Raw genomic sequence first — 228339 nt, 5'->3', positions numbered from 1 at the left:
AGGGCCGCGCGGCGGGTGGTCGCGTCACCTGGGCGCCCACGCCCAGCGACGGTGACGTGCTGCACCTGGGCCTGTCGCTGGCCCGCGAGGCCTACGACAACCCGGGTGCCAACGGCGTGCCCGGCCTGCGCATCCGTCCGCGCCCGGCCGGCCACCTGTCCGACAACAGCCGCCTGACCCTGGTCGACTTCTCCGCCGGCCGCGATACCGACGTCAACAAGTGGTCGCTGGAATACGCGCAGGTGCGCGGCCCGCTGTCGTGGCAGGGCGAGTTCAGTGGCGCCACCTTCGATGACGGCGCCCAGCGCGGCGACGTGATGGCGGCCTACGGCATGCTCAGCTGGTTCGTCACCGGCGAAAGCCGTGCCTACGACCGCAAGACCGGCCGCTTCGCACGGGTCAAGGACATCCGCCACAAGGCTGGGGCCTTCGAAGTAGCGCTGCGTTACGACCAGATGTGGGGCGCGCAGCACCTCGATGGCGCGCCGGACCTGCGCCGTGGCAGCACCGAAGCCTGGACGCTGGGTGGCAACTGGTACCTGCGCGACAACCTGCGCTTCATGCTCAACGTGATCGAAAGCCGCAACCGCGACCGCCTGGCCGGAGTCACGGTGGACCGCACGCGCGCGGTCACCGGCCGCCTGCAGTACGACTTCTAAGCCAGCTGTGCCGGGCAAACCACCCGGCCCCCTTCCACTCCCCCACATCCTGTTTTCGCAAGGAGTCCGCAGATGATGCTGAGCATCCTCGGCTTTGGCATGGTCATTACATTCATGTACTTGATCATGAGCAAGCGGTTGTCGCCGCTGGTGGCCCTGATCACCATTCCCATCCTGTTCGCGCTGATCGGCGGCTTCGGTGCCGGCATCGACGAGATGATGCTGGAGGGCATCAAGAAGATCGCGCCGACCGGCGTGATGCTGATGTTCGCCATCCTCTACTTCGGGGTGATGATCGACGCCGGCCTGTTCGATCCGCTGGTAAGGGTGATCCTGCGCTTCGTCAAGGGCGACCCGATGAAGATCGTGCTTGGCACTGCGGTGCTGGCGATGCTGATCTCGCTCGATGGCGACGGTTCGACCACCTACATGATCACCGTCTCGGCGATGCTGCCGCTGTACCAGCGCCTCGGCATGAACGCGCTGAACATGACCTGCGTGACCATCCTGGCCGGCGGCGTGATGAACCTGACCCCGTGGGGCGGCCCGACCGCACGCGCGGCCACCGCGCTGCACGTGGACCCGGCCGATGTGTTCGTGCCGCTGATCCCGTCGATGGTGATCGCCTGTGCCGGCGTGCTGCTGCTGGCCTGGTACCTGGGCCTGAAGGAACGCCGTCGCCTTGGCGTGGTGACCCTGCCCAAGGGCGGCAGCTGGATGGACAACAGCGTGTCCGATGACAGCAATCCGCTGCCGACCGTGGAAGACGCCGAGGACATCAAGCGTCCGAAGCTGCTGTGGGTCAACCTGGCCCTGACCGTGGCGCTGATGACCGCGCTGATCATCGGCGTGCTGCCGATGCCGGTGCTGTTCATGGTCGGCTTCGCCATCGCCCTGGTGATCAACTACCCGAACCTGGCCGAGCAGCGCCGCCGCGTGGTCAACCATGCCGGCAACGTGCTGTCGGTGGTGTCGCTGATCTTCGCTGCGGGCATCTTCACCGGCATCCTCAACAACACCGGCATGGTCGAGGCGATGTCACACAGCTTCCTGGCGGTGATTCCGGAGTCGTGGGGCCCGTACCTGGCGGTGATCACCGCCGTGGCGTCGATGCCGTTCACCTTCTTCATGTCCAACGACGCGTTCTACTTCGGCGTGCTGCCGATCCTGTCCGAGGCCGCCGGCAACTACGGCATCACCCCGGTGGAAATGGCGCGCGCCTCGCTGGCCGGCCAGCCGGTGCACCTGCTCAGCCCGCTGGTGCCCTCCACCTACCTGCTGGTGGGCCTGGCCAAGGTCGAATTCGCCGACCACCAGAAGTTCACCCTGAAGTGGGCCATCGCCATCTCGATGCTGCTGATGATCGGCAGCCTGCTGTTCGGCCTTTACCCCCTCGCCGCCTGACCCTTTGCCAAGGAGCCTTCTGCAATGACGCTTCGAATCGCTTACGTCACCAGTGGAATGGGCAGTGTCGGCACTGCCATCTGCCAGAGCCTGGCCCGCAGCGGCCACACCGTGGTTGCCGGCTGCGCGCCGAACTCGCCGCGCAAGGCCAACTGGCTGCGCGAGCAGCGCGAACAGGGCTTCGACTTCATCGCCTCCGAAGGCAACGCCACCGACTGGGCCTCGACCAGCGCCGCGTTCGCCAAGGTCCGCGCAGAAGTCGGTGAAGTGGACGTGCTGGTCAACAACTCCGGCGGCAGCCGCGACCTGCTGTTCCGGCAGATGACGGTGGAAGACTGGAATGCGGTGATCGCCTCTAACCTCAATGCGCTGTTCAACCTGACCAAGCAGGTGGTCGATGGGATGGCCACGCGTGGCTGGGGCCGCATCATCAACATCGGTTCGGTCAGCGCCCACAAGGGCCAGATCGGCCAGGTGAACTACGCCACCGCCAAGGCCGCGATGCACGGTTTCAGCCGTGCACTGGCCGCCGAAGTGGCCTCGCGCGGCGTTACCGTCAACACGCTGTCGCCGGGTTACATCGCCAGCCAGGCGATCAGCAGCTTCCCGCCGGACGTCCTGGATCGGCTGGCCGCATCGGTGCCGGTGCGCCGCCTCGGCCGCCCCGAGGAAGTGGCCGGCCTGTGCGCGTGGCTGGCCTCGGATGAAGCCTCGTATGTGACCGGCGCCGACTATCCGGTCAACGGTGGCCTGTACATGGGTTGAGCCCTCCTCCACGCAACGCGTGGACCGCCTCCCCCACGGAGTGCGCGGGGCCGGTGAACCTTCGCTTGCGAGGGGAATCCGGCCCCTTTTTTATTCGGCTGCGGGACATGTGCGGGTGCCCTGCACCGTTCGTTGGTTTTTCGTAAAGAAGGTTTCATGTTCCGTTCGCATAGTGGCCATGCACCGCGCACGCGTGCCGGTGACCACCCCCCATGCAACGGACCACCATGCAGACCCGACACCTGACGATCGCCGTGGCGATCGCGCTCTCCGCCGCCGCCAGCGCCCACGCTGCCACCACCGCCGATACCGGCGCCAGCACCGATGCCGCGCTGAGCGCGCAGACGCTGGATACCGTCTCCGTGATCGGCCAGGGCGAGACCCGCCAGGTGCAGCGCATCACCACCGTCGACAAGCAGGTGCTGCCGCCGGGCACCAGTGGCCAGAAAATCCTCGACCGCCTCCCGGGCGTGTCGGTGCAGTCCAACGATGCCTTCGGCGCGAACGAAGAATCGCAGACCATCAGCCTGCGCGGCTTCGACAAGAGCCGCCTCGGCTATACGCTGGACGGCATCCCGCTGGGTGACAACAGCTACGGCAACTACAACGGCCTGAGCATTGCCCGCGCGATCATTGCCGAGAACCTGGCCGGTGCCGAGCTGTCGCAGGGCATCGGTTCGCTGGGCGTGGCTTCGACCAGCAACCTGGGCGGCACCATCCAGTATTTCTCGATGGACCCGTCCACTGAATTCGGTGGCCGCGCCAGCGTCACCGTCGGCGACAACAACCAGCGCCGTGGCTACCTGCGCGTGGACACCGGCGACCTCAACGGCTTCTCGGCCTATGTGTCCGGCGTGCACCAGGACCAGGACATGTGGGCCGCGCCGTACCAGAACCAGACCACCCGCCAGTTCAACGCCAAGGCCGTGTGGAATATCGGCGACCACCGTTTCGGTGCGTTCGTGGCGACCTCGCGCGCCAGCCAGGCCAACTACGCCTACCTGTCCAAGGACATGCTGGCCCGCGGCCTGGGCTATGACTGGAACATCTACGCACCGGACTGGGACCGCGCCGTCGCTGCTGCGTACTGCGCGCCGGGCACCTACAACAAGGCGCGCTGCAGGTTCAGCGGCGGCGTCAACAGCATCGACGATGCGTACTACCAGAGCCGTGCACTTCGCGACGACAACCTCTATTCGGTCGATGCCGACCTGCGCCTGGGCGAGCAGGGTCGCCTGAAGCTGCTGGCCTACCACCACGACAACCGTGGCCAGGGCCACTGGTGGGCACCGGGCCAGCCGTCCTACCCGGGCACCGACAGGATGCTGCCGATTTCGATCCGCAGCACCAACTACACGATCAACCGCGATGGTGTGACCGCCGCGCTGTCGTGGACGGTGGGCATCCACGAACTGGAGGCCGGCCTGTGGTACGAGCAGAACGACCATAACGTGTCGCGCAACTTCTACTACATCAGCGGCCCGTTCCTGGACGACCTGTACCTGAAGAACCCGGACCGCCTGCTGTTCAACCAGGATTTCGACATCCGCACGCGCCAGTTCTACGTGCAGGACCGCATGCGCTTCCTCGACCAGCGCCTGACCGTGGACGTGGGCATCAAGAGCCCGAACACCCGCATGCGCGCCACCGCCCAGCCGGGCGTGGAAACCAGCATCGCTTCGGGCACGCTGACCGCCAAGAAGTCGGTGCTGCCGCAGGTGGGCCTGGGCTTCAAGCTCAACGCCAACAATGAACTGTTCGCCTCGTACGCCGAGAACATCGCCGCCTTCGTCGGTGGCGGCAGCGGTGGCCCGTTGCAGGTGTCGCCGGAATCGTTCGCAGCCAGCGCCGGCCTGGAGCCGGAGAAGTCCAAGAGCCTGGAAGCCGGCTTCCGTACCTTCGGCGAGAAGTACCAGGCCTCGATCGCGGCCTACAACGTGAAGTTCGACAACCGCCTGCTGTCGCTGAACCCGTGTTCCAGCATCGAAGTCGGCACGCGTCCGGAGTGCGTAACGCGCTTCATCAATGTCGGTTCGGTGAAGAGCCACGGCGCGGAACTGACCTTCATCCTCAAGCCGATCGACGGCCTGCAGTGGTACAACGCGCTGTCCTGGAACAAGACCACCTACGAGGATGACTACACCTCGGGCGGCGCGATCGTGCCGGTGGCCGGCAAGATCACGGTGGATACGCCGCAGCGCATGGCCTCCAGCGAGATCAGCTGGAACCGCGATGGCTTCTTCGCCAGCCTGCGTGCCAAGTACACCGGCAAGCGCTACTACACCTACACCAACGACCAGTCGGTGCCGGGCGTGACCACCTTCGACGCCGGTGCAGGCTACGACTTCGGCCCGGGCCTGGGCCTGCGCAACGTTCGGGTGTCGTTGAATGCGACCAACCTGACCAACAAGCGCTACGCCGGCCAGCTGAGCTCGTTCGCACCGACCGATCCGAAGGGCACGCGCTATGCGATCCATGCGAGCGCACCGCGGCAGCTGTTCATGACGGTGGCGGCGGAGTTCTAAATCGAAAGCGTTGCCCCGCGGCGTCTTGATTACCGCTGCGGGGCAGGGCCGGATGGGCCGGCGCAGGACACGCCGTAAACCCATCCATGGGGGCTCGATGGCGCCATCCATGGCGCCAACGGTCCTGCGCCGGCCCATCCGACCCTGCTCGACGGTTTCCCGCGCCACGGTGCGGAGGACAAAGAAGAGCAAAAGCAAAGGGCCGGGCATTGCCCGGCTCTTTGCTTTTCAAGATTTTCAAGCGCAATCCCTTCGGTGCGGTGATGTGCTGCCGCCCGCGCGGGAATCTGTCTGGCGGCGGTGGGACCCCCTGGCCAGGACCGTGAGGCGCATGGATGCGCCGATCGAGCCCCCATGGGTGAGGGCGCTTTGCTTGCGAAGCACTGCTTCGCAAGCGCCCGAACGCCCAGCCGCCAGCGGCTGGGCCGGACCGCGAAGCGGGGTTTACGGCGTGTCCTGGACAGGGTGTCCCACCGCCGCCCAGCGATATCAATCAAGGCGCCAGCGCTTCATCCCGCCAACGCCTTTCATTCCGGCGCCAGCTGGTCCATCCGTATCCGGTTGGCGAACAGCGAGAACGCCAGCATGCCGGCCAGGCCGTTCGCCCGGCTCACCCAGTGCGGCAGCCAGCGCGGTGGCTTCAGCACCCCCGCCTCGAACAGCGGCGCGAACGCGATCGCATCGGCCAGGCTCATCTTGCCCGCGAACAACCAGCGGCAGACCTGCAGGCGGTCCTCGGCCAGCATGTGGCGGAAGAAGGTATGCACCGACACCAGGCCGCGCAGGTACACCGTGTCCTTGGTGAAGGCCAGGCCACCACGGGGCGGTACGCCGCGGAATACGCGCTGCGCCGAGGCGAAACTCTCTTCGGCGTTCTGCCCCGCGTCGCAGAAGTAGCGGAATACCTCGATGAAGTCGGCGCCTTCGCGTGCCATCGCAATCGCTTCAGTGCGCAGGCTGATGCGCTTGAGGCGCTCGATGTCGATACTGCCGGTGATCTGCTCGGCAAACGTCGCCAGCCCTTCCTGGGTGGCCGTCACCCGCGGCGAGGACAACGCCAGGCTGGGCAGCACCGGTTGTTCGCGGCCATTCAAGGCGGTCAGCGAATGCACCAGCGCTTCGTGGTGGAACAGCTGCGCGCGGTCGTAGGCACTGAAGCGCGCACTGGTGCGCAGGCGGATGCGGGTCGGTCCGGCAGCGGCCTTGGACACCAGCTCTGGATCGAGCTGCACCTGGATGATGCGCGATTCGAAGAATGCATCCAGGTCATTCTGCAGCTGCAGCTGCAGGGCAATGGCCGAGACCGGCACCTGCTCTTCCGGCGCCAGCAGTTCGTGATCGAGTTCGGCAGCAATCTGGATGAAGTGACGCGCCGCTTCGCGCGTGCTCGGGCCATTGCCTGGCAACGGCTGCTCGGGCGCGCCGAACAACTGCACCGAACAGGTATCGACGGCGGCAGTGCCCAGCCCCTCAAGCAGCTGCGCGGCCAGGTCCCAGCTCTGTGCCGACTGGCGCACGTAGTGGCCCAGCGGATGGCTGTCGTCGCAGTCAGCGGCGATCGCAGCCAGCGCGCGACGTTCTTCGCTGAAGTCCAGCCGTGGGTAATCCACCTTCGGCAGCACCGGCTGGCCACGTGCCACGCTGTCCAGGAACGGGGCCTGCAGCGTGGCAGGCCAGCTGGTCAGCCCCAGCAGGCGGATGCCTCCCACGGCCTCGACCAGGCGCGCATCGAGCGCTGCATGGTGGGCCACCTCACGGTCCAGCGTCGCGGTCGGTTCCATGCGCGGACTATAGCGCCCTGCCATGTCCGGCGCTGCGCGCCGCCGCCCGAGCGTTGGCTCGGGCGCTACAGGGTGTCCCGGGATGCATCTCTTGTAGAGCCGAGCCCACGCTCGGCCGCACTGTCAGCGCCTACGCGGCTTTCCGGCCGGGCGGAACTGCTGGCCCTTGCCCTTCCTGCCGCCACGTTCCTGCGCGGTCTCGGCCTGGCGCACCGCCAGCTTGGCGGCAGCGGCAGCCACTTCTTCCTTCAGCTTGAAGTAGTTCAGCAGCCGGCTCTCTTCGATCTCGCCAGCGTCGATCGCTGCGCGGACAGCACAGCCCGGTTCCTGCTGGTGCTTGCAGTCGTTGAAACGGCACTGCGTGGCCAGCGCTTCGATGTCGGCGAAGCCACCTTCGGACAGCGTTTCTTCGCCGGTCGGTTTCAGCTCGCGCATGCCGGGGGTGTCGATCAGGCAGGCGCCGGTCGGAAGCGGCATCAACGCGCGATGGGTGGTGGTGTGGCGACCGCGCGAATCGTTGGCACGCACCGCGTTGGTCTTCATCCGCTGCTCGCCGAGCAGGGTGTTGGTCAGCGTGGATTTGCCGGCACCGGAGGAGCCCACCAGCACCACCGTGCGGCCCGGGCCCAGCCACGGTTGCAGCACCGCCACACTGTCGGCATCCAGGCCGTTGATCGCATGCAACGCGATGCCCTGCATCTCCAGTTCTTCCAGCACCGCCAGCGCATCCTCGCTGTACTCGGTCTGGTCGGCCTTGGTCAGCACCACCACCGGTTCGGCGCCGCCACCGCCGACCAGCAGCAGGTAGCGCTCGATGCGGCGCGGATTGAAGTCGGCATCCAGGCCACAAACGATGAACACCGTATCGATGTTCGCTGCGATCACCTGCTGGTGGTAGTGCTCGCCCGCCGCGCCACGCTTGATCGCGGTGCGACGCGGCAGCAGCGCAACGATGCGGATGCCGTCCAGCAGCACCCAGTCGCCCACTGCAGGCCGCTCGTGGCTGGGGAAGCGCGGGCGCTGCCATTCCGGCAGTGACTCCGCTTTGATCGCCGCATCCGGGCCATCGGCCACCACGTAATGGGTCCGGTGCTGCTCGATCACCCGCGCCGGGCGGGCCTGCGGGTGCGCGGCCATCATGGCCTGCCAGTCGGCCTGCTGCGCCGGGCCCGGCCAGGGCCAGCCGATGGTCTGCAGGGCGATGAAATCGGGGGTCTGGGTCATCGCCGCCATTCTACCTGTGACGGCCCCCGGCCAGCCCAGCAATGGCAGGCGCGGAGCCGTTGCCATGCACTGCAGCAATTCCGGTAGGATGGAATCCCCATGCCTTTTGACGGCCCAGCCCCCATGTCCACCCTTTCGCCCAAGCCCCTGGCCATCCGCGAGCGCCTTTCCGAAGTGCGCTACGAGATCCGCGGAGAACTGGCCCGGCGAGCGCGGGAGCTGGAGGCGCAGGGCCGCAAGCTGATCAAGCTCAACATCGGCAACCCGGGCAACTTCGGTTTCCGCGCACCCGAGCACCTGCAGCGCGCGATCGCCGACGACATGGGCCGCACCGACCCGTACACCCACCAGCAGGGCCTGCCGGTGGCGCGTGAAGCCATCGCCGATTACTACGCCCGCCGCGGCGCACCGGATGCACACCCGGACCGCGTGTTCGTCGGCAACGGTGTCAGCGAGCTGATCGACCTGTCGCTGCGCGCACTGCTCAATCCGGGCGATGAGGTGCTGGTGCCGTCGCCGGACTACCCGCTGTGGTCGGCCTCCACCATCCTCAACGATGGCCGACCGGTGTACTACCGCTGCGCCGCCGAAAACGGCTTCCAGCCGGACCCGAGCGAGATCGAGACACTGGTGTCGTCACGCACCCGCGCCATCGTGCTGATCAACCCGAACAACCCCAGCGGCGCCAGCTACCCGCGTGAACTGCTGGAGCGCGTGGTCGAGATCGCACGACGCCACAACCTGCTGTTGCTGGTCGATGAGATCTACGACCAGATCCTGTACGACGATGCGGTGTTCCAGCCGGTCGCGCCGCTGGCCGGCGACCATCCGTGCCTGACCTTCAGCGGCCTGAGCAAGGTGCACCGTGCCTGCGGCTGGCGCGTGGGCTGGGCCCACCTCAGCGGCGACGACGCGCGCTTGGGCGACTTCCGCGCCGCGCTGGACCTGCTGGGCGCGCTGCGCCTGTGCGCCAATGTACCGGGCCAGTACGCCATCGAGGCCGCAGTGAACGGCCCGGACACCATCTCCGAACTGTGCACCCCGGGTGGCCGCCTGTATGAAACCCGCCGTGCGGTGATCGACGCCTGCGAAGCCAGCGAGCACCTGTCGCTGGTCGCGCCGGCCGGTGCGCTGTATGCGTTCCCGGCCGTGGTCGGTGCCGCTGCCAAGGGCTTTGACGACCACAACTTCGCGCTGGACCTGATGAACACCGAAGGCGTGCTGGTGGTACCGGGTTCCAGCTTCAACGTGCCCTACCGCCATCATTTCCGCGTGACCCTGTTGCCGGAAGCCTCGGTGATGCGCGATGTGTTCGCCCGCATCGACCGCGTGCTGGCCCGGCGTGCCGAGGACGCGACCAAGGTCGTGCCGCTGAAGCCGCGCCGTTCGGTGGCCTGAGCGGTGGTGCTTTCCTACCTGGCGCTGGGCGACTCGTACACCGTCGGAGAAGCCGTTGCCGTCGAAGGCCGCTGGCCGCACCAGCTGGCCGCCGCCCTGCGTGCGCAGGATGTGGCGCTGGCCGACCCTCAGACCATCGCCACCACCGGCTGGACCACCGACGAGCTGGACGCCGGCATCGATGCGGCCGCACCCCAGGGTCCGTTCGATTTCGTCAGCCTGCTGATCGGCGTCAACAACCAGTACCGCGGCCGTCCGCTGGACGAGTACCGCGTACAGTTCCAGGCCCTGCTTCAGCGGGCGATCGGCTTTGCCGGGGGCCGCCCCGGGCGTGTGCTGGTGCTGTCCTTCCCCGACTGGGGCGCGACGCCGTTCGGTGCCGGCAGCGGCCGCGACCTGGCCACCATCGAGATCGAGACCGACGAGTTCAACGCAGCGGCCGAGGTGATCAGCACCCAGCAGGACGTGGCCTTCGTCGACATCACCGACATCAGCCGTGACCAGGGTGACAACCCGGCAATGATCGCCGAAGACGGCCTGCACCCGTCGGCGCGGATGTACGCACTGTGGAGCGCGCGCGCGCTGCCGGTCGCCGCACACCTGCTCGGTGGCACGGACTGACACGATGGATGGTACGCCACGGAACGGCCCGCCCCTGCCCTGCACACCGCTGACCGCCCCGCAGGCCCGCGCGATCGCCGAAGCGTTCCGCCCGGCACGGGCCTGGGGCAGCCGCCGCGACTACTACTACACCCGCGGCAAGCTCGGCAGCGACCCGCTGTATGACGGCGTGCTGCAGCATCTGCCCGACGACGGGCAACCCCTGCTGGACCTGGGGTGCGGGCTGGGCCTGTTCGCCCACGTGCTGCGCCAGCGCAGCGGCACCCACCCCTACCTCGGCGTGGACGTGGATGCCGGCAAGATCATCCGTGCCCAGCGTGCCGCCGCCGGGCTGCACGCTGTGCGCTTCGACTGCCTGGACGTGCAGGCGCCACTGCCGGCGCAGCCTGGACACGTCCTGTTGCTGGATGTGCTGCAGTACCTGGACGCGGGCCCACAACTGGCATTGCTGCGTGCGGCCAGCGCGCGGGTGGCCGCCGGCGGCCGTCTGCTGCTGCGCACGCCGCTGGCCACCGGCGATGGTCGCGACCGCACCACGCGGGTGGCGGACCGGTTGGCCTGGCTGGTCGGCTGGATGGGCACGCGGCCGCGCCACTACCCCGACCCGCAGGTGCTGCAAGCGACACTGGCCGAGGCCGGATTGCAGGTGACGGCGCCGCGTCCCCTGCATGGGCGCACGCCATTCAACAGCTGGTTGCTGGTGGCCGAACGCCCCGCGCTGTAGAGCTGCGCTGCGACGTTTTTCCGGTGCTTCACACCGCCGCCCGAGCATCGGCTCGGGCGCTACAGCAGCGCCCCCTTGTAGAGCCGAGCCCATGCCTGGCTGCTCTACATCACCAGGGCCGGCGTTACGGGACGGGCAGCCGCGCTTTCAGCCCGCGCTCGTCCAGTGCCTGCAGCACGCCCTCGATGATCGCCAGGTTGTGGCCGTGGGCGGCCCCCTCATGCAGCAGCACGATGGCCCCCGGGCGCAGATCCGGCAGCAGGCGGTCGAGCACCCCCTGCGTCGTGCAACCGATGCCGTCGAAGCCGCGCGCGCTCCAGCCGACCCGGACCAGGCCCAGCCGCTGCAGTACCGGCGCCACGAACGGATTGGTCATGCCCACCACCGAGCGGTACCAGCGCACCGGGCGACCGCTTACCGCCTGCAGCGCGTGCTGGCAACCCTCGATCTCGGCGCGCATCGCCGCCGGGCCCAGCCGCCAGAAGCGCGCCTGCGGGTGGCTGTGGCTGTGGTTGCCCAGGTCGTGGCCGCGGTGCAGGATCTCCTGCACCAGCTCCGGCTGCGCCAGCGCGCGCTCGCCCACCAGGAAAAAGGTGGCATGGGCCTGGTGGCGGTCCAGCAGGTCGAGCACGGCACGGGTTTCCGGGCCAGGACCGTCATCAATGGTCAACCAGACGCTGTTGCCGGCATCCGGCAACCGGCTCAGCACCGGCGCATAGAAGCGACTGTTGGGCAGGAACACCGGCACCATGAACAGTGCGTGGCTGGCCACCATCAGCGGCAGCCCCCAGTGCCAGCCCGCCAGGGCCCAGACCAGGATCACCAGCAGCTGCGACGCCACCAGCCAGGGCAGCCAGCGCCAGGGCCGGGTCGGGATGCGATGCAATGTTCCTGCGTTGCTCATCCCCCATGATGCCATGAGGGGTAGAATTGATGGTTCGAATTCCCGGAACCCCGACGTCCATGTCCCTCGATCCTGCCCTGCGTTCGCGCATCGAATCCATCCTCAACGCCAACCGCGTCGTGCTGTTCATGAAGGGCCAGCCGTCGATGCCGCAGTGCGGTTTCTCGGCCAAGGCCGTGGGCGCCCTGCAGGACCTGGGCGTCGAGTTCGCCCACGTCAACGTGCTGGCCGACCAGGAAATCCGTGAAGGCATCAAGGCCTATGGCGACTGGCCGACCATCCCGCAGCTGTACATCGACGGCGAACTGGTCGGCGGCAGCGACATCGTGCTGCAGATGGCCGCCAGCGGCGAGCTGAGCAGCGTGCTGGGGCTGCCGGCACCGGACCGTACCCCGCCGAGCATCACCGTCACCCCGGCGGCCGTGGAAATGCTCAAGGGCGCGCTGGCCGATGCCCCGGGCGCCGCCCTGCAGCTGTCCATCGACGCCGGCTTCCAGCCGAACTTCCAGCTGGCCCCGCACGACGAAGGCGCCATCGCTGCCGAGTCCAATGGCCTGCGCGTGCAGTTCGACCTGGCCAGCGCCCGTCGCGCCAACGGCATCACCATCGACTGGGTGGACGACATCCGCGGCAAGGGCCTGGCCATCGACAATCCGAATGCGCCCAAGCCGGTGCAGGAAATCAGCGTGCGCGATGCCGACGACCTGGTGCGTGCCGGCAACATCACCCTGGTGGACGTGCGCCCGGCCGACGAACGTGAAATCGCCGCTGTGGGCGTACCGTTCAAGACCTTCGACGGCAACGGCCGCGCCGCGCTGGAAGCTCTGCCGAAGGACACCGCACTGGCCTTCATGTGCCACCACGGTGGCCGCAGCGCGCAGGCTGCCGAGCAGTTCCGCGCCCTGGGCTTCACCAAGGTGTTCAACGTGACCGGCGGCATCAACGCCTGGTCGGAAGACGTCGACAACGGCGTGCCGAAGTACTGATTGACGGCGCGGGGGCAGCGCCCTTTCCTGCGGGGAAGCGGATCTGGCCCCCGAAAAAAAGGGGACGGAGGGGATTAAGTCGTTTATGCCACAAACGACTTAATCCCCTCCGCCCCCTTTTTTCAGCCGGCGAATCCGCCTTCGGCCAGGTAGTCCAGTTCCTCCGGCGAGGGAATGCGCCCCAGCACGGCGTTGCGGTGCGGGAAACGGCCGAAGCGGCGGATGATGTCGCGGTGCAGCTCGGCGTACTGCAGGTATTCCTTGTCGCCCAGCACATCGAACATCGCCACCGAACGGTCCTGGTCCAACGGGTCCTCGGAGTGCTCGAACGGCAGGTAGATGAAGGCGCGCAGCTTCGGCACCAGCTGCAGGTCCAGGCCTTCCTCGATGGCGCGCATGGCGTAGTGCCGGGCCAGGCCATCGGTAGCATAGGAATGGGCAGTACCGCGGAAGCAGTTGCGCGGGAACTGGTCCAGCAGCAGCATCAGCGCCAGTGCGCCCTCGGCACTGCCCAGCCAGTGTTCACGCCCACGCGAAGCGGCGGCGAAATGCTCATCCAGGAACAACTGGCGGAACTGCGCGTCGAACGCATCGTCGCGGGCGAACCACTTCGCAGGGCCCGCTTCTTTCCAGAAATCCACCACTTGCGCGGCAACGTCCATCACCTACTCCCCAGGGCCGGCGCGCCGCGCCAGGCCATCATCATCATTCGTCGAAGCGCAGGTGGCGGACCGACTTGCCGTTGCGCCGGATAAGCTTAAGCGCCTCGATACCGATCTGGATATGGTTTTCCACGAACTGGGAGCTGACCTTGGCATCGGAGGCCTCGGTCTTGACCCCGTCGGGGATCATCGGCTGGTCCGAGACCAGCAGCAGCGCGCCACTGGGAATGTGGTTTGCGAAACCGGCGGCGAACACGGTGGCGGTTTCCATGTCGATGGCCATGCAGCGCATCGCCCGCAGCCGCTCCTTGAAGGCCTCGTCGTGCTCCCAGACCCGGCGGTTGGTGGTGTAGACGGTGCCGGTCCAGTAGTCGTGGCCGAGATCACGGATCATGGTCGAGACCGCACGCTGCAGCGCGAACGCCGGCAAGGCCGGCACTTCCGGCGGCAGGTAGTCGCCCGAAGTGCCCTCACCGCGGATCGCTGCGATCGGCAGCACCAGGTCACCCAGCTGGTTCTTGCGCTTCAGGCCACCGCACTTGCCCAGGAACAGCACCGCCTTGGGCATCACCGCCGACAGCAGGTCCATGATGATCGCGGCATTGGGGCTGCCCATGCCGAAGTTGATCATGGTGATGCCATCGATGGTGGCGCTGGCCATCGGCCGGTCCAGGCCGATGACCGGGGCGCCGGTCAGCGCGGAGAAGGTGTGCAGGTAGCCGCCGAAATTGGTCAGCAGGATATGCTGGCCGAACTGGTCCAGCGGAACGCCGGTATAACGCGGCAGCCAGTTGTCGACGATTTCCTGTTTGCTCTTCATGCCCGGTCCGGTTCTGCAGGGGCGCCATTGTAGGCAACGCTGCGCCTGCCCTGCCACACAAAGAGAAGGGGCGGCCCAACGGCCGCCCCTCCTGGTTTCCCTGCGGGAGCCCGTGGCTTAGAAACGCACCGACCAGCGCAGGTTGGCACCGTGGTCGCGGCTTTCGTCGCCGAACTGGCCGCTGTAGCCCAGTTCCAGCTGCTGCTTGGCGGTCAGCCAGGCCGAGAGGCCCAGTTCGGCCACCACCGCGCTGTCGGCGATGGGTGCACCGTTGACCACGAAGCTGTCACCGCCGGTGGCAAAGCCCAGGCGGGCCGACGGGTTGCGGTCGCCGCTGGCGTGGCGGTACGCCACCGCGCCGCGCACGTGCAACCAGCTGTCCTGCTGGAACGAGGCCTTCAGGCCCTTGTCGAAGCGCACGCCGGCCGTGGCCAGGGTGGTGCGCACGTCGTCCACCGAACCCTGCAGGGCCGCAGCACCGCCACGCTCGTTCACGTGCTTGGTGTCCACTTCCACGCGGGCCACCTGCACGTACGGCTCCAGGCCAGCCTCGCGGCCACCGAAGCGGTAGGCCGCTTCGATGAAGGCCTGGCGGGTACGCGCGTCGTAGCGGGCGCTCAGGGTGTCGCTGTAACCGGCGAACGCCAGCTCACGGGTACTGTCCACATCGTGTTCGCTCCATGCCAGGCCGCCACGCAGGCCGAAACCGCCCCAGTTGTGGCTGGCGTAGGCGCCGAAGTGGGTGTTGTCCACCTTCGACCTCGCACGGCGGCCTTCGCCCTGCTTCACGTCGGTGCGGCCGGTACCGGCCAGCACGCCCACCTGCCAGCCGCCGAACTCGCGGTCGGCACCGACCAGCAGGCCGTTGCTGTTGGCTTCGGTGCGGGCGGTGTTGGTGTTGCCATCCAGCGTGGTGCCGCCGGCCAGGGCCTGCACCCACACACCGGTGGCGTCGCCGCCTTCGGCACCCGGTGCAGCGGCACCGGCACGGCGGGCCAGCGCGGCATCACGCACGTAGCGGCTGCCTTCCAGCAGGGCCGCGCTGGTGGCGGCATGCAGTTCGCCGCTGAGGCTGTCCAGTGCGCTGCCCACCTGTTCCGGGAACAGCATGGTCAGCGGACGCGGCAGGCCCTGGTTGACCGCCAGACCGTCGACCACGGTGGCCACGGCCAACTGGTTGGCGGTGGTGGCCGCGGTAGCCAGCGCGTTGCCGCGGGTCACTTCAATGCGCGCGCCGGCGGCGGAGTAGGCCAGGCCGAACTGCAGGAAGGGCGAGAAGGCGCTGAAATCGGTGCTGGCGAACCGACCGTTCACGCCGCCGTCGGCCTGGATGAAGTTGAACTGCTCGCCCAGGTAGTAGGTGCCCGGTTCCGGCAGCGCCACCAGGGTGCCGCCCAGGGTGGCGGTGCCGGTCACGTGCAGCTGGTCGCTGCGGCTGCCCGGGGCCACCTCGGCCTGGTACACGCCAGTGGCGGTCTGCACATAGTCACCGTTGATGGTGAGCGTGCCGATGGAGTTGCCCGGAGCGATGATGCCGGCCACGGTGGTGTTTCCCAGCTGGCCCACGCCCTTCAGCGTGCCCTTTTCACCCACGAAGGTGCTGCCGCCGGTCTGCACGCCGTTGAAGGACACCACGCCACCGGTGACGGTCAGGTCCGAGCCGTCCAGCACACCGGTGGCGGTGATGCGGCTGCTGCCGCCCAGGCTGTTCAGCGCTGTGTTCTGCAGGGTGCCGTTCAGCAGGAAGATTCCGCCGGTCACGTCCACGGCGCTGGTCAGCGTGTTCACGCCGTCCAGTTCCAGCACGCCTTCGCGCACCACCGCGCCGTTGAAGCTGTTGTCGCCGCTCAGGCGCAGCCAGCCGATGCCGCTCTTGGTCAGTTTGCCCGGGCCGCCGATGTCATTGGTCCAGTCGTCCCATGCATCACCTTCCCACACCTTCAGGCCGCCGGCCTTCTGGTTCATCACCACATCGGTGTCCACGCGCAGCGAGCCGTAGCCTTCGACGGCCGCAGCCAGGTTCATCAGGCCCCAGCCGTAGACATCGTCCACGCCTGCAGCACCCAGGTCGGTGGCGGTGGTCAGCAGCACGTCGCGCACCTGCGCGCTGTCCAGGTACGGGAAGCGCTCGAACAGCAGGCCCAGCGCGCCGGTGACGTGCGGGGCGGCCATGGACGTGCCGCTCAGTTCCTCGTAATCGGACGACGGGGTCTGGCTGATGATGTCCACCACCAGGTTGCCATTGTCATCGTAGAAATCACCTTCGATCACCGAATCGGGACCGTACACGGTCGAGTTGATGTTCGAGCCGGGCGCGGCGAGGCACCAGTTCGCCGCCAGGCCACAGCGCATCGAGCGGTTGCTCAGCTCCAGGTCCTGATTGACGTTGACCACGGCCAGCCAGTACGGCTCGACGTCGGCGACGGCGCGCGGCAGCGAGGCATACATGCCGGCAATCGGCGCTTCTTCCGGCGAAGTGTTGGGCGAATCGGTGTTGCCAGCGGCCCATACCTGGATCAGTCCGCTGCTGCGCGAACCTTCGGCCATCGCAGCCAGACTGGCGGCGAACACCGGGTGCGACTGGTACATGTCCAGGTCTTCCGCTGTGGTCGGCTCGTTGGCCAGGCCCCAGCTGTGGTTGATGGCGCGCACACCCTGCTCGTTCATCTGCGCATACAGCTGCGGGTAGATCGAATCGTCGGCCTGGATGGCGGCGATGGTCTGTTCGTCCAGATACAGGGAACCGCCGATATTCACCACCGACAGGTAGGTGGCGCTGTTGGAGAACAGGCGGGCCACGCTCAGGTCGGCGCCGAAGGCAACACCGTGGGTGCCGTTGCCATCACGGTTGGCGGCGATGGTGCCCGACACGTGGGTACCGTGCACGTTGTAGCTCAGGCCTTCGTAGAAGCCATTGCGCTCCAGCAGATCGGCATAGTCCGGGTCGAGCAGCTGGTAGGACACGGCCACCTGGTCACCGTCGCTGGCGAAGCAGGCGTCCGGGCCACTCAGCACTTCGCGCGCGCACAGGCTGCCATCGGCCAGCACGTCGGCCAGATGGATGCTGCGGTGGTCCTTGCCGGCGAACTCGTCGTGGTCCAGGCCGGTGCCGCTGTCGAACACGCCCAGGCGGATGCCGGTGCCGGTCAGGCCGCGTGCGTAGGCCACATCGGCGTTGATCGCCTGCAGGCCCCAGTCGCTGTTGAATTCGGTGGTGCGCCAGCTGGCGGCATCACCCGGCTTGCCCATGATGGGTTCCGGATCGACTTCCACATCGGCGGCGGCGACGGCCAGCGACGGCGAAGCGGTGAGGACCGGTGCGGCAAACGCGGCCTGCAGGCTGCGCTGGAACTGGTAACGCGACAAGGCGTCTGCGTTGCTGTCCTGGGCCAGCGCCGGCAGAGCGGCGGCCATCAGCAGCGAGCCAACAATGGCCGAGGCCAGGGGTGAGGGGAGGATCGAGCGGCGGGAAGCGGTGGAGCGATACGACGGGAAGACAATCATCTGCAGTTACGTCCTTGATTCCTTGAAATATTTCAGGTGCAGCTCCGTCATGGAGCAATGGAAAGCACACCTCACGGCGGGTCAGCGCTCGCTGTCCCACCGGTTGGTAGCGGCAGGTGTCACAAAAAATTAATGCTTCGTTCAGAATTTTTGTATAGGAAAATCCCCACCCCTGCCCCTGCCCAAGGTCACTTGGCAAGTGGTATCGACGACGGATAGCGTCGGCGGATTCACGCGTGGGTTGGGGATCTCTGCATGGCATCGATGGTGTTGCGCGCCGCTCTTGGGATGGCGCTGGTTTCGTTGAGCACGGCACCGGCGGTGGGCGCCTCGCGCTTCGTCGCCGATCCCTACCCCAGCACCTACCAGGCACACCCCGATGCACCGGTGCTGATCCAGAACGCGACCGTGCTGACCGGCACCGGCCAGCGCCTGGACAACGCCGACGTGCTGCTGCGCGAGGGCCGCATCGTTGCCGTCGGCCGCCAGTTGCAGGCCGATGCTGGTGTTACCCGCATCGATGCGCAGGGCAAGTGGGTCACACCGGGCCTGATCGACGTGCACTCGCACCTGGGCGTGTACCCCAGCCCGGGCGTCGGCGCGCACAGCGACGGCAACGAGATGACCGCGCCGGTCACCGCCAACGTCTGGGCCGAGCACTCGGTGTGGCCGCAGGACCCGGGTTTCGCCACCGCACTGGCCGGCGGCGTGACCAGCATGCAGGTGCTGCCGGGCTCGGCCAACCTGGTCGGTGGTCGTGGTGTGACCCTGAAGAACGTCCCCGCCATCACCTACCAGGCGATGAAGTTCCCCGGCGCGCCGTGGGGGCTGAAAATGGCCTGCGGCGAGAACCCGAAGCGGGTCTACGGCGGAGGCAAGGGCGTCGCTCCGGCCACGCGGATGGGCAACGTTGCCGGTTACCGCGCCGCCTTCATCGATGCCGCCGACTACATCGCCAAGAACAAACCGAAGCCGGCCAAGCGCAAGGGCTGGTTCGGCAGCGACAAGGGCGACAGCGCCGGTGATGCCGGCGGCAAGCGCGATCTCAAGCTGGACACGCTGGCCGGTGCGATCGAGGGCGACATCCGCGTGCATATCCATTGCTACCGCGCCGACGAGATGGCCACCATGCTCGACCTGGCCAAGGAATTCGGCTTCAAGGTGGCCGCCTTCCACCACGGCGTGGAGGCCTACAAGCTGGCCGACCGGCTGGCCGCCGACGGCGTCTGCGGCGCGCTGTGGGCCGACTGGTGGGGCTTCAAGATGGAAGCCTTCGACGGCATTCCGGAGAACATCGCACTGGTCGATCGGCCGAAGAACAGCTGCGCCATCGTCCATTCCGACTCCCCCGAAGGCATCCAGCGCCTGAACCAGGAAGCGGCCAAGGTGATCGCCGCCGCGCGCCGCGCACGCATGCCGGAGATCCCCCCCGAACACGCCATCACCTGGATGACCGCCAACGCCGCCAGGGCGCTGGGGATTGAAGGCCAGACCGGCACCCTGGAGGCCGGCAAGATGGCCGACGTGGTGGTGTGGAACGGCAACCCCTTCAGCTCGTACGCGCTGGCCGAGCAGGTCTTCATCGACGGCCGCCGCCTGTACGACCGCAGCGCACCTGCAGCCACGCCACGTTCCGACTTCCAGCTTGGCCAGGAGGTGCACTGATGGGCGCGTTGAACAAGCGTCGCCGGGCATGGCTCGGCGCTACGGTCATGGTGCTGGCCTGCCTCTCCGCAGCTGCGCAGGCGCAGGACCTGCTGGTGCGCAACGCCACCGTGCATACCGCCAGCGCGCGCGGCAGCCTGCAGCACGCCGATGTGCTGGTGCAGGGCGGCATCATCCGCGCAGTCGGCAGCGGGCTGTCCGCTCCGGCCGGGGCCCGCGTGGTCGAGGCCGATGGTCGCCCGCTGACACCGGCGCTGTTCGGGGGCATCACCGAGATCGGCATCGAAGAAGTCTCCGGTGAAGCGAGCACGGTCGACAGTACGTTGAAGATCGGCGAACAACCGCTGCGCCCAGAGTTCGATGTCACCCTGGCGTACAACCCGGCCTCGGTGCTGATCCCGGTGGCGCGCCTGGACGGCATCGGCTTCACCGTGCTGGGGGCGGCCACTGGTGGCGGCTTCGTTGCAGGCCAGGGTGGCGTGATGCGGCTGGACGGCAGCGCCGATCCCCTCGGGCCGCGCGCGCTGTTCCTGCGCCTGGGGTCGGCGGCAGTGGAGCTGACCGGCCATTCACGCGCGGCGCAATGGATGCTGCTGCAGCAGATGGTGGACGAGGCGCGCGGCCAGGTCGCCGCGGACTCACCGCATGCGCTGCTGACCCCGGCCGGGCGCCGCACGCTGGGCCGCTACCTGACCGGCCAGGGCCGCATCGTGGTGGAGGTGGACCGCGCGGCGGACATGCGCCAGCTGCTGCGCTGGGCCGCCCGCGAGAAAGTGAAGATCGCCATCGCCGGTGGCAGCGAAGCCTGGCAGCTGGCGCCGGAGCTGGCCGCCGCACAGGTACCGGTGTTCGTCGATGTGTTGTCCAACCTGCCGGCCAGCTTCGACCAGATCGGTGCCACGCTGGAAAATGCGGCACGCCTGCAGCGTTCCGGCGTGGCGGTCTCGTTCGTGCAGCGAGGCGACGCCTCGCACAACGCCCGCAAGATGCGCCAGCTGGCCGGCAATGCCGTGGCCAATGGCCTGCCCTGGGCCGACGGCCTGGCCGGCCTGACCCGGGTGCCGGCGCAGGCGTTCGGCGTGGCCGACCAGATCGGCAGCATCGAGCCGGGCAAGCGTGCCGACCTGGTGCTGTGGGAGGGCGACCCGCTGGACGTGGCGCACTATGCCGAACAGGTCTGGCTGGGCGGCCGGGCGATGCCGATGCGCTCGCGCCAGACCGAACTGCGCGACCGCTACCTGCAGCGCAACGCGCAGCCCTGACCTCCAGTTATCCAAGGAAACCCGCATGGCCACCCTGCGCTGGTACTTCGACTTCGTCTCGCCCTATTCCTACCTGCACTGGCAGAAGCTGAAGCAGCTGCCCCAGTTCGCACAGATCCAGACCGTGCCGATCGCCTTCGGTGCCGTGCTGCATCACCTGGGCAACCTCGGGCCGGCCGAGATTCCGGCCAAGCGCCGCTTCATGTACCGCCAGCTGCTGTGGACTGCGCAGGCCGAAGGAACACCGCTGCGGTTCCCGCCGGGCCACCCGTTCAACCCGTTGTCGGCGCTGCGTCTGTGCCTGGCCGCCGGTGCCAGCGCGCAGGCGGTGGACGTGCTGTTCGACTGGATCTGGCGCGACGGCAATGCCGCCGATAGCGCCGAGGCCCTGCGCGAACCGGCTGCGCGGCTGGGGATCGAGGATGTCGCCAGCGCCACCGGGGCCCCCGCGGTCAAGGAGCAGCTGCGGAGGAACACCGAGGCCGCCATTGCTGCCGGCGTGTTCGGCGTACCGACCCTGGCCATCGATGACGAACTGTTCTGGGGCAACGACGCCCATCCGTTGATGGCCGCCGTGCTGGCCGATCCCGCCCTGCTGCAGCAGCCCGAATGGCAGCGCCTGGCCGAACTTCCGGTGGCCGTGCAGCGCAGTCGCTGAACAGGGCCTGGCGTGTTTCCCTCGCGCGCCACGCCAGAATTTGAGATAGATTTCACGTTTCCGAACCTACAACCGCCCTGGAGGGGGAGCCGCGGATGCGCATCGGAATCGTCGTCGACTCGGCCTGCGACCTGCCGCAGGACTTCATTGCCGAGCACAACATCGTGCTGCTGCCGATCACCGTACGAATCGGTGAAGCGGTTCTGGCCGATCATCGCGATGAGCAGGCCACGCTGAGTTTCCTGCATGCACACGTGGCCGAGCACGGTGCCGAGGCGGAGACCATCCCCTTCAGTGTCAACCAGATCCGCGACCTGTTCCTGCAGCAGCTGGTGATCGATTACGACCACGTGTTCTGCATGACCATCACCAAGACCCGCAGCCCGATCCACGACAATGCGCTGCAGGCCAGCTTCGCCATCCTCAACGATTACAAGCCGGTGCGGCAGGCAGCGGGCTACAACTCGCCGTTCGCCCTGCGCGTGCTCGATACCCAGAACCTGTTCGCTGCGCAGGCCGTGACCGCAGTGGAGGCGGTTCGCCTGCGTGACAGTGGTGCCAGCGTGCAGCAGATCCGCGAACGGCTGGAAGAACTGGCCGGCAATGTGCACGGCTACATGATCACCCGCGACCTGTACTACATGCGCGCGCGTGCACGACACAAGGGTGACCGCAGCGTCGGCCTGCTCAGCGCCGCACTGGGCAGCGCGCTGGACATCAAGCCGGTGCTGCACGGCTACCGTGGCCAGACCGGGCCGGTGGCCAAGATCAGGGGCTTCGACAGTGCCGTGCAGAAGCTGTTCGCGGTGGTCAGCCAGCGCGTGCGTGCCGGGCTGATGACGCCGACGGTATGCGTCAGCTACGGCGGTGAGCTGGATGAGCTGCGCAGCCTGCCCGGCTATGCACAGATGAAGGAGGTCTGCGCCGGCCATGGCGTGACCGTGTACGAATCGGTGATGAGCCTGACCGGCATGGTCAATGTCGGCAAGGGCGCGGTCACCGTGGGCTTTGCCGATGGGCCACATCGGTTTGAATGAAGGCCGACCGTGGCTGGAATCTGCACATCGATTCGACCACGGTTGTGCCAGCCTTGCCGCACTTCAAGGAGAACTTCATGCCTGCGCAGTACCACATCAGCCTGCCCGACCCGTCCAAGGCCCGCGGCAACGACCCTGACCTGTCCTTCCATTCGCAGGGCGCCGCCGGTTTCGCCGAAGAGCTGCAGGACGCCCTGCGCAGCGGCACGCTGTTCGAACGGTGGAAGGCCAAGCAACCCGACCCGGATGCGGTGGAACCGCAGTGGGGCGTGACCGATCCGGACGCCACCGTGACCGGCGAGCAGAAGGACCTGCGCATCAACCTGGTCGCCACCACCCGTATCGACAGTGACGTGTTCAAGCAGCGCCTGCGCCTGCTGGCCGGCCACCACTGGGAACTGCGCGACGTGCGTTGAGGCCACGCCATGGTAGTGCCGGCCGCTGGCCGGCAACCGAGGAGATGCCGGCCAGCGGCCGGCACTACCCAGCGCGATGTCCCTGGACGGGCGGTACGCCCAGCAGGCTGGTTCTGTACGACCAGCGGCGAACTGGATTGGCCTGGGAGCACACGATCAGGCGGTTTGACGACACCACGCCGTCAGCACGCCACGGGCTGGTCGCGCTCAGCAGTCCATCCTGCCGTGCGCGCTGCCTTCGTCGTCCAGCACGTGCGCATGCAGGACCACCTGGTTGCGGCCTGCACGCTTGGCGGCGTACAGGCCGGCATCGGCGTCCGCCAGCAACTGATCGGCACTGGCCAGGGCCGGCGGATGCAGGTAGCCCACGCCGATGCTGATACTGACCGATCCTTCCGGCAACGGCAGCGCTTCCACCGCCCCGCGCAGGCGTTCGGCCAGCGCCAGCACGCCCGACAAGGCACTCCCGGGCACGATCACCGCAAATTCCTCGCCGCCATAGCGTGCGACGCTGTCACCGGCGCGGCCGGCATTGGCCTTCAGGACTGCGGCCACGGCCTGCAGGCAGCGATCTCCGGCAGGATGGCCATGACGATCGTTGAAGGCCTTGAAGTGATCGATATCCAGCAGCAGCAGGCCCAGCTCGGTGCCACTGCGTCGTGCGCGGTTCCACTCAGCCAACAGCAGCGCGTCGAACTCGCGGCGGTTGGCCACCCCGGTCAGGCCATCCTGCCGCGCCAGCTTGTCCAGTGAGGCCTGCCGTTCCATCAGGTCCACCTGCAACAGGATGCTGCGCAGGCCGAAGCCCAGCGTCGCCACCACGAAGCCGGTGACTGCCAGAGGCCGCGCGTGGTCGACCACCAGGGTGCCGACCACCAGCAGCAGCAACGGCAGGATCATCGGACCCGCCGCCTGTACCGTGCGCGCCATCCGAGGATGCGGCACGAAGACCGGTACGGGTGCCTGGCTCAGCGCCAGCAGCGTCAGCAGCAGGAACGGCAGATCGATCAGCAGATCGTTGTAGGCGCCGAAAGCGTCTTCCGAGGTGTAATGGTTGATGTAGTAGGCGACCAGCAGATAGACCAATGCGTACAGCGCCAGCACCCGGAAGAAGCTGCGCCGCTCGGGGATGTCGCCGGCCAGCCAGCGCACCACCGCAAAGCCGGCAATGCACAGGTTCTGGATGTCGAACATGCGCTGCATGTTCGACAACGCCAGCGGGTCACTCTCGACCCGGTCAGCAAAGGACTGCGCATGCACGAAGAACAGCATGCCCAACAGTGCCGCCATGGCCGCATCGATCAAGCTGATGCTCAGCCGCTCGCGTCGCGCGCGGGCCAGGATGAACACAAGGGGGACGCCGTAGAGCACATACAGGAACAGGCTGGCGCGAGGGGTGATGTCTGCACGCCCAGCCCCCAGCGCGTCGATCATGTTGAAGGCCATGCCGCCGGCCCACAGCAGCAGCGCCGCTGCCGTGGCGCGCCAGCCGAGCGCCGCCTTGTCGCGGCGCGCCCGCCACAGGCAGGCGGTCGCCGCCAGCAAGGGAGCACCGGTCAGGAACACGAACGATCCCGCCCCGGCGGGGCCCGGCCACAGGGTCAGCACCAGGCCATGGCACAGCACATACAGCAGCGCCAGCACTACCGGCATGCATCCCCCGATCCACAAAGCCGTATGGGCGCACCATAACGCGCCGGCGCGCCACGGCGGCGTGATCCATTGCGGCAAAACGACAGTCTGCGTGCACCGCCACGGTAGTGCCGGCCGCTGGCCGGCAACCCGCAGCCCTGTGTTCCCCTGGGATTGCCGGCCAGCGGCCGGCACTACCGGAAAGCCCTCAGGCGTGCAGGGCGCGAGCGTGGTGGGCGACGTGCTCGCCGATGAAGCTGGCGATGAAATAGTAGCTGTGGTCGTAGCCCGGCTGCAGGCGCAGGGTCAGCGGATGGCCGGCTGCGGCGCAGGCCTCCTGCAGGCGCTGCGGCTGCAGCTGGGTCTGCAGGAACTCGTCCGCCTCGCCCTGGTCGACCAGCAACGGCAGGCGCTCGCTGGCCGTCGCCAGCAACGCACACGCGTCCCACTGCGCCCAGTCGGCTGGGTTGTCGCCCAGATAAGCCGTGAACGCCTTCTGCCCCCACGGTACGTGGCTGGGCGCGACGATCGGCGAGAACGCCGACACACTGCGGTAGCGCCCCGGGTTGCGCAGCGCGATCACCAGCGCACCATGGCCACCCATCGAGTGGCCGCTGATGCCACGCGCGCCGGTGACCGGGAAGTTCGCCTCGATCAGCGCCGGCAGTTCCTGCGCCACATAGTCATGCATGCGGTAGTGCTTCGCCCACGGTGCACGGGTGGCGTTGAGGTAGAACCCCGCCCCCTTGCCCAGGTCATAGCCCTCGGCATCGGCCACGTCATCACCGCGCGGGCTGGTATCCGGCGCGACGATGATTACGCCGTGCTCGGCTGCATAGCGCTGCGCACCGGCCTTGGTGATGAAATTCTGCTCGGTGCAGGTCAGCCCGCTCAGCCAATACAGCACCGGCAGCTTCTGCGTTTCCGCCTGCGGCGGCAGGTACACGGCGAACTGCATGTCGCAGCCCAGCGTGGTCGAACGATGGCGGTAAACATCCTGCCAACCGCCGAAACAGGCGCGGTGTTCAATACGTTCCATGGAACTCTCCTGCGTGCCGGCGTCAGCCGTCACGTGTGTTGATCAACTCATCCAGCTGCGACAGCAGGCGCAGCAGCGGTTCGACACCAGGCTGGCCGTCCAGGTTGCGGTACGCCGCGACCGCCACGTCACTGCGCGGTGGCCATTGGCCATCGGCGCGGGCTTCGTGCAGGCGCGGCAGGAACACCTGCGCCAGCCAGTGCTCGAACGGCATTTCATCAATGCCGAAGGGTGAGTCCACTGCGCGCGGCGGACCCACGACGCCTTCGACCCAACCCAGCACGCGCAACGCCTGCTCGATCGGATCAACCAGGGCCGCGCGCGGATCTTCCGCACGCGGCCTGCGCAAGGCATCGAACCAGCCCACGCTGCGGCTCAGTAATGGACCACCGAACGGATCGACCTGCCTTCATGCATCAGGTCGAAGGCATCGTTGATCTTGTCCAGGCCCATGGTGTGGGTGACGAACGGGGCCAGTTCGATGTCGCCCTTCATCGCGTCCTCGACCATGCCCGGCAGCTGGCTGCGGCCCTTCACGCCACCGAAGGCAGTGCCCATCCACTTGCGGCCGGTCACCAGCTGGAACGGGCGGGTGGAGATCTCCTGCCCGGCACCGGCCACGCCGATCACCACGCTCTGGCCCCAGCCACGGTGCGCGCATTCCAGCGCCGCACGCATCACGTTGACGTTGCCGATGCACTCGAAGCTGTGGTCCACGCCCCAGGTGGTCATTTCAACGATGACCTGCTGGATCGGCTTGTCGAAGTCCTTCGGGTTGATGCAGTCGGTGGCGCCGAATTCGCGCGCCAGTTCGAACTTGGACGGATTGGTGTCCACCGCGATGATGCGGCCGGCCTTGGCCTGGCGCGCACCCTGGATCACCGCCAGGCCGATGCCACCCAAGCCGAACACCGCCACGCTGTCACCTTCCTGCACCTTGGCGGTGTTGTGCACCGCGCCGATGCCGGTGGTGACACCGCAGCCGAGCAGGCAGACGTGTTCCGGGTTGGCGTCCGGGTTGATCTTCGCCAGCGAGACTTCGGCAACGACGGTGTACTCACTGAAGGTCGAGCAGCCCATGTAGTGGTACAGCGGCTCGCCGTTGTAGCTGAAGCGGCTGGTGCCGTCGGGCATCACGCCCTTGCCCTGGGTGGCACGCACCGATACGCACAGGTTGGTCTTGCCGCTCTTGCAGAACAGGCACTCGCCGCACTCGGCGGTATACAGCGGAATCACGTGGTCGCCCGGCTTGACGCTGGTCACGCCCTCGCCCACTTCCACCACGATGCCGGCGCCTTCATGGCCCAGCACCACCGGGAACAGGCCTTCCGGGTCATCGCCGGACAGGGTGAACGCATCGGTGTGGCAGACACCGGTATGGGTGATCTTCACCAGCACTTCGCCCTTCTTCGGCGGGGCGACGTCGATCTCGACGATCTGCAGCGGCTGGCCGGGACCAAAGGCGACGGCGGCACGGGACTTCATGATGGCTTCTCCAGGGACAGGCAATGACAGGATGGGCGGCGCCATGTTGCGCCGTCGTTTATTTCAGGTACGAGCGGATCAACGCGCTCATGTCGCGCACGCGTTCGGCGCGTTGCTCGTCGGAGGCAGCGGGCTGGCCGAATTCCTCGCGCAGATGGGCCTCCATCACCTCGGACATCAGGCCGTTGACCGCGCCACGGATGGCGGCGATCTGCTGCAGCACCGGCCCGCAGTCGGCGCCGGCGTCCAGCGCGCGGTCAAGCGCATCGCACTGGCCGCGGATGCGGCGCACGCGGGCCAGGACCTTCTTCTTCTCTTCGGGGGAGTGCGGCATGGCGAACCACCCAGGAACTATACTGGGGGATAGTATACAAGCAGCCAGCAGGAACTCAATCGTGGCCAGCTCAGTCGAACAATCCCTCACCCGCCAACCGCGCCAGCTCATCCACCACGTAGCGCACCTTCGGCCGCAGGTGGCGGGTCGGTGGCCACAGCGCATGGATGTCGATATGCCGCTGCATGTGCGCATCCAGCACCGATTGCAGCGCGCCGGAATCCAGATGACGGCGCACCAGTGAAATGGGCATCTGGCAGATGCCCAGCCCAGCGATGGCCGCATCGATCACCGCGTCACCATCGTTGAGCTGGTAGGTCGCATTCGGGATGAACGTTCCCTCGGCATCGTCCCTGCCGATCCGCCACGCCACCGGCTGGCCGTGGCGGAAACCAACGATGCTGCGGTGCTGCGACAGTTCCTCCACGCTGCCCGGCACGCCATGCGCCCGCAGGTACTCCGGCGATGCGCAGGTGACCAGTCGTTGGCGACCCAGCCGGCGCGCGACCAGATGTTCGGCCTGGTGCAATCCGCCGAAGCGGATCAGCAGGTCGATGCCCTCTTCGACCGGATCGACGAAGTGATCGGTGAAGGTCATCGTCAGTTGCAGGTCCGGGTATTGCCGGCACAGGCGCAGCAGCACCGGCAGCACCACCAGGCGCCCGAACGAGGATGGCATGTCGATGCGCAGCCGTCCGCTGGGCAGGCCGGCCGACCCCAGGCAGGCCTCGGCGGCGGAGATTTCTTCCAGCGCCGCCGCACACGATGCGTAGTACGCTTCGCCGTCGGTGGTCAGCGCGATGCGCCGCGTGGTGCGGTGGAACAGGCGCACGCCCAGCCGCGCTTCCAGCCGGGCGATGGCCTTGCCCACCGCCGAGCGCGAGATGCCCAGCGCGTCGGCAGCCTCGGTGAAGCTGCCTGAGCGGGCCGTGGTAACGAACGTGACCAGGCCATTCAATGATTCCAGCGGCAGCATCTATCGCGCTCCATTGGGGACAAATCGTCCCGCATCTAGGGAGATCGAAGCGCTTTATGCGCCTGCATGTCAACTCCATCCTGTGTGCATCGCGCCGCTGGCGCCTCCCCCCGCACCGAGATGACCGACATGACCGCCGCCCTGTTCCGCCCCTTCGATCTGGCAGGCACCGCCCTGCGCAACCGCATCGTGATGGCCCCGATGACCCGTGCCCGCAACCCCGGCGCGGTGGCCAATGAACTCACCGCGCAGTACTACCGGCAGCGCGCCAGCGCCGGCCTGATCATCAGTGAAGGCACCCCGGTTTCGCCGCAGGGCCAGGGTTACATCGATGTGCCGGGTATCTGGTCCGCCGAGCAGGTCGCCGGGTGGAAGCTCGTCACCGAGGCGGTGCATGCCGCACAGGGCACGATCTTCGCCCAGCTCTGGCACGTCGGCCGCATGTCGCATTCCTCGCTGCAGCCCGACGGTGGCCAACCGGTAAGCGCCGGTACCCGGCCGGTCGCCAGTGCACCGAAGAACACCTCGTTCGTCTATCTGGACGACGGCAGCCGCGGCCACGCCGATCCCACCCCGGCACGTGCGCTGGCCACCGAAGAGATCCCCGGCATCGTCGACGACTTCGCGCGCGGCGCCGACAACGCCATCGCCGCCGGTTTCGATGGCATCGAACTGCATGCCGCCAACGGCTACCTGTTCGAACAGTTCCTCAACCCGCTCATCAACCAGCGCGAGGACCGCCATGGCGGCTCGCTGCCCAATCGTGCGCGCTTGATCCTGGAGACCGTCGATGCGATGGCCCAGCGCATCGGTGCGCAGCGCATCGGCGTGCGCCTGGCGCCGAACAACCTCACCTTCGACATGCCGTTCTACCCCGACAACGAGGCCACCTACCTGTACCTGGCCGAGGAACTGGGCAAGCGCGGCCTGGCCTATGTGCATCTCAACGACAACCTGCAGGCGGGCCAGTCGGTACTGGGCGAGGTGTTCCTGCGGCAGTTCAAGCAGGCCTACGGCGGCACCGTCATCCTGGCAGGTGGCATGACCCGCGAACGCGCCCTGCAGCTGGTCGAAGCGGGCACCATCGACCTGGCCGCGTTCGGCCAGCCGTTCATCGCCAACCCGGATCTGGTCGAGCGCCTGCAGCGCAACGTCGCGCTGGCCACGCCGGACCGCAGCACCTATTACGGGGGCTGCGAGGCAGGCTACCTCGATTACCCGGCCGCAGGCTGATCCCGCACAGGGTCGGATCCCCGCCACAGGTGGGGCTCCGACCCTTGGTTCAAGCCTCCTCGCGCACGTAAGCGAACGACTCGTCCAACCGCTCAAAGCCGATCACTTCAACGACGATGGCCTGTGCGTCGTCTTCGCTGATGTTTCCTTCTTCAATATCGTCAACGCGGGCAAACAGCTGCTGCAACGCCGCGTACTGGTCCCCGCGAAGGAAGGACTGGTGGGACTGCAGCCAGCGCTGCAGATTGCCGGCCAGCTCGCCATGCGACAGCAGCGTATACGGCCGCTGGTAGTCAGCAACTGCTTCGACCATCTTGCGGAACAGGAAATCCTGGTAGCTGGCGGCCAGCACATCGGCACGGTCGTCGTCATGCCACACCATCACCACAGGTGGTTCGCCAGAACCGGGCGCGTTGCTCCAGAAGCAGTAGCTGTCACCCGCGCCGGTCCGCGCAAAGGGCAGCAGTTGCAGGTCAGTGCGCAGGGGATTGTAGTGATCCTCGGCGGTCAGCTCCTGCCACGCCTCCAGCAGCTCGTCGTGTTCCAACGGCTCGTAATCCTGGGCGTATAGCAACACCGGTGGATCCGCCTGCAGCGTCGGGAACACCACCTCAGACCAATCCGGATGGGGAGTGCCCCAGCTCAACCGACCCGCTGCATGCAACTGCTTGAACAGGGGCGGGAAGGCCTGGCCGGTGGCCTGTTCGATGTCGGATAGCGCGCTCATGGATGTCCTTGTCGATGGAGGCCGCCCAGCTTGCCCGAATCCGCGCAGGAGATGAACCGGCAGCAGCAGGTGGCGGGACTAGACTGCAACCAACGGATGCTGGAAATCATTGCCATGAACGCCACTGCCCGCAACTTCATCGTCAACATCGACGTGCCCGACCTGGCCGCGGCCGAAGCGTTCTACCTGGCCGCGTTCGGGTTGCGCATCGGTCGTCGGCTCGGTACCGGCGCGGTGGAACTGCTTGGTGGGCCAACACCGCTCTACCTGCTGCAGAACGAGGCTGGCAGCGCCGCCACCGAAGACGGCGATGTGCGTGACTACGAGCGCCACTGGACCCCGCTGCACCTGGACTGGGTGGTGGAAGACATCGATGCCGCGTTGATGCGTGCGGTCGCGGCCGGGGCGATGCTCGAGCAACCGGTGCGCGAGCGCCGCTGGGGCCGTATCGCCGTGCTGGCCGATCCGTTCGGGCACGGCTTCTGCCTGATCCAGTTCAGTGGCGAAGGCTACGACGCGCTGGTCGAGTGAATTGCCGTCTGCATTGCGGGCGCCAATCCACGCATGGCGCGGATCTACTGATCCGCTTCAAGCAACGCGTGGAGGTTGTCGTTCGGCAGTAGATCCACGCACGGCGTGGATGCGAACCACCGCACGTCACTCCCGCAGCATGTCGACGAACGCGCGCAGCGCTCCGGGCATCTGCCGCTGCTTCGGGTAGTACAGCGCGAACCCGGCGAACGGCTCGCTCCAGTCTTCCAGTACCGCCACCATCTGCCCCGATCCGATATACGGCCGCGCGGTGTCTTCCAGCACGTAGGCCAGGCCGATGCCATCAAGCACTGCACCAACCACGGTGCCCTGCTCGCTCAACGTCAGCCGGCCCGGCACGTCGATCTCCAGCGCTTGCCCGCTACGCTCGAACTGCCATTTGTACAGATGCCCGCTGGCAAAGCGGAAGCGGATGCATTCATGCGCGGCCAGGTCGCGCGGATGCTGCGGCGCCGGGTGTCGCCGCAGGTAGTCCGGCGAGCCGACGATCAGCCCACGCAGAGGCGGCCCCATCGGCACCGCCACCATGTCCTCGGGCACGAATTCGTGCAGGCGCACGCCCGCGTCGTAGCCCTCGGCGACGATATCGACCAGCCCATCATTTTCGGTCAGCTCGACGCGTACATCGGGGTGAGCGTGCAGGAAGCGCGCCAGCCGAGGCCGCAGCTGGGTCGCCACCGCCGCCCGGGTGGCGTTGATGCGCAGCAGGCCGGCCGGGGCGGCACGGAAGTGGTTCATTTCTTCCAGCGCGTCATGCACCTGCCCCAGCGCCGGCTGAAGGCGCTCCAGCAGGCGCTGCCCGGCCTCGGTCAGGGCCACGCTGCGCGTGGTGCGGTGGAACAGGCCCACGCCCAGTCGTTCTTCCAGCGCGCGGATCGCATAGCTCACCGCCGAGGTCGACAGCGCCAGCTCGGCGCCGGCGCGGCGGAAGCTGCGGTGGCGGGCAACCGCCGCGAACGCGGCCAGGTGGGAAAGGTTGTCAGTGGCCATGATTGTGCAGTTTCACTTGATGAATCATGCCGATATCCACGCTTCTTGCCATTGGGAACGCGGCGTATTGTAAAGCGCCTTTCGATAAACCCTGCCAAGGATTCCCCATGTCCCTCGCCCGTGGTTACGCCGCCCATTCCCATACCGCTCCGCTGGTCCCCTATGAGTTCGAACGCCGTGCGGTCGGTCCCGACGATGTGCGCATCGAGATCCTCTACAGCGGCATCTGCCACTCCGACCTGCACCAGGCCCGCGATGACTGGGGTGGCTCGATCTACCCGATGGTGCCGGGCCACGAGATCATCGGCCGCGTCACCGAGGTCGGCAGCAACGTTACCCGCTTCAAGGTCGGCGACCACGCCGGCGTGGGTTGCATGGTCGACTCCTGCCGCCACTGCGACGCCTGCCAGCACGACCTGGAGCAGTACTGTGCCGAGGGCGCGACCTGGACCTACAACGGCCGTGAACGCCAAAGCGGCGCACCGACCTACGGCGGCTATTCCGACCACGTGGTGGTAGAGCAGCGCTTCGTGGTGAAGGTCTCCGATACCCTCGACCTGAAGGCGGCCGCACCGCTGCTGTGCGCCGGCATTACCACGTGGTCGCCGCTGCGCCATTGGAAGGTCGGCCCGGGCCAGAAGGTCGGCGTGATCGGCCTCGGTGGCCTCGGCCACATGGGCGTGAAGTTCGCCAAGGCACTCGGCGCGCACGTGGTGATGATCACCACCACCCCGGAAAAGGGCGCCGACGCCAAGCGCCTGGGCGCCGATGAGGTGCTGGTCTCGCGCGATGCCGCGCAGATGAAGGCGCACGCCGGCAGCTTCGACTTCCTGCTCAACACCATCCCGGTTGGCCATGACACCAACCCGTACATGGGCCTGCTCAAGCGCGAGGCCACCATGTGCCTGGTGGGCGTGCTGACCGAACTGGACCCGCCGCTGACCGGCGGCAGCGTGATCTTCGGCCGCAAGCACCTGACCGGCTCGGCGATCGGTGGCATGGCCGAAACCCAGGAAATGATGGACTTCTGCGCCGAGCACGGCATCGTCAGCGACGTCGAGATGATCGACATCAGGAACGTCAACGAAGCCTGGGAGCGCATGGCGAAGAACGATGTGCGCTACCGCTTCGTGATCGACATGGCGACGTTGAAGAACGCGGCCTGAACCAAGGCAGGTGTGAAAATGAAAAACCCCGGCAATGCCGGGGTTTTTTTCATCGCGTGCCGACCAAGGTCGGCACCCACCCAACATCATCAATACGCGAACTCGCGGAACACCGGATCGACATCGCCGTGCCAGCGGCCATGGAACAGCGCCAGCTTGCGCTCGGCCGGGGTCAGGCCGGATTCGACGATCTCCTGCAGCACGTCCAGGAACTTGCTTTCGTCCTGGCCGTCGGCATTGCGCGCCGCACGGCGCTTGAGGCCTTCCACGGAAATCCTGACCGCTTCCCGGGCCAGGTCACGCACGGTGCCGTTGCGGAACGGCAGGTTCATTGCATGCTTCGGCACGCCGTCACGCAGCGCATGGCGCTCGGCCAGGGTGAAGTCACGCACCAGGTCCCAGGCCGCATCCAGCGCAGTGTCGTCGTACAGCAGGCCCACCCAGAACGCCGGCAGCGCACACAGGCGGCTCCACGGGCCACCATCAGCGCCGCGCATTTCCAGGTACTTCTTCAGGCGCACTTCCGGGAACGCGGTGGTCATGTGGTCCGACCAGTCGCGCAGCGTCGGCAGCGCGCCCGGCAGCACCGGCAGCCTGGCCTGCATGAAATCACGGAAGCTCTGCCCGCTGGCATCGTGGTAGATGCCATCGCGGTAGGAGAAATACATCGGCACGTCGAGCAGGTAATCGACATAGCGCTCGTAACCGAAGCCGTCCTCGAACACGAAGTCGAGCATGCCGGTGCGATCGACGTCGGTGTCGGTCCAGATGTGCGAGCGATAGCTCAGGTAGCCGTTCGGCTTGCCTTCGGTGAACGGCGAATCGGCAAACAGCGCGGTGGCGATCGGCTGCAGCGCCAGCGACACGCGGAACTTCTTCACCATGTCCGCCTCGGTGGCGTAGTCCAGGTTCACCTGCACCGTGCAGGTGCGGGTCATCATGTCCAGGCCCAGCGAACCGACCTTGGGCATGTACGCGCGCATGATCTTGTAGCGGCCCTTCGGCATCCACGGCATTTCATCGCGCTTCCACTTCGGCTGAAAGCCCATGCCGAGGAAACCCAACTGCAGTTCGCCGGCCACCTGCGCCACTTCGTTGAGGTGGGTGCCGGTCTCCACGCAGGTCTGGTGGATGGTCTCCAGCGCCGCACCGGACAGCTCCAGCTGGCCGGCCGGTTCCAGCGTCACCGAGGCCCCATCGCGCAGCAGGGCGATGGTGCGGCCATTCTCCTGTACCGGCTCCCAGCCGAAGCGGACCAGGCCGTTGAGCAGTGCTTCGATGCCGCGCTCCCCCTCGAAGGTCGGCGGGCGCAGGTCGTCCAGGCGGAACCCGAACTTCTCGTGCTCGGTGCCGATGCGCCACTGCGCGCGAGGCTTCTCGCCGGAGGCGATCACCTCCACCAGCTGCGAGCGGTCGGTAATGGGGGTATCGGCGACGTGGCTGGGGCTCGACAAGGGGAGGGCTCGCTGGACGGTGGCGGGGGATGTGGGGCTCGCGGCCTTCCATCGCAAGGGCGCACTATAGCGTGGCACCTCGTTGCGTCATGCGACGGTGACGGGTTTCAGCATCCTACCGACGCCCTCTTGACCCTCGTACACTCAACGACATGAGCCGCCATTCACGACATCCCGAACTGCACCGCTCCGAGCGCGTCGGCTGGCTGCGTGCCGCCGTGCTGGGCGCCAATGATGGCATCGTCTCGGTGGCCGGCCTGGTGGTCGGCGTGGCCGCCGGCGGCGCCTCCGCTACCACCATCCTCGCCACCGGCGTGGCCGGCACCGTGGCCGGCGCGATGTCGATGGCCGCCGGCGAGTACGTCTCGGTACAGACCCAGGCCGACACCGAGGACGCAGACCTGGCAATGGAAAAGCGCGAGCTGCGCGAAAATCCGCACAGCGAGCTGGAGGAGCTGGCCGCGATCTACCGCCACCGCGGCCTGGAGCCTGCGCTGGCACGGCAGGTGGCCGAACAGCTCACCGCCCATGATGCGCTGGGTGCCCACGCCCGCGACGAACTGGGCATCACCGATACCCTGCGCGCCCGCCCGCTGCAGGCAGCGCTGGCCTCGGCCGGTGCGTTCACCTGCGGCGCGGCGCTGCCGGTGCTGACCGCCCTGCTCGCGCCGGTCGACAGGGTCGCACTGATGACCACGGCCAGTACCCTGCTCGGCCTGTGCCTGACCGGCGCAGTGGCGGCCAGGGCCGGCGGCGCACCGCCGGTTCGCGGCGCGATCCGGGTGATGTTCTGGGGCGCATTGGCGATGGCCGCGGCGGCCGGCGTCGGTCGCCTGTTCGGTGCCCACGTGTCATGACCGCCATGCTGCCACCGGCCACCGCACTGCTGGCCGAGATGGCCAGCCTGGCCGGCTGCGCACGCGCCGAAGGTTATGCGTGCATCACCGCTCGGCGCGAACATGGCGCCAGCTCGGTGGAGATTCCACAACCACAGTTCGCGATCCTGCTGGAAGGACGCAAGCAGGTGCGTACCGCGCACCAGTCGCTGGAGTTCATGCCCGGCGACATCCTGCTGCTGACCCAGCGCTGCCGCATCGATGTGGTCAACACCCCCGACCCACGCAGTGGCCGCTACCTCAGCGCCATCGTGCCGCTGTGTGCCGAAGTGCTGGCGGCCGCACGCACGCTGTGGAGCGGGGAGCTTCCCGCCGCCGGTCATGCGATGGCGCGGCTGCCGTTGATCGATCATGGCGCGGTGCTGCGCCAGTGGCGGCAATCGCTGCAGGACGGCCGTTACAGCGAAGCGCGGCTGGCCCTGGCCTCGTTGGTACTGACCCTGTGCCGGCAGGGCCACGGCAACCTGCTGCTGCCGCAGGCGCCGAGCCTGGGCGAACAGATCCGCGACCGCATCGCCGCCGAACCTGCTCGCGACTGGCAATCGCGTGATGTGGAAGCGCTGTTCGCGCTGAGCGGCGCGACCCTGCGCCGTCGGCTCGCCGCCGAGGACACCAGCCTGCGCCAGCTGCTCACCGAGGCCCGGCTGGCGCATGGCATGCAGCTGCTCTACACCACCGACCTGCCGCTGAAGACCGTGGCCGCACGCGCGGGCTACCGCTCTGCGGCCAGTTTCAGCAAGCGCTTTGCCGAGCAGTACGGGCTGGCTCCCACAGACATTTGAGGGGGGGCGGTAGGGCTGCGCCCTGCACCCGCCGAAGCAAGTGCAAGAGCCGAAGCAACAGCCAAAGCAACAGCCAAAGCAACAGCAACAGCGGCTATCCGTGGGATGGCGGGGCGGTGTGGGTGGGCAGGACACGCCGTAAACCCCGCTCCGCGGTCCGGCCCAGCCGCTGGCGGCTGTGCGTTCGGGCGCCTGCGAAGCAGTACTTCGCAAGCAACGCGCCCTCACCCATGGGGGCTCGATGGCGCCATCCATGGCGCCATCGGTCCTGCCCACCCACACCGCCCCACCTCTGACAGATCTTCGCGGCTGTTGGTAGGTGTCGACCGTGTCGACACATCTGTCAGATATCGAATGAAATTCCTGGGGTCAGATCCGTTTTCCTCCGGAAAACGGATCTGACCCCACGTGCTGTTCCGACAGATCAAGGAAAACTGTCGAAGGCGGGGTGGGTCCGGTTGCGGGAGTGTCCGCGGCATGGGCCCGAGGTATACCTCGGGCGGGTTGGGCAGGACGCCCAATCCCGGTCTTGCCGTGTGCGCAGGACAGCGCACACGAGCAAGCCGCGGCCAAGCCCCCATGGACGGGTTTACGGCGTCTCCCGCAACCGGACCCACCCCGCCATCCCACGGATAGCCCGCTGTTGCTGTTGCTGTTGCTTCGGCCGTTGCTCTGGCTCGTAGCAGGTGCAGGGCGCAGCCCTGCAGACAACACCCCCTTCCCTGAGCATTCCACGCAGTGGTTTGAGCGCCGTGCGCACGCCAGTCACGGCACGCTAGGCCAACGGAACCGCCCATCATCCACCGAGAACCCTCATGACCCTGCGCCATCTGCCCCTACGCACCGCCCTGCTGCTGGCCCTGTACGCCCTGCCACTGGCGGCGCTGGCCGAAGCCACCTCGCCCGCGCCCACCCAGCAGGTGCCCGGCGTCTACCACCAGCGCGTCGGTGCGCTGCAGGTCACGGCCCTGTTCGACGGCGTGGTCGCGCTGGGCCGGCAGGAAGTGGTCGACGTGCCGCCGACACTGGTCAGCCGCCTGTTGGAAGGCCGCTACGTGCCCGAAGACAAGAAGGGCCTGCAGACCGCAATCAACGCGTTCCTGGTGCGCCAGGGCAACCACCTGACCCTGGTCGATACCGGCACCGCGCAGTGCTTCGGCCCCGGCCTGGGCCAGGTGCTGGGCAACCTGCGCGCCTCCGGCGTGGACCCGGCCGAGGTGGACGAGGTGCTGCTGACCCACGCCCATCCGGACCACCTGTGCGGGGTGCTCGATGCACAGGGCAAGCCGGCCTACCCGAATGCCACGGTGTGGCTGTCCAGGGCCGATGCCGACTACTGGCTCAACCCGGCCAGCGAGGCTTCCGCGCCGAAGGGTGTGCGCTTCGCCTTCCCGCTGGCGCGCAACGCGGTGGCACCGTACCAGGCCAGTGGCCACCTGCGCACGTTCACCCCCGGCGATGCCCTGCCCGGCGGCGCGGTGGCGATGGACACCCATGGCCATACCCCCGGCCACGTCTCCTACCGGTTCGACAGCCAAGGCCAGTCACTGCTGGTGTGGGGCGACGTGCTGCACTTCCATGCGGTGCAGTTCGCGCACCCGGAGGCCGCGTTCGAGGCCGATTCGGACCGCAAGGCGGCCATCGCCAGCCGTCGCGGGCTGCTGCAGCAGGCCACCGCCAACGGCTGGTGGGTGGCCGGTGCGCACCTGCCCTTCCCGGGCCTGGGCCACGTCCGCAGGGAAGGCCAGGCCTATGCGTGGGTCCCGGCGGAGTATTCGCCGTTGTGAGGGTGTGCCGACCAAGGTCGGCACCCACCCGATCGGGTAGCGCCCGGCTGCCAGCCGGGCGACCGGCAATACCTTATTCCAGCCCCAGCCAGCCGCCGATCACGCCGCGGGCTTCGTCCACGCCGGTACGGTCTTCGCCCGAGAACACCTGCACGCTGACGCTGTCACCGTAGGCCGATTGCAGCTCCTTGCGCACCTTCTGCAAGGACTGCATCTGCTGGCTGCGGCTGAGCTTGTCGGCCTTGGTCAGCAGGGCATGCGCCGGCAGGCCACGCTGCACGGCATAGGACAGCATCTGCCGGTCGTAGTCCTTCAGCGGATGACGGATGTCCATCACCACCACCAGCCCCTTCAGGGCCTCGCGGGTGCGGAAGTACTTGTCGATGAAGGCCTGCCAGTGCGCCTGCAGGTCCAGCGGCACCTTGGCGTAGCCGTAACCGGGCAGGTCGACCAGATGCGCCTCCGGGGTGACCTGGAAGAACACCAGCTGCTGGGTACGGCCGGGGGTCTTGGAGACACGCGCCAGGGCGTTCTGGCGGGTCAGCGCGTTGAGCGCACTGGACTTGCCGGCGTTGGAGCGGCCGGCGAAGGCCACTTCGGCCCCTTCGTCGGGCGGCAGCTGCCGCACGTTATGGGCCGAAAGGTGGTAACGGGCGCGTTCGATGAGCAATGACATGTGCCTAGGATCGCATGTTGCGGCGCCGCGCGCCCGTGCCGGCGGCCTTTGCGGGCATTTTGCTGCACTGCTGCGTTGACCGTGCGCGGAAACGGCGTTGATAATCCGGGCGATGCCGGCCGCCACCGCCCGGCCCGGTCCATACGGAGCTTCAGCATGCGCCACGCTCGCGTTCTTGCCGTATCCGCCCTTGCCACTGCTGTCGTCGTTGCCGCTGCTGCGTTCGCGCAGACCACGTTGACCCCGCTGCCCGACAATGGGCCGATCAACACCGCCTCGCTGGAGGTGGATTTCAGCAAGACCCACTGGGGCGATGCGAAGGCCGGGCAGACCAAGGCGACGGCCTGCGCGGCCTGCCACGGTGCCGACGGCAATTCCACGGTGGAGATGTACCCGTCCATTGCCGGCCAGAGCGAACGCTACGTGGCCCAGCAGATGGCCCTGATCGCCAACGGCCAGCGCAGTTCCGGCGCGGCGGTGGCGATGGTGCCGTTCGTGCAGAACCTCACCCCGCAGGACATGCGTGATATCGGCGCCTACTTCGCCACGCAGAAGGCCAACGCTGGCATCGCCGATGACACGGCGGTCACCGACGGCCCCTACAAGGGCATGAAGTTCTACGAGATCGGCCAGCAGCTGTACCGCGGCGGCGATGCCAAGCGTGGCCTGCCGGCCTGCATGGCCTGCCATGGCCCCAGCGGTGCCGGCAATCCCGGCCCGGCCTATCCGCATCTCGGTGGCCAGCACGCCAGCTATGTCGCGCGCCGCCTGCAGGAGTACCAGGCCGGCCAGACCAACGAGACCGACAAGGCGCACTTCCAGATCATGGCCACGGTCGCGCAGAAGCTCAGCGAGCAGGAAGTGCAGGCGCTGTCGAGCTACCTGCAGGGCCTGCACAACAAGGCCGACGATGTGGCCGCCGCGGCCACGCCAACACAACCGGCTGCCGCCCCCTGACCACCACTGGTCGGCCCGGGCCGCGACGCCGGCCCACGGCTGCGGTATGTTTCCTTCACGCCGGCGGCTGCGCCGGCGTTGCTTTTTTCAACGGAGATGCGTGTCGATGAGGTTGATTTCCCGCCTGCTGTTGTCCGTGCTGGTGCTGCTGCCGCTGGCAGCCTGCGCCGCCACCCCCGCCAATGCCCCGCTGGTCGAGGGCAAAGACTACGAGCGCATCGCCCAGCCGGGCCCGTTCCAGCCGCTGGCCGGCAAGATCGAGGTGGTCGAAGTCTTCGGCTACACCTGCCCGCACTGCGCCCATTTCGAACCGCAGCTGGAAGCCTGGGCGGCCAAGCTGCCGGCCGACGTGCGCTTCACCCCGGTCCCGGCGGCCTTCGGCGGTGCCTGGGATGCCTGGGCACTGGCCTACTACGCCGCCGACGAAGTCGGCGTGGCCAAGCGCAGCCATGCCGCCGTGTTCAAGGCCCTGCACGAGCAGGGTTCGCTGCCGATGCAGAACGTCTCGGCCGATGAGCTCGCCACCTTCTACAAGGCCTACGGCGTGACCCCGGACCGCTACATCCAGGCCCTGCGCGGCGATGCCGTGCAGAAGAAGGTCGAGGCCGCGCGCGCGTTCGCCCAGCGCACCAAGATTCCGGGCACCCCGGCCATCATCATCAATGGCCAGTACCTGGTGCGCGGCAACAGCTTCGACGACCAGCTGCGCATTGCCTCGGCGCTGATCGCGCAGGCGCGCGCCGCCCGCGGCCGCTGAACCAACACCCACCACCGACACGGCGTTGTCGCCGCCACGTGTCATCATTTCCCCTTGGCCGGCGCCTGCCGCCGGCCCCACCTTTCCAGATGCTGGAGACGTTTCCATGAAGATCCGTTACGCCCTCGCCCTCGCAGCGCTGCTGCCGATCCTGGCCGCCTGCAAGGCCGACGACGGCAGCACCAACACCACCGCGGCGCCCGCCGAACCGGCAGCAACCCCGGCCACGACCACCGAACCGGCTGCCGCACCGGCGGCGGGCAGCGAAGGCGCCGCGCCGGCTGCCGCTGAAGGCGAGAAGACTCCGGCCGAAGCAACTCCGGCCGCCGCGCCGGCCCCGACCACTGCCGCACTGACCGGCCCGGCTCCGGTGGAAGGTGCCGACTACCAGGTGATCCCGAACGGCCAGCCGTTCCAGCCGGCCGCCGGCAAGATCGAAGTGACCGAGATCTTCGGCTACGTCTGCCCGGCCTGCGCCGCGTTCCAGCCGCTGGTCGGCCCGTGGAAGGCCGGCCTGCCCAGCGACGTGAACTTCGTCTACGTGCCGGCCATGTTCGGCGGCACCTGGGATGACTACGCCCGTGCCTTCTACGCCGCGCAGACCCTGGGTGTGCAGGAGAAGACCCACGAAGCGCTGTACGCCGCCATCCACTCGCAGAAGACCCTGAAGGGCGAGCGCGGCCGTGACTCGGTGGAAGACATCGCCAAGTTCTACGCCGCCTACGGCGTCGATCCGAAACAGTTCGCGGCCACCATGGGCAGCTTCGCGGTGAACGCCAAGACCAACTCGGCCAAGCAGTTCGCCCAGCGCAGCCAGATCAGCGGCACCCCGTCGATCATCGTCAACGGCAAGTACCTGGTGAAGGGCAAGAGCTTCCCGGACATGCTGCGCATCGCCGACCACCTGATCGCCCGCGAACGCGGTGCGGCCCAGGCTCACTGATCCAAGAGAAGCATTTCCCGGCCGTGAATTCCCCCCGTACACGGACCCTGCGCTTGCTGACGGCCAACATCCAGGCCGGCTCAAGTACCCGCCGTTACAGCGACTATGTGACCCGCAGCTGGTCACATGCGCTGCCGGCGGGTCGCAAGCGCAGCAGCCTGGACGCGATCGCCACCCTGGCGCGCGAACATGACATCGTCGGCCTGCAGGAGGCCGACCCGGGCAGCCTGCGCTCGGGCTTCACCAACCAGACCCATTACCTGGCCCAGCGCGCCGGCTTCAACTACTGGAGCCACCAGCCGAACCGGCGCATGGGCGGGGTCGCCTCCAGCGCCAATGGCCTGCTGAGCAAGCTGGAACCGGTGGAAGTGCAGGACCACGCCCTGCCCGGCCGCATCGGCGGGCGCGGCGTGCTGCTGGCCAAGTTCGGCGATGGTGCCGACGGCCTGGCGGTGGCGGTGGCCCATCTGTCATTGGGCGCGGGATCGCGGATGTCGCAGCTGGGCTTCATCGCCGAGCTGCTGTCCGACCACCCCAACGCGGTGCTGATGGGCGACTTCAACTGTCTGGCCGAACGCCCAGAAATGCAGGTGCTGTACCAGAAGACCCGACTGCAACCGCCCGGCTGCATCGTGCCGACCTTCCCCAGCTGGCGCCCCGACCGCGCCATCGACCACATCCTGGTCAGCAGTGGCCTGCAGACCCGCACCGTGGAAGCCGTACCGGCCGCATTCTCCGATCACCTCGCCCTGGCGATGCAGATCGACGTCCCGGCCGACGCCCTGCGCTGACCGCTCTTGGTAGGTGCCAACCTTGGTTGGCACGCCGCTCTGGTGGGTGCGGACCGTTGGTCCACACGCTCTCCGCCGCTACCCGGCCTGGACCACCGGCACCTTCAATCGCCGCGCGGTCATCGTGCTGCCCACCGAAGCCAGCACCGTGCAGCCGATCGCCAGCCACTGCAGCCCGTGCAGGTGTTCGTGCAGCAGCAGCATCGCCCACAGCGCGGCCACCGCCGGCTCCATGCTGATCAGGATGCCGAAGGTCTCCTTTGGCAGGCGCTTGAGCGCCATCATCTCCAGCGACATCGGGATCGCGCTTGAGACCAGCGCCACCAGCAGGCCGGCGGCCAGGATCTCTGGATCGAGCAGCGCGGTGCCGGCATGCACCACGCCCACCGGCACCACCACCAGCGAAGCCGCCAGCAGCCCCAGCGACACCGAATGCCCGGCGTGCAGGTGTCCGGCACGCTTGCCGAACACGATGTAAAGCCCCCAACACGCCGCTGCGCCCATCGCATACAGCACGCCGGCCGGATCCAGCGCCGGGCCGCCGCCCAGCGGCAGCAGCAGCAACAACCCCACCACTGCGCAGCCCACCCAGACGAAGTCGATCGGTCGCCGTGATGACAGCATCGCCACCGTCAGTGGCCCGGTGAACTCGATGGCCACCGCGATGCCGAAGGGAATCGTGCGCAGGGCCATGTAGAACAGCAGGTTCATCAGGCCCAGGGTGAGCCCGTAGCGCAGGAGGGTGATCGCATCCGCGCGGCCGGTCTTCCAGCGCCACGGCCGCCAGAACAGCAGCAGCAACAGCGCTGAGAAGCCCACGCGCAGCGCGCTGGTGCCCTGGGCGCCGATCAGCGGGAACAGGTGTTTTGCGTAGGAGGTGCCGATGGCCAGCGAGGTGACCGAGCCAAGCACCGCCAGCGCCGGCAACATCGGCGCGAGTCGTGAGGTCTGCATGGGCAAAGTCTATTGCGCCCGCGCCGAGCACTTGGCTCAATTGACAGCCCGTTCGTGCAACTTCTGCTCACCATGGCTACCGCCCCCGTGCTCGACAGCTTCGACCGCGCCATCCTCGGCCTGCTGCAGCGGGACAACACCCTGCCGCAGCGCGAGATCGCCGAGGCCGTGCACCTGTCCACCCCAGCCGTGCAGCGCCGCATCAAACGCCTGCAGGACAGCGGTGTGATCGCGGCCAACGTGGCGGTAGTCGCCGCAGCCGAGGTCGGGCGACCGCTGACCATCATCGTCGAGGTGCGCGTGGTCAGCGAGCAGCGCGAACGCGTGGCGCCGTTCAAGCACCGCGTGCAGGACGACCCGGCGGTGCAGCAGTGCTATTCGATCACCGGCGACGGCGATTTCCTGCTGCTGGTGTCGGCCGCGTCGATGGAAGAGTACGAGGCGATCACCGAGCGGCTGTTCGGTGGCGATGACAACATCGAGCGCTTCCGCACCTCGGTTGCACTGGGAACGTTGAAGCGCAGTTTCGAAGTGCCACTGGACCCGGTTCTGTAGCGCGGAGCCATGCTCGACTGCGCTTTGACCGCAAAGCAACAGCCGCCGAGCATGGCTCGGCGCTACAGTCGGAGACCATGAACACATCGCCCTCCCCCGCCCGTCGCCTGCGCCGCTGGCTGCTGCGCGGCCTGTGGCTGGTCATCGCGATCGTTGCCGCCATGGCACTGTGGAACAGCCCATGGGCCGCTGCACCGAAACTGCTGTGGACACTCTCGCGGATGCCTCCGGCCACCGAGCTTCCGGTGCCGGTGGAAGGTGTGCGGCCCCGCCAGATCGCCGATACCTTCGGCGCCCCACGCGGCCGTGACCGCTCCCACGCCGGCATCGACATCTTCGCCAAGCGCGGTACCCCGGTGCGCAGTGCCACCGCCGGCGTCGTCGTGGACATCAGCGACCGCGGCCTCGGTGGCCGCCAGGTGTGGGTGATCGGGCCCGGGCGCGAACGCTACTACTACGCGCATCTGGAGGGCTGGGCCGAGGGTCTGTCGCGCGGCCAGGTGGTCCAGGCCGGCGACCTGCTTGGCCACGTCGGCGACAGCGGCAATGCCAAGGGCACGCCGCCGCACCTGCACTGGGGCATCTACGGCACCGACGGCGCGCGCGATCCACTCCCGCTGCTGCGCTGACCCAGCCCACACCCGGATCATCGGGTCGATTCGTTCATTATTTGTAAATAGGAATAGTTCGTATTACGATTTCTTTCGTTTCCGGTGGCGCCAGGACGGCCTGCCCGCCCTCCCCCTACCCGTAGCGCCTCGCCTTCTGGATGCCGGCCGAGCGCGCGTGCTCGTCCAGGACCCCCATGACCCGTTCCGCCTTCCGTACCCCGCAGCCGCAACGGCTGTCCGTTGCCGTGCTCGCCGTTCTCTGCGCCGTGGCCCCGGCCGCCTTCGCCGACACCGCCGCCGATCCGACCACCCTCGACAAGGTGGTGGTCAAGGGCGAACGCGCCGAAGGCTATTCGGTGCTCCGTACCTCGGCCGGCACCCGCTTCGACCTGGCGCCGCGCGAGATCCCTCAGTCGATCAGCATCATCAGCCACCAGCGCATCGAAGATCAGAACCTGGACGACATCATCGACGTGCTGGCCAACACCACCGGCGTGACCAGCACCCAGTCCGACAGCGAGCGCACCGAGTTCTACGCGCGCGGGTTCTACATCGATGCCTACCAGTTCGACGGCCTGCCGACGCAGATGGTGCAGAACTGGAGCTACGGTGATTCCGGCCTGGATCTGGCGCTGTACGACCGCGTGGAAGTGGTGCGTGGTGCCACCGGCCTGCTCAGTGGTGCCGGCAATCCGTCCGCGTCGGTGAACCTGGTCCGCAAGCACGCCGACAGCGCCGAACTGGCTGGCAGCGTGTCGGTGAACGTCGGCAGCTGGGGCCGCACCCGCACCACGGTGGATGTGGGCAGCGCACTGAACGCCAGCGGCAGCGTGCGCGGCCGCGTGATCGGCAGCTATCTGGACACCGACGGCCAGATGGACCGCTATAACCAGCGCAAGACGCTGGGCTACGCCGTCATCGACGCCGACCTGACCCCGGACACCCAGCTGAGCGTGGGCTACGACTACCAGCAGAAGCGCGCCAATGGCGCGACCTGGGGTGGCTTCCCGATGCTGTACTCCGATGGCTCGCGCACGGGCTACGACGAATCGTTCAACGCGAGCCCGAAGTGGACCTACTGGGACACCACCAGCAAACGCGCCTTCGCCACCCTGCAGCACGCCTTCAGCAATGGCTGGAAGTTCAAGGTCGGTGCCACGCACGATGAGACCAAGGCTGACGACAAGCTGTTCTACCCGGCCTACAACGACTGGACCACGGGCGCATCGAACTTCGACAAGACCACCGGCGCGGGCATCTCGCCATCCGCGGGCTTCTACAACACCGAGCGCAAGGTCACCGGCGTCGATGGCTACGTTGATGGTCCGTTCCAGCTGTTCGGCCGCGAGCACCAGTTCATGGCAGGCCTGAGCTACAACAAGCGCGAGTACGCCAACTACGGCGACTACCAGGTCGGCGGTGCCGGCCAGACCTGGGATCCGTTCGCAAGCTATCTGAACTGGACCGGCAACATCAGCGAGCCGAACTGGAACCCGCTGGCACTGGCCAGCGAGGGCACCATCACCCAGAAGGCCGCCTACGCGGCCGCGCGCCTGTCGCTGGCCGATCCGCTGAAGCTGATCATCGGCGCCCGCTACACCGACTGGAAGAGCGAGGGCGAAGGCGCCGACCGCGCGCACAAGGTCACCACGCCGTACGCCGGGCTGGTGTTCGACATCAACGGCACGTACTCGACCTACGCCAGCTACACCGAAATCTTCCAGCCGCAGACGCTGAAGGACCGCAACGGCAGCTACCTCGATCCGGTCGATGGCAAGAGCTACGAAGTGGGCGTCAAGGGGGCATGGTTCGACAACCGCCTGAATGCCTCGCTGGCGGTGTTCCGCATCGAACAGGACAACGTCGGCCAGGCCACCGGCGAACCCGTGCAGGGCAGCCAGAACGAGTTCGCCTATCGCGCCGCGCGTGGCACGGTCAGCCGCGGCTTCGAATTCGAGGTGAACGGCGAGCTGGCACCGGGCTGGAATGCCACCTTCGGCGCATCGCGCTACGTGGCCAAGGACATCAACGGCGCCGACATCAACACCAACCTGCCGCAGACCGCACTGAAGCTGTTCACCAGCTACACCCCGCAGTCGCTGCAGGCGCTGACCGTCGGTGGCGGTGCCAACTGGCAGAACCGCATCTACTACCCGGTACCGGCCTACGGCCGCATCGAGCAGGAAGGTTACGCACTGGTCAGTGCCTTCGTGCGCTACCGCATCTCGCCGGAGTTCAGCGTGCAGGCCAACCTCAACAACCTGCTGGACAAGAAGTACTACTCGCAGATCACCGGTTACGGTGCCTACGGCGATGGCCGCAATGGCTCGCTGACGTTCACCTGGGCATTCTGATCAGACGCGGGGTACGACCACCCCGCACCTGTAGCGCCGATCCCATGCTCGGCTCAGAGAATCAGCCGAGCGCGGGCTCGGCGCTACATCCGCAAGGCAGCGCCGGAACTGACCGGCGCTGCCACCCTCACATCAGAACCGCAGGTCCGCGCGCAGGTACCAGTAACGGCCACGCGGGATGTCGTAGGTCGAGGCGTCGTAGCCGTTCAACGAACACGACAGACAGATCGGCGGATCCTTGTCGAACACATTGTTCAGGCCCGCGGTCAGCTGCAGCCCCTTCATCCAGTCGATCTTGTAGCCCACCTGCATGTCGTGGAAGGTGGTGGCCGAGAGCGTGTTGGTGCCGTCGGCCTGGTTGCTGCACACCGGGAATGCCACGGCATCGCCGCAGTTCTCGGTCAGCTCGGAGATGTGCCGCACTGTCCAGTTCGCACTCCAGCGGTCCATCGTCCAGGCGATGCTGGCGTTGCTGGTCCACTCCGGAATGGAGCTGTCGGCCACTTCCACGCCCGGCTTCTGCGGCTGCTTCTGCCCGGCCGCGCCGGTAGCTTCGTAACGACCGACGAACGTGTTCTTCCAGGCCAGCTTGAACTGGCCGAAAGAGGTCTGCGGCAACGTCCAGAACAGGTCCACGTCCCAGCCGTCGGTCTTGATCGAGCCCAGATTGGTCAGGCGGTTGTTGAAGCTGCTCACCGCACCCGTGCTGGCGCGGGTGATGCCATCGCAGTACACCGGGTCGAGCGTGTCCACGCACAGGTCCAGCTGGGTCTGCGCGTTGATGGCCTGGATCGCACCATCGATGGCGTGGCGGTAGAAGGTGACCTCCACATCGAAGCGCTCCGACCACGACGCGTTGTTGCCGAACCACGGGCTCCACACGAAGCCAGTGCTGAAGCTGCGCGAACGCTCCGGTTCCAGATCACGATTGCCGCCGGTGGTCACCGAGATCTGCGAGTTGGCCTGCTGGAAGCCGGCCGGCACGCCCAGCGCGGCACAATTGGCGGCACTGCCACGTGGTGGCGTACCGCCCAGGCCCACCGAGCATGGATCGAACAGCTGCAGGTCGGCACGTGCGGCCGAGCCGTACAGTTCGCCGATGGACGGTGCGCGGAAACCCTCGGCGTACGTGGTACGCAGCACGAAGTCATCGGTCACCTGCCAGCGCAGGCCGTACTTGGGCGTGAACTCGCCACCGAAGGTGGAGTAGTCCGAATAGCGGCCGGCCAGGCTCAGGTCCAGCTTCTTGCCCAGCGGCGAGTCGGCGAAGATCGGAACGCTCAGCTCCAGGTAGGCCTCGTTGACGTCGTAGGAACCGGAGGTCGGCTGCGACGGTACGCCGTTGTAGTGGCCGATCACGGTCAGCGGATCCGGCTGGTACCAGCCCTTGTACTTGCGGTACTCGTAACCGCTGGCGAACGATACCGGACCCGCCGGCAGGGTAAACAGGTCGCTGGACAGGTTGGCGGTGAACAGGCTCAGCTCGTTCTGGCTGCGGTCGCGCACCACCGGCTGGATCCAGTTCAGCATGTCCGGGGTGATCGAACCGACGCCACCGAAGATGTTCAACGGCACGCAGCCCGGCGTTGCCGCGCACACCGCCGGGTCACCCAGGGCCATGTTGACGTTGTAGATGTTGTAGCTGCCGTAGTTGGTCTGTTCGGCCTTGTTCTTGCTGTACATGCCGTTGACGTCCCAGTACCAGCTGCGGTCGGCGGCCTGGAAGTTGCCGACCAGGCCGGTGGCCACATAGGTCGTGTTGACCTCCTGCTTGAACACGCGCGCACCGCCTTCCACCGGGCGGCGGCCGATCAGGCTCATGTTGTCGCCGGAGACGAGATCGAAGCCGAACGGGTTGTACGGATTCAGGCGCGAGACCACGATGTTGTCGGCCAACGGATTGCCGGTGGCGCCATCGGGGCCGAAGAACAGCGGCTCGGGGCCGGCCTGGTTGGTCGACTCGCGGCGGTTGCCCAGCGCCTTGATGTACCACTGCACGTTGTCGGTGATGTCAAAGCGGAACTGGCCGAACAGGCCCTTGCGCTCGGACGGCGTGAGCACCATGTTGTACTCGGCGAAGTTGAAGCGGTCGGCGCTGGTGAAGCAGTGGTAGTCATCGCTGCGGTTGCAGCCGGCGCTGCCGTCATAGCGCGGGTTGGGCACGCCGCTGTTGGGCACGATGTCCTGCTCTGCACCGGTGTTGGGGTCGACGAAGGCGAAGCGGCCCTGTGGAATGCCGCCGCTGCCGAAGGCCAGGCCGGTGCCCGGAATCGGGAAGCGCGACTGCTCGCGATCCTTGGCGAATACCGGGTCCTGCTTGGTCCAGCTGGCGCCCAGGAACAGGCTGAAGCGATCACCGCTCTTGCCCCACGCCAGGTCCACGCCCTTCTGGGTGCCGTCGCCCTTGCTGTACTCACCATAGTTCAGGGTCACCTGCCCGCCATCGAAGTCGCGGCGGGTGATGATGTTGACCACGCCGGCGATGGCATCGGAGCCGTACAGCGACGACGCGCCGTCTTCCAGCACCTCGATGCGTTCGACGATGGCCAGCGGAATGGTGTTGAGATCGGTGGCCGCACCGACGCCCGATGCGGACGACTCGTTGACCCAGCGGATGCCGTCAACCAGCACCAGCACGCGCTTGGCACCGAGGTGGCGCAGATCGACCTGCGCCGAGCCGGCACCCACGCCACTACCATCGGGCGGGAAACCGAAGTTGCCGGACGAGTTGAACTTGGCGTTGAGCGCAGAGCCGGAACCGGTGAGCTGCTGCAGCACTTCGCCGATCGAGGTCAGGCCGGTGCGTTCGATGTCGCCACGGGTCAGGGTCTGGATCGGGACCTGGCCCTCGACTTCAGCGCGCTTGATGCGGGTACCGGTCACTTCCACCGCGTCCAGGTTGGTGGTGGATTGTGCAGCGGCACCCAACGGGGCCAGGGCCATCACGCACAGCGTGACGGCAACCGCCAACGGGCGGTGGTGCAGGTGATTCATTCGCTCTCTCTCCAAAGGAATGTCGGGACATGGACTGCCGCGCTCCCCTGCATGGCGGCGCCGTCTCCTTTGTAAACAAGTGGTAAAAATCACGGCGTGACGATCGACACTCTTTCACGCGGAATTGACGCAATTGACGGCCATTTGCGTCAAATGGGGGCCGTTTAGAACCGGACGGTACTGTTCAACGCCCTTCGCTGTGATGCCGGTGGCGACAGCGCGCGCCGAGATCCGCCACAGCTCATCAAGGGGCCTTGTCGATGCCAGCGCTAGTGACCGGGCTCGTCGACGCGCAGCCCATGCTGGCTGACAGCCAGCAGCACGCGCGCCATATCTTCATCGTCGGTGTCGTCGGCGGTCGCCAGATGCACCGGGGAGCGATGCTGCTGCGGCATCTGCTGCGCCTGCACCAGCGGTGCCAGATTGGGAGTGGCCATCGAGGAGGTGGCGCGCTGTGTCCCGTATCGCATGCCACGTTCCCTCGCAGTAGGAGCGGCCTGCCGATGGCAGGCCGCCCGTTGCCGGACTCACCGCACGAAACTCACCGCACGAAGGCGATGCGCTCCATGCCGGTGGCCTCGGCGGCGGCCAGGATCCGCGCCATGCCTTCGTACTCGGCCGACGGATCGGTGGCGATGCGCAGCTCCGGCAGGTTGCCGGCATGTTCACCGGCCTGTGCCTGCAGGCGCGCCTGCAGATCGCCGATGGCCATCGGCTGGCCATCCCAGCTCAGCTGGTTCGAGGCATCCAGGCGCAGCTCGATCGGCGGGGGCGGTTCGGGGCGATCGACCACGCGATCGGTGGCCTGTGGCAACTGAATGGCAATCGGCCGGGCCACGATCGGCGCGGTCACGATGAAGATGATCAAGAGCACCAGCATCACATCCACCAGTGGCGTGACGTTGATGTCCGCCAGCGGGCCGCTTCTTCCTGCGCTACTGAACGCCATGTGCCGCTCCCTGCAGCCGGGCCGTTCGCCCAAGGCCGACAGTACGTCGCCGATGCAGGCTGGCGGCAGTGTCTGCGCGTGGAGCATTCAGCTGCCGTTGCCACCGCCGTAGGCCTGCAGACGTTGCTGCAGAGAACCGAGTGCATCCGAGCCGATCAGCGCCCACAACAACAGGCGACACTTACGTGGGCACAGTGATCCCGCCATCAGCAGCCCCCGCCGCTGCAGGTGGATTTCGCTGCCAGCAAAGCCATAGGTGCGGCGTGCCGTCGCGCCGGCGCCGGTGCGCGAGGCGATGATGACGGGACGATGCACTGCGGCACGCGCCAAGGGTTCAACCCAACTGGACGGGACATGACCCGCGCCCATGGCCGCCACAACCAGCCCCTCGCATCCGCTCTCCAGCACCGAATGCAGCACCTCAGGACCTTCGCCCAACACCGCCTCGAGCATGGCTATCCGTTGATGAACCCGTGTTGGCACCAGTGCAGGCAGTCGTTCCGGAGGCGATCCTTCATAGCTGCATTGCCCTTCCTGCACCCGTCCGATACAGCCTTTACCTGGCGATTGGAAGGCATCCAGATCCAGACTATGCACCTTGCGCACCTGGTCCGCCGCGTACAGTCGGTCCTGCATGGCGACGACCACCCCGCGCATGCGCGTGTGCGGATCCAGTGCCGCAATCGCCGCAGCCAGCACGTTTCCGGGCCCATCAGCACCGGCTGCATCAGCCCCACGCATGGCACCAGTCAACACCATCGGCTGCGGGTGCGGCCACAACAGATCCAACAGATACGCTGACTCCTCGAGCGTGTCGGTGCCCTGGGTGATGACCACGCCATCAGCGCCGTCGTCCACCATCGCGCCGGCCCAGTCGCGCGCAGCGAGAACGTCGACCCACGACAGCGACGCACTGGGTGACAGACCAAGCGTATGCGTCTGCACCATTGCCAACCTGCCCAGACCGGGGACTACCTCCGCCAGCATCTGCGCAGAAACCTTGGGAACGATGCCCACGTCCGCCGCATCAACACGCATGCTGAGGGTGCCGCCGAGTGAGCCCAATGCCAGCCGTCTCATATCGCCCCCTTCAGTATCCAGCCCACTGCAGGGACGATCAGCAGAACGCCTGCCGCCATCGAGAGGAGATTGCCGATATACGGATGCACGTGTGCAGGCAAGCGAGCAGAACATGCCGCGGCCAGCGGTGGCGTCAGCAGTGCCCCCAGCAGCGCGGACAGCACCACCACCGCCGCGCTCCCGCCATAGGCAAGAATGCAGGCAGGAACCACGGAGACAATCGGGATGTACGTGGGATACCAGCCCCCCTGGATCCAGCGCTCCCGCCATACCCAGACCCCCACCGCGGAGGCGAGCGCCTGGCCGCACAGCAATGCCATCAGCCAACCGGTGCCATAGAAGGGTCCGGCCGGCTGCAGAAGGGCGGCAAGCAGTACGCCGCCGATCAGCCCGGCACTGGCGAGTTCGTTGCCCAGGAAGGGCGCTTCACTGAAGTCCGCCAGTACCCTGCGCATACCCCATTGCCAGCCATGCCGCGTGACGGGCGCAGCCGGCGCTGACCCAGGCGCAGCGGGAACCGGATTCCAGCCCAGCAGCCTCGCGGCGACAAAGGCGGCCGCGCTTGCCAGTGTCATTGCAAGGACGTTGCCGATGACGGCGGGCAGGCCCAGCGGTGCGCAGACCTGATTCACCAGCAACAACGCCAGCGGCGTGACCAGCAATGCGCCAGATGCAGCGGCGATTCCCGTAATCTTCCAGCCGCCACCGAACAGCAGCACCATCGCCGCCGGCAGCGATACCGCAGCAACAAACGTGGGTTGCCAGCGCCCGTCCTGCAGCGCGCTGGCAAATACCATGTTGGCAAGCACCAGTCCGCCGATCGAAGCTGCCGCGACCCAGGGCCAGCGGCCAGTGCCATAGCAGACTGGAAATCCCTGCCATCGCTTTCCTCGCCGGTGCGCCCAATGGGCCAGTGCAGCACCGCCAATCAGACCGAGCGAGGCAAACTCGTGCTTGTAGAAGGTCACCTCACTTGCATCGCCAACCCACCATCGCCAGCGGCCCGCCCATGTTGCGAGGCTGCCCATCAACTGGCTGTGGTCTGGCCAGAGCTGGCCGGGGGACATCGTGCGCCAACCGGCAACCACCGTCACGATGATCGCCAGTGCAAACGTCGCTGAGAACAGTGCCCAGCGCCAGTGGCTGCGGGCGGCTGGTGACTGGGTCGGTAAGGGGGGGCTCGCCATGCGGGAGCCTCAGCGCGGCAGCATGGGATGCTGGCGATAACCCAGCATAGGATCGAAGAGATCGGTACGCCTGTCGCGGCAGAGATCGTTCAGGGAATTCCAGATCGGCGCACTGCGTGCCGTGGACAGGTCCACCTCGGCCATCACCATCGCCTCACCTTCAGGCGCTGCGATCGGGGCCAGCGGCCATCCGTTGGTACCGACAATCAACGAGCACCCCAGGAAGCGTTCCCCGCGATCTGTACCGACGCGGTTGGCCGCTGCGATGAACACGTTGTTGACGTGTGCGGCCGTCATCGTCAGGTAGCTGGCCATGCAGCGCCCGCTTTCATCGAACAATGGCGGCGGCGTCCACACCCAGCAGTTGAGGCTGAGGATGATGTCGGCCCCTTGCAACGCAAGCAGGCGTGGCACCTCCGGGAACCAGACATCCCAGCAGATCATCAGACCGATCCGGCCAACGCTCGTCTCGAACACCGGATAGCCGAGGTCGCCGGCACAGAAGTAGAGCTTCTCACGGCACCATAGATGGGTCTTGCGATAGCGTCCGATATAGCCGCCGGGCCCGAACAGCACAGCGGTGTTGTACAGACGGCTGCCATCGTATTCAGCAATACCCACGGCCAGGTGAATGCCCGCCTCGCACGCGAAGGCTTCCCAGAACCGCGAGGTCGGCCCCTCCGGCACCGACTCAGCCATCGCGAACGCCTCCGCCCGACTGCTGAACGAATAGCCAGTGCAGCATAGCTCGGGCAGCACGATCAGGCGGGCCCCACGTTCCAATGCCTGCGTGGCAAGCAGGCGCGCCCGTTCGATGTTGGCGGGGACGTTCTCCGGCCCGCACTGTGGGTCGAACTGGATGACGGCAACCGAGACAGGACTGAACGGCTTGGGCTGATCTGACATGCGATGGTCCTCTGCAGGGGCGGAGCGGCTGCTTCCGTTTGACTGCAGCAGGCACCCGTTGTACGGCCGCTTCAACTGGCAAAAGCGTCAACTGCGCGAAACGCCTTCAAAGTGGGCTTTATGCGACGACTCTCACTGAATTCCGCGCTGGACCGGCCCGAGCATCCGGCCTGACCCACCGCCAAAGCGGGCCATTTGCATCAGTGCAGCCACCGTGCACGCAATGCGAAACTGAATTCAGCCATTGCCCGCTATGCTGCCCGCCATGACCCGACGCACTTCGACCGCCCTGTCCCTGCTGCCCTTGGCCACCACGCTGCTGATCGGTTGCGCCAATGCCCAGTCCCTCGACGCCCAGAGCGCGCAGCTGAAAGCCGCGATCGCAGCCGCCGAACGCGGCCAGTACGATCCTGGCCAGGCCGCTGCGCTCAGCCGCCATCCGGCCTATGGCTGGCTGGAGTACGCCAACCTGCGGCGCAACATCGACACCGTCGATACCGCGCAGGCCCAGGCCTTCCTCAAGCGCTACGACGGCCAGGCCGTGGCCAGCACCTTCCGCAGCGTGTGGCTGCCCTCGCTCGCACGCCGCCAGGACTGGCCGACCCTGCTGGCCAACTGGGCGCCCACCGACAACACCGGCCTGCGCTGTGCGCAGCTGACCGCGCGCCAGGTGACGGGCAAGGTCGATCCGCAGTGGATCAGTGAAGCGCAGGATCTGTGGCGCAAGAACGGCAAGTCGCTGCCGGACGGCTGTGATGCCGTTTTTGCCGTGCTGCAGGCACAGGGTGGCCTGAGCGACGCCCTGCGCTGGGAACGCATCGATGCCGCCGCCGATGCCCAGCAACCGGCGGTGATGCGCAGCGCTGCACGCGGCCTGCCTGCCGCCGACCTGGCGCTGGCGAACAATTACGCCGCCTTTGTCGACAAGCCCAACGCCAGCGCGTTGAACTGGCCGCGCAACGAGCGCAGCCGGCGCATCGCCACCGATGGCCTGGCCAAGCTGGCCAAGGCCGACCCCGGCGCCACCGAGCAGCAGCTGCCGCAGTACGCCCAGACGCTCGGCCTGAGTGCCGACCAGCAGGGCCAGGTGCTGTACCAGATCGCGCTGTGGACAGTGGCCTCCTATCTGCCCGATTCGGCACGTCGCCTCAACGCGGTGCCGGAGTCGGCCTATGACGAACGCCTGCACGAGTGGCGCGTGCGCGAAGCGATGTCGCGCGGCGACTGGCCGGCGGCGCTGACCGCCATTCGCAAGATGGGCAGCAAGCAGCGCAGCGACCCGCGCTGGCGCTACTTCGAAGGCCGCATGCTGGAGAAGACCGGCCAGGCCCAGCAGGCGCAGCCGCTGTTCCGCGAGGCCGCGCGCGCGCCGACCTTCCACGGCTTCCTCGCCGCCGACAAGCTGCAGCAGGGCTACACCCTGTGCCCGTGGAAGCCGAACGACAGCGCACAGGCACAGGCGGTGATCGCGCGCGACCCGGCCATCCAGCGCGCGATGGCGCTGTACCAGATCGACCGCGCTGGCTGGGCCGTGGCCGAATGGAACAGCGCGCTGTCGCGCTTCGATGACACCCAGCGCCGCCTCGCCGTGCGCGTGGCGCAGGACAATGGCTGGTTCGACCGCGCCGTGTTCGCGCTCGGCAAGCAGCCGCAGGAACAGCGCCTGTACGACCTGCGCTTCCCGCTGCATCACGACGCCACCATCCGCCGCGAATCGGCACGCAACGCGATCGACCCGGCCTGGGTGGCCGCGGAGATCCGCGCCGAGAGTACCTTCACTCCGCGTGCGCGCTCGCCTGCCAATGCCATGGGCCTGATGCAGGTGCTGCCGGCCACCGGTGCCAGCGTGGCCAAGTCGATCGGCCTGACCGGCTACGGCGGCGCCGACAGCCTGTACGACCCGGACACCAACATTGCCATCGGCACCGCCTACCTGCGCCAGCTGATGAACAAGTACGACGGTCTGCCGTACGTGACCATCGCCGCCTACAACGCCGGCCCGACCCCGACCGCACGCTGGCAGGGCCAGCGCCCGGGCTTCGATCCGGACCTGTGGATCGAGACCATCAGCTACAAGGAAACCCGCGAGTACGTTGCCCGCGTTCTGGCCTTCAGCGTGATCTACGACTGGCGCCTCAATGGTGATGCCCTGCCACTGAGCGACCGCCTGATGGGCCGCCTGGTCGACAAGCGCAAGAACTTCAGCTGCGCCGCCAACGCCGAGCAGGGCGGCGATTGATCGCACAGCGGTCGTGCCGGCGGCTGGCCTCGATCGGGGGGTGGCGCGGCCTGCCGTGATGCCTCTGTATTGGTAGTGCCGGCCGCTGGCCGGCAACCGCAGCCATTCCGAAGCTGCCGGCCAGCGGCCGGCACTACCGGAACATCTGCGCCGGCCGTGCGATCATTCCCCCATGAAGATCTATCTTGTCGGCGGCGCCGTGCGCGACCGCCTGCTGCAGCGCCTTGCCGGCGACCATGACTGGGTGGTGGTTGGCGCCACGCCCGCGCAGATGGAAGCGCAGGGCTACACTGCGGTTGGCCGTGACTTCCCGGTGTTCCTGCACCCGAACACGGGTGAGGAATACGCACTGGCGCGCACCGAGCGCAAATCCGGCCGCGGCTATCGCGGCTTCGTGGTGGATGCTGATCCGGCCGTAACGCTGGAAGAAGACCTGCAGCGCCGCGACTTCACCATCAACGCGATTGCCTGCGACGAAGACACCGGCACGCTGGTCGATCCCTACGGCGGTGTGCGCGATATCGAGCAACGCGTGCTGCGCCATGTCGGTCCTGCGTTCGTCGAAGATCCATTGCGCGTGCTGCGCGCGGCCCGTTTCATGGCGCGCTTCGCACCGCTGGGCTTTACCGTCGCCGAAGAGACCATGGCGCTGATGCGCGAGGTCGCCGCCAGTGGCGAGCTGGACGCGCTGGTGCCGGAGCGCGTCTGGCAGGAACTGCGCAAGGCGCTGGTCAGTGAGCGGCCCTCCGCCTTCCTGCGCACGCTGCACGATGCGCATGCCCTGGGCCCGATCCTGCCCGAGCTGGAAGCGCTGTACGGCGTGCCGCAACGTGCCGAGTTCCACCCCGAGGTCGATACCGGCATCCACCAGGAAATGGTCAGCGACATGGCCGCGAAACTGGCGCCGGGTGATGACCTGGTCGGCTTCGCTGCGCTCACCCACGATCTCGGCAAGGGCCTGACCCCGCCGGAGGAATGGCCGCGCCACATCATGCACGAGCAGCGCGGCATCAAGCCGCTGAAGGCACTGTGTGCGCGGTTGAAGATTCCCGCCGAGCACCAGCAGCTGGCCGAAGCGGTCTGCCGCGAGCACTTGAACGTGCACCGCATCGACGAACTACGCGATGCCACCGTGCTGGAACTGCTGGGCCGCTGTGATGCGCTGCGCCGGCCGGAACGCGTGGCCCGCATCGCGTTGTGCTGCGAGGCCGACAAGCGCGGCCGGCTCGGTTTCGAGGATGCCGACTACCCGCAGGGCGAAACGCTCAAGCGCCTGCACCGGGCAGCGCTGTCAGTGCAGGCCAGGGATCTGGATACCACCCATCTGAAGGGCCCGGCCATCGGCGAAGCGCTGGCCAAGGCGCGGGTGAAGGCGATTGCCGCTGCCCGCTGAAGCACCTGGTAGTGCCGGCCGCTCCGCTGGCCGGCACCCCTAAATCGCTGGCTTCAATGCGCCATGCCGCGGGTGATCGCCGCCGCCCGCTGCTTCAGCTGGGCCACGGCATCGGGAATCATCTCCATGCCCACGTCCAGGCCCGGGTTCAGCACCAGGCCGACGCCGTCGCCGATACCGGCCAGCAGCGCGTGCACCGCGATCGGCATGGCATGCGCGAACTGCGGCAGCTGCTCGTGCCACAGGCCGGCGCGCTCGGGAGCCGTGAACACCGCGAACATCGGCTCGCCGCTCTCGCTGGTCAGCACCAACGGCGAGATGCTCTCGTCCCAGGCGCCATCTTCGCCGATGGCCTTGTCCAGCAGCACGAACGCCGTCGAGGTCAGCAGGCCGTCGAGGAACTGCGCTGCGGTCAGCGTGCCGTCCTGGGCCTGCAGCAGGCGCACCTCGAGGTCGTTGAGGGGTTCGAACGGGGTGTCGTGGTCCATGGTCGGTTCCGGTACGTGGTTGCAGGGCAGACTTTAACAGGCCTAGGGTGAGGCACGACAGCGCATTGGCAGGGACACGCGGGGCGTCGGCGACCGTTGTACCAAAGCGCCCAGCGTTCACCGGTCTGGATCCAGCCAAAGGGAATCGGGGCCGCGGAAATCTTGATGGCCTTGGGGGGAAAGCATGGCGGGCAGGATTCGGCCGGCCGCTGATTCTGCGAACGCTGCTCGCCCCTGAACCGTTCGACGAGGTAACTGTTGAGACCTGCTCCAACAGTTTGATGAAACCGTCAATGTGTCCGATTCGCTTGTGGCTGCGTGCCGGCGCCGCACCACTCAATCCTGGAAGGACGTTGAGACTGGCATGACCAAGAGCTTTGAGCACGGCTGGAGCGGGTCGTATAGTCGTGTGACGTAGAGCAATGGAACGCCGATGAACGCTACCTCGCAAGGCCTCGCGCCACAGGCATGCATAGATGGAGGCCAAGGAAGCTGGCAGCACGAGCGGCGCAACCTGTCGCATGTGCCCCTTAACGCGGGACATCGCGTCGTCTTCCTCGGCCATCCCTCCTGTCCAGCCGATCAAGGATCAGGGCAATCCTGCCGGTATCGTCACGCGCAGAGAACCGTGCCCCGTAGTAACGCTGAAGAGGCGCCTACCTCAATAAGCGACATGGACCGCTCATGCTGAAACCCTCCCCCCCCCTCACTCACGTGGCGTTGATCGCCTTGATCACACTGGCCGTTTCTGGGTGCAACAAGGAACGCTCATACCCGGTCTATCGCGAGAATCCTGCACCCAAGGATGCGCTACCGATTGTGATCCGGGTCCACGATGCGCCTGTGGAGCTTACCCTCCCGAAGGTTTTCGTCTCCTACGAGATAGATCCGCTCTGCCTCCCACCGATCAACAACTACGAGGGTGTGCAGTACGCCCCCCAACGGCAGTCAGTAGAGTTCCCAGTACAACGCGTCAGTGCAACCGAGTTCAGCAGCACCGTGTTCGAGGACGGCATGGCAGCCGCTGACTATTACGGGCGCGGGCCATGCGAATGGAAACCCAGCATCATTCGAGCTTCATTCCCAGTCATTTCCGAGGGACGCGAAGGCTTCATATCAGTTGCCGTCCACCATCTCGAACTGAAGAAACTACTCACGTCGATTTCGTACGCAGACAGTCAGATGACCCTGCAAACAAAGAGTTCGACCCCGGGGTGGGTGCGAACGCAGTCCCAGTATAGCTACGACAGATTGTCTGATATCGAGAAGCAGAAGTACTTTGCCATAGAGATATCGTCTCCTTCGAAAGGAATCGTCCCATGAGACCTCTAACCAATGCAGCCCTGGCCAATGCAGCCTACTCTCCACCGTCACATCCAGCTCCAGGCGATAAGGAATCGCTGCGCGTTGAGGGCGAAGACTTCGAAGTTCTAGGGCGACGTGACGCAGCCAGCGGCTATCAAGGGGTTGTGTACCGGAACATCAAGACCAACGAGATCATCATCGCCCATCGAGGCACCGAGTTTGATCGCCAGGCCATACTTGATGGCGGCGTCGACGCAGCGATGGTCAGCGCCAGAGTTAACGCACAGATTGATGATGCCCTCGTACTGACCAAGCAGGCAATCAAGCAAGCTGAGGAAAACGGATACGGTCCGGTGTACGTCACTGGACATTCCCTAGGCGGCGCACTCGCGCAGATCAGTGCCCACCACTACAATCTTCCTGGCGACGCCTTCAATCCCTACGGCGCTGCAGGGTTGGCGTATCGCCTGCCTGAAGGCCAGCCGGCCAATGCGGCGCCCTTCACCAACCATGTGATGGCGGGCGACCTGGTTAGTGCGGCCGGCCCTCATTACGGCAAGGTTGAGATGTACGCACTCCCCAAGGAACTGGGAGTCTTGCGCGATGCCGAGCAGGGCCAGCGCATCGCCTCGCTCGTATCGCTTGGGATGAAAAGCGGCCATGTCATGTCCGCTGCGGTTGCGGTCCAGTTGGGTGATTCCCATCGAATGGTTCACTTCATTGACCGTATGACCGACAAGGGCCCAGTGCAGTCCGTACTGGACGACCCCGAGGCGCGGATCACTGATGCCGAGGACCTACGCCGGATAGCGGAGTATCGCAAAGACATCCACCAGTTGCGGCTGGGGGCGACCGTACTTGTCGGCGGTGGCCCTGGACTCCTGCGCGACGGGGTCAATTACCTTCGCGGCACTGAGGAAGCCGGAGCGTACGCCCGTCGCGAAGCCGAAGCCGTGCAGCGCGCAGAAAGTGCATTGAAGCCTGGGGAGCGTCTGGTCCATGAGACAACCGAAAAGGGCTCGCCCTCTCTAAGCAACCCAGGCTTCGCTCCCAAGAGCCCATTGCAGGAAAGAATCGAATCAACCTTGGACAAGGCAGGCCTGGATCCCCGAACGGAAGGCCACCCCGACCATGCGCTCTACCGGCAGATTCGCGACGGTGTATCTGCCGTGGATGCCAAGCACGGGCGCAGCTTCGATGAAACCAGCGAGCGGATGACGGCCAGCCCGCTTGCAACGGCCAGGCGCAGCGGCCTGGAACGCGTCGATCATGTTGTCTTGGGCAATCCTCCCAGCGATGGTTCAGGCCCTCGCATGTTCGTCGTGCAGGGAGCGCTCGACAATCCGGCACACCTGCGGGCGTCGATCGCGGTCAGCGAGGCCGTCAATACACCCGTAGAACAGTCGCTCGCCAAGGCCGAGCAGATTTGGCAGGCACAGCAGGTCGCTCAACAAGAGCAAACCCAAGAGCAGACCCGAACAGCGATCCGCATGGGCTAGGCCAGCGTGGATTGCTTGGCCCCACCCGAGGCTAGCGCCCGCTGGAACGACCTGCTAAGGCCATGTCGGCCCGCCCTCTTTCTAGGAGGCATACAGGTGCCGCCACATCCATCCGGCCACCGCCAGCCCCGCCACCACCACCAGCATCAACGGCAGGCCGAAGCGGTGCCGCCACGGGATCGGCACCCCGCCCAGCTGCTGGTCCATGGTCTCGGTATCGAGCACCCAGCCGTGCTCGCAGCGGGTGCAGGCCAGCTCGTAGCGGCGCTGGTAGGTGAAGCCGAACAGCAGGTCGATGCGCGCCATCCTGTAGCGCAGCTGCGGGGCGAACTCGGTTTCCGTCTGGCAGCGCAGGCAGTGGTGCGCCTCGGTGGGGCCGACGATCAGCACCCGTTCCTGCTGGCCGATCAGGATCATGACCGGGTGCCCTGGCAGGCGGGCTGGGCCAGCAGCCAGGCCTGGGCGGCGGCCACGGTGGCGGCGTCACCCTCGACGCGCTGGTCGGGCTCGATCTTCAAGCCATCGCCACGATCATTGCGGTCCCGCATCACGCTGGTGGTCAGCAGCAGGCGACTGCCATCGGCAAGCGTGTGCACGACATTGCCAGTGGAGACACCCGCAGTAGGCTGACCGAAACTCCTCGTCTGCGGACGACCACGCCACGCCAGCACCGAGGCCTCGCCCGAACTGCCGGTGCGCGGCCCGAACAGCACCGCCACCGGCGCGCCGGGCTGCCGCAGCACATAGCCGGACTGGCCGAAGTCCAGCACCGACTTGCCTGCACGCTGTACAGCGGTCGCGGTCAACGTCCAGCGCTCCGGCCCCTGTGCGGCTTCGAACGCTCCCACATCTTCGTTGTTCACCACCGAGGTGCGCAGCAACGGTGCCATGCCCAGCAGCATCGGCCACATGTTGCCACCGCTGTTGTCACGCAGGTCGACGATCCAGCCACAGCGCATGCCGTCGTCCTTGCTACGGATTACCTGCTGCCACCGCGCGGCGCGCTGGATGTCCTGGCGGAATTTCTCCTGCGGCGTCGCGCCGGGCATAGGGGCATAGCCCTCGATGACCACCCAGCCGATGCGCGCATCCACCGCATCGACGGCCTTGGCCCGGTCCACGGCGGCGGCACCGGCCTGCTGCGCGCGCGCAAGGGATTCACGCTGGCGCTGGGTCGTGGTCCATGCACCATGGTGGCCGGTGCTGAGCGCAATGGCTTCGCGCAGAACGGCCAGCCGTTGCGCGGGGTCGCCCTGCGCCGATTGCAGGCGGATGCGGATGGCGGGCCAGTCCACCCGATCGCGATACAGCGCCTGGCGTTCAAGCAGGCTGAGGATCTCGGCCAGGGCCTCCGGCGAGGGCACCTCGACCGTGCTTGGCGTATCGGCCATGGCGCCGGTCGCCAGCAACACGAACATCAGCGCGCCGATGCGACGCACTCCCTTGCGAACCTGCATGCGACGCTTCCTTGTCGTTGAGTCAGGACCGCAGCATAACCGGGGCATGATCGCTTGCGCCACGCGCGAACTGTCGTATCCGGCCCGGTCGCTGGTTGCAGCAAAGCGGCTTGCGTGCAGTCACCACATTGCAACTTTGCCCATGTCATCGCGGCGCACAACGCGCCAAGGTGGCCCCCGTCGGCGCTTCCTGCGCTGACCGGGATTGGCGTCCTGAATGAAGCTTTTCACGAGCGGGCTTGCAACGTCGTTGCCGGCCCGAACAATGCACCGTCCGTCGTTCTGCGGCGGGCGGTGCGTGGGGATCCCCGATCCGCCGGCGTCATTCCTCGTGAAGAGCTTCACCGGCACGCCAACCCGCACCGCCCGCCACCTTGCATCCCGCAGGTGGCCTTGCCTTGTGAGGTTGCTGCCGTGAACACGCCCTACCCCACCTATCCACGCCTGCAGGCACTGCTCGGTGCTGCATTGCCCGACCTGCAGCTGTCCACTACGGCAGCCGAAGCGCTGGAAGATGCGCTCACCGAAGCCGACGAACAGGCGCCGCCGTCGGCGTTCTTCGCCCGGTTGCGCGGCATCGCAAACAGCCACGGGGCCGACGGCCAGGCGTGGCGCGAGCGGCAACTCAGCGAGGCGCGCAGCCGGGAACTGGCCGAGGCAACGCGCTGCCTGGCGGCAGTGTCTGCGTGTGGGGGCGTGTTGCTGGCGGCGCAGTCGGCGCGCGAGATGGATGGTGCGCAGGCGCAGTGTCCACCGCAGGTGGAGGAAGGGCTGCTGCATGCGGTGGTGGTGCTGGCCGATCATGCCGGAGCGTTGGTGGAGCCGGATGCGGGCGCGCCGTTGTCGTAGAGCCGAGCCTACGCTCGGCTGCGCTGTGCTCATGGCGTCGGTGGGATTCGTGCCGACCAAGGTCGACACCCACCAGGGCGGGCCATGACATCCACACCGCGCGCTACCAGTCCGCACGCAAGCCGATGTTGCCTTCGATGATGCGGCGCTTCTCGTTGCGGTCGCCACCCAGCTCGCGCGTATAGTCGGCCACGGCGTACGCACTGATGGTGCGGTTGAAGCGCCCGACCACACCCACGCCGGCTTCCAATGCACGCGAGCGATGCGAATTGATGATCACGTCGTCGTCGAAGCGGATGCGATCCTCGCCGGAACGGCCGTGCAAGTAGTTGAGCTTGAAGTACGGCTGCCAGCCGTTGTCGGCCAGCTGGTAATCACCGGCCAGGCGCAGGCCGATGCGGCCGGTCCAGGCGTTGTCGTTGTCGAAGCGCACGCTCGACACTTCATCGCGGCGGTCGTCCAGCGAGGTGCGCTGCCAGATCACCTGCAGCTGCGGTTCCAGCCACCATGCGGACTGACCGAAGTGCAGCAGCGGCTTGCCAGCCTCCACCGACACACTGGTGCCGTCGCCGCTCAGGCCGAAGCCGAGCCCGCGCGAGGAACGTACGCGGCCGTCGTAGCGGCTCTGCATCGCCACGGCGTCGATATAGGCACCGCTGCTGTCGGTGAACGTCCAGTACAGGCCCGCGTGCTTGTCGTCCAAACGGTTCTGGCCTACCTGCACGTTTTCCCAGCCCAGTGCCAGGCCGGTGGTCCTGCCCTGCGCGCGGGTGCGGCCGACGAACACGCCGATCTGGTTGCGATGGCTATCAGACGCCGCAGCCCACACGTCGAGGCCGGCCTGCAGGCCCATCACGTCGCCATCGAAGCCGGGCTGCGCATCGCCCTTCCAGTGGATCTCGCTGCTCTGCCCCACCAGGCGGCCCCAGGCGGTGCGGAATGCGCCCTGGTTGTACAGCAGGCGCTGTTCGCCCTGCCGCTCGTGGAAGGTACCGAGGCTGGCCAGCGAGGTCTCGCGCAGCAGCGGCGGCACCACCGCGTAGGCGGCGGTCTCCACGCGGTACAGCGGTACCACCGCACCTTCGGCCGGGCGTGCACCCGGCGTCGGCGGCGCACCGGTTCCGGGCAGCGCACCGCCAGCCACCGGCACGTCCGGCACCGCCGGATCGCTGGGCGGTGCCACCGGCGCCGGTTCCGGCGGCGGCGGCGGTGGTGCGGTCTCGCCTGCGGTCAGGTCCGGATCGATGGCGCCTTCGGGCGGCGGTGGCGGCGCCGGGGCAATGGGGGGCGGGGGTGCCACCGGCGGCGTCAGCGGCGGTGGGGTGGCGCTGCCACCACCGTTGGGTGCCGGCGTCGGGCCGGTCACCAGCGTCGAACGCAGGTACCAGTTCTCGCTCGTGCCGGCACTGACACCGCCCTTGAACAGGAAGTACTCGTAGGCGCCGGCCGCGACCGGTGCAAACAGCGAGAACGCGCCCGACGCGGTGCGGCCACCATTCAATGCCTGCACCACCAGGATGCCGTCGGCCAGCGTGGCCGCGCCGCTGCCGCCGGCATTGAGTACGCCGATGCCGGTGGTCCCGGTGGCGGTACCGCCATCGATCACCACGCGATCGCTGGGGGAGTTGTCCGCGCCCAGCACGGTACGCAGGTACAGGCCCCCGCCGTCACCACGGTAGTTGCCACGCACGGTGAACACGTCGCCCGCGCCGGTACCGGTCAGGTCGATACGCCCGGCATTGACCATCTCCACCAGTGCAGCGCTGTTGAACGGGCGGATGGCATGTCCCCCACTGCCTGCGTACACGGTACTGGTGTCATCCACCGTCAGCGTGCCGGTGCCGGTAACGCTGTCGCCCAGCACCAGATCGCCATCGAAGCTCAGCTCGGTGCTGTTGGCCAGGCTGATCGTCTCCCAGTTCTGGTAACGGCCCACGCCTGCGGTCTTGACGTTGCTCAGGTTGAGCTGGTCGATGCCACTGCCACCGTCGAACAGCGGCACCGCACCCAGGTTGCCCTGGTTGAGGTTGCTGAGGTTGGCCACGTCGTTGTCTGGGCCCATGTCGATCGCACCGTAGACAATGCCACCGCCGCTCCAGTTGAAGGTGTCATCGCCGGTACTGAGCAGTACCTGCCCGCGCACGGTACCGTCGGTGATGGTCACGCTGTCGTTGCCGCCGCTGACGCTGATGTTGCCGCCGATGTAGGCGGTGCCCGAGATGATGATGGTGTCGGTGTCGAAGCCAGTCACCACGTTGCCGTCCACGGTGCCGCCGGACTGGTCCCACAGGTTCTTGTCCAGCTTCATGTTGACGCGGCCGATGCGGCCTGCGGTCATCCAGGCCTGGTCGCCATCTTCGAACGCACCGACGATGCGGCCACCGCTCATGCGGAAGGTATCGATGTTGTCGCCCTGCTGCAGCGCGCCGATCGTGCCGCCACTCATGACGAAATCATCGCGGCCACTGCCCTGCGCCACCACGCCGGTGACGGTGCCACCGGTGACGGTCATCTGGTCATCGCCACTGCTCTGGTCAACGCTGTCGATCGTACCGTTGCCCAGCACCAGCACATCGTTGCCATCCCCTTGCAGGACACCGCCGGTGATGCTGCCGGCCTGCATCTCGAGGCGATCATTGCCGGCATCGAACTGCACGCCGGTGCGCCCGCTGATCGTTCCGCTGTTGACCAGCGCGCTGTCGCCGGCGCCAACGAACTGCAGCGCGATGTTGTTGCCGGTGCTGATGCTGCCCGAACTCTCGACACGGCTGCCGCCACCGAGCTGGACCGCCACACCCCCCACCGAACTGATCGTGCCGAGGTTGGACAGCAGGTGCCCGCCGGCCCCGACCAGCGAAATCGCACTGCCACCACCGCTCTGTTGCAGTTGTGCCGTGCTGGCGACATTGACGGTGATACCGGCCGCGCCATTGGCGGTGATGGGAACAGTCTGCGGGTTCGGCGCATTGGCATCGCAGGTGACCGTCTGGCCGGCGACGGGGGCGGCGCTGTTACAGCCGGCCCAGGCGACGCTGGCACTCAGCAGCATGACGGACGGGACAGCCAGGGCCTGCATCACGGAAACGGTGAGGCGGCGCGGACGGAAAGCGCACGGGACGGCACGGGACATACAGCACTCCTGGACAGGGGATCAGGAACTGCAAATGCACGCTGCTGCGTGTGCAGTCTGCCGTGATGTGAACCGTTTCGATAGGTGAACTTACGTGCGGGAAATCACATTTCGGATGTGAAATCGCCGGGCCCTCACGCCAATCTGATGTGGCTGAAATCGTTCATTTTTCCTGCATCCGGAATCACGCGCAAAGCATCCACGCATGGCGTGGATCTACTGATCCTGCATCGCCAATCGATTCACTCGTGGCACCTGGTAGATCCACGCCATGCGTGGATGGCGTTGGCGGATGGGGTCAGATCTTCAGGTAGATCTTCCGCCGGTCCAGCCACCATGCCACGCCCCACCACAGTGCGACGAACGCCAGCGCCTGCAGCATCGATGCCAGCTCGAGCGCCTGCGGCATCGCGGCGGCCAGCTGCTGCCAGATCCAGCCCCAGGCGCCGGTCGCCATCAGCACCACCGACATCACCGATGCCCCCAGGTACGCAGTGATCGCGTTGACCCCGAAGCGCCGGCCCAGCGCCGGCCATCCCTTCAGGTCTATCAGCACGTGGCCCAGCCACAGCGCCAGCGCGGCCAGGCCACCGGTCCACAGCACGTAACTGGGCGTCCACAGCTGCTTGTTCAACGGCAGCACCCCGGCCAGCAACAGGCCCAGCACGGCGGTCGCCACGCCCAGCCCGGCCAGTGCCGTCGAACGCCCGCTGCGCAGCAGGCCACCGGCCAACAGACCGAGCACGGTACTGCCCAGTGCACCCAGCGTGCTCAGCAATCCTTCCGGGTCATGGCCGAGGCGGGTATCGGCATGCCATTGATAGATCCACGGTGCGAACAGCGTGGTGTCCAGGCGGCTGGCCGGGTTGGTCCACGGCGCCAGGTCACCGACGCCCAGCAGCAGCACCGTGTATCCCACCAGCAGTCCAACAAGCATGCCGGCCTGCATGCGCGGCCGTGCATACACCGCCAGCACACCCACCAGCGCCGCGCACACGGCGATCCGTTGCAGCACCCCCCAGATGCGGAAGTGGTGTGTATCCAGCGCCCACCAGATCAGCAGATGCAGCAGCGCACCGGCCACCAGGATGCGCAGCGCGCGCTCCAGCACACCGCGCGCCAGTGCAGGACGCGCAGCGGCATCCAGCGCGCGCGGTGCCACGCTGAAGGCCATCGACACGCCCACCAGGAACAGGAAGAACGGGAACACCAGATCGGTGGGCGTGCAGCCATGCCATTCCGAATGGCGCAGCGGCGCGAACACTGCACTCCAGTCGCCTGGATTGTTGACCAGCAGCATCGCCGCCACGGTGATGCCGCGCAGGGCATCGATCGAGCCCAGACGGCGTGGCGGCGTACTGTTCATCAGGCGGCCTCGTACTGTCCGGCAATCCAGGTGCCACGTACCTGCAGGGCGTCATCCAGCAGCACCAGGTCGGCCTGGTAGCCCTCGGCGATGTGGCCCAGGCGGTCGTCGACATTGAGGAACTGCGCCGGGTAGGTCGAAGCCATGCGCGCGGCTTCGGCCAGCGGCTGGCCGAGCAGCTGCACGGTGTTGCGCACCGCCGTGGCCATGTCCAGCGCCGAGCCCGCCAGCGAACCGGCGGCATTGCGCACCACGCCGTCGATGGCGGTGATGGTTTCGCCGTACAGCACGTAGCTGGGATCGTCGGCACCGACCGGCGGCATCGCATCGGTCACCAGCAGCAGGCGACCGCGCGGCTTGGCCGCCAGCGCCACGCGCAGGCTGGCCGGATGCACATGCACGCCATCGACGATGATGCCGATCCAGCTGTCGCGGTCTTCCAGCGCAGCGCCCACCGCGCCAGGCTCGCGGCCCTGCAGCGGCGACATCGCGTTGTACAGGTGGGTGAAACCACGCACGCCGGCATCCAGGCCGGCGCGGATCTCTTCGTACGTGCCTGCGGTGTGGCCGGCGGCCACGATCACGCCACGTTCGACCAGCGCGCGGATGGTCTCCAGCGGCACGCGCTCCGGCGCCAGCGTCAGCAGGGTCACGCCGTTGTCCAGCGACGCGGCCAGCGCGATCTCTTCTTCGTCCGGTACGCGGAACTTGCTGGCATCGTGCGTGCCCTTGCGCGCCGGCGCGATGTAGGGCCCTTCCAGATGGATGCCGATCACGCCCGGCACGCCCTGCGCGATCGCTTCGCGCGTCGCACCGATGGCTTCGCGCATCACCGCCACGTCATCGCTGATCAGCGTGGGCAGCATCGCGGTGGTACCGAAGCGGCGGTGAGCCTGCGCGATGGTACGCAGCGAGGCAACATCGGGCGTATTGTTGAACAGCGCGCCGCCACCGCCATTGACCTGCACGTCGATGAAGCCGGGCAGCAGCCAGCCGCCGCCCAGGTCCACCTGCTCGGCAGCGTGGCCCAGCTGCGGTGCGGCGTCGGGCAACAGCGCGCTGATGCGACCCTCTTCGATCACCACAGCCAGATCGTCGCGGAACTCATCGCCTGCCAGGATGCGGGCATTGCGCAGCACGGTTGCCATCACACCGTCTCCGTGACCTTGTTCAGGTGCGGCGGCAGGTCCGGGTTGAAGCCACGGCGCAGCGCCAGCGCGTTGATCGCGCGGTAGAAGCTCTGCACGGTCAGCAGCGGTGCGCACAGCGGGTGCGGCGCGGGCGCCACCGGCAGGTTGCCGCCGGCACCGGCCAGCCACACCTGCGCGCCTCGCGAAGTGAACTCCTCGACCACCGCTCGGGTGCCGGCGCCGGTTTCATCGGGCTGCGCGAAGGCCAGCACCGGGAAGCCACGGTCGACCAGCGCCATGGGGCCGTGCTTGACCTCGGCCGAGCTGTAGGCTTCGGCGTGCAGGCTGCAGGTTTCCTTGAACTTCAGCGCCGCTTCCTGCGCCGCGCCCAAGCCCAGGCCACGGCCGAGCACGAACAGGTTGGTGGCCTCGACCAGGCCTTCGGTCACCGCGCTCCAGTCGCACTGCCAGGCTTCACGCATCGCGTCCGGCAGCAGGTCCAGCGCGTTGCGCAGGCTGCTGTCCTGCTTCCAGTAGGCGGCCAGCTGCAGCAGTGCAGCCAGCGAGGCCAGGTAGCTCTTGGTCGCCGCCACGCTCTTTTCGGCACCGGCATGCAGCGGAATGACCGTGTCGGCCAGCTGCGCCAGCGGCGAATCCTCGACGTTGACCAGCGCGATCACGCGTGCGCCAGCGGCCTTGGCCGCCTCGGCGTTGCGCAGCAGGTCCGGGCTCTTGCCCGACTGCGAAATGACGATGAACAGCGCACCGCGCAGCTGCAGCGGTGCGGCATAGACCGACCCCACCGACGGCGAGGCCGACGCAACCACCAGGCCCAGCTGGGTTTCCAGCAGGTACTTGCCGTAGGTGGCGGCATGGTCGGAGCTGCCGCGTGCACAGGTGACCACGAACGGCGGCGGCGCCGCGCGCAGGCTGGCGGCCAGGGTTTCCAGGGTGGCGTGGTTGCGCGAGAACTGGCGGGCAACCACGTCGGCCGCTTCGGCGGCCTCGGCGAACATCAGGGTGGACGTGGGGTCTGACAGCGACATGGCAGGCTCAGGCAGGATCGGAAGGAAGGGGGCGTGCGCCGGCCGGGCGCATCGGCGCGGTCGAACCGCGCACCACCAGCTGCGGCACGAAGCCCTGGTTGTGCAGCGGTGCCGGCGCATCGTCGTAGGCGTCGCTGCGCAGCTGTGCGATCAGCAGGCGCGCGGCGTGGCGGGCGATGTCTTCGGTGGCCTGCTTGGCGGTGGTCAGCGGCGGCCACGACTGGCGCGAGAACGGGCTGTCCTCGAAACCGGCGATGGACAGGTCGTAGGGCACGTTCATGCCGGCCGACTTGGCGGCGGCCAGCACGCCGGCAGCGATTTCGTCGTTGGAACCGAAGATGGCGGTGGGCGGTTCGCGCAGCGCCAGCAGGCGGCGCGCACCACGGAAACCATCGTCGAAGGTGTAATCGCCCTGCACCACCAGGTGCTTGTCCACGGTCATGCCGTAGTCCTTCAGCGCCGCTTCGTAGCCGGCATAGCGTTCGCCCGAGGAGCGGTGCGAGCTGCCGCCCCAGAGGAAACCGATGCGCTGGTGACCGAGCTGGATCAGGTGCTCGGTGATCTCGTAGGCGGCCTCGCGGTCGTCGACGAACACGCAGGCGCCGTCTGCCGGGTCTTCAGTGGCAGCGATGATGCGCACCAGCTTGATGCCACGCGCGGTCAGCGCCTGGATCAGGTCTCGGCGCTCGGACATCGGTGCGGTCAGCACCAGCCCGGCCAGCCGCGAGCGCTGCACCCAGTCGGCCAGTTCATCGGCCAGCAACGGCGAGCTCGAATCACAGGGATGGATCTGCAGGCCGAAACCGGTCTCGCGGCACGCGGCCAGCACGCCGTTCTGCACGCCGATGATGTGGTACGGGTTCGGGTTGTCGTAGACCAGCCCGATCACGAAGGTAGTGCCGCTGCGCAGGTTGCGCGCGGACGGATCGGGCTCGTAGTCGAGCTCGGCGATGGCACGCAGCACCCGCGCACGGGTGGCCTGCATCACCGAGGGCTCATTGTTGATCACCCGCGAGACCGTCTTCAGCGAGACCTTGGCCTTCTCCGCAACGTCCTTGATGGTCGCTCTGCGCATGGGTTTTCCCTGGGGTTGGCTGCCGTCCATCATCGCCGATCAGGCCTTGTCCTGCGGCAGGCCGGCACGATGGCCGATCACCGAGTAGAACAGGATGTACAGGTAGCACGGCACCATCAGCAGCACGAACACCAACTGGAAGTCGATGTGCTGCTTGAGCACGGCGAACAGCTGCGGAATGATCGCGCCGCCGGCGATGCCCATCACCAGCAGGGCCGAGCCGGTCTCGGTGAAGCGGCCCAGGCCGCGGATCGCCAACGGGAAGATGGCCGGCCACATCATGGCGTTGGCAAAGCCCAGCAGCGCCACGAAGGCCACCGAGACGTAGCCGTGCGTAGCCCAGGCGCCCAGGCAGAACACCACGCCCATCACTGCCGAAATGGTCAGGTAGCGCGACTGCGAGACCAGGCCGGGGATCGCCAGCAGGCCGACCACGTAGCCGGCCAACATCGCACCCAGCGTCAGCGAGGTGAACATCTTGGTCTGGTCCAGCGGCAAGCCGAAACCGTGACCGTAGGTTCCGATCGCATCACCGGCCATGACTTCCACGCCTACGTACACGAACAGGCACAGCACGCCCAGCCACAGATGCGGGAACTGGAAGATGCTGCGGCGCTCGGCCGTTCCCGGTGCACCTGACGGCGTTGCATTGGCTTCGGAGGACTTGATCTCCGGCAGAGGCGAGAACAGCACGGCCACCGCCAGCACCACCAGCAGCGCGGCCATCGCCAGGTACGGCGCATGGATCTTGGCGGCGAATTCGTTGAGCAGCGCGACCTTGGTGACCGCGTCGGCGGCCTGCACCTGCTTGTCCAGATCGCCGATGCCGTGCAGCACCAGGGTGCCGATCAGCACCGGCGCCAGCATGCCGGCGATCTTGTTGCAGATACCCATCAGCGCGATGCGGCGTGCCGCCGTTTCAATCGGGCCGAGGATCGAGATGTAGGGGTTGATCGCGGTCTGCAGCAGGGCGAGGCCGCTGCCGATCACGAACAGACCGCCGAGCGCGCCCGGGTACCAGCGCTGGGTCGCGAACTCAGCGAACAGCGCGGCCCCCCCGGCCATCACCAGCAGGCTCAGGCTCAGGCCCTTCTTCATGCCGGTGCGGCGCAGGATCCAGGACGCCGGCAGGGCCAGGAAGAAATAGGACAGGTAGAACACCATCAGCACCAGGAAGGCACCGACCTCGCTGAGTTCGAAGGCCAACTTGACGAAGGTGATCAGCGGGCCGTTGAGCCAGGTGAAGAAGCCGATCAGGAAGAACAACACGCCAACGATGGCGATGGAGGTGGCCACGTTCGGGCGCGCGCTTGCAGCGGGGACGGCGGACATCAGGAGGGCTCCTGCGGCGACGGCCGCAGAACGCGGCGTCGGAGAGTGGCTGGGAACAACGTTGTCACATTCTTTCGATGGACAACGGCGGTTTGTCAACTTCCATGCACGCCTGCCTGAACCTCGTGCTGCACTGCGCAAGTCCGCCGCGGTACGCCCCGCTGAATGCGCGGCAGGCCTAGAGCCCCGTGCACCAATGGTTCCCACGTGAAACCCGCACTCACACCGTGTAAACGTTTACTGCGCGCCGCATTCGTTGCGACGCAGCAACGAAAGTGTCACGAACTCGTTGACATCGTTGTCAGCACGGTTACAGACTCCGCCCCAATCGCCGCCCCCGATCCCCGGGCCGGCCCACCTGCAGCAGGAGCCCGCGTGACCGCCAGCCACCCCGCCCCGTCGCATGTCCTGTCCCGCGTCGCGCCCTCGTTCCTGGCCGCCGACGTCGGTGGCACCCATGTGCGCGTGGCCCGGGTCCAGGCCAGCGGTGACGCCGCTCATCCGGTGCAGGTGCTGGAGTACCGCAAGTACCGCAATGCCGACCATGCCGGCCTCAGCGCGATCCTGTCCGACTTCCTGGGCGAAGGCCCGCGGCCCACGCATTGCGTGGTCGCCAGCGCCGGCTATGCCCGCGAAGACGGCACGGTGATCACCGCCAACCTGCCGTGGCCGCTGTCGGCACGCCAGGTGGAAGCCGAGGTCGGCCTGCAGCGGGTCTACATCGTCAACGATTTCGAAGCGGTGGCCTACGCCGCCGCGCAGGTGGACGCCAGTGGCGTGCTGCACCTGTGCGGGCCGGAGACCGCCGCGCGTGGCCCGACCCTGGTGGTCGGCCCCGGCACCGGCCTCGGTGCAGCGCTGTGGATCCCCACCGCGCACGGCCCGGTGGTCCTGCCCACCGAAGCCGGCCAGCCAACCCTGGCGGCCAGCACCGAACTGGAAATGGCCATCGTCCGCCACATGCAGCGCGACCGCGCGCACGTGTCGATCGAGCATGCGATCTCCGGCCCCGGCCTGATGAACCTGTACCGTGCGGTGTGCGCGCTGCAGGGGCAGGCGCCGACCCTGGCAAGCCCCGACGCAGTCACCGCTGCGGCCATGGCCGATACCGATGCGCATGCGCGCCAGGCGCTGGATGTGTTCTGTGGCCTGCTCGGCAGCACCATCGGCGACATGGCGCTGTTCTACGGCGCCCACGGTGGTGTCTACCTGGCCGGCGGCATCCTGCCCCAGATCCGCGAATACCTGCACGCCAGCACCTTCGTCGAACGCTATCTGCAGAAGGGGCCGATGGGCGAAGCGCTGGCACGCATCCCGGTAAAGGTCGTCGAGCACGGCCAGCTGGGCGTGGTTGGCGCTGCCAGCTGGTACCTGCAGCAGTCGGCCGCCTGACACCGCAACAGGCTTCAACGCAATCGCAGCACGCAGTACGTGGCACGCCAACGCACGGGACTTCGCCGCCGCCCCGCGCATGTCATCGCAACCGTAACCGAACACCGCCGCCGGCACCCAATTGAGTGATGAGGAGAGACATCATGAACACCCGCAAGACCCTGCTTTCGGCCGCCATCGTCAGCTGCATCGCCTTCAGTGCGCACGCGCAGCAGGCGGCCCCGACCGCCACCGATCTGGACACCGTGACCGTTACCGGCATCCGTGGCTCGATGGAGAAGTCGCTGGACACCAAGCGCGAAGCCAATGCGCGCGTGGAAGTGGTCACCGCCGAAGACGTGGGCAAGCTGCCCGCGCACAACGTTGCCGATACCCTGCAGCGCCTGCCCGGCGTGAACATCAGCTCGTCCAGCGCCGACGAAGGTGGCTTCGATGAAGCCGACCGTGTCAGCCTGCGCGGCACCAGCCCGAGCCTGACCCAGACCCTGATCAACGGCCACACCGTCGGCTCGGCCGACTGGTTCGTGCTCAGCCAGGGCAACAACGTCGGCCGCAGCGTCAGCTACTCGCTGCTGCCGTCGGAACTGGTCAGCTCGGTGGAAGTGAACAAGTCCTCGCAGGCCAAGCTGCAGGACGGCGGTACCACCGGTACCGTCAACATCATCACCCGCAAGCCGCTGGAGTTCTCCAAGCCGTTCACCGCGGAAGGCTCGATCGGCATGGTGCGCTCGGACCAGGCCAAGTCGAACGACCCGCAGTACTCGGCACTGTTCAACTACAAGAACGAGGAAGGCACCTTCGGCGTGATGGTGCAGGGCTTCAGCCAGAAGCGCGAACTGCGCCGTGAAGCGCAGGAAATCCCGGGCGGCTTCTTCAAGATCGGCGCCGGCGACCCGGTCGCCAAGACCAATCCGGACCTGATCGGCGTCAACGTGCCGGGCCTGCTGGGTTCGACCCTGTTCGAACAGACCCGCGAACGCAAGGGCGGCCTGGTCTCGCTGCAGTTCAAGCCGAGCGACAGCCTCACCCTGGGCCTGAATGGTTTCAGCTCCGAGCTGAAGGCCAACAACTACAACCGCAACTTCATGATGTTCGGCAACAGCTTCGCCAAGTCGCAGGCGCCGGATCCGGGCTATGTGGTCAAGGACGGCGTGCTGACCAACGCCAGCTACAGGGGCGTGCCGGGCACCGACTATGCGGTGTACGACATGATCTACCGCGAGTCGAAGGCCAAGTCGAGCTATGTCACCTTCGATGCCGACTGGCAGATCAGCGACAGCCTGACCGCCACGTTCCAGGCCGGCAGCACCAAGGGCACCGGCGAGACGCCGCGCCAGTACATCGCCGAGGTCACCCTGGCCAACGGCGGCGGCGCCAGCTGGGCCACCCACGGCAATGGCTCGCCGATCGACTGGAACGTCGGGGGCGACCTCTCGCCCAACGGCGTGACCAGCTTCGGCACCTGGGGCAACCAGCAGGTCACCGCTGAAGACAAGGAGAAGTGGGCCACGCTCGACTTCAACCAGTACTTCAATGATGGCGGCGTACTGAGCTCGATCGACTTCGGCCTGCGTTTCGCCGACCACAAGCGCGAAGCGCTGTCGCCGGAAGGTGCAACCCCGGGTGACATCTGGAGCGCGCTGAAGAACGGTGCCACGGCCAACTATCCCAGCGGCTTTGCCGGTGACATCGGCGGCACTTTCCCGCGCAACCTGTGGTACTTCACCCCGGGCGCGCTGAAGGACGCGGTGACCAACAACTCCACCTGGCTGGCCGGCAATGACGGCCCGACCGGTCGCCACAACTATGGCGCCGAGTGGAAGGTGAAGGAAAAGAACTTCGCCGGCTACGTGCAGGCCAATTTCCGCGGCGACTGGTGGAGCGGCAACGTCGGCCTGCGCTACGTCAACATCAAGCAGGACATCGACACCTACAACGCCGTCAGCAAGGCCGCCGATGCCGATGTCAGCAGCCTGTTCGGCATGTGGGAGCGCCTGGCCTTCCAGAACAAGCGCAACCGTGTCCTGCCCAGCGCCAACATCAAGTTCGACCTGGACGACTCGCTGGTGCTGCGTGTCGCCGCCTCGCAGACCCAGACCCTGCCGGACTACTCGGCGCTGGGTGCCTCCTCGTACGGCTCGGACCTGAACCGCACCGGCGGTGGCGGCAATCCGAACCTCAAGCCGACCCTGTCGACCAACCTGGATGCCAACCTGGAGTGGTACTTCATGCCGCGTGGCCTGCTGTCGGTGGGCGCGTACCACATGAAGCTGAAGGACTACATCGCCTTCGACGTGGTCTCGCGCCAGCTGTACAGCGAACTGACCAACCAGCTTGAGACCTACCAGATCTCCACTCCGATCAATGCCGACGGCAAGGTCACCGGCGTGGAAGTGGCCTACGAGCAGCCGATCGGTGAGTACTTCGGCATCAATGCCAACTACACCTACGCCAACGGCACCACCTCGCACACCTGGTCGGATGGTTCGCACAACCTGCTGGGTACTTCGAAGAACACCTACAACGTGGGTGCCTACTTCGAGAACGAGCGCTTTGGCGCCCGGGTCAGCTACACCCGCCGTTCCTCGTTCCTGATCAGCCTGTCGGGCACCAACCCGTACTACCAGGATGACTTCGGCACGCTGTCGGCATCGCTGAGCTACAAGGCCACCGATTGGCTGAGCATCAGCCTGGATGGCCTGAACCTCAACAACCCGACCTACAAGTACTACCAGACCGCGGCCATCCCGACCTCGTTCTACAGCAACGGTCGCCAGTACTACCTCAACTTCCGCTTCAAGTACTGATCCAGCGGCGGCAACATCGCCGAGTCGTGCACGCACGCCGGGCCTGGGTCATTCCGGGCCCGGCGTTTTTCATGTATAGCGTTCATCGCACCGTTCCAAGGAGTCGTTCCGATGGTCAAGCCTTCCCGCGCCCGGATGCGCAGCGCAGTGCTGCTGGGCAGCCTGCTCGCCCTGTTGCCGGCACTGCCCGCACTCGCCGCTGATCCCACGCCGGCCGCTGAAGCACCGGGTCCGCAGCTGCGTGCCGGCAGCCTGATGCTGATTCCCGCCCCGGCCACGGTGCAGCCCGGCCAGGGTAGCGGCATCACCGTACGCGCCGATACCGCGCTGCAGGCCGAAGGCGAAGCCGCGCAACGGGTCGCCTCCCAGTTCGCCGACCTGCTGGCCCGCAGCGGCGGGCCGCGGCTTGCGCCGGCCATGGGCAAGGCGGCAGGCACGTCGGGCAGCATCCGCTTCCAGATCGTCCCGACCTTCCGCGACAGCGGTGAGAGCTACACGCTGGATAGCACCGCGCAGGGCGTGGTGATCCAGGCCGGCAACGAAACCGGCCTGTTCTACGGCGCAACCACGCTTGCCCAGCTGGCCACGGGTGGCAGCAACGGCGTGCTGCCGGCGGTGCAGATCCAGGACGCGCCGCGCTTCAGCTGGCGCGGCTTCATGCTCGACTCGGCGCGGCACTTCCAGAGCCTGGATGAGATCAAGCGCGTGCTCGATGCGATGGCCGCGCACAAGCTCAATACCTTCCATTGGCACCTCACCGATGACCAGGGCTGGCGCATGGAGATCAAGCGCTACCCGAAGCTGACCGAGGTGGGCAGCTGCCGCCTGCCGGCCGGCGACGGCGGCATCGATCCGGCCAGTGGCCAGCAGCATCCGTACTGCGGCTTCTACACGCAGGAGCAGATCCGCGAAGTGATCGCCTATGCCGCCAAGCTGCATATCCAGGTGATTCCAGAAATCGATGTGCCCGGCCATGCCACCGCGGCGATCGCCGCGTACCCGGAACTGGGTTCGATCAACACCCCGCTGAAGCCAATCAGCGAATGGGGCGTGTTCCCGAACCTGTTCAACACCGAAGACAGCACCGTCACCTTCCTCGAGAACGTGCTGGAAGAAGTGATCGCGCTGTTCCCGGCGAAGTACGTGCACGTCGGTGGCGACGAGGCAGTGAAAGACCAGTGGAAAGCCTCCAAGCAGGTGCAGCAGCGCATGCGTGCGCTGGGCATCAAGGATGAGATGGCGATGCAGAGCCACATCATCAAGCGCCTGGAGACGTTCCTGGAGGAACACGACCGGCGCCTGATCGGCTGGGATGAAATCCTCGAAGGTGGGTTGCCGCCGCAGGCCACGGTGATGTCGTGGCAGGGCACCGAAGGCGGCCTGGCCGCCGCCAGTGCCGGCCATGACGTGATCATGTCGCCGGTGGGATACCTGTACCTGGATTACCTGCAGACCGCCTCGCCGAACGAGCCACCGGGTCGCCCGGCCCAGGTCAACCTCGGCAAGCTGTACAACTTCGAGCCGGTGCCGGCCGAGCTGCCGGCCGACAAGCGCCAGCACATTCTCGGCCTGCAGGCCAACATGTTTACCGAGCACACGCGCACCTACGCGCGCCTGCAGCACAACCTGTTCCCGCGCCTGGCCGCCGTGGCCGAGACCGGCTGGAGTACGCCGGAACATCGCGACTTCCGCGATTTCCTCGCGCGCCTGCCCGCGCAGCTGCAGCGCTACCGTGCCTGGGGCCTGGCCTACGCGCAGACCCCGTTCGAAGTGGGCGTGGACTACACCGATGATCGCGCGAAAAACTCCGTGACCCTATCGCTGGCCAATCCGCTGGGTTATGAAGTGCGCTACAGCACCGATGGCCAGCCGGTGACCGCGCAGTCGCCGCTGTACCAGCAGCCGCTGACCGGGACGCTGCCGACCACCGTGCAGGCCGCCGCGTTCTACCAGGGCCAGATGCTGGCCGCAAAGCCGACCGTCGCCGCGTTCACCGCGCAGTCGCTGCTCAGCCGTCGCAGCGATGCGCTGCTGAGCTGTGTGGGCAAGAAGGGGCTGGTGCTGCGCCTGGAAGACGACGGCCCGCGCGAGGGAGCGCGTGCGGTGTTCAACGTCGACATCTTCCAGCCGTGCTGGCGCTGGCCGCAGGCACAGCTGGACGGCATCGGCAGTGTGGAGGTCCGCGCGGGGCGTATTCCGTACTACTTCCAGCTGGCCCACGACGAGCCCAAGCGTCGCTTCGAAAAAGCCAGGCGCGCGCATGGCGAGATGCAGGTGCGGCGCGGCGATTGCAGCGGCAAGGTGCTGGCAGAAGTACCGCTGCCGGCCTCACCCGATGCCGATGGCTTCGTGACCCTGCGTGCGGCGCTGCCGAGGGGTACGCAGGGCACCGGTGACCTGTGCATCAACTTCACCGGCGATACGCGCCCGGCGATGTGGGTGCTGGATGAGGTCACACTGAAGAAGTAACCGCAGGTCCGTCCTGGTGGGTGCCGACCTTGGTCGGCACCTCGGGCAGGTCATCCACGCATGGCGTGGATCTACTGTAGAGCCGAGCCCATGCTCGGCTGCTTTTCAACCGGAAAGCCGAGCATGGGCTCGGCTCTACAGGAACCTCAACCGCGCCAGCGCATCAGCAGATCGCGCAACGGGGTCAGTGCCGTGGCCATGCCCGCCAGCACGCCGATCGTGTTGGCAATGGCGTCCATCGGATCGGCAGTGCGGTTGCTGGTCAGCGCACCCTGCGCGAACTCGATGCCGACGCCCATCAGCACCAGCCCCACGCCCACCCATAGCAGCGGGCGCCCCGGCCGGAACAGCTGCACTGCGCTGCCGGCCAGGATGAAGTAGGCGAGGAAGTGCTCGCCCTTGTCGCTGTTTTCCGGCAGCGGAATCGGCGGTGGCGGGATCAGGCAGACCACGACCACCAGCAGTACCGCCAGCACCCACAGCACAGTCCACAGCCGCGGCCGCCGCAGCGGCTTGATCAGCGGCAACGCACTGCTCACAGGCGCCAGCTCAGGTCGCCCAGTTCGAACGCCGGCTCGAAATCGATACCACGCTGCAGGCCGATGGCCTGGAAGCGCTCGCCCATCTCGGTCGGCAGGGTCAGCTTCTTCACCTGGTCACGCAGCTGGATGCGGCCGACCTCATCCGTGCGCTCTTCGGCCAGCAGCAGCACCTGGTCCAGGCCGTTGCCGAGCAGGAAACTGGCCTGGCTGCAGTACCCCGCCAGTTCGAAACCACCGTGCATGCCCGCCTCGGCCATCGCAGTGAAATCCACCGACGCGGTGATGTCCTGCAGGCCCGGCCAACGATGCACGTCGTTGTGCACGTGGTGGCGGTAGAACGCGCGGACCGTACCATCGTCGCGGTCGTGCTGGTAGAACTCGCTGCGGCTGTAACCGTAATCGACGAACAGCATCGCACCACGCTGCAGGCCGCCAGCCACTGCCTGCAGCCAGTACGGCAGCTGCGGCAGCACCTCGGAGCGGTAACCGTCGGCAAAGGGCTTTTCCAGGTAACGCTCGATGTGGCGCACCGCACCGTTGAGCAGGATGTCAGCGGGCTGCGCGCCACGGATGAAGTTGCCTTCGCCATCAAGCTCGACGGTTTCCTCGTAGACCTCGCCGTCCCGGATCAGGAAGCGCGGGGTCGGCAGCGCGTCGATCACCTCGTTGGCGAACACCACGCCCTCCCAGTCCTCCTCGAACGGGCGGTCGATCCAGTCCACGCGCGCGGCCAACTCGGCCGGCAGGTTCTGCTGCAGGCGCTGCTGCTGGCGCTCGCGCAGGTCGGCGCTGGGTTCGAGGATGGCGTAGCGCGACGGCAGCGCGTCCAGTTCGGCCAGGCGCAGCAGCACGGCCTCGGCGAAGGCGCCGGTACCGCCCCCCAGTTCCAGCATGCGGGCCTGCGCGCCCAGCTGCGCGAACACCGGCGCCAGCGCATTGGCCACGCTGCCGGCGAACAGGCTGCCGAGCTCGGGTGCGGTGGTGAAGTCGCCGCTGCCACCGAACTTGCTGGCGCCGGCGCTGTAGTAGCCCCAGCCGGGGGTGTACAGGCACAGCTCCATGAAGCGCGAGAACGGCATCGCCCCGCCCTGCGCAAGGATTTCGGCACGCAGGGCGGCCGCCAGCTGGTCGCTGTGGGCCAGGGCATCGGCTTCGGGCAGGGGGAAGGTGGGCTGCATGGCGTCTTCGAATGCGGTGACAATGGTGCACAGGATAGCCGAGCCTTGGAGGACCCTCGATGAGCGATACCCACCCCGTGGTCCTGATCACCGGCAGCGCGCGCCGGATCGGTGCGGCCATCGCCCGCCAGTTCCACGCCTGTGGCTGGTCGGTGGTACTGCATGCCAACACCTCCAGCGCCGAACTGCAGCAGGCCGCGTTCGATTTCGACAATGTGCGGCCGGGCAGCGTGCTTGCGCTGCAGGCCGACCTGCGTGACGCCGACGCCCTGCCCGACCTGGTGGAACAGGCCGTTACCCACTTCGGCCGCCTGGACGCACTGGTCAACAACGCCTCCAACTTCTATGCCACCCCGCTCGGCCAGGTCACCGCCGAGGCAATGGACGAGCTGTACGCGGTCAACGCGCGCGCGCCGCTGCTGCTGTCACAGGCCGCCGCGCCCTACCTGCGCCGCCAGCAGGGCTGCATCGTCAACCTGACCGACCTGCACGGCACCGATCCGATGCGCGACCACATCGCCTACACGATGGCCAAGGCCGCGCTGGAGATGGCCACCCGTTCGTTGGCGCTGGAGCTGGCGCCGAAAGTGCGGGTCAATGCGGTGGCGCCCGGCGCGATCCTGTGGCCCGAACAGGGCAAGGACGATTTCGCCCGCGAGGCGCTGCTGGCGCGCACGCCTTTGGCGCGGATCGGTACGGTCGAGGAGATTGCCGAAGCGGTGTACTGGCTGGTGGCCGAAGCCAGCTTCGTCACCGGCCACACATTGCGCGTGGATGGCGGGCGCACGGTAAGTTGAGGCGCTGCCGGGATCCACAACAGGGTCAGATCCCTTTTCCCGCCGGGAAAAGGGATCTGACCCCATCACTCAAGGTCAACCACCTCGAACGCCTCGCCAAACTGCGCGTGCGCGCGCCACAGCGTGGCCAGGTCCAGCCCGCTGACCGGATCGATGAAGTCTGGCGCGATGTCGGCCAGCGGCTTCAGCACGAAGGCATGCTTCAGTTCGGGACGGGGAATGCGCAGGTGGCCGGGACCTTCCACCACCAGGTCGCCGTAGAACACCACGTCGATATCCAGGGTCCGGTCGGAGAAGCGCGGCCCGCTGCGGTCGCGGCCGTGCGCGTCTTCCAGCGCATGCAGCCAGTCGTCCAGTTCCTGCAGCGGCAAGTCAGTCTCGATCGCCACCGCGTTGTTGAGGAAGGCCGGGCCGTCGAAGCCGACCGCGGCGGTACGGTAGGCCGGCGAGACCTGCAGCGCGCCGAAGCGCTCGCGCAGGGCCGCCACCGCGGCGTGGAGGTAGCGGCGGGGCTGGACATTGCTGCCCAGGCTCAGGAGCACGGTCGTCATGCGGTTCAGGTGGCAGCGATGGGGGCGTGGACATGCCGTCGTCACGGCGGCCTGCCTACAATCCGGGACGCACATGATAGGGCACCGACATGACCTATTGCGTTGGAATCGAGGTGGACGAGGGCCTGGTCTTCGCTGCCGACACCCGGACCAATGCCTCGCTGGACGATGTACGCGTGCATCGCAAGCTGCACGTGTTCGAATATCCCGGCCAGGCAGCCTACGTGCTGATGGCGGCTGGCAACCTGGCCACCACCCAGTTGCTGGTGTCGCGCCTGGGGCGCGATGCCGACGAACGGCGCTCACCCAACCTGCGCGACATGACTCACCTTTTCGAGGCCGCCGCGTACGTTGGCCAGTTGCTGGTGGACAGCCAGGTGCACAGCAGCCACAGTGAACATGGCCACGATGGGGTCAATACCCAGGCCACGCTGATCTTCGGCGGCCAGATTGCCGGTGAGCGGCCTGGGCTGTACATGATCTACCCGCTCGGCAACGCCATCGCCGCCTCACCGGAGACGCCCTACCTGCAGATCGGTGAATCCAAGTACGGCAAGCCGATCCTCGACCGCATCCTCAGCCCCGCCACGCGCCTGGAGGATGCCGCCCGCACGGCGATCGTCTCGTTGGACTCCACCATCCGTTCCAATCTGTCGGTAGGCCTGCCGATCGACCTGGCGCTGCTGCGCGACGGTGAACTGCGCATCGGCCAGCAACTGCGGCTGGGCGCGGATTCAGCGCTGTACGCCGATATCCACCAGAACTGGTCACGGCGCCTGGAACAGGCGGTGGACGCCCTGCCGCGGTTCCCCTGGGAAACCGCCCTGTAGAGCCGAGCCCATGCTCGGCCGTCGAGGTCAATGCGAACAGCAGCCGAGCATAGGCTCGGCTCTACAGAACCCCAGCGGCATCAGCCCAGCGCCTCGGCCACTGCGCGGAACACCTGTTGCATCTGCAGCGGCTTGCGCAGTACATGGACGTCCACGCCGGCCGGGAAGGCATCGGCAGGCACCGCCACCGCCGCGTCCTCCAGCACCAGCGCCGGGCCGCGATAGCCCAGCGCAGCCATCTCGCCCAGCAGCTGGCTGGCCGGCAGCAGCTTTGAGCCGGCGTCTGCAATCACCAGCGCCGGCATCGCCTCCTGCTGCATCCAGCGCAGCGCCGCCGGGCCATCGGAGGCCAGCTGCAGCTGATACCCCTGGCTGGACAGCGCGTTGCCGAGCAGCGACAGGCGCGTAGCTTCGCCGTCGACCACCAGGATCGACTGGCCACTGCCCAGGGCCACCAGCTGCTCGATCGGCTCGCTGCCGTCGCTGGCTTCGTGCATCGGCAAGCGCAGCTCGAAGCAGGTGCCCTGCCCCGGCTGGCTGCTGACATGGATGCTGCCGCCGGCGCCTTCGACGATGCGCTTGCAGGAAATCAGACCCAGGCCGGTGCCATCGGCCTTGGTGGTGAAGAACGGATTGAACAGGTGCGACAGCGTGTCCGCATCCATGCCGATGCCTTCATCGGACACGCAGATCTGCATCCAGTCCACGCCATCGCGCTGCCCGGCATGGCTGGCGGTCAGGCTCAGGCGGCCACCGTTGGGCATCGCCTGGATCGCGTTGAGCGCCAAGTTCAGCATTACCTGCTGCAGTTCGGTGTAGTTGGCGTCGACCACCAGGCCTTCGTCCAGCACCTGCAGTTCCAGGCGCACGGCATCGGGCACGTTGCTGCGCAACAGCAGCGCCACCGCGTCGAACAGGCCGTCGATCTCGATGCGCTCGCTCGGCTTGCGCGAACCACGCACGAACGACAGCATCGACTCGGCCATCTCATGGCCGCGGCGGCCACACTCGGCGATGACGTCGGCCAGGTGGTGCAGCTGCGGATCCTCGGTGCGGGCCTTCAGCAGGTCCGGCATGATCAGCAACGGCTGCAGGATGTTGCGCAGGTCGTGGCTGAGCCCGGCGGCAAGCAGAGACAGGCTTTCCAGGCGCTGCGCACGCATCAGTTCGGTTTCCACGCGTGCGCGCTCGACCGCACTGCGTGCATCGCGGATCGCACGCGCGACCGCCGAAGGCAGGCGCGCAGGCTGGTGCTTGATGATGTAGTCGTTGGCGCCCTTCTGCAGCGCCGCTACCGCATTCTCCTCACCCATCGTGCCGGAGACGAAGATGAAGGGCACCTCCGGTGAGGTCTCGCGCACGATGCGCAGCGCGTCGTCACCGGAGAACCCCGGCATGCTCAGGTCGGACAGCACGATGTCCGGCTGGAACACAGCCAGTGCCTGGCGCAGTTCCGCCTCGCTCTCCACACGCTCGAAGCGGGCCTCCAGGCCCGCGTCGAGCATCTGTTCGGACATCAGCTCGGCATCTTCCGGTGAGTCTTCCACCAGCAGGATGCGCAGCGCCCCCAGGGCGGGACCGGTCAGGGGCATGGGCTCACTCGAGTTCCGGTGCCTGGTTGATCAATGCCCAGAACTTGCCCAGGGTCTGCACCGCGCCGAAGAACTGGTCCACGTCCACCGGCTTGACCACGTAGGCGTTCACGCCCATGTCCCAGCTGCGGGCCAGGTCACTTTCCTCGCGCGAAGACGACAGGATCACCACCGGCAGGCGCTTGAGTTCTTCGTGCTCGCGGATCTGCCGCAGCACTTCCAGGCCATCCATGCGCGGCATCTTGATGTCCAGCAGCAGCACCGCCGGCAAGCCTTCCTCGCGGTTGGCGAAGGCGCCGCGGCGCAGCAGGTAGTCCATCACTTCCACGCCGTCCTCGACGTGCACGATGGGATTGGCCAGACGCGCTTCTTCCAGGGCGTCGATCGCCATTTCGGCATCCGCCGGGCTGTCTTCGGCGAGAAGAATGGTGCGCAGAGTCGTCATGCAGAGGGACCTTGTTTGTCCGCGTCGGTCGCGGGGGGCAGGTAGAAGTGGAAAGCAGCGCCGACGTCCGGTTCGGCCTCGGCCCAGATACGGCCACCATGGCGGGTCAGCACGCGGCGCACGCTGGCCAGGCCGATGCCGGTCCCCGGGTAGTCACTGGCCTTGTGCAGGCGCTGGAACACACCGAACAGCTTGCCGGCGTAGGCCATGTCAAAGCCTGCGCCATTGTCGCTGACCGTGAACTGATGGCCGCCGTCGGGCTGCTGCTGGTAGTCAACGCGGATCTTCGCCGGTTCGCGGTTGCCCGAGTACTTCACTGCGTTGCCGAGCAGGTTGAGCCAGACCTGGCGGATCATGTTTTCGTCGCCCACCACGATCGGCAGCGGCGCGATGCTCCACTCCACCTGGTGCGCATGGCCGCTGTTCTCGGCCTCGGCCTGCAGGTTGGAATCGAGCATGGCGCGGGTGTCGGCCACCAGCGACTGCATGTCCACCGCCTGCTGCCGCATCGCCGCGCGGCCAAGTCGCGAGTAGACCAGCAGGTCGTCGATCAACGCTGCCATGCGCCGGGCCGAACTGGAAATCACGTCCAGATAGTGGCGGCTCTTGTCATCAGCCTGATCGCCGAGGTGGCGCGACAGCTTGTCGGAGAATCCTGCCACGTGGCGCAGCGGTGCACGCAGGTCATGCGAGACCGAATAGCTGAAAGCCTCCAGCTCGCGGTTGACCTCGGACACCTGCGCAACCTTTCCTTCCAGCTGGCGGTTCAGCTCTTCGACGCGCAGCTGCACTGCGCGCTGCATGGTGACGTCGCTGATGGTCAGCAGCACCACCTCGTCATCGCTGTCGGGCAGCGGCATGCGCCGCGCGTTGAGCAGCATGTAGCGCACCATGCCGTCGGCGGTGCGCTGCTCGTGCTCGAAGTCCCACAGTTCGCGACCGCGCGACAGTACGTCGGCCAGGCGCTGCCGGACCACCGGGTCCTGCCATGCGTTGTCGCCAACGTTTTCCAGCAGCAGGCCGTCGGCGCGCTCGTCCTGCAGGCCGTACAGTTCAGCGAATGCTGGATTGTGCAGCTGCACGCGCAGGTCGCGGTCGAGCAGCACGATCGGTTCGCGCACGGTCTGCAGCACCGACGCCGCACGTGCAGCCGAGCGCAGCGATTGCCGCTCCGCATGCAGGCGACGGCCGATCTGCCGCTGCAGCAGCCACAGCACCAGGCCGAGCAGCGCCAGCTGGATCAGCAGCGAACTCCACGACACCAGTTCGGTCTGCTTGCGCTGGCGTGCCGCCTGCTCGGCGCGCAGCGCCAGCAGCTTCTGCTCGCTGGCCTGCAGTTCTTCCACCAGCCCGCGGATGGGATAGCGCGTACTCAGGTCCTGCACCAGCTCGCGCTGGTCGCTGTTCGGTTCGGACCTGGCCAACTCGCGGGCAAGTGCCATGCGGCCTTCCAGCATCGATTCGATCCGACCGATGCGGATCAGCTGGTCGGGATTGTCGCGGGTCATCCGGCCCAGTTCGGCCAGGCGCCCGGGAATTTCATCGGCCCGGGCCATGCGTTCGCGCAGGCCGGGGGCATCCACGCCCTTGGACAGGGTCAACGCGGCCGATTCGACATCGCGCACATCGGCCTGCAGTTGCTGCAGTGCCACGCCCACGGCCTGGGTATGATTGACCCAGGCCATCGCTTGTTCGCTGTCCTGCTGCAGTTTGCGCAGGGTCAACCACGGCACCACGATGATCGCGGCGGCGGCCAGCGCCAAGGCCGGCAGCCGCCAGCGGTCCCAGATGTCGTCACTGAAAACCAGCGCCATAGTTCCTCGTCAGCTCTGCCGCGACGCGTTGGCCGGGCCGAGCCCGGTTGCGGCGGAACCGGCAATATAGCGCAGGCGGTCACAACTCTGGAATTTCCAGCGTAATCGGCTGAACGGGTTGGCAATCAGACCTGTAGGGCCAAGCCCATGCTCGGCTGCCTTGGAGTGCCAGCCGAGCATGGCTCGGGTCTACAGGTCAGCGGGCGCCCCACGCGGGGCGCCCAACCGGTTCAGCGCTTGGCGGCAGCGCTGACCTTCAATGCGGCGGCATCGACGCGGGTCACGCCCTTGATGCCCTTGGCGGTGGTGACCGCCTTGTCCTTCTCGGCCTGGGTGGCCACGGTGCCGCTCAGGCTGACCACGCCGTTCACCGTTTCCACCTTGATCTCGGTGCCCGGGACGTTGCTGCTGGTCAGCAGGTCCGCCTTCACCTTGGTGGTGATCCAGCTGTCGGTCACCGGTTCGTTGGAATCATGGCGATCCGCGTGGGTAGCCGGATGTGCGCTGGTGGTCGGCGGGCTCTTGGCGGCCGGGTCCTTGGCGAATGCGGCCGAGGAGGACAGTGCCAGGCCCAGCGTCAGGGCAGAAGCAATCAGCGTGCGAGTGGTATTGCTCATCGTGTCGTTCTCCTTCGGGATGTGCTGCCAGTCTGGACAAGCGCACGTGGAGCAGGCGTGGCGTCGTGGTCATGCCGCCGTGAATCGAAGCGTTTCCAACGGCAACGGTTCAGTTTTGGGTTGTCCGCATCCGTCGTTTACCCTGCCCTTCCCTCCTGCCGGAGCTCTGCCATGCGCCCCGACCTGCACCTGGCCCTGATCGGCTACGGCCTCGCCGGCCGCGTCTTCCATGCGCCGCTGATCCAGCACACGCCCGGCCTGGCCCTGCACAGCATCGTCAGCTCGCAGCGCGACACGTTGCTGCGCACGTTCAGCAACGTACACGTGCGTGCAACGCCACAGGACGTGTTCGACGATCCAGCGGTGGATGCGGTGGTGATCGCCACGCCGAACGAACAGCACGCGCCGCTGGCGATGGCCGCGCTGGCCGCCGGCAAGCACGTGCTGGTCGACAAACCCTTTGCGCTGGATGTGGCCGAAGCGGAAACGGTACTGGCCACGGCACGCGACGCCGGCCGCATCGCCACCGTGTTCCAGAACCGGCGTTTCGATGCCGACTTCCTCACGCTGCAGGCGCTGCTGTCCGAAGGCACGCTGGGCGAGGTGGCCGAATGCCATGCGCATTTCGACCGCTACCGGCCGCAGGTGCGCGACCGTTGGCGCGAACAGGACGGGCCAGGCAGTGGCCTGTGGTACGACCTCGGCCCGCACCTGCTGGACCAGATGCTGGTGCTGTTCGGCTGGCCCAACGCCATCGATGCGGATCTGGCCGTGCAGCGCCAAGGTGGCGCCGGCATCGACTACTTCCACGCCGTACTGCACTACCCGCGGCATCGCGCCATCGTGCATGCCGGTTCGCTGGTGGCTGCCCCTGCCCCGCACTTCAGCGTGCATGGCAGCAAGGCCAGCTGGATCAAGTACGGCCTGGATGTGCAGGAGGCCCAGCTGCGCCGCGGCGTAGCGCCGGGTGCGCCCGGATGGGGCATCGATCCCCGGCATGGCGAACTGGTGCACTGTGATGCAGAAGACAATGTTCTGCGCAGCACCGTCGACAACCTGCCCGGCGACTATCGTCGGTTGTATGCGCAGTTCGCCGCGGCGATGCACGGCGACGGCGAAGCGACGGTCAGCCCGATGCAGGCATTGCAGTTGATGCGGCTGCTGCAGGCGGGCATGGACAGCGCGCGTGAAGGGCGGCGGATCGCGTTGCACTGACCAGTAGATCCACGCCATGCGTGGATGACGTGGCAACGATCGGAGAAGGCTCTTGTAGAGTCGAGCCATGCTCGACTGGCTGCATGGGGTCAGAGCCCTTTCCTGCGGAAAGGGATCCGACCCCGATCTGCCCGGGGTCGGATCCCTTCGGCAACGCCGAAGGGCTCTGACCCCACCGCAGTGCTTACGACTTCTTGATGGCGTGGCCGCCGAATTCATTGCGCATCGCCGACAGCAGGCGATCGGTGAACGAATTCGATTCGCGCGAACGCAGGCGTTCCAGCAGCGACAACGTGATCACCGGTGCCGGCACGTCCAGCGCGATGGCTTCGGCCACGGTCCAGCGGCCTTCACCGGAATCCTCGACGTACGGTGCGATGCCATCCAGCGACGGATTGCGCTTGAGGGCTTCGGCACTCAGGTCCAGCAGCCACGAACGCACCACGCTGCCGTGGCGCCACACCTCGGCGACCTGGGCCAGGTCCAGTTCCATTTCCTGCTTGCGCTCCATCAGCGCGAAGCCTTCGGCATAGGCCTGCATCATCCCGTACTCGATGCCGTTGTGGACCATCTTGGTGAAATGGCCGGCGCCGGATGGACCAACACGCGCCCAGCCGCGATCCTCCGCCGGAGCCAGCGTGCGCAGCAGCGGTGCGATCTGCTCCACCACCGATGCTTCGCCACCGACCATCAGGCTGTAGCCTTCCTGCAGGCCCCACACGCCGCCGCTGGTGCCGCAGTCGACGTAGCCCAGATCGTCCTCCGCCAGCGCCTTGGCGCGACGGATCGAGTCCTGGTAGTTGGAGTTGCCGCCGTCGATGACGATGTCACCCTCGGCCAGGTGCGGGGTCAGCTGTCCCAGCGTCTGGTCGACGGTTTCACCCGCCGGCACCATCAGCCACACCACGCGCGGCACCGGCAGCGCGGCCACGGCGGCGGCCAGCGAATCAACCACCTCCAGGCCGGCCTCTGCAGCACGCTGGCGCGCACTTTCGCCCGGGTCGTAGCCGACCACGCGGTGGCCGCCGCGATGCAGGCGCTGGGCCATGTTGGCGCCCATGCGGCCGAGGCCGATCATTGCAATATCCATTGTTTCACCTTCAGTTGGGGTCTAGGGTCAGGCTGCCTGGCCTGCCGGTAGCCGCGCAGTGGCGCAGCTGCGCCTCGCGCCAACGCCGGTAGAGCGTGGTATGCAGATTGTGCACCGCCAGGTCGATCGAAAACGGCGTTCTAGGGTTGCGATCGAGCAGGCGGACGATGTGGTAGCCGATAGGACGTATACCGCGCGGATGCACGTAGATCACGAACTGCTGGTAGAACGGATCGTCCAGCAGCTGATCCATGCGCACCAGAGCCGCGTGGTAGCGCGGTGCCAGGCGCGCGCGCAGCTGTGGATCGCGCTCGAACAGCAGGCGCTCGAAATAGCGCTGGCCGATGCGCGGGATGTCCTGCGCCAGTTTCCAGAGCTCGGCATTGCGCTGGTCGTACCAGGCCAGGCCAGCGTGCAGTGCCAGCGCCTGCGCAGCGCCCTCGCCCACCTCGACCACCACGAAGTTCTCGGCCTGGTTGCTCAGGTCGTCCAGCGTGCCTTTGTCGTACACATGTTCGATGAAACCGGGCACGCCCACGAACGCCTGCCGCCCCATCGCCGAGGTGCGCACCGCCTTGCCGTCGGCGAAGAAGTCGCCGGCATGCGCGCCGAGCAGGATGCTGTCGGTGTCGTGCAGCGCGAGGAAGGTGCCGATCGACAGTTCCTCCGCTGCGAACCCGGTGTCGAACGCAGCATCGCCATACAGCTCGCGCTGGGTGGCCAGCTGTGCGACCTGGCGGCCGACACCGCATTCGGCACGCACGGCACCGCTGTAGAACGCCTCCAGCGCATGGCTGTTGCCCGCGCGGGGCACGAAGCCACGACCGAAACTGCGTGTACGCTGCCAACCCTGTGCCGGTGCGCCCTGCAATCCGAAGCCGATCCATCCCAGCTGCGGGCCGGAGAAGCGGAACGTGGGATTGCCCTGCAATGCCGAAGTCGCGCGCCGCGTGGCCGCCCCCAGCTGGAAGGCATAGGCGCAGATGGTGGCGGGATCATCCAGCAGCTGCTGCAGAAGTGCGTGCCGAGCAGTAGCGGGCAACGCCGCCGGCCACCGCACCTGCAGGTCGCCGGCCGCCTGTGAATCAGCCAGCGAGGCACGCGTACATACGGGACCACCGCGCACCTGCGGCGCAGTGAGGGACGCTTCTTCGAAGCGCCACCCCAACCGCTGCAGCAGGCCCTGCGTACAGTCCGGGGATGGCGATGCCACGACCCACGCGGGCGCCAGCAGCAGGGCTGCAATCAGCCACCTGCCGCGCACTCTCAGCCCTGGTCCGTAACCGCCGGTGCGGGTTCCGGCGCCGCTGCCGGCGATGGCGATGGCGTGCCCGCCGCGGCCGGCAGATACTGCTGCAGGCGCTGGAAGAAGCGACGATAGAACTCGGCATCCGTGACCGTGCTGCTGGCCACCTTCACCAGCGAGTCGTCGTTGCTGCCGAACGGCAGCGACACCGAGCCCAGCGCACCCACACCGACACTGGCCGAGGTCGGGCTCTTCTTCAGCGCGTAGCGGTCCTGCACTGCACTGACGAATACCAGCGTCTGGCTGCCGCGCGGGGCGCACGAGATGCGCAGCACCAGCTGCTCATGGTCATCCTCGCGCGGCTGGAAGTTCTTGTTGCCCTCCACCTGTGCATCATCGGAACGGGCGATGGCATAGCCTTGGCTGAGCAGCGTGCGGCGCGCGGCCTCGCAGGCTTCACCGGGGCGTCCCTCAACGGTGCGCGAGAAGGTATCGCCGGAATCGAAGGACTCGCGCAGCACGGTGCTGTCGGCGGCGCGGCCACCACAGGCCGAAAGGATCAAGGCGCTGGCGCACGCCACGGCAGCGCTGGAAAGACGGGAGGCCCGCATGGGTACTCCTGCGAGAACGGAAGCACCAAGGGTAGTCCCGCCCCCGTGTGCGGCAGGTCGATATGGCCCCCCACGTTGCTCCCGGTTCATGCACGTAAAAGGGGACGGAGGGGATTAAGTCGTTTGTGGCAGTTCGCTCGCCGGGCATGGCCCGGCGCTACCGTGAACGAGGTCGCCAAACAGAAAGGGGCCGGCAATGCCGGCCCCTGCGAATGTCGCGCGCCGTCTCCGGCTCAGTCCGCCCAACGCCCCGCGCCGGTGGACTGCGGCAGCACCTGGGCCGACAGCGGACGGTCATTGGCCAGCAGGTTCACCGCGTCGGCCAGGATCGAGGCCGACTCGCGCAGCAGCGGGTCCGGACGCTTTTCGGCGGCCTTTTCGCGGGCGGCATCCTTCACGATGTCGCGCTCGTTGCCGGTCAGGCCGTCATCACTGCTGTCATCGGCCAGCGGGTCCAAGGCCAGGCCCAGCTCCTTGCGCTGCAGCTGGCGTTCCTTGCGCTGGGCGTCCTGGCGCTCGCGTTCGGCGCGACGGGTGGCCTCGTTGAGCGAGATGTACTTCTTCGCCGCCTCGGTTCGGAACTGCTGCACGTCCTCGTTCCACCACTGGAATTCCTTGTCGGTGGCGATTCGCGCGTCGTGGCGGGCCTCCAGCTTCGGCAGCAGCGGCGCGAAGTTGCCGTACTGGGTGTGCGGCACGGCGGCGATGCGGGTCCACGGCAGGGCGTTATCGTAGGTGCTCTCGCCGAACTCGGTGGCATCGACGCTGGCCGGGAAGGCCAGGTCCGGCACCACGCCCTTGTGCTGGGTGCTGCTGCCGCTGATGCGGAAGAACTGGGCGATGGTCAGCTTGACCTGGCCGAAGCGCTGGGTCTCGCCACTCGGCCAACGGTCGAGGTCGACGATGTTCTGCACGGTGCCCTTGCCGAAGCTGGTTTCACCGATCACCAGGCCACGACCATAATCCTGGATCGCACCGGCGAAGATCTCCGAGGCCGAGGCCGAACCGCGGTTGATCAGCACCGCCAGCGGGCCATCCCACGCCACACCCTGGTTGCGGTCGCTGTTGACGGTGACGCGGCCACCAGACTCACGCACCTGCACCACCGGGCCCTGCTCGATGAACAGGCCGGTCAGTTCGATGGCTTCATCCAGCGAACCGCCGCCATTGTTGCGCAGGTCCAGCACCACGCCGTCCAGCTTGTCGTTCTTGAAACCAGCCAGCAGCTTGGCCACGTCGCGGGTGGCCGAAGCATAGTCGGCGGCGTTGCGGCGACGGCCTTCGAAGTCCTGGTAGAAGGTCGGCAGCTTGATCACGCCGATCTTCCGTGCCGGCTCGCCGTTGGCGGCCGGAATGGTCATGGTCTCGCCCTTGGCGGCCTGTTCGGCCAGGCGCACCTTCTGCCGGGTCAGCACCAGGGTGTGGTGCTTGCCATCGGCACCTTCGGCAGCCGGAATGAACTCCAGCTTGACCTGGGTGTCCTTGGCGCCGCGGATCTTGGCCACGACATCGTCGATGCGCCAGCCAATCACGTCCTCGACCTGGCCGGACTTGCCCTGGCCAACGCCGACGATGCGGTCACCCGGCTTCAGCGTGCCGTCCACCGCAGCCGGGCCGCCGGCGATGATCTCGCGGATCACTACCACGTCGTCCTGGCGCTGCAGCTGCGCACCGATGCCTTCCAGCGACAGCGACATCGCCTGGTTGAAGTTCTCGGCCGTGCGCGGGGTGAAGTAATCGGTGTGCGGATCAACCGCGCTGGTGTACGAATTCATGAAGAACTGGAAGACGTCTTCGCCCTTCAGCTCATTGACCGACTTCTCCAGCGTCGCGTAGCGCTTGTCCAGCGTCTTGCGGATATCGTCCGGCTTCTTGCCCGCCAGCTTCAGGCGCAGCCAGTCGTTCTTGACCGACTTGCGCCACAGCTCATCCAGCTCGGCGCTGCTGGCCGCCCACGGCACCTTCTTGCGGTCGTATTCGAAGCGCTCGTCGGTGGTGAAGTCCGGCTCCTGCTTGAGCAGCTTGCGCGCAAAGGCCACACGTTCGCCGACACGCTGCTTGTAGACCGCGAACACCTGGAACGCCGGCTCCAGTTCGCCGCCACGGATGGCCGAGGAGATGTTGGCTTCGAAGGGCGCAAAGCGCGCCACGTCGGCCTGGGTGAAGTACTGCTTGGCGCCGTCCAGCGTCTCCAGATAGCGCTTGAACACGTCCTTGGAGGTGGCCTCGTCCAGCGCACGCGGGCGGTAGGCGTAACGACTGTCGGACAACAGGCCATACACCAGCTTGGAGGTGGTCACCTGATCGGCGGTTGCCGCAGCGGGCAATGCAGGCGAGTCGGCCTTGGCCGCCAGCGCCAGCGGCGCGACCAGCGCCAGGGCCATCAGGAATGCGGGGGCTTTGAATTTCATTGACGTGCTCGAAGGCGCCTTGCCAAGGGGGAGACTGCAGGGTGTTCAGACACCCCGACAGTGCCGAAAGTTGCCGGGTTTGTCACCCGGCCGCGCTCGGTGGAAAACCAGCCTAGCGGGGCCGGTGTAGCAAATTGTGAATGCATGTAGAGCCGAGCCCATGCTCGGCTGGCCGACAGCAAGCAGCCGAGCATGGGCTCGGCTCTACCGCAGGCAGAGGTGTGCGGACCAACGGTCCGCACCTACAGGAGAAGCAGCTCCCACCCACCGGGAGGGTGTCAGGAAACCCCGGCACCCTTGGCCTGAACGTCGGCGTGGTACGACGAGCGCACCATCGGGCCGGACGCCACGTGGCTGAAGCCCAGCTCGTAACCGTAGTCTTCCAGTGCCTTGTAGTCGTCGGGGGTCCAGTACTTCAGCACCGGGTGATGGTGCGCGGTCGGCTGCAGGTACTGTCCGATGGTGATCATGTCCACATCGTGCGCGCGCAGGTCACGCATCGTGGCCTTGATCTGTTCGAAGTCTTCGCCCAGGCCCAGCATGATGCCGCTCTTGGTCGGCACGTCCGGGTGCTGCGCCTTGAAGTTCTTCAGCAGGTTCAGCGACCACTGGTAGTCCGCACCCGGGCGCACGTTGCGGTACAGGTCCGGCACGGTCTCGATGTTGTGGTTGAACACATCCGGCGGGTTCTGCGCCAGGATCTCCAGCGCACGTTCCATGCGGCCCTTGCCGCGGAAGTCCGGGGTCAGCACTTCGATGCGGGTACCCGGCGACTTTTCGCGGATCGCGGTGATGCAGTCGACGAAGTGCTGGGCACCGCCGTCGCGCAGGTCATCGCGGTCGACGCTGGTCACCACCACGTACTTCAGGCCCATGTCGGCCACGGTCTGGCCGAGGCTGGCCGGCTCGTTGGCATCCGGCGGCTTCGGGCGGCCATGGGCCACGTCGCAGAACGAGCAGCGCCGGGTGCAGACCTCACCGAGGATCATGAAGGTGGCGGTGCCATGGCCGAAGCATTCGTGGATGTTCGGGCAGCTGGCTTCCTCGCAGACCGTCACCAGGCGGTTCTCGCGCAGCTTGGCCTTCAGGTTCTGCACGGCATTGCCCGAAGGAATGCGCACGCGGATCCAGGACGGCTTGCGCAGTACCGGCGCATCGGCGAACTGCACCGGCGAACGGTTGATCTTGTCACCGCCCAGCTGCTTGACCCCGGCCTGCAACGGCGCGGCGGACGGAGAATCGCCCTGCACGATCTGCAGGGGAATGGAACGGGCGGTGGTTTCAGTCATGGCAGTTCCGGGGGGCGGTCAGGCGGCCGCAGAAAGATCGGGCAGTTCGGGCGTGTGCTGCAGCAGCAGGCCAAACTGGCGGGCCAGGTGGTCCAGCAGCACCGGCTTGACGGCCTCCATCCCGGAGGGGCCGCCCAAGTCCAGCACCGAGGTCACCTGCAACCCCTGATAGCCACAGGGATTGATGCGGTGGAAGGGTTCCAGGTCCATGGCCACGTTGAAGGCCAGCCCATGGAAGGTGCATCCGCGGCGCACGCGGATGCCGAGTGCGGCGATCTTGGCACCACCGACGTAGACGCCCGGGGCGCCCTCGCGGCGTTCGGCGCCGATGTTCCACTCGGCCAGGGTATCGATGAGCGCCTGCTCGATGCGGCACACGTAGTCGCGCACGCCGATGCCCAGCCGTGGCAGGCGCAGCAACGGATAGACCACGATCTGGCCGGGGCCGTGATAGGTCACCTGGCCGCCGCGGTCCACGTGCAGCACGGGGATGTCGCCCGGCGCCAGCACATGCTCGTCCTTGCCGGCCTGGCCCAGGGTGAACACCGGATCGTGCTCGACCACCCACAGCTCGTCGGCATCGGCGTCGCTGCGCTGGTCGGTGAAGCGCTGCATGGCGCGCCACACCGGTTCATACGGCTGGCGGCCGAGGTCACGGACCAGCGCCGGACGCGGCGCACGGTCCTCCGGTGCGGCTTCGGCCGGGCAGGAGTCGGCTACAGCGTCCACTTCACTTCCGGGTGGTCACGCAGCGCCTGGTGCGCCAGGTCGTACTGTTCGCGGCTCTCGGCCTTGAACACGATGCGGACGGACACGTACTTGCCGTTGGAGGAGTGCTTCCAGCTGATGCGTTCGTTCACCACATCGATGCCGGCGGCCAGCAACAGGCGGGGAAGCTCATGCTCCAGGCCGCGGTTGGCCGGGCCCATGGCGCTGAGCTCGAACTGGCCGGGGAACTGGAAGCCGTGGTCGGGGTTGTCGGACTTGATTTCCATGGCCCCATTATCGGGCCGCAGGGCAACAAACCCAAGAGTATTCATCAACGCCAGGACGGCACCGGCGGTCTGCTGCGTTGCAGGCGGCCCAAAGGGACGGGCCTGAGGCCCAACGGCAGCTGACTGCAATCTCCTGACCGTCACCAACGCGAACATCGTACGGGCGGCCTGCGACCGCCTTCACGCCAGGCCTGCGGCGCGTGCGCGGGTAACAAATTGTGCCCGCCGGACAATGTTGTTTTCGGAACAGACAAGTGATCCGGACGTGCTCGTTCCGACGCGCGGGCACGAGTACCGTAGCGTTGCAGAAAACGACTGAAAACCGCCCCCTTCCCCATGAGCATTCCATCCATGCGTAGTGTCGCAGCCCTCGGGCTGGCCGGCCTGCTGGCCTCCGCCCTCCCCCTTGCCGCCCAGGCGGCCGAACAATGTGGCCCGGACGCCATGCGCGACCACCCGCCGCAGGTCAATTTCCGCGTCGACAACGACCTGTTCGGCGGCCGCCACCAGGATCAGGGCTATACCAACGGTGCGCTGTTGACCCTGGTCTCCCCCAATCTGGTCGATTACACCGACGACCCCTGCCTGCCGCGCATGGCGCGCTGGGTGAACCGGTACCTGGAAGGGCTGCATCCGGGCAAGTTCGAACAGCAGAACATGATCTTCAGCATCGGCCAGGGGATCTTCACCCCGACCGATTTCACCCGCAGGGACCTGATCGAGGACGACCGCCCTTACGCCGGCGTGCTGATCGCGAACTTCGGTTTCAATGCGCGCAGCGGCGACCGCCTGCAGACCACCCAGCTGACACTGGGCGTGGTCGGCCCCTGGGCACAGGGCAAGCAGGTGCAGAATGCCGTGCACGACGTGCTGGGCGACGAAAAATTCAAGGGTTGGGACAACCAGCTGCACAACGAACCACTGTTCATGCTGACCCATGAGCGCATGCGCCGCTGGCCGGGCGATGCCAGCGTCAATGCCGACGGTTGGGGCTGGGACGCGATCAGCCACTACGGCGGGTCGATCGGCAACCTGGAAACCAAGGCCAATTTCGGCGGTGAAGTGCGCTTTGGCTGGAAGCTGCCGGACGACTTCGGCAGCACGCCGTTGCGCCCGGCCGGTGAGAACACGGCGCCGACCCGCAGCGGCCGCCCCGGTGGGTGGTCCTGGCACCTGTTCGCGACCTCGGACGCTGCCTGGGTGATCCGCGATATCACCCTGGATGGCAACACCTTCCGCAACAGTCACAGCGTGGACAAGCGCCATGTGGTGGCCTACGGCGGGTACGGCGTGGCGGTGATGTACGGCCGCTGGAAGTTCGCTGCCGCGCGCTACCACAGCACGCGCGAATTCAACGGCCAGCGCGAGGCGCCGGTATTCGGCAGCTTCACCATCAGTCGTGCGCTGTAGTGTGTGTGTCGACCGCGGGTCGGCACACCGTTAAGACCAAACTGATTGCTGCAACCTGGCCCGTCATGGAGGCGCAACCCGCTGAGGTACTGCAGCAATCATCTGGAGGACCGGGTTTCCCCGAGCCTCCAGATCAAGCAACGAAGATCATTGGGCGACGCAGCTGGTCGGCACCTGCCTTGGCAGATTCAGGCTGACGGATACCAGCCCCAGCGCCTTGCATTCAAAGGGGACCGATTGAGTAACCAGATTCTGCGGCACCGAGCCGGGCGCGCATCGGGCGACCTCTACGGTACTCTCGCATTGCATTACCGCACCGTTGATGAGCTCCAGCAGCACAACACGCTCATAGACGATGTTGTCGTCTGCCGCAGACGAACCTTCGCATAGCAGAACGCCCAGCAGGGTCGCCCCCAGCATCGTTGCCAAGCGCGTGCTTTTCATGATGTTCATTGCAGACCCTCATCGGTTGCCATTGATGAACTCCACCAGCAGGGGCAACTGCAACATCGCGCCCCCCCGGCGGCGCGTTACCAGAGGAAACAGACTGCCCCCGGCCGCACAGCTGTAGCCGCCGATGGATTCAGCAGCCGTGAACTTCAAAGTGGAGTATCTCAAAATGTGACGAAGGACTCGTTCTGCCAGCACTCCCCTTCAGGCGAAGCGCTGGCTCCGACTGGGATGGTACTCGCCACCCCTGCTCCTCTCTTGCAACGCCCATCGAGGGGCAATCGCCATTCCGGAAGGGGGCCCTCCATCCGCACATAGCGATCTGTCTTTCCACCAGGCGCAGTACCCCTCTCTTGCTACCAGCTGAAACCCGCGCCTGCGGAGAGGTTCTGGTCACTGCCACTGAACGCGCCCCCCAGGGAAACCGAGACGTTCCTCTTCTCGCCCAGTATCCGCTGGTAGCCCACGGCCAGTGCCGAACGCCCGTTCTGCGCCCCCACACCCGCACCAATACGGTTGTCGCCGCTCAGACCGGCGGTGTTGATGGCCATGCCCGCATAGGCGGCGCTGATCGCCCCCATCCGGTCCAGGCGCCTGTCCAACTGGGTGAAGCGGCGATCGGTGTACTCACGCTCTGCCTTGAAGCGATCCTCCATCTGCTGCACGTTCACCGCATCGGTCGCGCGCACGCCCGCTGCGACATTGCTGACCACACGCTCATTGCCCTGCGCGCCAACCGAGAATTCATTGTCGCGGTCGGCGCTGGAACCCGCGCCGATGGCCACCGAATTGTGGCCGGTGGCCGCTGCGCCTTCGCCGATCGCCACCGCGCCATTGCCATCGGCACGGCTGCCACTGCCCATCGCAACCGCACCACGGCCATCGGCGGTACTGCCGGTGCCCACCGCCACCGACCCTGCTCCCTTGCCTGGTGCAACCACGCCACCCGACCCGCCTCCACTACCACCACCGCTACGTTCAACCTCGGCCACGCGGTCATCCATATCGCGCCAACGGGCCTCCCAATCGGCCTTGACCTCCCACAGCTGCTGGCCATTGATGGCCTGCTGGCTGTCATGCGCCACCGCTCCGCGCGCCAGGTTCCCCAGGACCGTGCCGCCGCTGCCGCCCAGGCTGGCACTGGCCAGCGAAGCGTCATCGTAGGTCAACATGTTCAACAAGGTGCCGGTGTTCGGGTCGACCCCGAGCGCCGAGCGCAACTGGCCCATGGTCACGGCATCATCTGCTTCCTCGCCGGCCTTGACGTTGGTCAAACGGCGCTTGAGCGTGGCGTTGCCGAAGGAAACGGTGTTGTCGGCGCCCGTCTGAGATCCGGCACCGAGCGCGAGGCTGCCCTGGTGAATACTGCGCGCCCGGTAGCCCAGCGCGATGCCGCCCTCTGCCGAGCCTTCCGCCTCGTAGCCCAGCGCCATGCTGCCCTGGTCCTTGGCTTTGGCGGCATAGCCCAATGCCACGCCGTGTTCTCCAGTCACCTCGCTCTTCATGCCTACGGCAACGGCATCCATTTCAACGCTGTTGGTCGCGCCAATGACCTTGGCGTTTCCGCCCAGGGCAATCGAGCCGCCCCCCGTGACCTGTGCAGATGGCCCGATCGCAATGGAGTAGTCATCGGGGTCCGATCCTTTGGCATTGATGCTGTCCGCGCTGGCGTTCCGGCCGATGGCAATGTCCGCCTGGCCTGTGGTGGAAGTGCCCCTTCCGAGCAAGACATTCTCGTCGTCAAAGGATGCGACTTTGCCTGCACGGGACGCCGCTTCGCAGCGCAGGCCGTCCGACACCACCTCGCCGACACCGCATCCCAGTGCCTCTGCGAGCTCGTTGGCCCAGCCCCCCGCTGCCGGCAGCGACAGAGCGACAATCAGTGCCGATGCCAGTTGCAGGCCGCGCGCAGGCGGCTGATATAGGGAAACGACGCGACGGCGTGGCGGCATGACAATATCTCCATGGAATGCTGATGGGGGGCTGCCGCAATGGCGCGGGCAGTCACCCCGGAGCGGGATGGAGTCATGGTGTGCGACGCTCGCAGGCCGACCTATCGGACAGCGACGAATCTGCCGCCTCTGGATCAACACTTCGCACCAGAAAAAGAAACGCCGGGCAGAGCCCGGCGTTTCTCGATCACTTCAGCAGCGCAGGCGGGACGCCGCGGCGCTTATTCCGATTCCCACCACATCCAGAAGCTGTCCCACAGGCGCTTGAAGAAGCCGGCCTGCTCAACGGCGGCCACGGCCACCAGCGGCGCTTCGGCGACGACCTTGCCATCCAGGGTGACCTTCACGGTGCCGATCTGCTGGCCGGCGGTGAACGGTGCTTCCAGGGTCTTGGGCACATCGATGCTCGGCTTCAGGTCGTTGTAGCGGCCGCGCGGCACGCTCACCAGCATCGGCTGGGCCACGCCCAGCTGCACCTTGTCGGTGGTGCCCTTCCAGACCTTGTGCTCGGCCACGGCCTTGCCCGGCTCGTACAGGCGGTGGGTCTCGAAGAAGCGGAAGCCCCAGTTCAGCAGCGCCAGGCTGTCATCGGCACGCTGCTTTTCCGACGCACCGCCCAACACCACGGCGATCAGGCGCTGGTCGCCACGCTGCGCCGAACTCATCAGGCAGTAGCCCGCTTCGGAGGTGTGGCCGGTCTTGATGCCGTCCACGCTGCCGTCGCGCCACAACAGCAGGTTGCGGTTCGGTTGCTTGATGTTGCCGACCTGGAATTCCTTGATCTTGTTGTACGCGTAGGTTTCCGGGTAATCACGCACCATCGCGCGGCCCAGCAGCGCCAGGTCGTAGGCGGTGCTGTGGTGGCCTTCGGCGGTCAGGCCGTGGGCGTTGACGAAGTGGGAGTTCTTCATGCCGATCTTGGCGGCGTAGCTGTTCATCAGCGACGCAAAGGCTTCTTCGCTGCCGGCCACGTGCTCGGCCAGGGCGATCGCGGCGTCATTGCCGGACTGGATCGCCATGCCCTTTTCCATGTCTTCCAGGCGTGCGGTCTGGTTGACCGGGAAGCCGCTGTAGCTGCCGTCGGTACCCGCGCCGCCTTCGCGCCAGGCGCGTTCGCTCATCATCACCTGGTCATCCGCACGGACCTTGCCGTTCTTGACCTCGGCGGCGATCACGTAGGACGTCATCACCTTGGTGATGCTGGCCGGGGCCAGCTGCTCGTGGATGTTCTCGCCGGCCAGCACCTGGCCGGTGGCGTAGTCCATCAGCACCCAGGCCTTGGATACGCTCGGCACCGGCGCCGGCGGGGTGGCAACGGTGGCCGGGGCGGCAGCGGCGGCGGGCGCCGGCGTGGCCGGGGTCGGCAGCGGGGTCTGGGCGGAAGCCAGGCCCACCACCAGGGTGGCGGCCAGGGCGGTGGCGGCGGAACGGAAATTCATTGGACAGCAGGCTCCAGGGGACGGCCAGGAATGGAGGGTGGAACGTAGTGGCCATTGTAAGGCCGGGGCAGCATGGGCCGGCAGCACCGGCCCGAGTGGGTCAATCCTTGACGATCTGCGGCGAACCCAGGCCCAGACCGGCAATGCGGCCGACAAGTTCCGCGGCACTGGCATGGTCGCTGGCGGGAACGCGCAGGCGGAACAGGGTGCGGCCACCGGCGGCGATGTCGCTGATGGTCGCGCCGACGATGCCGGCGGCGTTGAGCTGGCCCATTGCGCGGTTGGCATTGTCGCGGCTGGAGAAGCTGGCGACCTGCACCATCACCGCGCCCACTACCTGCTGCGACAGGCTGGGGGCGGTCGGTGTGGCCGGCGTCGTACGCGCCGGCGCCGGCGTGACCGCGCGCGGCGCGGCGCTGGCGACGGCAACCGGTGCCACAGGGGCGCTGCGCGCCGGCGGTGCGCTCGGCGGCAGGCTGCTGACCGCCACGTCCGGCACGGCGCTGGCCACGCCCTGGGTGGTGGCCGGCTGGCCACGCGCAGGCATGGCGTCGGCCGGCAGGCGCTTGACCAGGCGATCAATGTCGCTGTCGGCGGTGGCACGCGCAGCCGTTACCGGGCGCGTACTGGCCGCCGCGACAGCCGTTTCGGCGGCACGGCGCTCGCGGCGCGACGGCTTTTGGGCCAGCAGGTTGCTCTCGCCCGGTTGCAGCGCACGCACTTCCACGTTGCCGGTACCGCGCTGGGTGATGCCCAGCCGCACCGCGGCGGCATAACTGAGGTCGACCACGCGGCCATCATGGAACGGGCCACGGTCGTTGACGCGCACGATCACCGACTCGCCGTTGTCCAGGTTGGTGACGCGGGCGAAGCTGGGCAGCGGCAGCGTCTTGTGCGCGGCGGTGAACTGGTACATGTCGTAGACCTCGCGGTTGGAGGTCAGGCGGCCGTGGAACTTGGCGCCGTAGTACGAGGCCGTACCGCGCTCGACATAGTTGCGGGTGTCGTCGAGCACCTTGTACGACTTGCCCAGCACCACGTACGGCGACTTGTTGCCGATGGCCGAACGCTCTTCGGCGGTCACTTCCGGCTCGGGAATGCAGGCGACGTTGGGAATGTAGTCCGGGGTGCTGTCACGCACGCCTGGCTTGTACAGCCCCCCGGCGGTGTAGTTGCCGCGCGTGTTCGGGTCTTCCTTGGCCGCAGCATAGGGCGAGCCCTCCGGGCAATGCGCCGGGCGCGAGCCGCGACCCTGCACCACCGTGCCGCTGGGCTTGCCACCGTGGCCGGCCGTGGCCGGCTTCTTCGGCGCACTGCTGCAGGCAGCCAGCGCGAGGACGATCAAGCTCGGGACCAGCCATCTGATGTTCATGCCGGGGGCAGCTCCTGTCCGGCGATGGCCTGCGACAACTGGAACACGGCCATCGCGTACATCTTCGAGAGGTTGTAGCGGGTGATCGCGTAGTAATTCTGGAAGCCCAGCCAGTACTGCTTGCCGGTGCTGCCCTCAAGCGTGATCGGCGTTGCGGTGGCGCCCGGCTGCACCGCAGCGCTGGGCTGGTAGCCGCGCTGCGCCAGGTCGGCCAGCGACCAGGTCGGCATCCATTCGGTCGGGTTGAACTCCTCGCGACCCGGCGCCAGCGTGGCCGGTACGGCCACCTGGCCACCACGGACCCAGCCGCCCTTCTTCACGAAATAATTGGCGATGGACGAGAACACATCGTCGTAGCTGGTGAACAGGTCGCGACGGCCATCGCCATTACCGTCCACGGCGTAATCGAGATAGCTGGACGGCATGAACTGGCCCATGCCCATCGCACCGGCATAGCTGCCCTTGAGCGTGGTGATGTCCAGCTTTTCCTCACGGCCCAGCTCGAACAGCTTGGCCAGCTCATCGCGGAAGAACAGCTCGCGGCGCACTTCGCGTTCCAGCTTGGCCGGGTCGCCACTGCGCGGGTAGTAGAACGCCAGCGTGTACAGCGCATCGAGCACACGGTGGTTGCCGGCATTTTTCCCGTAACTGGTCTCCACGCCGATGATCGCCACGATCACTTCGGCCGGCACGCCGGTGCGCTGCTGCACGCGATCCAGTTCGGCACGATGCTGGGCCAGGAACGCGCGGCCGCCATCAATGCGTGCCTTGCTGATGAACATCGGCCGGTATTCGTTCCACGGTTTGACCCGTTCGGCCGGGCGCGACATGGCGGCGATGATCGGCTGGCGCACCTGCGCCTGATCGAGCACGCTGCTGATCTGCTCCGGCTTCAGCCCATAGCGCTTGGCCGTATCGGCAACAAAGCGGGCCCGTGCGACCTCGAACGGCACCGGAGTGAGATCGACCGGCGGCGCTGTAGCAGCGGCCGCTTCGGGCGCGGCTTCGGCCGGGCCGTGGGCCTTGGTGGCGGGCTGGCGCGGCGTACTGCTGGCCTGGGGCGAAGACGGTGGGGACTTCGGCTGGGTCGCGCAGGCGACCAGGCCGAGGGTGAGCATGCAGGCCAGAGTGCGTCGAATCATCGTCGCAGGTTAGCAGGTCATGGATGAATTAAAACCCCTAACACCATGAATCACAACGATTTGCCCGCGTTCAGCGGGAAATGTGAAGACGTCGTGATCGAGCTTCCCCATTCAGATAGAGGTGGCCGGTTGCGTCCCCATCCCCGCAGACGCAACCGGCGACCGGATCCGGTCGGTACCTGCGCGGCTGCCGCTCCCCAGTGGCAGTTCCCCGCGCTCCCTGTACCCGTTGGATCAGTACTGCTCCCGCCCGACGCCCCCTCGCGCTGCATCGATTGACGGCGCGCCGTGCCGAACGGGCCGCCATTGTGCAGGCCGATTACGACAAGTCCATTGATCAAGATCAACGCGGTGTAAAAATGTGAACCAGATAACGTTTTTCGCGGACTTTGGTCGGAGAGCGTGTTGCGTCGCATTGTTGTGAGAACGCTTCCACAACGGGCATTGCGCAGCGCCAGGAAGTCTCCGGCCAACGGCGCAGCCCCTCGTGGGTCGCCGCGAAAAGCAGTTCACGGGTGAGGCCAGGTAGATGGGCTGCGCAGGGGCCGCTGCAAGTACGTCCATGTAAGCTCGGTCGCCGCATCCATGCGGCTCACGCCCCTGCGCAGCCCATCTACCCGGCCACGGACAGGTTCCGTGCGCGTCTACCCACGGAGAAGCAAGAGAAGATCAAAAGCGGGTCGCGGCGCTGCGCTTGCTCATAAGCCGAGCACGGCTCGGCGCTACACAAGGCAATGAAGCGACCCGCCAGGCTGCATTTGCTTTTGATTTTCTCTTGCTTCTCCGTGGGTAGACGCGCCCGAAAACTATCAGGGGCGGGCGCGGTGGGTTCGCGGGACCGTTGGCGCCATGGATGGCGCCATCGAGCCCCCAGGGACGGGTTTACGGCGTGTCCCGCGAACCCACCGCACCCGCCCCACACATGAGCCGCGTTACGCGACCACCCACGAGGGCCTGCGCCGTTGGCTGGAAACGCTATCCCCCGTGCACGGGCCGATGCCCGCGTACCGCCATCACCAGCCCGATGCCGGCCAACAGCGAAACCGCCGAGGTCCCGCCATAACTGATCAGCGGCATCGGAATGCCCACTACCGGCAGCAGGCCGGAAATCATTCCGCCGTTCACCAGCACGTAGACGAAGAACGCCAGCCCCAGGCTACCGGCCAGCAATCGCGCGTGCGTGTCGCGCGCGTGCACCGCAATCCACAGGCAACGCCCCACCACGAACAGGTACAGCGCAAACAGCGTCGCCACGCCGATCCAGCCAAACTCTTCGGCCAGCACCGAGAACGCAAAGTCGGTGGTGTACTCGGGCAGGAAATCGAGCGTGGCCTGTGTGCCCTGCCCCCAGCCACGTCCTTGCCAGCCCCCGGAACCGATCGCGATGCGCGATTGCAGGATGTTCCAGCCGGTACCAAGCGGGTCGGCCGCCGGGTCGAGGAAGGTCAGCACACGATCCTTCTGGTATTGCCGCAGCAAGCCGAACCACGCCAGGGGTGCAGCCACTGCCAGCCCTGCCGCCCCGGTCGCCAACCAACCCCAGTGCAAGCCAGCCAGCAACAACGCGAACACGCCACTGGCAGTGACCAACGTGGCGGTGCCGAGGTTGGGCTGCATGAGGATCAACACCGCCGGCACGCCGATCAGCAGCGCGGCGGTCAATACCGTGCGCGGCGAGGGCGGCAGTGGTTGCCGATGCAGGTACCACGCCATCATCAGCGGCAGGCTGAGCTTGAGCAGCTCGGACGGCTGCAGGTAGAACACGCCGAGGTTCAGCCAGCGCTGCCCGTACTTGCCGGTGCCGATGACGTACACCGCCATCAGCGGCAGCATCGACAGCGCGTAGATCGCAGGGGTCCACGCACGCAATCGCAGCAGCGAAACACGCGACAGCAGCCACATCGCCAACAGCCCACCGGCAAAGCGTGCCGCCTGCCCGGCCACCGGGCCGGACACGCTGTGCAGCACCGCCAAGCCGGCGCCCATCAGGATCAACAACGCGCCCAGCAACGGCAGATCGATCGTGCGCAGCGCCTCACGGCAGCCGCCAAGCAGTCGTTTCCATTTCACGCGGGCACGGTAGCAACGGGTGCTTGCGTGAAGCTGTCAGGGTGCTCCTGCTCTCCGTAGCCGAGCTGCGGGGTCAGATCCCTTTTTCCTGTGGAAAAAGGGATCTGACCCCGACGCCGGACTCAACCGTAGCCGCCGTGCACCGGGTTGTGGCTGCGCACCGCCATTACCAGGCCGAAACCGGCCAGCAGCGACACCGCCGAAGTACCACCGTAGCTGATCAGCGGCATCGGCACGCCTACCACCGGCAGCAGGCCGGAAATCATCCCGCCATTCACCAGCACGTAGACGAAGAACGCCAGGCCGGTGGCACCCGCCAGCAGGCGCGAATAGGAATCGCGTGACTGGCTGGCGATCCACAGGCAACGCCCGATCACCACCAGGTACAGCGCCAGCACGGTGGCCACGCCGATCCAGCCGAATTCCTCGCTCAGCACCGAGAACGCGAAGTCGGTGGTCTGCTCGGGAATGAAGTTCAGGTGCGACTGCGAGCCTTCGCCCCAGCCCTTGCCATCGAAGCCGCCGGAACCGATGGCGATCTTCGACTGGATGATGTTCCAGCCGGCGCCAAGCGCGTCCATCTCCGGGTCCAGGAACATCATGATGCGGTCCTTCTGGTACGGCCGCAGCAACCAGAACCACGCCACCGGCGCGACCGCAGCCACGCCGCCCACGCCCAGCCCAACCCACCACCACGGCAGGCCCGCCAGCAGCAGCACGAACACGCCGCTGGCGGCGATCAGCACGCCAGTACCGAAGTCCGGCTGCAGCATCACCAGGCCGGTGGGTACGCCGATGATGATCAAGGCCACGAGCACGGTATTGAAGCGCGGCGGCAGCGGCATCTTGTGCAGGTACCACGCCACCATCATCGGCAGGCTCACCTTCAGCAGCTCGGCCGGCTGCAGGTAGAAGAATTTCAGGTCCAGCCACTGCCGGCCATATTTACCGGTGCCCAGCACGAACACCGCCAGCAGCGGGATCATCGAGATCGCGTAGATCATCGGCGTGGCCGAGCGGATGCGCAGGATCGGCACCCGCGAGATGCCCCACAGTGCGGCCATGCCCACCGCGAAACGCGCGCCCTGCGCCATCACCAGGCTGTCGCCACCAGCGCTCTTCAGGGTCGCCAGGCCAATCACCATCAGCGCGCCCAGGGCCAGGCACAGCACCCAGTCCAGCGTGCTGAAAAAGCGGCGCAGCATGTCGCCGGCCCAGCGCAGGAATACTCTCATCGTGCAGGCTCCGCAGGGGCCGGGCGCGGCGTGGCTGGCAGCGCGGCGGCCTGCGCACCCGGCTGCGGCGCAGGCGCAGGCGCGGGCTCCGGCGTGGGTGCACCGATCAGCACCGGGTGCTCTCCCACCTGTGCAGCGGCGAGGTCACCGGCCTGGCGCGCGCCCGCGTCCTCGTTGTCGAACGCGGTGGCGCCGATGGCGGTGGTGCCGCGCTCGCTGTCCAGCGGCTGCATGCCTTCGGGCATCTTGCCCAACAGGTAAGCGTCGAACACCTTGCGTGCGATCGGCGCCGCGGCCGAACCACCATAGCCACCACCTTCCACTGCCACCGCAATTGCGATGACCGGGTTGTCCGCCGGCGCAAAGCCGACGAACAGTGCGCGGTGACGCAGATGCATCGGCAGGCTCTTCGGATTCACGGCGGCGGTACCCTTGCGGCTGATGACCTGCGCGGTACCGGTCTTGCCGGCCATCACGTACGGCGCACCGACGGCCACGCGCCAGCCGCTGCCGCCGGGCCGCATGGTTGCCATCATGCCCTCGCGCACGGCCTGCACGTTGTTGGGATTGGGGCTGACCGGCTTGCTCTCGCCGGGCGGCATCGCCGTCCAGTCGCTGTCGAAGCCTTCGCGCTGCTGGATCACCAGGTGCGGGGTGCGCAGCTGGCCGTCGGCCAGGCCGCTGACGCCGCGCGCCAGCTGCAGCGGGGTGACCTTCCAGTCACCCTGGCCGATGCTGATGTTGACCGTATCGCCGGGATACCAGGCTTCCTTGCGGCTCTTCCGCTTGTAGGCGGGCGACGGCAGGATGCCGCCGATCTCGCCGGTGAGGTCGATGCCGGTCGGCTGGCCGAAGCCGTAGTACTCCATGTAATGGTCGAAGCGCTCGATGCCCAGGTCCAGCGCCAGCTTGTAGTAATAGGTGTTGACCGACTCGGCGATGGACTTGCGCAGATCAGTCCAGCCGTGGCCGCCACGGTGGGCGTCACCCCAGCCGCGCGAGGTGCCCGGCAGGTAGAACATGCCGGTGGAGAGCACCTTGTCTTCCGGGCGGCGCACGCCGGAGTCCAGTCCCGCCAGGCCGATCAGCGGCTTCAGCGTGGAACCGGGAGCGACGCCACCGAGCACCAGGCGGTTGAACTGTGGCCGCGACGGGTTTTCGTTCAAGGCCTTGAAGTCGGCATGGGAAATGCCGTTGACGAACAGGTTGGGGTCGTAGGACGGCAGGCTGACCATCGCCAGCACTTCGCCAGTGCGCGGATCCATCGCCACCGCCGAACCCTCCTGGTCGCCGAACGCGGCCACCATCGCGCGCTGCAGGTCGGCGTCGATCGACAGCCGCAGGTCGGCGCCGGACTGCGCGGCGACGCGGCCGATGGTGCGGATCGCGCGACCCTGCACATTGGTCTCGACCTGCTCGTAGCCGACCTTGCCGCGCAGCTGCTGCTCGTAATAGCGTTCCAGGCCGGACTTGCCGATGTGGGTCAGCGCGGCATTGCCTTCGCCGAGGATCTCCAGATCCTTGTCATCAACGCGGCCGACGTAGCCGATGATGTGCGCGAACAGATCGCCATAGGGATAGCGCCGGGTCAGGTAGGGTTCCAGCTCGACCCCCGGGAAACGCCAGCGGTCGACGGCAAAGCGCGCCATCTCCTCGTCGCTCATGCGCAGCTTCAGCGTGACCGGCAGGAACTTGCGGCGCGCCTTGCGCGACCTGTTGAATGCTTCCAGCTCTTCCGGGCTGATGCTGATGATCTTCGCCAGCCCTTCCAGGGTGGCATCCATGTCCTTGACCTTGTCCGGAGTCACATCCAGGCGGAAGGCCGGCACGTTTTCGGCCAGCAGGCGACCGTTGCGGTCGTAGATCATGCCGCGCCCTGGCACCACCGGCCGCGGCTTGATGCGGTTGGCTTCCGAGCGCGTGGCGTAGACGTCGTGGTCCAGCACCTGCAGCTTGAAGTACCAGCCGCCCAGGCCCAGCAGGCAGACCAGCACGCCCAGGAAACCCAGCGCCGCACGGCGGCGGAACTGTTCGGCTTCGGCGTGCGGGTTCTTGACCTGGCGGCGCGGGATCATGGCTCAGCGCCCGCGCTTGCCGAAGCGCACCGCGTCCAGCAGCACGAACACCAGCGGCCACAGGCCCATGCCCAGCAGAGGCGCCCACCAGTACGACCAGGGCAGGGTCGGCTCATCCACCACGATGTGGACCAGCGCGCTGACGATGCGATCGTTGAACAGCAGGCCGCCGATGGCCAGCATCTGCTGGGACATCGGGAAGAAGCGGATGCGGGCACGGAAGCGCTGCAGGATGAAGGCCAGCATTACCAGCCGCAGTGCCTGTTCGCCCAGCACGCCGCCGTACAGCAGGTCGGCCACCACGCCGCTGGCAAAGGCGATGCCCAGGCCGACGCGCTCAGGAGCTTCGATCACCCAGTACGCCAGCACCAGCGCCAGCCAGTACGGGCGCAGCGGCTGCAGCAGCGCCGGCAGCGGCAGCAGGCCCAGCAGCAGCGCCACCACCAGGCTGGCCGGCAGCACCCACGGGTTGTCGCGCAGGCGGCTCATCGCTGGGCCTCCGGCGTGGTCGGTTGCCGGCCAGCGGCCGGCACTACCGTGGATCCAGCTGGGGGAGAGCCCCCCTCTTGTTGAGGGGGGGGCGCCGAAGGCGCGGGGGTAAGGGAGGATGCGGGGGCAACAGTCCTCGTCTGCGACGAGGGCTGTTGCCGGCCAGCGACCGGCGCTACCGGGGAGCTGACCGGAGCTGGCGTCGTTGCCGCTGGCGCGGCTCCCGCAGACACGCTGGCGCCGGTGGCCGGGCCCCCCGGGGCGGTTTCTTCCAGCTGCAGGCGCAGCTCCGGCGGAATGCGGATCGCCGCGCCCGGGCGCAGCAGCAGCACGTCGCGGCCGCGGTCGAGCTGGGCCGCCGGCTTCAGTTCGCCGACCAGGAAGGCGTGGGTGTCGTCCGGGCGCAGGCCGGTGATGGTGCCGACCGGGAAACCGGCCGGGAAGCGCCCGCCGAGGCCGGAGGTGACGATCTCATCGCCCACTTCCACGCCAGCGCTGAGCGGGATGTCGCGCAGTTCCAGCGTGTCGCCGCGGCCATAGACGATCAGGCGCACGCCGTTGCGGGCCACGGTGACCGGCACCGCGTGGTCGGGATCGGTCAGCAGCAGCACGGTGGAGGTGCCACCGGTGACGCTGATCACCTGCCCCATCAAGCCGCCGGCGTCGATCACCGCCTGGCCGACGTGCACGCCCTCGCGGCTGCCTGCGTCGAGCACCAGGCGCTGCTTCACCGGGTCCAGGTCGATGTCCAGGATCGGCGCCAGCTGCACGTCCAGGCCACTGCGCTCGGCCACGTTCAGCAGTTCGCGCAACTGGGCGTTGTCCAGCGCGGCGGTCTGCAGGCGAGTCAGGCGCGCGTTGGCCAGCAGCAGCTGGTTGCGCAGTTCACGGTTTTCGGTGACCAGCTGGGTATGGCTGGCGGCGGAATCCTTGACCTGGTTGCCGAGCTTGCCGGGCAGGCCAGCCAGTGCCCACACCGGCTGTACCAGGCTGTTGGCCTGCTCGCGCAGGCGTGCCAGCCAGCCAGCCTGGTCATCGAGCACGATCAGGGTGATGGCCAACGCGAGATAGGCCAGCAACCGCAGGGGGCTGGCGGCATCACCGGATCGGGAGGCGACGGGAGGACCGGCGTAGGGCGGCACGGCAACGATTCAACTGGCAGAAGGCGGAAGGGAAACACGCGGGCGCCCCGCCGGTGCCGGCCCGCCATCACGGCGGGCCGCACCCCGGAAGGGCGCGGCGGGCAGGAACGGCCGGGACGGCTTATTCCGGCGCAAAGAACTCGTTGCCGTGCATGTCCACCAGCTCCAGCGCACGACCGCCACCGCGCGCCACGCAGGTCAGCGGGTCGTCGGCCACCTGCACGTGCAGGCCGGTTTCCTCGGAGATCAGGCGGTCCAGGTCGCGCAGCAGGGCGCCACCACCGGTCAGCACGATGCCGCGCTCGGCGACGTCGGCGCACAGTTCCGGCGGGGTCTGCTCCAGCGCCAGCTTGACCGCGCTGACGATGCCCGACAGCGGTTCGTGCAGGGCCTCGAGCACTTCGTTGGAGCTGATCTTGATCATCTTCGGCACGCCCTCGGCGAGGTTGCGGCCGGAGATTTCCATCTCGATCACTTCCGCCTGCGGGTAGGCGCAGCCCAGCTCGACCTTGATGCGCTCGGCGGTGGCTTCACCGATCAGCATGCCGTGGTTGCGGCGCACGTAGTTGGTGATGGACTCGTCGAAGCGGTCGCCGCCGATGCGGACCGAGGCCGAATAGACGATGCCGTTGAGCGAGATGACCGCCACTTCGGTGGTGCCACCGCCGATGTCGATGACCATCGAGCCACGGGCTTCGGTGACCGGCATGCCGGCGCCGATCGCGGCGGCCATCGGTTCTTCGATCAGGAACACGTCACGGGCACCGGCTTCCTCGGCCGATTCCTTGATCGCGCGGCGCTCGACCTGGGTCGAGCCGGCCGGCACGCAGACCAGGACGCGCGGGCTCGGGCGCAGCACGCGCGACTTGTGCACCTTCTTGATGAAGTGCTTGAGCATCGCCTCGGTATAGGTGAAGTCGGCGATGACGCCGTCCTTCATCGGGCGGATGGTGGTGATGTGGCCCGGGGTACGGCCCAGCATCTGCTTGGCTTCGGCGCCGACGGCTGCCACCGAGCGGGTGCCACCGATGGCACGGTCCTGGCGCACGGCCACGACCGACGGCTCGTTCAGCACGATCCCCTGCCCGCGCACGTAGATGAGGGTGTTGGCCGTGCCCAGGTCGATGGACAGGTCGTTGGAGAACATGCCACGGAGTTTCTTGAACATCTGAGGAAGGAGTCCTGAGGGGTGTCGTGCCCGCCGCGGGATGGCGAAAAAATGGGCAGAAATCGAGGCCGACAAGCCTAGCAACCCGCCTGCCGCCGAGCAAGGAAAAAACTAGCTGAACCCGCGTCTTCACAGGCTTTCGGCCTGATCGGGTCTCACCCGGTTCTGGCCCTGAGCGGCACCAGCGGGTAACCTTTGCGCCGTCGGGCGCCCAAGGGCGCCGTTTGCTTGCCCGCTGAACCGGGCCGGCCCACCCCAAAATTCACCGCATAGGCTTACATCGATGTCCGCTCTGATCTGTGGTTCTCTTGCCTTCGACACCATCATGGTGTTCCCGGACCAGTTCAAGAATCACATCCTGCCGGACAAGGTGCACATCCTGAACGTGTCCTTCCTGGTGCCGCGCATGCGCCGCGAGTTCGGCGGCTGCGCAGGCAACATCGCCTACAACCTGCACCTGCTGGGCGGCCAGCCGATCCCGATGGGCACCGTGGGCTCGGACTTCGGCCCGTACCGCGAATACTTCGAAGGCCTGGGCATCGACCTGTCGCGCGTGCGCGTGATCGATGAGCTGTTCACCCCGCAGGCATTCATCACCACCGACCACGACAACAACCAGATCACCGCCTTCCACCCGGGCGCGATGATGCGTTCCTACGAGAACCACGTGCGTGGGGTGCCGGGCGTCACCCTGGGCCTGGTCGGCCCGGACGGCCGCGAAGGCATGATCCAGAACGCGCAGGAATTCCACGAAGACGGCATCCCGTTCATCTTCGACCCGGGCCAGGCCATGCCGCTGTTCAACGGCCCGGAACTGCGCGCCTTCATCGAGCAGGCCGACTACGTGGTGGTGAACGACTACGAGTCGAACCTGCTGCAGGAGCGCACCGGCTGGGACGAGAAGGAGATCGTCAGCCGGGTCAAGGCCTACATCACCACCCGTGGCCCGAAGGGCGCGGTCATCCACACTCCGGAAAAGAGCTACGACATCCCGCCGGCGCACGAGCGCCGCGTGGTCGACCCGACCGGCTGTGGCGACGCCTTCCGCGCAGGCCTGATCTACGGCATCCAGAAGGGCTACGACTGGCTGACCATCGGCCGCATGGGCAACCTGATGGGCGCACTGAAGGTCGAGCATCCGGGCACGCAGAACCAGCGTTTCACCTTCGATGAGTTCAACGAACAGTTCAAGCAGCAGTTCGGTTACGCGCTGGGCGCGTAAGCCGAACTGCCCGCACATCTGATCGGTGGGTGTCGACCTTGGTCGACACTGCCGGCCAGCAGCCGGCACTACCGGAACGTCCGACCGACACGTGGCCTGCTCTCTGTAGAGCCGAGCCATGCTCGGCTTGCGCGCGCCAGCACGATCTGACCGCAGAGCAGCCGAGCGTGGGCTCGGCTCTACACGGTCATGCGGCCTGCCAGGCGGCCAGCAGCGCGCGGCAATCGGCAAAATGCCAGTCGGCGCGGCCCGGCCACGGGTTCTCTGGCAGGTTGACCAGCACGGTATGCGTGCCGGCCGCACGGCCGCACTCCAGGTCGTAGGCGTGGTCACCCACCATCACCGCCTGCGCAGGCCCGATGCCCCATCGCCGCAGATGCTGCTGCAGGCCCTCCGGCGAGGGCTTGGGCACCGCTTCATCGCGACCAATGATGTCGGCATCGTCGAACAACGCCCCGACCCCGATCGCCTCCAGCGTCAGCTTCGCCAGCGCATGATCATTGCGGGTCAGGATGCCCAGCCGGCAGCCAGCCGCCGCCAGCGCGCGCAGCAGCTTCACCGCACCCGGCGCCGGCAGCGCGTCCTCGGCCAGCGCGCGCTCGTGATCCAGCAACCACTCACGCTTGGCCTGCGCCGGTGCATCTGGCAACGCCGCGATATGGTCGAGGATGTCTTCCTCGGCGGCGATCTCCAGTGCGCGGCGGATCGCGGCGAAATCATGCACGGCCACAGTCAGCGTGCCGTCCATGTCGAACACCCAGTGCCGGATCGCGGACAACGCGTGCACTGCGCTGCCCGTCGCGACCATCACTGCCACCACTGCGGCATGCGGCTGGCGTCGACGCCGCCGGTTTCAAACACAGCGGTGCGGGTACCACCGGCCTTGACCGGGAACTCGATGCTGATCGACTTGCCCTTGCGCGCCAGTTTCCACAGTGCTTTCTGATCGGTGATGAAAAGGGCGATGGCTTCATCGGTCTTCGGGCGCCACGCGGCCATCGACACCGGTTTGCCGTCGTCCACGGTCACTTTCACCGTGCACTGCGGGCAACGGAAATCGCCGGCCTGCAGCACCAGGTAGGCATGCCGCTTCCACTCCGGATGATCGCGGAACACCAGCTGCACCGGCTTGGCGCCGCTGCCATCCACGTCCACCCGTTCCTTGCTGTAGATCTGCGCCGAAACCTGGTTGCCCTTGCTGCCCACCGGGATCTGGTTGTACTGCCACAGCGCCTGCATGCGCCGCAGGTCGCGCGCGGCATCGCCCTTGGCCTTGACCTCGTCGAAGCCCGCGGCGATGCGCTCGGCGGCGGCGGTGTCCTTGTACTGGTCCAGCAGCGAGGCGCCGTGCAGGCGCGCGCGCTCCCAGTCCTGCGCGGCCACGGCCATGTCGTACTGCTTGGCCACGTCTTCGGCCTTGGCCTCCTTCTGCGCCTGCACGGCGGCTGCGGCGGCTTCCTGCGCCTTGCGTTCTTCCTCGGGGTTGCTGCAGGCGGCCAGCGCCAGGGTGCAGGCGGTGAGCAGGATCAGTCGTTTCATGGCGGAGGTCCTTGGTGTTTTCGCTTTTCTGTAGAGTCGAGCCATGCTCGACTGCTGTTGAAAAGCCAGTCGAGCATGGCTCGACTCTACAAAAAAATGCGCCGGGGGATGCCCGGCGCTTCTGCTTACTTGGCTTCAGCCTTGGCCAGCATGTCCTGCACCGAGGCGGTGGTGATCGGGTGGTAGCCCGGCTTGGCCTTTTCGAAGGCCTGCTTGGCCAGCTCCAGCCCCTTCGGGGTCTTCACCAGTTCGGCGTAGATCGGCAGGATCAGCTTGCGACGGCCGACGCGCTCGATGAATGCCGCCGCGCCTTCATTGGCCTGCTCGTAGCCGCTGCGGATCGCCAGCGGGTACCAGCGCATGGCGATCTCGCCATTCGGGGTGCCGGTGAAGTGGAAGGCCTTGTCCAGCGTGGCCAGCTTGTCCAGCGGCTGGGTCGCGCCCAGGCCATCGATGAAGCGCACCCATTCCTGCGTGCTCCAGTCGGCGATGACCTGGCTGCTCGGCACGGTGCCGGCGCTGGCGAAGGCGATGCGCGCGGTATCGACGCTGCTGAAGTTGCGCGACTGCGCCTTGGCCGCGAACGCCGGGATACCCGGCTCGTCCAGCCATGCCTTCAGTTCAGCCTCGGTCACTGCCGACGGATTCTTCGGCAGCAGGTTCTTCTTCATGTAGTCGACGAACTGGTCGGTGTTCGCGCTCTGGAAAGCATGGTCGTCGAACCAGCCACGCAGGAACGGATCGAAGGTCTCGCGGCCGAAGCGCTGTTCCAGGAACTCCAGGAACCACGAACCCTTGACGTAGGCCACCTGGCTGAGGGCCTCGTCGGGATCACGCTCGTTCAGCGGCGGCAGCGCCAGCGCCTGGTCGGCCGGGCTCATGTCCTTCACTTCGGCCAGCAGGTCGGTCTGGTCGATCTGCTTCTCCATCTCGGCCATTTCCTTGCCGTACAGAGCTTCGGTGATGCGGCCCTGGACGTAGGTGGTGAAGCCTTCATTGAGCCAGATGTCCTTCCAGCTGGCGTTGGTCACCAGGTTGCCCGACCAGCTGTGCGCCAGTTCGTGGGCGACCAGCGAGACCAGCGACTTGTCGCCGACGATCACGGTCGGGGTGGCGAAGGTCAGGCGCGGGTTCTCCATTCCACCGAACGGGAACGAGGGCGGCAGCACCAGCATGTCGTAGCGGCCCCAGCGGTATTCGCCGTACAGCTTCTCGGCGGCACCGATCATCTTCTCGGTGTCTTCGAATTCCTTGGCGGCCTTGTTGACCATGGTCGGCTCGGCCCAGACGCCGGAGCGGCCGGAGATCGGCTCGAACACCAGGTCGCCGGCGGCGATGGCCAGCAGGTAGGACGGAATCGGCTGCGGCATCTTGAAGGTGTAGTCACCATCACGCGCGGCCTTCGGATCATTGTCGGCGCTCATCAGCACCATCACGTCCGGGCGCGAGACCACGTGCGCGCTGTAGGTGAAGCGCACGCTCGGGGTATCCTGCAGCGGCACCCAGGAACGGGCATGGATGGCCTGCGACTGGCTGAACATGAAGGGCAGCTTCTTGCCCTCGGTCATCGACGGCGCCAGCCACTGCAGGCCCGAGGCGGTCGGTGCGGTGTGGTAGGTCACTTCCACCTTGGCCGGCTGCTCCGCAGCCTCGATGGTCAGCTTGCTGCCGAACACCTTGTCGGCCGGGGCCAGTTCGAACTTCAGCGGGCTGCGCGCGCCGTCGGCGGCAACGGCCTCGACCTTGGACACGGTCAGCTCGCGGGTGTCGAGCACCAGCTGCTTGGCGTCCTTCTGTTTCCATTCCAGGGTGTAGGTGGCGGTACCGCCGATCTGCTTCTGGTCGAAGTCCAGCTTCAGATCCAGCGCGATGTCCTTGATGACGACCTTGTCCGGCTCGGCGTACGAGCTCTCGTCGTGGCTGCGGTTCTCGGCGTTCACGGGGGCGGCAGGGGCCTTTGCGGCAGTCGGGGCGGCGGCGGGCGCGGCCGCCTCCTGGGAGCAGCCGGCGGCCAGGGCCACGGCCAGCGGAAGGAGCATCAGCGGATTACGCATGAATCGGGACCGTTACGGGGATCAAACCCCAATGGTACCTCCCTCGGGCCCGGCAGGCGTTGCGCGGTGCGGGGTAATGCAGGCCGGGCCGATCCTGCGCCTCCGGCGCATGCCAACCAAGGTTGGCATCCACAGGTAGGTGCCAACCTTGGTTGGCACGGATCTTTCATCGCTCGCGGCCGGCGAGTACCAACCAAGGTTGGCACCCACCAGAGCAGGGCTCTACAGCTTGTAGCCGGAGTGGATCGAGACGATGCCGCCGGTCAGGTTCTTGTAGTGGCAGCGCTCGAAGCCGGCCTGCCCCATCATCGCCTTCAGTTCGTCCTGCGGCGGATGCTTGCGGATGCTCTCGGCCAGGTACTGGTAGCTGTCCGAATCGTTGGCGAACAACTTGCCCAGCCTGGGCAGGATCTTGAACGAGTGGAAGTCGTAGATCGGCTTGAACCAGTCGGCAGTGACTTCGGAGAACTCCAGCACGCGGGCCTGGCCGCCCACCTTCAGCACGCGGTACATCTCGCGAAGGCCGGCGTCCTTGTCGGTCACGTTGCGCAGGCCGAAGGCAATGGTGACCAGGTCGAAGCTGTTGTCCGGGAACGGCAGGGCTTCGGCGTTGCACTGCACGTAGTCCAGGCCAAGCACCAGGCCGCGGTTGGTCAGGCGGTCGCGGCCGACCGACAGCATGCCGGCGTTGATGTCGCCCAGCACCACCGAGCCCTCGGCGCCGACGCGTTCCTTCAGCAGGGCGGCGATGTCGCCGGTGCCGCCGGCCAGATCGAGCACGCGGTCGCCCGGCTTCACCTGCGCGGTCGCCACGTAGTAGCGCTTCCACGCCCGGTGCACGCCCAGGCTCATCAGGTCGTTCATCAGGTCGTAGTTGCGCGCGACCGAGGTGAACACCTGGCCGACCAGCTTCTGCTTGTCCTTGGCGGCGACGTCGCGGAACCCGAAATGGGTGGTACCGGCTTTGTAGGGGGATTCGCTCATGGCCCCGATTATCGCACCGCCGGGGGCCAGCGGCACCCCCTGCCCGTATCATGGCGGGCCACGACTGACCGGAGCCCCCGCATGATCACCACGCCCGACTACCAGGCCCTGCTGCAGACCGCCATCGCCGAAGCCCGCCAGGGCCTGGCCGAGGGCGGCGTGCCGATCGGCGCGGCGCTGTACCACAACGACGGCCGCCTGCTCGGCTGCGGCCACAACCGCCGCGTGCAGGAAGGCGACCCATCGGTGCACGGCGAAACCGACGCCTTCCGCAAGGCCGGCCGCCAGCGCCGCTACCAGGACACCATCATGGTCACCACCCTGGCGCCGTGCTGGTACTGCTCGGGCCTGGTGCGCCAGTTCAACATCGGCACCGTGGTGGTGGGCGAATCGCGCACGTTCCAGGGCGGCATCGACTGGCTGCGCGAGAACGGTGTCAACGTGATCGACCTCGACAACCAGGAATGCGTTGACCTGCTGGGTGGCTTCATTGCGCAGCATCCGGAGATCTGGAACGAAGACATCGGCGAATGAGCACCGTGCAACGTGTCGTTGAACCCGTTTAATGAACGCTTCAGCGCGGGCACGTTCTAGTGCCCGCAGCGTTTGCGGCCGATGCCGTGAACCCGTGCACAGTCAGCTGCGCTGCGTGCATACACTGCGGTAACACCCCACCCGGCCGAGGCGCCTAGGGTGGGGTTACCGGGGTCCCTTTCCCCGGCGGAGCCAGCCATGTGCGCGCACGCCGTACGTCCCCCGCCCGACCCGATCCTCGATGCCATCCGCGAGCGCCTGCAGCAGCAGTACGCGCTGCACCAGCGCGGCGCCAGGTTCTGGACCGCCTACCAGGGCCTGCAGCTGGAACTGGTGCGCGACCATCCGCTCGACCAGGAGCGCCTGTGCAATGCGATGGCCGACATGGCCGAAGACCTCGGTGCGGTCGAGCATGCGCAATTGATCGGCAATCGCCACGCCGGCTCCACATCCCGCTGACGCGGCATGCACCGCCACATACGCCACACTCCGATGAACCCCCACTCCCTTTCCACTCAACCGAACTGGATTGTCATGCACGCTGAAGTCCCCACCATTCCTCCGGTCATCAACGTAGACGCCGAGCTTGACCACTGGCGCCGCCAGCATGCCGAAGGCGCACTGCCGCACAACTCGTTCGGCTCGTACGTGCCGTGGATCAAGTTCGCCTGCGATTCGCTGATCACCCAGCCACGCGCCAGCAATGCACAGCGCGACGAGATGTTCCAGACCCAGTACGCACTGCAGATCATGCCGCGGCTGAGCGAAGCCCAGGCCCGCGAATTCGTCGACCGCTGCTGGCAGCACGTCTACCAGACCAGCCCGGTCCGGCTGCAGGACGCACCGCGCCTGCGCGCCTGAGCTGCACAGCGCCTGCACGAGCGCCTGCCGATCATCCTCGTCACCTGAGTGGGAAGACGAAGATGAAAGCACGCAACCTGTTCAATACGATCGCCAAGAAGGCCGCGACAGCCACCGGCTCACCGTGGACCTTCCTGGCTGCGGTGGCGATTGTGGTGATCTGGGGCATCACCGGCCCGGTGTTCGGTTTCAACGACACCTGGCAGCTGGTGATCAATACCGGCACCACCATCATCACCTTCCTGATGGTGTTCCTGATCCAGCACACGCAGAACGCCGACACTGCCGCGATGCAGATCAAGCTGGACGAGCTGATCCGGGCGACGGCCGAAGCCAACAACGAACTGCTGGATCTGGAAGAACTGGACGAAGCGCGCCTGGAAGAGATCCGTGCCGAGTACGAGCAGATGGCCCGCGAAGCAGGCGATGCGCTGGCGCGCGTCCGCGCCTGCCATGCGGCGCGGCGCGACGATGAAGCGATCTGACGGTAGCGCCGGGCCATGCCCGGCGAGCGCGGTACCCGGAAGAATCCCACATGGGCCATCGCCGTCGGCTGATAACGGCGGACATCCCATCAGTGCAGACTGGCGCCATGTCCAGCCGTCACCTGGAACGTGGCCGCCACTCCCGTATCGGGGGCTACTACGTCCTCACCACGGTCGTACGCCACCGGCGCCCGGTCTTTGAAGATCCACGTTGTGCAACGTGTCTTGTGGATGCATTGAGGTATGTTGAACGCATGGGCCTCAGTCGGTCCTTTGCTTGGGTCGTCATGCCTGACCATCTGCATTGGCTGATGCAGCTGCGCGACGGATCACTGGCGCGCATGATGGGAACGGTGAAATCCCGCAGCAGCCGGTTGCTGGGGCAGCAGTCCGGCATACAGACGCCTTTGTGGCAGCCCAGCTATTTCGATCACGCGGTACGCAGCGAGGAAGCCTTGAGGCGCCATGCGTTGTACATCCTGGGCAACCCCATCCGAGCAGGGTTGACCCTGCATCTCGATGAATATCCGTTTGCATGGTCCCGTTGGCCCATGCGGTAGCGCCCGACCATGCCCGGCGAGCACGAAGTGCGGTCCGCCCAGACGTCAGGCATGCAGGAACGAAAAGCCGCCGGGCGCGGCCCGGCGCTACCGGTATCGAATTGCTGCTCAGCTGCGCTCGTGCCAGCCGCCGCCCAGCACCTTGTACAGGGTGATGCGGTTGGCCTGCTGGGCCAGCTGCGCCTGCAACTGGGTCTGCTGCGCGTTGTAGGCAGTACGTCGTGCGTCCAGCAGGGTCACGAAGCTGTCCAGGCCGGCATCGTAACGTGCCTGCGACAGGCGGTTGGCCTGTTCGGCCGCTTCCACCAGGCGCTGCTGTGAACTGACCTGTTCATCCAGGCTGACATTCAATGCCAGCGCATCGGCGGTTTCGCGGAAGCCCACCTGGATCGACTTCTCGTACTGCGCCAGTGCGATATCACGATCAGCGTTGGCGACGGCCAGGTTGGCGCGCAGCTTGCCGCCCTGGAAGATCGGCAGGGTGATCTTCGGCAGGAAACTCCATACGCGAGTGCCGCTGTCGAACAGGCTGGACAATTCGCTGGAGCCACTGCCAATGCTGCCGGTCAGCGAGATGCTCGGGAAGAACGCAGCACGTGCCGCGCCGATGTTGGCATTGGCGGCCAGCAGCTGGTGTTCGGCGGCCATGATGTCCGGGCGCTGCAGCAGCACATCGCTGGGCAGGCCGGCCGGCGGAGGCGCCAGTGCCAGCAACTGCGGTTCGATGCTGTCCGGCAGCAGTGCCGGGTCCAGCTGGCCACCGGCCAGCAGGGCCAGCGCGTTGCGGTCCTGGGCCAGCTGGCCGCGCAGGCGCGCGGCGTCGGTACGCGCGGTTTCCACCAGCGTGCGGGTCTGGGTCAGCTCCAGCGCCGAGCTGCCACCGCGCTCGTGGCGGGCCTCGGCCAGGCGCAGCGAATCCTCGTAGGTCCTCAGCGTGGCCTCGGCAATCTTCAGCTGCTGGGCATCGGCACCGTAGGTCAGCCACGCCGTCGCTGTCTCGGCCACCAGGCTCAGCTGCGCGTTGCGACGATTGGCAGCTACGGCAAAGTACTGCTGCAGTGCCGCTTCGCTCAGGTTGCGCACGCGGCCGAACAGGTCCAGCTCGAACTCGGCCACGCCGACACCGGCGGTGAACTGCTCGGTGACGCCAGCGTCGGTGCCTTGGCGCTGCATCTGGCCGGTGACGGCCACGCCGGGCACGCGGTCGGCGCGCTGCACGCGGTACTGGCCGCGCGCGCGTTCAACGTTGAGCACAGCCACGCGCAGGTCGCGGTTGTTCTGCAGCGACTGCTCGATCACCTGCTGCAGGCGCGCATCGGTGAAGAAGTCGCGCCAGCCGACGGCGGCGACATCGGCCACCTGGCCCTGTACAGCCTCGGCCGGCCACTGCGCCGGAATTGCCGGAGCGACGGCGGTGTTCTTCGGCACCAGAGTGGAACAGCCGGCCAGCGCGAGCGCGGCGGCCAGGGATACAGCAAGAGAAGAGAATTTCATGGCGACACCTTGGGGGTCACGGTGGTAGCGCCGGGCCATGCCCGGCGGCTACGCGGTGAGGCATCCGGCGGGCATGGCCCGGCGCTGCCGGATTTCATCACTCGGCGGATTTGCGCTTGAACACGCGCTGCACCACTACGAAGAACAGCGGTACGAAGAACACGCCGAGCACGGTGCCGACGATCATGCCGCCGAGCACGCCGGTGCCGATCGCCTGCTTGGCGCCGGAACCGGCACCGGTGGAGATCGCCAGCGGCACCACGCCCATGCCGAACGCCAGCGAGGTCATCACGATCGGGCGCAGGCGGTCGCGCACGGCATGCATGATCGCCTCGATCAGGCCTGCGCCCTTCTCCAGGTTTTCCTTGGCGAACTCGACGATCAGGATCGCGTTCTTGCTGGTCAGGCCTACCGTGGTCAGCATCGCCACCTGGAAATAGATGTCGCGCTCCAGGCCCTTGAAGGTATTGGCCAGCACTGCGCCGAGGATACCCAGCGGGGCCGCCAGCAACACCGCCGTCGGCACGCTCCAGCTTTCGTACATCGCGGCCAGGCACAGGAACACGATCATCAGCGACAGCGTGTACAGCAACGGCGTCTGCGAGCCCGCCTGGCGTTCCTGGTAGGACATCGCCGTCCACTCGATGCCAAAGCCCGCCGGCAGCTGCTTGGCCAGTTGCTCGATCTCGGCCATGGCATCGCCGGAGGCAACACCCGGGGCCGGTTCGCCCTGGATTTCCATCGCCGACACACCGTTGTAGCGCTCCAGGCGCGGCGAACCGTAATCCCAGTGCTTGGTGGCGAACGCGCTGAACGGCACCATCTCGCCCTTGTCGTTCTTCACGGACCAGAGGTCGAAGTCCTCCGGGACCATGCGGAACGGCTGGTCGGCCTGCACGAACACGCGCTTGACGCGGCCACGATCGACGAAATCGTCGATGTACGAGCTGCCCCAGGCAGCGGCCAGCGTGCCGTTGATCTGGTCGATCGACAGCCCCAGCGAGGTCGCCTTGGCCGCGTCGATGTCGATGCGGAACTGCGGCGTGTCTTCCTGGCCGTTCGGGCGCACGTTGGCCAGCTTCTTGCTGCCGGCTGCCAGGCCGAGCAGCTGGTTGCGCGCGGCCACCAGTGCCTCGTGGCCCTGGCCACTGTTGTCCTTGAGGAAGAAGGTGTAGCCCGAGGCGGTACCCAGTTCCGGAATGGCCGGCGGCGGGAAGGCGAAGATGAAAGCATCCTTGATCTGTCCCAGGGCTGCCATCGCACGACCGGTGATCGGCATCACGCCATTGTTGGCGTCACGCTCGCTCCAGTCCTTCAGCTTGACGAACGCCATGCCGGCGTTCTGGCCCATGCCGGCGAAGCTGAAGCCCTGCACGGAGAACACCGAATCCACCGCATCCTTTTCGTTCTGCAGGAAGTGGTTCTCCAATGCCGCGATCGATTCCAGCGTGCGCTCCTGGGTGGCGCCGACCGGGGCCTGCACCAGCGCCATCAGCACGCCCTGGTCTTCGTTGGGCAGGAACGAGCTGGGCAGGCGCACGAACAGCACGCCCATCAGCACGAACAGTGCCGCCACGATGCCCATGAAGCGCCACGGACGATGGATGATGCCGCGCACACCACGCTGGTAACTTTCGCTGGTGCGGTCGAAGCCACGGTTGAAACCGTTGAAGAAGCGACCGGCCAGGCCGCGGTGGGCAACATGATGCTCGCCCTTCTTCAGCGGCTTGAGCATGGTCGCGCACAGTGCCGGGGTCAGCACGATCGCCACCAGTACCGACAACGCCATTGCAGAGACAATCGTGGCCGAGAACTGCCGGTAGATCACGCCGGTGGATCCGCTCATGAAGGCCATCGGCACGAACACCGCCGACAGCACCAGGCCGATACCCACCAGCGCACCGGTGATCTGGCCCATCGACTTGCGGGTCGCTTCAAGCGGCGACAGTCCTTCTTCGGACATGATGCGCTCGACGTTCTCCACCACCACGATGGCATCGTCCACCAGCAGGCCGATCGCCAGTACCATCGCGAACATGGTCAGCATGTTCACCGAGAAGCCCAGCATCGCCAGCACGCCGAAGGTACCCAGCAGCACCACCGGCACGGCGATGGTCGGGATCAGGGTGGCACGGAAGTTCTGCAGGAACAGGTACATCACCACGAACACCAGCACGATCGCTTCGAGCAGGGTCTGCACCACGCCCTTGATCGACACGCGCACGAACGGCGTGGTGTCGTACGGGATCTCGGCCTTCAGCCCGGCCGGGAAGAAGCTCTTCATGTCGTCCAGCGCAGCATCCACGCCGGCAGCGGTATCCAGCGCATTGGCGCCGGTGGCCAGGGTGACCGCCAGGCCGCTGGCCGGCTGGCCGTTGTAGCGGGTGACGAAGTCGTAGGACTCGGCACCCAGTTCGACGCGGGCGACATCACCCAGGCGCAGCTCGGCACCGTCCTGCGCGCCGCGCACGATGATGTTGCGGAACTGTTCCGGGGTCTGCAGGCGCGACTGCGCGTTGATGGTGGCGTTGAGCTGCTGGCCCTTCACCGACGGCGCACCGCCGAGCTGGCCGATCGCCACCTGGGCATTCTGCGCCTTGATCGCCGCAGTCACTTCCGCGACGGACAGGCCATAGGTATGCAGCTTGTTCGGGTCCAGCCAGATGCGCATGGCGTACTTGCCACCGAATACCTGGATGTTGCCCACGCCCGGCACGCGGCTGAGGCGGTCGACGACATTGGAACCGACGTAGTCGGCGATGTCGTTGGCGTCCATGCTGCCGTTCTCGGACACGAACGCGATGACGTTCAGGAAGCCCGAGCTGGACTTGGCCACGTTGATGCCCTGCCGCTGCACTTCCTGCGGCAGCAGCGGCATGGCCAGCTGCAGCTTGTTCTGCACCTGCACCTGGGCGATGTCCGGGTTGGTGCCGCTCTCGAAGGTCAGGGTGATGGTGGCCTGGCCGTTGGACGAGCTGTTGGAGGAGAAGTAGATCAGGCCATCAAGGCCCTTCATGTTCTGCTCGATGATCTGCGTCACCGAGTCTTCGACCACCTTGGCCGATGCACCCGGGTAAGTGGCGCTGATTTCCACCGCCGGCGGTGCGACGTTGGGGTACATCGAGACCGGCAGCTTGAACAGGGCCAGGCCGCCGGCGAGCATGATGATGATGGCGATCACCCACGCGAAGATGGGTCGATCGATGAAAAAGCGTGCCATGGGGTTCTCCGCTTACTTCGCGTCGCCGGCCGGGGCGGCAGGCTGGGCATCGGCCGCCGGCTTGGCCGGTGCGTCGCCCTTTTCGGTGGCCTTGACTGGCATGCCGGGGCCGATCTTCTGCAGGCCTTCGACGATGACCTTGTCACCGGCCTTCAGGCCGTCCTCGACCAGCCACTTGTCGCCGACCGTGCGACTGACCTTGACCGGGCGCACTTCGACCTTGTTGTCCTTGCCGACCACCATCGCCGTGGTGTCGCCCTTCGGATCGCGGGCGATGCCCTGCATCGGCACCAGCACTGCATCACTGCGCACGCCGCCGCCGATCACCGCACGCACGTACATGCCCGGCATCAGCAGGCCGTCCGGGTTGTCCACCTTCACGCGCAGGCCGAAGCTGCCGGTGGTCGGATCGACGCTGACTTCGGAGAACTCCAGCGTACCCTTGTGCTCGAAGGTGCTGCCGTCTTCCATCAGGATGCTGACCGGCAGGGTCTGGTTGTCCTGCAGGCGGCCGGCGGCCAGTTCGCGGCGCAGCTGCAGCAGCTCGGCCGAAGACTGGGTCAGGTCGACATAGATCGGGTCCAGCTGCTGCACGGTGGCCAGTGCATTGGCCTGGCCGGCGCTGACCAGCGCACCCTGGGTGACGCTGGACTTGCCGATGCGGCCGCTGATCGGCGCGGTGATGCGGGCGTAGCCCAGGGTGACGTTGGCCGCATCCAGCGATGCCTTCGCGGCGCCGACATCCGCCTCGGCCTGCTTCTGCGCGGCCACGGCATTTTCCAGGTCCTGCTGGCTGACCGCATCGACCTTGGCCAGCTCGGTGATGCGCTTGGCGCTCAGCCGGGCGGCGTTGGCGGTGGCCTCGGCGCGGGCCAGCTGGGCGCGGGCACTGTTGGCCTGGGCGCGGTAGCTGGCGTCCTCGATCTGGTACAGCGGCTCGCCGGCCTTGACCATGCCACCTTCGGTGAACAGGCGCTTGGCAACGATGCCATTGACCTGCGGGCGCACTTCGGCGACCAGGTAGGCGTTGGTACGGCCCGGCAGTTCGCGGGTCAGGCCCACGGTCTCGGACTTCAGCGTGACCACAGTGACGTCACCCGGGCCCTGCTCGGGGGCCTGGGGTTGGCCGCCGCAGGCAGCCACGGTCGCGGCGATCGCCAGCGACAGTGCAAAGGGTCGGATTCGGCTCAGCAACATGACGGAAAGGCTCTTAGGGGAAGGAATCTCAAATCGCGCTGATACAGGCCGAAAGCGCCAGCAGGCAACGCTCACCAGCGGGGAGTGGTAACCGGACCGGCCTGCCACGCACACGACGGGAATGATGGGAGCGAAATATACATACATGCTTGTTTGTTTGTAAACCGGTACAATTCAGCCACGTTTCACCCGCACTCGTACCCATCCATGGCCCGCAAGACCAAAGAGGACACCCAGGCAACCCGGGAAGGCATCCTTGACGCCGCCGAAGCCTGCTTCCATGAACACGGCGTGGCCCGTACCACGCTGGAGATGATCGGTGCCCGCGCCGGCTATACCCGCGGTGCGGTCTACTGGCACTTCAAGAACAAGAGCGAGGTGCTGGCCGCGATCGTCGAACGCGTGCATCTGCCTTTCATGCAGGAGCTGGAGCGCACCTCGACCGACCAGCGCGACACGCCGGTGCACGACCTGCGCGCGGTGATGATCCACTCGTTCATCGAACTGTCCGAGGACGAGCGACTGCGCAAGACCATGGAGATCATGCTGCGCAGCGATGCCTCGGCCGACACCAAGGTGCTGACCGAACTGCAGCAGGCCGGTTTCCGCGATGGACTGGAGCGGATGGAACGTGCCCTGCGCCGGGCAAAGGACCTGGGCCAGCTGCGCGAGGGTGCAGACCCGAAGATCGCCGCACGCATGCTGCACGCCACCGTGCTGGGCGTACTGCACGGTGCGATGGTCGAACCGGAACTGATGGACCTCAAGCGCGATGGCATGCTCGCACTGGACATGACCCTGGCCGCCTACGTAAAGGACGGCGTGTTCGTTCCCGGCACCGTGCCCGAGCCGCTGCCCGAGGCATGAGCGGGTTCACTGCCGCCACCGCAGCCCCACTGTGAGGACAGACCCATGATCCTGGACAACGTGGTGTGGGGCTTCATCGGCTGCGGCAGCGTCACCGAGAAGAAGAGCGGCCCCGCCCTGGCCAGCACACCCGGCTCACGGGTGGCGGCGGTCATGCGCCGCAATGCCGCATTGGCCGAAGACTATGCGCGGCGCCACGCGGTGCCCCGCTGGTACACGGATGCCGACGCGCTGATCGGCGATCCGGACGTGAACGCGGTGTACGTTGCAACACCGCCCTCCACGCACATGCAGTACGCATTGCAGGCGATTGCGGCGGGCAAGCCGGTCTATATCGAGAAACCCATGGCCCTGGACCTCGCCGAATGCGAGCGCATCCTGGAAGCCAGTGCACGCCGTGGCGTGCCCGTGTTCGTCGCCTACTACCGCCGCGCCCTGCCCCGATTCGCGCAGGTGAAGCAGCTGCTGGACAGCGGCGCGATCGGTACACCGCGCAGCGTTCGCGCCACCCTGCATCGGCCGCATTCGGTGAATGCCGCATCGCCGGACTTCTGGCGGACCAATCCCGCAATCTCCGGCGGCGGGCTGTTCGTCGATCTGGGCTCGCACACCCTGGACCTGCTCGATCATCTATTGGGTCCGCTGAGCGATGTGCGCGGCCTGGCCAGTTCGTTGACCGGCGCTTATGCCGCCGAGGACAGCGTTTCGATGTGCTTCCGCACTGGAGCGGGCGCGCACGGCATCGCGCAATGGAGCTTCTGCGCGTTCCGCCGCCAGGATGAGGTCGAGATCACCGGCGACCGCGGCCAGCTGCGCTTTGCGACCTTCGAGGATGTTCCGGTGGTGCTGGAAAACGAAGCGGGTGTGCAGACCTTCGACATTCCCAACCCGTCGTCGATCCAGCAACCGTTGATCGCCTCTCTCGTGGATGAACTGCGCGGCAACGGGCACTCGCCCTCGGACGGCATCAGCGCCGCCCGCACCAGTGCGGTGATCGACCAGGTGCTGCAGGCCTACCGCACGCGGCAATCGCGCTAAGCGCCAACGCAAAAAGCCGCCTTTCGGCGGCCTTTTCTGTTGCAGCGGATGGCGTCAGGGCCCTCGCCGTGGCGAGGGATCCGACCGGATCGGGCGTTACAGGATGTAGCGGCTCAGGTCCGGGTCCTGCACCAGCTCGCCCAGGTGTGCATCGACGTAGGCGCTATCGATGGCCAGGGTTTCGCCATCGCGGTCCGGTGCCTCGTAGCTGAGCGAATCCAGCAGGCGTTCCAGCACTGTATGCAGGCGTCGGGCACCGATGTTCTCCTGGCGCTCGTTCACCTGGAAGGCGATCTCGGCCAGGCGGTCGATGGCATCGGCGGTGAAGCTGACCTTGACACCTTCAGTGGCCAGCAGCGCTTCGTACTGCTTGGTCAGCGCGGCCTTCGGCTCGGTCAGGATGCGCACGAAGTCATTCTTGCTCAGCGCACCCAGTTCCACGCGGATCGGGAAACGGCCCTGCAGCTCCGGAATCAGGTCGCTGGGCTTGGCCAGGTGGAACGCGCCCGACGCGATGAACAGGATGTGGTCGGTCTTGATCGTGCCGTACTTGGTGGACACGTTGGAGCCTTCCACCAGCGGCAGCAGGTCGCGCTGCACGCCTTCGCGGGACACGTCGCCACCGCCCACGTTGTCACCACGCTTGGCGACCTTGTCGATCTCATCGATGAAGACGATGCCGTGCTGCTCGCAGGCCTCGATCGCCGCGGTGCGGATATCGTCTTCGTTGACCAGCTTGCCGGCTTCTTCCTCGATCAGCAGCGGGCGCGCAGCCTTGATGGTCAGCGTGCGCTTATGCGCCTTCGCGCCGCCGCCGAGGTTGGCGAACATCGACTTCAGCTGCTGGCCCATTTCCTCCATGCCCGGCGGGGTCATGATGTCCATGCTGACATTGGCCGCCAGGTCAAGCTCGATCTCACGCTCGTCCAGCTCACCGTTGCGCAGCATCTTGCGGAACTTGATGCGGGTCTCGTTGTCCTGCGCCGACGGTTCGTTGCGGGCGACTTCAGGATCGAAACCGATGCCGCCGCTACGACGCGGCAGCAGCGCATCGAGGATGCGGTCTTCGGCGCGTTCTTCGGCCTGGGTACGCACGCGCACCTTGGCCTGTTCGCGATAGAGCTTGACCGCGGTGTCGGCCAGGTCACGGATGATCTGCTCGACGTCCTTGCCGACGTAGCCCACTTCGGTGAAGCGGGTGGCTTCGACCTTCACGAACGGTGCGTTGGCCAGCGTGGCCAGGCGGCGCGCGATCTCGGTCTTGCCGACACCGGTCGGGCCGATCATCAGGATGTTCTTCGGCATCACTTCATTGCGCAGCTCCGCCGGCAGCTGCATGCGACGCCAGCGGTTGCGCAGGGCGATGGCCACGGCGCGCTTGGCGTCGTGCTGGCCCACGATGTGCCTGTCCAGTTCCTGCACGATCTCGCGCGGGGTCATGGTGGCGGAGGAAACTTCGATCTTCGACATGGATGTGCTCACGGATTCATTGTCGGTAGTGCCGGCCGCTGGCCGGCAACCAGGCACGCGTGCGGGGGACATGAGGTTGCCGGCCAGCAGCCGGCACGACCCTCACAGCTCCTCGACCACCACGTTGCGGTTGGTGTAGATGCAGATGTCGCCGGCAATGCCGATCGCTTCACTGGCGATGGTGCGTGCATCCAGCTCGGTGTGCGCCATCAGCGCCCGCGCAGCCGAAAGGGCGTACGAACCACCGGAGCCGATGGCGATGATGCCGTCCTCCGGCTCGATCACATCACCGGTGCCGCTGATGATCAGCGAGGTTTCCTTGTCAGCCACTGCCAGCAGGGCTTCGAGCTTGCCCAGGCGGCGCTCGGTGCGCCAATCCTTGGCCAGCTCGACCGCGGCGCGCTGCAGCTGGCCGTGCTTTTCCAGCTTGGCCTCGAACAGCTCGAACAAGGTGAAGGCATCGGCGGCGGCACCGGCGAAGCCGGCCAGCACCTGGCCGTCGCGGCCAAGGCGGCGCACCTTGCGCGCGTTGCCCTTCATCACGGTGTGGCCCAGCGTGACCTGGCCGTCGCCGGCAATGGCCACGTGCTCGCCGCGACGGACGCAGACGATGGTGGTGGCGTGGAAAACGTTGGGGTTCTGACTGGGGTCCATGATGCCTCCGGGGTGACAGAACCAGAGGTGGGGACTGCGCTGCGCCCTTCAAGCCACCCGCGACCGGCTGACGCAGGGGCAACGTTCAGCTTTCTCCGCTGCCCTCGGTGCTGCGTCGACGCTTCGCGCGCGGATGCGCGGCGTCATAGACCTTGGCCAGGTGCTGGAAATCGAGGTGGGTATAGATCTGCGTGGTGGCGATGTCGGCATGGCCGAGCAGTTCCTGCACGCCACGCAGGTCGCCGGAGGATTCCAGGATGTGGCTGGCGAAACTGTGCCGCAGCATGTGCGGATGCACCTGCTTGAACAGGCCCTGGCGCTGCGCCAGATGGCGGATGCGTATCTGCACCGCGCGTTGGCTGATCGGCCCGTTGCGGCCGGGAAATACCGGCGAGGCCGGTCCACCGCCACTTTCCGCGCGCCACGCCTGCAGCGCTTCGCGTGCCGGCCGCCCGAACGGCACGCGGCGCTGGCGGTTGCCCTTGCCCAGCACGTTGACCAGCCCGCTGTCGAAATCCAGGTCGCGCCAGGTCAGCGCACAGACTTCGCTCAGGCGCAGGCCCGACGAATAGAACAGCTCCAGCAGCGCGCGGTCACGGCGGCCCAGCTCGCCTTCCGGCTCCAGCTCGACCAGCTGCACGGCCTCATCGGCGTCGAGGACCTGTGGCAACCGGCGCGGCGCGCGCGGCGCCTTCAGCGTCGCTGCCGGGCTAACCTCGATGCGCCCGTGCTTGAGCAGCCAGGCATAGAAGCTTCGGCAGGCCGACAAGCGGCGCTGCAGGCTCTTGGCCGACAGTCCCCGGCGATGTTCATCGGCAACGAACTGGCGCAAGGCATCGGCATCAAGCGCCTCCACCGCCACGCAACGCGGCTCGGCCCAGGCCGACAGCGCGTCCAGGTCGCGGCGGTAGGCGTCAAGCGTATGCGCCGACATCCGCCGCTCCACCTGCAGATGCTGCAGGAAGGCCTGTACCGCGCTCATCGTCGTCCGGTCCTGCTTAGTCGTGGAAGCGCTTCAGGCCAGTGGCCAGGGCGTCGCCCATCATGCGCAGGAACAGCGTGCCCATGCCCGGGTAGAAGCGGTTCGGGTCGTGGCTGCCGACTGCGATCAGGCCGACGCCCGGCAACGGCAGCAGCGCGGTGGTCTGCACTTCCTCGCTGCGCACGCCGTACAGGACGGCATTCTTGTCCGGCTGCAGGCGTCCGCAGATCGGCTCGCCGTCGTTCAGGCAATCGCGGAACGGGCCCAGTTGCGGATCATCGGCAGCAATCACCTGCAGCCAGTCGGCCTGTTCCAGCCCGGCCACCGGCGCATGCACCACCAGCCGCACCAGGTCGCCGGCGAAGTCTTCCTGCAGCGATGCGGCCATCGCGCGCAGGGTATCGGCCGCGTTGTCCTGCTTCATCAGTGCCAGGGTCAGCTGGTGCGTGCGCACCGCAAGGCGTTCATTGACCTGGGCGGTGGCGCCCAGATCGGCCAACCGTCGTGCCAGCTCGCGGTTCTTCTCGCGCAGCACTTCCAGCTGGTAGCTGGCCAGCGATGCGGTCGGGCCGTCATCGCGCGGCACCACCAGGGTCAGGGCCAGGTCCGGGAACTGCTTGAGGAAGCCGGGATGTCGCCGCAACCAGGCGGCGACTTCATGGGCCCCGAGCTTGTCGACGGTTTCGGTCATGCCATCCACTCCCCTTCGAAGACGAATGCGGTCGGGCCCGCCATCACCACCGGCTGGCCATCGCCCGGCCACTGGATGCGCAGGTCGCCACCGGGCAGGCTGATGCGCGCATCGCGCTGCAGGCGGCCGCGCTGCATCAGGGTCACGGCGGCGGCGCAGGCGCCGCTGCCGCAGGCCAGGGTCTCGCCGACACCGCGCTCGAACACGCGCAGGCGGGCGTGGGCCGGGCTCATCACCTGGGCGAAGCCCACGTTCACCGAGCGCGGGAACGACGCGTGCTGCTGCAGCAGCGAACCCACGCGTTCAACCGGAGCGGCATCGATCAAGCCCACTTCGATCACCGCATGCGGGTTGCCCATCGACACCGCAGCAAAGCGGACGCTCTCGCCCTGCAGCGGCAGCAGGTATTCCTCGCGCGGGTGGGCGAAGCCCATCAGCGGCACGTTGGCCGGCTCGAAGGCAGGCACGCCCATCGTCACCGCAAACTGCCCTTCGCCCAGCACCTTCACCTCATGGCTGGCCAGCGGGCTGTCGATGACGAATGCATCGCCCTGCGCGCTGCCCTCGCGCACCAGCCAGGCCGCGATGCAGCGCGCGCCATTGCCGCACTGCTCGGAATTGGAACCGTCGGCGTTCCAGATGCGGTACGAGGCCACCGAGCCTTCCGCACGTGGCGCCTCGATGGTCAGGATCTGATCGCAGCCGACGCCGGTGTGGCGGTCGGCCAGGCGCGCGGCCAGTTCAGGCGTGGGCGGCGCAGTACCGTCACGCAGGTCGATCACTACGAAATCATTGCCCGCGCCGTGCATCTTGCTGAAGCGCAAGGCCTTGGAACCGGCCTTACTCATTCCCGCTGCCCGCCTTCTTCGCTGGCGCGGGTGCCGGCTGGGTGGTCGTTGCAGCCGGGTCGACGGTCGTGGCGGGGGCAACGGCGCCCTGGGCCTCCGCCGGGGTCGCCTCGGTGGCGGGCTCGGCTGCGGGTTCGACGGCTTCTTCCACCGGCACCGGCTTCTGCGGCAGTACCAGCGGGCCCTTGTTGCCGCAGGCGGCGAGGAGCAGCAGCGAGGCCGCTGCCAGCGGAATCAGGATGGCGTTTCGATGGGGGATCTTCATGCCCCGAGTATAGCCATTGGCGGCTGAGCGGTTGGTGCAGGGCGGCACGCCACGCATCCGCCGGGCATGGCCCGGCGCTACCGTAACCGGGCGCCGCAGGTAGCGCCGGGCCATGCCCGGCGGGCGATCATTGCTTTGGTGGCAGCGGCCGCGTCCACAGCCAGATTGCGACCACGGTCATGCTACCGATCGAGAACCACTTTACCCAGGCGATCGGCACGCACCACAGCATGATGGCGGCGCACACCGCCATGGTGATCGTGGCCATCCACTTGCCATAGCGGCTGACCGCCCCGTGTGCCTGCCAGTTGGCGATGGCCGGGCCGAAGCGCGGGTGCTGCAGCAGCCAGGTGTGCAGGCGTTCGGACCCACGTGATGCAGCCCACGCCGAGATCAGGATGAATACGGTGGTCGGAAGGCCCGGCACGAAGATGCCGACGATGCCGGTGCCCAGGCTGACGTAGGCCAGCAGCCACCACGCCCAGCGGAAACGCACCACGCGCGGCGGCGTGGCGGTATCGCGGGATGCGGAGGGCTCGGGCAGGCTCATGGCCGCAAGGATAACGGTTCGGGGTGCCCGGCAACGCCCGGCACCCCTTCGCCGTTACGGCTGGGCGATGCCCAGCTGCTGCAGCACGAACGCGTACGACTCGGACAGCTCGCGGTAGCGCTGGAAGCGCCCCGACTTGCCGCCGTGGCCGGCTTCCATGTTGGTGCGGAACAGGATCGGGTAGGGGCCGGTGTTGTGATCACGCAGCTTGGCCACCCACTTGGCCGGCTCCCAGTACTGCACCTGCGAATCCCACAGGCCGGTACCCACGAACAGCGCCGGGTACGCCTGCTGCTTCACATTGTCGTAGGGCGAGTAGGACAGCATGTAGTCGTAATACGGCTTCTGCTCCGGGTTGCCCCACTCATCGTATTCGTTGGTGGTCAGCGGAATGGTCGGGTCGAGCATGGTGGTGACCACGTCGACGAACGGGACCTGCGCCACCATCACCCGGTAATCCTGCGGGGCCTGGTTGGCCACCGCGCCCATCAGCAGGCCACCGGCGCTGCCGCCGGACGCAGCGACGCGATCCTTCGCCGCCCAGCCCTGTGCGACCAGGCCGCGGGTGACGTCGATGAAGTCGTTGAAGGTGTTCTGCTTGTGCAGCAGCTTGCCGTTCTCGTACCAGTCGCGGCCCATTTCCTGGCCACCGCGGATATGGGCAATGGCATACACCACGCCGCGGTCGAGCAGGCTCACCGCGGTCTGGTTGAAGTACGGGTCCATCGACATCCCGTAGCTGCCATAGGCGTACTGGAACAGTGCGCCCTTTCCATCCTTCTGGTAGCCCTTGCGGTAGACCAGCGACACCGGCACCTTCACGCCATCGCGCGCGGTGATCCAGACGCGGTCGGTTTCGTACTTCGACGCGTCATAGCCGATCACCGGCTGTACCTTCAGCTGGCGACGCTCGCCGGTGGCGGTGTTCAGTTCGAACACGGTGGTCGGGGTGGTCATCGAGGTGTAGACGTAGCGCAGCCACGGCGTATCGGCTTCGGTGTTGTCGCCCAGGCCCATCGAGTACGCCGGCTCGTCGGCCTTCACGTAGTCGCTGCGGCCGTCCTTGTACAGCAGGCGGATGCGCTCCAGGCCCTCGGAACGTTCGGCGATGGCGGTGTAGCTGTCGAACAGCTCGAAGCCTTCGATGAACACCGCATCGTCATGCGCAATCCAGTCCTTCCACTGCGCACGCGAGGTGGCATCGGTCGGTGCGGTGACCAGCTTGAAGTTCTTCGCACCGTCGTTGGTGCGGATCACCCAGCGGCCGTCGTAGTGGTCGGCGTCGTACTCGACGTCACGCTGGCGCGGGGCCAGCACGGTGAAGGTGGTCGGATCGCTGGCCGGTGCGTAGCGCTCTTCCGAGGACACGGTGCTGTGCACGCCGATGGTGATGAAGCGATCGTCGCGGGTGCGGCCGATGCCCATGTAGAAGCTGTCGTCCTTCTCTTCGTAGACGACGGTGTCGGCGCTGGCTGGAGTGCCCAGCACGTGCTTCTTCACGCGCACGGTGAGCAGCGTTTCCGGATCGTTCTCGACATACAGCACGGTGCGGTTGTCGTCGGCCCAGACCAGGTCGCCGGAGCTGCCGGTGATCACATCGGGCAGCACCTTGCCGGTGGTCAGATCCTTGAAGCGGATCGTGTACTGGCGGCGGCCGACATCATCATCGGCCCAGGCCAGCAACTGGTTGTCCTGACTGACCTCCATCGAGCCGACGCTGAAGTAGCCCTTGCCGGCAGCCATCGTATTGACGTCCAGCAGGATTTCCTCGGCGGCCTCCATGCTGCCCTTGCGGCGTGCGTGGATGGGGTAGTCCTGGCCGGTCTCGAAACGGCTGTAGTACCAGTAGCCACGCTCGCGCGCCGGCACGCTGGAATCGTCCTGCTTGATGCGGCCGACGATCTCCTTGTACAGGGTGTCTTCCAGTGGCTTCAGCGGTGCCAGCAGCTGGTCGGCGTAGGCATTCTCGGCCTGCAGGTAGGCCAGCATGTCCTTGTTCTCGCGCTTGTCGTCGCGCAGCCAGTAATAGTCATCGTTGCGGGTCGCGCCGAACGGCGCCTTGACCACGTGCGGATGCCTGGCGGCGTCCGGCGGAACGGGCGGAGTGGCGGCGGTAGCAGTCGTGGTCATCAGGCTGGCGAGCAACAGGCAGAGGGTGGACTTCATGAAGTAGGGTTCCTGGCGCATCAATGCAATGGTCTTCGGCGGGGTCAGATCCCTTTTCCCGAAAAGCGATCTGACCCCAATCCCCGCAATGCGGCAACCCTGCGGATCGTCATGGGTCGTGCCGGCCGGCGTACCATGGGCACATGAGTACCCTGCCCCACACGCCGGGCTACAGCCGGCGCAGCCATGAAATCGCCCCGTTCCATGTGATGTCCCTGCTGGCCCGCGCGCAGGCACTGGAACAGGCCGGCCACGATGTGATCCACCTGGAAATCGGCGAACCGGACTTCACTACGGCCGAACCGGTCGTGCGGGCCGGCCAGGCCGCACTGGCCGCCGGCCACACCCGCTACACCGCCGCACGTGGCCTGCCGGCCCTGCGCCAGGCGATCAGCGGTTTCTATCGCAGCCACTACGGTCTGGACATCGATCCTGAACGCATCCTGGTCACCCCGGGTGGGTCCGGTGCGCTGCTGCTGGCCAGCAGCCTGCTGGTCGATCCCGGCCGCCACTGGCTGCTGGCCGACCCCGGCTATCCGTGCAACCGCCACTTCCTGCGCCTGGTGGAAGGCGGTGCGCAACTGGTACCGGTCGGGCCGGAGACCACCTACCAGCTGACCCCGTCGCTGGTGGAACAGCACTGGAATGCCGACAGCGTCGGCGCGCTGGTCGCCTCGCCGGCCAACCCGACCGGCACCGTGCTTTCCGCCGCCGAGCTGGCGGCACTGTCGAAGACCCTGCACGCGCGCGGTGGTCACCTGGTGGTGGATGAGATCTACCACGGCCTGACCTATGGCCTGGATGCGCCCAGCGTGCTGCAGGTGGATGACAGCGCGTTCGTGCTGAACAGCTTCTCCAAGTATTTCGGCATGACCGGCTGGCGGCTGGGCTGGCTGGTGGCGCCGCCGTCAGCAGTACCGGATCTGGAGAAGCTGGCGCAGAACCTGTACATCAGCGCCTCGAGCATCGCCCAGCATGCCGCCCTCGCCTGTTTCAGCGAGGAATCGATGGCGATCTTCGAACAGCGCCGCGACGCGTTCCGCCAGCGTCGCGACTTCCTGCTGCCGGCACTGCGTGAGCTGGGCTTCCGTATCGAAGTCGAGCCACAGGGCGCGTTCTACCTGTACGCCGACGTCAGCGCGTTCACCGACGACGCGCAGGCATTCTGCGCGCATTTCCTCGAAACCGAGCACGTGGCGTTCACCCCGGGCCTGGATTTCGGCTTCCATCGTGCCAACCAGCACGTGCGCCTGGCCTATACCCAGGAGGTACCGCGATTGCAGGACGCGGTGGCGCGGATTGCGCGCGGATTGAAGCATTTCCGGTAGCGCCGGGCCATGCCCGGCGGCATCTTGCCGCGCTACGCGCTCGCCGGGCATGGCCCGGCGCTACCCGATAACGGAAAACGCCGCCCTGGGGCGGCGTTTTCCGTTCTGCTTACTTGCCGCCCAACCGCTCCCACAGGAAGCTGTAGGCCAGTGCCGACATGTGTGCGGCCTGCGCGTTGTTGGCGGCGCCGCCGTGACCCCCTTCGATGTTCTCGTAGTAGGTCACGTCCTTGCCGGCGTCGATCATCTTCGCCGCCATCTTGCGGGCATGGCCCGGGTGCACGCGGTCGTCGCGGGTCGAGGTGGTGAACAGCACCGGCGGGTAGTTCTTCTTCGCGTTGAACAGGTGGTACGGCGAGAAGGTCTTGATGAACTCCCAGTCACTGGTATCCGGGTTGCCGTACTCGGCCATCCACGAGGCACCCGCCAACAGGTGGCTGTAGCGCTTCATGTCCAGCAACGGCACCTGCACCACCACCGCACCGAACAGCTCCGGGTACTGGGTCAGCATGTTGCCGGTCAGCAGGCCACCGTTGCTGCCGCCCTGCACGCCCAGGTGCTTGGCGCTGGTGATCTTGCGCTTGACCAGGTCCCGCGCCACCGCGGCCATGTCTTCGTAGGCCTTGTGGCGGTTCTGCTTCAGCGCCGCCTGGTGCCAGCGCGGGCCGTACTCGCCGCCACCACGGATGTTGGCCACCACGTACACGCCGCCCTTCTCCAGCCAGGCGCGGCCCATGCCACCGGAATAGCTCGGGGTCAGCGAGATCTCGAAGCCACCGTAGCCGTACAGCAGCGTCGGATTGGAGCCATCGAGCTTCATCGCCCTGTCGTGCACCACGAAGTACGGCACGCGGGTGCCGTCCTTGCTGGTGGCGAAGTGCTGCTCGATCACCTTGCCCTTGGCGTCGAAGAAGGCCGGCATGGTCTTCAGTGTTTCCGGGGCCTGGCCGATCTCGGCCAGCGCCAGCGTGGTCGGGGTCAGGTAGTCGGTGGCGGTCAGCCACACCGCGTCGCTGTCATTGCTGTCCACTGCAGCCACGCCCAGCGTGCCGAAGGCAGGTGCGCCGACGAAGCGGCTCGTCTGCCAGCCGTTGGCGCCCGGGGTCAGCACCGACAGGCGGTTCTTGACGTCGTCCAGCACGTTCAGCACCAGGTGGCTCCTGGTCCAGGTGGCGCTGGCCAGCGAGGTGGTCGCGGTCGGGGTGAACAGCACCTCGAAGTCGCGCTTGCCGGCCAGGAAGTCGTCCAGCTTCGTCGCCAGCAGCGAACCGGACGCATAGGTCTTGCCGCCCACGGTCCACGGATCGCGCAGTTCCAGGGTCAGCCACTGCTTGTGCAGGCCCTTCTCGGCCGAGTTCGGCGCGTCGATCTTGGTCAGCGTGCCGTCGTCGCCACGCAGGTAGAGCTCGTTGTTGTAGAACGCCAGCGTGCGGCTGACCAGGTTGCGCTCGAAGCCCGGGGTGTCATCGTGCATCGCCGCGATGTACATGTCTTCCGGCTTGCCTTCGTACACCGTCGTGGCCGAGGCCATCGGCGTGCCGCGCTTCCACAGCTTGGCCACGCGCGGATAGCCGGACGTGGTCATCGTGCCGGCACCGAAATCGGTGTAGACGAACACGGTGTCGCGATCGACCCAGTTGAGGCCCCCCTTCGACTCCGGGCGGAAGAAGCCGTCCTTGATCCAGGTCTTGTTGGCCAGGTCGAACTCGCGGGTGACGTCGGCGTCGGCGCCGCCGCGCGACAGCGCGATCAGGCAACGGCTGTAATCCGGGCGCAGGCAATCGGCGCCGTGCCAGACCCAGTTCTCACCCTCGGCCTTGTTCAGTGCATCCAGGTCGAGCACGGTCTCCCACTGCGGCGACGCCTTGCGGTACTCGGCCAGGGTGGTGCGCCGCCACAGGCCGCGCTCGTGCTGCTGGTCCTTCCAGAAGTTGTAGTAGTAGTCGCCGATCTTCTGCACGCCCGGAATCTTGGCATCGGAGTCGAGCACCTCGCGGATGCGGGTCTCCATCTGCTTGAAGGCCGGGGTCTGCGCCAGGCGCGCCTCGGACTTGGCATTCTGTTCCTTGACCCAGGACAGCGGCTTGTCGCCGGTGACGTCCTCCAGCCAGGCGTAGCGGTCGGTATCCTCAGCGGCCACGGCGGTCCCCACCGAGGCAGCGGTCATCATGCCGGCCAACAGGCAGGCGGAAGCGAGTCGTGACATTGCAGCTCCAGGCAGTCATAAGCCGTGGAACGCTAGCACGGAATGCCGCGGCCTCCCCCGTGTCGAAGGTCAGGCCGTGGCCGCCGGGCCGCGCCGGCGACGCGCCTGTCCACCGGTACGCCGCACCTTTGCCGGCCCCGACAGGCGCGGCAGCGGGAAGCGCAGCAGCGCCCACCAGGCCGCGAGCGGCATGCCGATCAGCCACATCGGCAGCCAGCCCAACCACGCGCTGCTGCCACGTGCCGCTGGCCAGACCAGTACCAGCGCCAGTCCGGCCAGCGCCAGTTGCCGCACGCCACGCAGCAGGCGCGGGTCGGCGCGTTCGATGATGCGTTCAGTTGCAGGGTGACGGACGGAACGTGTGTTCATGGGCCTTCTCCGGTAGACAATGCAACACAGCTTGGGCAAGCCCCTTCTCACAGATTGCGACACCATTGACGGATCGCGCACGCTCAGTCGACCATGCTCAGGCAAAGCCCTCCTGAGCCCGCTCCCGCATGACTTCGATCCGCCCGCTCTGCGCCGTGTTGCTGGCCCTGTCCCTGGCGGGCCCCGCCATGGCGGTCGGTGAGCCGCCATCACCCCGTGCCAGCGTCCCGCGCGCCGATCCGGATGCCCCGATCGACCTCAAGCGCTTCATGGGCACCTGGTACGTGATCGGCCGCGTGCCGAACTTCATCGAACGCGGGCACGTCGCCAGCGTCAACGAGTACGAGTTGCGCGACGAGCACAAGGTCGGCATCACCTACCGCTACCGCGACGGCTTCGGCGAACCCCTGCAGGAGATCCGTGCACGCGCCAGCGTCGACCCGGACAGCGGCAACCACGGCTGGCGCACCTGGTTCTACCGCGTGGTGCCGACCCACTCCCGGGTGCTGGACGTCGCCCCGGATTATTCGTGGGCACTGATCGGCTACCCGGGCCGCGAGATGGCCTGGATCTTCTCGCGCACGCCGGACATGGACAAAGCGCTGTACAAGGAGCTGGCCGAGCGCCTGCGCGACGAGTACGGCGTGAACACCGACAAGCTCAAGCGCGTGCCGCAGCATCCGGAACAGGTCGGCAAGCTGGGCTACGAAGTACCGAACGCGCGTTGACCGGGTCGTGGGATTGCCGGCCAGCGGCCGGCACTACCCGAACGATGCCGGGCGCCGCCCGGCACTCGGTTACTTGCGGTTGTAATGCGCGACCAGGCGGTCGCCGAGCATCTGCAGCAGCTGCACCAGGACCAGCAGCAGGACCACGGTGACCAGGGCCACGTCGGTGTGCGAACGCTGGTAGCCGTCGCGGAACGCCAGATCGCCCAGGCCGCCGGAACCGATGGCGCCGCCCATCGCGGTGAAACCGATCAGCGCGACGGTGGTCACCGTCGCACCAGCGATCAGGCCCGGGCGCGCTTCCGGCAGCAACACGCGGGTAACCAGCTGCCAGGTGGTGGCGCCCATTGCCTGGGTAGCTTCGATCACGCCGCGGTCAACCTCGCGCAACGCGGTCTCGACCAGGCGCGCATAGAACGGTGCGGCACCAATAACCAGCGGCACGATCGCACCACGCACGCCCAGCGACGTCCCCATCAGGAACAGGGTGACCGGAATCAGCACGATCATCAGAATGATGAAAGGCACTGAACGCAGCAGGTTCACCACCAGCGCCAGCACGCCATAGGCGAACGGCCGGCGCTTCATCTGCGGTGCGCCGAACAGGTACAGCAGCACACCCAGCGGCAGGCCGATGGCCAGGGTCAGCGGCAGCGAACCGAGCAGCATCAGCAGGGTGTCGATGGTGGCCTGGCCGATGTCGGCCCACTTGCCCGCATCCAGGTGGCGGAAGAAACCGCCGGCAGTAGCGATGATCATCGACGCAGTTCCTCAACATGCACGCCGGCGGCCACGAACGCGGCCTGCGCGGCGGACTGGTCACCGCCCACCAGGGCGACCACCAGCTGGCCATACGGGGTGTCCTTGATCCGGTCGATGCGGCCGGACAGGATGTTGTAGTCGACCCCGGTCTGCCGCGCGACACTGCCGAGCAGGGGTTCGTAGGTGTCGCCACCGAGGAAGGTCAGGCGCACGATACGGCCGCCAACGGCATCGAAATCACGGTGCAGCGCCCCCTCGTCCACATGCTCCGACTCACTGACGAAACGGCGGGTGGTCGGATGCTGCGGGTGCAGGAACACCCGGGTGACCGGACCGGTTTCGACCATCTGGCCGGCATCGAGCACCGCAACGCGGTCGCAGACACGGCGGATCACGTCCATCTCGTGGGTGATCAGCACAATGGTCAGGCCGAGCTCGCGATTGATCTTTGACAGCAGCGACAGCACAGAAGCGGTGGTCTGCGGATCGAGCGCACTGGTGGCCTCGTCGCACAGCAGGATCTGTGGACGGGTCGCCAGCGCGCGGGCGATACCGACGCGCTGCTTCTGGCCACCGGACAGCTGCGCCGGATACTTCTGCGCATGCGCTTCCAGGCCCACGGTCTGCAGCAGCTCGGCCACGCGCGCGTCGATTTCCGTCTTCGGCGTGCCGGCCAGTTCCAGCGGGAAGGCGACATTGCCCGCCACCGTGCGCGACGACAGCAGGTTGAAGTGCTGGAAGATCATGCCGATGCGCCGGCGCAGCGCGCGCAGGCCGTCCGCGTCCAGCGCGGTGACATCCTCACCACCGATCAGCAGCCGGCCACCGCTGGGTTCTTCCAGGCGGTTGATCATGCGGATCAGGGTCGACTTGCCGGCGCCGGAATGGCCGATGATGCCGAAAACCTCACCGGCCTCGATGGTCAGGTCCAACGGCTGCAGCGCGCTGATCTCGCGGCCGGCAACGGCATAGGATTTGTGCAGGCGCTGGAACTCGATCACGGGCGTGGCTCACCGGCTGGGTGACGGAAGGGGGCGTGCAGCCTACCAGCGCAGGCGGTCGCGCGCCCGCGCCATGGGCCAGAATGTTATTCCTTTTGGTTCTAACGTACCTGCTCCGGCGCGGGTTCCGGGGTCGGATCCCCGCAGGGGCTCTGACCCCGCTTCCCGGCCAAACCGGTTCAGGGATGATCCAGCGGCTTCGGTGGCTCCTGCCGGTTGACCCGCTCGCGGTGCAGCAGGTAAAGCCCCGAAGCCACGATGATCGCCGCGCCCACCCAGGTATAGCCATCGGGCAGCTGGCCCCAGAAGGCCAGGTCCCAACCGATCACCCAGACCAGCCCGCTGTACTCCAACGGCGCGATCATCGAGGCCTCGCCCAGCTGGAAGGCCCTGGTCAGGGCGATCTGGCCCAACGCCCCGGCCAGGCCCATGCCACCGATCAGCGGCGCATGTGCCAGCTGCAGCGGCACCCAGCCGGGAAGGGCCAGCAGGCCGGCACCGATGGCCATGATCACCAGGAACCAGACCACCATCGACTGCGAGGTATCGGTGCGGGTCAGCAGGCTGACCGTGATCGCCGCAATGGCATAGGCGGTGGCCGCGGCCAGCACCATCAGCCCCGGCACCGAGATGAAGCCATCGACGCCCGGCCGCAGCACCACCAGCACGCCGACCAGGCCAATCCCGATGGCGACCCAGCGCCGTGGCCCGACCCGCTCGCCCAGCAGCGGCACCGACAATGCGGCAATCAGCAGCGGGGCAACGAAATAGATGGTGTAGGCAGTGGACAACGGCAGGTCGCGCAGGGCGAACACGAAGCAGCCGATCATCGCCATGCCCAGCGCACCACGCAGCAGGTGCAGCCCCCAGCGGCGCGGCACCAGCGAACGTGGCCCGGCGCTGGCCAGCACCCAGACCAGCACGAACGGCAACGAGGCCGCGCCGCGCAGGAAGGTTACTTCCAGAGTGGGGTAGCTGGCCGACAGCTGCTTCATGCCAGCATCCATCAGCGAGAAGCAGGCGACCGCAGCGACCATCCAGGCCACCGCGCGAGAGGGGGAGCGTTGCACGTTCATGGCCCATTATTGCCCGGTCGTCGCCTTCTGTAGAGCCGAGCCCACGCTCGGCTGCGTTGTGAAGAGCAGCCGAGCGTGGGCTCGGCTCTACAGAGGGCGGGTAAGCGGGCCCTCGCGATAGAATGGCTGCACTGAATCCTGCGGAGCATCGCCCATGCCTTCCTTCGACGTCGTGTCCGAAGTCGACACCCACGAACTGACCAACGCCATCGACCAGGCCAACCGCGAACTGGCCACCCGCTTCGATTTCAAGGGCGTGGATGCCAAGTTCGAACGCGATGGCGATGTGATCAACCAGTTCGCGCCGACCGAATTCCAGCTCAAGCAGATGAACGACATCCTGCGTGCACGCTTGGCCGCGCGCGGCATCGACGTGCTCAGCCTGGAGTTCGGCGACATCGAGACCAACCTGGCCCAGGCCCGGCAGAAAATCACCGTCAAGCAGGGCATCGAGCAGAAGATCGCCAAGAAGATCGCCGCTGCGCTGAAGGAAGCCAAGCTGAAGGTTGAAAGCCAGATCAATGGCGACAAGCTGCGCGTGCAGGGCAAGAAGCGCGACGACCTGCAGGACGCCATCGCCGTGCTCAAGGCCGGCAAGTTCGAACTGCCGCTGCAGTTCAACAACTTCCGCGACTGAGGCATCTGCCGGGCATGGCCCGGCGCTGCCAGCGGCAGGTACGACGGCGCGTTGCCAGCGACGCGCCTACAATGGCGGCCCCGCCAGCCGACGTGCCCGCCATGACCGATTCCCACCTGCCCACCGAGGACCCGATCGCCGCCACCCGCCTGTGGCTGGAACGCATCGTCATCGGCCTGAACCTGTGCCCGTTCGCCAAGGCGGTCTACGTGAAGGACCAGGTCCGCATCGTGCTCAGCGATGCGACCACGACCGAAGCCCTGGTTGAGCAGCTGGCCGAGGAACTGGTCCTGCTGCGTGATACGCCGGCCGAGCAGATCGATACCACGCTGATCGTGCATCCGCAGGTGCTGACCGATTTCCTCGACTACAATGACTTCCTCGACAACGCCGACGCGGCGATCGAGGCGCTGGACCTGCAGGGCATCCTGCAGGTGGCCAGCTTCCATCCGGATTACCAGTTCGAGGGCGTGGCTGCCGACGACGCCAGCAACTACACCAACCGCGCGCCCTTCCCCACCCTGCACCTGCTGCGCGAAGACAGCGTGGCGCGCGCGGTGGACGTCTATCCGGACCCGGACGTGATCGTCGAGCGCAACATCCAGACCCTGGACCGCATCGGCGTGGACGGCTGGCATCGCCGCCTGCGTGGCGAAGACCTGTCGTGAGCACGGTACCGCCGATTGCCGCTTGGCCGGCCGCGCCGCTGTCGGGCAAGGTGGTGCTGGTCACCGGCGGTGCCAACGGCATCGGCCGTGGCATCGCGCAGGCCGTGCTCGGCGCCGGTGGCCGCGTGCTGATCGGCGACCTCGACATGGAGGCCGGCGAGGCGTGCCTGGCGGAATGGCAGCGTGGTGAGGATGCCGTGTTCCAGCGCCTGGATATCACCGACGAAGCCAGCGTGCGCGCCTTCATCGCCGTGGCCCTGCAGCGTTTCGGCCGCATCGACGGGCTGGTCAACAACGCGGGGATTGCCAGCCCGCACGGCACGCTGCTGCAGGACATGGACTGGGACGAGTGGCAGCGCCGGCTGTCTTCGCTGCACGGCGCGTTCCTGTGCAGCAAGCATGCGTTGCCGGCACTGACCTCCAGCGCCGCCGGTGCGATCATCAACATCGCCTCGACCCGCGCCTGGCAATCCGAAGCACACAGCGAAGCCTATGCCGCAGCCAAGGGCGGGCTGGTGGCCTTCACCCATGCGCTGGCGATCAGCAGCGGCCCGGCGGTGCGGGTGAACAGCATCAGTCCCGGCTGGATCGGCACCTGCGAGTGGCAGGCACCCTCACGGCGACACGCACCGGAGTATTCGGCCACCGACCATGCGCAACACCCGGTCGGCCGCGTCGGCCAGCCGGAGGACATCGGTGCGTTGGCCGTATACCTGCTGTCATCACTGTCCGGTTTCAGCACCGGCCAGGATTTCATCGTCGACGGCGGCATGACCCGGAAGATGATCTACGCCGAATGACCCGCCACCGGTAGTGCCGGCCGCTGGCCGGCATTCCGGTAGATCCACGCCATGCGTGGATGGCAGTGAAGTGCCAACCAAGGTTGGCACCCACCACCATGGATTACGCCATGCCCGAGTGGCGAAGCAGCGCATCGATCTGCGGAGCACGGCCGCGGAAGGCCTTGAAGTTGTCCGCCGCCGGGCGGCTGCCACCGCGCGACAGGATCTCATCACGGAAGCGTGCACCGGTTTCAGCCAGTGCCTGCGGCGCTTCCTCGAAAGCGGCATAGGCGTCGGCGCTGAGTACCTCGGCCCACTTGTAGCTGTAATAACCCGCGGCGTAACCGCCCGCAAAGATGTGGCTGAACTGGTGCGGGAAGCGATTCCAGGCCGGCGGGTGGTTCACCGCCACTTCCGCGCGCACGCGGTCCAACAGTGCCAGCACGCTGTCCTGCGCTGGTTCGAACTGGCTGTGCAGCAGCATGTCGAACAGGCCGAACTCCAGCTGGCGGACGGTGGCCATGCCGCTGTGGAAGTTGCGCGCGGCCAGCATGCGCTCGTACAGCGCGCGCGGCAGCGGCTCGCCGCTGTCCACGTGCGCGGTCATCGCCTGCAGGTGATCCCATTCCCAGCAGAAGTTCTCCATGAACTGGCTGGGCAGCTCCACCGCATCCCATTCCACGCCGTTGATGCCGGCGACGCCCAGTTCGCCGATGCGGGTCAGCAGCTGGTGCAGGCCGTGGCCCATCTCATGGAACAGCGTGGTCACTTCGTTGTGGCTGAAGGTGGCCGGCTTGCCGTTGGCACCGCGGCCGAAGTTGCACACCAGGTAAACCAGCGGCGTCTGCACGCTGCCGTCGGTGCGCACGCGACGGTTGCGGCAATCATCCATCCACGCCCCGCCGCGCTTGCCCTCGCGGGCGTACAGGTCCAGGTAGAACTGGCCAACCAGCGCACCCTGCGCATCGACCAACCGGAAGAAGCGCACATCCTCGTGCCACACCGGCGCGCCGTCCTCCTGCACGCGCAGGCCGTACAGCTGCTCGATCACCGAGAACAGGCCGCCCAGTACCTTCGGCTCGGTGAAATACTGCTTCACCTCCTGCTCGGAATAGCTGTAACGCGCCTGCTTCAGGCGGTCGGCGGCGAAGGCCAGGTCCCAGGCCTGCAGGCTGTCGATGCCGAGCTGTTCGCGCGCGAACTGCTCCAGCTCGGCGCGGTCCCTGGCGGCGAACGGCTTGGCGCGCGCGGCCAGGTCACGCAGGAAACCGAGCACTTCGGCCGGGTCCTGCGCCATCTTGGTCGCCACCGAGTAATGGCCGTACGAATCGAAGCCGAGCAACGCAGCCAGTTCGGCGCGCAGGGCAAGGATGCGGTCGATGTTGCCGCTGTTGTCCAGTGCGTCATCGCCGAATTCGGACGCACGCTGGGCGCTGGCGCGGTACAGGATCTCGCGAAGGTCGCGGTCCTCGCCCCAGGTCTGCACCGGCAGGTAGCACGGCATCTGCAGGGTCAGTTTCCAGCCGGCCTTGCCGTCCTTCTGTGCTGCGGCATGCGCGGTGGCCTTCACATCATCAGGCAGGCCCTTCAGCCGCGCTTCGTCTTCGATGATCAGCGACCAGGCATCGGTAGCGTCGAGCACGTTCTGCGAGAACTTCGCCGACAGCGCCGACAGTTCTTCCTTGATCGCAGCAAAACGCTGCTGCGCCTCGGGCGCCAGCTCGGCGCCGCCCAGGCGGAAGTCGCGCAGGGTGTTGTCCAGCACCTTGCGCTGGGCTTCATCGAAATGCGCCGTCTCCGGGCTGGCGGCCAGCGCCTGGTACTGGCGGTAAAGCGCCAGGTTCTGCCCCAGCGCACTGGCGAAGCGGGTCACCCGCGGCAGGTTGCTGTTATAGGCCTCGCGCAGCTCCGGGGTGTTGACCACGCCCTGCAGGTGGCCGACCAGGCCCCAGGCGCGCCACAGGCGCTCGGTGGCATCGTCCAGCGGGGTCACGAAGGTCTGCCAGGTGACCGGCTGCACCTGCTCGGCTGCGCTGACGGCGGCTTCGGCCTCGGCCAGCAGCACATCCAGCGCCGGCGCCACGTGCTCGGGGCGGATCGCCTCGAAGCGCGGCAGGCCGGAAAAATCGAGCAGGGGGTTGGCAACGGTCACGGCAGGTCTCCAGAGTACGGGCCCGGCAGGCGGGCAGCCCGGTAGATATGGCGCTGCCAGGCATCGCTGACAAGGGGGCACGGCATTCACATCGGCCTTACGCGCGCCCCCCGAAGCTCTGGGTGCGGGGGAGTCCGCAGCGGCACGTACCGAACGAGGCCCCACATGGAAGGTCTGGCTGCAGTTGCATCCGCCTCACCGGCGCGGTCGCTGGCACTGTCTGCCAGCGCGGCCGAACTGGCCTGGATCGCCGCGCTGTGCGATGCCGGCGACGACGCCCCGCGCCACCTGCAGCAGTTGCAGGCGGTGCTCCAGCAGGGCGGCACGTTCAATGAAAGCCAGGAGTGGTACCCGTTCGAAGTAGTCGAGCGCGGCGCCAGCCAGCTGCAGCTGGGCCATGAGCGCGAGTTCGTGATCTGCGTGCTGCTGTGGTTGCAGGCATTGGCCCAGGGCCGCGCCAGCATCCTGGATCCCACCCTGCACCTGGATGACCGTGCGATGGACATCGAGGCGTTGCCCGATGCACTGCGCGACGCGGTGCTCGACGCCTTCACCGCGGCGGGATATTGAGACGCCCCGGCGGCCGGTAGAGTCGACTGTCAGTCGACTTTCGCGCGCAGCGTTTTCGCGACCTGAACGTAGAGCAGTCGACTAACAGTCGACTCTACCAATCGACGCACGCCTCTGCGGTGCCCCCTGGCATCGCCGGCATGGCCCGGCGAGGCCGTCGTCCATGCTACAGCGCTTCCAGGCTGCACCACGGCAGCTCGGGCAACCCCTGCCCGGCCACCGCCGCGGCCAGCTGTGCATCGGCGCCGTCGACATCGATGCCCTGGCGCAGGTACCACGCCGGGTCGTAATAGCTCTGCGCGTAGCGTTCGCCGCTGTCGCAAAGGATGCTGACGATGCTGCCCTGGTGGCCCGCCTCGCGCATCCATTGCGCGGCCTGCAGCACGCCGATGAAGTTGGTGCCGGTGGAGCCACCGACGCGGCGGCCGAGCTGGCGGCTGACATGGCGCATCGCGGCCAGGCTCAGCGCGTCGGGTACCTTGACCATCGCATCGACGCTGGTCGGGATGAAGCTCGGCTCCACCCGTGGCCGGCCGATGCCCTCCACGCGCGAACCACCACTGCAGGTCAGGTCGCGCCAGTCCTGTCCACCGGCCACGGCGGCCCGGTAGCCGTCGAAGAACACCGACACTTCCGGGTCCGCGCACAGGATGCGGGTATCGTGGCGGCGGTAGCTGACATAGCGGCCCAGGGTGGCGGCGGTACCGCCGGTGCCGGGGCTGCACACGATCCATTCCGGGACCGGGCTGGGCTCTTCGGCCATCTGCTTGAAGATGGACTCGGCGATGTTGTTGTTGGCGCGCCAGTCGGTCGCGCGCTCAGCGTAGGTGAACTGGTCCATGAAGTGGCCACCGGTTTCACGGGCCAGCTTTTCCGAATCACAGTTGAGGTCGCAGGCACGTTCGACCAGGTGGCAGCGGCCGCCTTGGAACTCGATCGCGGCGATCTTTTCAGGCGAGGTGGTGGCCGGGATCACTGCAATGAACGGCAGGCCGAGCAGGCGCGCGAAATAGGCTTCGGACACCGCCGTCGAGCCGCTGGACGCTTCGATCACCGGTCGCCCTTCGCGCAGCCAGCCATTGGCCAGCGCATACAGGAACAGCGAGCGCGCCAGCCGGTGCTTGAGGCTGCCGGTGGGATGGCTCGACTCATCCTTCAGGTACACATCGATGCCCTCGAACCCGGGCAGCGCCAGCGGGATCAGGTGGGTATCGGCGGAGCGGTTGAAATCGGCTTCAATCTTGCGGATGGCGGCGGCCACCCATTCACGCTGCGACATGGCGGGCAATCGTTGTCAGGACGGAACGGTGCGATCCGGCCATTGTACGTCGCGGTACCGTCAGGTGCTGGCCGGTAGAATGCCCCCATCCGGCCGGCAACGGCCCTGTCTGAAGGACCTCCCCCATGACCATTCCCGCCCTGCGCGATGTCCCCGGCGTCGCCGCCCAGGCCCCGGCCGAAACCACCGGCTTCGTGTTCAACCACACCATGCTGCGGGTGAAGGACATCACCGCCTCGCTGGACTTCTACACCCGCGTGCTCGGCTACCAGCTGATCGACAAGCGCGACTTCCCGGAGGCCCAGTTCAGCCTGTACTTCCTGGCCTACGTCCCTGCCGGCGTGGTGGTACCGGAAGACGACAGCCAGCGCCGCGTGTGGATGGCCGGCCTGCCGGGCGTGCTGGAACTGACCCATAACCACGGCACCGAAACCCAGGACGGTGCGGTCTATCACGACGGCAACAGCGACCCGCGCGGCTTCGGCCACATCTGCGTGTCGGTGCCGGACATCGAGGCGGCCTGCCAGCGCTTCGAGGACCTCGGGGTAACCTTCCAGAAGCGACTGACCGACGGCCGCATGAAGAACCTGGCCTTCATCAAGGACCCGGACGGCTACTGGGTCGAGATCATCGCCAACGTCTGACCCGGAAAGGGGCACAATTCCGGTAGCGCCGGGCCATGCCCGGCGGCCTTGAGCAAGCCGCGCTGCGCGCTCGCCGGGCACGGCCCAGCGCTACCAACTCCGTCCCCTTTTTCTGTGAGGTTCGTATGGAAACGATGGAACTGCACCGTGGCCGCCTGATCGACCACATCCAGCTGGTGGTGCGTGACCTGGCCGCCAGCCGCCGCTTCTACCAGGCAGTGTTCGATACGGTCGGCATCCCACTGGGCGGCGAAGGGCCAGACTTCTTCTGGGCCGACGAGCTGTTCATTTCCAGTGCCAGCAGCCGTGCCGCCGCCGGCCAGCTGACCGGCCGCCACCATCTCGCCTTCCAGGCCCGCGACAGCGCCACCGTTGATGCCTTCCACACTGCCGCGATCGCCGCCGGCGGTACCGACAATGGCGCGCCAGGCGAACGCCCCTACCACCCGGGCTACTACGGCGCCTTCGTGCTCGACCCCGATGGCAACAACATCGAAGTGGTCTATCACGGGCCGGCGAACTACAGCGCCGATTCGGTGAAGGTCACTTTCTGATATCACCGGTGCCGTGAACGAAGAAGCCGGGCAATGCCCGGCTTCTCTGCTTCCAGCGCTGCGGCCCTCAGTGGGCGGCCATGTAGATGTCCTGCAGCACCGCCTTTTCCAGTTCCAGCTCGCCCAGCAGGTTCTTCACGATATCGCCCAGGCTGAGGATGCCGACCAGGCGAGTGCCTTCAGTGACCATCAGGTGACGGCGCCGCGAGTACGTCATCAACGACATGGCCTGTTTCAGCGTGGCTTCCGGCGCAATGCCCTCCAGACCGGTGGACGGCAGGCTGGAAATCACCCGGCGGCCGGCCTGCGGGCCGTCGTCGGCCAGGGTGCGCACGATGTCCTTCTCGGAAATGATGCCGACCGGGGCATCGTCCTTCATCACCACCAGCGCAGCGATCCTGTTCGCGCTCATCTTGTGGGCGGCGGCACCGATCGTGTCTTCGGCATCGATGGTGATGACAGCTTCTTTCTTGGATTGCAGGAGTTCGCGGACGTTCATTCTTGTTTCCTGGTGCAGGTCACTGAAGTCAAAAAAGTGTGCTCTTCCGATACGCCCCCTCCCCGGGAACAGACCTTTCAGCGCACGTCTGGCGCACCCGGCTGCCGCTTGGAATGGCTCGGCAGACGACGTGCTGCAACGCGAACGAGGCGGGTTCAACGACTCAACCCGAACCTCGGCCAGATCGATTCTACGACTGCGACCCTCGGTCACTACCGGCATCGATAGGACAGTTCGTCGTGGGAACCAACTGACGATCCAGAGAATGGCACCGCGGCTGAAACCGCCGCTGAATACAGGCGGCTTCGCGCATTAAAGAATGACTACCTGCTGCCGACGACGGACCGAACGCCCGGCGGCTGTCCCACTTCGCACTGCGTCCGGCACAAACGAAAGGGGCCTCGCAGGCCCCTTTCGCATGCAGCATCCCACAGCTCCGGGAATGCCTTACTCCACCGTCACGCTCTTGGCCAGGTTGCGCGGCTTATCCACGTCGGTGCCGCGCGCCAGCGCGGTGTGGTAGGCCAGCAGCTGCACCGGGATGGTGTGCACGATCGGGCTGAGCACGCCAGCATGGCGCGGCGTGCGGATCACGTGCACGCCTTCGGACGCGTTGAAGTTGCTGTCCTGGTCGGCGAACACGAACAGCTCGCCACCACGCGCACGCACTTCCTGCATGTTCGACTTCACCTTCTCCAGCAGGCTGTCGTTGGGGGCGATCACCACCACCGGCATGTCCTCGTCCACCAGCGCCAGCGGGCCATGCTTCAGCTCGCCCGCCGGATAGGCCTCGGCGTGGATGTAGGAGATTTCCTTGAGCTTGAGCGCGCCCTCCAGCGCGATCGGGTAATGCAGGCCGCGGCCCAGGAACAATGCGCTGCTCTTGCGCGCGAAACGCTCGGCCCAGGCGGCGATCTGTGGCTCCATGTTCAGCGCGTGCTGCACGCTGCCCGGCAGGAAGCGCAGCTGTTCCAGGTAGTCCGCTTCCTGCGCCGCGTCGATGCGGCCATGCAGCTTGCCCAGCACCATGGTCAACTGGAACAGTGCGGCCAGCTGGGTGGTGAAGGCCTTGGTCGAGGCCACGCCGATCTCGGCGCCGGCGCGGGTGTAGCAGACCAGTTCGCTGGCGCGCGGAATCGCACTTTCCGGCACGTTGCAGATCGACAGCGTGTGCTTGTGGCCCAGCGATTTGGCGTACTTCAGCGCTTCCATCGTATCCAGCGTTTCGCCGGACTGCGAGATGGTCACGATCAGATGCTTGGGGTTCGCGTAGGCCGCGCGATAGCGGTACTCGCTGGCGATTTCCACGCTGCACGGCAGGCCGGCGATGGCCTCGATCCAGTAGCGCGCGGTCAGGCCCGAGTAGTAGCTGGTGCCGCATGCGATGATCTGCACGCCTTCGATGCCCGACAGCACCGCTTCGGCGTTCTTGCCGAACAGCCCGGCCGGGAAACCACCGGCATCGATCGCCGCCTCGATGGTGTCGCCCAGCGCGCGCGGCTGCTCGTGGATTTCCTTCTGCATGAAGTGGCGGTACGGGCCCAGCTCCAGCGATGCCAGCGACACGTCGGACAGGTGCACGTCGCGCTCGACCGGCTGGTCGTGCTCATCGAAAATGCGCACGCCGTCGCGACGGATCTCGGCGGTGTCGCCCTCTTCCAGGAAGATCACCTTGCGCGTGGCCGAGATCACGGCCGAGACGTCGGAGGCGACGAAGTTCTCTCCCTCGCCCAGGCCGACCAGCAGCGGGCAGCCCATGCGCGCGCAGACGAAGCGCTCCGGCTCGGCGCGGCTGACCACGGCCAGCGCGTAGGCACCGGTCAGCTCCTTCACCGTGTGCTGCAGCGCCACCAGCAGGTCGTCGCCGCCCTTCAGATGATGGTGGATCAGGTGCGCGATGACCTCGGTGTCGGTCTGCGATTCAAACGTGTAGCCCAGCGCGCGCAGCTTCTCGCGCTGCTCTTCGTGGTTCTCGATGATGCCGTTGTGCACCAGCGCCACACCGTGGCTGATGTGCGGATGTGCATTGGCCTCGGTGACACCGCCGTGGGTGGCCCAGCGGGTGTGGCCGATGCCCAGCACCGCATTGAAGCCCTCGGCCTCGGCCGCCGTGGCCATTTCCGACACTCGACCGGTACGACGGACGCGACGGACTTCGGGGCGCTCGGCGTGGTCGATCACTGCGATGCCCGAGGAGTCGTAACCACGGTACTCGAGCCGCTTCAGGCCTTCGATCAGTACCGGCACCACATCGCGATCGGCGATTGCACCCACGATTCCACACATGTCACGCGATTCCTTGGAGACGATCGGCGCATTCTAGCCCGCCTGCCTGGCTTCCCCCTCCTGTCCGCTTAATGAAAGTGTCCGGAAAGGTGTCCGCGGACACCCGGACACTCCCCCGAAATCCCCAACCCATTGACCTGAAAGGAAATAAATTTGGCACGTTACGTGCTTGGTATTGGCTACCACCGTCAGGCACGCACCCGATGATCCGCGACACTTCCGCACAGGACCAGATCGTTTCCTCCGCCCCGGCCGGCACCACCCGCGCAAGCTGGCATCGCTACCGCTGGCCGGCGCTGGGCGCCATTGCGCTGCTCGCCGGCATCGGCTGGGCGGTCCATGCCTGGTCCAATGCCAGCCGCTCCTTCGACAGCAGCCGCGTGCGCATCGCCGAGGTGAAGCGGGGCGACCTGGTCCGTGACATCGCCGCCGACGGCCGCGTGATCGCCGCCAACAGCCCGATCCTGTACGCGATCTCGGCCGGTACCGTGGACCTGAAGGTCGTCGCCGGTGACGTGGTCAAGAAGGGCCAGGAGCTGGCGATCATCGACAGCCCGGAACTGCGCAGCAAGCTGGCCCAGGAACAGGCAACGCTGGCCGGCCTGGAAGCCGAGGCCAGCCGCGCCGCGCTGGACGCGACCCTGGCCCGTGCCAAGTCACGCAAGGAAACCGACCAGGCCACGATCGAGCGCCAGGCCGCCGACCGCGACCTGCAGCGCTACCAGCGCGGCTACGACGGCGGTGCGGTGCCGCAGATCGACCTGGCCAAGGCGAAGGACTCGCTGAAGAAGGCCGACATCACCCTGGCCAACGCCACCACCGACGCGCGCCTGCAGAGCCAGGGCGCCGACCTGGATGCCCGCAACAAGCGCCTGCTGGCCGACCGCCAGAAGGCCGTGGTGGCCGAAGTGCAGCGCCAGGTCGATGCACTGACCCTGCGCGCCCCGTTCGATGGCCAGGTCGGCCAGGTCCAGGCGGTGCAGTCCACCAACCTGGCCGCCAACGCGCCGGTGCTGGGCGTGGTCGACCTGTCCAAGTTCGAGGTCGAGATCAAGGTGCCGGAGAGCTTCGCCCGCGACCTGGCGATCGGCATGCCGGCCCAGCTGACCGGCGGCAACGGCCAGCCGTTCCCGGGCGAGATCAGCGCGGTATCACCGGAAGTCGTCAACGGCGAGGTCAACGCCCGCGTGCGCTTCGCCAGCGCGCAGCCGGAAGGCCTGCGCCAGAGCCAGCGGATGTCGGTGCGCGTGCTGCTCGATACCCGCAAGGATGTGCTGAAGGTCGAGCGCGGCCCGTTCGTCGAACAGGGCAACGGCATGGCCTACGTGATGGATGGCCGCACCGCCGTGCGCCGTCCGGTGGAACTGGGCGTCAGCAGCCTGGGCGAAGTGGAAATCAAGTCGGGTGTGCAGCCGGGCGACCGCATCGTGGTCTCCGGCAGCGACCTGTTCAAGGGCGCCGAACGCGTCTCCGTCAACTGATACCTGAATCCTGGAGAGAGGACACCCCATGTACATGCTCGAAATGCGTTCGGTCGCCAAGGTCTTCCGCACCGAACAGGTGGAAACCCACGCGCTGCGCTCCCTGGAACTGCAGGTCAAGGAAGGCGAGTTCGTCGCCGTCACCGGTCCGTCCGGCTCTGGCAAGACCACCTTCCTCAACATCGCCGGCCTGCTGGAAACCTTCACCAGCGGCACCTACATGCTCGACGGCCAGGACGTGAGCACGCTGGGCGATGATGCGCGCAGCCGCCTGCGCAACCAGAAGATCGGCTTCATCTTCCAGGGCTTCAACCTGATCCCCGACCTCAACCTGTTCGACAACGTCGACGTGCCGCTGCGCTATCGGAAGATGAGCGCCAACGAACGCCGCGAACGCATCGAGAAGGCGCTGACCCAGGTCGGCCTGGGCTCGCGCATGAAGCACTACCCGAACGAGCTGTCCGGCGGTCAGCAGCAGCGTGCGGCGATCGCGCGTGCACTGGCCGGCAGCCCGCGCCTGCTGCTGGCCGACGAACCGACCGGCAACCTGGATACGCAGATGGCGCGTGGCGTGATGGAACTGCTGGAGGAGATCAATGCCGCCGGCACCACCATCGTAATGGTCACCCACGACCCGGAACTGGCCGCGCGTGCGCAGCGCAACGTGCACATCGTCGACGGCCAGGTCACCGACCTGGTGCGCGAGCCGGTGCTGGCCACGCCGCGCCACATCGTCGCCGTCAACGAGTGAGGGCATTCCCATGTTCGCCTACTACGCCCGATTGGCGGTACGCAGTTTCCGCCGCAACAAGGTCCTGACTGCGCTGATGGTGGTAGCCATCGCCCTCGGCATCGGTGCCTCGATGACCACCCTGACCGTGTTCCACGTGCTGTCCGGCGACCCGATCCCCGGCAAGAGTGACCGGCTGTTCTATGTGCAGCTCGATGCCGCGACCGGCGCCTATGTCGCGGGCGAGGAGCCGGAAACACAGTTGACCCGCTTCGACGGTGAAGCCCTGCTGCGCGAAGCCAAGGGCGAGCGCCAGGCGCTGATGAGCGGCGGCGGCGGCACCATCGAACCGGACAACAGCACCCTCAAGCCCTTCAGCATCGACACCCGCTGGACCTCGGCCGATTTCTTCCCGATGTTCGAGGTGCCCATGCAGTACGGCCGCCCGTGGACGCGCGAGGACGACGAAGGCCGCGCACGCGTGGTGGTCATCTCCAAGGCGCTCAACGACAAGCTTTACCAGGGCGCCAACAGCGTAGGCCGCGACCTGCGCATGGAAGGCCAGAGCTACCGCATCGTCGGCGTGATGAAGGAGTGGAGCCCGGAGCCGCACTTCTACGACCTGACCACCGGCAGCTACGGCAAGAACGAGGACCTGCTGCTGCCGATTTCCACGTCCTTCGACCTGAAACTGGGCAGCAACGGCAACATGAACTGCTTCGGCGAAAATCCCGACGGCAACAGCTACTCGCTCAATGCGCCGTGCGCGTGGCTGCAGTACTGGGTGGAGATGGACCCGGCCAAGGCCGCCGACTACCGCCGCTACCTGGAGAACTATTCGAGCCAGCAGCGCCAGGCCGGCCGCTTCAAGCACCCGCCGAACGTGCGCCTGCGCACCGTGATGGAATGGCTGGACTTCAACGGCGCGGTGCCCAGCGATGTGCGCCTGCAGCTGTGGCTGGCACTGGGTTTCCTGGGGGTCTGCCTGGTCAACACGGTGGGCCTGCTGCTGGCCAAGTTCCTGCGCCGCAGTGGTGAGATCGGCGTGCGCCGCGCACTCGGTGCCAGCCGTGGCCAGATCTTCCTGCAGTGCCTGGTGGAAGCCGGCGCGGTCGGCGTGGTCGGGGGCGTGCTGGGCATCGGCCTGGCCCTGCTGGGCCTGTTCGCGGTGCGCCAGCAACCGGTGGAGTACGCAAAGCTGGCCCACCTGGACGGCAACATGCTGCTGCTTGCGCTGGGCTTGACCCTGTTCGCCAGCCTTGCCGCCGGTTTCCTGCCTGCCTGGCGCGCCATGCAGGTCACTCCGGCCATCCAGCTCAAGTCGCAGTAAGCACCCGAACGAGGACTCCCATGGACATCCGCCCCATCCTCAGCACGCTGCGCCGGCACAAGACTGCCGCTGCCCTGATCGTGCTGGAAGTCGCACTGACCTGCGCCATCGTCTGCAACGCGCTGTTCCTGGTCAGCCAGCGCGTGGAGAAGATCAGCATGCCCAGCGGCATCGCCGAGAACGAACTGGTGATGCTCCGCGTCAGCGGCATCGGCAAGCAGACCGATGCCATGGCCCGCACCCGTGAGGACCTGGCGTCATTGCGTGCGCTTCCCGGCGTCAGCAACGTCACCATCATCAACCAGGTGCCTTTCCGCAACGGCTCGTCCAGCAGCAGCATCTCGCGGGAGATCGACCAGGAACGGCCGACCACCAACGCCTCGATGTACACCCTGTCCGAGAACGGGCTGGCCACGATGGGCATCAACCTGATCGCCGGCCGCGATTTCCTGCCCGGCGAGTACCAGAACTTCGAAGACGCCAGCAAGGGGGGCGCCAAGGAAAACGCCATCCCGGTCATCCTCACCCAGGCCACCGCCGCCAAGATGGAACCCAACGGCAGCGCGCTGGGCAAGACCTACTACATGGGCAAGCAGCCGCTGCATGTGGTCGGCATCGTCGACACGCTGAGCACGCCCAACGGCTGGAATGACAACTGGACGAACTCCATGCTGCTGCCCATGCGGCGCACCTTCGACGAGGGTGGCACCTATGTGCTGCGCACTTCGCCGGAACGCCGCCAGGAGGTGCTTGATGCGGGGGCTGCTGTACTGGAGCGCAATGACCCCAACCGGCTGATGCGCGACAAGCTGACCTATGAAGACCAGCGCAAGGACTTCTTCAAGAACGACCGCGCGATGGTTGGCCTGCTGATCACCGTCAGCGTCTCGCTGCTGGTGGTGACCGCACTGGGCATCATCGGCCTGGCCAGCTTCTGGGTGCAGCAGCGCAGCAAGCAGATCGGCATCCGCCGCGCGCTCGGTGCCACCCGCGGGCAGATCCTGCGCTACTTCCAGACCGAGAACTTCCTGCTGGCCTCGCTGGGGATCGTGCTGGGCATGCTGGCCGCCTACGCGATCAATCTGGCACTGATGAACCTGTACGAGCTGCCGCGCATGCCCCTGTACTACCTGCCGCTGGGCGCGCTTCTGCTGTGGGTGCTGGGCCAGATCGCGGTGTTCGGGCCGGCCCGGCGCGCGGCAGCGGTCCCGCCCGCAGTTGCCACGCGGGGCGCGTGAGGTGCGTGCCTGCCGAATGCTGTTGATGGCACTGCTGCCACTGCCGGCGCTGGCCGGCGGTGGCAGCTCGCAGACGCTGGAATGGCGCCAGGATGATGCCCGCCTGGCGCTCCGTTCGACCGAGGGCCAGGTACGGGTGGAAGCCGCGCGTCCGGAAGCCCGCTTCGGCGTGCGCAGCGGCGACCGCATCCTGCGCTTGGACGATACGGCCGTGCGGCGGATCGAGCATCTTGCCGATGCACTGCGGCATTCCAGTGCCCCGACTGCGTACCTGTTGCTGCGCCGCGACAAACGCGAGCTCACCGTCCCGGTGGACGCCACTTCGTGGCGGCTGGCGCTGGCCGCTCCGCCACCGCCGGCACCACCGCCTCCACCAGCGCGGCGCTGAAACCATCCCGCCCTCGTCGCCACGGCTTTGGCTATGCTTGATGGGTGGCGCCGGGCTCTCCCGGCGTATGGATACGAACACGGCTCCATCGGCGCCGCCCATCCCTTTCTGCAGAACTGCTTGATGCCTTCGATCCTGATCATCGACGACAACGCCAGCGTGGGCACCGCGCTGGACGTGCTGTTCTCCCTGCATGACATCGACACCCTGCAGGCGCAGAGCCCGGCCGAAGGGCTGGCCCTGCTCGAGTCGCAGCCGGTCGATCTGGTGATCCAGGACATGAATTTCAGCGAGGACACCACCTCCGGCGAAGAAGGCGAAGACCTGTTCGCACAGATCCGCGCACGCCACCCGGACCTGCCGGTGATCCTGCTCACCGCCTGGACCCACCTGAGCAGCGCAGTGGACCTGGTCAAGGCCGGTGCCGCCGACTACCTGGCCAAGCCCTGGGACGACCGCAAGCTGCTGACCACGGTCAACAACCTGCTCGAGCTGTCCGAGGCGCGGCGCGAGCTGGACCGCCGCCGCAGCCGTGAGCTGCGCCAGCGCAATGCGCTGGAACAAAAGTACGAGCTGTGTGGTGCGGTCTTCGCCGATCCGGCCAGCGAGCGCGTCATTGCCCTGGCCTGCCAGGTCGCGCGCTCCGACCTGCCGGTGCTGATCACCGGTCCCAATGGTGCCGGCAAGGAGAAGATCGCGCAGATCATCCAGGCCAACTCGCTGGTGGCCAAGGGCCCGTTCATCACGGTCAACTGCGGCGCCCTGCCCTCGGAACTGATCGAGGCCGAACTGTTCGGTGCCGAAGCCGGCGCATATACCGGCGCCAACAAGGCACGGGAGGGCAAGTTCGAAGCCGCCGACGGCGGCACGCTGTTCCTGGATGAGATCGGCAACCTGTCGCTGGGCGGCCAGATGAAGCTCCTGCGTGTGCTGGAAACAGGGCGCTTCGAGCGTCTTGGCTCCAATCGCGAGCGCCAGGTCAAAGTCCGTGTGGTCAGCGCGACCAATGCCGACCTGCCGGCGATGATCCGCGACGGCACCTTCCGCGAAGACCTGTACTACCGCCTCAATACGGTGGAACTGGTACTGCCACCATTGGCCGAGCGCCCGGGCGACATCGTGCCCCTGGCCGAGCGCTTCCTGACCGCCGGCAAGCCACTTTCCAGCGCCGCCACCGCGGCCTTGCAACGGCACCCCTGGCCCGGCAACGTGCGCGAACTGCGCAACGTGATCCAGCGGGCCGAGCTGCTGGCGACCGGCAACCGCATCGAAGTGGCCGACCTGAACCTGCCGCGTGCCGCACCTGCACCGCGACCGGCAGCCAGTGCCGGCAATGATCCTGACCGTGCGCGCATCGAGGATGTGCTGGCGCGCAACCACGGCGTCATCGCCCAGGCCGCCGCCGAACTCGGCCTGAGCCGCCAGGCACTGTACCGGCGCATGGACCGGCACGGCATCCCACGCGAATGAAACGGCGCTCGTTCACCTTCCGCCTGTTCCTGCGCCTGCTGCCGGTGCTGGCGCTGGCCGCCGCGTTGCCGTGGCTGCTGGCCTACTGGATGGACCATGGCTGGGTGGTGACCACGGTGTCGGCGCTGATCCTGCTGTCGCTGATGTGGTGGACCCTGCGCCGTGCAACCGCGCCGGTACGTTCATTGATGCGCGCCTTGGCCGGCACCACCAGCAGCTACCGCGACGGTGAGTACAACTTCGGTGTGTACTGGCCAGGCAACGACGAACTGGGTGACCTGGTGCAGGCGCACCGCGAACTGGGCGACGTGCTGCGCGAGCAGCGGCAAGGCCTGGTGCAGCGCGAACTGCTGCTGGACACCATGGTACAGAACACCCCGGTGGCGATGCTGCTGATTGCTTCCGGCGGCGATGGCATCGCCCGCGTGGTGTTCTCCAACCTGGCCGCGCGCAAGCTGCTGCATGGCGGCTGGAAGCTGGAAGGACAGCGCCTGGAAGAGGTGCTGGAACAGGTGCCGGTGGAGCTGCGCGATGCCATCGCCCGTGGCGGCGACAGCCTGTTCGCGGTACATGCGGAAGGCGAAGACAGCGATGAGGACGACGAACAGGTCTATCACCTCTCACGCCGATCTTTCCAGCTCAACGGCCGCCCGCACGACCTGCTGCTGGTACGCCTGCTCACCGCCGAACTGCGCCGCCAGGAAGTGCAGACGTGGAAGAAGGTGATCCGGGTGATCAGCCACGAGCTCAACAACTCGCTGGCGCCGATCGCCTCGCTGGCCCATTCCGGCGGCGTGCTGGTACAGCGCGAGCGCTTCGATCGGCTGCCGGAGATCTTCACCACCATCGAAGACCGCGCGCGCCACCTGGAAGGCTTCATCCGTGGCTATGCGCGCTTCGCCAAGCTGCCGCAACCGCAACTGCAGACCGTGCACTGGGCGCCCTTCCTGTCCAGCCTGCGCCAGCAGATTCCGTTCGGCATGGAACGTGAACCGGACGAGGAACTGAGCAGCCGGATCGACATCGCGCAGTTCGGGCAGGCGCTGTTGAACCTGCTGAAGAACGCGCATGAAGCCTGTGCCGAAGCCGATCCGCCCAATGATGACGTGCAGGTGCAGCTGACGCGGTTGCCGCAATGGCTGCGCCTGGATGTGCTGGACCGTGGCAAGGGCATGAACGAGCAGGTGCTGCAGAACGCGCTGATGCCGTTCTATTCGACCAAGCGCAACGGTACCGGGTTGGGACTGGCACTGACCCGCGAGATCGTGGAGGCACACGGTGGGCGGGTGTCGCTGCAGAACCGCGGTGATGGCGGGCTGTGCGTGTCGATCCTGTTGCCGGTGGGGTGAGTTGCCGACTTGGCTCGGTCTGTCAGTAGAGCCACGCCATGCGTGGATGTGCCGACCAGGGTCGGCACCTACCAGACCTGCCGCATCGCCACCCGCAGATGCATTGGAAATCCCAGGGCGGCCTCTTCGGCCATCACCGCGCGCAGGCCCTCGCTCCACTGCGCCTCGGGCACGACCTCGAACCCTTCGCTGGCGTAGAAGGCTGCATTCCACGGCACATCGCTCAAGGTGGTCAGCACCGCTGCAGCAAAGCCAGTGGCCCTGGCCTGCGCCAAGGCATGCCGCAGCAATGCACGGCCATGGCCACGACGCGCGTGCGCTGGATCCACATCCATCTGCAGGACATGGAACTCGCCTGCCAGGTCGCCGGCCAGCAGGTAGCCGGCAACACCGCCGGCGGCGCCATCCACCACCCACAGCTGCCCACGCTCAAGGCCTTCCTGCAGCGTCGGCAGGTCCAGGCCGTGGCTGGCAAACACCGGATAGGCCTCGTGACCCCTCAGCAGTTCGCCGGCACGTTGTTCGATCGCCGGCAGCACACCCAGCTCATCGGTGCGCGGAACCCGTGGCTCAGGACTTCTTGACCGGGCGCTTCCAGCCATCGATGGTTTCCTGTCGTGCACGTGCCAGCGTCAGCTTGCCGTCCGGCGCGGTGCGGGTGATGACCGACCCGGCAGCGATGGTCGCGCCCTCGCCGATGGTGATCGGCGCCACCAGCGAGCTGTTGGAGCCGATGAAGGCGTTGTCGCCGATGGTGGTGGTCGACTTGTTCACGCCATCGTAGTTGCAGGTGATGGTTCCGGCACCGATGTTCACCCTGCTGCCGATCACCGCGTCACCCAGGTAGGTGAGATGGTTGGCCTTGCTGCCGACGCCGAGGGTGACCTTCTTGGTTTCGACGAAGTTGCCGACGTGTACGCCATCGGCCAGCACGGTACCCGGCCGCAAGCGTGCGAACGGGCCGATCTGCGCGGCACCTTCGGTCACCACGCCTTCCAGGTCGCAATGCGCGCGCACTTCGGTGCCGGGCCCCAGGTTGACGTCCTTCAGCCGGTTGAACGGGCCTACGGTAACGCCGTCACCGAGCACGACGTTGCCTTCAAGAACAACGTCGACATCGATCAGTACATCGCTGCCCACGGTGACGGTGCCACGGATATCCAGTCGTGCCGGGTCACGCACGCGCGCGCCCTGAGCGCACAGTGCACGCACCGCACGGCGCTGCCAGGCGCGCTCCAGCTGCGACAGCTGCCATGGATCATTCGCCCCCTCGGCCTCCTGTGCATCGGCGACCAGGGCCATCTCGGCCGGGGTGTACTCATGCGCGGCGAACGCGAACACATCGGTAAGGTAGTACTCGCCCTGCGCATTGCTGTTGGACAGCTGCGACAACCAGCGGCGCAGCGCGGTCGACTCTGCGGCGATGATGCCGGTGTTGATCGTGCGCACGCGCAGCTGGTCGTCGGTGGCGTCCTTCTGCTCGACGATGGAGCCCACCTTGCCCTCTGCATCGCGCAGCACCCGGCCGTACCCGGTCGGGTCATCGACATCGGCCACCAGCACTGCCAGCCGGCCCGGCTGCGCCAGCAGGTCGCGCAGGGTCTGCGCGCGGATCAGCGGCACATCGCCGTACAGCACCAGCACCTGCGCGGCATCGGGAACCTGCGGCATTGCCTGCGCCACTGCGTGGCCGGTACCGAGCTGCTGGACCTGTTCGGCCCACTGCAGGTCGGGCTGGCCGGCGAAGTACTGACGCACCGCCTCGCCACCATGGCCGTAAACCACGTGGATGGCCGCCGGCTGCAGCTCGCGGGCCGTATCGATCACGTGCGCCAGCATCGGCTGGCCGGCGATCGGCTGCAGCACCTTCGGCAGCACCGACTTCATGCGCTTGCCGGCGCCGGCGGCGAGGATGATGACGTGCAGGGCTTGGGTCATGGGAGCAGCAGTCCGTAGTTCGTTGCCGGTGATTCTAGAGCGTGGGCCGTTAACATGGGCATCCCTCCTCCTTCACCACGCCGATGAGCCTGCTCCGCCAGGGAAGCACCTACCTCGTGATCGGGCTCGTGCAGCTGCTGGTCGATTGGCTGGTGTTCGTGGTCGCCACCGCGCTGGGCATGCCGGTCGCGCCGGCCAACATCGCCGGTCGCCTGGCCGGCATGCTGCTGGGCTTCTGGCTCAACGGCCGCTACACCTTTGCCGAGGCCGGCACCCGCAAGCTGGGATGGAAGCGCTTTGCACGTTTCTTCGGGCTGTGGCTGCTGCTGACGGCGACGAGCACGCTGCTGGTCAGCCTGGTCGACCAGGCGCTGGGCCTGCAATTCACGTGGCTGGCCAAGCCGCTGGTGGAAGGCGGGCTGGCATGCGTGTCGTTCCTGTTGATGCGCTACGTGGTGTATCGCTGAGACGAGGCGGGAATCGGGATGCCGGATTGGGGGCGGGAACCGGAACGGTAGAGTCGACTGTCAGTCGACTGCTCTTCCGTGAGGTCGCGAAAATCCCGCGCTGCGCGCGGTAGTCGACTGACAGTCGACTCTACCCCGTCGGCTCTACCCAATCGGCCCTGCCCCGCCCCAAACAAAAACGCCGGCACAGGGCCGGCGTTCTCGTGGATGCAGCGCGAACCTCAGTGCTTGAGATTCTTGCGCAGGCGTTCCAGTGCCTGCAGCTGGACGACGGCTTCAGCCAGCTTCTGCTGGGCTTCGGCCACTTCCATCGCTTCGCCGCGGTTGGCCAGGATGCGTTCGGCTTCTTCCTTGGCCTTGCGGACCGAGGCTTCGTCGATGTCCTGCGCGCGGATCGCGGTGTCGGCCAGCACGGTCACCACCTGCGGCTGCACTTCCAGGATACCGCCGGAGATGGCGAAATCCAGCTGCTCGCCGTTCGGCGTGGTGACCACCACCTTGCCCGGCTTCAGGCGGGTGATCAGCGGGGCGTGCTTGGGCGCGATGCCCAGTTCACCCAGCTCACCGGTGGCCACGACCAGGGTCGCTTCGCCACGGAAGATTTCCTGCTCGGCGCTGACGATGTCGCAACGGATCGTGCTCATGCAAATCTCTTCGCTGTTCGCGGCGGCGCAATGCCACCGTGGGGGTCCACCGGCGCGGGCGGTTGCCCGGCGCCGGCGTCAGGTCGGGCAGGATCGCTCCCGCCCGTCCCGGATCAGGCCTTCTCGGCCATCTTCTTGGCCTTCTCGACCGCTTCTTCGATGCCGCCGACCATGTAGAACGCCTGCTCCGGCAGGTGGTCGTACTCGCCATCGACGATGGCCTTGAAGCCACGGATGGTGTCCTTCAGCGGCACGTACTTGCCCGGCGAACCGGTGAACACTTCGGCCACGTGGAACGGCTGGCTGAAGAAGCGCTCGATCTTACGGGCGCGCGACACGGCCTGCTTGTCCTCTTCGGACAGTTCGTCCATGCCCAGGATCGCGATGATGTCCTTCAGTTCCTTGTACTTCTGCAGGGTCTGCTGGACGCGCTGGGCGGTGTCGTAGTGCTCGTGGCCGATGACCAGCGGATCCATCTGGCGGCTGGTGGAGTCCAGCGGATCGACGGCCGGGTAGATACCCAGCGAGGCGATCGAACGCGACAGGGTGACGGTCGAGTCCAGGTGGGCGAAGGTGGTCGCCGGCGACGGGTCGGTCAGGTCGTCCGCGGGAACGTAGACGGCCTGGATCGAGGTGATCGAGCCGTTCTTGGTCGAGGTGATGCGCTCCTGCAGGACGCCCATTTCCTCGGCCAGGGTCGGCTGGTAACCCACCGCGGACGGCATACGGCCCAGCAGTGCCGACACTTCGGTACCGGCCAGGGTGTAGCGGTAGATGTTGTCGACGAACAACAGGACGTCCTTGCCCTTGCCGTTTTCGTCCTTCTCGTCGCGGAAGTACTCGGCCATGGTCAGGCCGGTCAGCGCGACGCGCAGGCGGTTGCCCGGCGGCTCGTTCATCTGGCCGTACACCATCGCCACCTTGTCCAGGACGTTGGAGTCCTTCATTTCGTGGTAGAAGTCGTTGCCCTCACGGGTACGCTCACCCACGCCGGCGAACACGGACAGGCCGCTGTGCGCCTTGGCGATGTTGTTGATCAGCTCCATCATGTTGACGGTCTTGCCGACGCCGGCGCCGCCGAACAGGCCGACCTTGCCGCCCTTGGCGAACGGGCACATCAGGTCGATGACCTTGATGCCGGTTTCCAGCAGCTCGGTGGCCGGGGACTGGTCTTCATACGACGGCGCAGCGCGGTGGATTTCCCAGTTGTCGCTGGCAGCGACCGGGCCGGCTTCGTCGATCGGACGACCCAGCACGTCCATGATGCGGCCCAGGGTGCCGGCGCCGACCGGCACCGAGATGCCGCGGCCGGTGTTGACGGCAACCAGGTTGCGCTTCAGGCCGTCGGTGGAACCGAGGGCGATGGTACGCACCACGCCGTCGCCCAGCTGCTGCTGGACTTCGAGGGTGATCTCGGTGTTTTCGACCTTCAGTGCGTCGTACACCTTCGGCACCGATTCACGCGGGAATTCGACGTCGACGACCGCGCCGATGATCTGAACGATCTTGCCCTGACTCATTGCTGCATCCTCTAATGTGTGCTTTGAACGAACGCGGTCAGACTGCTGCCGCGCCGCCGACGATTTCGGAGATTTCCTGGGTGATCGCTGCCTGGCGCGCCTTGTTGTAGACGAGCTGCAGGGTGCCGATCAGCTTGTTGGCGTTGTCGCTCGCCGCCTTCATCGCGACCATGCGTGCGGCATGCTCGGAGGCGACGTTTTCCAGCAGTGCCTGGTACACCAGCGACTCGATGTAACGCGTCATCACGTGCTCGAGCACGGTCGCGGCATCGGGTTCGTACAGGTAATCCCAGTCGTGGTGAGCGACCTGCTTCTCGGCTGGCGGCAGCGGCAGCAGCTGATCGAAGCTGGCCTTCTGCACCATGGTGTTCACGAAGCGGTTGTAGACCAGGTACACGCGGTCGATCTTGCCTTCGGTGAAGGCGTCGAGCATGACCTTGATCACACCGATCAGCGATTCCAGCTTCGGCACGTCGCCGATGTGGGTCACGCTGCCGACCATGTTGACCTTCACGCGGCGGAAGAAGGTCGAAGCCTTCTGGCCGATGGTCACCAGGTCCACTTCGGCACCCTTGTCCTGCCATGCCTTGGCTTCGCCCAGCATCTTGCGGAACAGGTTGTTGTTCAGGCCGCCGGCCAGGCCGCGATCGGAGGAGATCACGATGAAACCGACTCGCTTGACCTGCTCACGCTCGACCAGGAACGGATGCTGGTAGTCGGTGCTGGCCTGGGCCAGGTGACCGATCACCTGCTTCATCGCCTGCGCGTACGGACGCGAGGTCTTCATCCGATCCTGCGCCTTGCGGATCTTGGAGGCCGAGACCATTTCCAGGGCGCGCGTCACCTTGCGGGTGTTCTGCACGCTCTTGATCTTGGTTTTGATTTCGCGTCCGCTTGCCATCTCTTGTTTCCCGTGGCGCGGGGCTGATGCCCCGCGTTGTTCAACCGTTTGTCATCTGGTCCAGCGGAGCCTGGGGCTCCGCTCTACAGGACCGCGATTACCAGCTGCCGGTGGTCTTGAACTCGGCGATGCCCTTCTTGAAGGCACCTTCGATGTCGTTGTCCCAACCGCCGGTAGCGTTGACCTTGCTGATCAGCTCGCCCTGGGTATTGGCGAAGTGGGCGTGCAGGCCTTCTTCGAACGCCAGCAGCTTGTTGACCGGCACGTCATCGAGGTAGCCCTCGTTGACGGCGTAGATCGACAGCGCCTGGTTGGCGATCGACATGGGCGCGTACTGCTTCTGCTTCATCAGCTCGGTGACGCGCTGGCCACGCTCCAGCTGCTTGCGGGTCGCTTCGTCCAGGTCCGAGGCGAACTGCGCGAACGCAGCCAGCTCACGGTACTGGGCCAGCGAGATACGGATACCGCCCGACAGCTTCTTGATGATCTTGGTCTGGGCCGAGCCACCGACGCGCGACACCGAGATACCGGCGTTCACGGCCGGGCGGATGCCGGCGTTGAACAGGTCGGTTTCCAGGAAGATCTGGCCGTCGGTGATCGAGATCACGTTGGTCGGAACGAAGGCGGACACGTCGCCGGCCTGGGTTTCGATGATCGGCAGCGCGGTCAGCGAGCCGGTCTTGCCGGTGACCTTGCCTTCGGTGAACTTCTCGACGTATTCCTCGGACACGCGGGCAGCGCGTTCCAGCAGGCGCGAGTGCAGATAGAACACGTCACCCGGGTAGGCTTCGCGGCCCGGCGGACGCTTCAGCAGCAGGGAGATCTGGCGGTAGGCGACGGCCTGCTTGGACAGATCGTCGTACACGATCAGCGCGTCTTCGCCGCGGTCCATGAAGTACTCACCCATGGTGCAGCCCGAGTAGGCGCTGATGTACTGCATGGCAGCCGATTCGGAAGCGGTCGCGGCCACCACGATGGTGTGGGCCAGCGCGCCGTTCTCTTCCAGCTTGCGCACGATGTTGGCGATGGTCGACGCCTTCTGGCCGATCGCAACGTACACGCACTTGATGCCGGTGCCCTTCTGGTTGATCACCGCATCGATCGCCATGGCGGTCTTGCCGGTCTGGCGGTCACCGATGATCAGCTCGCGCTGGCCACGGCCGATCGGGATCATCGAGTCGACCGACTTGTAACCGGTCTGCACCGGCTGGTCGACCGACTTGCGCCAGATCACGCCCGGAGCAACGCGCTCCACCGGAGCGGTCAGGTCGGTGCCCAGCGGGCCCTTGCCGTCGATCGGCTCGCCCAGCGCGTTCACGACGCGGCCCAGCAGTTCCGGACCGACCGGCACTTCCAGGATGCGGCCGGTGGTCTTGGCGACGTCGCCTTCGCGCAGGTGCTCGTAGTCACCCAGGACCACGGCGCCGACCGAGTCGCGCTCCAGGTTCAGGGCCAGGGCGAAGGTGTTGTTCGGCAGTTCGATCATTTCGCCCTGCATCACGTCGGCCAGACCGAAGATGCGCACGATGCCGTCGGACACGCTGGTCACGGTGCCTTCGTTGCGCGATTCCGCGGCCAGCTTGACCTTCTCGATGCGGTTCTTGATCAGTTCGCTGATTTCGGAGGGGTTGAGCGTGGTTGCCATCGTCAAGTCCTAGTGCCGGCAGCGGGGCCGGACGTTAAATGAATTCAGTTAGCGAGCGCGGTCTGCAGACGGGCCAGCTTGCCCTTCAGCGAACCATCGATGACCACGTCGCCGGCGTCGATCACGGCGCCGCCGATCAGCGAAGCATCGACCGCAGTGGTCACGTCGACCTCGCGGTTGAAGCGCTTGCGCAGCGCGACCTTGATCGCGTCCAGCTCGCCGGCCGACAGCTCGGCAGCCGAGGTGACGGTGGCCTTGACCACGTGCTCGGCTTCGGCGCGCAGGGCGTCGAACATGCCGGAGATTTCCGGCAGCAGCGGCAGACGATGCGATTCGGCCAGGATGGCCAGGAAGCGCGAGTAGGTCTCGCCGTGGGACACCGGCGCCAGCAGGGCGACGGCGTCGTCACGACCCAGCTCCGGGTTGGCGAGCAGGGCCGCCACGCGCGGGTCGGCGGCGACGTGGGCGGAGAACGCCAGGGCGTCCGACCACGGCGCGAACGCGCCTTCGTCGCGCGCGGTCGCGAACGCGGCGCGGGCGTACGGGCGGGCAAGCGTGAGGGCCTGGCTCATCCTTAGATCTCCGAGGCCAGCTCGTCGAGCAGCGCCTTGTGGGCGTTGGCGTCGATTTCGCGCTTGAGCAGCTTTTCGGCACCGGTCACGGCCAGCGCGGACACCTGCTTGCGCAGATCTTCACGGGCACGGTTGGCGGCGGCGTCGATTTCAGCCTGGGCCAGTTCCTTCTGACGGGTGGCTTCGGTGATCGCTTCGTTGCGGGCAGCATCAACGATCTGGTTGGCACGCGCATGGGCCTGATCGATGATCTCGTTGGCCTTGGTGCGGGCTTCCTTCAGCGCTTCGTTGACCTTCTCCTGCGCCTGGGCCAGATCTTTCTGGCTGCGGTCGGCAGCAGCGAGGCCTTCAGCAATCTTCTGCTGGCGCTCTTCGATCGCGTTCATCAGCGGCGGCCAGATCTTGGTCGCGATGATCCAGATCAGACCAGCGAAGGCCAGCGCCTGCGCAAGAAGGGTGAAATTGATATTCATGGTTAGCTCGATCGCTGGTTTCGGGGTGGACGCGCCGCCGAAGCGGCACATCCGGCCTTCATCCGAAACCGGGTGCATCAGCACCCGGTCGTCTCAAACCGCTGTATCAGCCGGCCAGAGCCTTGGTGACGGCGCCAGCGAAGGCAGCCGACAGCGGGTTGGCGAAGGCCAGCAGCAGGCCAACGGCGACCGAGATGATGAACGCGGCGTCGATCAGGCCGGCGGTGATGAACATGCGGACCTGCAGGACCGGGATCAGTTCCGGCTGGCGGGCGGCCGACTCCAGGAACTTACCAGCCATGATGGCCAGACCCAGACCGGCGCCCAGCGCGGCCAGGCCGATCATGATGCCGACGGCAAGGGCGGTGGAGCTCTGAATCTGCGCGAAGTTGGTCAGGACGGCGAAGTACATGGTTATCTCCAGGAACTTAAGTTGCTAAGGGTGATGAAACGGATGAAGGTTGAAACGCGTTGAAGCTTGAAACTCAGTGAGCGTCTTCCGACAGGCTCAGGTACACGATCGACAGCATCATGAAGATGAAGGCCTGCAGCGGGATCACCAGCAGGTGGAACAGCATCCAGCCGAGGCCGAACACACCACCGGCAATGGCACCGAAGAAACCGGCACCACCCAGCACCCAGATCAGCAGGAACACGATTTCGCCGCCGAACATGTTGCCGAACAGTCGCATCGCCAGCGAGATCGGCTTGCTCAGCCACTCGACGATGTTGAGGATCAGGTTGAACGGCATCATCCACTTGCCGAACGGCGCCGTCAGGAATTCCTTGATGAAGCCGCCCAGGCCCTTCGACTTCAGTGCGAAGAACAGCATCAGGAAGAACACGCTGATGGCCATGCCCAGGGTGGCATTGACGTCAGCGGTCGGCACCGGCTTCCAGTAGTGCACGCCCGCCCATTCCAGCGGCTTGGCGATGAAATCGGCCGGGATCATCTTCAGCAGATTCATCAGCAGAATCCAGAAGAAGATGGTGATGGCGATCGGCGTGACCAGCTTGCTCTTGCCGTGGTAGGTGTCCTTGGCCTGGCGGTCGACGAACTCCAGGCAGATCTCGACGAAGGCCTGCCACTTGCCCGGCACGCCGGCGGTGGCCTTGCGGGTGCCCAGCCAGAACGCGACAACGATCACCAGGCCCATCAGGACCGCGGTGAGGAAGGTATCGACGTGGATATGCCAGAACATACCCTCACCCTTGCCGACCGGCGCGGTCAGGTTGTGCAGGTGATGCTGGATGTAGCTGGTAGGGGTTAGAGCCTCGCCCGCCATGTGTCCGGAACCTTCAGTTAATTGAATTCTGTCAACGCCTGGCCATCGCCAGGACCTGGAACATCAAGCCGACGGCGATACCGGCCAACAGCGCCAATGCAGGCAGCTTGAAGACCAGGAACCCCACCAGCAGGACGCCGAAAACCACGACCCACTTGGCCACGATCGCAATGATCAGGCGAGCCATCGCCGATCCTGCGGCCACCGCCCCCCCCCCCAGCGCCATCCTTGCCGCCACCCAGCCACCGGCCGAAATGGCCACACCGGACGCCAGCGCGCCGAGGGCATATTTCGGACCGACCAGCAGGAAGGCCAGGGCCAGGACAGCGACCGCGGCCAGCGGGTAGACCGCGGCGCGCAGCATCAGTCGCCGACCCGCATCAACGGAGTTCAGCACAGGACGTCCCGCGTGGTTGCAAGTGGAAGGCTGAGGCGGCTACAGCAGGGGGCCTCATCGAGCCGCCAAATTATAGCAATGGGACAATTTGCGAGACAACCGCTGCCTGTTCATCCCGGGAAGCCGCAAGTTGCGGTAACGGTTACATTTTTGCGTACCACCCGGGGGACAATGACGTCCGCATGATGCTGCACCGCAGTATTGAACTTTGGTCGCAGGCGAGGAACTTTCGCCGGATGCGCGGGTCCGATCTTTCGACCTGCCTGCAGCATCCTCGTCGGCTCCACCCCGCAGGTCCCACGATGGCCCCGAAGCCCGTCTCCGGGGCCATCTTTTTGCATCGTCGCGACAGCACTGAACCGTGCACATGCCGTGGACCATACGTTCACGGATGGTGGACGGGCCTGTCCGGCACAGTGGTCTTCATTCTGATGAACCACTGCAAGGACTCTTCGATGCGCCCCGTACCCACCCTGCTCGCTCTCTCCCTGATCGCCGCCGGCGCCTCGTTCGCCACCGCTGCCCACGCCGCCGAAGGCGACGACCGCTTTGCCCTGCGCCTGGGTGCGATGAACATCGACTCGGACAACACGCTCCGCGGCAAGACCAATGTCGCCGGGCAGGACATCGGCTTTTCCGAGGACTTCAAGCTGGGTGGCAAGGAGTGGGAGCCGCGCATTGACGGCATGTTCCGCATCAGCAACCGCCAACGCCTGCTGTTCAACTATTTCAAGTACGACAAGGACCGCCGCGAGACCCTCGGCCAGGACATCTCCTTCGGTGACGTCAACGTGCCGTCCGGCAGCTTCGTCAAGGGCGAACTGAAGTACCAGGTGGCCAGCCTGGTCTATGACTACTCGGTGGTGGACACCGATACGTTCGACCTCGGCCTGCAGCTGGGTGCCGAGTACGCCAAGGTCAGCACCAAGGCCTACGCCGACCTCGGCACCGTGTACGAAGGCCAGTTCCTCAACGAGAAGACCGACGGCGTGGCGCCGGTGGTCGGTGCGCGATTGAGCTTCACCCCGTCCGAGAAGTGGATGATCACCCTGCAGGGCCAGTACCTCAACACGCGCTGGGGCAGCTTCGATGACTACAAGGGCGATCTGAGCCGCGCCAACGCCATCGTCGATTACCGCTTCACCAAGAACTTCGGTGTGTTCGCCGGCTACGACTGGTTCAAGCTCGATGCGGACAAGAAGGGCAGCGACGGCACCATCGGCCTGAAGCAGGAGTTCAAGGGCCCGGTGGCCGGCGTCAGCTTCGTGTTCTGACACCCGCCCCTTCCACGGCACTCTCTCTCCTGGCGCGGCCTCCGGAACATCGGGGCCGCGCTTTTTTGATTGCACGGTCAAGCAGAAGCGGGTTGGTCGAGCGCGGGGGGAGAGGGGCTTGCGTGCGAATGTCCCCCGGCGCCGGACTGCGGCCGTCACCTCCTCCTTTACTTCGCACGCAAGCCCCTCTCCCCCCGCGTGTCAGGCATCCGGGCGGCTTTGGCACTGGCTCTTACTACCCGCAAGCCGAGCCGCAGCGCGGGTGGCAGGCGTTTGGACAAAGTAAAGGAGGAGGCGACCGCCGCAGGCGGACGACGGGGGACATTTGTCCAGACGCCGGCCACCTGCGCTGCGGCCCAGACCTTCGCGGTGACAGTTGCCGTAGACGCAGGCGTGGTCGAGCGCTGGAGGGAGCGGGGGCTGGCTGCGAATGTCCCCCGGCGCCGGCCTGCAGCCGTCACCTCCTCCTTTACTTCGCACCCAGCCCCCGCTCCCTCCGCGTGTCAGGCATCCAGGCGGCCCAGGCAGTGGCTCTCGACTACCCGCAAGCCGAGCCGCTGCGTGGGTGGCCGGCGTCTGGACAAAGTAAAGGAGGAGGCGACCGCCGCAGGCGGACGACGGGGGACATTTGTCCAGACGCCGGCCACCCGCGCAGCGGCCCGAACGCTCGCAATGAGAGTGATCGAAGCTCAACAAAAAACCCCGGCAGATGCCGGGGCTTTTCGTTCGGAACGGCGCGGGCGCCTTACTTCTTCTTCGGCATGTACAGATCGGTGATCGTGCCGTCGTAGATTTCCGAGGCCATCGCCACCGATTCGCTCAGCGTCGGGTGCGCATGGATGGTGTGGCCGATGTCTTCGGCTTCGGCACCCATCTCGATGGCCAGGCCGATCTCGGCCAGCAGGTCACCGGCATGCACGCCGACGATCGCGCCGCCGATGATGCGGTGGGTCTCCTCATCGAAGATCAGCTTGGTGAAGCCCTCGGTGCGACCGATGCCGATCGCGCGGCCGCTGGCGGCCCACGGGAACTTGGCCACGCCGACCTTCAGGCCCTTGGCCTTGGCTTCGGTCTCGGTCACGCCCACCCAGGCGATTTCCGGGTTGGTGTAGGCCACCGACGGAATCACGCGGGCCACCCACTCCTTCTTGTGACCAGCGGCCACTTCGGCGGCCAGCTTGCCTTCGTGGGTGGCCTTGTGGGCCAGCATCGGGTTGCCGACGATGTCGCCGATGGCAAAGATGTGCGGCACGTTGGTGCGCATCTGGCGATCAACCGGGATGAAGCCACGCTCGGTGACCTGCACACCGGCCTTCTCGGCATCGATCTTCTTGCCGTTCGGCGAACGCCCGACGGCCACCAGAACACGGTCGAAAGTGCCCTGCGCCAGCGCCGGTGCCTGGCCTTCCTCGGCCGCCTCGAAGGTCACGGTGATGCCCTTGGCATCGGCGGTGACGCCCGAGGCCTTGGTCTTCAGGTGCACTTCGATGCCCTGCTTCTTCAGGCGGTCGGCCAGCGGCTTGACCAGGTCCTTGTCGGCGCCCGGCATCAGCTGGTCCATGAACTCGACCACGGTGACCTTGCTGCCCAGTGCGCTGTACACAGTGGCCATTTCCAGGCCGATGATGCCGCCGCCGACGACCAGCAGCGAGCCCGGCACTTCGGCCAGCTCCAGCGCGTCGGTGGAATCCATCACGCGCTTGTCGTCCCACGGGAAGTTCGGCAGCTTCACCGCCTGCGAACCAGCGGCAATGATGCACTTCTGGAAGCGCAGCAGCTGGGTGCTGCCGTCTGCGGCGGTGATCTCCAGTTCGTTGGCCGAGAGGAACCTGCCGACGCCCTGCACGTTGCGGACCTTGCGCTGCTTGGCCATGCCGGCCAGGCCCTTGGTCAGCTGGTTGACGACCTTTTCCTTGTACTGGCGCAGCTTGTCCAGGGTGATGGTCGGATTGCCGAACTCGACGCCGAAATCGCCGGCGTGGGCCACTTCGTCGATCACCGCGGCAGCGTGCAGCAGCGCCTTGGACGGAATGCAACCGACGTTGAGGCAGACGCCGCCGAGGCTGGCGTAGCGCTCGACCAGCACCGTATCCAGGCCGACGTCGGCGGCGCGGAAGGCGGCGGTGTAGCCGCCCGGGCCGGAGCCCAGCACGACCATTTCGCATTCGATGTCGGCCGGCTTGCCACTGGACAGCGCCGGCTTCGGTGCCACCGGCTCGGCCGGGGCGCGGTGCGAGGGGGTCACCGGCGGCTTGCTGGCCGGAGCGGCCGGAGCCGGAGCCGGCGCAGCGACCTTGGCCGGGGCTTCGGCGGCGCCTTCAGCGTCCAGCACCACGACCACGGCGCCTTCGGACAGGGTGTCGCCCAGCTTGACCTTGATTTCCTTGACCACGCCGGCCGCCGAGGACGGCACTTCCAGGGTGGCCTTGTCCGATTCCAGGGTCACCAGACCCTGATCCTTCTTCACCGTGTCGCCGACGGCGACCAACACTTCGATCACCGGCACATCGCTGTAATCGCCGATGTCGGGAACCTTGACTTCAATCGTGGCCATGGTGGGTTTTCCTCGTGCCCGACCGGCATGGCCGGTGGGCTGTCACTGCATCTGTTCACGCGGCCGCGCCAGGGGCTGCGGCCGCACGGTGGGGGCGAAGCGGTGCTTTACAGCAGCACGCGGCGCATGTCGGCCAGCACCTGCGACAGGTACGTGGTGAAGCGTGCGGCCAGGGCGCCGTCGATGACGCGGTGGTCGTAGCTCAGCGACAGCGGCAGCATCAACTTCGGCGCGAACTCCTTGCCATTCCAGACCGGCTGGATGGAGGACTTGGACACGCCCAGGATGGCCACTTCCGGTGCATTGACGATCGGAGTGAACGCGGTGCCGCCAATGCCGCCCAGCGAGCTGATCGAGAAGCAGCCGCCGCTCATGTCGGCCGGGCCCAGCTTGCCGTCGCGCGCCTTCTTGGCCAGCTCGCCGGTTTCCTGCGCGATCTGCACCACGCCCTTCTTGTCCACGTCGCGGATAACCGGCACGACCAGGCCGTTCGGCGTATCGGCGGCAAAGCCGATGTGGAAGTACTTCTTCAGGGTCAGGTTCTCACCGCTGGCGTCGAGCGAGGCGTTGAATTCCGGGAACTTCTTCAGCGCCGCGGCGCTGGCCTTGATCAGGAAAGCAAGCATGGTCAGCTTGATGCCGGCCTTCTCGTTTTCCTTGTTCAGCGCCACGCGCAGGCCTTCCAGGTCGGTGATGTCGGCCTGTTCGAACTGGGTGACGTGCGGGATCATCGCCCAGTTGCGGGCCAGGTTCGCGCCGGAGATCTTCTTGATGCGCGACAGCGGCTGGACTTCGGTCTCGCCGAACTTGCTGAAGTCGACCTTCGGCCACGGCAGCAGGTTCAGGCCACCACCGGCGGCGACGGCGCCACCGGCAGCTGCTGGCACACCACCACTGAGTGCGGCCTTGACGAACTTCTGCACGTCAGCCTTGGTGATGCGGCCGCCCTTCTCGGTGCCGTTGATCTGCAGCAGGTCCACGCCCAGCTCGCGGGCGAACACGCGCACCGCCGGGGTGGCGTACGGCACCTTGGCCGGCAGCACGCCATCGGCGTTGAACTGCACCGGCGGGCTGGACGGGGTGCCGGCCGAAGCGATCTCGCGCGCCGCCAGCTTGTCCGGCTGTGCCGGCACAGCGACCGGCTCGACCTTGGTGGCGGTCTCGGCGGCAGCCGGAGCAGCGGCAGCCGCCGCCTTGGTCGGTGCCGGCGCGGCAGCGCCTTCGGCTTCAATGATGGCAACCACGTCGCCCTGCGACAGGTTGTCGCCCACCTTGACCTTGATCTCCTTGACCACACCGGCCACTGACGACGGCACCTCCATCGTGGCCTTGTCGCTTTCCAGCGTGACCAGGCCCTGGTCCTTCTTGACCGTGTCGCCGACGGCGACCAGCACTTCGATGACCGGGATGCCGGCGTAGTCGCCGATGTCCGGCACCAGCGCTTCCACTGCGCCACCGCTGGCGGCCGGAGTGGCCGGAGCGGCCGCCGCAGCGGCGGCCGGGGCCGGCGCGCTCTGGGTGGCGGCAGCCGGGGCAGCGGACTTGGCCGGTGCCGGTGCGGCGGCGGCCGGCGCGGCGGCTTCGCCTTCGGCCACTTCGATCAGCGCCACGACCTTGCCTTCGGACAGGCTGTCGCCCACCTTGACCTTCAGTTCCTTGACCACGCCTGCCACCGAGGACGGCACTTCCATCGTCGCCTTGTCGCTTTCCAGCGTCACCAGGCCCTGGTCCTTCTTGACCGTGTCGCCGACGGCGACAAGCACCTCGATTACCGGGATATCGCTGTAGTCACCGATATCGGGGACAAGTGCTTCCTTGATTTCGGCCATGGGGATAACTCCGGCAATCTGGTGTAGGGAAACGTCTATTGTGCGGCCAGCGGGGTCCAGCGCCAACCGTTACAGGTGTTTTCAGTACGCACGCAGCCGGGACAGGCTGTTGCCCACGGGTCCCGGCCGCGACCAGTCGGTAGCGTATTGTCCGGACGATGTCCGCTTCATGTCGCCAGTGCGTCTGCAACCGGCTGCCAGGCCTGGCGCAGGCGCGGCAACGACCACGCCGCATTGGCCGGGCTGGTCGAGGGCAATGCAACCACCTGTGGCGGGGCCTCCAGCAGCTGCGGCAGCACCCAGCGCTGGAACGCCTGCCATGATGCAGCGCCATTGCAGCCGATCAGCTTCAGCTCAGGCAACGTGGCGATCAGTTCCGGCAGTGCATTGGCCACTTCCGTGCCACGCACGATGTCCGCGTCCAGGCTGCCTCGGCGCTCGCAGCGACCGATCACATCCCACAGACCGATGCCCGCGGCATTCAATGCCTGCAGCCGCGCGGCGTAGGCCAGATCCGCGTCGAAACCACAGATGTCGGCCATCAGCGGCCAGAAGCGGTTGCGCGGATGGGCGTAATAGCGTTGCTCCTGCAGGGACGCCACGCCCGGCATCGAGCCCAGCAGCAGCACCCTGCACTCCACGTTCACCTGCGCTTGCAGGCCAATGCACAACGTTGCTGTGCTCACATCTTCTCCAACTGCATGAATGTCCCCGAGCGCCAGAAACCCCATGAATACAGGCGTTCCGTACCCGTCGCTGAACAAGGAAAACTATTTTTTAACGTGCGTCGGATTCGATTCATGTTGGGGCGACTACGGTGTGCTCGCCCCGCAACCGGGGGCCCAAAACAAGAAACATTAGGAGATACCCCCATGCGCTCCATCCGTATCCTGAGTCTCGCCCTGCTGACCTCCGCCGCCTTCGCGCCGGCCGCTTTCGCCCAGGACAGCAGCAGCACCGACACCGCGTCGGGCAAGCATTTTGCCGTTGTTGGCGGCATCTCGCTGCTGGAACCGAAGAACGACCCGATCTCCGGCGTGAAGAAGACCGATGGTGGCCCGGCGCCGACCGTCAGCTTCAGCTACTACATCAACGACAACTGGGCCGTTGAACTGTGGGGCGCCGCTGACAAGTTCGACAACAAGTTCAAGGGCCCGAACAATGCCCGCCTGGGCTCGGTCGAGCAGCAGCCGGTCGCGCTGAGCGGCCAGTACCACTTCGGCCAGGCTGACAACGTGTTCCGTCCGTTCGTGGGCGTCGGCTACTACCAGTCGAGCTTCAGCAACGAGAAGCTGGGCAACGGCGCTGACACCGACATCCGCTTCAAGGATGCCAAGGGCGTGATCGGCACCGTCGGCGTCGACATGAACATCAACTCCACCTGGTTCGCCCGTGCTGACGCCCGCTACATGCGCGCCCGCCCGGACATCAAGGTTGGCGGCGAGAAGATCGGCGAAGCCAAGATGGATCCGTGGACCGTCGGCTTCGGCATCGGCGCCCGCTTCTGATCCAGGCTGCACCTGCTTCACTGATGCAACGCGACGGGCCCTTCGGGGCCCGTCGTCGTTTCCGTCACCGGCGTTCTGTAGAGTCGGGCCCATGCTCGACTGCCTTTTTGTAGAGTCGAGCCAAGCCCCCTATCCCGAGTCGAGCGGCGGGCTCCGCGCGCATTGCGATGCGTTACGTTCAATGGCGCCCACAGTCAATGGTGGCGCGGCTCGGCTACAGACACAGGACGCGGAGACACGATGGACGACGTCGACCTGCTGGTGATCGGTGGCGGCATCAACGGTGCCGGCATCGCCCGTGACGCCAGCGGCCGCGGCCTGCGCGTGCTGCTGTGCGAGCAGCACGACCTTGCCGCGCATACCTCCAGCGCCAGCAGCAAGCTGATCCACGGCGGCCTGCGCTACCTGGAACAGGGCGAGCTCGGGCTGGTGCGCAAGGCGCTGGGCGAACGCGAGGTGGTACGCCGGCAGGCGCCCCATCTGGTCCATCCATTGCGCTTTGTGCTGCCGTGGGAACCCCATCTGCGCCCACGCTGGATGCTACGCGCGGGACTGTGGCTGTATGACCACCTGGGCCGTCGCAGCCCGGCATTTCCCGCCTCGCGCGCCCTGGACCTTCAGCGCGATCCGCTCGGCCCCTGGCTTTCCCCGGATCTGCGGCAGGCCTTCAGCTACGCCGACGCGCAGGTCGATGACGCGCGACTGGTGCTGCTCAACGCCCTGGATGCCGCGCAGCGGGGCGCACAGGTGCGTGTGCGCAGCCGCTGCATCGACCTGCAGCCCTTGCCGGGCCGGTGGCAGGCGGTGCTGGAATCCGCTGATGGCCAGCAGCAGGTGACCGCGCGCGCCGTCGCCAATGCGGCAGGGCCGTGGGCCGGCGGCCTGCTGGAACGGATGGAGGCACGCAGTGGCGGCCCCGCGCTGCGGCTGGTACAAGGCAGCCACATCGTCCTGCGCCGGCCCTGGCCCGATGACAGCGCGTGCCTGCTGCAGCAACCCGATGGACGCGTGGTGTTCCTGTTGCCCTTCGCCCACGACCACCTGCTGGTTGGCACCACCGACACCGACTATCGCGGCGACCCGGCGCGCTGCAGCGTGCTGCCTTCAGAGGTGGCGTACCTGTGCGAAGCGGCCAACCGCTACCTGCATGAACCCATCGCGCCGGAAGATGTGGTCTGGCAGTTCGCCGGTGTCCGCCCGCTGCTGGCTGATCCCGATCCGCGCGCGGCAAGACTCAGCCGCGATTACCGCCTGCAGCTGCAGGTGGACCCGGCACCGGCGCTGCATGTGCTGGGCGGCAAGCTGACCACCTACCGGGTGCTGGCCGAGGAAGCGCTGGAGCTGCTGCGGCCCGCCCTGCCGCAGATGGGAGCGGCGTGGACAGCACACGGGGACCCGCTGCCAGGCAGCGACTGGGGCGACGCCGCGCAGGCGGGCGCGCATCTGCAGGTATCGGCACCCTGGTTGCCCGCAGGTATCGCGCGACGCTGGGCCGGGGCCTATGGCAGTCGAAGCGCGGAACTGCTGCAGGGTATACGGGGCCTGCACGATCTTGGCGAGGCGTTTGGCGGCGGCCTGCATGCCCGGGAAGTGGCCTTTCTACGCGAGCATGAGTGGGCGCGCACTGCCGAGGACGTGCTGTGGCGAAGGAGCAAGCTGGGGTTGCGGCTGGACGCTGCGCAGGTGACACGGCTGCAGGCGTGGATCGAACACTCCACTCTGTAGAGCCGAGCCATGCTCGGCTGCGTTGTGCAAATGCAGCCGAGCATGGCTCGGCTCTACAGAGAGAAAGGTAAGTTACCCTGACTGCTCTACCGGAGACGCTGCATGACGCCCCGCTACGTGCTGGCCATCGACCAGGGCACCACCAGTTCGCGCGCGATCCTGTTCGACCGTGCCGGCGACATCATCGGCAGCGCGCAGCGCGAGTTCGCGCAGATCTTCCCGCAACCCGGCTGGGTCGAGCATGACCCGCGCGAGATCCTCACCAGCGTCTATGCCACGCTGACCGAACTGCTCAGTCGCGGGCAGATCGACCCGCGCCATATCGCCGCACTGGGCATCACCAACCAGCGCGAGACCACCGTGGTCTGGGACCGTGCCACCGGCCAGCCGATCCACAACGCCATCGTCTGGCAATCGCGGCAGAGCCACGCCATCTGTGAACGACTGAAGTCCGAAGGCCATGAAGCGCTGATCCGCGAGCGGACCGGCCTGCTGATCGATGCCTATTTCTCTGCGACCAAGGTGCGCTGGATCCTCGACCACGTGGAAGGTGCGCAGCAGCGCGCCGAACGTGGCGAGCTGCTGTTTGGCACCATCGACACCTGGTTGGTGTGGAACCTCAGCGGTGGCCAGGCGCATGTGACCGACTACAGCAACGCGGCGCGCACGCTGTTGTTCAACATCCACACGCTGGACTGGGATGACGATCTGCTGGCCCTGCTCGACATCCCGCGCGCGATGCTGCCGCAGGTGCGCGACTCCAGTGCGGTGTACGCACACACCCGGCCGCAGTTCTTCTTCGACCACCCGATCCCGATCGCCGGCATCGCCGGTGACCAGCAGGCGGCACTGTTCGGCCAGGCCTGTTTCCAGCCGGGCATGGTCAAGAACACCTATGGCACCGGTTGCTTCATGTTGATGCATACCGGTGCGCAGGCGGTGCGGTCGCGCAACGGCCTGCTGACCACCATTGCCTGGGGCCTGGACGGGCGCGTGGAGTATGCGCTGGAAGGGTCGATCTTCATCGCCGGCTCGGTGGTGCAGTGGCTGCGCGACGGACTGCGCATGATCGAACGCGCCAGCGACAGCCAGGCACTGGCCGCGCAGGTGCCCGACAGTGGCGGTGCCTACCTGGTGCCGGCGTTTGTCGGCCTGGGTGCGCCCTATTGGCGCAGTGATGTGCGCGGTGCGATGTTTGGCTTGACCCGTGGCACGGGCAAGGCGCATTTCGTGCGCGCCGCGCTGGAAGCGATGGCCTACCAGACGCGCGACGTGCTCGATGCCATGCAGTCCGATGCGGGCATCGCACTGACCGAGCTGCGCGCTGATGGCGGTGCGATCGGCAACGACTTCCTGGCCGGCTTCCAGGCAGACATCCTCGGAGTGCCGCTGCTGCGGCCGCGGTTGACCGAAACCACCGCGCTCGGTGCGGCCTATCTGGCCGGCCTGGCCGTCGGGTTCTGGTCAAGCCGCGAACAGATCGCTGCACAGTGGGGCCTGGACCGGCGCTTCGAGCCACAGATGGAGGTGTCGCGGCGCGAGAAGCTGTATGCGGGATGGCAGCAGGCAGTTGCCGCCACCCTCGCCTTCCACGTCGATTGAAACTGCAATGCCCTGCCCTGCTGCGGCACGTGGAGTGACACGGAAGAGCCGAGCGATGCTCGGCTGCCGTTGGTGAAATGCCGGAAACAGCAGAGCCGAGCGTGGGCTCGGCTCTACAGGGCAGGCAGTGTCGACCAAGGTCGACACCCACCATTCAAATCAACAGATCAGCCGCAATCAGAACGCCGGCAGCACCGCGCCCTTGTACTTGCTCTCGATGAAGGCCTTCACCTGCGGGCTGGTCAGGGCCTTGGCCAGCTTCTGCACACGGGCGTCGTCCTTGTTGTCCGGGCGCGCGACCAGGAAGTTCACGTACGGCGAATCCTTGCTCTCGATCGCCAGCGCATCCTTGGTCGGGTTGAGGCCGGCGTCCAGCGCATAGTTGGTGTTGATCAGGGCCAGATCGACCTGGTCCAGCACGCGCGGCAGCATCGCCGAGTCCAGCTCGCGGAACTTCAGGTTCTTCGGGTTGGCGGTGATGTCACGCTGGGTCGACAGCGCGTTGGCCGGGTCCTTCAGCTCGATCACGCCGGCCTTGTGCAGCAGGATCAGCGCGCGGCTGTTGTTGCTCGGATCGTTCGGGATCACCACGTCGGCACCGTCGCGCAGCTCGGCCAGCGACTTGACCTTGCGCGAGTACGCACCGAACGGCTCGATGTGCACGCCGATCACCCTCACCAGGTCGGTCTTGCGGTCGCGGTTGTAGGCATCCAGGTACGGCTCGGTCTGGAAGTAGTTGGCGTCCACCTGCTTCTGCACCAGCTGGTCGTTGGGCTGCACGTAGTCGTTGAATACGCGCACGTCCAGGTCCACGCCTTCCTGCTTGAGGATCGGCTTGACCACCTCGAGGATCTCGGCATGCGGCACGGCCGTGGCGGCCACCACCAGCTTCTGCGAGGGCTCGCCGGACTTGCCGCAGGCGGTCAGGGCCAGCGCAGCGGCGAGCAGGGACAGCAACAGGGTCTTCTTCATGGGGGACGGGGTTCTCGGGGGGAGTGTCAGGATTTTTCGTAGTTGCTCAGGGCCAGCTCAAGCAGCGCCTTGGCCTGCTCGCGCAGCATGATCGGCTCGATGATCTCGGCATCCGAACCATAGTGCAGCACGTCCATCAGCAACTCTCGCGAGACGCTGTACGGCACCTTCAGTTCGTAGCGGCCATCGGCCAGGAAACGACCCTGCTGCTTGGAATGCCAGTGCTCGTCGGCCACCCAGCGCGCAGCCTTGGCGCTGAACAGGATGGTCGCCCAGCCCTTCGGCGCACCCGAAAAAATGCCATAGCTGGCGCCGAGCTGCTCGTCCAGCTCGCTGTCGGCGACATCGCGGGCGGCACTGTCGATTACCCGTGCCTTGTGGATGCGGTCCACCGCGAAACTGCGCAGCGCCTCGCGGTCATGGTCCCAGGCATCCAGGTACCAGTTGTCGCGATAATGGGTCAGGCGCTGCGGCGAGACGGTGCGCTTGGTCGGCTCGTCGGTGGAGCGGGCGCGGTACTCGAACGCCAGCTGACGGCGCTCCAGCACCGCCGAGGCCACGCTGCGGAAGCTGCCTTCATCGAACTTGCGGCCACGGTGCGGAATCACCCGCACGCGGTCGACCGGCCAGCTGGAGACACCGGCCTGGGCTGCCAACAGGCTCTCGATGCGCTGCTGCAGCGGGGCCAGCACCGACGACAACACGCCGCCGCCGGTACGCGCCAGCAGGTGCTGCGAGGCCAGCAGGGCATGCAGCTCCTCCGAGCTGAGCCACAGGCCGGGCAGCTCGAAGCGATCGCTCTCGTCGGCCTGGTAGCGGAAGCCGGCCTCGCCGTCGCCCTCGATCGGTGCCATCAGCGCATCGCGCAGGAAGGCCAGGTCGCGGTAGACGGTGGCACGGGAACAACCGAGCTTGTCCTGCAGGGTCGCCACCGTCACCGGATAGCGCGCGGACTTGAGCAGACGATGCAGGGCGGTGATGCGTTCGTATCGGTCCATACCCCCGATTATGTCCGAGTCGCGGGTCTTGTGTGGGACGTTTGGGCTATCGTGGTCGCCCCCACCCCATGGAATGCCCGATGCGCCGGTTGCCTGCCCTGTCCCTGCTGGCCTGCCTGCTGCTGGCCGCCTGCGATCGCGCGCCGGCGCCGGCGGGCACCGAGGCCCCGGTACCCGCCGCCGATCCGGCACAGGCGGTGCTGGGCGCCAGCCAGCGTTTCGCCGCCCTGCGCAGCTTCCACGCCGAACTGGAAGTGCTGGGCGCGCCGCAGCGGGTACGCAGCGCCATGGACTTCGTTGCACCCGACCGTTTCCGGGTGGAGACCCCGGCCGGGCCGCAGACCATCATCGGCGACACCCTGTTCCTGCAGGCCGACGGTGCGATCCGCCAGGTGCCGGCCCCGCCCGGCCTGCTCGAGCAGTGGCGCAACCCGCTGCCGGCCGACGCCCTGCCCGCCGACCTGAAGGCCGAAGATCTCGGCAGCCAGGCGCTGGACGGGGTCGAGACCCGTCACTACCGGCTGCGCGGCAACCAGCCCGGCGAACGCCTGGAGTACTGGGTGGATGCCCAGGGCCTGCCACGCCAGATCGTGCGCAGCGGCAGCAGCAATGGCCGCAGCTTCCAGCTGCGCCTTCGCTATTCGCGCTTCAACGACCCCGCATTGCGTGTGGATCTGCCCTGAATAGGCGATCGCGGCAACGTTCGCTGAAGCACGCTTTGGATCGATTCGGACCGCCATCACGCTTCCAGTATCATCACCGGCTGTTAACCGTTCCGGAGAAGCCTCGATGTCCCTGCGCGTGTCCCTGCTGATCCCCCTGCTGCTGTGTGCGCCGCTCGCATACGCGCAGGATGCCTCCGAACTGGCGGCGATGTCCTCGCCGTGGAGTGGCAGCGGCGGCGAGCTCGGCTTTGCCTCGGCACGCGGCAACAGCAGCACCGAGAGCTTCAACGGCCGCCTGCGCCTGCGCTACACCGACGGCGACTGGGTGCACAGCATGGACCTGTTCGGCCTGCGCTCCAGCTCCAAGGTGACCGAGACCAACGACGACGGCACCACCACCCGCCGCAGCAACACCACCGCCAACCGCTACACCGGCAGTGCGGGCAGCGCGCTGCAGCTGGGCGAGCACCGCCAGCTGACCGCCACGGTGCGTACCGAGCGCGACGACTTCGCCACCTACGACCGCCAGAGCTCGTTCGGTCTGGGCTACGGCACCCGCCTGTGGAACACCGAGCGCTTCTCGTTCGACGCGCAGATCGGCCCCGGCGTGCGCCGTACGCACAGCACCGAGGATGACCGCACCCGTACCGGCATGATCGGCCGTGGCCTGTTCGACCTGAAGTACTCGCTGACCGACAACACCGACCTGGTGAACACGCTGCTGGTCGAGTCCGGTTCGTACAACACCTTCGGCCAGAACGACTTCGGTGTCTCGGTGAGCATGAACGAGCACCTGGCGCTGAAGGCCGGCTGGCAGGCGCGTTACAACAGCGACGTCGCTGTCGACAAGCGCAAGACCGATACGCTGACCACGATGAACGTGGTCTACAAGTTCAAATAAGCAGAACGGGTGCCCAGGGCGCCCGTTCTTCATTTCGGTAGTGCCGGCCGCTGGCCGGCAACAGCGTTCAATCGGCGGCATGAGGTTGCCGGCCAGCGCCCGGCACTACCTGCGGTGCCTCAGACGTTCAGCAGTTCGCCAGCACCAGCGTCCAGCAGCAGCATCGCCACCCGCTGGCCCAGCGCTTCCGGATCACGGGCCGGGCCCACCGCTTCGGCACGCACGGCGCGGCCATCACTGGCGCTGCCGACCAGGCCCTGCAGGTGCAGGTCGTCGCCCTGCCACTGCGCGATCGCCGCCACCGGCACGTGGCAGCTGCCATGCAGCGCGCGGTTCATGGCCCGCTCGGCTTCCACGCAGGCGCGCGTGGCGGCGTCATCAAGCGTGGCGAACAGCGCCATCAGGCGCGTGTTGCCTCCGTCGCACTCTACCGCCACCGCGCCCTGCGCCGGCGCCGGCAACCACTGCGGCGGTTGCAGGCGCGCGACGATGCGCTCGCCCAGGCCCAGGCGCTCGAGGCCGGCCACCGCCAGCACGATGGCGTCGTAGCCACCGTTGTCGAGCTTGGCCAGGCGGGTGTTGACGTTGCCACGCAGGTCCAGCAGCTCCAGGTCCGGGCGCAGCGCGCGCAGCTGGGCCTGGCGGCGCAGCGACGAGGTGCCGACCCGCGCGCCGATCGGCAGCGCGTCCAGCGAGGCGTACAGGTTGGAGACGAAACCATCGGCCGGGTCGTGCCGGGTCAGCATCGCCGGCAGCGCGAAGGGCGCGTCCAGTTCCATCGGCACATCCTTCAGCGAGTGCACGGCGCAGTCGGCCTCACCCCGCAGCATGGCCAGCTCCAGTTCCTTCAGGAACAGGCCCTTGCCACCGATGGCGGCCAGCGAGCGGTCCAGCACCTCGTCACCGCGGGTGCTCATCGGCACCAGTTCCACGTGCAGGCCGGGGTGGGCCTGGCGCAGGCGGTCGGCGACGTGTTCGCTCTGCCAGAGGGCGAGCGGGCTCTTGCGGGTAGCGATGCGGACAGTTTCCATACGGTCATTATCGCGCCTTCGGCGCGGATACGGCCAACGGCGGAGCCCCTCGTGGCTGGCTGGGGGGCGTGAAAGCAACAGCCGTGCTTGGCCGGGCGGGATGGACTGCGCAGGGGCCGCTGCAAGTACGTCCATGTAAGCTCGGTCGCGGCATCCATGCCGCGGTCACCCCCGCGATCCCACCCCACCCGGCCTTTGACAGGTTCCGTGTGCGCCAGCCACGGAAGATCAAAAAAAAAGAGTGCAGAAACAAAGGCAACAGCCGGCGGCTTCCGGGGTCAGATCCCTTTTCCGCAGGAAAAGGGATCTGACCCCTCTTCCCCCCTCGATAACAACAATGCCTTTGCCGTCCGTCACCGGGAAATTCGCGAGGGTGAGGCGGGATGGGCGGGCGGGACCGTTGGCGCCATGGATGGCGCCATCGAGCCCCCATGGATGGGTTTACGGCGTGTCCCGCCCGCCCATCCCGCCTCACCCAACACGCAACAACACAGAGCCGACAACCCGCTGTTGCTGTTGCTGTTGCTGTTGCTGTTGATTTCACAGCAGTCGCGGCCGCAGGCCGCGCGGAACTCTCACAAGTGCCGCAGTTCCTGCTTCAGCGTCGCCACGCACCGGCGGCTGACTTCCAGCGGCTGCTTGCCATGCCGCAACACCGCCTGCACCTGCCCGCCCGAGCCCCGACGCAGCTCCACCAGCTCGTGGCGCGCCACCAGGCAGTTGCGATGGATGCGGATGAAACGGCTGGCGAACTCCTCTTCCAGCGACTTCAGCGATTCCTCGATCAGGTCCTCGCCGCGCGCGTGGTGCACCACCACGTACTTCTCCTCGGCCTGCAGGTAGTGGATATCGTCCAGCGGAATCAGGCGCAGGCTGCCGCGCAGGCGTGCGCACAGCACGCTGCGTGCCTGCTGCCCGCTGTGCTCCTGCGGCCGGCCATCGCGGCCGGCCAGGAACGTGCGCGCACGTGCGATCGCCGCCGCCAACCGTTCGGCACGCACTGGCTTCATCAGGTAGTCGATCGCTGCGGCCTCGAACGCCGACAGCGCATGCGCATCGTAGGCGGTGCAGAACACCACCGCTGGCCGGGGTTCGAAGCTGGCCAGGTGGCGGGCCGCTTCCAGGCCATCCAGCCCGGGCATCGCGATATCCAGCAGGACCAGGTCCGGCTGCAGCTCCGCGCACGCGTGCAGGGCCTGCTCACCGTTGCCGGCCTCGGCCACCACGTCCACGCCGTCCTGTGCCGCCAACAGGCTGCGCAGGCGCTCGCGCGCCAGCGGTTCGTCGTCGGCGATGACTACCCTCACGATCGTTCCCTCACTGGATCGGCACTGTCACCTGGCAGGCATAGTAGCCCTCGCTCCAGCCAGCCGTCATCCGCGCGGTGCTGCCGAAGCGCCAGGCCAGCCGATGGCCGATGCTGTGCTGGGCATGGCCGGCGCCGCGTGCCAGCGCCAGCCCCGGCGCCTGCGGATCGGGTGCCGGGTTGCGTACGCGGATCTGCAGTTCATTGCCCTCGCGCGCCAGCTGCAGTTCGATGGTGCCGCCGTCGGGCAGGCGCGAGATGCCATGCAGCACGGCATTTTCCACCAGCGGCTGCAGTACCAGCCTTGGCAAGGGCAGGTCCCATGGCAGCGGCTCGTCGCGCTGCCAACGCACCTGCAGGCGTTCACCCAGGCGCAGCGATTCGATCGACAGGTAGCGCTCGGCCAGCTCGCATTCGTCGCGAAGGGTGGAATCGCCCTCGCCCGCCCCCAGCGCGGCACGGAACAGATCGGACAGGTCCAGCACCGCGCGCTCGGCGACTGCCGGGTCACGATGCAGCAGGCTGGCGATCAGGTTCATGCTGTTGAACAGGAAATGCGGGCGGATACGCGCCTGCAGCGCGTCGGCCTGCGCGCGCGCGTTGGCCTGCACCTGCGCGGCCCAGCGATCGCTTACGTAGAAGTAGCGCAGCGCCAGCGCGGCGATCAGCGCCGTGGTTGCCGCGCTGCCGAGGGTGAAACGCCAGAAGCTGATGCCGCTGGCGAAGCTGTCGCCCAGCACCGCGTACAGCGCGTGCACGATGCCGGCGCAGACCACCGCGATCAGGGTGGCCAGCACGGTCGCCGCAATGGCGCCCAGCACCGGCGGCAGCCGCGACAGGGTCTGCCGCAGCAGGCACAGGCTGGCGGTCACCGCCAGCGCCAGCCACAGCGCGAATCCGCTGGCCGACAGCAGTTCGCCGAAGGTCCAGTGACGGCTGCCGTCCGGCGCCAGCGCCAGTACCACCACCACCAGCTCGGCCAGGCCGAGCATCGCCGCCAGCCGTGGCAGGCGGCACAGTTCCGGCATCCACGGCGGTGTGCTGGCCGGCGACATGGCTCAGGCGGCGCCCAGGCGTTCCTGCAGCCAGTCACCCAGTGCCTGGATCTCCTCGGCACAGACCTGGTGGGCCATCGGGTAACTGTGCCACGCCACATCCAGGCCCAGCGTACGCAGCGCCTGCGCGCTGTGCGCTGCGACGGCCTGCGGGATCACCGGGTCGCCACTGCCATGGGCCATGAACACCGGCACCTGCACCGCGCCGTCAACACGCGTGGCGCTGTCGGCTTCGGGCAGATAGGTGGACAGCGCGATCAGGCCGGCCAGCGGCGCGGTACGCGAGAGCGCGGCCGTCAGGATGATCGCCCCACCCTGCGAGAAGCCTGCCAGGAAGATCTTCTCCGGCGCGATGCCGCGCTCGATCTCGCGCGCGATCAGTGCGTCCAGCTGCACCACCGATTCCTGCACGCCAGCCATGTCGGCGCGCGAACGGAAGTCCATGCCCACGATGTCGTACCAGCCGCGCATCGGCACGCCGTTGTTGATCGTGATCGGCCGCACGGGTGCGTGCGGGAACACGAAGCGCAGCGCCGGCCAGTGCGGCCGCACCAGTTCCGGCACGATCGGCGCGAAATCATGGCCGTCGGCGCCGAGGCCGTGCAACCAGATCACCGACCACTGCGGCGAGGCGCCGGTTTCCTGTTCCACCGTTTGCAGCATGATGCGGCTCCTTCAAGTTCGAGCCGCATTATGCCGCTGGCGCGGGGCAATCAGTACAGCGGCGGTTGCGCGGCCGCTTCCCGCCGCAGCTGCGCGGCGCGTACCAGCACCGGTGGCGGGATGTTCTCTTCGGGGATATCGAGCAGGCCGAGGCGATGCAGGAACGCACCGGGGCCGCGCGAGGAGGTCAGCGCCACCACCGGAACGGCCAGAACCATGCCGATCACCACCGGCGCCATCCAGGCCGCCAGCGACGGCGATACCGCCCAGGCCAGCACGCCCATGAAGGCGCCGAACACACCCAGGCCACCGTAGCCACGGATCAACGCCATCCACGAGATGCCGCCGTCGTCACGCTGCTGCGCGTCCCAGCCGGAATCGCGCCCGGACAACACTTCGGCCACGCCGCGTGACTGCACGTACATCACCACCGGCGCCATCAGCGCGGCGAGCACGGTTTCCACCAGCATCGATACGAAGGCACGGATCGGACCGCCACAACCGCGGCGGTCGACCGGGTCCAGCAGCATTGCCAGGTAGCCGAGCACCTTGGGCAGCAGCAGCACCGCCATGGTGGCGGCGAACAGGCGCACCACCTGCTCTTCATCCTGCGCGCGCCAGTACACGCTGGGCGACAGGTGCAGCAGGGCGTTGAAATCGATGCCTTCCTGGAACAGCGGGATGGCGATGCCGATCAGCATCAGCATCGCCCACATCGGTGCGGTGAAATAGTGGCCGATGCCGATCAGCATGTGCGTGCGGCTGATCCAGTGCAGCCCGCGGCTGCCGACCACCTTGCCGTGCTGCAGGTTGCCCTGGCACCAGCGACGGTCGCGCACCAGCAGGTCGGTCAGCGTCGGCGGGCCTTCCTCGTAACTGCCACCGAGGTAGGGCACCATGTGCGCGGCCCAGCCGCCACGACGCATCAGCGCCGCTTCGACGAAATCGTGGCTGAGCACATGGCCGCCGAACGGCTTGCGCCCCGGCAGCGCCGGCAGGCCGGCGTGGTCGGCGAAGGCGCGGGTGCGAATGATGGCGTTGTGGCCCCAGTAGTTGCTCTCGGCGCCGTGCCACCAGGCCACGCCGCGGGCGATCACCGGCCCGTACACGCGGCCACCGAACTGCTGCATGCGCGCGAACAGGGTGCGGCCGCCGATCACCGACGGCAGGGTCTGGATCAGTCCGACGTCGGCGTTGTGTTCCATGCCGGCCACCAGGCGCACGATGCTGTCGCCGGTCATCAGGCTGTCGGCGTCAAGGATCAGCATCTGCGGGTAGGCACCGCCGAAGCGGCGGACCCAGTCGGCGATGTTGCCGGCCTTGCGCCCGCTGTTGTCACCACGGCGACGATAGAACAGGCGCGTCTGCCCCTCCGGCACACGCTCGCGCAGCTCGGCGAACACCTGTTCCTCGGCAGCGGCGATGTCCTCGCGGCGGGTGTCGCTGAGCACGAAGAAGTCGAAGCGGTCGAGCTGGCCGGTGGCCGCCACCGACTCGTAGATCGCCTGCAGGCCCGCCAGCAGGCGGCGCGGGTCTTCGTTGTAGGTCGGCATCAACAGCGCAGTACGGCTGTGCACGGCCGGCAACGGCTTGTCCGGGTCGATGCCCAGGCGATAGCCCCGGTCGAACACCGCGGTCAGGAAGCCGGCCAGGGCGCTGGCAAAGGAGAGCGCGATCCAGGCAAACAGGCCGACGAACAGCACCAGCAGGCAGGCTTCGAGCACGCTGATGCCATTGGCCGACAGCACCCGCCACATCATCCGCGTAGCCACGGCGGTCATGCCGAGCGTGCCACCAAACAGGTACAGCCGGCGCAGGCCGATCAGGCGCGGCGAGGTGCGATGCCGCCGGACCTTCAGTGCGCCTTCGCGCAGGGTCTGTTCGGGCATCGGCAATGGCGATTCAGCGGGCAGCAGCGCCCAGCCGGCATCGAGCCGGGGCGTTCCTGCTTCCGCATGGATGGTCTGCACCCCCATCGTCGCTTACTCCGCGCCGTCGGCACGGCCGGCCATCCCGGCCGGGCTGCATGCACCAAGGTTCCCGGCGCGCTTTCCCGGCGCCCGCACTTGTCCTGGCTGTGTCGGCCTCACGCCGCACAGTCGATGTCTGTCACTACCGGAACCCACACGATCTCCAACGGGGCGGAATCGAAAATGCGGCCCAGTCTAGGGCCCAGAATGTAAGCCGGGTGCGAAGGTCTACACCGGGATTTGTCCCCATTCAGCAAATAGCAGGCGATCACGCCAGGGCATGGCCAGATGTCACTGCATCGCCCCCGGTACTGGATCGTAACAAACGCGAACGGTTATCATTTAATCAACCAGGCAGGTCACCGTCTTCCGCGCGGCCGCGACCCACCCAGCTGCGCCGGTCCAGACCGCGCACCCGACGACCCACGGAAGGGGCGGCTGCCTGCTGTCTGCCTGCGCCTGCTGCTTCCACCGGGTCACCCCACCTCCCATGGAAGCCGTCATGTCCCTGTCGTCCCGTTCCCGTTCCGCGCGCCTGCCGCGCACCCGCCTGGCCACCGCCTGCCTGCTGGCCCTGCCCGGCCTGGCCGCCGCAGAGGCCGCCGCCGATGCCTCCACCAAGGACCTGGATACCGTGGTGGTCACGGCTTCAGGCAGCCAGCAGTGGATCAAGGATGCCCCGGCCAGCATCAGCGTGGTCAGTCGTGAGGACATCGAGCGCCAGCCGGTACCGGATCTGGCCGCCCTGCTCAGCCGCGTACCGGGCGTGACCGGCGGCCTCAGCGCCGTCGGCGAGCAGTCCAAGATCAAGCTGCGTGGCATGCCGTCCAACTACACGCTGGTGCTGGTGGACGGCAAGCGCATGGGCAGCTCGGCCTCGACCAACTATCGCCCCGACCTCGGCCGCCAGGACCTGAACTGGATCTCGCCGGACCAGATCGAGCGCATCGAAGTGGTGCGCGGGCCGATGTCGTCGCTGTATGGCTCCGATGCGATGGGCGGGGTGATCAACATCATCACCCGGCGCATCGGCGACGAATGGAACGGCAGCGCCACCCACAGCTACACCCGCCCGGCTGACGGCAAGCGCGGCGATACCCAGCAGATCGGCGCCACGTTCTCCGGGCCGCTGGGCGAACGCTTCGGCCTGCGCATCGGTGCCAACAGCATGCGCCGCGATTCGGACCGCTCCAACGGCGGTGTCTCCGGCAATGCCTACGCGGGCGAAAAGGACCGCAATGTCGATGCGCTGCTGCAGTGGAAGCTGAGCGACGCACAGGAACTGTCGCTGGAAGCCGGGCACGGCGTGCAGCAGGCCTTCATCGATGCGTCGCTGGAAAAGCAGGACGAAGGTGCCTGGGGTGCCAGTGAGCTCAAGCGCAGCTCGCTGGCGCTCAACCACGATGGCAAGTGGCGCTTCGGCAATTCGAAGATCAGTGCGTACTGGACCGAGTACAGGAACGACATCGGTGCTGCCGGCCGTTCCGAAGCCACCGATACGATCATCGAGGGCAGCCTGACCACGCCGTTCACCCTCGGCGTTGAACACCAGTTCGCCGTAGGCGGCCAATGGAAGCGGCAGGAGCTGACCAACACCGACACCATCGGCCGCGCGCCGATCGACTATGCCGGCAACGCGGTCAGCGGCTCCACTCTGGACGTGGACACCTGGGCGCTGTTTGCCGAGGACGAGCTGAAACTGCACCGCACCCTGGCCCTGACCGTGGGCGCGCGCCTGGACCATCACGAGCAGTTCGGCGGCCACGTCAGCCCGCGTGCGTACCTGGTCTGGCACCCTGCCGAACAGTGGACGATCCGCGGTGGCGTCTCCAAGGGCTTCCGTGCGCCCAGCCTGACCGAGAACTCGGCCAGTGCCGCTACCCAGTCCGGGGGCCGCGGCTGCACCTCGCTGATTCCGCTGGGCTACACCCGTGGCGGGTGCTACATGGCCGGCAACCCGGACCTGGATCCGGAGACCAGCACCAACCGCGAGATCGGCATCAGCTTCGACAATGACCTGATCGATGTCGGCGTGACCTATTTCCACACCGACTTCCGGAACAAGATCGAGTACGCACCGCTGGGCCGGTTCAACGGCATCTGGTGGACGCGCATGAGCAACGTACAGCGCGCGCGCACCCGCGGCATGGAAGGCAACCTCAACGTCCGCTTCGGCGAGCAGTGGCGCTGGCGCACCTCGGCGACCTGGATGAAGGAAGCCAGGAACCTGACCACCGGCCGCAACCTGATCGATACGCCGGAGTTCTCCGGCTATTCGTCGCTGGACTGGGCGCCCAGCACGGTGTTTTCCGGCAGCCTGTCGGCGCAGTACACCGGCAGGCAGACCGGCACCGCCACGACCTTCCTCAAGGCCTATACGCTGTATGACCTGACCGCGGCATGGAACGTCAACGAAGTGCTGACCCTGCGCGGTGGCGTCAGCAACCTGGCCGACAAGAAGCTGTATGCGGAAGGCTCAACCGACTACTTCGTCGCCGGGCGCAGCTACTTCCTGAGCATGACCGCGCGGTTCTGACCGGCGGCACGCGCCGTGATCGCGCTGGCGACATGCCAGCGCGATCGACGGTGTTGCGGGTTACTCGCTTTCCAGCGCGGCCGGTGCCGCATCCCGCGTGGCGGCCGTGCGCGCACGGTCCATCGCCACCGCCAGTTGCTGGCGTGCGAGCAGTTGTTGTGCCTGCACCACTTCAGGTGTCGGCAGGAGCACCGGTCCCGGTGCGTTTTCCGGTGTAGCAGGTGTGGTCATGCAACCTCCATGGACATCCCGCCGCCGCACGGGTTCAGCCGGTGCGGCAGCGGAACTGCGCACCCTATCCTAAAAACAAGGCGGGCGGGTGACGGCGCGGCGCTTGGCCGCAGGCGCGCGAACAAGGCAGGCGTCACATTCTTGACGCTAGCGCTTGGACCCTGAATAGGACTTGTCCTATCATGAAAACGTTTTCTCACAGGGATGTATCCCAATGAATACCACTGACCTGTCCCAGTTCAGCCCGAAGTGGCAGTTCCGCTTCAACTTCTTCCGCCAGCACGGCGCCCCCAAGAACCCCGGCTTCAAGCAGGCCTGGAAGGCACTGTCCTTTGGTGACCGCCTGAAGATCAACCTGAACTTCTTCGCGTTGTTCTTCGGTGCCATCTACCTGCTGATTCTCGGCATGTGGCGCAAGGCACTGGTGGTGATCGGCATCAACATCGCGCTGGCCATCGTCACCATGTTCCTGCCGGATGTCGTCGGGCGCATGCTGTTCATCGCCATGAACCTGCTGGTCGCCTCCAGCACCAACTACAGCTACTACCTGGAGAAGGTGGAAGGACGCGCCAGCTGGAACCCGTTTGAAGGAATGTTCTGAGCCATCAGACCTGCGCAGGATGCGCGGCAAGGATGCAACCGACGCCCGGCACCCGCCGGGCGTCTTCGTTTCCGGCATCAGGCCGCGCGGCGGGCCATGCCCTCCGGCTCGGCCTGCAGGCGGAAGCGCGACACCGCCACCGCCAGCTGCTCGGCCTGCTCCTCCATCGCACGGGCGGCGGCACTGGCTTCCTCCACCAGCGCGGCGTTCTGCTGAGTGGTTTCGTCCATCTGCACCACGGTCTGGTTGACCTGCTCGATGCCGGCCGACTGTTCGCGCGACGCGGCCGAGATCTCGGCCATGATTTCGTTGACCCGGCCGACCTGACCGACGATGTCCTGCATGGTACGCCCCGCACCGTGCACCAGCTGCGCACCGGCACCGACCTGGGCCACCGAGGCGTCGATCAGCTCCTTGATCTCCTTTGCAGCACCCGCCGAGCGCTGTGCCAGCGCCCGCACTTCACTGGCCACCACTGCGAAGCCACGGCCCTGTTCACCGGCGCGCGCCGCTTCCACTGCCGCGTTCAACGCCAGGATGTTGGTCTGGAACGCGATGCCATCGATCACGGAGATGATCTCGGCGATACGCTGCGAAGACGCCTCGATCTGCTCCATGGTGTGCACCACCTGGCTGACCACCTGGCCGCCTTCGCTGGCCACGCCCGCTGCGGAACCGGCCAGCGTGTTTGCTTGCAGCGCATGGTCGGCATTCTGGCGCACGGTGGAGGTCAGTTCTTCCATCGACGCGGCGGTTTCTTCCAGGTTGGCGGCCTGCTGTTCGGTGCGGCGCGACAGGTCGCTGTTGCCGGCGGCGATCTCACCGGCGGCCAAGCGGATGCTGGCCGCCGACTGCTGGATCTGGCCGACGATCTGGGTCAGCTGCTGCACGGTGCTGTTGGCATCGTCGCGCATCACCGCAAACACGCCGTGGAAGTCGCCCTGCATGCGGGCACTGAGGTCACCGGCGGCGATCGCGCGCAGCAGCGACGACAGTGCCGCCAGGTTGTGGTCGCTGACCTGCATCATTGTGTTCAGCGTCTCCACCATGCGGCGGAAATCATGGTCGAAGCGCAGTGCATCACCGCGCACGGCGAAGTCACCGGCGGCGGCGGCGGCGGCCAGCTGCTGGATCTGCTCGTTGATCGCAGCCAGGTTGCGCTTGGTGGTCGCCATTGCGGCAGTGAACACCGCCTTCTCGCCCGGTAGCGCTTCCATGTCCACGCTGAGGTCGCCAACGGCATAGCGCTGCATCACTTCAACCAGGCGCTGGGTGACCGCATTGCTGGAGGCCACCAGCTGGTTGCTGTCGGCCACCATGCGGCCGTACTCGCCCGGGAAGGCCGCAGCATCCATGCGATAGCTGAGTTCACCGGCATCGTGGCGGCGCGCCATTTCGGCCTGCGCAGCCATCACCGACTGCAACTGCCCACGCATGCCCTGCATCGCGTCCAGCAGGCGCCCCACTTCGTCGTTGCTGCGCGCCGGCAGCGTGCTGTCCAGCTTGCCGGCGGCGACATCACCGGCCACGCGCACCGCTTCGGCCAACGGGCGGATCGCCAAGCGGCGCAGCAGCACGTAGACACCGGCGCTGAGGGTCAGCGCGGCGATCACGCCGACCAGCAGGGTCAGCCATAGCAGCTGGCGTGCCTCAGACACGATCACCGCATGCGGCATCACCACGCCCAGCGCGAAGCGTTGCGGGGCGTCGCCCACGCGCAGCGGCACATACACGCGTACATTGCCGGCCGCATCGGGGCTGAAGGCCTCGAACGGACGGTCGGCGGCGATGTCGGCCAGCATGGTGCGGGTCAGGGCATCGTTGCGCGGCTTGCCGATCTCGGCGGCATTGGCCGAGGCCAGCACCACGCCCTTCGGCGACAGCAGTTCGACGCGGCCAGCCCCCATCGGCTTCAGCGTTGCCAGGTGCTTCTGCAGCGCTGCCAGCGAGAAGTCGACGGTGAATACACCGAGGAACCTGTCGTTCTCGATGATCGGCGTGCTCAACGTGCTCATCAACACCTGCTGCCCGGCGATGTCATAGGCATAGGGTTCGCTGACCTTGGGCAACTTGTCGCGGCTGGGCACCATGTACCAGTCACCGGAACCGCTGGCAGTCTCGGTGTAGTCGGTCATCACCGACTGCTGCGGTTTGCCGTCCTGCCAGGCCCAGTAGCTCATGTAGCGGCCGGTGGCATCGTGTGCTTCGGTATTGACGAACTCCGCATCCTTGCCGTCGAAGGCATCGGCCTCCCACATGGTGCTCTTGCCCAGCCATTGAGGATGAGCACGCAGCTGTTCGCCGAGCACCGCCGCCAGGCTGGCGCGGTCGGGTATGTCACCACGGGCACGCTGGGCCAGCACGGCCTCGACCATGGCGTCATTGCTGGCGAAAGCGGTGCCCAGATCAGCCGCCACCTGGCGCGCCTCGGCGTTGGCCTCGCTGGTCATGGTCTGGCGCGAGGCGCTGATCAGACTGGCGCTGGCCTGCCGGTAGATCAGGAAGGCGGTCAGGCCGAAGCACAGCAGCGCGATCACGGCGGTGCCCAGCATCAACTTGTGGGCGATGCTGCCTGGGCGTTGGGCAGTGGCAGAGCGGGAAGAAGACATGGGAGGGTCCGCAAGGCAGTTCAGGACGACCGGCACCACGAGGGCACCGCGCAGGCGCGCGATCCGTCGCGCAGGCCACCGGCCGCCGGGGCGCGCCCGGCGCTGGAAGCGCACTGGGTTAGCGGCCGCCCGCCAGCGAGGTTGAGGCGGGCGGCCTGCACATTCCTGAATCCGCTCAGGCTCGGCTCAGCGCCCCCCCCCTCGCGATGCCCTCACTCGGCCACGCGGTCCTTGATCCACTGTGCCCGCGGCAGTACCTCGATGCTGCCGACGGCATACTGCTGCAGCACGTCGTCCGGCCCGAAGCACGGTTGCCAGCCCAGCTCGCTGCGCAGGCGGGCACTGTCGTAGACACGGTCGATGCTCAATGGCAGCGGCCAACCACGGCGTTCGAACTCGGCCAGCAGTTGCGGCGCGCGACGGGCCAGCACGCTGCGCGGGTGCGTGGCCAGCTCCAGGCAGTCCTCGCGCCGGAACGGCGTCGGCGCACAGGCGAGGTAGCGCGCGAACGGGGCGCCTTCGTCGAGCAGCAGTGCAGCATGTGCGCTGGCCACATCGCGGGCGTCGATGCCGCGATGCAGGCGGAACATCGCCATCCGTTCGGGCGGTTCCGGGAAACACCGGCCCATGCGCAGCACGCGAACGCTGAAGCCCGGCGTGGCGGCGGCTTCGGCCAGGGTCTCTGCCTGCAGCTTGGTACGGTGGTAGATCGTGCGCGGCAGCGGCTCGGTGTCTTCGTCGATCCAACGGCAGCCACCGGCCACCACGGCATGGCCATACAACGCAGTGGTGCTGGTCAGCACGAAGCGCCGTGCTCCTGCTTCGCGTGCAGCCTGCAGCAGGTGTGCGGTGGCCTCCACGTTGATCTGCTGAAACACCGCATCCGGCACCAGGCCGACATGCGGGGCATGCAGGGCCGCGGTATGGATGACCGCATCCATGCCCTGCACCGCGCGCGCGACGGCCTGCCGATCGCTGACATCGGCAATGATGCGCGTGGTGGCAAACGGACTGCGGTCCAGCCCCACCACTTCGTGGGCGGCCGCCAACGCACCGAAGATCGCGCGCCCGATGCGGCCGGAACTGCCGGTCAACAGAATCTTCATTGAGTCCATTCACTCGAAGCGCCCGGGAACTACCGGGATGCTTCGATTCTAGGCATGCAATCGCGCATCCGCGATAGGACAGCCATGCAATCGTGCGTTCATCTTGACGACTTCGCAGGCGCCAGCAGTTGCCGCGCGATGAACAGCGGATCGTCGCCGCCGGCCACATCGGGCCTCACGCCAGTACGTTCCCAGTTTCCACCGGTACGCAGATTGATGGGTTGCCGGTCGGGAATACTGATCTGATAGCCATCAGGCAGCAGCACAGGATCACCAAACATATGCGCGGCACCGCCACTGCGCGTGCCGACAATCCGCGCGCGGCCCAGTGCCTGCAGCGAATAGGCGACGAACTCGGCCGCCGAACCGGTGCGGCGGTCGATCAGCACCACCAGCGGTTTCAGGTACGCAGGCAGGCTGGCAGGCGGCAGCGGTACCGGCGTGCGCCGGCCGCGCTGGTCCAGCTGCTGCACCGCGTCGATCTTCGCGTCCAGCAGCGTGCGTACCAGCAGGTCGGCACTTGCATCGTCGCCGCCCCCGTTCTGGCGCAGATCCAGCACCAGGCCATCGGTGTCGGCCAGCAGGGAAAGGGCCGCAGCGAACTTCGGGCGCGCCAGATCCAGCGGATAGAAGGTACTCAGGCGCAGGTAGCCAATGTTGCCCTCCATCACCCGCACCTCGCGCACGCCGGCACCATTGCTGCGGGCATCGGCGCGCCAGGCCATCAACCAATCGTCCTGGCCGGCCGCTGCGTCCACGCGTTCAACGTGGAAGTGGCCATCGAACATGTCCAGGTCCTGGTTCAGGCGTGCGCTGAACGCAACCGGATCCGAACAGCTGTCCGCATAGCGCTGCTGCACCGACCAGGTGCGCAGGGCATCGGCGATACGGGCGCCGGCCGCCTCGTCAAGGTACTGCGCCTGCACGGCGGTGGCCGCCGCGCGCAGCACTCCGTCCTGCGCCGGGCAGGCCGCTGCCAGCAACGCAGCGAGCATCCAGGACACGGTCATCAACCACCTCCGCGTTGAAGATATATAAGCGCTTATATATCATCCTGGTCATGGATCTCCAACACGCCACGCTCGGCACGTTGCTGCGCGCCCTGCTCGACCAGCTGGACCCGGCGGTCGAGCAGGCCTACCGGGACCTGCAACTGGACTACCGGCCCCGCTACACGCCGGTGCTGCGCACGCTGATGGCGCAGGGCCCCTGCCGGATCAAGGACCTGGCATCGGCCTGCGGGCTCAGCCATTCGGCGCTCAGCCAGACCGCGGCGGCGATGGTGCGTGATGGTTGGTTGCACGCGTCCAGCGGCGACGACGGACGTGAACGCATCCTGCAGTTGAGCCCCCGCGCACAGCGCGCGATGCCTGCGCTGCAGGCGCAATGGCAGGCCACTGCCGTAGCGGCGCGCAGCCTCGATGCCGATCTGGGGCAGCCGCTGGAGCAGGTACTGCGCGACGCCCTTGCAGCGCTCGCGCAGCGGCCCTTCGCGCAGCGCCTGCAGGACGCCCGCCGGCCCTGAAGCCTTCTGCTCTGCGGCCATTTCGATTTCGCTGAGGAAGGTCCAGCCGCCGTTGCCCAGGCGCAGCTCCAGCGTGCGCACTGCGCGGCCGGCTGTCCGGCCCAGGTGAAGGGTGCAGTTCGTCCTAGCCACGCAGGGCGGCGCGCGCAGCAGCGTACCTGCGCCGTGAAAAGCAGTACGGTGCGGCGTGAAGGCAGCCGCACCGGTGCGGACACTCCGTTAGCCGGGCACCGGCAAGGATGAGCTTCCCTTCCATGCAACGGGAGCCTTCCCATGGCCGGCCAGCACCACGGCACTTCCCATCGTGGCTTCGCCTCGATGGACCAGGACAAGCAGCGCGCGATCGCCGCAAAGGGAGGACGCGCCGCGCATGCGTCCGGCAATGCACATGAGTTCAGCCCGGCCGAGGCACGCGTGGCCGGCCGCAAGGGCGGCGAGGCGATCAGCCGCAACCGCCAGCACATGGCAGCGATCGGCCGCGAAGGCGGGCACGCTCGCCACGCCAATGCACGGCAGCAGCGGCAAGCGGCCGAAGCGACGCCAACGAGGGACGGTCCACAACGCCAGCAGGGCTGACCGCGGCGCGTTCAGGCGCGCCTGTGCTACCGGAGCAGCCCGAATGCCGCGAGCAGGGCCAGCACGCCGTTAGACGGTCATCGTCCCGCGCGCACCGTCAGGCGTGGCTGAGGCACCATCCACCGCTCAGGCGTGGGCGAGGATGTTCAACAGCCGACCGAACGGATCGCGGACGAAGAAGCGCCGCACGCCCCAGGGTTCGTCGGCCGGGCCATATTCCAGCGCGATGCCGGCCGCGCGCATGCGCTGCAGCACGTCCTGCAGATTGTCCACTTCGATCGACAGGTCCGGCACCGGCGTGCCCGAGCCTCCTTCACTGGCGAAGCTGACCTGCGCCACCGCACTGCTCTGCCCGCCATGGGTGACGATCCAGCCATGGTCCATCACCACCGGCATGCCGAGCAGCTCGCCATAGAACGCAGCGGCACGCGCGGGATCGGGCGTGGCGATGTTGGCGACGACACGCTTGACGGCCATGTTCCACTCCACCAGGAAGAACGTGTCGAGACTGCCCGACCTTGCGCACGAACAGAAGAGCCTCGTCACGGACGAGGCCCGTCTTCAGCCGAGCATGGCTGGGCTTACACCGCGCCGCAGCGCTCCATGACACATCGATCGTATTCGTACTGGCATTCCATGGCATCACCACCACCGGACACACATGCCTGGTAAGCCTTCCAGCAAGGCAGATCGCAGGGCTGGACCGGTCCGGCCACGGCCACCGAGCCGCTGCAGGCCAACGCGAACACAACACCGGCGATCACTTTCCTGAAAGTACGCATCGACATCGCTCCTTGATAAGCCTGGTGAGCCCAGGCCGGGCCACCTTAGCGCTGCACACGGGACGCTGGGTGAAGGCCGATGCCGCTCGACTCAGCGGTGCAGCAACCCCAGCACACGCAGCTGTCCGGCCAGCTCATCAATGTTGCGCCACGGCAGGATCGGCGAATTGCCGCGCTCGTCCGGCGGGTTGTCCGGCAGCGCATCGGACCAGCCACCGGCCCCCACCAGCGGCAGCAGCGGCCGCTTGTGCAGCCAGGCCAGGCAAACCTCCGAGATCGTGCCGGCGCGCCCGCCGATCACGATGCAGGCATCACCGGCCAGGGCCATGATCAGGTTGCGCGCATCGCCCATGCCACAGGGCACCACCACCGTGGCGGGCCAATCGGCTGCCGGCATGCCGCTTTCCGGGATCACGCTGAGCACCTGACCACCGGCGGCTACTGCCTGCTCGGCAGCTACCCGCGTAGCGGCACTGCCACAGCCGCTGACCAGCGTGATGCCCTGCACGGCCAGGAAACGCCCTGCTTCAGCTGCGCGCTCGAACGCGTCGCTGCCAGGATCGGCACTACCCAGTATCGCCAACTGTGGTTTACGCAATGCGTTACGCATGGACGGCTCCAAGGCCTCGGAAAGAAAGGTCGCGGTGCCCGGCCCGGCGGAGCCACGTCGTGCACCGATCACAAAACATTAACACGTTCATAAAAATCCCTTCACATTACTGGGGGATATCGCCATGCCTTTGCGTTAACGGCCTTGATGTCCGTCAACCAAGGAAGTTGTCCGATGAATCACCCGCTGTACGGCCGTTCGTCCCGCTCCCTGTCGCACCGCCCGCTGGCGCTTGCCGTCGCCAGCTCGCTGCTGCTGGCCGCTGCACTGCCGGCCATGGCCAGCGAATCACTCGAAGCCTGGCAGCAGCAGCGCCAGATGCAGGCTGCATGGGCGCAGCCTGCTGCCAACGCTGCACCCGCAGCGACGGCCGCTGCACCTGCCGCCAGCAGCACCGCCGTTCTTGGCAACCCGGGCGATCCGGCCAGCTGGCGCAGCGATGAGTTCAACGCCGATTGGGGCCTGGGTGCGATGGGCGCGGACTACGCCTATGCACGCGGCCTGACCGGCAAGGGTGTGCGCCTGGCGCTGTTCGACTCGGGGTCCGCACTGGCGCATCCGGAGTTTGCAGGACGCAATACCTCCAGCATCACCATCGGTGCCGACTGCGCGACGCCGGGTGTGGTCGCCGGGACCGGTGCCTGCGGGCAGACCCGCGGCGAACAGCCCGGCTACAACTACTATGGCCTCGGTGCCGGCGTTCCGGCCGCGCTCGCGGCACGCCTGATCGCGGCCGGCCAGCCCTATGGCTTCAGCTACGCCGACCACGGAACGCATGTGCTTGGCACCATCGGCGCAAACCGCAATGGCACCGGCATGCATGGCGTGGCCTTTGGTGCGGATCTCACCGCCGCCCGCGTGTTCGGCGACACCTACTATGAGTGGCGCCTGGATCCGGACAACTACTATCGTCCGCGCGCGGTGTACCGCACCGATCCGGATGACGCCGCCACGCTGGACATGTATGCACAGATCCAGGCGCAGGGCGTGCGTGCCATCAACCACAGCTGGGGCATCTCCACGCGCAACATGACCGCCGCCGCGCTGGACCAGCAGTACGCCAACATCGGTGCCGACTACGGCGTGTACGGCAGCATCTACGCCAGCAATGGCGATACCCCGGGCTCCACCCTCATCCAGGTCTGGTCGGCTGGCAACGGCAGCGGCGCCGTCGCCGGAATCACGGCCGCCATGCCGCGCTGGAAGCCCGAACTGGAACCGTACTGGCTGGCCGTGGCCAACGTCCGCCGGCCCAACGCCGCTGCGGGCGAAACGGACTACGTGATCGATGGAAGTTCCAGCATCTGTGGCGTTGCCGCCAACTGGTGCATCTCGGCACCCGGCACCGACATCGTCAGCACCATCGTTTCCGGGGATATCCAGGGCCGCATCGAGAACACCTCCGCCTACGTGCGGCTGATCATCGACAGCGAGAACACCCAGTATGTCTATGGCACCAAGACGGGCACATCGATGGCGGCGCCGCACATCACCGGCGCGCTCGGCCTGCTGATGGAGCGCTTCCCCTATCTGGACAACGCCCAGGTCCGCGACGTGCTGCTGACCACCGCACGCGACCTGGGTGCAGCGGGCATCGATCCGATCTACGGCTGGGGCATGGTGGATCTGAAGAAGGCCATCGAAGGCTATGGCTCGCTGCGCGTGGACACCAATGTGGTGATGAACCAGAAAGCCGGCGGCCTGAAAGTCTGGGAAGGCGATGCCTGGGACAACTGGACCAACGACATCGGTGGCCCTGGCAAGCTGACCAAATCCGGTATCGGCTGGCTGCGCCTGAGCGGCAACAACAGCTTCAACGGCGCGGTACTGCAGGACGGTACGCTGGAATTGAACGGCACCAACACCCTCACCTCGGCAGTCGAAGTACAGGGTGGCCAGTTGCTGCTCAACGGCAGCCTGGTCTCCACCGCACTGACCACTACCGGTGGCGTGAGCACGGTCAGCGCCAGCGGCGTGCTGAACAACAGCAACCTGGTGATCAACGGCGGCGTGGTGTCCTTCAACGGCACGCAGACCGGCGGCACCACCACGGTCGGCGCCAATGGCCTGCTGAAGGGCGTCGGCACGCTCGGCAATACCCGCGTGGACGGCATCATCGCGCCAGGCAACTCGATCGGCACGCTGACCATCAACGGCAACTACGTGCAGAGCGCCACTGGCGTCTATGCCGCCGAGCTGGCCCCGGGTGGCCGCAGTGACCAGTTGCACGTGACCGGCACCGCCACCCTTGGCGGCACGCTGGTCGCGCTGCCGGAGCCGGGCGTGTACTACCTCGGCGAGCAGTTCAACTTCCTGCGTGCCGACGGAGGCGTCAACGGCCAGTTCGCCAAGACCGACTTCAGCGCGTTCTCCCCGTTCCTGCAGTTCAGCCTGGCCTACGGTACCAACGGCACGCGCATCGACGTCGCCCGTGGCGCTTCACTGACCACGGCTGCCAACACGCCCAACCAGCGTGCAGTGGCAGCGGCCGCCGACCTGCTGCCGATCGCCCAGGGTCTGCCCAAACCACTGACGCAACTGTTCCCGCAGCAGGTCGGAGGCGTGCTCGACGGCCTCAGCGGCGAGCTGCATCCGGCCACGGCCATCGCCCTGATCGAGGGCAGCCGCTACGTGCGCGATGCCGCGTTGTCACGCCGTGCCGGCGCCGCCGCACCCGGTAGCGACGTGGGTGACGCGACGGGTGCATGGGTGCAGGCCATCGGTGGCAACAGCAAGCTGGACGGTGACGTCAACACTGCCCGCACCGAAGCCAACAGCAACGGCCTGCTGGTCGGCATCGACCGCGAGTTCTCCGGCTGGCAGGTCGGCGTGTTGGCCGGCACGGGCCGCACCGACGTGAAGCAGCAGGCGCGTCGCGCCAAGTCGAAGATCGACAACACCCACTTCGGTGCCTACGCCAGCCACAACTGGGGCGGTTTCGGCCTGCGCGGTGGTGTGGCGTGGAGCAAGCACGAGGTGAAGAGTACGCGTGATGTCGCCTTCGCAGGCTTCAGCGACAGCCTGAGCGCGCGCTACGACGCCCGCACCCGCCAGGCCTTCATCGAAGCCGGCTACCGCTTCGGTGGCCCGGAAGCCGGGCTGGAGCCCTACCTGCAGGTCGCACGTGTCGAAGTGGACCTCAAGCGCGTCAACGAACGCGGTGGAGCAGCGGCACTGCAGGGCAAGGTGGACGATACCGGAACCACGATTGCCACTGCCGGCCTGCGCTTCGACAAGGGACTGAAGGCTTCGTTCCAGCAGGAGAGCTGGCTGCACCTGCGCGGTGGCGTCGGCTATCGCCGCGCTTCCGGTGATCGCAGCCAGGTCGCCAACCTGGCCTTCGCCAACGGAAGCACGACGTTTGCGGTCAACGGCGCGCCGATCGCCGACAACGCGGTGGTGGCCGAACTGGGCCTGTCGGCGTGGCTGACCGAGCGCCAGCAGCTGGAACTGGGCTACAGCGGCCAGTACGGCAGTGAAAGCCGCGACCACAGTGCGAATGTGCGCTGGTCGGTGCGCTTCTAGTTCCCATCACGTGTTCTCATGAAGGATTGGGGCGGCCTGATGGCCGCCCTTTTTTATCACCGGCCGAGGCTAGCGGCAGCCGCGCAACATCGCCGCGGCGACCAGGCTGGCCACTGGCAGCAACAGCCCATAGGCCACCAGCGGCCATACCGTATCGCCCGGCAGCAGCACCGTAGCCAGTGTTCCGAAGCAGGCCACGATCAGGCTCTGCATCGCGTAGTAGAGCGCCACCGCCATACCCGACGCATCGGCAAACTCACTCAACGCGCCGTTGGCAGCCACCGAAACCACCATCACCAGCCCCACCGCGATGCCCCACATGGGCAGCACGACGCTGGCGAATGACAGTGGCAACTCCGCAGCGAGCGCCATCAACAACACACCCGCCACCATCACGCACAGGCCACGCACGAATGTGCCAGGCACCGCCCAGCGCGCGATGAACGTCTTCGCCATGCGCGACATGAGGATCATCACCAGTGCCACCGTCGCGAACGCCAGGCTGAAGGTGATCTGGGAGTACTGCATGCGCTCGACCAGCACGCGCGGTGCGATCGAGAAGAACACGAAGAACGTGCCCATCGCGGCACTGAATCCCAGCGTGTAGACCCAGAAGGCACCACTGCGAAGAATTTTCTGCAGTGCCGGTCCAGCGTCCCTGCGCCCTGCGGGTCGGGTTTCCTGCCACAGGCGTTGCGCGCGCAGGACGGCGACCAGGCCAAGCACACCCAGCAGCACGAAGATCGCACGCCAGCCTGCTGCCGCAGCCACCAGTGCACCCAGCATCGGCCCCAGTGCCGGCACGAAGGCCAGCATCGAAGCGAACAGTCCATACAAGGACGCCCCCTGCGGCGTATCCGCGTATACGTCGCGGACGGTGGCAAACGTCGCTACCAGCGCAGCCGACGCGCCAATCGCCTGCACTGTGCGCCAGGCCAGGAAGAACCCGCTATTGCTGGACAGCGCCAGCGCAAACGAGGCAACGGTGAACAGCAGCGCCCCCAGCAACAGCACGGGGCGGCGCCCGATCCGGTCGGACAACGGGCCGAACAGCAGTTGGCCGACGCCGAGCACCAGCAGGTAGATGCTCAGCGTCAATTGCACCCGCGCAGGCGATGTTCCCAACGCGCCGGGCATCAAGGGCACTACAGGTAGATAGATATCCATGGCCAGCGAGGCCAGGAGGTCGAACGGCGCCATCAGCGCAATGGCCGATGGCAGGGTATGGGTCCAACGCGGAGCCTGTGGATTGAACATGGGGAGTCTCCGCCCAGAGTGAGTCCGGCGGTGATCCATCCACTTCGCATGCATCGCAGGGATGTTCACCGCAACAACGTCTGCATCGTTGTTGCGGCTCAGCGAACTGTCTGCGGACCGTTCCCGTTGTTCATGGTGCTCATTGTTGGCAGTGCGGAACCGGCAAGAGTGTAGCAGCGACCGATTCAGGGTGGCCGGGGCAGCGGTGCCGCCCCGGCCGCGGCGTCCCTGGGGAGTGGGACGCCGCTGATCGTCAGGCCGCCTTCATCGCATGCTTGCGCGCGCGCATCACGTTGTGGCATTCCTGCACTTCCGGCAACAGCTGGGTGACTTCCTGGCGTACCGCCGGCGGCAGCTCGTTGTCCTTCAGCACGTCCTTGAACGCGCCCAGCAGGCGGTCCTCCGACTCTTCCAGCTCGGCCACATAGCCATAGTTGGTGTCACCGAAGGCTGCACGCACCTTGCCGTAGAACTGCTGCATCGAACCCACCACGGTGCCATGCTCGGCCGGCTTGCCGCCGCTGGCAGCCACCGAACCACTCAGCGCCGCGACGATGCGGCCCTTGACGCCGGCGATGCGGGTGAACAAGGCCGACAGCTCGGCATCCTTCACCTTGGTCGCCGCTTCTTCATAGAACGACTTGCCGTCACGAGCGATCTCGATCAGGTCGTTGAGGCGATGTTCGATGGTGGACTGGGTGCTCATGGCGTTGCTCCTGTATCTTCGTTTCAGGGGAGAAAAGCAGCTTCGACTGCGCTGCCTGCGTATCCACTGTGGACATGCTTGTGTGGTTCCCGGGTGAGCAGCGATTGATACGCACATCACGTCACCCAACCCGCACTGACTGCTTCACGCCACAGTGGCGCGTGGATCACATCGAGCGAGCCCGGGCAGGCTCACCAAGGTACGAAAAGGATGATCAGCACGATCACCAGGACTGCGGCGAGCGCTCCCATCAGCACGTTTCTCTGGCGCCAACTGGGTTTCGGTTTTCCGGGAGTATTCATGCCTGCTACCTGTCTCTGCGGATGACCCCGGCAGACTGATGGATCGGCGACGGTGCGTGCGTGCAGGACACGTGCAGGCGACGTGCAGAGCACCGGCACCCATGTCGATTTCCGGCACACTCGCTCGTCAGATCATCAAAGCCCTCCTTGATTGCGGACCCCATGCCTCCCATCCTCACCGCCTTCGCCACCTCCCCCGACCGCGGCCAGGGCCTGGCCCGTGACATGCGCGTGCGCTGGGCACTGGAGGAACTGTCGGTAGCCTATGACGTACAACTGCTCACCTTCACCGAGATGAAGCAGCCCGTACACCTGGCACGCAATCCGTTCGGGCAGATTCCGACCTGGCAGGAGGGCGACCGGACCCTGTTCGAATCCGGCGCCATCGTCCTGCATCTGGCCGAACAGCACCCCGGCCTGCTGCCGCGCGATCCGGACGCCCGCATGCGCGCGATCATGTGGATGTTCGCTGCGCTGAACACGGTGGAACCCCCCATCGTTGAGCGCTCCATGGCCTGGGTGCTGGAGCGCGAGCAGCCGTGGTACGCACAGCGGCTGCCGATGCTGGATGAGCGGGTTCGGGCGCGACTGGCGCAACTGTCGACATGGCTGGCCAAGGCGCCGTGGCTGGACGGCGATTTCAGCGTGGGCGACCTGATGATGGTCTCGGTGCTGCTGCGCCTGAAGAGCAGCGGGCTGCTCGACGAGTATCCGACGGTGGCCGCCTATGTGGCCCGCGCGACGCAGCGGCCCGCCTACCAGCGCGCCTTCGCCGCGCAGCTGGCGGTATTCCAGAACGGGTAGTTCCACGCCATGCGTGGAAACACTCAGCGCAAGCTGCGCCGGCAGGCGGCCTGCACCAGCATCAGCTGCGCCACCAGGATCAGCATCGCGCAGCCTGACAGCAGCCACGGGTCGATGTACCACTGCTCATTGAAACTGAAGTCGCCTGCGGAAATGCGTTTCCAACCGTTGAAGTGCTGCATCGCTGCCACCACGAACGCGAAGCCACCCGCGGTGTACGACAACCAGGGCACGATGAGGCTCCCCGGGCGCGCGAACAGCGTCAGCAGGCCGAGCACGCCGATGACCGTGCGCTGCACGCGGCAGTACGGGCAGACATAGGCCATCCCGCTCCATTCCACCGCCCAGGCCAGCAGGCTGACCAACATGCCCGCCACTGCGGCGGCGTGCAGGACTTTCGGCGTGATCGTCATGCCACTCTCGTGTGCCATCCCGTGCTCCTTGGTTGAAAGACCCGGGCAGGGTAGCAGTGCTGCAGCGTCATCCCTTCTTGATGACGGTCCGCTTGCCGATGGTGCTGGTCTTGCCAGCGGTCGGCCTGGCCAAGCCAGGAATCAGGAAATCGGTGACCTTGTGGCCCATCGACACCTTGGACGCCAACCAGCGCGGCATGCGCCCGCGACCGGTCCAGGTCAGGCGCTTGTATTCCGGGTCGCGATACTTGGGCGCGACTTTGCCGGATTTACGGCGGACGGCTTTTCGGGCCGGCGCAGGTGTTTCCGAGGCTTGGCCGCCAAAGAGTTCTTCAAGGGTGTAGCCGGCTTCGGCGGCGGCGGCCTTCAGCATCCGCCGCACCGCACTGGCCGGACGGCGGCTGGAAATCAGCTGTTTCCGCCGTTCAGCGGCAACCACCAGGGCACCCAGCTCGCGAAGGCTGAGCGATTCAATATCGATCGTCATGCGGGAAAGGTCTACTGCAGCGCGGCAGCTGTCAAGGCGCCCTGCCCGGCGCGTAGACACGGGCTTCACCGCCGGTGGGCTCCGATCGCCTGCGTCGGCCATCTCCGAGGACCTCGACGTGAGCACTTCATCGCATTCGCTCGCCTACCTGCTTGCACGCATCCTGCTGATGGCCCTGTTCCTGGTCTCCGGGCTGGGCAAGCTCGGCGATCTCAGTGGTACCCAGGGCTACATGGAGGCAATGGGAGTTCCCGGCATCCTGCTCTGGCCGACCATCGCCTTCGAAATCGGCAGCGGCCTGTGCATCCTGCTCGGCTTCCAGACCCGGCTGGTGGCGGTCGTGCTCGCAGGCTTCAGCCTGGTCACCGCTTTCATCTTCCACCACAACTTCGCCGATCAGACCCAGCAGATCATGTTCCTGAAGAACCTGGGCCTCGCCGGCGGCTTCCTGCTGCTGGCGTGCACCGGGGCGGGACGTTACAGCATCGATGGGCGTGGGCGGCGCGGATGAGCGCGCGGCATGCCGCCATCACCCCTGGCCCATGGGCGCGACGCGCCGCAGGCGCAGGTTGCGCCATGTCGGCTGGGAGCCGCGAAAATCCACCGCTTCGCCATCGCTGGTGAACAACAATCCTGGCTCCACCTCAGCAACCAGGCGGATGCCATCGATGTACAGCCAGCCGTGTCGTTGCTCCAGCACAACGAACATCGATGGTTTGCCCCATTGGTCAACGCGATAGCGTCCCAGCCAGGGTTGCCAATGGGGCGCCTGCGGCCCGGTGGGCCCATCGATGGGATCGTTCTGGTCCAGGCCATCCTCGCCGTTGCTGCATTCCAGGTACGCCGGCAGCATGTCCGTCGCCGCATGGTAACGGTACGTCGCAACCTCTCCATCGGTGTCCACAGTGAAAAGTTGATCGCCGTCGATGGCCGCAAAGCGGGTACCCTCGGCGTGCGCCCCTCGATGCAGTTGCAGCTCCCCGTTTCCGGCAACCCCGATCTTCGCCTTGCCGCTGCGCCCGATCCAGCTTCCCGCCATCTGCTGCATCTGGTCCTGGTTCAACCTGATCGGCGCCAGGCTTGATAGGGGCACACGCGGCTGACGGGGCCCGAAACGCGCCGACAACAGCTGATCGAGCAGACGCTCGCCGATGCCGTACCCCGCAGACGTCGCGCGATTGAACATCGCGGCAAATCCAGCGTTTGCCTGCCTGCAGTAGGTGAACACGCACCCGAATCCGAAGCCCCCGCCGCGGTGGTGCAGCAGCCGCACCGGTGTACTGCCGTAGAGGCGTTCGCTGCGCATGACACCGAGCCCGTAGTCGCCGCCCAGGCCGAAACCATGCATCTCGTCCCAGAGACGGGGCTCAAGCAGTTGCTGCGCACCGGATCGGCCGCCACCGAGCAGGAAGCCAAGATACTTCGCCATGTCGGCGGCACTGGTCCACACGCCTCCCGACACCACCAGCGGCGTCACCGGCGGTACCTGCGTATGGCCTTCCTGGGTTCCCAGTGCCCGCACCTTGCTTGCCAGGTAGACCGACGCATCGGCCGTACTGTCGTGCATTCCCAGCGGCTCGAAGATCCGGCGCTGCAGCCAGGCCGGATAGCTGATGCCCGCAACCTGCTCAAGGACATGACCGGCAAGGTCGAAGCCCAGGTTGGAGTAGCGATAGCGCGTACCCACCGGAAAGCGCAGCCATGTCTGCGAGATGCTGCGGACGTGCGCATCAAAGCCCGGCGACGCCGGTTCGTAGTTGTTGCCCAGGGGCGCCTCGTGCGTGAATCCCGCGCGATTGGCAAGCAGCAGGCGCAGGCTGATGCGCTCCTGTGGAGCTTGCTCGAAGCGGCTGCGCACCGTGAACGACGGCAGATAGCGGGTAATGGGCGCGTCCAGATCAAGGATGCCGTCCTGCACGGCCAACAGCACCGCCACCGCCGCGAAGTTCTTCGAGGTGGACTGGATGCTGAACATCGTGCTGGCGTCTACGGGCACGCTGCCCTGGCCTGATACGTGACCGAAGCCTTCAGTCCAGCGCACCTGCCCGCCTTCGACCAGGCAGACGGCAGCGGCACCGATGCCGCTGCCGTCCATGGCCGAGCGGATCACGCCGCGTTCCGCGTCGATCAGGCTCGCGGTGGTGACGCTTGGCCGCACCGGGGTGGCAACACCGGTGGGAATGAGCGTGGCCGCCGGAACAGCCGCGGCATTGGCCAGGAAGGTGCGACGACTGAGCGTAACAGGCATCAGATCACTCCACTTCAGGATGCCGCCATCTTCCCGCCAGCAGAAATGGCAGGGCATGTGTCATTCGGCACAGAGTGCGGTGATCGATGGAGCTGCGCCTTCGCTGGCTGAGCAGGCCTCAGCCCGGAGGGTCCGGCAAGCGGATTCCCTGCGCCGAAACAAAGGCGCGGGACTCGCTCCAATAGGCCTGTGGCGGTTCCCGCAGCTCTGGTCGCGCCCAGTAGTCGTTGCCATGCAATGCGCTCATCACATGGCACCAGCCGTCACGCGGATCGTGAACCTGAAGTCGTCTGCGATGATGGCGCGGATGATACACGTAGTGACCAAGCGCCTCCTGGCGCGCTTGATCCGGCGAACGACCCGCCTGATGGACCAGCGTCCATGCACGCATGTGGCGTGCATGCGCGAGCGCGCCCAGGTACTCGTCCTCATCCAGCAGTGGCACCTGCTCACCGCGGGCCAGGCACAGTGCGTCCGATTCGGCTTCGTAGTCCAGCGACGGCTCCGCCAGTTCCGGGTGCTGCTGCCAATACCCTTCGCCCTTCATGTGCAGCATCGCCCAGTGCCAGGGCTCGTCGTGGAAGATCAGCGCGTGTTCGTATTCGCGGCCGGGGCTCTGGTCGGGATAGCGCTTCCGTGCCTGTTCGAGCGCCTGCGCCTCGGGCACCTGGCCATGGTGGACCAGGCACCAGGCGAACAGGTGCCGGCTGTCTTCGATTTCGGTGGTGAAGTCCTCCACCGGCGTTTCGGTGCTGGGCATGGTCGATCCCTGTGTGCGGATCAGATGGTACCGACGCTGCGGGGCGCGCGGGGGGCGGGGGCAATGAGATCTGCAACAGGTCGTGCGAGGTCGCGTGGGGGCCCATCACGATTCGAATCTGGAATCGACGGGTTATGGGACCTCTACAGCGCTTCCACGCGCCTCCACAGACCTTCCAGCCGTAAACCACGCGGCTGATTCCCAGGCCCCGCGACCATCTTCGCTCATCTTTGTGCACCTCCTTCCGCTGACAAAAGGTCGCCGAGCGGTCGCCAATGGGCGCAATGAAGGGAATGCTCGGAGAGAACGGACTGGCCACCTTGCCGATCGGCCAACGGGCCTCGGATCCAGCGTCGCATGGTGTGGGCTGCCCGGATGTGCGGAAGCTCGCCGGCGGTGGGCTCAGGTTCCGCTGCAGATACACCAAGGCCAACAGTCAACGCGATCGCGTCGCGGCCGCACCAGGAGGGAGGGCGCAACCTTCGCGATGAGATCGCAACTGCGGCGGCCGCCGTCGGGCTAGCGAGAGAACAAGCCAATTGCTACCGCGGCACGGAATGGCCATTTTGCCACTCATGCGCTCGCCTTCCGAGGAAGGGTATTTGTCGCTTTACGTCCACCGATGCGTGACTGAGAACACGCAAGAGCCAAGCGTAGCCAGCTGCAACGAATTTCTGGTTGACAGTGAATATCACCCCGCAATATGAAATCCCGGGAATCGAGAGGCAGGGGATCAGCGCCGAAATCAGCTATCACCACGGCCCGAGGCTCAGTCCATCGCAGAGCTCCGCGACGACAAGGGAAAAGGAATCAGGTGAAGATCAGTAGAATTCTCATATATGGAATGTTCGTCATCGGCGTAGTCGCAACCATTTCCTGGTTGGCCTGCAGACCATCCGATGTCACAGGAAGCAAAGGAGATGAGGTTCCTCTCAGTGAAAAAAGCACTTCGTCAACGGATATCGCATCTGAATCAAGCATTCATCAATCCTTGCGTTCGCCACACCAATCCATCGAATCAACAGTGGCTTTGGGTGGCAAGGCATTTCTGCTCAAGATCGAAACACCTCACTACGAAGGCGACGCCTCGGAATACATTGACAGGCGCATCGCGGCTGCAAGGGCGGGCGATGCCCAGTCGAGCTATGAGATCCATAACCGCATTGCCAGTTGCAAGCGGGCGCTTAACTCAGGTGATGCCGATGAGTACAAGGCCTACGCATCAGTGGGCCTGGGGGAGCAGTACTCAAGGAAAATCGACCAGGAGATTGACCATTGCCAAGGGCTGATAGGGCGAACGGAACTCGGAGATGAGAATTGGCTCTCTCTTGCTGCCGCCCAAGGGTCGGTCGAAGCGAGACTGATTTTCGCCAAAGACCCGAAAGCCATCATTGGAAACTTGACGGAAGCGCTCAAGGATCCGGAACGGATAACCAATTATCGAAGGGATGCGATTGATTATCTAAATGAGTCGGTATCGCAAGGAAGCGTCGACTCGATTGAAGCCCTTGCTGACATCCATGACCGCGGGATCATTGCCGACAAATCCCCTGAAAAGAGCCTTGCATACTGGCTCGCATATCAGCGCGCGCACCCCAACAGCCAATCAGCGGCATCCATTGCGAGACTCTCCAAACTGTTGCAGCCCAACCAGATAGAGCGATCCAACGAGATGTCTGAGGCCATATACAGAGCCTGCCGCTTGTAACCCAACAGAAGTTTCCTACTCACCCAACATGGCGCACGATGAAAGCAATGATTTCGAAGAAATGGTTGATTGCAACCTCCTTGATTGTCGCAATTGCTTCCTCTTGCCCACCCACAGCTCGCCCCTTCCAACTAAACGAATAATCCAACACTGCGCGAAATCTCCCAAAATCGCTGTCAGGCGGGGGTTCCGACCCGTGCATCACAAGACGTTGTGCTAGATTCGGGACAGTGTTCCTGGCGCGAGAGGTACCTTCATGGATGCATGGCTCGACAAATGCGCTACTTCATCAAGGCGCGGAGATCGGAGTCACCTCCGGCTTGCAGCGTATCGCTGCCTCTCAATAGCCGTTTCAGCGTTGATACTGTCAGCGTGTTCGAGCGGTGCCTCACCAACCCCATCGCATAAATCTAATCAAAGACAGTCCCTCAGATCAGGGAGTGAAATTGGTATGGAGCGATTCAAGAACGACATCGAGCGCCTGTCCAGTGTACGTTTTGATGATGTCGACGCGTTAAATGAACAGCTCCACACGCATCTGGGAGAGCCGACACGCCAGGACGTGATGGACGAACGGATCGCAGAACACGGAATGTTGGGCGACCTTGAGGTCCGGAACATCAGGCTGAGAAGTGCTGCTGACGATCCTGCGCTCGCGAACCTGATCTTTGAGATCGCACCACCAAGCATTGCGCTCGAGGGAATCATCTGGGAAAACTCGACCAAACATCCACCTCGGCCTGACGCGCCTGGCTCTCGCCCTTACTGGTCTGCGCAGGTGAACGATGCAAAGGTCGTGCTCGGACTCGATTCCGATAACGTGACGCTGACCTACATATCGATCAGTCAGCGCTGATCCCTGTTATTGCGAAGGTGCCGGAGCATGGAGTGTACTGAAGAATCTGGACTGCCACAGCCGCAGGAGGGAGGCCCCCAATGGGGCAGCCGGTGAAGGCACTTATCTTATACCCGGCGTCAAGATCGTTATTGACGAGAATGCGATTGGGCAAGGCTCAAGGATCGCAAGTTCTCTTGCTCACGAAGTTGGGCACCATCTCTTCACCGAACCCGAAAATCGAACTTCCAAGCAAGCCTATGTGAACAGCGAGCTGCGAGGAGAAGCCGCCGCGACTCTCAGCAATGTCCAGGTCCAGCGTGAGATCGTTGCAGCTGGCGGTCCAGATATTGGCGTTTCCGGCACAGGTAATCGTCCACAACAATACGGAACCATTGCGGCGGAACTCCGGGCCGGACGGATCAACCGTAACCAAGCACTTGGGCAGATCGCTGAGGTGTTCAAGACAGAGGCGCCGTCTGTTGGTCCTCATGCGACATACGAACTCTACTATGGCGACTACTACGACCGGGAAATAGCACCCACGCAACGGCGGCGTAGGCCAGATCCAGAATTTGACGCCGAGCGCATTGCGGTTGCGGAAAGAGTCGGTTCGGACACCGACGACTCGCCCTCACGGCAGCGAGCATCCTCCTCAGCCCCTGAACTCGGCGATGCTGACCGCTCTCTCTACATGCAGATTAGGGTAGGTGTGGAACGCCTGGACGCAGAGCATGGGAAACCTTGGGACGAGGCGAGTCAGCGCATGTCTGCAAGCTTGCTGGTACTGGCGAAGGAGCAGGGCCTTTCACGGGTTGACCATGTTGTCTTGAACAACCCGACAGAGAACCTAGCTAGAGGTGAGAGGGTCTTCATAGTCGAGGGAGCAATGGACGATCCCGCCCATCGTCGAGGCCATATGAATACGATGGATGCGCTTCGCGCACCGGAGGCGGAATCGCTCCATCGCGCTGATGCGTTGAGCCAATCACAAGCAGCGAGCCTTGAACAACAACCGGCACAGCAGGCACATACGCAAGACGGGCCATCGTTCTCGAGATAAAACCGTCACTGTGCTATCGGCGCCATTCATTCCACCGCCTTGGCCCACAAGTGAGCGCCCACGCTGCAGCTCGGGCGCTCTCGAATCATCATGCGGTCGCCTCCAGTTCGAAGGGTTCGAAGCGGATCACCTCCTGCCCCAGTCACTCGTTGATCGCGGCCATGCGCGTCTGCAGCGGCGCCAGTTCCATCGCCGCCCACACGCCCGCCGCGTCGCGGATCGACCCAAACCCGCCACTGTTCTGCGGCACGATACCCAGAAGCTGCGGTGGCACCCGGAGCACCGCCAACATGTCATCGCGGGTCACACTCTTGATCCCGCTGAACTCATCTCGGACCGCCACCTCACTGACCGGGATCACCTGCAAGCCGTCCTTCTTCCCATTGGGCGAGTGCACGAACAGGTTCTTGAAATTGCCCGGCCCGCGCGACTGCCGCAGCGCGTCGCGCAACGCGTCCACGTCCAAGCCCTCGGGTTGGGGGTCGGTCATGTAGAGGATGTAGCCGGCGTGCGAACCGTTGTTGTAATACTTCCGGCGGAACAGCGTGGCCGACTCGTTCAGCAGCGCGGCCTGTACGGCTGGCATCCACTCCGGCAGGCCGTAGATCTCCTGATCAGCATCTGCCTCTCGCAGCTGGCACACCTCACCGGCGGGAAACTCATGCTCTACCCGTCCGGCACGCACCGGGAAGAACTCACCGGGCTGCACGCCACGGCGCACGTACTGCGCCAGCGGCACCGCCAGACTGTGCGCGGTTCCTGGCATGGGGCGGCGACACTCGACATACCCCATGCCGAAGGTGGTGTAGTCCAGCGCCAGCTGCGAGAACGCCTCACGGCTCAGCAGCCGGTGCGGTCGGAACGTGCGCACCAGCATGTTGCGTTTGTAATGTCAGGCCGCTGTGCAGGTACGGGTTGGAGCGCGTTGTGCGCGACAGCCCTTGCAGATCCACCGGTGGCTCGAAGTAGCGGCCATTGCGCCAGCATTCGAGGTAGTCGAGGAAGCCGCGTGATTCCAGCACAGGGCTGGCCTCGCCAAGGTGAAGGCTTCGATACTCACCGGCGGCGCGGCGATGGTGCTCTGGTCGGTGTCGGTCATCAGAAAATCTCCATGGTGCCGCGCGCAGCCTGTCCGCCTTCCAGCGGCACGCTCTGCAGCGCGTGCATGAGTGCCCAGGCCAAGTCGGCATGGCCAGTGGTACGCGAGCGCCCTGCGGTGTAGGTCACCTGGCGCCCGCTCGGGGTGATGGTTTTCTGGATCGCCAGCAGTGACTGCGCGAGGTCGATCCAGCCGGCGTCGTATTCCAGCCGTTCGTCATTGATTACGTCATAGGCTTTCAGCACCAGCCGCGTTTTCACCTCGGGCGAATAGTTGAAGACAGTCACGCCGGGGAAGAACTGGCGCACCAGCTGAGCAACGCCGGTGCCCATACCGGTCGCATCCACGCCGATGTAGGTCACCCAATAGCGCTTGGTGATCTGCCCGATGAACGCCGCCTGGTCTTTGAACTCCATGCCCTTGAACTGGTGGCGTTCCAGCACGCGGAACTTGCCCCCAGGCACCAGCGGCGGGGCCACCACCACGATGCCCGCGCTGTCGCCGGTCTCAGCCGGGTCGTAGCCGATCCACACGGCGCGGTCGCCGTAGGGCCGGACGGCAAACGGCTTGTAGTCGTCCGCTCACTCGACCCAGCTATCGACCCGGCAGGGCTGCAGCATGGTGAGCGGGAACACGCTGGCGCTGTCGTCCACGAACTCGCACATCAGCAGGTTGGCAAATTCCTCGGCGCTGTAGTCGCGGCGTAGTTCCTCGATATCGAACAGGTCACAGCCACGGCCGGCCGCATCGAGAACGGTCACGATCTGGCGCCAGATCGCGTCCTCGCAACGCCGGCCACCCATCAGGCGCGCGTGGCTCACGTCCAACAACGAGGGCAACCGTGGCGACAAGCAGGATGCGGCCGGGCACAATCGCCCGCCACTACGGGCCGCTACGATCACGACTTGCCAGTCGTGAAACCACCTCGCAAGCGTTGAGTTTTCCCCCGAATTTTCCCGCTGGCACAAAAAAGGCACTTGGGCGTAAGCCTAAGTGCCTGTTTTTTTATGGTGGGCCCACCAGGATTCGAACCTGGAACCAAGGGATTATGAGTCCCCTGCTCTAACCGTTGAGCTATAGGCCCTGCGCAGCGCCACAGTGTAGTGGAGGCCACGCTCGATCGGCTACCCGGCAGCAGCAAGAGCCTCAGCAACACGACCCAACCGTTTCTCCGCCACTTCCGCGAACCACATCTGCCGCCGCAGATATGCCTGGAACAGCGCCACCGTCCGCCTGGCCTCTTCCAGCGCCTTCTGGTTGCCGCCGTCAAAGCCCTCGACCAGTTCCGCACCAGACAGCGTCAGCAACGCATACGTCGTGCGGCGGGCAAACCCCAGCCGATCCTCACGCTCATCCTGCATCACCTCATCCCAATCAAGCAGCGACGAAAAATCAGTCTGCCGGGAATCAGACAGATCGTGCTCCACATCATTCATGGCGTTACTCCGGATGCATGGCAAATCAGTGCCGCAGGCCGCATGTGATGTACGTGACCTGCTGCGCGCTTGCATCAGCGCCGATGGAGACCGGCCTGCCTACGCGATGTGTTGAGCATCTGCACGGTCAGCGTGCGGCCACTGCAGGAAGTAATCAAATGGCAGACGCGACATCGTCAGGATCCGAGCGGCATGGCCGGGAACGACCAAAGAAAAACCCCGCACCAGGCGGGGTTTTTCTCAACGCTTCAACAGCCGCTGGCTATCAATCGATATCCAGGAAGCTGCGCAGCTGCTCCGAACGGCTCGGGTGACGCAGCTTGCGCAGGGCCTTCGCTTCGATCTGGCGGATGCGCTCGCGGGTCACGTCGAACTGCTTGCCGACCTCTTCCAGCGTGTGGTCGGTATTCATGTCGATGCCGAAGCGCATGCGCAGCACCTTGGCTTCCCTCGGGGTGAGGCCGGCCAGCACGTCGCGCACGGTTTCAGACAAGTTGATGTTGGTGGTGTTCTCGATCGGGGACTCCACGTTGGTGTCCTCGATGAAGTCGCCCAGATGGGAATCCTCGTCGTCGCCGATCGGGGTTTCCATCGAGATCGGCTCCTTGGCGATCTTCATCACCTTGCGGATCTTGTCTTCCGGCATGTCCATTTCCTTGGCCAGCTCCTCCGGCGTAGCCTCGCGGCCGTACTGCTGGAGCATCTGGCGGGAAATGCGGTTCAACTTGTTGATCGTCTCGATCATGTGCACCGGAATACGGATGGTGCGTGCCTGGTCGGCAATCGAGCGGGTGATCGCCTGGCGGATCCACCAGGTGGCGTAGGTCGAGAACTTGTAGCCGCGGCGGTACTCGAACTTGTCCACGGCCTTCATCAGGCCGATGTTGCCTTCCTGGATCAGGTCGAGGAACTGCAGGCCACGGTTGGTGTACTTCTTGGCAATCGAGATCACCAGGCGCAGGTTGGCCTCGACCATTTCCTTCTTGGCCTTGCGCGCCTTGGCTTCGCCGTAGGCCATGGCACGGCTGATTTCCTTCAGCTCTTCCAGGTCCAGCTGGGTCAGCTTCTCGATGTCGATCGTCGCCTGCTGTTCGGCGATGATCTGGTCCTTCACTTCGCGCAGGGCCGACGACCACTTCTGCTTGCGCTTCAGCGCGTCTTCCACCCACTCCAGGTTGGTCTGGTTGCCTTCCCAGGAACGGATGAAGTCCTTGCGCGGCATGCGCGCGGTGACGGTGGCCAGGTTCAGTACACGGCGCTCATGCGACTTGATGTCGGCCATGGTGTCGCGCAGCTGCTTGGTCAGCACGTCGGTCAGCGGCAGCGGCAGCTTCAGGGTGACGAACACCGCCGACATCTCTTCGCGCAGGCGCGGCAGGTTCTTCTTGTCGCCCTTGGTCGCGGCCTTCTTGAAAGCGTTGAAGGCATCGCTCAGTGCCTGCATGCGCGCGGCGACTTCCTCCGGATCCGGACCGGTCGGTGCGGCTTCTTCATCGCCACCGTCGACATCGTCGTCCTCGTCCTCGTCGCCCTCGGCGTCCGCATCGGCGCTGTCATCGGCAGCGACCGCCGGCGGTGCCGGCTCTTCGTCGACCAGGTCGTTGAAGCCGACGATCACTTCGGCCAGGCGCTTCTTGCCTTCCTTGTGGGCTTCGTAGTCGTTCAGCAGCGACTCGACCGAGACCGGGAACTGGCCCAGGGCGGCCTGGACCTGCGAAAGGCCTTCCTCGATCCGCTTGGCGATGGCGATTTCGCCTTCGCGGGTCAGCAGCTCGACGGTGCCCATTTCGCGCATGTACATGCGCACCGGGTCGGTGGTACGGCCACCTTCGGTGTCGAGCGCGCTCAGCGCGGCGGCAGCTTCTTCAGCCGCGGTGTCATCGACTTCGCGGTTGCCGGTGTTGCCATCGTTGAGAAGCAGGGTTTCCACATCCGGCGCAACTTCATGGACATCGATGCCCATGCCGTTGATCATGCCGATGATGTCTTCGATCTGTTCCGGGTCGACCATGTCGTCCGGCAGATGGTCATTGACTTCGGCGTAGGTCAGGTAGCCCTGTTCCAGGCCCTTGCTGATCAGTTGCTTGATTTCGGATTGGGCAGGACGTTCGTTGGCCATGTAGTGCTCGCGCCACCGGCTAGGGAGAAATAGGGAACGTAGCATTATACCAGCCCGGGGCCCCGCCTGCCGGGCGGTGGTCCCGCAGGCTCAGGGCCTGAGAAGGAAGGTCACGGGACCGTCATTGACCAGGCTGACGACCATATGGGCGCCAAATCGGCCAGTTTCCACCCCCGGCGCGTGATTTTCACGACAGATCTCGACAAATCGATTGAACCCGCGTTCAGCCTCGTCCGGCGGTGCGGCCGTCGTGAAGCTGGGGCGCATGCCCGAACGGGTATCGGCGGCCAGGGTGAACTGGCTGACCAGCAGCAGGCCGCCGCCGGTGTCGCGCAGCGACCGGTTCATCTTCCCGGCCTCGTCGGCGAACACCCGGTAGCCCAGCAGGCGCTCGGCCATCCGTCGCAGCTGGGCCTCGGTATCGCCCGGTTCCATGCCGACCAGGGCCAGCAGGCCGGGGCCGATCTGCCCCACCACTTCCTGGTCGACATGGACGGCGGCCTGGCTGACGCGCTGGATCAGGACGAGCATCGTGGGCTTCCAATGAACAGGGCCGGCCACGATAGCAGCGCCCTTGGCTAAACTGGCGCCGATGAATCCGCAACGCAAAGCCCGGCTGGTCTACCGCACCACCACCCTGTTCGCCCGCCTGCCCTGGCCAGTGTTGCGGGCGTTCGCGCATGCCCTGGCGTGGACGTGGGTCCGTCTCAACGCTCGCGAGAGCCGCGTCACCCGGCGCAACCTGGAACTGGCCTACCCGGAACTGGACGGTCCGGCGCGCGACCGCCTGCACCGCGAGCTGCTGCGCTCCACCGCCCTGCAGGCCATCGAGACGCTGCGGCTGTGGAGCCAGAGGCCGGCCGACAACCTGCGCCTGCACCTGAAGCAGCGCCACGGCGAATCCCTGTACGACGCGGCCCTGGCCAGCGGCAAGGGCGTGATCGTGGCCGCACCCCACTTCGGCAACTGGGAGCTGCTGAACCAGTGGCTGGCCTCGCGCGGGCACATCGCCATCGTCTACAAGCCACCGGAGGACGAGGCCAGCGACGCCTTCCTGCAGCTGGTGCGGGGCGGCCAGAACGTGCAGCAGGTACGCGCCGAGGGCCCCGCCGTGCGCCAGCTGTTCAAGGTGCTCAAGGACGGCGGTGCCACCGGCATCCTGCCCGACCAGCAACCCAAGGCCGGCGACGGCGTGTTCGTGCCGTTCTTCGGCGTGCAGGCACTGACCATGACCCTGGTCAACCGGCTGGCCGAGCGCACCGGCGCCACCGTGCTGTATGGCTGGTGCGAGCGCGTTGGGCCGGACATGGAATTCGCCCTGCACATCGAGCCGACCGACCCGGCCGTGGCCGACCCGGACCCACAGGTGGCGGCCACCGCGCTCAACGCCGGCATCGAGCGCATCGCCCGCCGCGACCCGACGCAGTACCAATGGACCTACAAGCGCTATACGCTGCGGCCACCGGGCAGCGGCGAGGAAGACCCGTACGCGACCGAAGAGCATCCGCACTGACGGTCGCACCACGCGGGCCCGTCCGGCCCCTGCGACCGGCGGCCGCACCACGTTGAATACGACGCCGGCGCCCCCATAGAGACTGCGATGTCCGCCTCCCCCGGTCCTGCCATGCCTGCTGCCTCTTCCCTGTTCGGCGATCCCGCCGCGATCCGCTGCGAACGCGCGGTGGCCGAACTGCGTGCCGGTCGCCCGGTACTGCTCCACGATGGCCAGGGCCAGCGCCTGGCGGTGATTGCACTGGACAGCGCCACTGCCAGCAGCTTTGCCACGTTCGCCGGTGCCGCGCGCGAGCGCCACTACCTGTTCCTGACCGCGACCCGCGCCCGCGTGCTCGGCGTGGAAGCACCGGAAGGCGCGCGCCTGCCGCTGGCTGGCATTGCCTTCGATACCCTGCCCTCGCTGGGTTACCTGCGCGAGCCCGGCCCCATGCCCGACGGCTGGGCGGCCGGCGACGCCTTCGATGCCGGCGCGGTGGAGCTGGCCCGCCTGGGCCTGCTGCTGCCGGCGATGGTCGCGGTGCGCCTGGACGTGGATGACCACACTTTCGACGGTGCCGCCGAGGTGGCCCTGTGCGACCTGGCCGAAGGCGCGGCACATGCGGCCCACGACTACGAACTGGTGGCGCGTTCGCCGGTACCGCTGCGCGACGTCGGCATGACCACCTTCGCGGTGTTCCGCGGCGGCGTGGCCCAGCGCGACCAGGTCGCGATCATCGTCGGCGAACCGGACCTGTCGTCGGTGGTACCGGTACGCGTGCACTCCTCGTGCCTGACCGGCGACCTGTTCGGCTCGCTCAAGTGCGACTGCGGCGACCAGCTGCGGCGCGGGCTGCGCAAGCTGAAGGAACTGGGCGGCGGCGTGCTGCTGTACCTGGACCAGGAAGGCCGCGGCACCGGTATCGCCGCCAAGATGCGCGCCTATGGCTACCAGCACGACGGCCTGGATACCATCGACGCCGATGCACAGCTGGGCTTCGGTGCCGACGAACGCCGCTACGGCAGTGCGGTGGCGATGCTGCATGGCCTGGGCATTTCGCGCGTGGCTCTGCTCAGCAACAACCCGACCAAGGCACAGCGCCTGCGCAATGCCGGCATCGAGGTGCTGGACTGCATTCCGGTCACCGGCGAGATCACCGCGGAAAACGAACACTACCTGCGCACCAAGGCCGATCGTGCTGGCCACCTGCTGGATGTCGATGCGCTGATCCAGGCTGCCCAGTAACGCAGCCGACCTGCTACCGTCTGCGCGGTGCGGCCACCGCCGCCGCTCGCCCTGCCACCTGACGGAGCCCGCGTGACCGACGTCGCCCCCATCGCCCCGCCCACCGATGCCTGGCAGTCGCTGCCGCAACGTGCCGCCCGCCTGGCCGCACTGGAAGGCGCCTTCGGCGGACTGTTCGTGCCAGGTCTGCCACTGGCCGCAGCTGCCTGGTTCTTCGATCTGCCCGGCGGCCTGTGGACTGCCACCCTGGGGCTGCTGATCGGCATCCTCTTCGGCGCCTGGCTCGGCCGCCGGCGACTGACCCGCACCCGCTGGCGCCTGGATGACCAGGGCCTGGGCCTGCGCCGCGACCTGATGTGGCAGCTGGAAACCCGCATTCCCATATCGCGCGTACAACACCTGGACCTGCGCCGGGGCCCGTTGGAGCGCCGCGCCGGCCTGGCCACGCTGATCGTGCACACTGCCGGTACCCGCATGAGCGCGGTCACCGTCAACGGCCTGGATGAAGCCGACGCCGAGCGCCTGCGCGACACCCTCTCGCACCAGCTGGACCAGGACGCCGACGCCCTGTGAGCCTGCCGCCGCCCCTGCCCGCATCGCTGCCTGCCGGTGGCGAGGACCATCGCCTGCACCCGTGGTCGTGGCTGTTCGTACTGCTGATGCAGCTGCGCCACTACTTCCTGCCGCTGGTCGCGCTGCTGGTGTTCGGCCAGCGTGGCGAGCGCGACCCGATGTGGGCGCAGTTGATTCCACTGTCGGCGATCGCGGCACTGGTGCTGGTCTCGGTGCTGCAGTACCTCAGCTACCGCTACCGCATCGGCAGCGATGCCATCACCGTGCGCAGCGGGCTGCTGGCGCGCAACCGCCGCGAGATCCCGTTCGCCCGCATCCACAACGTGGAAGTGCGGCAGAACCCGCTGCACCGGCTGTTCGGTGTGGCCGAGCTGCGCCTGGAATCGGCCGGCGGCGTGCGGCCGGAAGCCGAGATGCGAGTACTGAGGCTGGACCAGGCGCTGGCGCTGGAACGGCTGGTGCGCCAGCGTGGGCAGGCACCGCAGCCCGCCGACGTCGTCGCCACGCCCTCGATCACCGGGACCGACACCGAACAGGTGCTGCTGCGCCTGTCGAGCTGGGACGTGGTGCGCATGGGCCTGCTCTCCAACCGCGGATGGGCACTGGCGATCGCCGCCTTCGGCGTGCTGTTCCAGACCGTGCCGCGGCCGGTGATGGACGCGGCCATCCAGCGTGGTGGCAGGGAGGCCTTCGGCTACGCAAGCCACCTGCATCCCGGCGTGGCCGGCGCCTTCCTGCTGCTGGCCGCAGCCCTGCTGCTGGGCTGGCTGGCGCTGCGGGCGTTGTCGGTGGTGCTGACCCTGCTGCGCTATCACGGCTTCACTCTCAGCGAGCAGGATCGCCGGCTGACCGTCTCGGCTGGCCTGGTCAGCCGAACCCGCAGCAGTGTCGCGCGTCGCCGCATCCAGGCCTGGACGCTGCACGAAACCACCCTGCATCGCTGGTTCGGCCTGCGCCAGCTGCGCATCGACAGCGCCGCCGGCGGCCCTTCGCGGGACCAGGACCGCGCCCTGCGCGAGCTGGCACCGCTGGCCCCGGCAATGCGCTGCGAGCAGTTGGTGCAGCACCTGCTGCCACAACTGCAGTGGCCACCGGCGCAGTGGCAGTCCATTCCGCAGCGTGGCTGGTGGCGGCTGTGCCTGGGTGCGCTGCTGCTGGTCCCCGTGCTGGCCGCAGCCGCGTACTGGCGCTGGGGATCATGGGGCCTGATCGTGCTGGCCTGGTTGCCGCTGGCGCTGCTGGTGGCACATCGGCAGATGGCGCGCATGGGCTGGTATCTGGATGACCACTACGTCGCCGTGCGCGGCGGTTGGTGGAAGCGCTGGTGGCGCTGGGCCGAGCTGGACAAGGTGCAGGGCCTGCGCCTGCTGCGCTCGCCACTGGACAAGCTGTTGGGCACCAGCAGCCTGCAGCTGGATACCGCCGGCGCGCATGGTGATGTGGCGTTGATCCTGCACTACCTGCCGCAGGCGCAGGCGCAACAGGTGATGGAGCAGCTGGCGCGGCGCAAGCTGCGCTGGTGACGGCGGGGCCGGATCCCGGCCGCGCATCCACGCATGGCGTGGATCTACTGTAGAGCCGAGCCCACGCTCGGCTTACCGCTGCGACGGCCCCCAATACCCCAGGTCCTTGCGGATCTGCAGGTCGCGCACCCAGCTGCCGAACGGCTTGCGCCGCAGCACGCCCATCTCGCCGGACAGGAAATCCTCGGTAGCCGCAATCACGCGCTCGCTGGACAGGCCATCGCGGTACGGATGGATGGCATCGGCGTAGCGCACGATCTCCGCCTGCAGCGCGGCGTCGGGATGCAGCGCGCGCTGCAGCATCGCCGGCAGCTGCACCGGGTCGTCGAAGTCGATCATGTGCGGCTTGGGCACCCGGTTGCGGAAGGTCACCACCGGCTTGTGCTGGACGATGAACTCCGAAACGATCGAGGACGTATCGGACACCAGCACATCGGCGGCGCGCTGTGCGGCCATCACCTGCTCCGGCTCGATGAAGCGCGCATTGGCACCGGCCAGCGCGCGGTAGCGTTCGAACAATTCCGGTGGGCACTTCGGGTGCAGGGTCAGCAGCCAGTAGCGCTTGCCCTCGGCGATGTCGGCAGCAATCTGCGCATGCAGGTGCGGGGCTGCGCTCAGGCGTTCGGTGAAGGTCGAACCGAACAGGATCACCGGGCGTCCTCCAGCGGCGGCGCGCAGCGCGGCGCTCTCGCCACCATCGTCGCGGAACAGCGGATCCAGCTTCGGCCAGCCGGTCTCGGCCACCGCGAAGTGGCCCTGCAGGGCCGCGATCTCGCGGAACGGCCCGGTGGTGGCCGGCCCCTGCGTGCAGTACAGGTCGAACATGCCGCGCACCCGGAAGTGGCCGCGCGCACTGTCCCGCTTCTCCACGTTGAAGCCATGGAACAGCTGCACCTTGGCTCCCGAAAGGAAGGTCGGCACCCAGTTGGCGGCGCTGAACACCGCCCGCGGCCGCATTGCCAGCGCCTGCTTGAGGCCGATGTTGGGCACTCCCGGCAGCTGGCTGCCGGCCGCGCCGCCCTCGAACCAGGCTGCCACCTCCTGCCCGGAGGCGTGCAAGGCCTGCGCCAACGGGGCGAGAATAGGCAGCGCATAGCGCTCCGTCGCAAACAACAGGTACCCGGCCATCATGTCCTCCACGACCGCTCCCATCGAACGGCCTCGCATCTCGGCCTGCATTATCGCGTTCAACGAGGCCGGCCGCATCGGCGACTGCCTGGCCTCACTGGCCTTCTGCGATGAGATCGTCGTCGTGGACTCCTACTCCACCGATGCCACCGTGGCCATCGCCGAGGCCGCAGGCGCCCGCGTGCTGCAGCGCCCGTTCGACGGCTTCCGCAGCCAGAAGGCGTACTGCGTCGAGCAGGCCCGCCACGACTGGGTGCTGTGCCTGGACGCCGATGAGCGGATCAGCCCGGAACTGCGTGCGGCCATCGAACAGGCCCGCGACGGTGGCTTCGCTGGCCATGCCGGCTATCGCTTCGCACGCCTGTCGGAGTACTTCGGCAAGTTCCTGCGCCATGGCAATGCCTACCCGGACCGGGTGATGCGCCTGTTCGACCGCCGCCGTGGCGGCTGGCGCGGCAAGCGCGAGATCCACGAGGCCGCCAGCGTCGATGGCAGTGTGGGTACCCTGCGCGGCGACCTGGTCCACTATCCCTACCGCTCCTTGCAGCAGCAGCTGGCCAAGACCGAGAAGTACGCGCGGATGATGGCCGAGCACGAGTTCGCGCGCGGTAAACGGGCCACGCTGGGCAAGCTGGTGCTGGCACCGGCCTGGCGGTTCTGGCGCGGCTTCGTGTTCCGTGGCGGCTTCCGCGACGGCTGGCATGGCCTGGTCTACGCCTATGTGCGCGCCAACTACGTGCGCCAGAAGACCATCATGCTGTGGATGCTGGGCAACGGCCAGGCCGTGGCCGACCCGCCGAACCCCTGATCGCCGGGCCCTGCCCGGCGCGCCGATGCGTCACGCCCCGGTGGCTGCCCGGTAGCGCGCGCCTTCGACGATCGACAGGCCGGTCAGCAGGCCGACCAGGGTCACGTAGAAGCTGGCGGTCATCTGGTGCGCGAACATCGACTGGGTCAGTCCGCACAACGCGTAGGTGATCACCAGCATGATGCCGGCTGCGGCCGGCCCACGGAAGGTTGACCGGCCACTACGGCGATGCAGGCGCACGAACAACCACAGCGGGATGCCATACACCGCCAGCAACAGCAGCAGGCCCGGTACGCCCTGGGTCGCTGCCCATTCGGCAACATCGTTGTGTGCATGCCCCAGGTGGCAACGCAACTCTTCCGGATTCTCCCGGCAGACCGGCACGCGCAGCATCGCGCTGTCGAAATGGCCGATGCCAACACCCACCAGCGGGTGATCGAGGAAGGTCTCCCAAGCCACCTGCAGGCGTTCCACGCGGGCACCGGCGGAAGAATCACTGTCGCCCAGTTCCATCCGCTGCACGTCACTGTGCAGCTCGCTCAGGCGCACCTGGTGACGCAGCTCCGGCACCGACAGCAACAGGGTCGCGCCGATCGCCAGCATGCCGGCCAGCACCGACAGGCGCGCCGCACCGGTGCGCCAGCGCAGGCTCAGTGCCAGCACCACCAGAAGCGCCAGCAGGGCGGCGAACACGCCGCGGCTGCCGGTCAGCACGATGGTGCCGCAGCCGGCGGCCGTGCCGAGGATCACCAGCGACCAGCGCCGCGACGGGCGACAGAACACCAGCAGCACCATCAACACCATCACGATGTCGGCCAGCACGATGGCGTTGGTGAACAACTCTGCGCGCGGGGCGCCACCCAGCACCTGCCACAGCGACATCGCGAAGGTGGCGAGCAGGCCGGTCAATGATCCGTACCAGAGCCACCGCAGGTTGGGACGCAGCGCGCAGACCCAGAGCGCGATCCACGGGATCACCACGAATCGCGAGCGGTTGTCGACGTCACGCAGGCCCTGCTCGAACAACACCACCGAAAGTACGCCGAGCGCCAGCACCGCCAGCATCAGCCAGGCCAGCACTTTCACCGGCTGACCGGCCATGCCGCGCGCGCGCCACAGCAGCTCCGGCGCCAGCAGCGTGCTGAGCAGCAGCAGCAGGCCATACGGCAGCAGGTTGATCGGCACGGTCAGCACCAGTGCCG

General features: G+C 66.6%; 205 protein-coding genes, 1 tRNA gene and 1 pseudogene (2 of these 207 cut by a window edge). 83 read left to right on the top strand and 124 right to left on the bottom strand.

Translation table 11 applies throughout. From position 1 onward, the window contains the following. From AC5P74_RS03090 to AC5P74_RS03075, 4 genes are all read left to right on the top strand, one after another. On the top strand, window positions 1-659 hold the 3' portion of the coding sequence (locus AC5P74_RS03090; RefSeq protein WP_070489913.1) for an OprO/OprP family phosphate-selective porin. Its footprint begins 481 nt before the window's first position; 659 of the gene's 1140 nt are visible here — the last part of the coding sequence; its start codon lies beyond the left edge, outside the window; the stop codon is at window positions 657-659. A 75-nt stretch (window positions 660-734) separates the two neighbouring features. Then, the gene (locus AC5P74_RS03085; protein ID WP_005419191.1) at window positions 735-2063 is read left to right on the top strand and encodes a CitMHS family transporter; all 1329 of its coding nucleotides are present in this window, start codon (window positions 735-737) and stop codon (window positions 2061-2063) included. A 24-nt stretch (window positions 2064-2087) separates the two neighbouring features. After that, complete coding sequence (gene phbB, locus AC5P74_RS03080) at window positions 2088-2828, top strand: acetoacetyl-CoA reductase (protein ID WP_005419193.1); 741 nt, start codon at window positions 2088-2090, stop codon at window positions 2826-2828. A 227-nt stretch (window positions 2829-3055) separates the two neighbouring features. After that, entirely contained in the window at window positions 3056-5353 is a 2298-nt protein-coding gene (locus AC5P74_RS03075; protein WP_346608100.1) for a TonB-dependent receptor, read from the top strand. A gap of 527 nt (window positions 5354-5880) precedes the next feature. Here AC5P74_RS03075 and AC5P74_RS03070 read toward each other — a convergent pair. Both AC5P74_RS03070 and rsgA read right to left on the bottom strand, forming a co-directional pair. Next, window positions 5881-7134, bottom strand: a complete 1254-nt coding sequence (locus tag AC5P74_RS03070; protein ID WP_053501008.1) for a flavohemoglobin expression-modulating QEGLA motif protein — start codon at window positions 7132-7134, stop codon at window positions 5881-5883. A 123-nt stretch (window positions 7135-7257) separates the two neighbouring features. Next, window positions 7258-8367, bottom strand: coding sequence for a ribosome small subunit-dependent GTPase A (rsgA, locus tag AC5P74_RS03065; RefSeq protein ID WP_053501006.1), 1110 nt, complete (start codon window positions 8365-8367; stop codon window positions 7258-7260). 114 nt (window positions 8368-8481) lie between these two features. On the opposite strand from rsgA, the gene AC5P74_RS03060 reads away from it, so the two are divergent. From AC5P74_RS03060 to AC5P74_RS03050, 3 genes are read left to right on the top strand one after another with little or no spacing between them, the layout of a single operon-like run. Beyond that, the gene (locus AC5P74_RS03060) at window positions 8482-9756 is read left to right on the top strand and encodes a pyridoxal phosphate-dependent aminotransferase (protein ID WP_053501004.1); all 1275 of its coding nucleotides are present in this window, start codon (window positions 8482-8484) and stop codon (window positions 9754-9756) included. Between the two features lie 3 nt (window positions 9757-9759). Continuing rightward, window positions 9760-10377, top strand: coding sequence for an SGNH/GDSL hydrolase family protein (locus AC5P74_RS03055; protein WP_329843325.1), 618 nt, complete (start codon window positions 9760-9762; stop codon window positions 10375-10377). A gap of 4 nt (window positions 10378-10381) precedes the next feature. Beyond that, entirely contained in the window at window positions 10382-11101 is a 720-nt protein-coding gene (locus AC5P74_RS03050) for a methyltransferase domain-containing protein (protein WP_171957441.1), read from the top strand. Window positions 11102-11225: 124 nt separating this feature from the next. Here AC5P74_RS03050 and AC5P74_RS03045 read toward each other — a convergent pair whose 3' ends face one another. After that, a complete protein-coding gene (locus AC5P74_RS03045) occupies window positions 11226-12005 on the bottom strand; it encodes a polysaccharide deacetylase family protein (protein WP_329843324.1) in 780 nt (259 codons plus the stop codon). 59 nt (window positions 12006-12064) lie between these two features. Here AC5P74_RS03045 and grxD point away from each other — a divergent pair, with 59 nt between their 5' ends. After that, window positions 12065-12991: a Grx4 family monothiol glutaredoxin gene (gene grxD / locus AC5P74_RS03040; RefSeq protein ID WP_005419209.1), complete on the top strand. Its 927-nt coding sequence runs from the start codon at window positions 12065-12067 to the stop codon at window positions 12989-12991. Between the two features lie 122 nt (window positions 12992-13113). On the opposite strand, the gene AC5P74_RS03035 is transcribed toward grxD, so the two are convergent. From AC5P74_RS03035 to AC5P74_RS03025, 3 genes are all read right to left on the bottom strand, one after another. Further along, window positions 13114-13653, bottom strand: a complete 540-nt coding sequence (locus AC5P74_RS03035) for a DUF924 family protein (RefSeq protein ID WP_005419210.1) — start codon at window positions 13651-13653, stop codon at window positions 13114-13116. A 43-nt stretch (window positions 13654-13696) separates the two neighbouring features. Then, window positions 13697-14473: an AMP nucleosidase gene (locus tag AC5P74_RS03030; RefSeq protein WP_005419211.1), complete on the bottom strand. Its 777-nt coding sequence runs from the start codon at window positions 14471-14473 to the stop codon at window positions 13697-13699. 117 nt (window positions 14474-14590) lie between these two features. Next, window positions 14591-17977 carry an autotransporter domain-containing protein gene (locus tag AC5P74_RS03025; RefSeq protein ID WP_495204793.1) on the bottom strand — a complete coding sequence of 1129 codons (3387 nt, stop codon included), beginning with the start codon at window positions 17975-17977 and terminating at the stop codon, window positions 14591-14593. A 255-nt stretch (window positions 17978-18232) separates the two neighbouring features. Here AC5P74_RS03025 and AC5P74_RS03020 point away from each other — a divergent pair, with 255 nt between their 5' ends. The 5 genes from AC5P74_RS03020 (at window position 18233) to AC5P74_RS03000 (ending at window position 23015) form a co-directional block, all read left to right on the top strand. Further along, on the top strand, window positions 18233-19642 hold the full coding sequence (locus AC5P74_RS03020; protein WP_053501125.1) for an amidohydrolase: 1410 nt from the start codon (window positions 18233-18235) through the stop codon (window positions 19640-19642). After that, window positions 19642-20904: an amidohydrolase family protein gene (locus AC5P74_RS03015; RefSeq protein WP_346608104.1), complete on the top strand. Its 1263-nt coding sequence runs from the start codon at window positions 19642-19644 to the stop codon at window positions 20902-20904. The genes AC5P74_RS03020 and AC5P74_RS03015 overlap by 1 nt, the downstream gene beginning before the upstream one ends. A gap of 25 nt (window positions 20905-20929) precedes the next feature. Further along, on the top strand, window positions 20930-21562 hold the full coding sequence (locus AC5P74_RS03010; protein WP_206620404.1) for a 2-hydroxychromene-2-carboxylate isomerase: 633 nt from the start codon (window positions 20930-20932) through the stop codon (window positions 21560-21562). 95 nt (window positions 21563-21657) lie between these two features. Beyond that, the gene (locus AC5P74_RS03005; protein WP_257244119.1) at window positions 21658-22599 is read left to right on the top strand and encodes a DegV family protein; all 942 of its coding nucleotides are present in this window, start codon (window positions 21658-21660) and stop codon (window positions 22597-22599) included. A 77-nt stretch (window positions 22600-22676) separates the two neighbouring features. Then, window positions 22677-23015 (top strand): hypothetical protein, encoded by a 339-nt coding sequence (locus AC5P74_RS03000; RefSeq protein ID WP_006469105.1) that lies wholly within the window; start codon window positions 22677-22679, stop codon window positions 23013-23015. A 207-nt stretch (window positions 23016-23222) separates the two neighbouring features. Here AC5P74_RS03000 and AC5P74_RS02995 read toward each other — a convergent pair whose 3' ends face one another. The 6 genes from AC5P74_RS02995 to AC5P74_RS02970 form a co-directional block, all read right to left on the bottom strand. After that, window positions 23223-24668: a GGDEF domain-containing protein gene (locus AC5P74_RS02995; protein ID WP_346608154.1), complete on the bottom strand. Its 1446-nt coding sequence runs from the start codon at window positions 24666-24668 to the stop codon at window positions 23223-23225. A 187-nt stretch (window positions 24669-24855) separates the two neighbouring features. Then, complete coding sequence (gene fghA, locus AC5P74_RS02990) at window positions 24856-25686, bottom strand: S-formylglutathione hydrolase (RefSeq protein WP_005419242.1); 831 nt, start codon at window positions 25684-25686, stop codon at window positions 24856-24858. A gap of 22 nt (window positions 25687-25708) precedes the next feature. After that, window positions 25709-26053 (bottom strand): YqcC family protein, encoded by a 345-nt coding sequence (locus AC5P74_RS02985; RefSeq protein WP_005419244.1) that lies wholly within the window; start codon window positions 26051-26053, stop codon window positions 25709-25711. Between the two features lie 8 nt (window positions 26054-26061). Continuing rightward, window positions 26062-27171 carry an S-(hydroxymethyl)glutathione dehydrogenase/class III alcohol dehydrogenase gene (locus AC5P74_RS02980; RefSeq protein ID WP_495204792.1) on the bottom strand — a complete coding sequence of 370 codons (1110 nt, stop codon included), beginning with the start codon at window positions 27169-27171 and terminating at the stop codon, window positions 26062-26064. Window positions 27172-27229: 58 nt separating this feature from the next. Next, window positions 27230-27505 carry a formaldehyde-responsive transcriptional repressor FrmR gene (gene frmR, locus AC5P74_RS02975; RefSeq protein WP_053500577.1) on the bottom strand — a complete coding sequence of 92 codons (276 nt, stop codon included), beginning with the start codon at window positions 27503-27505 and terminating at the stop codon, window positions 27230-27232. Window positions 27506-27575: 70 nt separating this feature from the next. Then, the gene (locus tag AC5P74_RS02970; protein WP_070490377.1) at window positions 27576-28481 is read right to left on the bottom strand and encodes a LysR family transcriptional regulator; all 906 of its coding nucleotides are present in this window, start codon (window positions 28479-28481) and stop codon (window positions 27576-27578) included. A gap of 129 nt (window positions 28482-28610) precedes the next feature. Between AC5P74_RS02970 and AC5P74_RS02965 the strand changes: the two genes are divergently transcribed. Further along, window positions 28611-29714 carry an alkene reductase gene (locus AC5P74_RS02965; RefSeq protein WP_495204791.1) on the top strand — a complete coding sequence of 368 codons (1104 nt, stop codon included), beginning with the start codon at window positions 28611-28613 and terminating at the stop codon, window positions 29712-29714. A 49-nt stretch (window positions 29715-29763) separates the two neighbouring features. On the opposite strand, the gene AC5P74_RS02960 is transcribed toward AC5P74_RS02965, so the two are convergent. After that, a complete protein-coding gene (locus AC5P74_RS02960; protein ID WP_053500581.1) occupies window positions 29764-30441 on the bottom strand; it encodes an SMI1/KNR4 family protein in 678 nt (225 codons plus the stop codon). Between the two features lie 114 nt (window positions 30442-30555). On the opposite strand from AC5P74_RS02960, the gene AC5P74_RS02955 reads away from it, so the two are divergent. After that, complete coding sequence (locus AC5P74_RS02955; RefSeq protein ID WP_053500596.1) at window positions 30556-30972, top strand: VOC family protein; 417 nt, start codon at window positions 30556-30558, stop codon at window positions 30970-30972. Window positions 30973-31098: 126 nt separating this feature from the next. Here AC5P74_RS02955 and AC5P74_RS02950 read toward each other — a convergent pair whose 3' ends face one another. Then, on the bottom strand, window positions 31099-31983 hold the full coding sequence (locus AC5P74_RS02950; RefSeq protein WP_053500583.1) for a LysR family transcriptional regulator: 885 nt from the start codon (window positions 31981-31983) through the stop codon (window positions 31099-31101). 107 nt (window positions 31984-32090) lie between these two features. Here AC5P74_RS02950 and AC5P74_RS02945 point away from each other — a divergent pair, with 107 nt between their 5' ends. Next, a complete protein-coding gene (locus tag AC5P74_RS02945; protein ID WP_346608156.1) occupies window positions 32091-33149 on the top strand; it encodes an NAD(P)-dependent alcohol dehydrogenase in 1059 nt (352 codons plus the stop codon). Window positions 33150-33238: 89 nt separating this feature from the next. Here the strand turns inward: AC5P74_RS02945 and AC5P74_RS02940 are convergent, their stop codons facing one another. Next, window positions 33239-34603, bottom strand: coding sequence for a glutamate--cysteine ligase (locus AC5P74_RS02940; protein WP_495204790.1), 1365 nt, complete (start codon window positions 34601-34603; stop codon window positions 33239-33241). Window positions 34604-34755: 152 nt separating this feature from the next. On the opposite strand from AC5P74_RS02940, the gene AC5P74_RS02935 reads away from it, so the two are divergent. The 3 genes from AC5P74_RS02935 to AC5P74_RS02925 all read left to right on the top strand — a co-directional run bounded on the left by AC5P74_RS02935 (window position 34756) and on the right by AC5P74_RS02925 (window position 38068). Beyond that, window positions 34756-35460 (top strand): VIT1/CCC1 transporter family protein, encoded by a 705-nt coding sequence (locus AC5P74_RS02935; RefSeq protein WP_005419279.1) that lies wholly within the window; start codon window positions 34756-34758, stop codon window positions 35458-35460. After that, window positions 35457-36281 carry a helix-turn-helix transcriptional regulator gene (locus tag AC5P74_RS02930; RefSeq protein WP_065185384.1) on the top strand — a complete coding sequence of 275 codons (825 nt, stop codon included), beginning with the start codon at window positions 35457-35459 and terminating at the stop codon, window positions 36279-36281. Before AC5P74_RS02935 ends, AC5P74_RS02930 begins: the two co-directional genes overlap by 4 nt. Window positions 36282-37096: 815 nt before the next feature. Next, window positions 37097-38068: an MBL fold metallo-hydrolase gene (locus tag AC5P74_RS02925; RefSeq protein ID WP_346608070.1), complete on the top strand. Its 972-nt coding sequence runs from the start codon at window positions 37097-37099 to the stop codon at window positions 38066-38068. Between the two features lie 73 nt (window positions 38069-38141). Here AC5P74_RS02925 and yihA read toward each other — a convergent pair whose 3' ends face one another. Then, entirely contained in the window at window positions 38142-38744 is a 603-nt protein-coding gene (yihA, locus tag AC5P74_RS02920) for a ribosome biogenesis GTP-binding protein YihA/YsxC (protein WP_005411022.1), read from the bottom strand. Between the two features lie 156 nt (window positions 38745-38900). Here yihA and AC5P74_RS02915 point away from each other — a divergent pair, with 156 nt between their 5' ends. The 4 genes from AC5P74_RS02915 to AC5P74_RS02900 all read left to right on the top strand — a co-directional run bounded on the left by AC5P74_RS02915 (window position 38901) and on the right by AC5P74_RS02900 (window position 42192). Beyond that, window positions 38901-39701, top strand: a complete 801-nt coding sequence (locus tag AC5P74_RS02915; RefSeq protein ID WP_014648400.1) for a c-type cytochrome — start codon at window positions 38901-38903, stop codon at window positions 39699-39701. Window positions 39702-39807: 106 nt separating this feature from the next. Next, entirely contained in the window at window positions 39808-40458 is a 651-nt protein-coding gene (locus AC5P74_RS02910; RefSeq protein ID WP_005419285.1) for a thiol:disulfide interchange protein DsbA/DsbL, read from the top strand. 106 nt (window positions 40459-40564) lie between these two features. Further along, window positions 40565-41401, top strand: a complete 837-nt coding sequence (locus tag AC5P74_RS02905) for a thiol:disulfide interchange protein DsbA/DsbL (protein WP_053500287.1) — start codon at window positions 40565-40567, stop codon at window positions 41399-41401. A gap of 53 nt (window positions 41402-41454) precedes the next feature. Next, window positions 41455-42192: an endonuclease/exonuclease/phosphatase family protein gene (locus AC5P74_RS02900; RefSeq protein ID WP_005419292.1), complete on the top strand. Its 738-nt coding sequence runs from the start codon at window positions 41455-41457 to the stop codon at window positions 42190-42192. 78 nt (window positions 42193-42270) lie between these two features. Here the strand turns inward: AC5P74_RS02900 and AC5P74_RS02895 are convergent, their stop codons facing one another. Next, complete coding sequence (locus tag AC5P74_RS02895) at window positions 42271-43146, bottom strand: EamA family transporter (RefSeq protein WP_080375111.1); 876 nt, start codon at window positions 43144-43146, stop codon at window positions 42271-42273. 72 nt (window positions 43147-43218) lie between these two features. On the opposite strand from AC5P74_RS02895, the gene AC5P74_RS02890 reads away from it, so the two are divergent. From AC5P74_RS02890 to fhuE, 3 genes are all read left to right on the top strand, one after another. Continuing rightward, window positions 43219-43701, top strand: coding sequence for an Lrp/AsnC family transcriptional regulator (locus AC5P74_RS02890; RefSeq protein WP_053500290.1), 483 nt, complete (start codon window positions 43219-43221; stop codon window positions 43699-43701). Between the two features lie 77 nt (window positions 43702-43778). After that, the gene (locus tag AC5P74_RS02885; RefSeq protein WP_495204789.1) at window positions 43779-44330 is read left to right on the top strand and encodes a M23 family metallopeptidase; all 552 of its coding nucleotides are present in this window, start codon (window positions 43779-43781) and stop codon (window positions 44328-44330) included. A gap of 176 nt (window positions 44331-44506) precedes the next feature. Next, complete coding sequence (gene fhuE, locus AC5P74_RS02880) at window positions 44507-46666, top strand: ferric-rhodotorulic acid/ferric-coprogen receptor FhuE (protein ID WP_495204788.1); 2160 nt, start codon at window positions 44507-44509, stop codon at window positions 46664-46666. Window positions 46667-46798: 132 nt separating this feature from the next. Here fhuE and AC5P74_RS02875 read toward each other — a convergent pair whose 3' ends face one another. The 6 genes from AC5P74_RS02875 to AC5P74_RS02850 all read right to left on the bottom strand — a co-directional run bounded on the left by AC5P74_RS02875 (window position 46799) and on the right by AC5P74_RS02850 (window position 53782). Then, window positions 46799-49609 carry a TonB-dependent receptor gene (locus tag AC5P74_RS02875; RefSeq protein WP_495204806.1) on the bottom strand — a complete coding sequence of 937 codons (2811 nt, stop codon included), beginning with the start codon at window positions 49607-49609 and terminating at the stop codon, window positions 46799-46801. 320 nt (window positions 49610-49929) lie between these two features. Beyond that, window positions 49930-50130 (bottom strand): hypothetical protein, encoded by a 201-nt coding sequence (locus AC5P74_RS02870; RefSeq protein WP_495204787.1) that lies wholly within the window; start codon window positions 50128-50130, stop codon window positions 49930-49932. Between the two features lie 71 nt (window positions 50131-50201). Continuing rightward, window positions 50202-50609 (bottom strand): ExbD/TolR family protein, encoded by a 408-nt coding sequence (locus AC5P74_RS02865; RefSeq protein ID WP_053500303.1) that lies wholly within the window; start codon window positions 50607-50609, stop codon window positions 50202-50204. Window positions 50610-50696: 87 nt separating this feature from the next. Beyond that, window positions 50697-51689 (bottom strand): asparaginase, encoded by a 993-nt coding sequence (locus AC5P74_RS02860; RefSeq protein WP_053500298.1) that lies wholly within the window; start codon window positions 51687-51689, stop codon window positions 50697-50699. Then, window positions 51686-52876, bottom strand: a complete 1191-nt coding sequence (locus tag AC5P74_RS02855) for a hypothetical protein (protein ID WP_329843305.1) — start codon at window positions 52874-52876, stop codon at window positions 51686-51688. Before AC5P74_RS02855 ends, AC5P74_RS02860 begins: the two co-directional genes overlap by 4 nt. Before the next feature lie 9 nt (window positions 52877-52885). Beyond that, window positions 52886-53782 (bottom strand): nitrilase family protein, encoded by an 897-nt coding sequence (locus AC5P74_RS02850; protein WP_053500299.1) that lies wholly within the window; start codon window positions 53780-53782, stop codon window positions 52886-52888. 253 nt (window positions 53783-54035) lie between these two features. On the opposite strand from AC5P74_RS02850, the gene AC5P74_RS02845 reads away from it, so the two are divergent. Together AC5P74_RS02845 and AC5P74_RS02840 are read left to right on the top strand one after the other, a co-directional pair. Beyond that, window positions 54036-56021: a transglycosylase SLT domain-containing protein gene (locus tag AC5P74_RS02845; RefSeq protein ID WP_329843326.1), complete on the top strand. Its 1986-nt coding sequence runs from the start codon at window positions 54036-54038 to the stop codon at window positions 56019-56021. A gap of 172 nt (window positions 56022-56193) precedes the next feature. Next, window positions 56194-57414 (top strand): multifunctional CCA addition/repair protein, encoded by a 1221-nt coding sequence (locus tag AC5P74_RS02840; protein ID WP_329843304.1) that lies wholly within the window; start codon window positions 56194-56196, stop codon window positions 57412-57414. Window positions 57415-57467: 53 nt separating this feature from the next. On the opposite strand, the gene AC5P74_RS02835 is transcribed toward AC5P74_RS02840, so the two are convergent. Next, window positions 57468-57902 carry an SseB family protein gene (locus AC5P74_RS02835; RefSeq protein ID WP_005419309.1) on the bottom strand — a complete coding sequence of 145 codons (435 nt, stop codon included), beginning with the start codon at window positions 57900-57902 and terminating at the stop codon, window positions 57468-57470. Window positions 57903-58586: 684 nt separating this feature from the next. On the opposite strand from AC5P74_RS02835, the gene AC5P74_RS02830 reads away from it, so the two are divergent. Further along, window positions 58587-59225 (top strand): hypothetical protein, encoded by a 639-nt coding sequence (locus AC5P74_RS02830; RefSeq protein ID WP_495204786.1) that lies wholly within the window; start codon window positions 58587-58589, stop codon window positions 59223-59225. Beyond that, complete coding sequence (locus tag AC5P74_RS02825) at window positions 59222-60706, top strand: XVIPCD domain-containing protein (RefSeq protein WP_206620390.1); 1485 nt, start codon at window positions 59222-59224, stop codon at window positions 60704-60706. The genes AC5P74_RS02830 and AC5P74_RS02825 overlap by 4 nt, the downstream gene beginning before the upstream one ends. Window positions 60707-60787: 81 nt before the next feature. Here the strand turns inward: AC5P74_RS02825 and AC5P74_RS02820 are convergent, their stop codons facing one another. Beyond that, window positions 60788-61123, bottom strand: a complete 336-nt coding sequence (locus AC5P74_RS02820; protein ID WP_053498196.1) for a hypothetical protein — start codon at window positions 61121-61123, stop codon at window positions 60788-60790. Next, window positions 61120-62163 carry a S41 family peptidase gene (locus AC5P74_RS02815; protein WP_069139187.1) on the bottom strand — a complete coding sequence of 348 codons (1044 nt, stop codon included), beginning with the start codon at window positions 62161-62163 and terminating at the stop codon, window positions 61120-61122. The genes AC5P74_RS02820 and AC5P74_RS02815 overlap by 4 nt, the downstream gene beginning before the upstream one ends. A gap of 414 nt (window positions 62164-62577) precedes the next feature. Here AC5P74_RS02815 and AC5P74_RS02810 point away from each other — a divergent pair, with 414 nt between their 5' ends. Continuing rightward, window positions 62578-63012 carry a hypothetical protein gene (locus AC5P74_RS02810; protein WP_053498200.1) on the top strand — a complete coding sequence of 145 codons (435 nt, stop codon included), beginning with the start codon at window positions 62578-62580 and terminating at the stop codon, window positions 63010-63012. A gap of 103 nt (window positions 63013-63115) precedes the next feature. Here the strand turns inward: AC5P74_RS02810 and AC5P74_RS02805 are convergent, their stop codons facing one another. From AC5P74_RS02805 to AC5P74_RS02780, 6 genes are all read right to left on the bottom strand, one after another. Next, window positions 63116-66142 (bottom strand): autotransporter family protein, encoded by a 3027-nt coding sequence (locus AC5P74_RS02805; RefSeq protein ID WP_346607931.1) that lies wholly within the window; start codon window positions 66140-66142, stop codon window positions 63116-63118. 298 nt (window positions 66143-66440) lie between these two features. Next, complete coding sequence (locus AC5P74_RS02800; protein WP_053498204.1) at window positions 66441-67508, bottom strand: acyltransferase family protein; 1068 nt, start codon at window positions 67506-67508, stop codon at window positions 66441-66443. Continuing rightward, window positions 67508-68656: an N-acetylglucosamine-6-phosphate deacetylase gene (gene nagA, locus AC5P74_RS02795; protein WP_346607932.1), complete on the bottom strand. Its 1149-nt coding sequence runs from the start codon at window positions 68654-68656 to the stop codon at window positions 67508-67510. Before nagA ends, AC5P74_RS02800 begins: the two co-directional genes overlap by 1 nt. Then, a complete protein-coding gene (locus AC5P74_RS02790; RefSeq protein WP_053498208.1) occupies window positions 68656-69684 on the bottom strand; it encodes an SIS domain-containing protein in 1029 nt (342 codons plus the stop codon). The genes nagA and AC5P74_RS02790 overlap by 1 nt, the downstream gene beginning before the upstream one ends. 7 nt (window positions 69685-69691) lie before the next feature. After that, window positions 69692-70759 (bottom strand): LacI family DNA-binding transcriptional regulator, encoded by a 1068-nt coding sequence (locus AC5P74_RS02785; protein WP_005411045.1) that lies wholly within the window; start codon window positions 70757-70759, stop codon window positions 69692-69694. Window positions 70760-70798: 39 nt separating this feature from the next. Further along, complete coding sequence (locus AC5P74_RS02780) at window positions 70799-72091, bottom strand: sugar MFS transporter (RefSeq protein ID WP_346607933.1); 1293 nt, start codon at window positions 72089-72091, stop codon at window positions 70799-70801. Window positions 72092-72466: 375 nt separating this feature from the next. On the opposite strand from AC5P74_RS02780, the gene AC5P74_RS02775 reads away from it, so the two are divergent. The 3 genes from AC5P74_RS02775 to AC5P74_RS02765 all read left to right on the top strand — a co-directional run bounded on the left by AC5P74_RS02775 (window position 72467) and on the right by AC5P74_RS02765 (window position 78759). Continuing rightward, window positions 72467-73483, top strand: a complete 1017-nt coding sequence (locus AC5P74_RS02775; protein ID WP_005419334.1) for a glucokinase family protein — start codon at window positions 72467-72469, stop codon at window positions 73481-73483. Between the two features lie 143 nt (window positions 73484-73626). Beyond that, window positions 73627-76290, top strand: coding sequence for a TonB-dependent receptor (locus tag AC5P74_RS02770; RefSeq protein ID WP_134956066.1), 2664 nt, complete (start codon window positions 73627-73629; stop codon window positions 76288-76290). A 111-nt stretch (window positions 76291-76401) separates the two neighbouring features. Beyond that, on the top strand, window positions 76402-78759 hold the full coding sequence (locus tag AC5P74_RS02765; RefSeq protein ID WP_346607934.1) for a beta-N-acetylhexosaminidase: 2358 nt from the start codon (window positions 76402-76404) through the stop codon (window positions 78757-78759). A gap of 146 nt (window positions 78760-78905) precedes the next feature. Here AC5P74_RS02765 and AC5P74_RS02760 read toward each other — a convergent pair whose 3' ends face one another. Together AC5P74_RS02760 and AC5P74_RS02755 are read right to left on the bottom strand one after the other, a co-directional pair. Continuing rightward, on the bottom strand, window positions 78906-79298 hold the full coding sequence (locus tag AC5P74_RS02760; protein WP_069139177.1) for a VanZ family protein: 393 nt from the start codon (window positions 79296-79298) through the stop codon (window positions 78906-78908). Beyond that, entirely contained in the window at window positions 79295-80479 is a 1185-nt protein-coding gene (locus tag AC5P74_RS02755) for a class I SAM-dependent methyltransferase (protein WP_053498216.1), read from the bottom strand. Before AC5P74_RS02755 ends, AC5P74_RS02760 begins: the two co-directional genes overlap by 4 nt. A 59-nt stretch (window positions 80480-80538) precedes the next feature. On the opposite strand from AC5P74_RS02755, the gene AC5P74_RS02750 reads away from it, so the two are divergent. Continuing rightward, window positions 80539-81276: a pteridine reductase gene (locus AC5P74_RS02750; RefSeq protein ID WP_005419347.1), complete on the top strand. Its 738-nt coding sequence runs from the start codon at window positions 80539-80541 to the stop codon at window positions 81274-81276. Between the two features lie 65 nt (window positions 81277-81341). Here AC5P74_RS02750 and folK read toward each other — a convergent pair whose 3' ends face one another. Continuing rightward, window positions 81342-81827: a 2-amino-4-hydroxy-6-hydroxymethyldihydropteridine diphosphokinase gene (gene folK / locus AC5P74_RS02745; protein ID WP_005419350.1), complete on the bottom strand. Its 486-nt coding sequence runs from the start codon at window positions 81825-81827 to the stop codon at window positions 81342-81344. Window positions 81828-81916: 89 nt separating this feature from the next. Between folK and AC5P74_RS02740 the strand changes: the two genes are divergently transcribed. Beyond that, window positions 81917-82657 carry a proteasome-type protease gene (locus AC5P74_RS02740; RefSeq protein WP_053498223.1) on the top strand — a complete coding sequence of 247 codons (741 nt, stop codon included), beginning with the start codon at window positions 81917-81919 and terminating at the stop codon, window positions 82655-82657. A gap of 80 nt (window positions 82658-82737) precedes the next feature. Here AC5P74_RS02740 and AC5P74_RS02735 read toward each other — a convergent pair whose 3' ends face one another. The 4 genes from AC5P74_RS02735 to AC5P74_RS02720 form a co-directional block, all read right to left on the bottom strand. Beyond that, window positions 82738-84249 (bottom strand): ATP-binding response regulator, encoded by a 1512-nt coding sequence (locus tag AC5P74_RS02735; RefSeq protein ID WP_005419354.1) that lies wholly within the window; start codon window positions 84247-84249, stop codon window positions 82738-82740. 4 nt (window positions 84250-84253) lie between these two features. Next, a complete protein-coding gene (locus tag AC5P74_RS02730; RefSeq protein WP_005411057.1) occupies window positions 84254-84694 on the bottom strand; it encodes a response regulator in 441 nt (146 codons plus the stop codon). Next, the gene (locus AC5P74_RS02725; RefSeq protein WP_206620913.1) at window positions 84691-86508 is read right to left on the bottom strand and encodes a sensor histidine kinase; all 1818 of its coding nucleotides are present in this window, start codon (window positions 86506-86508) and stop codon (window positions 84691-84693) included. The genes AC5P74_RS02730 and AC5P74_RS02725 overlap by 4 nt, the downstream gene beginning before the upstream one ends. Before the next feature lie 230 nt (window positions 86509-86738). Beyond that, complete coding sequence (locus tag AC5P74_RS02720) at window positions 86739-87125, bottom strand: BON domain-containing protein (RefSeq protein WP_053498227.1); 387 nt, start codon at window positions 87123-87125, stop codon at window positions 86739-86741. Window positions 87126-87296: 171 nt separating this feature from the next. Between AC5P74_RS02720 and AC5P74_RS02715 the strand changes: the two genes are divergently transcribed. Further along, the gene (locus tag AC5P74_RS02715; protein WP_053498229.1) at window positions 87297-88340 is read left to right on the top strand and encodes an oxidoreductase; all 1044 of its coding nucleotides are present in this window, start codon (window positions 87297-87299) and stop codon (window positions 88338-88340) included. Window positions 88341-88524: 184 nt separating this feature from the next. On the opposite strand, the gene gnd is transcribed toward AC5P74_RS02715, so the two are convergent. From gnd to AC5P74_RS02680, 7 genes are all read right to left on the bottom strand, one after another. Continuing rightward, complete coding sequence (gene gnd / locus AC5P74_RS02710; RefSeq protein WP_188247769.1) at window positions 88525-89430, bottom strand: phosphogluconate dehydrogenase (NAD(+)-dependent, decarboxylating); 906 nt, start codon at window positions 89428-89430, stop codon at window positions 88525-88527. Window positions 89431-89440: 10 nt separating this feature from the next. Then, a complete protein-coding gene (locus AC5P74_RS02705; RefSeq protein ID WP_329843249.1) occupies window positions 89441-90679 on the bottom strand; it encodes a hypothetical protein in 1239 nt (412 codons plus the stop codon). Between the two features lie 17 nt (window positions 90680-90696). After that, window positions 90697-91287 (bottom strand): DUF2242 domain-containing protein, encoded by a 591-nt coding sequence (locus tag AC5P74_RS02700; protein WP_005419366.1) that lies wholly within the window; start codon window positions 91285-91287, stop codon window positions 90697-90699. A gap of 233 nt (window positions 91288-91520) precedes the next feature. Then, window positions 91521-93698: a carboxy terminal-processing peptidase gene (locus AC5P74_RS02695; protein ID WP_005419368.1), complete on the bottom strand. Its 2178-nt coding sequence runs from the start codon at window positions 93696-93698 to the stop codon at window positions 91521-91523. 278 nt (window positions 93699-93976) lie between these two features. Next, window positions 93977-94987: a lipoyl synthase gene (lipA, locus tag AC5P74_RS02690; RefSeq protein WP_053498233.1), complete on the bottom strand. Its 1011-nt coding sequence runs from the start codon at window positions 94985-94987 to the stop codon at window positions 93977-93979. Between the two features lie 18 nt (window positions 94988-95005). After that, a complete protein-coding gene (gene lipB / locus AC5P74_RS02685) occupies window positions 95006-95716 on the bottom strand; it encodes a lipoyl(octanoyl) transferase LipB (RefSeq protein WP_053498236.1) in 711 nt (236 codons plus the stop codon). Further along, entirely contained in the window at window positions 95704-95982 is a 279-nt protein-coding gene (locus AC5P74_RS02680) for a YbeD family protein (RefSeq protein WP_005411067.1), read from the bottom strand. The genes lipB and AC5P74_RS02680 overlap by 13 nt, the downstream gene beginning before the upstream one ends. A 351-nt stretch (window positions 95983-96333) precedes the next feature. On the opposite strand from AC5P74_RS02680, the gene AC5P74_RS02675 reads away from it, so the two are divergent. Next, complete coding sequence (locus AC5P74_RS02675) at window positions 96334-97392, top strand: lipid A deacylase LpxR family protein (RefSeq protein WP_080375075.1); 1059 nt, start codon at window positions 96334-96336, stop codon at window positions 97390-97392. A 147-nt stretch (window positions 97393-97539) separates the two neighbouring features. On the opposite strand, the gene AC5P74_RS02670 is transcribed toward AC5P74_RS02675, so the two are convergent. The 11 genes from AC5P74_RS02670 to AC5P74_RS02620 form a co-directional block, all read right to left on the bottom strand. Further along, complete coding sequence (locus AC5P74_RS02670; protein ID WP_206620916.1) at window positions 97540-97845, bottom strand: hypothetical protein; 306 nt, start codon at window positions 97843-97845, stop codon at window positions 97540-97542. Window positions 97846-98198: 353 nt separating this feature from the next. Then, complete coding sequence (locus AC5P74_RS02665; RefSeq protein ID WP_346608167.1) at window positions 98199-99935, bottom strand: YadA family autotransporter adhesin; 1737 nt, start codon at window positions 99933-99935, stop codon at window positions 98199-98201. Between the two features lie 80 nt (window positions 99936-100015). Further along, window positions 100016-101233, bottom strand: a complete 1218-nt coding sequence (locus AC5P74_RS02660) for a D-alanyl-D-alanine carboxypeptidase family protein (RefSeq protein WP_053498244.1) — start codon at window positions 101231-101233, stop codon at window positions 100016-100018. A gap of 100 nt (window positions 101234-101333) precedes the next feature. Next, window positions 101334-102605: a septal ring lytic transglycosylase RlpA family protein gene (locus AC5P74_RS02655; protein WP_053498246.1), complete on the bottom strand. Its 1272-nt coding sequence runs from the start codon at window positions 102603-102605 to the stop codon at window positions 101334-101336. Further along, complete coding sequence (gene mltB / locus AC5P74_RS02650) at window positions 102602-103747, bottom strand: lytic murein transglycosylase B (protein ID WP_005419390.1); 1146 nt, start codon at window positions 103745-103747, stop codon at window positions 102602-102604. Before mltB ends, AC5P74_RS02655 begins: the two co-directional genes overlap by 4 nt. Window positions 103748-104722: 975 nt before the next feature. Beyond that, on the bottom strand, window positions 104723-105817 hold the full coding sequence (rodA, locus tag AC5P74_RS02645; RefSeq protein ID WP_053501146.1) for a rod shape-determining protein RodA: 1095 nt from the start codon (window positions 105815-105817) through the stop codon (window positions 104723-104725). 122 nt (window positions 105818-105939) lie between these two features. Beyond that, window positions 105940-107052: a rod shape-determining protein RodA gene (rodA, locus tag AC5P74_RS02640; RefSeq protein ID WP_005419392.1), complete on the bottom strand. Its 1113-nt coding sequence runs from the start codon at window positions 107050-107052 to the stop codon at window positions 105940-105942. Then, window positions 107049-109127: a penicillin-binding protein 2 gene (mrdA, locus tag AC5P74_RS02635; RefSeq protein ID WP_053501144.1), complete on the bottom strand. Its 2079-nt coding sequence runs from the start codon at window positions 109125-109127 to the stop codon at window positions 107049-107051. Before mrdA ends, rodA (AC5P74_RS02640) begins: the two co-directional genes overlap by 4 nt. 3 nt (window positions 109128-109130) lie before the next feature. Next, a complete protein-coding gene (gene mreD, locus AC5P74_RS02630) occupies window positions 109131-109616 on the bottom strand; it encodes a rod shape-determining protein MreD (RefSeq protein WP_005419400.1) in 486 nt (161 codons plus the stop codon). Further along, a complete protein-coding gene (gene mreC / locus AC5P74_RS02625; protein ID WP_053501141.1) occupies window positions 109613-110758 on the bottom strand; it encodes a rod shape-determining protein MreC in 1146 nt (381 codons plus the stop codon). The genes mreD and mreC overlap by 4 nt, the downstream gene beginning before the upstream one ends. Window positions 110759-110879: 121 nt before the next feature. After that, the gene (locus AC5P74_RS02620) at window positions 110880-111926 is read right to left on the bottom strand and encodes a rod shape-determining protein (RefSeq protein ID WP_005419402.1); all 1047 of its coding nucleotides are present in this window, start codon (window positions 111924-111926) and stop codon (window positions 110880-110882) included. Between the two features lie 283 nt (window positions 111927-112209). Here AC5P74_RS02620 and AC5P74_RS02615 point away from each other — a divergent pair, with 283 nt between their 5' ends. After that, the gene (locus AC5P74_RS02615) at window positions 112210-113148 is read left to right on the top strand and encodes a carbohydrate kinase family protein (protein ID WP_005419403.1); all 939 of its coding nucleotides are present in this window, start codon (window positions 112210-112212) and stop codon (window positions 113146-113148) included. A gap of 187 nt (window positions 113149-113335) precedes the next feature. Here the strand turns inward: AC5P74_RS02615 and AC5P74_RS02610 are convergent, their stop codons facing one another. The 4 genes from AC5P74_RS02610 to ubiE all read right to left on the bottom strand — a co-directional run bounded on the left by AC5P74_RS02610 (window position 113336) and on the right by ubiE (window position 117725). Further along, the gene (locus AC5P74_RS02610) at window positions 113336-113956 is read right to left on the bottom strand and encodes an HAD family hydrolase (RefSeq protein WP_005419404.1); all 621 of its coding nucleotides are present in this window, start codon (window positions 113954-113956) and stop codon (window positions 113336-113338) included. Beyond that, on the bottom strand, window positions 113956-114687 hold the full coding sequence (locus tag AC5P74_RS02605) for a hypothetical protein (protein ID WP_005419405.1): 732 nt from the start codon (window positions 114685-114687) through the stop codon (window positions 113956-113958). The genes AC5P74_RS02610 and AC5P74_RS02605 overlap by 1 nt, the downstream gene beginning before the upstream one ends. 125 nt (window positions 114688-114812) lie before the next feature. Continuing rightward, entirely contained in the window at window positions 114813-116741 is a 1929-nt protein-coding gene (locus tag AC5P74_RS02600; protein WP_005419406.1) for a M1 family metallopeptidase, read from the bottom strand. Window positions 116742-116963: 222 nt separating this feature from the next. Next, window positions 116964-117725, bottom strand: coding sequence for a bifunctional demethylmenaquinone methyltransferase/2-methoxy-6-polyprenyl-1,4-benzoquinol methylase UbiE (gene ubiE, locus AC5P74_RS02595; protein ID WP_005419407.1), 762 nt, complete (start codon window positions 117723-117725; stop codon window positions 116964-116966). A gap of 81 nt (window positions 117726-117806) precedes the next feature. Here ubiE and AC5P74_RS02590 point away from each other — a divergent pair, with 81 nt between their 5' ends. The 5 genes from AC5P74_RS02590 (at window position 117807) to AC5P74_RS02570 (ending at window position 120165) form a co-directional block, all read left to right on the top strand. After that, window positions 117807-118259, top strand: coding sequence for a nucleoside deaminase (locus AC5P74_RS02590; RefSeq protein ID WP_049399252.1), 453 nt, complete (start codon window positions 117807-117809; stop codon window positions 118257-118259). Between the two features lie 198 nt (window positions 118260-118457). Further along, entirely contained in the window at window positions 118458-118718 is a 261-nt protein-coding gene (locus tag AC5P74_RS02585; protein ID WP_053497535.1) for a hypothetical protein, read from the top strand. Between the two features lie 75 nt (window positions 118719-118793). Beyond that, a complete protein-coding gene (locus tag AC5P74_RS02580) occupies window positions 118794-119120 on the top strand; it encodes a hypothetical protein (protein WP_053497537.1) in 327 nt (108 codons plus the stop codon). A 62-nt stretch (window positions 119121-119182) separates the two neighbouring features. After that, window positions 119183-119605 carry a low affinity iron permease family protein gene (locus tag AC5P74_RS02575; protein ID WP_053497539.1) on the top strand — a complete coding sequence of 141 codons (423 nt, stop codon included), beginning with the start codon at window positions 119183-119185 and terminating at the stop codon, window positions 119603-119605. Window positions 119606-119712: 107 nt separating this feature from the next. Next, the gene (locus AC5P74_RS02570) at window positions 119713-120165 is read left to right on the top strand and encodes an REP-associated tyrosine transposase (RefSeq protein ID WP_080375061.1); all 453 of its coding nucleotides are present in this window, start codon (window positions 119713-119715) and stop codon (window positions 120163-120165) included. A gap of 108 nt (window positions 120166-120273) precedes the next feature. On the opposite strand, the gene smeF is transcribed toward AC5P74_RS02570, so the two are convergent. The 3 genes from smeF to smeD all read right to left on the bottom strand — a co-directional run bounded on the left by smeF (window position 120274) and on the right by smeD (window position 126076). Continuing rightward, window positions 120274-121659: a multidrug efflux RND transporter outer membrane subunit SmeF gene (smeF, locus tag AC5P74_RS02565; RefSeq protein WP_053497542.1), complete on the bottom strand. Its 1386-nt coding sequence runs from the start codon at window positions 121657-121659 to the stop codon at window positions 120274-120276. Between the two features lie 97 nt (window positions 121660-121756). Beyond that, window positions 121757-124879, bottom strand: a complete 3123-nt coding sequence (gene smeE / locus AC5P74_RS02560) for a multidrug efflux RND transporter permease subunit SmeE (protein WP_005419426.1) — start codon at window positions 124877-124879, stop codon at window positions 121757-121759. Window positions 124880-124891: 12 nt separating this feature from the next. Beyond that, on the bottom strand, window positions 124892-126076 hold the full coding sequence (gene smeD / locus AC5P74_RS02555; RefSeq protein ID WP_005419428.1) for a multidrug efflux RND transporter periplasmic adaptor subunit SmeD: 1185 nt from the start codon (window positions 126074-126076) through the stop codon (window positions 124892-124894). Window positions 126077-126283: 207 nt separating this feature from the next. Here smeD and smeT point away from each other — a divergent pair, with 207 nt between their 5' ends. Together smeT and AC5P74_RS02545 are read left to right on the top strand one after the other, a co-directional pair. Further along, window positions 126284-126943, top strand: a complete 660-nt coding sequence (smeT, locus tag AC5P74_RS02550; RefSeq protein WP_049454998.1) for an efflux transporter SmeDEF transcriptional repressor SmeT — start codon at window positions 126284-126286, stop codon at window positions 126941-126943. A gap of 45 nt (window positions 126944-126988) precedes the next feature. Next, window positions 126989-127981: a Gfo/Idh/MocA family protein gene (locus AC5P74_RS02545; RefSeq protein ID WP_111176528.1), complete on the top strand. Its 993-nt coding sequence runs from the start codon at window positions 126989-126991 to the stop codon at window positions 127979-127981. Between the two features lie 96 nt (window positions 127982-128077). Here AC5P74_RS02545 and hslU read toward each other — a convergent pair whose 3' ends face one another. From hslU to AC5P74_RS02505, 8 genes are all read right to left on the bottom strand, one after another. Then, window positions 128078-129451 (bottom strand): ATP-dependent protease ATPase subunit HslU, encoded by a 1374-nt coding sequence (gene hslU / locus AC5P74_RS02540; RefSeq protein WP_065178024.1) that lies wholly within the window; start codon window positions 129449-129451, stop codon window positions 128078-128080. 102 nt (window positions 129452-129553) lie between these two features. Continuing rightward, complete coding sequence (gene hslV, locus AC5P74_RS02535; RefSeq protein WP_005411093.1) at window positions 129554-130105, bottom strand: ATP-dependent protease subunit HslV; 552 nt, start codon at window positions 130103-130105, stop codon at window positions 129554-129556. Window positions 130106-130190: 85 nt separating this feature from the next. Beyond that, window positions 130191-131087: a tyrosine recombinase XerC gene (gene xerC / locus AC5P74_RS02530; RefSeq protein WP_495204785.1), complete on the bottom strand. Its 897-nt coding sequence runs from the start codon at window positions 131085-131087 to the stop codon at window positions 130191-130193. A gap of 16 nt (window positions 131088-131103) precedes the next feature. Continuing rightward, entirely contained in the window at window positions 131104-131778 is a 675-nt protein-coding gene (locus AC5P74_RS02525) for a DUF484 family protein (protein ID WP_495204784.1), read from the bottom strand. Next, window positions 131775-132626 (bottom strand): diaminopimelate epimerase, encoded by an 852-nt coding sequence (gene dapF, locus AC5P74_RS02520; protein WP_053497550.1) that lies wholly within the window; start codon window positions 132624-132626, stop codon window positions 131775-131777. Before dapF ends, AC5P74_RS02525 begins: the two co-directional genes overlap by 4 nt. Next, the gene (gene lptM, locus AC5P74_RS02515; RefSeq protein ID WP_329843230.1) at window positions 132619-132891 is read right to left on the bottom strand and encodes an LPS translocon maturation chaperone LptM; all 273 of its coding nucleotides are present in this window, start codon (window positions 132889-132891) and stop codon (window positions 132619-132621) included. Before lptM ends, dapF begins: the two co-directional genes overlap by 8 nt. 127 nt (window positions 132892-133018) lie before the next feature. Then, window positions 133019-133441 (bottom strand): YbaN family protein, encoded by a 423-nt coding sequence (locus tag AC5P74_RS02510; protein WP_053497554.1) that lies wholly within the window; start codon window positions 133439-133441, stop codon window positions 133019-133021. A 54-nt stretch (window positions 133442-133495) separates the two neighbouring features. Further along, on the bottom strand, window positions 133496-135607 hold the full coding sequence (locus tag AC5P74_RS02505; protein ID WP_053497587.1) for a S9 family peptidase: 2112 nt from the start codon (window positions 135605-135607) through the stop codon (window positions 133496-133498). Window positions 135608-135750: 143 nt separating this feature from the next. Between AC5P74_RS02505 and AC5P74_RS02500 the strand changes: the two genes are divergently transcribed. After that, entirely contained in the window at window positions 135751-136935 is a 1185-nt protein-coding gene (locus tag AC5P74_RS02500) for a pyridoxal phosphate-dependent aminotransferase (RefSeq protein ID WP_346607530.1), read from the top strand. Between the two features lie 109 nt (window positions 136936-137044). Here the strand turns inward: AC5P74_RS02500 and AC5P74_RS02495 are convergent, their stop codons facing one another. Together AC5P74_RS02495 and AC5P74_RS02490 are read right to left on the bottom strand one after the other, a co-directional pair. Beyond that, window positions 137045-139141, bottom strand: coding sequence for a prolyl oligopeptidase family serine peptidase (locus AC5P74_RS02495; RefSeq protein WP_005419457.1), 2097 nt, complete (start codon window positions 139139-139141; stop codon window positions 137045-137047). 69 nt (window positions 139142-139210) lie between these two features. Beyond that, a complete protein-coding gene (locus tag AC5P74_RS02490; RefSeq protein ID WP_095378272.1) occupies window positions 139211-139510 on the bottom strand; it encodes a hypothetical protein in 300 nt (99 codons plus the stop codon). 128 nt (window positions 139511-139638) lie between these two features. Between AC5P74_RS02490 and AC5P74_RS02485 the strand changes: the two genes are divergently transcribed. Next, window positions 139639-140238 carry a lipocalin family protein gene (locus AC5P74_RS02485; RefSeq protein ID WP_005419460.1) on the top strand — a complete coding sequence of 200 codons (600 nt, stop codon included), beginning with the start codon at window positions 139639-139641 and terminating at the stop codon, window positions 140236-140238. Between the two features lie 69 nt (window positions 140239-140307). Here AC5P74_RS02485 and AC5P74_RS02480 read toward each other — a convergent pair whose 3' ends face one another. From AC5P74_RS02480 to AC5P74_RS02470, 3 genes are all read right to left on the bottom strand, one after another. Further along, complete coding sequence (locus AC5P74_RS02480) at window positions 140308-140997, bottom strand: methionine ABC transporter permease (RefSeq protein ID WP_346607531.1); 690 nt, start codon at window positions 140995-140997, stop codon at window positions 140308-140310. Beyond that, on the bottom strand, window positions 140994-142001 hold the full coding sequence (locus AC5P74_RS02475; protein WP_033834529.1) for a methionine ABC transporter ATP-binding protein: 1008 nt from the start codon (window positions 141999-142001) through the stop codon (window positions 140994-140996). Before AC5P74_RS02475 ends, AC5P74_RS02480 begins: the two co-directional genes overlap by 4 nt. Before the next feature lie 179 nt (window positions 142002-142180). Further along, entirely contained in the window at window positions 142181-143077 is an 897-nt protein-coding gene (locus tag AC5P74_RS02470; RefSeq protein WP_005419466.1) for a DMT family transporter, read from the bottom strand. Between the two features lie 154 nt (window positions 143078-143231). Between AC5P74_RS02470 and AC5P74_RS02465 the strand changes: the two genes are divergently transcribed. The 3 genes from AC5P74_RS02465 (at window position 143232) to AC5P74_RS02455 (ending at window position 145182) form a co-directional block, all read left to right on the top strand. Then, window positions 143232-143714 (top strand): YajQ family cyclic di-GMP-binding protein, encoded by a 483-nt coding sequence (locus AC5P74_RS02465; RefSeq protein WP_005419468.1) that lies wholly within the window; start codon window positions 143232-143234, stop codon window positions 143712-143714. 101 nt (window positions 143715-143815) lie between these two features. Then, window positions 143816-144382 (top strand): DUF1415 domain-containing protein, encoded by a 567-nt coding sequence (locus AC5P74_RS02460; RefSeq protein ID WP_188247783.1) that lies wholly within the window; start codon window positions 143816-143818, stop codon window positions 144380-144382. Further along, window positions 144379-145182 carry an SDR family oxidoreductase gene (locus tag AC5P74_RS02455; protein WP_188247784.1) on the top strand — a complete coding sequence of 268 codons (804 nt, stop codon included), beginning with the start codon at window positions 144379-144381 and terminating at the stop codon, window positions 145180-145182. The genes AC5P74_RS02460 and AC5P74_RS02455 overlap by 4 nt, the downstream gene beginning before the upstream one ends. Window positions 145183-145285: 103 nt before the next feature. On the opposite strand, the gene AC5P74_RS02450 is transcribed toward AC5P74_RS02455, so the two are convergent. Then, a complete protein-coding gene (locus AC5P74_RS02450; RefSeq protein WP_495204783.1) occupies window positions 145286-147316 on the bottom strand; it encodes a M3 family metallopeptidase in 2031 nt (676 codons plus the stop codon). A 165-nt stretch (window positions 147317-147481) separates the two neighbouring features. On the opposite strand from AC5P74_RS02450, the gene AC5P74_RS02445 reads away from it, so the two are divergent. Then, the gene (locus tag AC5P74_RS02445; protein WP_005419475.1) at window positions 147482-147886 is read left to right on the top strand and encodes a hypothetical protein; all 405 of its coding nucleotides are present in this window, start codon (window positions 147482-147484) and stop codon (window positions 147884-147886) included. A 166-nt stretch (window positions 147887-148052) separates the two neighbouring features. Here the strand turns inward: AC5P74_RS02445 and AC5P74_RS02440 are convergent, their stop codons facing one another. Beyond that, on the bottom strand, window positions 148053-149165 hold the full coding sequence (locus AC5P74_RS02440; RefSeq protein WP_005419477.1) for a PLP-dependent cysteine synthase family protein: 1113 nt from the start codon (window positions 149163-149165) through the stop codon (window positions 148053-148055). A 125-nt stretch (window positions 149166-149290) separates the two neighbouring features. Between AC5P74_RS02440 and gloA the strand changes: the two genes are divergently transcribed. Further along, window positions 149291-149809: a lactoylglutathione lyase gene (gloA, locus tag AC5P74_RS02435; RefSeq protein ID WP_134955650.1), complete on the top strand. Its 519-nt coding sequence runs from the start codon at window positions 149291-149293 to the stop codon at window positions 149807-149809. Window positions 149810-149934: 125 nt separating this feature from the next. Beyond that, entirely contained in the window at window positions 149935-150363 is a 429-nt protein-coding gene (locus AC5P74_RS02430) for a VOC family protein (RefSeq protein WP_005419481.1), read from the top strand. Between the two features lie 67 nt (window positions 150364-150430). On the opposite strand, the gene AC5P74_RS02425 is transcribed toward AC5P74_RS02430, so the two are convergent. Next, a complete protein-coding gene (locus AC5P74_RS02425; RefSeq protein ID WP_005411115.1) occupies window positions 150431-150862 on the bottom strand; it encodes a CBS domain-containing protein in 432 nt (143 codons plus the stop codon). Between the two features lie 447 nt (window positions 150863-151309). Beyond that, window positions 151310-153148, bottom strand: coding sequence for a glutamine--fructose-6-phosphate transaminase (isomerizing) (gene glmS, locus AC5P74_RS02420; protein WP_053497571.1), 1839 nt, complete (start codon window positions 153146-153148; stop codon window positions 151310-151312). A gap of 203 nt (window positions 153149-153351) precedes the next feature. On the opposite strand from glmS, the gene AC5P74_RS02415 reads away from it, so the two are divergent. The 7 genes from AC5P74_RS02415 (at window position 153352) to AC5P74_RS02385 (ending at window position 161134) form a co-directional block, all read left to right on the top strand. Continuing rightward, complete coding sequence (locus AC5P74_RS02415) at window positions 153352-154629, top strand: efflux RND transporter periplasmic adaptor subunit (RefSeq protein ID WP_329843237.1); 1278 nt, start codon at window positions 153352-153354, stop codon at window positions 154627-154629. 28 nt (window positions 154630-154657) lie between these two features. Continuing rightward, a complete protein-coding gene (locus AC5P74_RS02410) occupies window positions 154658-155380 on the top strand; it encodes an ABC transporter ATP-binding protein (RefSeq protein WP_005419487.1) in 723 nt (240 codons plus the stop codon). Between the two features lie 10 nt (window positions 155381-155390). Beyond that, window positions 155391-156689 (top strand): ABC transporter permease, encoded by a 1299-nt coding sequence (locus AC5P74_RS02405; protein WP_005419489.1) that lies wholly within the window; start codon window positions 155391-155393, stop codon window positions 156687-156689. Window positions 156690-156709: 20 nt separating this feature from the next. Beyond that, the gene (locus AC5P74_RS02400; RefSeq protein ID WP_005419491.1) at window positions 156710-157927 is read left to right on the top strand and encodes an ABC transporter permease; all 1218 of its coding nucleotides are present in this window, start codon (window positions 156710-156712) and stop codon (window positions 157925-157927) included. A 16-nt stretch (window positions 157928-157943) separates the two neighbouring features. Further along, the gene (locus AC5P74_RS02395; protein ID WP_329843238.1) at window positions 157944-158315 is read left to right on the top strand and encodes a PDZ domain-containing protein; all 372 of its coding nucleotides are present in this window, start codon (window positions 157944-157946) and stop codon (window positions 158313-158315) included. A gap of 123 nt (window positions 158316-158438) precedes the next feature. Then, entirely contained in the window at window positions 158439-159785 is a 1347-nt protein-coding gene (locus tag AC5P74_RS02390) for a sigma-54-dependent transcriptional regulator (protein WP_053497581.1), read from the top strand. Next, the gene (locus tag AC5P74_RS02385) at window positions 159782-161134 is read left to right on the top strand and encodes a sensor histidine kinase (protein WP_206620675.1); all 1353 of its coding nucleotides are present in this window, start codon (window positions 159782-159784) and stop codon (window positions 161132-161134) included. The genes AC5P74_RS02390 and AC5P74_RS02385 overlap by 4 nt, the downstream gene beginning before the upstream one ends. Before the next feature lie 68 nt (window positions 161135-161202). On the opposite strand, the gene AC5P74_RS02380 is transcribed toward AC5P74_RS02385, so the two are convergent. After that, entirely contained in the window at window positions 161203-161736 is a 534-nt protein-coding gene (locus AC5P74_RS02380) for a GNAT family N-acetyltransferase (protein ID WP_053497585.1), read from the bottom strand. Then, window positions 161705-163072, bottom strand: coding sequence for a bifunctional UDP-N-acetylglucosamine diphosphorylase/glucosamine-1-phosphate N-acetyltransferase GlmU (glmU, locus tag AC5P74_RS02375; protein WP_065186211.1), 1368 nt, complete (start codon window positions 163070-163072; stop codon window positions 161705-161707). Before glmU ends, AC5P74_RS02380 begins: the two co-directional genes overlap by 32 nt. Window positions 163073-163155: 83 nt before the next feature. On the opposite strand from glmU, the gene AC5P74_RS02370 reads away from it, so the two are divergent. Next, entirely contained in the window at window positions 163156-163539 is a 384-nt protein-coding gene (locus AC5P74_RS02370; RefSeq protein ID WP_005419508.1) for a GtrA family protein, read from the top strand. Between the two features lie 221 nt (window positions 163540-163760). On the opposite strand, the gene AC5P74_RS02365 is transcribed toward AC5P74_RS02370, so the two are convergent. From AC5P74_RS02365 to AC5P74_RS02325, 9 genes are all read right to left on the bottom strand, one after another. Further along, complete coding sequence (locus AC5P74_RS02365; RefSeq protein WP_005419509.1) at window positions 163761-164183, bottom strand: F0F1 ATP synthase subunit epsilon; 423 nt, start codon at window positions 164181-164183, stop codon at window positions 163761-163763. 113 nt (window positions 164184-164296) lie between these two features. Continuing rightward, window positions 164297-165703, bottom strand: coding sequence for a F0F1 ATP synthase subunit beta (atpD, locus tag AC5P74_RS02360; protein ID WP_005419510.1), 1407 nt, complete (start codon window positions 165701-165703; stop codon window positions 164297-164299). A 37-nt stretch (window positions 165704-165740) separates the two neighbouring features. After that, complete coding sequence (atpG, locus tag AC5P74_RS02355; protein ID WP_005411129.1) at window positions 165741-166604, bottom strand: F0F1 ATP synthase subunit gamma; 864 nt, start codon at window positions 166602-166604, stop codon at window positions 165741-165743. Between the two features lie 97 nt (window positions 166605-166701). Further along, the gene (gene atpA / locus AC5P74_RS02350; protein WP_005419511.1) at window positions 166702-168249 is read right to left on the bottom strand and encodes a F0F1 ATP synthase subunit alpha; all 1548 of its coding nucleotides are present in this window, start codon (window positions 168247-168249) and stop codon (window positions 166702-166704) included. A 44-nt stretch (window positions 168250-168293) separates the two neighbouring features. Continuing rightward, the gene (locus AC5P74_RS02345; protein WP_005411131.1) at window positions 168294-168821 is read right to left on the bottom strand and encodes a F0F1 ATP synthase subunit delta; all 528 of its coding nucleotides are present in this window, start codon (window positions 168819-168821) and stop codon (window positions 168294-168296) included. 2 nt (window positions 168822-168823) lie between these two features. Then, window positions 168824-169294: a F0F1 ATP synthase subunit B gene (locus AC5P74_RS02340; RefSeq protein WP_005419512.1), complete on the bottom strand. Its 471-nt coding sequence runs from the start codon at window positions 169292-169294 to the stop codon at window positions 168824-168826. A gap of 106 nt (window positions 169295-169400) precedes the next feature. Continuing rightward, on the bottom strand, window positions 169401-169706 hold the full coding sequence (atpE, locus tag AC5P74_RS02335) for a F0F1 ATP synthase subunit C (protein ID WP_005411133.1): 306 nt from the start codon (window positions 169704-169706) through the stop codon (window positions 169401-169403). Between the two features lie 73 nt (window positions 169707-169779). Next, a complete protein-coding gene (gene atpB, locus AC5P74_RS02330; RefSeq protein ID WP_005411134.1) occupies window positions 169780-170580 on the bottom strand; it encodes a F0F1 ATP synthase subunit A in 801 nt (266 codons plus the stop codon). 31 nt (window positions 170581-170611) lie between these two features. Continuing rightward, entirely contained in the window at window positions 170612-170977 is a 366-nt protein-coding gene (locus tag AC5P74_RS02325) for a hypothetical protein (protein ID WP_014648497.1), read from the bottom strand. A 455-nt stretch (window positions 170978-171432) separates the two neighbouring features. On the opposite strand from AC5P74_RS02325, the gene AC5P74_RS02320 reads away from it, so the two are divergent. After that, on the top strand, window positions 171433-172251 hold the full coding sequence (locus AC5P74_RS02320; protein WP_046984971.1) for a hypothetical protein: 819 nt from the start codon (window positions 171433-171435) through the stop codon (window positions 172249-172251). 745 nt (window positions 172252-172996) lie between these two features. Here AC5P74_RS02320 and lpdA read toward each other — a convergent pair. From lpdA to AC5P74_RS02305, 3 genes are all read right to left on the bottom strand, one after another. Beyond that, complete coding sequence (gene lpdA, locus AC5P74_RS02315; RefSeq protein ID WP_346607533.1) at window positions 172997-174805, bottom strand: dihydrolipoyl dehydrogenase; 1809 nt, start codon at window positions 174803-174805, stop codon at window positions 172997-172999. A gap of 107 nt (window positions 174806-174912) precedes the next feature. Beyond that, window positions 174913-176634 (bottom strand): dihydrolipoyllysine-residue acetyltransferase, encoded by a 1722-nt coding sequence (aceF, locus tag AC5P74_RS02310; protein ID WP_197598647.1) that lies wholly within the window; start codon window positions 176632-176634, stop codon window positions 174913-174915. A 167-nt stretch (window positions 176635-176801) separates the two neighbouring features. Next, window positions 176802-177320, bottom strand: coding sequence for a DNA-deoxyinosine glycosylase (locus AC5P74_RS02305; RefSeq protein WP_346607534.1), 519 nt, complete (start codon window positions 177318-177320; stop codon window positions 176802-176804). A 186-nt stretch (window positions 177321-177506) separates the two neighbouring features. Between AC5P74_RS02305 and AC5P74_RS02300 the strand changes: the two genes are divergently transcribed. The 3 genes from AC5P74_RS02300 to glpK all read left to right on the top strand — a co-directional run bounded on the left by AC5P74_RS02300 (window position 177507) and on the right by glpK (window position 181469). Beyond that, window positions 177507-178142, top strand: coding sequence for an OmpW/AlkL family protein (locus tag AC5P74_RS02300; protein WP_005419535.1), 636 nt, complete (start codon window positions 177507-177509; stop codon window positions 178140-178142). Between the two features lie 240 nt (window positions 178143-178382). Then, complete coding sequence (gene glpD, locus AC5P74_RS02295) at window positions 178383-179867, top strand: glycerol-3-phosphate dehydrogenase (protein WP_346607535.1); 1485 nt, start codon at window positions 178383-178385, stop codon at window positions 179865-179867. A gap of 102 nt (window positions 179868-179969) precedes the next feature. Beyond that, entirely contained in the window at window positions 179970-181469 is a 1500-nt protein-coding gene (gene glpK / locus AC5P74_RS02290; protein WP_171958247.1) for a glycerol kinase GlpK, read from the top strand. 177 nt (window positions 181470-181646) lie between these two features. Here glpK and AC5P74_RS02285 read toward each other — a convergent pair whose 3' ends face one another. After that, window positions 181647-182441: a MetQ/NlpA family ABC transporter substrate-binding protein gene (locus AC5P74_RS02285; protein ID WP_495204782.1), complete on the bottom strand. Its 795-nt coding sequence runs from the start codon at window positions 182439-182441 to the stop codon at window positions 181647-181649. A 26-nt stretch (window positions 182442-182467) separates the two neighbouring features. Then, window positions 182468-183439 (bottom strand): helix-turn-helix transcriptional regulator, encoded by a 972-nt coding sequence (locus tag AC5P74_RS02280; protein ID WP_005419539.1) that lies wholly within the window; start codon window positions 183437-183439, stop codon window positions 182468-182470. Window positions 183440-183519: 80 nt separating this feature from the next. On the opposite strand from AC5P74_RS02280, the gene AC5P74_RS02275 reads away from it, so the two are divergent. Together AC5P74_RS02275 and AC5P74_RS02270 are read left to right on the top strand one after the other, a co-directional pair. Further along, complete coding sequence (locus AC5P74_RS02275) at window positions 183520-184122, top strand: LolA-like protein (protein WP_069139700.1); 603 nt, start codon at window positions 183520-183522, stop codon at window positions 184120-184122. Between the two features lie 106 nt (window positions 184123-184228). After that, window positions 184229-185005 (top strand): DUF481 domain-containing protein, encoded by a 777-nt coding sequence (locus tag AC5P74_RS02270; protein WP_049413237.1) that lies wholly within the window; start codon window positions 184229-184231, stop codon window positions 185003-185005. Window positions 185006-185124: 119 nt separating this feature from the next. On the opposite strand, the gene hemC is transcribed toward AC5P74_RS02270, so the two are convergent. The 5 genes from hemC to mdoH form a co-directional block, all read right to left on the bottom strand. Then, on the bottom strand, window positions 185125-186036 hold the full coding sequence (gene hemC, locus AC5P74_RS02265) for a hydroxymethylbilane synthase (RefSeq protein ID WP_206620679.1): 912 nt from the start codon (window positions 186034-186036) through the stop codon (window positions 185125-185127). Between the two features lie 575 nt (window positions 186037-186611). Continuing rightward, a complete protein-coding gene (locus tag AC5P74_RS02260; protein WP_053497027.1) occupies window positions 186612-187343 on the bottom strand; it encodes a LytR/AlgR family response regulator transcription factor in 732 nt (243 codons plus the stop codon). Between the two features lie 10 nt (window positions 187344-187353). Continuing rightward, window positions 187354-188397: a sensor histidine kinase gene (locus tag AC5P74_RS02255; protein WP_005419547.1), complete on the bottom strand. Its 1044-nt coding sequence runs from the start codon at window positions 188395-188397 to the stop codon at window positions 187354-187356. Between the two features lie 3 nt (window positions 188398-188400). Next, window positions 188401-189060 carry an alpha/beta hydrolase gene (locus tag AC5P74_RS02250; RefSeq protein ID WP_005419549.1) on the bottom strand — a complete coding sequence of 220 codons (660 nt, stop codon included), beginning with the start codon at window positions 189058-189060 and terminating at the stop codon, window positions 188401-188403. A gap of 50 nt (window positions 189061-189110) precedes the next feature. Continuing rightward, window positions 189111-191036, bottom strand: coding sequence for a glucans biosynthesis glucosyltransferase MdoH (mdoH, locus tag AC5P74_RS02245; protein ID WP_053497026.1), 1926 nt, complete (start codon window positions 191034-191036; stop codon window positions 189111-189113). 496 nt (window positions 191037-191532) lie between these two features. On the opposite strand from mdoH, the gene AC5P74_RS02240 reads away from it, so the two are divergent. Continuing rightward, entirely contained in the window at window positions 191533-193566 is a 2034-nt protein-coding gene (locus tag AC5P74_RS02240) for a TonB-dependent receptor domain-containing protein (RefSeq protein WP_053497024.1), read from the top strand. 60 nt (window positions 193567-193626) lie between these two features. Here the strand turns inward: AC5P74_RS02240 and AC5P74_RS02235 are convergent, their stop codons facing one another. Beyond that, a complete protein-coding gene (locus tag AC5P74_RS02235) occupies window positions 193627-193797 on the bottom strand; it encodes a hypothetical protein (protein WP_005419553.1) in 171 nt (56 codons plus the stop codon). Between the two features lie 214 nt (window positions 193798-194011). Here AC5P74_RS02235 and AC5P74_RS02230 point away from each other — a divergent pair, with 214 nt between their 5' ends. Further along, window positions 194012-194398, top strand: a complete 387-nt coding sequence (locus AC5P74_RS02230; protein WP_005419554.1) for a DUF2628 domain-containing protein — start codon at window positions 194012-194014, stop codon at window positions 194396-194398. 77 nt (window positions 194399-194475) lie between these two features. On the opposite strand, the gene AC5P74_RS02225 is transcribed toward AC5P74_RS02230, so the two are convergent. The 3 genes from AC5P74_RS02225 to AC5P74_RS02215 all read right to left on the bottom strand — a co-directional run bounded on the left by AC5P74_RS02225 (window position 194476) and on the right by AC5P74_RS02215 (window position 199123). After that, window positions 194476-197007, bottom strand: a complete 2532-nt coding sequence (locus AC5P74_RS02225; RefSeq protein WP_346607385.1) for a methyl-accepting chemotaxis protein — start codon at window positions 197005-197007, stop codon at window positions 194476-194478. Window positions 197008-197219: 212 nt separating this feature from the next. Then, on the bottom strand, window positions 197220-198113 hold the full coding sequence (locus tag AC5P74_RS02220; protein WP_005419556.1) for an NAD-dependent epimerase/dehydratase family protein: 894 nt from the start codon (window positions 198111-198113) through the stop codon (window positions 197220-197222). Between the two features lie 98 nt (window positions 198114-198211). After that, window positions 198212-199123 (bottom strand): S41 family peptidase, encoded by a 912-nt coding sequence (locus AC5P74_RS02215; RefSeq protein ID WP_171958250.1) that lies wholly within the window; start codon window positions 199121-199123, stop codon window positions 198212-198214. A 50-nt stretch (window positions 199124-199173) separates the two neighbouring features. On the opposite strand from AC5P74_RS02215, the gene AC5P74_RS02210 reads away from it, so the two are divergent. Both AC5P74_RS02210 and AC5P74_RS02205 read left to right on the top strand, forming a co-directional pair. Further along, window positions 199174-199638 (top strand): MarR family winged helix-turn-helix transcriptional regulator, encoded by a 465-nt coding sequence (locus AC5P74_RS02210; protein ID WP_005419558.1) that lies wholly within the window; start codon window positions 199174-199176, stop codon window positions 199636-199638. 273 nt (window positions 199639-199911) lie between these two features. Then, the gene (locus AC5P74_RS02205) at window positions 199912-200214 is read left to right on the top strand and encodes a KGG domain-containing protein (RefSeq protein ID WP_005419559.1); all 303 of its coding nucleotides are present in this window, start codon (window positions 199912-199914) and stop codon (window positions 200212-200214) included. 126 nt (window positions 200215-200340) lie between these two features. On the opposite strand, the gene AC5P74_RS02200 is transcribed toward AC5P74_RS02205, so the two are convergent. The 3 genes from AC5P74_RS02200 to AC5P74_RS02190 all read right to left on the bottom strand — a co-directional run bounded on the left by AC5P74_RS02200 (window position 200341) and on the right by AC5P74_RS02190 (window position 201606). Then, window positions 200341-200691: a VOC family protein gene (locus tag AC5P74_RS02200; protein WP_206619988.1), complete on the bottom strand. Its 351-nt coding sequence runs from the start codon at window positions 200689-200691 to the stop codon at window positions 200341-200343. A gap of 104 nt (window positions 200692-200795) precedes the next feature. Next, a complete protein-coding gene (locus AC5P74_RS02195; RefSeq protein ID WP_005419561.1) occupies window positions 200796-200996 on the bottom strand; it encodes a hypothetical protein in 201 nt (66 codons plus the stop codon). 91 nt (window positions 200997-201087) lie between these two features. After that, window positions 201088-201606 (bottom strand): SLOG cluster 4 domain-containing protein, encoded by a 519-nt coding sequence (locus tag AC5P74_RS02190; protein ID WP_032954557.1) that lies wholly within the window; start codon window positions 201604-201606, stop codon window positions 201088-201090. A 174-nt stretch (window positions 201607-201780) separates the two neighbouring features. Here AC5P74_RS02190 and AC5P74_RS02185 point away from each other — a divergent pair, with 174 nt between their 5' ends. Continuing rightward, window positions 201781-205131 carry an autotransporter domain-containing protein gene (locus AC5P74_RS02185; RefSeq protein WP_346607384.1) on the top strand — a complete coding sequence of 1117 codons (3351 nt, stop codon included), beginning with the start codon at window positions 201781-201783 and terminating at the stop codon, window positions 205129-205131. A 69-nt stretch (window positions 205132-205200) separates the two neighbouring features. Here the strand turns inward: AC5P74_RS02185 and cml are convergent, their stop codons facing one another. Both cml and AC5P74_RS02175 read right to left on the bottom strand, forming a co-directional pair. Further along, a complete protein-coding gene (gene cml, locus AC5P74_RS02180) occupies window positions 205201-206388 on the bottom strand; it encodes a CmlA/FloR family chloramphenicol efflux MFS transporter (protein WP_235642190.1) in 1188 nt (395 codons plus the stop codon). 253 nt (window positions 206389-206641) lie between these two features. Then, entirely contained in the window at window positions 206642-207094 is a 453-nt protein-coding gene (locus AC5P74_RS02175) for a PA2169 family four-helix-bundle protein (protein WP_005419568.1), read from the bottom strand. 464 nt (window positions 207095-207558) lie between these two features. Here AC5P74_RS02175 and AC5P74_RS02170 point away from each other — a divergent pair, with 464 nt between their 5' ends. Then, on the top strand, window positions 207559-208200 hold the full coding sequence (locus AC5P74_RS02170; RefSeq protein WP_065179797.1) for a glutathione S-transferase family protein: 642 nt from the start codon (window positions 207559-207561) through the stop codon (window positions 208198-208200). Between the two features lie 23 nt (window positions 208201-208223). On the opposite strand, the gene AC5P74_RS02165 is transcribed toward AC5P74_RS02170, so the two are convergent. Next, complete coding sequence (locus AC5P74_RS02165) at window positions 208224-208631, bottom strand: hypothetical protein (RefSeq protein ID WP_188217765.1); 408 nt, start codon at window positions 208629-208631, stop codon at window positions 208224-208226. Window positions 208632-208680: 49 nt separating this feature from the next. Then, window positions 208681-209100 carry an H-NS histone family protein gene (locus AC5P74_RS02160; RefSeq protein WP_053497010.1) on the bottom strand — a complete coding sequence of 140 codons (420 nt, stop codon included), beginning with the start codon at window positions 209098-209100 and terminating at the stop codon, window positions 208681-208683. A 118-nt stretch (window positions 209101-209218) separates the two neighbouring features. Here AC5P74_RS02160 and AC5P74_RS02155 point away from each other — a divergent pair, with 118 nt between their 5' ends. Further along, complete coding sequence (locus AC5P74_RS02155) at window positions 209219-209611, top strand: DoxX family protein (protein ID WP_019660763.1); 393 nt, start codon at window positions 209219-209221, stop codon at window positions 209609-209611. Between the two features lie 18 nt (window positions 209612-209629). Here AC5P74_RS02155 and AC5P74_RS02150 read toward each other — a convergent pair whose 3' ends face one another. Together AC5P74_RS02150 and AC5P74_RS02145 are read right to left on the bottom strand one after the other, a co-directional pair. After that, window positions 209630-211405: a serine hydrolase domain-containing protein gene (locus tag AC5P74_RS02150; protein ID WP_346607383.1), complete on the bottom strand. Its 1776-nt coding sequence runs from the start codon at window positions 211403-211405 to the stop codon at window positions 209630-209632. Between the two features lie 61 nt (window positions 211406-211466). Further along, window positions 211467-212108 (bottom strand): hypothetical protein, encoded by a 642-nt coding sequence (locus AC5P74_RS02145; RefSeq protein WP_253136099.1) that lies wholly within the window; start codon window positions 212106-212108, stop codon window positions 211467-211469. A gap of 814 nt (window positions 212109-212922) precedes the next feature. On the opposite strand from AC5P74_RS02145, the gene AC5P74_RS02140 reads away from it, so the two are divergent. The 3 genes from AC5P74_RS02140 (at window position 212923) to AC5P74_RS02130 (ending at window position 215714) form a co-directional block, all read left to right on the top strand. Continuing rightward, window positions 212923-213816 (top strand): SEL1-like repeat protein, encoded by an 894-nt coding sequence (locus AC5P74_RS02140; RefSeq protein ID WP_495204781.1) that lies wholly within the window; start codon window positions 212923-212925, stop codon window positions 213814-213816. Window positions 213817-214267: 451 nt separating this feature from the next. After that, a complete protein-coding gene (locus AC5P74_RS02135) occupies window positions 214268-214672 on the top strand; it encodes a hypothetical protein (RefSeq protein WP_495204780.1) in 405 nt (134 codons plus the stop codon). 241 nt (window positions 214673-214913) lie between these two features. Continuing rightward, window positions 214914-215714: an XVIPCD domain-containing protein gene (locus AC5P74_RS02130; RefSeq protein ID WP_495204779.1), complete on the top strand. Its 801-nt coding sequence runs from the start codon at window positions 214914-214916 to the stop codon at window positions 215712-215714. Window positions 215715-215856: 142 nt separating this feature from the next. Here AC5P74_RS02130 and AC5P74_RS02125 read toward each other — a convergent pair. From AC5P74_RS02125 to dtd, 7 genes and pseudogenes are all read right to left on the bottom strand, one after another. After that, window positions 215857-216813, bottom strand: a pseudogene (locus tag AC5P74_RS02125) (phage portal protein). Further along, window positions 216813-217346: a phage terminase large subunit family protein gene (locus tag AC5P74_RS02120; protein ID WP_495204778.1), complete on the bottom strand. Its 534-nt coding sequence runs from the start codon at window positions 217344-217346 to the stop codon at window positions 216813-216815. The pseudogene AC5P74_RS02125 and the gene AC5P74_RS02120 overlap by 1 nt, the downstream one beginning before the upstream one ends. A gap of 48 nt (window positions 217347-217394) precedes the next feature. Beyond that, window positions 217395-217634: a terminase large subunit domain-containing protein gene (locus tag AC5P74_RS02115; protein ID WP_428992558.1), complete on the bottom strand. Its 240-nt coding sequence runs from the start codon at window positions 217632-217634 to the stop codon at window positions 217395-217397. Window positions 217635-217821: 187 nt separating this feature from the next. Then, window positions 217822-217897 (bottom strand) — tRNA-Ile (locus AC5P74_RS02110). A gap of 40 nt (window positions 217898-217937) precedes the next feature. Then, window positions 217938-218249, bottom strand: a complete 312-nt coding sequence (locus AC5P74_RS02105) for a hypothetical protein (protein WP_053497000.1) — start codon at window positions 218247-218249, stop codon at window positions 217938-217940. Window positions 218250-218514: 265 nt separating this feature from the next. Further along, entirely contained in the window at window positions 218515-220368 is a 1854-nt protein-coding gene (gene rpoD / locus AC5P74_RS02100) for an RNA polymerase sigma factor RpoD (RefSeq protein ID WP_053496998.1), read from the bottom strand. A 90-nt stretch (window positions 220369-220458) separates the two neighbouring features. Beyond that, entirely contained in the window at window positions 220459-220899 is a 441-nt protein-coding gene (gene dtd / locus AC5P74_RS02095) for a D-aminoacyl-tRNA deacylase (RefSeq protein WP_005419588.1), read from the bottom strand. Window positions 220900-220960: 61 nt separating this feature from the next. Here dtd and AC5P74_RS02090 point away from each other — a divergent pair, with 61 nt between their 5' ends. The 4 genes from AC5P74_RS02090 to AC5P74_RS02075 all read left to right on the top strand — a co-directional run bounded on the left by AC5P74_RS02090 (window position 220961) and on the right by AC5P74_RS02075 (window position 225201). Continuing rightward, window positions 220961-221881 carry a lauroyl acyltransferase gene (locus AC5P74_RS02090; protein ID WP_495204777.1) on the top strand — a complete coding sequence of 307 codons (921 nt, stop codon included), beginning with the start codon at window positions 220961-220963 and terminating at the stop codon, window positions 221879-221881. Between the two features lie 87 nt (window positions 221882-221968). Beyond that, a complete protein-coding gene (ribA, locus tag AC5P74_RS02085) occupies window positions 221969-223105 on the top strand; it encodes a GTP cyclohydrolase II RibA (protein ID WP_053496995.1) in 1137 nt (378 codons plus the stop codon). A 72-nt stretch (window positions 223106-223177) separates the two neighbouring features. Next, entirely contained in the window at window positions 223178-223678 is a 501-nt protein-coding gene (locus AC5P74_RS02080; RefSeq protein WP_346607369.1) for a PH domain-containing protein, read from the top strand. After that, the gene (locus tag AC5P74_RS02075; RefSeq protein ID WP_495204776.1) at window positions 223675-225201 is read left to right on the top strand and encodes a PH domain-containing protein; all 1527 of its coding nucleotides are present in this window, start codon (window positions 223675-223677) and stop codon (window positions 225199-225201) included. Before AC5P74_RS02080 ends, AC5P74_RS02075 begins: the two co-directional genes overlap by 4 nt. A gap of 72 nt (window positions 225202-225273) precedes the next feature. Here the strand turns inward: AC5P74_RS02075 and AC5P74_RS02070 are convergent, their stop codons facing one another. Continuing rightward, on the bottom strand, window positions 225274-226332 hold the full coding sequence (locus AC5P74_RS02070) for a CDP-glycerol glycerophosphotransferase family protein (protein WP_053497033.1): 1059 nt from the start codon (window positions 226330-226332) through the stop codon (window positions 225274-225276). Here AC5P74_RS02070 and AC5P74_RS02065 point away from each other — a divergent pair. Next, window positions 226331-227137 (top strand): glycosyltransferase family 2 protein, encoded by an 807-nt coding sequence (locus tag AC5P74_RS02065; protein ID WP_065178794.1) that lies wholly within the window; start codon window positions 226331-226333, stop codon window positions 227135-227137. The genes AC5P74_RS02070 and AC5P74_RS02065 overlap by 2 nt on opposite strands. A gap of 30 nt (window positions 227138-227167) precedes the next feature. Here the strand turns inward: AC5P74_RS02065 and AC5P74_RS02060 are convergent, their stop codons facing one another. Further along, window positions 227168-228339, bottom strand: partial view of an O-antigen ligase family protein gene (locus AC5P74_RS02060; RefSeq protein WP_053496988.1) — the 3' portion only. The gene runs 85 nt beyond the window's last position; the window shows 1172 of its 1257 coding nt (coding positions 86-1257); its start codon lies off the right edge, out of view; it ends in the stop codon at window positions 227168-227170.

This window comes from Stenotrophomonas sp. YJH_SMC_94-11 (assembly GCF_059370435.1).
Note: the sequence above shows the minus strand (reverse complement) of the source record. Positions and strands in the feature narration are given on the sequence as shown.

Coding starts and splice junctions, on each gene's coding strand:
- AC5P74_RS03085 (WP_005419191.1), top strand. CDS start 735: ATGCTGAGCATCCTCGGCTTTGGCATGGTCATTACATTCATGTACTTG.
- phbB (WP_005419193.1), top strand. CDS start 2,088: ATGACGCTTCGAATCGCTTACGTCACCAGTGGAATGGGCAGTGTCGGC.
- AC5P74_RS03075 (WP_346608100.1), top strand. CDS start 3,056: ATGCAGACCCGACACCTGACGATCGCCGTGGCGATCGCGCTCTCCGCC.
- AC5P74_RS03070 (WP_053501008.1), bottom strand. CDS start 7,134: ATGGAACCGACCGCGACGCTGGACCGTGAGGTGGCCCACCATGCAGCG.
- rsgA (WP_053501006.1), bottom strand. CDS start 8,367: ATGGCGGCGATGACCCAGACCCCCGATTTCATCGCCCTGCAGACCATC.
- AC5P74_RS03060 (WP_053501004.1), top strand. CDS start 8,482: ATGTCCACCCTTTCGCCCAAGCCCCTGGCCATCCGCGAGCGCCTTTCC.
- AC5P74_RS03050 (WP_171957441.1), top strand. CDS start 10,382: ATGGATGGTACGCCACGGAACGGCCCGCCCCTGCCCTGCACACCGCTG.
- AC5P74_RS03045 (WP_329843324.1), bottom strand. CDS start 12,005: ATGAGCAACGCAGGAACATTGCATCGCATCCCGACCCGGCCCTGGCGC.
- grxD (WP_005419209.1), top strand. CDS start 12,065: ATGTCCCTCGATCCTGCCCTGCGTTCGCGCATCGAATCCATCCTCAAC.
- AC5P74_RS03035 (WP_005419210.1), bottom strand. CDS start 13,653: ATGGACGTTGCCGCGCAAGTGGTGGATTTCTGGAAAGAAGCGGGCCCT.
- AC5P74_RS03030 (WP_005419211.1), bottom strand. CDS start 14,473: ATGAAGAGCAAACAGGAAATCGTCGACAACTGGCTGCCGCGTTATACC.
- AC5P74_RS03025 (WP_495204793.1), bottom strand. CDS start 17,977: ATGATTGTCTTCCCGTCGTATCGCTCCACCGCTTCCCGCCGCTCGATC.
- AC5P74_RS03020 (WP_053501125.1), top strand. CDS start 18,233: ATGGCATCGATGGTGTTGCGCGCCGCTCTTGGGATGGCGCTGGTTTCG.
- AC5P74_RS03015 (WP_346608104.1), top strand. CDS start 19,642: ATGGGCGCGTTGAACAAGCGTCGCCGGGCATGGCTCGGCGCTACGGTC.
- AC5P74_RS03010 (WP_206620404.1), top strand. CDS start 20,930: ATGGCCACCCTGCGCTGGTACTTCGACTTCGTCTCGCCCTATTCCTAC.
- AC5P74_RS03005 (WP_257244119.1), top strand. CDS start 21,658: ATGCGCATCGGAATCGTCGTCGACTCGGCCTGCGACCTGCCGCAGGAC.
- AC5P74_RS03000 (WP_006469105.1), top strand. CDS start 22,677: ATGCCTGCGCAGTACCACATCAGCCTGCCCGACCCGTCCAAGGCCCGC.
- AC5P74_RS02995 (WP_346608154.1), bottom strand. CDS start 24,668: ATGCCGGTAGTGCTGGCGCTGCTGTATGTGCTGTGCCATGGCCTGGTG.
- fghA (WP_005419242.1), bottom strand. CDS start 25,686: ATGGAACGTATTGAACACCGCGCCTGTTTCGGCGGTTGGCAGGATGTT.
- AC5P74_RS02980 (WP_495204792.1), bottom strand. CDS start 27,171: ATGAAGTCCCGTGCCGCCGTCGCCTTTGGTCCCGGCCAGCCGCTGCAG.
- frmR (WP_053500577.1), bottom strand. CDS start 27,505: ATGCCGCACTCCCCCGAAGAGAAGAAGAAGGTCCTGGCCCGCGTGCGC.
- AC5P74_RS02970 (WP_070490377.1), bottom strand. CDS start 28,481: ATGCTGCCGCTGGAATCATTGAATGGCCTGGTCACGTTCGTTACCACG.
- AC5P74_RS02965 (WP_495204791.1), top strand. CDS start 28,611: ATGACCGCCGCCCTGTTCCGCCCCTTCGATCTGGCAGGCACCGCCCTG.
- AC5P74_RS02960 (WP_053500581.1), bottom strand. CDS start 30,441: ATGAGCGCGCTATCCGACATCGAACAGGCCACCGGCCAGGCCTTCCCG.
- AC5P74_RS02955 (WP_053500596.1), top strand. CDS start 30,556: ATGAACGCCACTGCCCGCAACTTCATCGTCAACATCGACGTGCCCGAC.
- AC5P74_RS02950 (WP_053500583.1), bottom strand. CDS start 31,983: ATGGCCACTGACAACCTTTCCCACCTGGCCGCGTTCGCGGCGGTTGCC.
- AC5P74_RS02945 (WP_346608156.1), top strand. CDS start 32,091: ATGTCCCTCGCCCGTGGTTACGCCGCCCATTCCCATACCGCTCCGCTG.
- AC5P74_RS02935 (WP_005419279.1), top strand. CDS start 34,756: ATGAGCCGCCATTCACGACATCCCGAACTGCACCGCTCCGAGCGCGTC.
- AC5P74_RS02930 (WP_065185384.1), top strand. CDS start 35,457: ATGACCGCCATGCTGCCACCGGCCACCGCACTGCTGGCCGAGATGGCC.
- AC5P74_RS02925 (WP_346608070.1), top strand. CDS start 37,097: ATGACCCTGCGCCATCTGCCCCTACGCACCGCCCTGCTGCTGGCCCTG.
- yihA (WP_005411022.1), bottom strand. CDS start 38,744: ATGTCATTGCTCATCGAACGCGCCCGTTACCACCTTTCGGCCCATAAC.
- AC5P74_RS02915 (WP_014648400.1), top strand. CDS start 38,901: ATGCGCCACGCTCGCGTTCTTGCCGTATCCGCCCTTGCCACTGCTGTC.
- AC5P74_RS02910 (WP_005419285.1), top strand. CDS start 39,808: ATGAGGTTGATTTCCCGCCTGCTGTTGTCCGTGCTGGTGCTGCTGCCG.
- AC5P74_RS02905 (WP_053500287.1), top strand. CDS start 40,565: ATGAAGATCCGTTACGCCCTCGCCCTCGCAGCGCTGCTGCCGATCCTG.
- AC5P74_RS02895 (WP_080375111.1), bottom strand. CDS start 43,146: ATGCAGACCTCACGACTCGCGCCGATGTTGCCGGCGCTGGCGGTGCTT.
- AC5P74_RS02890 (WP_053500290.1), top strand. CDS start 43,219: ATGGCTACCGCCCCCGTGCTCGACAGCTTCGACCGCGCCATCCTCGGC.
- AC5P74_RS02885 (WP_495204789.1), top strand. CDS start 43,779: ATGAACACATCGCCCTCCCCCGCCCGTCGCCTGCGCCGCTGGCTGCTG.
- fhuE (WP_495204788.1), top strand. CDS start 44,507: ATGACCCGTTCCGCCTTCCGTACCCCGCAGCCGCAACGGCTGTCCGTT.
- AC5P74_RS02875 (WP_495204806.1), bottom strand. CDS start 49,609: ATGGCCCTGGCCCCGTTGGGTGCCGCTGCACAATCCACCACCAACCTG.
- AC5P74_RS02870 (WP_495204787.1), bottom strand. CDS start 50,130: ATGCGATACGGGACACAGCGCGCCACCTCCTCGATGGCCACTCCCAAT.
- AC5P74_RS02865 (WP_053500303.1), bottom strand. CDS start 50,609: ATGGCGTTCAGTAGCGCAGGAAGAAGCGGCCCGCTGGCGGACATCAAC.
- AC5P74_RS02860 (WP_053500298.1), bottom strand. CDS start 51,689: ATGAGACGGCTGGCATTGGGCTCACTCGGCGGCACCCTCAGCATGCGT.
- AC5P74_RS02855 (WP_329843305.1), bottom strand. CDS start 52,876: ATGGCGAGCCCCCCCTTACCGACCCAGTCACCAGCCGCCCGCAGCCAC.
- AC5P74_RS02850 (WP_053500299.1), bottom strand. CDS start 53,782: ATGTCAGATCAGCCCAAGCCGTTCAGTCCTGTCTCGGTTGCCGTCATC.
- AC5P74_RS02845 (WP_329843326.1), top strand. CDS start 54,036: ATGCTGCCCGCCATGACCCGACGCACTTCGACCGCCCTGTCCCTGCTG.
- AC5P74_RS02840 (WP_329843304.1), top strand. CDS start 56,194: ATGAAGATCTATCTTGTCGGCGGCGCCGTGCGCGACCGCCTGCTGCAG.
- AC5P74_RS02835 (WP_005419309.1), bottom strand. CDS start 57,902: ATGGACCACGACACCCCGTTCGAACCCCTCAACGACCTCGAGGTGCGC.
- AC5P74_RS02830 (WP_495204786.1), top strand. CDS start 58,587: ATGCTGAAACCCTCCCCCCCCCTCACTCACGTGGCGTTGATCGCCTTG.
- AC5P74_RS02825 (WP_206620390.1), top strand. CDS start 59,222: ATGAGACCTCTAACCAATGCAGCCCTGGCCAATGCAGCCTACTCTCCA.
- AC5P74_RS02820 (WP_053498196.1), bottom strand. CDS start 61,123: ATGATCCTGATCGGCCAGCAGGAACGGGTGCTGATCGTCGGCCCCACC.
- AC5P74_RS02815 (WP_069139187.1), bottom strand. CDS start 62,163: ATGCAGGTTCGCAAGGGAGTGCGTCGCATCGGCGCGCTGATGTTCGTG.
- AC5P74_RS02805 (WP_346607931.1), bottom strand. CDS start 66,142: ATGTCCCGTGCCGTCCCGTGCGCTTTCCGTCCGCGCCGCCTCACCGTT.
- AC5P74_RS02800 (WP_053498204.1), bottom strand. CDS start 67,508: ATGAACAGTACGCCGCCACGCCGTCTGGGCTCGATCGATGCCCTGCGC.
- nagA (WP_346607932.1), bottom strand. CDS start 68,656: ATGGCAACCGTGCTGCGCAATGCCCGCATCCTGGCAGGCGATGAGTTC.
- AC5P74_RS02790 (WP_053498208.1), bottom strand. CDS start 69,684: ATGTCGCTGTCAGACCCCACGTCCACCCTGATGTTCGCCGAGGCCGCC.
- AC5P74_RS02785 (WP_005411045.1), bottom strand. CDS start 70,759: ATGCGCAGAGCGACCATCAAGGACGTTGCGGAGAAGGCCAAGGTCTCG.
- AC5P74_RS02780 (WP_346607933.1), bottom strand. CDS start 72,091: ATGTCCGCCGTCCCCGCTGCAAGCGCGCGCCCGAACGTGGCCACCTCC.
- AC5P74_RS02770 (WP_134956066.1), top strand. CDS start 73,627: ATGAACACCCGCAAGACCCTGCTTTCGGCCGCCATCGTCAGCTGCATC.
- AC5P74_RS02765 (WP_346607934.1), top strand. CDS start 76,402: ATGGTCAAGCCTTCCCGCGCCCGGATGCGCAGCGCAGTGCTGCTGGGC.
- AC5P74_RS02755 (WP_053498216.1), bottom strand. CDS start 80,479: ATGCAGCCCACCTTCCCCCTGCCCGAAGCCGATGCCCTGGCCCACAGC.
- AC5P74_RS02750 (WP_005419347.1), top strand. CDS start 80,539: ATGAGCGATACCCACCCCGTGGTCCTGATCACCGGCAGCGCGCGCCGG.
- folK (WP_005419350.1), bottom strand. CDS start 81,827: ATGACGACCGTGCTCCTGAGCCTGGGCAGCAATGTCCAGCCCCGCCGC.
- AC5P74_RS02740 (WP_053498223.1), top strand. CDS start 81,917: ATGACCTATTGCGTTGGAATCGAGGTGGACGAGGGCCTGGTCTTCGCT.
- AC5P74_RS02735 (WP_005419354.1), bottom strand. CDS start 84,249: ATGCCCCTGACCGGTCCCGCCCTGGGGGCGCTGCGCATCCTGCTGGTG.
- AC5P74_RS02730 (WP_005411057.1), bottom strand. CDS start 84,694: ATGACGACTCTGCGCACCATTCTTCTCGCCGAAGACAGCCCGGCGGAT.
- AC5P74_RS02725 (WP_206620913.1), bottom strand. CDS start 86,508: ATGGCGCTGGTTTTCAGTGACGACATCTGGGACCGCTGGCGGCTGCCG.
- AC5P74_RS02720 (WP_053498227.1), bottom strand. CDS start 87,125: ATGAGCAATACCACTCGCACGCTGATTGCTTCTGCCCTGACGCTGGGC.
- AC5P74_RS02715 (WP_053498229.1), top strand. CDS start 87,297: ATGCGCCCCGACCTGCACCTGGCCCTGATCGGCTACGGCCTCGCCGGC.
- gnd (WP_188247769.1), bottom strand. CDS start 89,430: ATGGATATTGCAATGATCGGCCTCGGCCGCATGGGCGCCAACATGGCC.
- AC5P74_RS02700 (WP_005419366.1), bottom strand. CDS start 91,287: ATGCGGGCCTCCCGTCTTTCCAGCGCTGCCGTGGCGTGCGCCAGCGCC.
- AC5P74_RS02695 (WP_005419368.1), bottom strand. CDS start 93,698: ATGAAATTCAAAGCCCCCGCATTCCTGATGGCCCTGGCGCTGGTCGCG.
- lipA (WP_053498233.1), bottom strand. CDS start 94,987: ATGACTGAAACCACCGCCCGTTCCATTCCCCTGCAGATCGTGCAGGGC.
- AC5P74_RS02680 (WP_005411067.1), bottom strand. CDS start 95,982: ATGGAAATCAAGTCCGACAACCCCGACCACGGCTTCCAGTTCCCCGGC.
- AC5P74_RS02675 (WP_080375075.1), top strand. CDS start 96,334: ATGCGTAGTGTCGCAGCCCTCGGGCTGGCCGGCCTGCTGGCCTCCGCC.
- AC5P74_RS02670 (WP_206620916.1), bottom strand. CDS start 97,845: ATGAACATCATGAAAAGCACGCGCTTGGCAACGATGCTGGGGGCGACC.
- AC5P74_RS02660 (WP_053498244.1), bottom strand. CDS start 101,233: ATGAATTTCCGTTCCGCCGCCACCGCCCTGGCCGCCACCCTGGTGGTG.
- AC5P74_RS02655 (WP_053498246.1), bottom strand. CDS start 102,605: ATGAACATCAGATGGCTGGTCCCGAGCTTGATCGTCCTCGCGCTGGCT.
- mltB (WP_005419390.1), bottom strand. CDS start 103,747: ATGATTCGACGCACTCTGGCCTGCATGCTCACCCTCGGCCTGGTCGCC.
- rodA (WP_005419392.1), bottom strand. CDS start 107,052: ATGAGAGTATTCCTGCGCTGGGCCGGCGACATGCTGCGCCGCTTTTTC.
- mrdA (WP_053501144.1), bottom strand. CDS start 109,127: ATGATCCCGCGCCGCCAGGTCAAGAACCCGCACGCCGAAGCCGAACAG.
- mreD (WP_005419400.1), bottom strand. CDS start 109,616: ATGAGCCGCCTGCGCGACAACCCGTGGGTGCTGCCGGCCAGCCTGGTG.
- AC5P74_RS02620 (WP_005419402.1), bottom strand. CDS start 111,926: ATGTTCAAGAAACTCCGTGGCATGTTCTCCAACGACCTGTCCATCGAC.
- AC5P74_RS02615 (WP_005419403.1), top strand. CDS start 112,210: ATGTCCGCTCTGATCTGTGGTTCTCTTGCCTTCGACACCATCATGGTG.
- AC5P74_RS02610 (WP_005419404.1), bottom strand. CDS start 113,956: ATGGTCGCGACGGGCAGCGCAGTGCACGCGTTGTCCGCGATCCGGCAC.
- AC5P74_RS02605 (WP_005419405.1), bottom strand. CDS start 114,687: ATGAAACGACTGATCCTGCTCACCGCCTGCACCCTGGCGCTGGCCGCC.
- AC5P74_RS02600 (WP_005419406.1), bottom strand. CDS start 116,741: ATGCGTAATCCGCTGATGCTCCTTCCGCTGGCCGTGGCCCTGGCCGCC.
- ubiE (WP_005419407.1), bottom strand. CDS start 117,725: ATGAGCGAATCCCCCTACAAAGCCGGTACCACCCATTTCGGGTTCCGC.
- AC5P74_RS02590 (WP_049399252.1), top strand. CDS start 117,807: ATGATCACCACGCCCGACTACCAGGCCCTGCTGCAGACCGCCATCGCC.
- AC5P74_RS02585 (WP_053497535.1), top strand. CDS start 118,458: ATGTGCGCGCACGCCGTACGTCCCCCGCCCGACCCGATCCTCGATGCC.
- AC5P74_RS02580 (WP_053497537.1), top strand. CDS start 118,794: ATGCACGCTGAAGTCCCCACCATTCCTCCGGTCATCAACGTAGACGCC.
- AC5P74_RS02575 (WP_053497539.1), top strand. CDS start 119,183: ATGAAAGCACGCAACCTGTTCAATACGATCGCCAAGAAGGCCGCGACA.
- AC5P74_RS02570 (WP_080375061.1), top strand. CDS start 119,713: ATGTCCAGCCGTCACCTGGAACGTGGCCGCCACTCCCGTATCGGGGGC.
- smeF (WP_053497542.1), bottom strand. CDS start 121,659: ATGAAATTCTCTTCTCTTGCTGTATCCCTGGCCGCCGCGCTCGCGCTG.
- smeE (WP_005419426.1), bottom strand. CDS start 124,879: ATGGCACGCTTTTTCATCGATCGACCCATCTTCGCGTGGGTGATCGCC.
- smeD (WP_005419428.1), bottom strand. CDS start 126,076: ATGTTGCTGAGCCGAATCCGACCCTTTGCACTGTCGCTGGCGATCGCC.
- smeT (WP_049454998.1), top strand. CDS start 126,284: ATGGCCCGCAAGACCAAAGAGGACACCCAGGCAACCCGGGAAGGCATC.
- AC5P74_RS02545 (WP_111176528.1), top strand. CDS start 126,989: ATGATCCTGGACAACGTGGTGTGGGGCTTCATCGGCTGCGGCAGCGTC.
- hslU (WP_065178024.1), bottom strand. CDS start 129,451: ATGTCGAAGATCGAAGTTTCCTCCGCCACCATGACCCCGCGCGAGATC.
- hslV (WP_005411093.1), bottom strand. CDS start 130,105: ATGGACCCCAGTCAGAACCCCAACGTTTTCCACGCCACCACCATCGTC.
- xerC (WP_495204785.1), bottom strand. CDS start 131,087: ATGAGCGCGGTACAGGCCTTCCTGCAGCATCTGCAGGTGGAGCGGCGG.
- AC5P74_RS02525 (WP_495204784.1), bottom strand. CDS start 131,778: ATGACCGAAACCGTCGACAAGCTCGGGGCCCATGAAGTCGCCGCCTGG.
- dapF (WP_053497550.1), bottom strand. CDS start 132,626: ATGAGTAAGGCCGGTTCCAAGGCCTTGCGCTTCAGCAAGATGCACGGC.
- lptM (WP_329843230.1), bottom strand. CDS start 132,891: ATGAAGATCCCCCATCGAAACGCCATCCTGATTCCGCTGGCAGCGGCC.
- AC5P74_RS02510 (WP_053497554.1), bottom strand. CDS start 133,441: ATGAGCCTGCCCGAGCCCTCCGCATCCCGCGATACCGCCACGCCGCCG.
- AC5P74_RS02505 (WP_053497587.1), bottom strand. CDS start 135,607: ATGAAGTCCACCCTCTGCCTGTTGCTCGCCAGCCTGATGACCACGACT.
- AC5P74_RS02500 (WP_346607530.1), top strand. CDS start 135,751: ATGAGTACCCTGCCCCACACGCCGGGCTACAGCCGGCGCAGCCATGAA.
- AC5P74_RS02495 (WP_005419457.1), bottom strand. CDS start 139,141: ATGTCACGACTCGCTTCCGCCTGCCTGTTGGCCGGCATGATGACCGCT.
- AC5P74_RS02490 (WP_095378272.1), bottom strand. CDS start 139,510: ATGAACACACGTTCCGTCCGTCACCCTGCAACTGAACGCATCATCGAA.
- AC5P74_RS02485 (WP_005419460.1), top strand. CDS start 139,639: ATGACTTCGATCCGCCCGCTCTGCGCCGTGTTGCTGGCCCTGTCCCTG.
- AC5P74_RS02480 (WP_346607531.1), bottom strand. CDS start 140,997: ATGATCATCGCTACTGCCGGCGGTTTCTTCCGCCACCTGGATGCGGGC.
- AC5P74_RS02470 (WP_005419466.1), bottom strand. CDS start 143,077: ATGAACGTGCAACGCTCCCCCTCTCGCGCGGTGGCCTGGATGGTCGCT.
- AC5P74_RS02465 (WP_005419468.1), top strand. CDS start 143,232: ATGCCTTCCTTCGACGTCGTGTCCGAAGTCGACACCCACGAACTGACC.
- AC5P74_RS02460 (WP_188247783.1), top strand. CDS start 143,816: ATGACCGATTCCCACCTGCCCACCGAGGACCCGATCGCCGCCACCCGC.
- AC5P74_RS02445 (WP_005419475.1), top strand. CDS start 147,482: ATGGAAGGTCTGGCTGCAGTTGCATCCGCCTCACCGGCGCGGTCGCTG.
- AC5P74_RS02440 (WP_005419477.1), bottom strand. CDS start 149,165: ATGTCGCAGCGTGAATGGGTGGCCGCCGCCATCCGCAAGATTGAAGCC.
- gloA (WP_134955650.1), top strand. CDS start 149,291: ATGACCATTCCCGCCCTGCGCGATGTCCCCGGCGTCGCCGCCCAGGCC.
- AC5P74_RS02430 (WP_005419481.1), top strand. CDS start 149,935: ATGGAAACGATGGAACTGCACCGTGGCCGCCTGATCGACCACATCCAG.
- AC5P74_RS02425 (WP_005411115.1), bottom strand. CDS start 150,862: ATGAACGTCCGCGAACTCCTGCAATCCAAGAAAGAAGCTGTCATCACC.
- glmS (WP_053497571.1), bottom strand. CDS start 153,148: ATGTGTGGAATCGTGGGTGCAATCGCCGATCGCGATGTGGTGCCGGTA.
- AC5P74_RS02415 (WP_329843237.1), top strand. CDS start 153,352: ATGATCCGCGACACTTCCGCACAGGACCAGATCGTTTCCTCCGCCCCG.
- AC5P74_RS02410 (WP_005419487.1), top strand. CDS start 154,658: ATGTACATGCTCGAAATGCGTTCGGTCGCCAAGGTCTTCCGCACCGAA.
- AC5P74_RS02405 (WP_005419489.1), top strand. CDS start 155,391: ATGTTCGCCTACTACGCCCGATTGGCGGTACGCAGTTTCCGCCGCAAC.
- AC5P74_RS02400 (WP_005419491.1), top strand. CDS start 156,710: ATGGACATCCGCCCCATCCTCAGCACGCTGCGCCGGCACAAGACTGCC.
- AC5P74_RS02395 (WP_329843238.1), top strand. CDS start 157,944: ATGCTGTTGATGGCACTGCTGCCACTGCCGGCGCTGGCCGGCGGTGGC.
- AC5P74_RS02390 (WP_053497581.1), top strand. CDS start 158,439: ATGCCTTCGATCCTGATCATCGACGACAACGCCAGCGTGGGCACCGCG.
- AC5P74_RS02385 (WP_206620675.1), top strand. CDS start 159,782: ATGAAACGGCGCTCGTTCACCTTCCGCCTGTTCCTGCGCCTGCTGCCG.
- AC5P74_RS02380 (WP_053497585.1), bottom strand. CDS start 161,736: ATGGCTGGAAGCGCCCGGTCAAGAAGTCCTGAGCCACGGGTTCCGCGC.
- glmU (WP_065186211.1), bottom strand. CDS start 163,072: ATGACCCAAGCCCTGCACGTCATCATCCTCGCCGCCGGCGCCGGCAAG.
- AC5P74_RS02370 (WP_005419508.1), top strand. CDS start 163,156: ATGAGCCTGCTCCGCCAGGGAAGCACCTACCTCGTGATCGGGCTCGTG.
- AC5P74_RS02365 (WP_005419509.1), bottom strand. CDS start 164,183: ATGAGCACGATCCGTTGCGACATCGTCAGCGCCGAGCAGGAAATCTTC.
- atpD (WP_005419510.1), bottom strand. CDS start 165,703: ATGAGTCAGGGCAAGATCGTTCAGATCATCGGCGCGGTCGTCGACGTC.
- atpG (WP_005411129.1), bottom strand. CDS start 166,604: ATGGCAAGCGGACGCGAAATCAAAACCAAGATCAAGAGCGTGCAGAAC.
- atpA (WP_005419511.1), bottom strand. CDS start 168,249: ATGGCAACCACGCTCAACCCCTCCGAAATCAGCGAACTGATCAAGAAC.
- AC5P74_RS02345 (WP_005411131.1), bottom strand. CDS start 168,821: ATGAGCCAGGCCCTCACGCTTGCCCGCCCGTACGCCCGCGCCGCGTTC.
- AC5P74_RS02340 (WP_005419512.1), bottom strand. CDS start 169,294: ATGAATATCAATTTCACCCTTCTTGCGCAGGCGCTGGCCTTCGCTGGT.
- atpE (WP_005411133.1), bottom strand. CDS start 169,706: ATGTACTTCGCCGTCCTGACCAACTTCGCGCAGATTCAGAGCTCCACC.
- atpB (WP_005411134.1), bottom strand. CDS start 170,580: ATGGCGGGCGAGGCTCTAACCCCTACCAGCTACATCCAGCATCACCTG.
- AC5P74_RS02320 (WP_046984971.1), top strand. CDS start 171,433: ATGCGCCCCGTACCCACCCTGCTCGCTCTCTCCCTGATCGCCGCCGGC.
- lpdA (WP_346607533.1), bottom strand. CDS start 174,805: ATGGCCACGATTGAAGTCAAGGTTCCCGACATCGGCGATTACAGCGAT.
- aceF (WP_197598647.1), bottom strand. CDS start 176,634: ATGGCCGAAATCAAGGAAGCACTTGTCCCCGATATCGGTGACTACAGC.
- AC5P74_RS02300 (WP_005419535.1), top strand. CDS start 177,507: ATGCGCTCCATCCGTATCCTGAGTCTCGCCCTGCTGACCTCCGCCGCC.
- glpD (WP_346607535.1), top strand. CDS start 178,383: ATGGACGACGTCGACCTGCTGGTGATCGGTGGCGGCATCAACGGTGCC.
- glpK (WP_171958247.1), top strand. CDS start 179,970: ATGACGCCCCGCTACGTGCTGGCCATCGACCAGGGCACCACCAGTTCG.
- AC5P74_RS02285 (WP_495204782.1), bottom strand. CDS start 182,441: ATGAAGAAGACCCTGTTGCTGTCCCTGCTCGCCGCTGCGCTGGCCCTG.
- AC5P74_RS02280 (WP_005419539.1), bottom strand. CDS start 183,439: ATGGACCGATACGAACGCATCACCGCCCTGCATCGTCTGCTCAAGTCC.
- AC5P74_RS02275 (WP_069139700.1), top strand. CDS start 183,520: ATGCGCCGGTTGCCTGCCCTGTCCCTGCTGGCCTGCCTGCTGCTGGCC.
- AC5P74_RS02270 (WP_049413237.1), top strand. CDS start 184,229: ATGTCCCTGCGCGTGTCCCTGCTGATCCCCCTGCTGCTGTGTGCGCCG.
- hemC (WP_206620679.1), bottom strand. CDS start 186,036: ATGGAAACTGTCCGCATCGCTACCCGCAAGAGCCCGCTCGCCCTCTGG.
- AC5P74_RS02255 (WP_005419547.1), bottom strand. CDS start 188,397: ATGTCGCCGGCCAGCACACCGCCGTGGATGCCGGAACTGTGCCGCCTG.
- AC5P74_RS02250 (WP_005419549.1), bottom strand. CDS start 189,060: ATGCTGCAAACGGTGGAACAGGAAACCGGCGCCTCGCCGCAGTGGTCG.
- mdoH (WP_053497026.1), bottom strand. CDS start 191,036: ATGGGGGTGCAGACCATCCATGCGGAAGCAGGAACGCCCCGGCTCGAT.
- AC5P74_RS02240 (WP_053497024.1), top strand. CDS start 191,533: ATGTCCCTGTCGTCCCGTTCCCGTTCCGCGCGCCTGCCGCGCACCCGC.
- AC5P74_RS02235 (WP_005419553.1), bottom strand. CDS start 193,797: ATGACCACACCTGCTACACCGGAAAACGCACCGGGACCGGTGCTCCTG.
- AC5P74_RS02230 (WP_005419554.1), top strand. CDS start 194,012: ATGAATACCACTGACCTGTCCCAGTTCAGCCCGAAGTGGCAGTTCCGC.
- AC5P74_RS02225 (WP_346607385.1), bottom strand. CDS start 197,007: ATGTCTTCTTCCCGCTCTGCCACTGCCCAACGCCCAGGCAGCATCGCC.
- AC5P74_RS02220 (WP_005419556.1), bottom strand. CDS start 198,113: ATGAAGATTCTGTTGACCGGCAGTTCCGGCCGCATCGGGCGCGCGATC.
- AC5P74_RS02215 (WP_171958250.1), bottom strand. CDS start 199,123: ATGACCGTGTCCTGGATGCTCGCTGCGTTGCTGGCAGCGGCCTGCCCG.
- AC5P74_RS02210 (WP_005419558.1), top strand. CDS start 199,174: ATGGATCTCCAACACGCCACGCTCGGCACGTTGCTGCGCGCCCTGCTC.
- AC5P74_RS02205 (WP_005419559.1), top strand. CDS start 199,912: ATGGCCGGCCAGCACCACGGCACTTCCCATCGTGGCTTCGCCTCGATG.
- AC5P74_RS02200 (WP_206619988.1), bottom strand. CDS start 200,691: ATGGCCGTCAAGCGTGTCGTCGCCAACATCGCCACGCCCGATCCCGCG.
- AC5P74_RS02195 (WP_005419561.1), bottom strand. CDS start 200,996: ATGCGTACTTTCAGGAAAGTGATCGCCGGTGTTGTGTTCGCGTTGGCC.
- AC5P74_RS02190 (WP_032954557.1), bottom strand. CDS start 201,606: ATGCGTAACGCATTGCGTAAACCACAGTTGGCGATACTGGGTAGTGCC.
- AC5P74_RS02185 (WP_346607384.1), top strand. CDS start 201,781: ATGAATCACCCGCTGTACGGCCGTTCGTCCCGCTCCCTGTCGCACCGC.
- cml (WP_235642190.1), bottom strand. CDS start 206,388: ATGTTCAATCCACAGGCTCCGCGTTGGACCCATACCCTGCCATCGGCC.
- AC5P74_RS02175 (WP_005419568.1), bottom strand. CDS start 207,094: ATGAGCACCCAGTCCACCATCGAACATCGCCTCAACGACCTGATCGAG.
- AC5P74_RS02170 (WP_065179797.1), top strand. CDS start 207,559: ATGCCTCCCATCCTCACCGCCTTCGCCACCTCCCCCGACCGCGGCCAG.
- AC5P74_RS02165 (WP_188217765.1), bottom strand. CDS start 208,631: ATGGCACACGAGAGTGGCATGACGATCACGCCGAAAGTCCTGCACGCC.
- AC5P74_RS02160 (WP_053497010.1), bottom strand. CDS start 209,100: ATGACGATCGATATTGAATCGCTCAGCCTTCGCGAGCTGGGTGCCCTG.
- AC5P74_RS02150 (WP_346607383.1), bottom strand. CDS start 211,405: ATGCCCTGCCATTTCTGCTGGCGGGAAGATGGCGGCATCCTGAAGTGG.
- AC5P74_RS02145 (WP_253136099.1), bottom strand. CDS start 212,108: ATGCCCAGCACCGAAACGCCGGTGGAGGACTTCACCACCGAAATCGAA.
- AC5P74_RS02135 (WP_495204780.1), top strand. CDS start 214,268: ATGGAGCGATTCAAGAACGACATCGAGCGCCTGTCCAGTGTACGTTTT.
- AC5P74_RS02105 (WP_053497000.1), bottom strand. CDS start 218,249: ATGAATGATGTGGAGCACGATCTGTCTGATTCCCGGCAGACTGATTTT.
- rpoD (WP_053496998.1), bottom strand. CDS start 220,368: ATGGCCAACGAACGTCCTGCCCAATCCGAAATCAAGCAACTGATCAGC.
- dtd (WP_005419588.1), bottom strand. CDS start 220,899: ATGCTCGTCCTGATCCAGCGCGTCAGCCAGGCCGCCGTCCATGTCGAC.
- AC5P74_RS02090 (WP_495204777.1), top strand. CDS start 220,961: ATGAATCCGCAACGCAAAGCCCGGCTGGTCTACCGCACCACCACCCTG.
- ribA (WP_053496995.1), top strand. CDS start 221,969: ATGTCCGCCTCCCCCGGTCCTGCCATGCCTGCTGCCTCTTCCCTGTTC.
- AC5P74_RS02065 (WP_065178794.1), top strand. CDS start 226,331: ATGTCCTCCACGACCGCTCCCATCGAACGGCCTCGCATCTCGGCCTGC.
- AC5P74_RS02070 (WP_053497033.1), bottom strand. CDS start 226,332: ATGATGGCCGGGTACCTGTTGTTTGCGACGGAGCGCTATGCGCTGCCT.